208 protein-coding genes, 2 tRNA genes, 1 other RNA gene and 2 pseudogenes (2 of these 213 cut by a window edge) are annotated in these 227,345 nt (G+C 63.4%); 110 read left to right on the top strand and 103 right to left on the bottom strand.

The genetic code is table 11. From position 1 onward, the window contains the following. Together AC1D2G_RS06895 and AC1D2G_RS06890 are read right to left on the bottom strand one after the other, a co-directional pair. On the bottom strand, positions 1–698 hold the 5' portion of the coding sequence (locus AC1D2G_RS06895; protein WP_477412855.1) for an antitoxin Xre/MbcA/ParS-like domain-containing protein. It extends 16 nt beyond the left edge of the window; 698 of the gene's 714 nt are visible here — the first part of the coding sequence; the start codon lies at positions 696–698; its stop codon lies beyond the left edge, outside the window. A 393-nt stretch (positions 699–1,091) separates the two neighbouring features. Beyond that, positions 1,092–2,084, bottom strand: a complete 993-nt coding sequence (locus tag AC1D2G_RS06890; protein ID WP_477393547.1) for an adenosine kinase — start codon at positions 2,082–2,084, stop codon at positions 1,092–1,094. Between the two features lie 306 nt (positions 2,085–2,390). Between AC1D2G_RS06890 and AC1D2G_RS06885 the strand changes: the two genes are divergently transcribed. Next, positions 2,391–3,275, top strand: coding sequence for an EamA family transporter (locus AC1D2G_RS06885; protein WP_477412853.1), 885 nt, complete (start codon positions 2,391–2,393; stop codon positions 3,273–3,275). Between the two features lie 303 nt (positions 3,276–3,578). Next, entirely contained in the window at positions 3,579–4,289 is a 711-nt protein-coding gene (locus AC1D2G_RS06880; RefSeq protein ID WP_477412851.1) for a sulfate transporter family protein, read from the top strand. Positions 4,290–4,296: 7 nt separating this feature from the next. On the opposite strand, the gene AC1D2G_RS06875 is transcribed toward AC1D2G_RS06880, so the two are convergent. The 6 genes from AC1D2G_RS06875 to AC1D2G_RS06850 all read right to left on the bottom strand — a co-directional run bounded on the left by AC1D2G_RS06875 (position 4,297) and on the right by AC1D2G_RS06850 (position 8,891). Then, entirely contained in the window at positions 4,297–5,295 is a 999-nt protein-coding gene (locus AC1D2G_RS06875) for a proline racemase family protein (protein ID WP_477412849.1), read from the bottom strand. Between the two features lie 12 nt (positions 5,296–5,307). Further along, entirely contained in the window at positions 5,308–6,111 is an 804-nt protein-coding gene (locus tag AC1D2G_RS06870; RefSeq protein WP_457150061.1) for an isocitrate lyase/PEP mutase family protein, read from the bottom strand. Between the two features lie 81 nt (positions 6,112–6,192). Next, a complete protein-coding gene (locus AC1D2G_RS06865) occupies positions 6,193–7,047 on the bottom strand; it encodes a hypothetical protein (RefSeq protein WP_477412847.1) in 855 nt (284 codons plus the stop codon). A 95-nt stretch (positions 7,048–7,142) separates the two neighbouring features. Further along, positions 7,143–7,805: an HAD family hydrolase gene (locus tag AC1D2G_RS06860; protein WP_477412845.1), complete on the bottom strand. Its 663-nt coding sequence runs from the start codon at positions 7,803–7,805 to the stop codon at positions 7,143–7,145. Next, a complete protein-coding gene (gene dut / locus AC1D2G_RS06855; RefSeq protein ID WP_457152760.1) occupies positions 7,805–8,290 on the bottom strand; it encodes a dUTP diphosphatase in 486 nt (161 codons plus the stop codon). The genes AC1D2G_RS06860 and dut overlap by 1 nt, the downstream gene beginning before the upstream one ends. A 130-nt stretch (positions 8,291–8,420) precedes the next feature. Then, positions 8,421–8,891, bottom strand: coding sequence for an Lrp/AsnC family transcriptional regulator (locus tag AC1D2G_RS06850; protein ID WP_477413060.1), 471 nt, complete (start codon positions 8,889–8,891; stop codon positions 8,421–8,423). 115 nt (positions 8,892–9,006) lie between these two features. On the opposite strand from AC1D2G_RS06850, the gene AC1D2G_RS06845 reads away from it, so the two are divergent. From AC1D2G_RS06845 to AC1D2G_RS06835, 3 genes are all read left to right on the top strand, one after another. Beyond that, entirely contained in the window at positions 9,007–9,255 is a 249-nt protein-coding gene (locus AC1D2G_RS06845) for a DUF6356 family protein (RefSeq protein ID WP_477412843.1), read from the top strand. A 15-nt stretch (positions 9,256–9,270) separates the two neighbouring features. Further along, positions 9,271–10,071: a class II glutamine amidotransferase gene (locus AC1D2G_RS06840; RefSeq protein ID WP_477412841.1), complete on the top strand. Its 801-nt coding sequence runs from the start codon at positions 9,271–9,273 to the stop codon at positions 10,069–10,071. Between the two features lie 180 nt (positions 10,072–10,251). Then, positions 10,252–11,625, top strand: coding sequence for an amidase (locus tag AC1D2G_RS06835; protein WP_477412839.1), 1,374 nt, complete (start codon positions 10,252–10,254; stop codon positions 11,623–11,625). On the opposite strand, the gene AC1D2G_RS06830 is transcribed toward AC1D2G_RS06835, so the two are convergent. Further along, positions 11,619–12,692: an NAD(P)/FAD-dependent oxidoreductase gene (locus AC1D2G_RS06830; RefSeq protein WP_477412837.1), complete on the bottom strand. Its 1,074-nt coding sequence runs from the start codon at positions 12,690–12,692 to the stop codon at positions 11,619–11,621. The genes AC1D2G_RS06835 and AC1D2G_RS06830 overlap by 7 nt on opposite strands. A gap of 117 nt (positions 12,693–12,809) precedes the next feature. Between AC1D2G_RS06830 and AC1D2G_RS06825 the strand changes: the two genes are divergently transcribed. The 3 genes from AC1D2G_RS06825 to AC1D2G_RS06815 all read left to right on the top strand — a co-directional run bounded on the left by AC1D2G_RS06825 (position 12,810) and on the right by AC1D2G_RS06815 (position 16,024). Then, a complete protein-coding gene (locus AC1D2G_RS06825) occupies positions 12,810–13,406 on the top strand; it encodes a TetR/AcrR family transcriptional regulator (RefSeq protein ID WP_477412835.1) in 597 nt (198 codons plus the stop codon). Beyond that, a complete protein-coding gene (locus AC1D2G_RS06820; RefSeq protein ID WP_477393526.1) occupies positions 13,403–14,332 on the top strand; it encodes a haloalkane dehalogenase in 930 nt (309 codons plus the stop codon). Before AC1D2G_RS06825 ends, AC1D2G_RS06820 begins: the two co-directional genes overlap by 4 nt. Before the next feature lie 99 nt (positions 14,333–14,431). After that, positions 14,432–16,024 carry a peptide chain release factor 3 gene (locus AC1D2G_RS06815; RefSeq protein WP_477412833.1) on the top strand — a complete coding sequence of 531 codons (1,593 nt, stop codon included), beginning with the start codon at positions 14,432–14,434 and terminating at the stop codon, positions 16,022–16,024. A gap of 160 nt (positions 16,025–16,184) precedes the next feature. Here the strand turns inward: AC1D2G_RS06815 and AC1D2G_RS06810 are convergent, their stop codons facing one another. The 3 genes from AC1D2G_RS06810 to AC1D2G_RS06800 all read right to left on the bottom strand — a co-directional run bounded on the left by AC1D2G_RS06810 (position 16,185) and on the right by AC1D2G_RS06800 (position 17,640). Further along, positions 16,185–16,655 carry a VOC family protein gene (locus AC1D2G_RS06810; RefSeq protein WP_095082685.1) on the bottom strand — a complete coding sequence of 157 codons (471 nt, stop codon included), beginning with the start codon at positions 16,653–16,655 and terminating at the stop codon, positions 16,185–16,187. 39 nt (positions 16,656–16,694) lie between these two features. Continuing rightward, positions 16,695–17,222 carry an SRPBCC family protein gene (locus tag AC1D2G_RS06805; protein WP_245331030.1) on the bottom strand — a complete coding sequence of 176 codons (528 nt, stop codon included), beginning with the start codon at positions 17,220–17,222 and terminating at the stop codon, positions 16,695–16,697. A gap of 73 nt (positions 17,223–17,295) precedes the next feature. Next, entirely contained in the window at positions 17,296–17,640 is a 345-nt protein-coding gene (locus AC1D2G_RS06800; protein ID WP_095082680.1) for an ArsR/SmtB family transcription factor, read from the bottom strand. 197 nt (positions 17,641–17,837) lie between these two features. Between AC1D2G_RS06800 and ilvD the strand changes: the two genes are divergently transcribed. The 3 genes from ilvD (at position 17,838) to AC1D2G_RS06785 (ending at position 22,331) form a co-directional block, all read left to right on the top strand. Next, positions 17,838–19,682: a dihydroxy-acid dehydratase gene (gene ilvD, locus AC1D2G_RS06795; RefSeq protein WP_477412831.1), complete on the top strand. Its 1,845-nt coding sequence runs from the start codon at positions 17,838–17,840 to the stop codon at positions 19,680–19,682. A gap of 254 nt (positions 19,683–19,936) precedes the next feature. Continuing rightward, positions 19,937–21,229, top strand: coding sequence for an amidohydrolase family protein (locus AC1D2G_RS06790; protein WP_477304908.1), 1,293 nt, complete (start codon positions 19,937–19,939; stop codon positions 21,227–21,229). 178 nt (positions 21,230–21,407) lie between these two features. Then, a complete protein-coding gene (locus AC1D2G_RS06785) occupies positions 21,408–22,331 on the top strand; it encodes a DMT family transporter (protein ID WP_457152730.1) in 924 nt (307 codons plus the stop codon). Here the strand turns inward: AC1D2G_RS06785 and AC1D2G_RS06780 are convergent. After that, on the bottom strand, positions 22,328–23,260 hold the full coding sequence (locus AC1D2G_RS06780; RefSeq protein WP_477412829.1) for a phosphotransferase: 933 nt from the start codon (positions 23,258–23,260) through the stop codon (positions 22,328–22,330). The two genes, AC1D2G_RS06785 and AC1D2G_RS06780, sit on opposite strands and share 4 nt — an antisense overlap. 69 nt (positions 23,261–23,329) lie before the next feature. Here AC1D2G_RS06780 and AC1D2G_RS06775 point away from each other — a divergent pair, with 69 nt between their 5' ends. After that, entirely contained in the window at positions 23,330–23,992 is a 663-nt protein-coding gene (locus AC1D2G_RS06775) for a class I SAM-dependent DNA methyltransferase (protein WP_457152732.1), read from the top strand. A 19-nt stretch (positions 23,993–24,011) separates the two neighbouring features. Here the strand turns inward: AC1D2G_RS06775 and AC1D2G_RS06770 are convergent, their stop codons facing one another. Together AC1D2G_RS06770 and AC1D2G_RS06765 are read right to left on the bottom strand one after the other, a co-directional pair. After that, complete coding sequence (locus AC1D2G_RS06770) at positions 24,012–26,453, bottom strand: GcvT family protein (RefSeq protein WP_477412827.1); 2,442 nt, start codon at positions 26,451–26,453, stop codon at positions 24,012–24,014. Beyond that, positions 26,450–27,337 (bottom strand): phosphotransferase, encoded by an 888-nt coding sequence (locus AC1D2G_RS06765; RefSeq protein WP_457152734.1) that lies wholly within the window; start codon positions 27,335–27,337, stop codon positions 26,450–26,452. The genes AC1D2G_RS06770 and AC1D2G_RS06765 overlap by 4 nt, the downstream gene beginning before the upstream one ends. A 427-nt stretch (positions 27,338–27,764) precedes the next feature. Between AC1D2G_RS06765 and AC1D2G_RS06760 the strand changes: the two genes are divergently transcribed. Next, complete coding sequence (locus AC1D2G_RS06760) at positions 27,765–28,541, top strand: DeoR/GlpR family DNA-binding transcription regulator (RefSeq protein ID WP_477412825.1); 777 nt, start codon at positions 27,765–27,767, stop codon at positions 28,539–28,541. Between the two features lie 92 nt (positions 28,542–28,633). Here the strand turns inward: AC1D2G_RS06760 and AC1D2G_RS06755 are convergent. Next, positions 28,634–28,810, bottom strand: a pseudogene (locus AC1D2G_RS06755) (ATP-binding protein); the annotation flags it as partial. Between the two features lie 112 nt (positions 28,811–28,922). Between AC1D2G_RS06755 and AC1D2G_RS06750 the strand changes: the two are divergent. Next, positions 28,923–29,828, top strand: a complete 906-nt coding sequence (locus AC1D2G_RS06750) for a LysR family transcriptional regulator (RefSeq protein WP_457154613.1) — start codon at positions 28,923–28,925, stop codon at positions 29,826–29,828. 4 nt (positions 29,829–29,832) lie between these two features. Here the strand turns inward: AC1D2G_RS06750 and AC1D2G_RS06745 are convergent, their stop codons facing one another. After that, positions 29,833–30,315 (bottom strand): helix-turn-helix domain-containing protein, encoded by a 483-nt coding sequence (locus AC1D2G_RS06745; RefSeq protein ID WP_477412823.1) that lies wholly within the window; start codon positions 30,313–30,315, stop codon positions 29,833–29,835. Between the two features lie 31 nt (positions 30,316–30,346). Here AC1D2G_RS06745 and AC1D2G_RS06740 point away from each other — a divergent pair, with 31 nt between their 5' ends. From AC1D2G_RS06740 to AC1D2G_RS06710, 7 genes are all read left to right on the top strand, one after another. Next, entirely contained in the window at positions 30,347–31,237 is an 891-nt protein-coding gene (locus tag AC1D2G_RS06740) for a class I SAM-dependent methyltransferase (RefSeq protein WP_477412821.1), read from the top strand. Between the two features lie 216 nt (positions 31,238–31,453). Next, a complete protein-coding gene (locus AC1D2G_RS06735) occupies positions 31,454–32,608 on the top strand; it encodes an ABC transporter substrate-binding protein (RefSeq protein ID WP_477225264.1) in 1,155 nt (384 codons plus the stop codon). 214 nt (positions 32,609–32,822) lie between these two features. After that, positions 32,823–33,821 carry an ABC transporter ATP-binding protein gene (locus AC1D2G_RS06730; protein WP_477412819.1) on the top strand — a complete coding sequence of 333 codons (999 nt, stop codon included), beginning with the start codon at positions 32,823–32,825 and terminating at the stop codon, positions 33,819–33,821. Next, a complete protein-coding gene (locus tag AC1D2G_RS06725; protein ID WP_457154419.1) occupies positions 33,818–34,786 on the top strand; it encodes an ABC transporter permease in 969 nt (322 codons plus the stop codon). The genes AC1D2G_RS06730 and AC1D2G_RS06725 overlap by 4 nt, the downstream gene beginning before the upstream one ends. Then, positions 34,776–35,591, top strand: a complete 816-nt coding sequence (locus AC1D2G_RS06720) for an ABC transporter permease (protein WP_477304924.1) — start codon at positions 34,776–34,778, stop codon at positions 35,589–35,591. The genes AC1D2G_RS06725 and AC1D2G_RS06720 overlap by 11 nt, the downstream gene beginning before the upstream one ends. Positions 35,592–35,620: 29 nt before the next feature. Next, positions 35,621–37,048, top strand: a complete 1,428-nt coding sequence (locus AC1D2G_RS06715; RefSeq protein WP_477304925.1) for a gamma-aminobutyraldehyde dehydrogenase — start codon at positions 35,621–35,623, stop codon at positions 37,046–37,048. Between the two features lie 38 nt (positions 37,049–37,086). After that, complete coding sequence (locus AC1D2G_RS06710; protein WP_477304927.1) at positions 37,087–37,572, top strand: ester cyclase; 486 nt, start codon at positions 37,087–37,089, stop codon at positions 37,570–37,572. 47 nt (positions 37,573–37,619) lie between these two features. On the opposite strand, the gene AC1D2G_RS06705 is transcribed toward AC1D2G_RS06710, so the two are convergent. The 11 genes from AC1D2G_RS06705 to AC1D2G_RS06655 form a co-directional block, all read right to left on the bottom strand. Continuing rightward, positions 37,620–37,934 (bottom strand): hypothetical protein, encoded by a 315-nt coding sequence (locus AC1D2G_RS06705; RefSeq protein WP_095082641.1) that lies wholly within the window; start codon positions 37,932–37,934, stop codon positions 37,620–37,622. Positions 37,935–37,941: 7 nt separating this feature from the next. After that, the gene (locus AC1D2G_RS06700; protein ID WP_477304929.1) at positions 37,942–38,304 is read right to left on the bottom strand and encodes a nuclear transport factor 2 family protein; all 363 of its coding nucleotides are present in this window, start codon (positions 38,302–38,304) and stop codon (positions 37,942–37,944) included. 87 nt (positions 38,305–38,391) lie between these two features. Beyond that, the gene (locus AC1D2G_RS06695; RefSeq protein WP_184877289.1) at positions 38,392–38,871 is read right to left on the bottom strand and encodes a carboxymuconolactone decarboxylase family protein; all 480 of its coding nucleotides are present in this window, start codon (positions 38,869–38,871) and stop codon (positions 38,392–38,394) included. A 109-nt stretch (positions 38,872–38,980) separates the two neighbouring features. Next, on the bottom strand, positions 38,981–40,534 hold the full coding sequence (locus tag AC1D2G_RS06690) for an alpha/beta fold hydrolase (RefSeq protein WP_477412817.1): 1,554 nt from the start codon (positions 40,532–40,534) through the stop codon (positions 38,981–38,983). Positions 40,535–40,643: 109 nt separating this feature from the next. Then, positions 40,644–40,955, bottom strand: a complete 312-nt coding sequence (locus AC1D2G_RS06685) for a formate dehydrogenase subunit delta (protein ID WP_457151683.1) — start codon at positions 40,953–40,955, stop codon at positions 40,644–40,646. Then, positions 40,945–41,775, bottom strand: a complete 831-nt coding sequence (fdhD, locus tag AC1D2G_RS06680; protein ID WP_477412815.1) for a formate dehydrogenase accessory sulfurtransferase FdhD — start codon at positions 41,773–41,775, stop codon at positions 40,945–40,947. The genes AC1D2G_RS06685 and fdhD overlap by 11 nt, the downstream gene beginning before the upstream one ends. Before the next feature lie 2 nt (positions 41,776–41,777). Next, a complete protein-coding gene (gene fdhF / locus AC1D2G_RS06675) occupies positions 41,778–44,690 on the bottom strand; it encodes a formate dehydrogenase subunit alpha (protein ID WP_477412813.1) in 2,913 nt (970 codons plus the stop codon). Between the two features lie 10 nt (positions 44,691–44,700). Next, positions 44,701–46,257: a formate dehydrogenase beta subunit gene (locus AC1D2G_RS06670; RefSeq protein WP_477412811.1), complete on the bottom strand. Its 1,557-nt coding sequence runs from the start codon at positions 46,255–46,257 to the stop codon at positions 44,701–44,703. Next, on the bottom strand, positions 46,254–46,733 hold the full coding sequence (locus tag AC1D2G_RS06665; RefSeq protein WP_477412809.1) for a formate dehydrogenase subunit gamma: 480 nt from the start codon (positions 46,731–46,733) through the stop codon (positions 46,254–46,256). The genes AC1D2G_RS06670 and AC1D2G_RS06665 overlap by 4 nt, the downstream gene beginning before the upstream one ends. A 134-nt stretch (positions 46,734–46,867) precedes the next feature. Next, the gene (locus tag AC1D2G_RS06660; RefSeq protein WP_095082623.1) at positions 46,868–47,767 is read right to left on the bottom strand and encodes a LysR family transcriptional regulator; all 900 of its coding nucleotides are present in this window, start codon (positions 47,765–47,767) and stop codon (positions 46,868–46,870) included. 132 nt (positions 47,768–47,899) lie between these two features. Then, positions 47,900–48,277, bottom strand: coding sequence for a VOC family protein (locus AC1D2G_RS06655; protein ID WP_477412807.1), 378 nt, complete (start codon positions 48,275–48,277; stop codon positions 47,900–47,902). A gap of 216 nt (positions 48,278–48,493) precedes the next feature. On the opposite strand from AC1D2G_RS06655, the gene AC1D2G_RS06650 reads away from it, so the two are divergent. Further along, the gene (locus tag AC1D2G_RS06650; protein ID WP_477413058.1) at positions 48,494–49,669 is read left to right on the top strand and encodes an Mrp/NBP35 family ATP-binding protein; all 1,176 of its coding nucleotides are present in this window, start codon (positions 48,494–48,496) and stop codon (positions 49,667–49,669) included. Between the two features lie 235 nt (positions 49,670–49,904). Here the strand turns inward: AC1D2G_RS06650 and AC1D2G_RS06645 are convergent, their stop codons facing one another. Further along, positions 49,905–50,357 (bottom strand): SRPBCC family protein, encoded by a 453-nt coding sequence (locus AC1D2G_RS06645; protein WP_184877311.1) that lies wholly within the window; start codon positions 50,355–50,357, stop codon positions 49,905–49,907. Between the two features lie 146 nt (positions 50,358–50,503). Between AC1D2G_RS06645 and AC1D2G_RS06640 the strand changes: the two genes are divergently transcribed. The 4 genes from AC1D2G_RS06640 to AC1D2G_RS06625 all read left to right on the top strand — a co-directional run bounded on the left by AC1D2G_RS06640 (position 50,504) and on the right by AC1D2G_RS06625 (position 55,226). Beyond that, entirely contained in the window at positions 50,504–52,309 is a 1,806-nt protein-coding gene (locus tag AC1D2G_RS06640; protein WP_477412805.1) for an IlvD/Edd family dehydratase, read from the top strand. Positions 52,310–52,494: 185 nt separating this feature from the next. Then, positions 52,495–53,319, top strand: a complete 825-nt coding sequence (locus AC1D2G_RS06635; protein ID WP_477412803.1) for a chromate resistance protein ChrB domain-containing protein — start codon at positions 52,495–52,497, stop codon at positions 53,317–53,319. Next, positions 53,316–54,701, top strand: coding sequence for a chromate efflux transporter (gene chrA, locus AC1D2G_RS06630; protein WP_477304941.1), 1,386 nt, complete (start codon positions 53,316–53,318; stop codon positions 54,699–54,701). Before AC1D2G_RS06635 ends, chrA begins: the two co-directional genes overlap by 4 nt. Before the next feature lie 126 nt (positions 54,702–54,827). Next, entirely contained in the window at positions 54,828–55,226 is a 399-nt protein-coding gene (locus AC1D2G_RS06625; RefSeq protein WP_477305271.1) for a hypothetical protein, read from the top strand. A gap of 15 nt (positions 55,227–55,241) precedes the next feature. On the opposite strand, the gene AC1D2G_RS06620 is transcribed toward AC1D2G_RS06625, so the two are convergent. Continuing rightward, a complete protein-coding gene (locus AC1D2G_RS06620) occupies positions 55,242–56,828 on the bottom strand; it encodes a trimethylamine methyltransferase family protein (protein WP_477412801.1) in 1,587 nt (528 codons plus the stop codon). 191 nt (positions 56,829–57,019) lie between these two features. Then, positions 57,020–58,513 carry a MocR-like pyridoxine biosynthesis transcription factor PdxR gene (pdxR, locus tag AC1D2G_RS06615; RefSeq protein ID WP_477412799.1) on the bottom strand — a complete coding sequence of 498 codons (1,494 nt, stop codon included), beginning with the start codon at positions 58,511–58,513 and terminating at the stop codon, positions 57,020–57,022. A 300-nt stretch (positions 58,514–58,813) separates the two neighbouring features. Between pdxR and pgi the strand changes: the two genes are divergently transcribed. Continuing rightward, positions 58,814–60,457, top strand: coding sequence for a glucose-6-phosphate isomerase (gene pgi, locus AC1D2G_RS06610; RefSeq protein ID WP_477412797.1), 1,644 nt, complete (start codon positions 58,814–58,816; stop codon positions 60,455–60,457). Between the two features lie 5 nt (positions 60,458–60,462). Next, positions 60,463–61,185: an HAD family hydrolase gene (locus AC1D2G_RS06605; protein ID WP_477412795.1), complete on the top strand. Its 723-nt coding sequence runs from the start codon at positions 60,463–60,465 to the stop codon at positions 61,183–61,185. Here AC1D2G_RS06605 and AC1D2G_RS06600 read toward each other — a convergent pair. Continuing rightward, positions 61,182–61,919 carry a class I SAM-dependent methyltransferase gene (locus tag AC1D2G_RS06600; protein WP_477412793.1) on the bottom strand — a complete coding sequence of 246 codons (738 nt, stop codon included), beginning with the start codon at positions 61,917–61,919 and terminating at the stop codon, positions 61,182–61,184. The genes AC1D2G_RS06605 and AC1D2G_RS06600 overlap by 4 nt on opposite strands. Further along, positions 61,916–63,898: a long-chain-fatty-acid--CoA ligase gene (locus AC1D2G_RS06595; protein ID WP_477412791.1), complete on the bottom strand. Its 1,983-nt coding sequence runs from the start codon at positions 63,896–63,898 to the stop codon at positions 61,916–61,918. The genes AC1D2G_RS06600 and AC1D2G_RS06595 overlap by 4 nt, the downstream gene beginning before the upstream one ends. Positions 63,899–64,355: 457 nt before the next feature. Here AC1D2G_RS06595 and AC1D2G_RS06590 point away from each other — a divergent pair, with 457 nt between their 5' ends. Genes AC1D2G_RS06590 through AC1D2G_RS06570 form a run of 5 tightly spaced genes read left to right on the top strand, consistent with a single transcriptional unit; the run spans position 64,356 to position 69,594 of the window. Further along, entirely contained in the window at positions 64,356–65,954 is a 1,599-nt protein-coding gene (locus AC1D2G_RS06590) for an ABC transporter substrate-binding protein (protein ID WP_477304955.1), read from the top strand. A gap of 43 nt (positions 65,955–65,997) precedes the next feature. Beyond that, positions 65,998–67,005 carry an ABC transporter permease subunit gene (locus AC1D2G_RS06585; protein ID WP_095082599.1) on the top strand — a complete coding sequence of 336 codons (1,008 nt, stop codon included), beginning with the start codon at positions 65,998–66,000 and terminating at the stop codon, positions 67,003–67,005. Further along, positions 67,005–67,916: an ABC transporter permease subunit gene (locus tag AC1D2G_RS06580; protein WP_477304957.1), complete on the top strand. Its 912-nt coding sequence runs from the start codon at positions 67,005–67,007 to the stop codon at positions 67,914–67,916. Before AC1D2G_RS06585 ends, AC1D2G_RS06580 begins: the two co-directional genes overlap by 1 nt. Continuing rightward, positions 67,916–68,767, top strand: a complete 852-nt coding sequence (locus tag AC1D2G_RS06575; RefSeq protein ID WP_477393313.1) for an ABC transporter ATP-binding protein — start codon at positions 67,916–67,918, stop codon at positions 68,765–68,767. Before AC1D2G_RS06580 ends, AC1D2G_RS06575 begins: the two co-directional genes overlap by 1 nt. Continuing rightward, the gene (locus AC1D2G_RS06570) at positions 68,764–69,594 is read left to right on the top strand and encodes a dipeptide ABC transporter ATP-binding protein (RefSeq protein WP_095082593.1); all 831 of its coding nucleotides are present in this window, start codon (positions 68,764–68,766) and stop codon (positions 69,592–69,594) included. Before AC1D2G_RS06575 ends, AC1D2G_RS06570 begins: the two co-directional genes overlap by 4 nt. A 260-nt stretch (positions 69,595–69,854) precedes the next feature. Here the strand turns inward: AC1D2G_RS06570 and AC1D2G_RS06565 are convergent, their stop codons facing one another. From AC1D2G_RS06565 to AC1D2G_RS06550, 4 genes are all read right to left on the bottom strand, one after another. Beyond that, on the bottom strand, positions 69,855–71,129 hold the full coding sequence (locus AC1D2G_RS06565; RefSeq protein WP_477412789.1) for a cysteine desulfurase-like protein: 1,275 nt from the start codon (positions 71,127–71,129) through the stop codon (positions 69,855–69,857). A gap of 45 nt (positions 71,130–71,174) precedes the next feature. Further along, positions 71,175–71,849 carry an amino acid ABC transporter permease gene (locus AC1D2G_RS06560; protein ID WP_477412787.1) on the bottom strand — a complete coding sequence of 225 codons (675 nt, stop codon included), beginning with the start codon at positions 71,847–71,849 and terminating at the stop codon, positions 71,175–71,177. A gap of 160 nt (positions 71,850–72,009) precedes the next feature. Then, positions 72,010–72,807 (bottom strand): ABC transporter substrate-binding protein, encoded by a 798-nt coding sequence (locus AC1D2G_RS06555; protein ID WP_477225281.1) that lies wholly within the window; start codon positions 72,805–72,807, stop codon positions 72,010–72,012. 88 nt (positions 72,808–72,895) lie between these two features. Further along, complete coding sequence (locus tag AC1D2G_RS06550; RefSeq protein ID WP_477413056.1) at positions 72,896–74,086, bottom strand: pyridoxal phosphate-dependent aminotransferase; 1,191 nt, start codon at positions 74,084–74,086, stop codon at positions 72,896–72,898. A gap of 41 nt (positions 74,087–74,127) precedes the next feature. Between AC1D2G_RS06550 and AC1D2G_RS06545 the strand changes: the two genes are divergently transcribed. Further along, positions 74,128–74,274, top strand: a complete 147-nt coding sequence (locus AC1D2G_RS06545) for a hypothetical protein (protein ID WP_477225282.1) — start codon at positions 74,128–74,130, stop codon at positions 74,272–74,274. Positions 74,275–74,285: 11 nt separating this feature from the next. Here AC1D2G_RS06545 and AC1D2G_RS06540 read toward each other — a convergent pair whose 3' ends face one another. Continuing rightward, complete coding sequence (locus tag AC1D2G_RS06540) at positions 74,286–75,047, bottom strand: HpcH/HpaI aldolase family protein (RefSeq protein WP_477412785.1); 762 nt, start codon at positions 75,045–75,047, stop codon at positions 74,286–74,288. Between the two features lie 123 nt (positions 75,048–75,170). Between AC1D2G_RS06540 and AC1D2G_RS06535 the strand changes: the two genes are divergently transcribed. After that, complete coding sequence (locus AC1D2G_RS06535; protein ID WP_477412783.1) at positions 75,171–76,262, top strand: LLM class flavin-dependent oxidoreductase; 1,092 nt, start codon at positions 75,171–75,173, stop codon at positions 76,260–76,262. 7 nt (positions 76,263–76,269) lie between these two features. Here the strand turns inward: AC1D2G_RS06535 and AC1D2G_RS06530 are convergent, their stop codons facing one another. The 13 genes from AC1D2G_RS06530 to AC1D2G_RS06470 form a co-directional block, all read right to left on the bottom strand. Beyond that, positions 76,270–76,665: a RidA family protein gene (locus AC1D2G_RS06530; RefSeq protein ID WP_477412781.1), complete on the bottom strand. Its 396-nt coding sequence runs from the start codon at positions 76,663–76,665 to the stop codon at positions 76,270–76,272. 64 nt (positions 76,666–76,729) lie between these two features. Continuing rightward, entirely contained in the window at positions 76,730–77,878 is a 1,149-nt protein-coding gene (locus tag AC1D2G_RS06525) for an acyl-CoA dehydrogenase family protein (RefSeq protein ID WP_477412779.1), read from the bottom strand. Continuing rightward, positions 77,878–78,690: an enoyl-CoA hydratase family protein gene (locus tag AC1D2G_RS06520; protein WP_477412777.1), complete on the bottom strand. Its 813-nt coding sequence runs from the start codon at positions 78,688–78,690 to the stop codon at positions 77,878–77,880. The genes AC1D2G_RS06525 and AC1D2G_RS06520 overlap by 1 nt, the downstream gene beginning before the upstream one ends. After that, the gene (locus AC1D2G_RS06515; protein WP_095082573.1) at positions 78,687–79,157 is read right to left on the bottom strand and encodes a MarR family winged helix-turn-helix transcriptional regulator; all 471 of its coding nucleotides are present in this window, start codon (positions 79,155–79,157) and stop codon (positions 78,687–78,689) included. The genes AC1D2G_RS06520 and AC1D2G_RS06515 overlap by 4 nt, the downstream gene beginning before the upstream one ends. Continuing rightward, positions 79,151–79,924 carry an SDR family NAD(P)-dependent oxidoreductase gene (locus AC1D2G_RS06510; RefSeq protein WP_477412775.1) on the bottom strand — a complete coding sequence of 258 codons (774 nt, stop codon included), beginning with the start codon at positions 79,922–79,924 and terminating at the stop codon, positions 79,151–79,153. The genes AC1D2G_RS06515 and AC1D2G_RS06510 overlap by 7 nt, the downstream gene beginning before the upstream one ends. After that, complete coding sequence (locus AC1D2G_RS06505) at positions 79,921–82,215, bottom strand: bifunctional salicylyl-CoA 5-hydroxylase/oxidoreductase (protein WP_477412773.1); 2,295 nt, start codon at positions 82,213–82,215, stop codon at positions 79,921–79,923. The genes AC1D2G_RS06510 and AC1D2G_RS06505 overlap by 4 nt, the downstream gene beginning before the upstream one ends. A 140-nt stretch (positions 82,216–82,355) precedes the next feature. Beyond that, the gene (locus AC1D2G_RS06500; protein ID WP_477393332.1) at positions 82,356–82,955 is read right to left on the bottom strand and encodes a VOC family protein; all 600 of its coding nucleotides are present in this window, start codon (positions 82,953–82,955) and stop codon (positions 82,356–82,358) included. A gap of 78 nt (positions 82,956–83,033) precedes the next feature. Continuing rightward, positions 83,034–83,867 carry an ATP-binding cassette domain-containing protein gene (locus tag AC1D2G_RS06495; RefSeq protein ID WP_477412771.1) on the bottom strand — a complete coding sequence of 278 codons (834 nt, stop codon included), beginning with the start codon at positions 83,865–83,867 and terminating at the stop codon, positions 83,034–83,036. After that, on the bottom strand, positions 83,860–84,738 hold the full coding sequence (locus tag AC1D2G_RS06490; protein WP_477412769.1) for an ABC transporter ATP-binding protein: 879 nt from the start codon (positions 84,736–84,738) through the stop codon (positions 83,860–83,862). Before AC1D2G_RS06490 ends, AC1D2G_RS06495 begins: the two co-directional genes overlap by 8 nt. Next, positions 84,735–85,583: an ABC transporter permease gene (locus AC1D2G_RS06485; RefSeq protein ID WP_477412767.1), complete on the bottom strand. Its 849-nt coding sequence runs from the start codon at positions 85,581–85,583 to the stop codon at positions 84,735–84,737. The genes AC1D2G_RS06490 and AC1D2G_RS06485 overlap by 4 nt, the downstream gene beginning before the upstream one ends. Further along, positions 85,576–86,583, bottom strand: a complete 1,008-nt coding sequence (locus AC1D2G_RS06480) for an ABC transporter permease (protein ID WP_477412765.1) — start codon at positions 86,581–86,583, stop codon at positions 85,576–85,578. Before AC1D2G_RS06480 ends, AC1D2G_RS06485 begins: the two co-directional genes overlap by 8 nt. 90 nt (positions 86,584–86,673) lie before the next feature. After that, complete coding sequence (locus AC1D2G_RS06475) at positions 86,674–88,200, bottom strand: ABC transporter substrate-binding protein (RefSeq protein WP_477412763.1); 1,527 nt, start codon at positions 88,198–88,200, stop codon at positions 86,674–86,676. 110 nt (positions 88,201–88,310) lie between these two features. Beyond that, a complete protein-coding gene (locus AC1D2G_RS06470; protein WP_477412761.1) occupies positions 88,311–89,885 on the bottom strand; it encodes a phytoene desaturase family protein in 1,575 nt (524 codons plus the stop codon). Between the two features lie 119 nt (positions 89,886–90,004). Between AC1D2G_RS06470 and AC1D2G_RS06465 the strand changes: the two genes are divergently transcribed. Genes AC1D2G_RS06465 through AC1D2G_RS06445 form a run of 5 tightly spaced genes read left to right on the top strand, consistent with a single transcriptional unit; the run spans position 90,005 to position 96,619 of the window. Then, complete coding sequence (locus tag AC1D2G_RS06465) at positions 90,005–90,796, top strand: cyclase family protein (RefSeq protein WP_477412759.1); 792 nt, start codon at positions 90,005–90,007, stop codon at positions 90,794–90,796. A 16-nt stretch (positions 90,797–90,812) separates the two neighbouring features. Next, on the top strand, positions 90,813–92,384 hold the full coding sequence (locus AC1D2G_RS06460) for a phytoene desaturase family protein (RefSeq protein WP_477412757.1): 1,572 nt from the start codon (positions 90,813–90,815) through the stop codon (positions 92,382–92,384). Then, positions 92,384–92,866, top strand: a complete 483-nt coding sequence (locus AC1D2G_RS06455) for a MarR family winged helix-turn-helix transcriptional regulator (RefSeq protein ID WP_095082552.1) — start codon at positions 92,384–92,386, stop codon at positions 92,864–92,866. The genes AC1D2G_RS06460 and AC1D2G_RS06455 overlap by 1 nt, the downstream gene beginning before the upstream one ends. Before the next feature lie 44 nt (positions 92,867–92,910). Then, a complete protein-coding gene (locus AC1D2G_RS06450; protein ID WP_477412755.1) occupies positions 92,911–95,064 on the top strand; it encodes a thiamine pyrophosphate-dependent enzyme in 2,154 nt (717 codons plus the stop codon). Beyond that, positions 95,057–96,619, top strand: coding sequence for an indolepyruvate oxidoreductase subunit beta family protein (locus tag AC1D2G_RS06445; protein ID WP_477412753.1), 1,563 nt, complete (start codon positions 95,057–95,059; stop codon positions 96,617–96,619). The genes AC1D2G_RS06450 and AC1D2G_RS06445 overlap by 8 nt, the downstream gene beginning before the upstream one ends. Before the next feature lie 12 nt (positions 96,620–96,631). Here the strand turns inward: AC1D2G_RS06445 and AC1D2G_RS06440 are convergent, their stop codons facing one another. From AC1D2G_RS06440 to AC1D2G_RS06405, 8 genes are all read right to left on the bottom strand, one after another. Beyond that, positions 96,632–97,867: a DUF1501 domain-containing protein gene (locus AC1D2G_RS06440; RefSeq protein WP_477412751.1), complete on the bottom strand. Its 1,236-nt coding sequence runs from the start codon at positions 97,865–97,867 to the stop codon at positions 96,632–96,634. 49 nt (positions 97,868–97,916) lie between these two features. Then, positions 97,917–99,413: a DUF1800 domain-containing protein gene (locus tag AC1D2G_RS06435; RefSeq protein WP_477393353.1), complete on the bottom strand. Its 1,497-nt coding sequence runs from the start codon at positions 99,411–99,413 to the stop codon at positions 97,917–97,919. 119 nt (positions 99,414–99,532) lie between these two features. Continuing rightward, on the bottom strand, positions 99,533–99,811 hold the full coding sequence (locus tag AC1D2G_RS06430; RefSeq protein WP_095084283.1) for a GCG_CRPN prefix-to-repeats domain-containing protein: 279 nt from the start codon (positions 99,809–99,811) through the stop codon (positions 99,533–99,535). 104 nt (positions 99,812–99,915) lie between these two features. Next, positions 99,916–100,371, bottom strand: coding sequence for a periplasmic heavy metal sensor (locus tag AC1D2G_RS06425; RefSeq protein WP_477412749.1), 456 nt, complete (start codon positions 100,369–100,371; stop codon positions 99,916–99,918). Beyond that, a complete protein-coding gene (locus AC1D2G_RS06420) occupies positions 100,368–100,820 on the bottom strand; it encodes a hypothetical protein (protein WP_095084282.1) in 453 nt (150 codons plus the stop codon). Before AC1D2G_RS06420 ends, AC1D2G_RS06425 begins: the two co-directional genes overlap by 4 nt. A gap of 38 nt (positions 100,821–100,858) precedes the next feature. After that, entirely contained in the window at positions 100,859–101,401 is a 543-nt protein-coding gene (locus AC1D2G_RS06415) for an RNA polymerase sigma factor (RefSeq protein WP_477412747.1), read from the bottom strand. 45 nt (positions 101,402–101,446) lie between these two features. After that, positions 101,447–101,875 (bottom strand): EF-hand domain-containing protein, encoded by a 429-nt coding sequence (locus AC1D2G_RS06410; protein WP_477412745.1) that lies wholly within the window; start codon positions 101,873–101,875, stop codon positions 101,447–101,449. Between the two features lie 238 nt (positions 101,876–102,113). After that, a complete protein-coding gene (locus AC1D2G_RS06405; RefSeq protein ID WP_095082538.1) occupies positions 102,114–102,302 on the bottom strand; it encodes a YodC family protein in 189 nt (62 codons plus the stop codon). A 150-nt stretch (positions 102,303–102,452) separates the two neighbouring features. Here AC1D2G_RS06405 and AC1D2G_RS06400 point away from each other — a divergent pair. Then, positions 102,453–102,528: transfer RNA gene (locus AC1D2G_RS06400), tRNA-Cys, on the top strand. Positions 102,529–102,616: 88 nt separating this feature from the next. Here the strand turns inward: AC1D2G_RS06400 and AC1D2G_RS06395 are convergent. Beyond that, positions 102,617–102,692 (bottom strand) — tRNA-Thr (locus AC1D2G_RS06395). Between the two features lie 321 nt (positions 102,693–103,013). Here AC1D2G_RS06395 and AC1D2G_RS06390 point away from each other — a divergent pair. Beyond that, positions 103,014–104,186, top strand: a complete 1,173-nt coding sequence (locus AC1D2G_RS06390) for a hypothetical protein (RefSeq protein ID WP_477412743.1) — start codon at positions 103,014–103,016, stop codon at positions 104,184–104,186. 24 nt (positions 104,187–104,210) lie between these two features. On the opposite strand, the gene AC1D2G_RS06385 is transcribed toward AC1D2G_RS06390, so the two are convergent. Both AC1D2G_RS06385 and AC1D2G_RS06380 read right to left on the bottom strand, forming a co-directional pair. Next, the gene (locus AC1D2G_RS06385) at positions 104,211–105,812 is read right to left on the bottom strand and encodes a cisplatin damage response ATP-dependent DNA ligase (protein WP_477412741.1); all 1,602 of its coding nucleotides are present in this window, start codon (positions 105,810–105,812) and stop codon (positions 104,211–104,213) included. 4 nt (positions 105,813–105,816) lie between these two features. Further along, positions 105,817–106,824 (bottom strand): ligase-associated DNA damage response exonuclease, encoded by a 1,008-nt coding sequence (locus AC1D2G_RS06380; protein WP_477412739.1) that lies wholly within the window; start codon positions 106,822–106,824, stop codon positions 105,817–105,819. 121 nt (positions 106,825–106,945) lie between these two features. Here AC1D2G_RS06380 and AC1D2G_RS06375 point away from each other — a divergent pair, with 121 nt between their 5' ends. Both AC1D2G_RS06375 and AC1D2G_RS06370 read left to right on the top strand, forming a co-directional pair. Continuing rightward, entirely contained in the window at positions 106,946–107,896 is a 951-nt protein-coding gene (locus AC1D2G_RS06375) for a class I SAM-dependent DNA methyltransferase (protein WP_477412737.1), read from the top strand. A gap of 89 nt (positions 107,897–107,985) precedes the next feature. Beyond that, positions 107,986–108,342, top strand: a complete 357-nt coding sequence (locus tag AC1D2G_RS06370; protein WP_184877448.1) for a hypothetical protein — start codon at positions 107,986–107,988, stop codon at positions 108,340–108,342. A 101-nt stretch (positions 108,343–108,443) separates the two neighbouring features. Here AC1D2G_RS06370 and AC1D2G_RS06365 read toward each other — a convergent pair whose 3' ends face one another. The 7 genes from AC1D2G_RS06365 to AC1D2G_RS06335 all read right to left on the bottom strand — a co-directional run bounded on the left by AC1D2G_RS06365 (position 108,444) and on the right by AC1D2G_RS06335 (position 117,942). After that, positions 108,444–109,385, bottom strand: a complete 942-nt coding sequence (locus AC1D2G_RS06365; protein ID WP_477393365.1) for a 2-hydroxyacid dehydrogenase — start codon at positions 109,383–109,385, stop codon at positions 108,444–108,446. Positions 109,386–109,423: 38 nt separating this feature from the next. After that, the gene (locus AC1D2G_RS06360; RefSeq protein WP_477305024.1) at positions 109,424–111,055 is read right to left on the bottom strand and encodes an ABC transporter ATP-binding protein; all 1,632 of its coding nucleotides are present in this window, start codon (positions 111,053–111,055) and stop codon (positions 109,424–109,426) included. Further along, entirely contained in the window at positions 111,052–112,197 is a 1,146-nt protein-coding gene (locus AC1D2G_RS06355) for an ABC transporter permease (protein ID WP_477225310.1), read from the bottom strand. The genes AC1D2G_RS06360 and AC1D2G_RS06355 overlap by 4 nt, the downstream gene beginning before the upstream one ends. Continuing rightward, entirely contained in the window at positions 112,197–113,294 is a 1,098-nt protein-coding gene (locus AC1D2G_RS06350) for a microcin C ABC transporter permease YejB (RefSeq protein ID WP_095082500.1), read from the bottom strand. Before AC1D2G_RS06350 ends, AC1D2G_RS06355 begins: the two co-directional genes overlap by 1 nt. A gap of 30 nt (positions 113,295–113,324) precedes the next feature. After that, positions 113,325–115,193 carry an extracellular solute-binding protein gene (locus tag AC1D2G_RS06345; RefSeq protein ID WP_477412735.1) on the bottom strand — a complete coding sequence of 623 codons (1,869 nt, stop codon included), beginning with the start codon at positions 115,191–115,193 and terminating at the stop codon, positions 113,325–113,327. Further along, the gene (locus tag AC1D2G_RS06340) at positions 115,193–117,070 is read right to left on the bottom strand and encodes an extracellular solute-binding protein (protein WP_477412733.1); all 1,878 of its coding nucleotides are present in this window, start codon (positions 117,068–117,070) and stop codon (positions 115,193–115,195) included. Before AC1D2G_RS06340 ends, AC1D2G_RS06345 begins: the two co-directional genes overlap by 1 nt. A 164-nt stretch (positions 117,071–117,234) precedes the next feature. Continuing rightward, positions 117,235–117,942 carry a c-type cytochrome gene (locus AC1D2G_RS06335; RefSeq protein WP_477412731.1) on the bottom strand — a complete coding sequence of 236 codons (708 nt, stop codon included), beginning with the start codon at positions 117,940–117,942 and terminating at the stop codon, positions 117,235–117,237. A 193-nt stretch (positions 117,943–118,135) separates the two neighbouring features. Here AC1D2G_RS06335 and AC1D2G_RS06330 point away from each other — a divergent pair, with 193 nt between their 5' ends. Both AC1D2G_RS06330 and AC1D2G_RS06325 read left to right on the top strand, forming a co-directional pair. Next, complete coding sequence (locus AC1D2G_RS06330) at positions 118,136–118,864, top strand: 3-deoxy-manno-octulosonate cytidylyltransferase (protein ID WP_095082492.1); 729 nt, start codon at positions 118,136–118,138, stop codon at positions 118,862–118,864. Positions 118,865–118,906: 42 nt separating this feature from the next. After that, positions 118,907–119,770, top strand: a complete 864-nt coding sequence (locus AC1D2G_RS06325; RefSeq protein WP_477412729.1) for a prephenate dehydratase — start codon at positions 118,907–118,909, stop codon at positions 119,768–119,770. Here AC1D2G_RS06325 and AC1D2G_RS06320 read toward each other — a convergent pair. The 3 genes from AC1D2G_RS06320 to AC1D2G_RS06310 are packed head-to-tail and all read right to left on the bottom strand — an operon-like array spanning position 119,767 to position 121,511. Continuing rightward, positions 119,767–120,072, bottom strand: coding sequence for a Dabb family protein (locus AC1D2G_RS06320; protein WP_477393375.1), 306 nt, complete (start codon positions 120,070–120,072; stop codon positions 119,767–119,769). The two genes, AC1D2G_RS06325 and AC1D2G_RS06320, sit on opposite strands and share 4 nt — an antisense overlap. A 37-nt stretch (positions 120,073–120,109) precedes the next feature. Then, on the bottom strand, positions 120,110–121,054 hold the full coding sequence (gene nudC, locus AC1D2G_RS06315; RefSeq protein WP_477412727.1) for an NAD(+) diphosphatase: 945 nt from the start codon (positions 121,052–121,054) through the stop codon (positions 120,110–120,112). A gap of 37 nt (positions 121,055–121,091) precedes the next feature. Then, positions 121,092–121,511, bottom strand: coding sequence for an HIT family protein (locus AC1D2G_RS06310; protein WP_184877469.1), 420 nt, complete (start codon positions 121,509–121,511; stop codon positions 121,092–121,094). A 154-nt stretch (positions 121,512–121,665) separates the two neighbouring features. Between AC1D2G_RS06310 and ffs the strand changes: the two genes are divergently transcribed. From ffs to AC1D2G_RS06250, 12 genes are all read left to right on the top strand, one after another. Next, positions 121,666–121,762: signal recognition particle sRNA small type (ffs, locus tag AC1D2G_RS06305), an RNA gene on the top strand. A 105-nt stretch (positions 121,763–121,867) separates the two neighbouring features. Continuing rightward, positions 121,868–123,670: a DNA polymerase III subunit gamma/tau gene (locus tag AC1D2G_RS06300; RefSeq protein WP_477412725.1), complete on the top strand. Its 1,803-nt coding sequence runs from the start codon at positions 121,868–121,870 to the stop codon at positions 123,668–123,670. A 31-nt stretch (positions 123,671–123,701) separates the two neighbouring features. Beyond that, positions 123,702–124,025: a YbaB/EbfC family nucleoid-associated protein gene (locus AC1D2G_RS06295; RefSeq protein ID WP_477225316.1), complete on the top strand. Its 324-nt coding sequence runs from the start codon at positions 123,702–123,704 to the stop codon at positions 124,023–124,025. A gap of 20 nt (positions 124,026–124,045) precedes the next feature. After that, positions 124,046–124,453 carry a hypothetical protein gene (locus tag AC1D2G_RS06290; RefSeq protein WP_477412723.1) on the top strand — a complete coding sequence of 136 codons (408 nt, stop codon included), beginning with the start codon at positions 124,046–124,048 and terminating at the stop codon, positions 124,451–124,453. A 131-nt stretch (positions 124,454–124,584) separates the two neighbouring features. Beyond that, the gene (locus AC1D2G_RS06285) at positions 124,585–125,511 is read left to right on the top strand and encodes a cell wall hydrolase (protein WP_477412721.1); all 927 of its coding nucleotides are present in this window, start codon (positions 124,585–124,587) and stop codon (positions 125,509–125,511) included. Between the two features lie 89 nt (positions 125,512–125,600). Next, positions 125,601–126,206, top strand: a complete 606-nt coding sequence (gene recR, locus AC1D2G_RS06280; RefSeq protein ID WP_477412719.1) for a recombination mediator RecR — start codon at positions 125,601–125,603, stop codon at positions 126,204–126,206. Between the two features lie 25 nt (positions 126,207–126,231). After that, positions 126,232–127,524, top strand: coding sequence for a lytic murein transglycosylase (locus AC1D2G_RS06275; RefSeq protein ID WP_477412717.1), 1,293 nt, complete (start codon positions 126,232–126,234; stop codon positions 127,522–127,524). A 254-nt stretch (positions 127,525–127,778) separates the two neighbouring features. Then, complete coding sequence (locus AC1D2G_RS06270; protein WP_477412715.1) at positions 127,779–129,422, top strand: ABC transporter substrate-binding protein; 1,644 nt, start codon at positions 127,779–127,781, stop codon at positions 129,420–129,422. Positions 129,423–129,440: 18 nt separating this feature from the next. Continuing rightward, positions 129,441–130,502 (top strand): ABC transporter permease, encoded by a 1,062-nt coding sequence (locus AC1D2G_RS06265; protein ID WP_095082468.1) that lies wholly within the window; start codon positions 129,441–129,443, stop codon positions 130,500–130,502. Then, positions 130,499–131,419: a nickel transporter permease gene (nikC, locus tag AC1D2G_RS06260; protein WP_095082466.1), complete on the top strand. Its 921-nt coding sequence runs from the start codon at positions 130,499–130,501 to the stop codon at positions 131,417–131,419. Before AC1D2G_RS06265 ends, nikC begins: the two co-directional genes overlap by 4 nt. Next, positions 131,416–132,249: an ABC transporter ATP-binding protein gene (locus AC1D2G_RS06255; protein ID WP_095082464.1), complete on the top strand. Its 834-nt coding sequence runs from the start codon at positions 131,416–131,418 to the stop codon at positions 132,247–132,249. The genes nikC and AC1D2G_RS06255 overlap by 4 nt, the downstream gene beginning before the upstream one ends. Continuing rightward, positions 132,246–132,992: an ABC transporter ATP-binding protein gene (locus tag AC1D2G_RS06250; RefSeq protein WP_477412713.1), complete on the top strand. Its 747-nt coding sequence runs from the start codon at positions 132,246–132,248 to the stop codon at positions 132,990–132,992. The genes AC1D2G_RS06255 and AC1D2G_RS06250 overlap by 4 nt, the downstream gene beginning before the upstream one ends. Positions 132,993–133,207: 215 nt before the next feature. Here AC1D2G_RS06250 and AC1D2G_RS06245 read toward each other — a convergent pair whose 3' ends face one another. Genes AC1D2G_RS06245 through AC1D2G_RS06235 form a run of 3 tightly spaced genes read right to left on the bottom strand, consistent with a single transcriptional unit; the run spans position 133,208 to position 138,515 of the window. Continuing rightward, complete coding sequence (locus AC1D2G_RS06245) at positions 133,208–136,309, bottom strand: efflux RND transporter permease subunit (RefSeq protein ID WP_477412711.1); 3,102 nt, start codon at positions 136,307–136,309, stop codon at positions 133,208–133,210. Continuing rightward, positions 136,309–137,385 (bottom strand): efflux RND transporter periplasmic adaptor subunit, encoded by a 1,077-nt coding sequence (locus AC1D2G_RS06240; RefSeq protein ID WP_477412709.1) that lies wholly within the window; start codon positions 137,383–137,385, stop codon positions 136,309–136,311. The genes AC1D2G_RS06245 and AC1D2G_RS06240 overlap by 1 nt, the downstream gene beginning before the upstream one ends. Then, positions 137,382–138,515 carry an efflux RND transporter periplasmic adaptor subunit gene (locus AC1D2G_RS06235; protein ID WP_477305050.1) on the bottom strand — a complete coding sequence of 378 codons (1,134 nt, stop codon included), beginning with the start codon at positions 138,513–138,515 and terminating at the stop codon, positions 137,382–137,384. The genes AC1D2G_RS06240 and AC1D2G_RS06235 overlap by 4 nt, the downstream gene beginning before the upstream one ends. 240 nt (positions 138,516–138,755) lie before the next feature. Here AC1D2G_RS06235 and AC1D2G_RS06230 point away from each other — a divergent pair, with 240 nt between their 5' ends. Continuing rightward, positions 138,756–140,033, top strand: a complete 1,278-nt coding sequence (locus tag AC1D2G_RS06230) for a 4-aminobutyrate--2-oxoglutarate transaminase (RefSeq protein ID WP_477412707.1) — start codon at positions 138,756–138,758, stop codon at positions 140,031–140,033. A 30-nt stretch (positions 140,034–140,063) separates the two neighbouring features. Here the strand turns inward: AC1D2G_RS06230 and AC1D2G_RS06225 are convergent, their stop codons facing one another. Then, positions 140,064–141,317 carry an NAD(P)/FAD-dependent oxidoreductase gene (locus AC1D2G_RS06225; RefSeq protein ID WP_095082454.1) on the bottom strand — a complete coding sequence of 418 codons (1,254 nt, stop codon included), beginning with the start codon at positions 141,315–141,317 and terminating at the stop codon, positions 140,064–140,066. Between the two features lie 23 nt (positions 141,318–141,340). Further along, positions 141,341–141,523, bottom strand: coding sequence for a hypothetical protein (locus AC1D2G_RS06220; RefSeq protein ID WP_477412705.1), 183 nt, complete (start codon positions 141,521–141,523; stop codon positions 141,341–141,343). A gap of 233 nt (positions 141,524–141,756) precedes the next feature. Between AC1D2G_RS06220 and AC1D2G_RS06215 the strand changes: the two genes are divergently transcribed. The 18 genes and pseudogenes from AC1D2G_RS06215 to trmB all read left to right on the top strand — a co-directional run bounded on the left by AC1D2G_RS06215 (position 141,757) and on the right by trmB (position 159,036). After that, positions 141,757–143,049: an imelysin family protein gene (locus AC1D2G_RS06215; RefSeq protein WP_477413054.1), complete on the top strand. Its 1,293-nt coding sequence runs from the start codon at positions 141,757–141,759 to the stop codon at positions 143,047–143,049. 113 nt (positions 143,050–143,162) lie between these two features. Continuing rightward, positions 143,163–143,474, top strand: coding sequence for a (2Fe-2S)-binding protein (locus tag AC1D2G_RS06210; protein WP_477412703.1), 312 nt, complete (start codon positions 143,163–143,165; stop codon positions 143,472–143,474). Next, complete coding sequence (bfr, locus tag AC1D2G_RS06205; protein WP_095082450.1) at positions 143,440–143,925, top strand: bacterioferritin; 486 nt, start codon at positions 143,440–143,442, stop codon at positions 143,923–143,925. The genes AC1D2G_RS06210 and bfr overlap by 35 nt, the downstream gene beginning before the upstream one ends. A gap of 12 nt (positions 143,926–143,937) precedes the next feature. Beyond that, positions 143,938–145,539 carry a di-heme oxidoreductase family protein gene (locus tag AC1D2G_RS06200; protein ID WP_477412701.1) on the top strand — a complete coding sequence of 534 codons (1,602 nt, stop codon included), beginning with the start codon at positions 143,938–143,940 and terminating at the stop codon, positions 145,537–145,539. Then, entirely contained in the window at positions 145,539–146,618 is a 1,080-nt protein-coding gene (locus AC1D2G_RS06195) for an imelysin family protein (protein ID WP_477412699.1), read from the top strand. The genes AC1D2G_RS06200 and AC1D2G_RS06195 overlap by 1 nt, the downstream gene beginning before the upstream one ends. A gap of 2 nt (positions 146,619–146,620) precedes the next feature. Further along, entirely contained in the window at positions 146,621–147,727 is a 1,107-nt protein-coding gene (locus tag AC1D2G_RS06190) for a DUF1513 domain-containing protein (RefSeq protein ID WP_477412697.1), read from the top strand. Between the two features lie 110 nt (positions 147,728–147,837). Beyond that, positions 147,838–148,515, top strand: coding sequence for a tRNA (adenosine(37)-N6)-threonylcarbamoyltransferase complex dimerization subunit type 1 TsaB (gene tsaB, locus AC1D2G_RS06185; RefSeq protein WP_477412695.1), 678 nt, complete (start codon positions 147,838–147,840; stop codon positions 148,513–148,515). Continuing rightward, positions 148,515–149,009, top strand: a complete 495-nt coding sequence (gene rimI / locus AC1D2G_RS06180) for a ribosomal protein S18-alanine N-acetyltransferase (RefSeq protein ID WP_095082444.1) — start codon at positions 148,515–148,517, stop codon at positions 149,007–149,009. The genes tsaB and rimI overlap by 1 nt, the downstream gene beginning before the upstream one ends. A gap of 75 nt (positions 149,010–149,084) precedes the next feature. Continuing rightward, positions 149,085–149,885: a lyso-ornithine lipid O-acyltransferase gene (gene olsA, locus AC1D2G_RS06175; RefSeq protein ID WP_477305066.1), complete on the top strand. Its 801-nt coding sequence runs from the start codon at positions 149,085–149,087 to the stop codon at positions 149,883–149,885. Positions 149,886–149,971: 86 nt separating this feature from the next. After that, positions 149,972–151,381: a tRNA (N6-isopentenyl adenosine(37)-C2)-methylthiotransferase MiaB gene (gene miaB, locus AC1D2G_RS06170; protein WP_477412693.1), complete on the top strand. Its 1,410-nt coding sequence runs from the start codon at positions 149,972–149,974 to the stop codon at positions 151,379–151,381. 83 nt (positions 151,382–151,464) lie between these two features. Continuing rightward, a complete protein-coding gene (locus tag AC1D2G_RS06165) occupies positions 151,465–152,457 on the top strand; it encodes a PhoH family protein (RefSeq protein ID WP_023758127.1) in 993 nt (330 codons plus the stop codon). 17 nt (positions 152,458–152,474) lie between these two features. Beyond that, a complete protein-coding gene (ybeY, locus tag AC1D2G_RS06160; protein ID WP_477412691.1) occupies positions 152,475–152,981 on the top strand; it encodes an rRNA maturation RNase YbeY in 507 nt (168 codons plus the stop codon). 28 nt (positions 152,982–153,009) lie between these two features. After that, entirely contained in the window at positions 153,010–154,083 is a 1,074-nt protein-coding gene (locus AC1D2G_RS06155; RefSeq protein WP_095082435.1) for a hemolysin family protein, read from the top strand. A 72-nt stretch (positions 154,084–154,155) separates the two neighbouring features. Beyond that, a pseudogene (locus AC1D2G_RS06150) lies at positions 154,156–154,625 on the top strand (VOC family protein). Positions 154,626–154,721: 96 nt separating this feature from the next. Continuing rightward, positions 154,722–156,314: an apolipoprotein N-acyltransferase gene (lnt, locus tag AC1D2G_RS06145; protein WP_477412689.1), complete on the top strand. Its 1,593-nt coding sequence runs from the start codon at positions 154,722–154,724 to the stop codon at positions 156,312–156,314. A gap of 141 nt (positions 156,315–156,455) precedes the next feature. Further along, a complete protein-coding gene (locus tag AC1D2G_RS06140; RefSeq protein ID WP_457151722.1) occupies positions 156,456–156,875 on the top strand; it encodes a helix-turn-helix domain-containing protein in 420 nt (139 codons plus the stop codon). A gap of 170 nt (positions 156,876–157,045) precedes the next feature. After that, positions 157,046–158,311: a methionine adenosyltransferase gene (gene metK / locus AC1D2G_RS06135; RefSeq protein ID WP_457151723.1), complete on the top strand. Its 1,266-nt coding sequence runs from the start codon at positions 157,046–157,048 to the stop codon at positions 158,309–158,311. A 23-nt stretch (positions 158,312–158,334) separates the two neighbouring features. Continuing rightward, complete coding sequence (gene trmB, locus AC1D2G_RS06130) at positions 158,335–159,036, top strand: tRNA (guanine(46)-N(7))-methyltransferase TrmB (protein ID WP_477412687.1); 702 nt, start codon at positions 158,335–158,337, stop codon at positions 159,034–159,036. Positions 159,037–159,106: 70 nt separating this feature from the next. Here the strand turns inward: trmB and AC1D2G_RS06125 are convergent, their stop codons facing one another. Next, positions 159,107–159,271, bottom strand: coding sequence for a hypothetical protein (locus AC1D2G_RS06125; protein WP_477225338.1), 165 nt, complete (start codon positions 159,269–159,271; stop codon positions 159,107–159,109). 289 nt (positions 159,272–159,560) lie between these two features. Here AC1D2G_RS06125 and rimP point away from each other — a divergent pair, with 289 nt between their 5' ends. The 10 genes from rimP to AC1D2G_RS06075 all read left to right on the top strand — a co-directional run bounded on the left by rimP (position 159,561) and on the right by AC1D2G_RS06075 (position 171,876). After that, a complete protein-coding gene (rimP, locus tag AC1D2G_RS06120) occupies positions 159,561–160,208 on the top strand; it encodes a ribosome maturation factor RimP (protein WP_095082423.1) in 648 nt (215 codons plus the stop codon). A gap of 49 nt (positions 160,209–160,257) precedes the next feature. Continuing rightward, the gene (gene nusA / locus AC1D2G_RS06115; RefSeq protein ID WP_095082421.1) at positions 160,258–161,853 is read left to right on the top strand and encodes a transcription termination factor NusA; all 1,596 of its coding nucleotides are present in this window, start codon (positions 160,258–160,260) and stop codon (positions 161,851–161,853) included. A gap of 38 nt (positions 161,854–161,891) precedes the next feature. Further along, positions 161,892–162,542, top strand: a complete 651-nt coding sequence (locus tag AC1D2G_RS06110; protein ID WP_477412685.1) for an RNA-binding protein — start codon at positions 161,892–161,894, stop codon at positions 162,540–162,542. Continuing rightward, positions 162,539–165,106 (top strand): translation initiation factor IF-2, encoded by a 2,568-nt coding sequence (infB, locus tag AC1D2G_RS06105; protein ID WP_477412683.1) that lies wholly within the window; start codon positions 162,539–162,541, stop codon positions 165,104–165,106. The genes AC1D2G_RS06110 and infB overlap by 4 nt, the downstream gene beginning before the upstream one ends. A 125-nt stretch (positions 165,107–165,231) precedes the next feature. Then, entirely contained in the window at positions 165,232–165,657 is a 426-nt protein-coding gene (rbfA, locus tag AC1D2G_RS06100) for a 30S ribosome-binding factor RbfA (protein WP_095082415.1), read from the top strand. Then, the gene (gene truB, locus AC1D2G_RS06095; protein ID WP_477412681.1) at positions 165,657–166,652 is read left to right on the top strand and encodes a tRNA pseudouridine(55) synthase TruB; all 996 of its coding nucleotides are present in this window, start codon (positions 165,657–165,659) and stop codon (positions 166,650–166,652) included. Before rbfA ends, truB begins: the two co-directional genes overlap by 1 nt. A 99-nt stretch (positions 166,653–166,751) precedes the next feature. After that, complete coding sequence (gene corA, locus AC1D2G_RS06090; RefSeq protein WP_095082411.1) at positions 166,752–167,846, top strand: magnesium/cobalt transporter CorA; 1,095 nt, start codon at positions 166,752–166,754, stop codon at positions 167,844–167,846. Between the two features lie 140 nt (positions 167,847–167,986). Beyond that, complete coding sequence (gene rpsO, locus AC1D2G_RS06085) at positions 167,987–168,298, top strand: 30S ribosomal protein S15 (protein ID WP_269470859.1); 312 nt, start codon at positions 167,987–167,989, stop codon at positions 168,296–168,298. 277 nt (positions 168,299–168,575) lie between these two features. Further along, complete coding sequence (gene pnp / locus AC1D2G_RS06080; protein WP_095082409.1) at positions 168,576–170,723, top strand: polyribonucleotide nucleotidyltransferase; 2,148 nt, start codon at positions 168,576–168,578, stop codon at positions 170,721–170,723. 133 nt (positions 170,724–170,856) lie between these two features. Next, positions 170,857–171,876 carry a class I SAM-dependent methyltransferase gene (locus tag AC1D2G_RS06075; RefSeq protein ID WP_477412679.1) on the top strand — a complete coding sequence of 340 codons (1,020 nt, stop codon included), beginning with the start codon at positions 170,857–170,859 and terminating at the stop codon, positions 171,874–171,876. A 71-nt stretch (positions 171,877–171,947) separates the two neighbouring features. On the opposite strand, the gene AC1D2G_RS06070 is transcribed toward AC1D2G_RS06075, so the two are convergent. From AC1D2G_RS06070 to fabA, 4 genes are all read right to left on the bottom strand, one after another. After that, on the bottom strand, positions 171,948–173,492 hold the full coding sequence (locus AC1D2G_RS06070) for a putative bifunctional diguanylate cyclase/phosphodiesterase (protein ID WP_477412677.1): 1,545 nt from the start codon (positions 173,490–173,492) through the stop codon (positions 171,948–171,950). A gap of 206 nt (positions 173,493–173,698) precedes the next feature. Further along, positions 173,699–174,511 (bottom strand): enoyl-ACP reductase FabI, encoded by an 813-nt coding sequence (fabI, locus tag AC1D2G_RS06065; RefSeq protein ID WP_477412675.1) that lies wholly within the window; start codon positions 174,509–174,511, stop codon positions 173,699–173,701. 32 nt (positions 174,512–174,543) lie between these two features. Next, positions 174,544–175,764, bottom strand: coding sequence for a beta-ketoacyl-ACP synthase I (fabB, locus tag AC1D2G_RS06060; RefSeq protein WP_095082401.1), 1,221 nt, complete (start codon positions 175,762–175,764; stop codon positions 174,544–174,546). 36 nt (positions 175,765–175,800) lie between these two features. Beyond that, positions 175,801–176,319, bottom strand: a complete 519-nt coding sequence (gene fabA, locus AC1D2G_RS06055) for a 3-hydroxyacyl-[acyl-carrier-protein] dehydratase FabA (protein WP_095082399.1) — start codon at positions 176,317–176,319, stop codon at positions 175,801–175,803. A gap of 244 nt (positions 176,320–176,563) precedes the next feature. Here fabA and irrA point away from each other — a divergent pair, with 244 nt between their 5' ends. Beyond that, positions 176,564–176,995 carry an iron response transcriptional regulator IrrA gene (gene irrA / locus AC1D2G_RS06050; RefSeq protein ID WP_477412673.1) on the top strand — a complete coding sequence of 144 codons (432 nt, stop codon included), beginning with the start codon at positions 176,564–176,566 and terminating at the stop codon, positions 176,993–176,995. A 60-nt stretch (positions 176,996–177,055) separates the two neighbouring features. Next, a complete protein-coding gene (locus AC1D2G_RS06045; RefSeq protein ID WP_477412671.1) occupies positions 177,056–177,415 on the top strand; it encodes a DUF4260 domain-containing protein in 360 nt (119 codons plus the stop codon). 60 nt (positions 177,416–177,475) lie between these two features. Here AC1D2G_RS06045 and AC1D2G_RS06040 read toward each other — a convergent pair whose 3' ends face one another. Continuing rightward, positions 177,476–178,036, bottom strand: a complete 561-nt coding sequence (locus AC1D2G_RS06040) for an SH3 domain-containing protein (protein WP_095084275.1) — start codon at positions 178,034–178,036, stop codon at positions 177,476–177,478. 151 nt (positions 178,037–178,187) lie between these two features. Here AC1D2G_RS06040 and AC1D2G_RS06035 point away from each other — a divergent pair, with 151 nt between their 5' ends. Further along, on the top strand, positions 178,188–179,189 hold the full coding sequence (locus AC1D2G_RS06035; protein ID WP_477412669.1) for a 2-hydroxyacid dehydrogenase: 1,002 nt from the start codon (positions 178,188–178,190) through the stop codon (positions 179,187–179,189). A gap of 27 nt (positions 179,190–179,216) precedes the next feature. Here the strand turns inward: AC1D2G_RS06035 and AC1D2G_RS06030 are convergent, their stop codons facing one another. The 9 genes from AC1D2G_RS06030 to AC1D2G_RS05990 form a co-directional block, all read right to left on the bottom strand. Continuing rightward, positions 179,217–179,678, bottom strand: coding sequence for a GNAT family N-acetyltransferase (locus AC1D2G_RS06030; RefSeq protein ID WP_477413052.1), 462 nt, complete (start codon positions 179,676–179,678; stop codon positions 179,217–179,219). A gap of 31 nt (positions 179,679–179,709) precedes the next feature. Then, positions 179,710–180,465 (bottom strand): molybdopterin-synthase adenylyltransferase MoeB, encoded by a 756-nt coding sequence (locus AC1D2G_RS06025; RefSeq protein WP_477412667.1) that lies wholly within the window; start codon positions 180,463–180,465, stop codon positions 179,710–179,712. 159 nt (positions 180,466–180,624) lie between these two features. After that, on the bottom strand, positions 180,625–181,764 hold the full coding sequence (recF, locus tag AC1D2G_RS06020; protein WP_477412665.1) for a DNA replication/repair protein RecF: 1,140 nt from the start codon (positions 181,762–181,764) through the stop codon (positions 180,625–180,627). 185 nt (positions 181,765–181,949) lie between these two features. Next, entirely contained in the window at positions 181,950–183,068 is a 1,119-nt protein-coding gene (gene dnaN / locus AC1D2G_RS06015) for a DNA polymerase III subunit beta (RefSeq protein WP_095082385.1), read from the bottom strand. A gap of 305 nt (positions 183,069–183,373) precedes the next feature. Then, positions 183,374–184,849 carry a chromosomal replication initiator protein DnaA gene (gene dnaA / locus AC1D2G_RS06010; protein ID WP_477305279.1) on the bottom strand — a complete coding sequence of 492 codons (1,476 nt, stop codon included), beginning with the start codon at positions 184,847–184,849 and terminating at the stop codon, positions 183,374–183,376. Between the two features lie 911 nt (positions 184,850–185,760). Next, positions 185,761–186,027 carry a 30S ribosomal protein S20 gene (gene rpsT / locus AC1D2G_RS06005; RefSeq protein WP_095084274.1) on the bottom strand — a complete coding sequence of 89 codons (267 nt, stop codon included), beginning with the start codon at positions 186,025–186,027 and terminating at the stop codon, positions 185,761–185,763. 160 nt (positions 186,028–186,187) lie between these two features. Next, on the bottom strand, positions 186,188–186,961 hold the full coding sequence (locus tag AC1D2G_RS06000; protein ID WP_477412663.1) for an enoyl-CoA hydratase: 774 nt from the start codon (positions 186,959–186,961) through the stop codon (positions 186,188–186,190). A 130-nt stretch (positions 186,962–187,091) separates the two neighbouring features. Then, on the bottom strand, positions 187,092–187,982 hold the full coding sequence (gene mutM, locus AC1D2G_RS05995; RefSeq protein ID WP_477412661.1) for a bifunctional DNA-formamidopyrimidine glycosylase/DNA-(apurinic or apyrimidinic site) lyase: 891 nt from the start codon (positions 187,980–187,982) through the stop codon (positions 187,092–187,094). Continuing rightward, on the bottom strand, positions 187,975–189,216 hold the full coding sequence (locus AC1D2G_RS05990) for a phosphopentomutase (protein ID WP_477412660.1): 1,242 nt from the start codon (positions 189,214–189,216) through the stop codon (positions 187,975–187,977). The genes mutM and AC1D2G_RS05990 overlap by 8 nt, the downstream gene beginning before the upstream one ends. Before the next feature lie 280 nt (positions 189,217–189,496). On the opposite strand from AC1D2G_RS05990, the gene AC1D2G_RS05985 reads away from it, so the two are divergent. Next, complete coding sequence (locus tag AC1D2G_RS05985; protein ID WP_477412658.1) at positions 189,497–190,462, top strand: phosphate/phosphite/phosphonate ABC transporter substrate-binding protein; 966 nt, start codon at positions 189,497–189,499, stop codon at positions 190,460–190,462. Positions 190,463–190,493: 31 nt separating this feature from the next. Here AC1D2G_RS05985 and AC1D2G_RS05980 read toward each other — a convergent pair whose 3' ends face one another. The 3 genes from AC1D2G_RS05980 to AC1D2G_RS05970 form a co-directional block, all read right to left on the bottom strand. Then, a complete protein-coding gene (locus AC1D2G_RS05980; protein ID WP_477393437.1) occupies positions 190,494–191,105 on the bottom strand; it encodes a TadE/TadG family type IV pilus assembly protein in 612 nt (203 codons plus the stop codon). 45 nt (positions 191,106–191,150) lie between these two features. After that, on the bottom strand, positions 191,151–191,732 hold the full coding sequence (locus AC1D2G_RS05975) for a TadE/TadG family type IV pilus assembly protein (protein WP_477225343.1): 582 nt from the start codon (positions 191,730–191,732) through the stop codon (positions 191,151–191,153). Positions 191,733–191,870: 138 nt separating this feature from the next. Continuing rightward, positions 191,871–192,293 (bottom strand): pilus assembly protein N-terminal domain-containing protein, encoded by a 423-nt coding sequence (locus tag AC1D2G_RS05970; RefSeq protein ID WP_095082375.1) that lies wholly within the window; start codon positions 192,291–192,293, stop codon positions 191,871–191,873. A 327-nt stretch (positions 192,294–192,620) separates the two neighbouring features. Between AC1D2G_RS05970 and AC1D2G_RS05965 the strand changes: the two genes are divergently transcribed. The 9 genes from AC1D2G_RS05965 (at position 192,621) to AC1D2G_RS05925 (ending at position 201,723) form a co-directional block, all read left to right on the top strand. Then, on the top strand, positions 192,621–192,797 hold the full coding sequence (locus AC1D2G_RS05965; protein WP_184877599.1) for a Flp family type IVb pilin: 177 nt from the start codon (positions 192,621–192,623) through the stop codon (positions 192,795–192,797). 185 nt (positions 192,798–192,982) lie between these two features. After that, the gene (locus AC1D2G_RS05960; RefSeq protein WP_095082371.1) at positions 192,983–193,501 is read left to right on the top strand and encodes an A24 family peptidase; all 519 of its coding nucleotides are present in this window, start codon (positions 192,983–192,985) and stop codon (positions 193,499–193,501) included. A gap of 214 nt (positions 193,502–193,715) precedes the next feature. Next, the gene (cpaB, locus tag AC1D2G_RS05955) at positions 193,716–194,531 is read left to right on the top strand and encodes a Flp pilus assembly protein CpaB (RefSeq protein WP_457153293.1); all 816 of its coding nucleotides are present in this window, start codon (positions 193,716–193,718) and stop codon (positions 194,529–194,531) included. Then, positions 194,528–196,045 carry a type II and III secretion system protein family protein gene (locus AC1D2G_RS05950; RefSeq protein WP_095082367.1) on the top strand — a complete coding sequence of 506 codons (1,518 nt, stop codon included), beginning with the start codon at positions 194,528–194,530 and terminating at the stop codon, positions 196,043–196,045. The genes cpaB and AC1D2G_RS05950 overlap by 4 nt, the downstream gene beginning before the upstream one ends. Positions 196,046–196,057: 12 nt before the next feature. Beyond that, a complete protein-coding gene (locus tag AC1D2G_RS05945) occupies positions 196,058–196,795 on the top strand; it encodes a CpaD family pilus assembly protein (protein WP_457153294.1) in 738 nt (245 codons plus the stop codon). A gap of 43 nt (positions 196,796–196,838) precedes the next feature. Then, positions 196,839–198,122, top strand: coding sequence for a CpaE/TadZ family protein (locus AC1D2G_RS05940; protein WP_457153295.1), 1,284 nt, complete (start codon positions 196,839–196,841; stop codon positions 198,120–198,122). Between the two features lie 29 nt (positions 198,123–198,151). Further along, positions 198,152–199,657, top strand: coding sequence for a CpaF family protein (locus tag AC1D2G_RS05935; protein WP_477412656.1), 1,506 nt, complete (start codon positions 198,152–198,154; stop codon positions 199,655–199,657). 20 nt (positions 199,658–199,677) lie between these two features. Then, positions 199,678–200,691 carry a type II secretion system F family protein gene (locus tag AC1D2G_RS05930; RefSeq protein WP_477412654.1) on the top strand — a complete coding sequence of 338 codons (1,014 nt, stop codon included), beginning with the start codon at positions 199,678–199,680 and terminating at the stop codon, positions 200,689–200,691. 9 nt (positions 200,692–200,700) lie between these two features. Further along, positions 200,701–201,723, top strand: a complete 1,023-nt coding sequence (locus AC1D2G_RS05925) for a type II secretion system F family protein (protein ID WP_457151533.1) — start codon at positions 200,701–200,703, stop codon at positions 201,721–201,723. Between the two features lie 174 nt (positions 201,724–201,897). Here AC1D2G_RS05925 and AC1D2G_RS05920 read toward each other — a convergent pair whose 3' ends face one another. Further along, positions 201,898–202,719 (bottom strand): tetratricopeptide repeat protein, encoded by an 822-nt coding sequence (locus AC1D2G_RS05920; protein ID WP_457151535.1) that lies wholly within the window; start codon positions 202,717–202,719, stop codon positions 201,898–201,900. A gap of 124 nt (positions 202,720–202,843) precedes the next feature. Here AC1D2G_RS05920 and AC1D2G_RS05915 point away from each other — a divergent pair, with 124 nt between their 5' ends. From AC1D2G_RS05915 to pdeM, 5 genes are all read left to right on the top strand, one after another. Next, positions 202,844–204,208 (top strand): leucyl aminopeptidase family protein, encoded by a 1,365-nt coding sequence (locus AC1D2G_RS05915; protein WP_477412652.1) that lies wholly within the window; start codon positions 202,844–202,846, stop codon positions 204,206–204,208. Between the two features lie 72 nt (positions 204,209–204,280). Then, positions 204,281–204,631, top strand: coding sequence for a MarR family winged helix-turn-helix transcriptional regulator (locus AC1D2G_RS05910; RefSeq protein ID WP_056588405.1), 351 nt, complete (start codon positions 204,281–204,283; stop codon positions 204,629–204,631). Positions 204,632–204,726: 95 nt separating this feature from the next. Beyond that, positions 204,727–205,587 carry a C40 family peptidase gene (locus tag AC1D2G_RS05905; RefSeq protein ID WP_477412650.1) on the top strand — a complete coding sequence of 287 codons (861 nt, stop codon included), beginning with the start codon at positions 204,727–204,729 and terminating at the stop codon, positions 205,585–205,587. Positions 205,588–205,653: 66 nt separating this feature from the next. Further along, entirely contained in the window at positions 205,654–208,173 is a 2,520-nt protein-coding gene (locus AC1D2G_RS05900; RefSeq protein WP_477412648.1) for a ligase-associated DNA damage response DEXH box helicase, read from the top strand. 13 nt (positions 208,174–208,186) lie between these two features. After that, positions 208,187–208,903, top strand: a complete 717-nt coding sequence (gene pdeM / locus AC1D2G_RS05895; protein ID WP_457151529.1) for a ligase-associated DNA damage response endonuclease PdeM — start codon at positions 208,187–208,189, stop codon at positions 208,901–208,903. Between the two features lie 2 nt (positions 208,904–208,905). Here pdeM and AC1D2G_RS05890 read toward each other — a convergent pair whose 3' ends face one another. From AC1D2G_RS05890 to AC1D2G_RS05880, 3 genes are read right to left on the bottom strand one after another with little or no spacing between them, the layout of a single operon-like run. Continuing rightward, positions 208,906–209,841 carry a dimethyl sulfoxide reductase anchor subunit family protein gene (locus AC1D2G_RS05890; protein ID WP_477412646.1) on the bottom strand — a complete coding sequence of 312 codons (936 nt, stop codon included), beginning with the start codon at positions 209,839–209,841 and terminating at the stop codon, positions 208,906–208,908. A gap of 5 nt (positions 209,842–209,846) precedes the next feature. Further along, entirely contained in the window at positions 209,847–210,581 is a 735-nt protein-coding gene (locus AC1D2G_RS05885; protein WP_477225350.1) for a 4Fe-4S dicluster domain-containing protein, read from the bottom strand. Next, entirely contained in the window at positions 210,578–213,508 is a 2,931-nt protein-coding gene (locus AC1D2G_RS05880; protein ID WP_477412644.1) for a molybdopterin oxidoreductase family protein, read from the bottom strand. The genes AC1D2G_RS05885 and AC1D2G_RS05880 overlap by 4 nt, the downstream gene beginning before the upstream one ends. Before the next feature lie 278 nt (positions 213,509–213,786). Between AC1D2G_RS05880 and AC1D2G_RS05875 the strand changes: the two genes are divergently transcribed. After that, positions 213,787–214,695 (top strand): LysR substrate-binding domain-containing protein, encoded by a 909-nt coding sequence (locus AC1D2G_RS05875; protein ID WP_477412642.1) that lies wholly within the window; start codon positions 213,787–213,789, stop codon positions 214,693–214,695. Positions 214,696–214,705: 10 nt separating this feature from the next. Here the strand turns inward: AC1D2G_RS05875 and AC1D2G_RS05870 are convergent, their stop codons facing one another. From AC1D2G_RS05870 to AC1D2G_RS05855, 4 genes are all read right to left on the bottom strand, one after another. After that, the gene (locus AC1D2G_RS05870) at positions 214,706–215,962 is read right to left on the bottom strand and encodes an Hsp70 family protein (protein WP_477412640.1); all 1,257 of its coding nucleotides are present in this window, start codon (positions 215,960–215,962) and stop codon (positions 214,706–214,708) included. A gap of 116 nt (positions 215,963–216,078) precedes the next feature. Next, positions 216,079–216,870 carry a TIGR02186 family protein gene (locus AC1D2G_RS05865; RefSeq protein WP_477412638.1) on the bottom strand — a complete coding sequence of 264 codons (792 nt, stop codon included), beginning with the start codon at positions 216,868–216,870 and terminating at the stop codon, positions 216,079–216,081. Beyond that, complete coding sequence (locus AC1D2G_RS05860) at positions 216,870–217,793, bottom strand: sulfite exporter TauE/SafE family protein (protein ID WP_095082339.1); 924 nt, start codon at positions 217,791–217,793, stop codon at positions 216,870–216,872. The genes AC1D2G_RS05865 and AC1D2G_RS05860 overlap by 1 nt, the downstream gene beginning before the upstream one ends. Positions 217,794–217,985: 192 nt before the next feature. Continuing rightward, on the bottom strand, positions 217,986–222,020 hold the full coding sequence (locus AC1D2G_RS05855; RefSeq protein WP_477412636.1) for a peptidoglycan-binding protein: 4,035 nt from the start codon (positions 222,018–222,020) through the stop codon (positions 217,986–217,988). Between the two features lie 454 nt (positions 222,021–222,474). On the opposite strand from AC1D2G_RS05855, the gene AC1D2G_RS05850 reads away from it, so the two are divergent. From AC1D2G_RS05850 to AC1D2G_RS05835, 4 genes are all read left to right on the top strand, one after another. Further along, on the top strand, positions 222,475–222,936 hold the full coding sequence (locus AC1D2G_RS05850) for a MerR family transcriptional regulator (RefSeq protein WP_095082335.1): 462 nt from the start codon (positions 222,475–222,477) through the stop codon (positions 222,934–222,936). A gap of 274 nt (positions 222,937–223,210) precedes the next feature. Beyond that, a complete protein-coding gene (locus AC1D2G_RS05845; protein ID WP_477412634.1) occupies positions 223,211–225,001 on the top strand; it encodes an acyl-CoA dehydrogenase in 1,791 nt (596 codons plus the stop codon). Positions 225,002–225,052: 51 nt separating this feature from the next. Continuing rightward, positions 225,053–226,225, top strand: a complete 1,173-nt coding sequence (locus tag AC1D2G_RS05840; protein WP_477412632.1) for an acyl-CoA dehydrogenase family protein — start codon at positions 225,053–225,055, stop codon at positions 226,223–226,225. Between the two features lie 83 nt (positions 226,226–226,308). Beyond that, positions 226,309–227,345 carry the 5' portion of an acetyl-CoA C-acetyltransferase gene (locus tag AC1D2G_RS05835; protein WP_457151612.1) on the top strand. 172 nt of this gene lie beyond the right edge of the window, so 1,037 of the gene's 1,209 nt are visible here — the first part of the coding sequence; its start codon is at positions 226,309–226,311; its stop codon lies off the right edge, out of view.

The following is a 227,345-nucleotide window of genomic DNA, read 5'->3' as shown; positions in this document are numbered from 1 at the left end:
ACGCGTGCGGCCTCGACGACCTGCTCGATCTGATCCTGCCGGAGCAGGTCGATCGGAACGCGGCCGTCGAGCTGTGCCGAGGGGCGGGTCAGCCACAGCCAGGCCAGCCTGGGATTGCTGATCAGGGACAGCACGTCATGGATGCCCGCCACCGGCCTGCCGTCGACGAACTGCGCCAGCGGGAAGACATGCTTGCGGCCGCCCTTGCGCAGAGCGATGACCTCACCCCGCCTTTGCCAGCGATGCAGGGTCGAGCGGGCGATGCGCATGTTCTCTTCCAGATAGGTCGATCCGGCGACGCGGCCGGCCCAGTCCTCGATCAGCATCGATTCGAGGTCGTCGGCGCGCGGCGGTGGGGAAGCAGGTCCATCGATATCCGCGGGGGATGCCGGCGGCAGCCCCGTCGCGCCGCCTGTGCCCGCCTCGCTGCGGCGCGCGGCTTCCGCCGCCAGCGCGCGTACGAATTTCGATGCGAGGCCGGGAAGGTCGGCATGGATGGCGTCGATGGCACGCTGATGCTTCGGCGACAGCAAGGTGACGGCGGAAGCTATGCTGCCGGCGATCTTGCCGACCGAGACCATGGTGGGTCTGTTGATGGCCTCGTCATAGTGGGCAAGCGCACGTTCGACGTCCTCCGCGACCATCTCCGCGAAGTCGTCCTGCTTGATGCTGGTTGCCTGGATTTGAAATCTGTTCATGCATCTGTCTCTTGGGCCGGGCGCTCCTCCCACAGCTGCGGCCGATTGTTGAACGGCTACAGCGGAGAGCGGAGTTCGCGGCGGCAACAGATGCAGCGGCCCGACAGCATGCTGTCTTGCATTTTATGACACCCCAACTGACTGCAGGCGTCCCGAAATGTCAGTCCCAGGTCGCCTCGATTGCGTGTAGGAGGGATGTATGACAACCGCGCGACGGTGAGAGGCGGTCGGCCTTCCCTTCTCCCCTTGTGGGAGAAGGTGGATTGGCGCGCAGCGCCAAGACGGTTGAGGGGTGTTGGACGGAGTGTTGCCAGTACCAAGCTGGAACACCCCTCATCCGGCCGAGCTTCGCTCGTCCACCTTCTCCCACAAGGGGAGAAGGGAAAACCTAACCTACAGCAACCCGGCCTGCTCAGCCTCGCGGCGCAGGTTCTGGCGCGGGCGTGGGCCGATCTGCTGGATCACCAATCCGGCCGCCAGTGAGCCAAGGTCGCCGCAGGCCTTGAGGTCGCGGCCTTGCGTGTAGCCGTGCAGGAAACCGGCGGCATAGAGGTCGCCGGCGCCCGTCGTGTCGACCAGTTCCTTGATCGCGGTCGCCTGGATGAGCACGGTCTCGTCGCCGCGCACGATGACCGAGCCTTTTTCCGAGCGCGTCACGGCGGCGATCCGGCAATCCTTGCGGATCTGCGCCAGCGCCTCGTCGAACGACGATGTCTGGTAGAGCGACTTGATCTCGTGGCTGTTGGCAAAGACGATGTCGACGGTGCCCGAGCGCATCAGGTCGAGGAACTCGTCGCGGTAGCGATCGACGCAGAACGAATCGGAGAGTGTCATCGACACTTCGCGGCCTGCCGCGTGCGCCAGCTTGGCCGTCTGCCGGATCGCTTCCTTGGCCCGCGGCGGGTCCCACAGATAGCCCTCGAAATAGGTGACCTTGGCGCCGGAAGCCTTGTCGGCCTCGACATCCTCCGGCCCGAGTTCGATGGCGGCGCCGAGATAGGTGTTCATCGAGCGCTCGCCGTCGGGGGTGACGAAGATCATCGAGCGCGCCGTCGGTGGCTCGCCCTTGAGCGGCCTAGTATCGAAGGCGACGCCCTGCGCATGGATGTCGTGCGCGTAGATTTGGCCCAGCGCATCGTTCGAAACCTTGCCGAAGAAGGCGGCGCGGCCGCCGAAGCTGGCGACGCCGGCCGCCGTGTTGCCGGCGCTGCCGCCGGACGCTTCGATGGCCGGGCCCATGCGGCTGTAGAGCAGTTCGGCGCGCTGGGTGTCGATGAGGTTCATCGCGCCCTTGATGATGCCGTTGGTCTCGAGGAAGTCCTCGTCGCACTGGGCGATGATGTCGACAATGGCATTGCCGATGCAAAGCACGTCATAATCCGGCATCAATGTCTCCGCCAAAAACCCGAGCCGGCTTCTTGCCATGCCCGGGCGGGTCTACAGCAAGACTCCGAAAATTGGCAACCGATTTTCTGTCGTTGCCGGCGTGGCGGCGATGACCGTTCCCTTGCAGAGGAAGGCGCGGAGCCGCGGTTCTTGCAAATCAGGTGCGCCTCCGCGACGAGGCGCTATGACAATTCGACCGTGGCCGAAGCATTTCGTCGCGGCGCTGCTTACAAGCCTGGCCAGCCGATCATTTTTCTAAGGCGAGCCACCCCCATGCCTACAAAAAACAGGCCGACAAGCAACGATATGACCACCGACCTGACGCTGCTCGCCGTGCTGGCGGTGCTTTGGGGCGCCTCCTATACCTTCATCAAGATCGGAGTCGAGACGATCCCGCCGGTCACGTTCATTGCCGCGCGCACACTGATTGCCGGCGGAATCCTCTTCGCCATCATACGCTGGCGCGGGCTCGCCATGCCGGGCGATGCTGCAAGCTGGCGCCGCTTCGCCTTCCAGGCATGTCTCAACAGCGTCGTGCCGTTCACGCTGATCGCAGCCGCCGAGCGCTCGGTTGACGCCGGTCTCGCCACCATCCTCAACGCGACCTCGCCGATCTTCACCTTCCTGCTGACCGCGCTCATCACCCGCCACGAGCCGGTCACGTTTCGCAAACTGATTGGTGTCGGCGCCGGCATTGCCGGCATCTGCCTCATCATCGGCACCGAGGCGTTGGGTGGTCTCGGTCATGAGCTCTGGGCCCAGTTGGCAATCGTCGCGGCGACGATCTGCTATGCCGGTGCGGCGATCTTCGGCCGTGGCTTCAAGGGCCTCGACCCAATGCTGCCCGCCGCCGGTTCGATGCTGTGCGGCGCCATCATCCTGGTGCCGCTCAGCGTGATGGTCGACCAGCCATGGACGCTCGCGCCATCGACGGCGTCGATCCTGGCCTTGCTCGGCCTGTCGGTGTTTTCGACCGCGCTGGCCTTTGTCATCTATTTCCGCCTCATCCACACGCTCGGCTCGGTCGGCACCACCTCGCAAGCCTATCTGCGCGTGCCGATCGGCGTCGGCATCGGCGCCGTCTTCCTCGGCGAAAGCCTTGGCCCGACAGCATGGCTGGGAATGGGTTTTGTCGTCGCCGGCGTCGCAGCCATGACCATCCCGGTTCGAAAGCCGGCGCTCGCGCGATAGGCAGGGCAATCGCTTCGAAGATAGTCTCCGACTTGTGGCGGGGAGAAGGGGCTGGCCGCAACCTTGGCGTCTTTCTTGCGACTTTGGGAATTGGCGAAACCATAGACGAGAGGGCCCCTCTCCCCGTCACTATACGGGGAGAGGATGCCGGCAGGCAGGTGAGGGGCAGCGCCCACCTCCGGAAGGGAGTGGGGCGAGTTCGAAACCTGAAACAATTACCTCGGCCCGAAAGCGATCCGCGCTTGTGACAAGCGGGCGCGTCGCCTATTTCCGAGGACCCGTTCGAGGTGAGGTTGAAGCACGGTGATTTTCGACGCTGCCCGCTCAGCAGCCATTGAGCTGCTTTCACCTCCGTTTCGGTCTGTGTTCATCAAGACGCTCGGGCTGACCTTGCTGGCGTTGGTGGCCTTGTGGTTCGGCCTCACCAGCCTCATCGAGTGGCTGGCCCTGCCGTGGCTCCAAACGCTGTTGCCCGGCATGCCGTCCTGGGCCGGCTGGCTGGGCGGCATCATCGCCGCCATCGCTCTTGCCTTCGGCATGGCGTTGCTCATCGCCCCGGTCACGGCGATTGTCGCCGGCCTGTTCCTCGACGACATCGCGGAAGTCGTCGAACGCACCGATTATCCCGGCGACCCGGCCGGACGCGCCATGCCGGCGCTGCGCTCGCTGGTCTTGTCAGCCAGGTTCCTGGGCGTCGTTATCCTCGGCAACATCGTCGCCCTGCTGCTCCTTCTGGTGCCGGGCGTCAACATTGCCGCCTTCTTCATCGTCAACGGCTATCTGCTCGGGCGTGAGTTCTTCGAATTCGCCGCCATGCGCTTTCGCCCGGAAGAAGAGGCCAGGGCCTTGCGTAGGCACTATGCCGGCACGGTGTTCCTCGCCGGGCTGGTCATATCAGCCTTCCTCGCCGTGCCGCTGCTCAACCTGGTGACGCCGCTTTTTGCCGCCGCCATGATGGTGCATCTGCACAAGGCGATTGGCGGACGGGAAGCGTCTCGCGTCTCGCGGGGGTGAGCTCTGTTCAGCGCAACAGGAATCCGCGCCCCAACTCATCATCGGCTTCGACGACGAATTCTGCTCGCCCGGAATAGTAGGCGCGGCCGCCGACGCGGGCGATGATTGCTTCGTGCGGGCCAGCCGTCGCCGTCCGCACCACGGCCCCGGAAAAGCGCGAGCCGGCGATGCTTTCGAATGTGCGCGTCTGCCCGATGTCGATCTCGCCCTTGGCATGCATCGCCGCCAGCCGGGCGGTGACGCCGGAGCCGGTCGGCGAGCGGTCGACCTCGGCCTCGGCAAAGACGCAGACGTTCTTGGTCACGTCGCCGGAAAACGCGTCGCGGCCATCGGTCAGGATGGTGCCATAAAGGAAGGCAAGGTCGGCATGGTCGGGATGCGACAGCGGCAGCTCGGCCTTGAGCCTGTTGGTCAGCGCGGTCGCCGCATCGACGAAATCGCGCACCCGATCGCGGCCGAATTCCAGACCGAACTGGTGACAGTCGGCCAGCGCGTAGAAGGCGCCGCCATAGGCGATGTCGAAGCCGATCGTGCCATAGGCTTGTAGCTCGATCGCCTGGTTTCGTGCGAACAGGAATGCCGGAACGCTTTCGAACGAGACAGCACCGGCCTTGCCATCCCTGACCTCCACCGAAGCGACGACCAACCCGCACGGTGCCTCGATGTTGACGGTCGTCACAGGCTCGCGTTTCGTCACCAGCCCTTCGTCGACGGCGTAGCGGCCGAGTGCGACGATGGCGTGGCCGCACATGGTCGAATAGCCTTCATTGTGCATGAACAGCACGGCGAGGTCGGCGCCGGGCAGATCCGGCTCGACCAGCAAGGCGCCATACATGTCATAATGGCCGCGCGGCTCGAACATCAAAATCTTGCGCAAATGATCGAGATGGTCGCGCACATAGGCGCGCTTTTCCAGGATGGTGCCATTCGGGATATCCGGGTAGCCGCCGGTAACGATCCTGAGCGGCTCGCCGCCCGTATGCATGTCGACGACAGTCAGCGTCATGCGACAGGCCTCTTAATCTGGGGATTTGCCAAACAAGGCCTGCAATTTGCCGAACGGCATGGCGGCGCGGGTGAAGCCGAACGTGCCGTCCTGCTGGATCTCGCGTGCCGCCGTTTCCAGCATGCCATAGGCGAAATTGGTCAACCACGGCCCGAGCGAAATGCGCTTGACGCCGGCCGTGGCGAGATCGGCGACGGTGAAGCCGGGCCTCGCCATGACGTTGACCGGCTTGCTGACCGCAGAGCAGATCGTGCGCACCATCTCTATATCGCCGATGCCTGGCGCATAGAGCACATCGGCGCCGGCCTTCTCGAAGGCCTGCAGCCGCTTGATGGTGTCGTCGAGATCGGACCTGCCCCACAGGAAGTTCTCGGCCCGCGCGGTGAAGACGAAATCACGCTTCAACGCCCGCGCCGCCTCCACGGCGGCCGCGACGCGCTCGACGGCGTGCGAGAAATCATAGATCGGCTTGTCCGGATCGCCGGTGTGGTCCTCGATCGAGCAGCCGGCAAGGCCTGCCGCTTCGGCCGCGAAGATGGTTTCGGCGGCACGCTCGGCGCTGTCGCCCTTGCCTCTCTCGAGATCGGCCGAGACCGGCAGGCTGGTCGCCGCCGTCACGTCGCGGCAATGATGGATCATCGCCTCGAAGGTCACGGCGCCGTCCGGCAGGCCGCGCGAAAAGGCAAAGCCGGCGCTGGTCGTCGCCAGCGCCTTGAAGCCGAAAGAATCCAGCAGCTTCGTCGTGCCGACATCCCAGGGATTGGGCATGACGAAGGTCGAGGCATGCAGGTCACGAAAGATCTTGCCCTTGTCCATGGTAATTCCCCCCATCATGTGCGGCGTGGCGGAAAGGATTTTATCCTGCCCTCCCTGGCCGGGCAAACGAATGCCATTGGTTCAGAAGCGTTTGGCGTTCTCTCCTGCCAATTTTTCCAGCGCGTCGGAATCCTTGGCGTAGTGCGAGGCCTTGGTGTCCCAGTGGTAGGTGACGGAAATGTCCTGCGACGCAGCCATGGGCGGCGCGTCATCGCAGCTTTCGCCGTTCGGCACCGTGGCATCGGTCACCGTCACCTTGATGGCGGCAAAAGGCCGGTCGTCGGCGATGGCCTGGAAGGCCACGTCCTGCTTGCGGCTGTAGCTGCACAGGTTTTCATCGAACGTATAGATCATGTCGATCAGTTCGAACTTGTCGCCGCGAATCATGATCAGCGGCGTGGCCACATAGTTCTGGTTCGAATTGAAATGCGCGCTCATGGTGATGAGGATGTCATCGTTGGCGCTGACGGAAAGCTTGCCTGGTTCGCGGAAATAGGTGCCACGGTCGACCGCGACATTGACGGCGTCGAGCAGCTTTGGCTTGGCCGAAGTGTCGTACAGCGCCAGCACCGCATAGCCTTCGGCACTGTCGGGAGAATCGCCGAGGTCGAACAGCATAGTCAGCCGGTCCTTGCCTCCAGCCTTGATGGCCAGCACCGCGGCATTTGAAAAGCCCGATGTCTCGGGCGGCGAACCGCCGCTGTCAGGTCCCTCGATGTGGCGCATGTCGATCGGCAGCCCACCCTTGTAGAAGCCGTCCTTGTCCACGGCGAGATCGGGGATGACCATCCTCGCCAGGTCGAGATAGGTGACGTCCTGGTGGCCGGGCAGCGCGCTGCCGAGTTCCGGGAAGCTGACGGCTTGCGCGCCGGCGGCTGTCCAGAGAAATGGCAGCAGCGTCAAGGCGAGGATGAAGCGAAGCAGGTTCGTTGTCATAGGCGCGCCTTGGTCTGTCGGGCGCGCGGAACGTAGCATAGCGGTCCGGGACGTCCAATCCGTCCGTCAAACCCGGCGGATCGGTGGCGGGCAGGTCAGTGGATCGGCACCAGCCCGGCCAGCTCGCGCATGTCGTTGAACAGGATGCCGCCGGCCTGGATCAGGCCGTCGCGGTCGGAATAGGGGTCGCCATGATAGGAAAACACCCGCATGCCGGCGGCAATGCCGGCTTGCGTGCCGGCGACGCTGTCCTCGATGACGACGCAGTCGGCGGGCGCGAAGCCCATCGTCTTGGCCGCATGCAGGAACAGGTCGGGGAATGGCTTGCCGCGCGCGACCATGGTCGAGCTGAACATCGCGTGTTCGAACAGCGACAACAGCCCGGTCTGGCCGAGTGTGATGTGCATCTTCGACACCCGGGCCGAGGTGGCGACGCAATAGGCGATGCCGGCTGAGCCCACGGCTTCGACAAACTCGCGGACGTAAGGGATCGCCTCGACCCCGTGGGCGAACAGGTCCGGCAGGCCGGCATTCCAGCGGTCGACGAAATCGGCGCCGAGCCGGACGCTGGTCTCCTCTTCAATCTGTTTTTGCACCGACGCCATGCTGCGGCCGGAGAAATGCTTGCGGCAATATTCGAAGCTCGTCGGATAGCCGGCGGTAACAAGCCATTCGGCGAGGCGTCGATTGGCGAGGTTCTCTGTATCGACCAGGATCCCGTCGCAGTCGAAGATGACGAGTTTTGGCAGTTCGGGCATCAGGCGGTGCCGGTCGATCCGAACCCGCCCGAGCCTCGCGCCGTGCCGCCAGCCAGGCTGCGCTCTTCCACGGCGGCCTGCGTCACCGCCGCGAAAACGATCTGGGCGATGCGCATGCCGCGCGTCACCGCGAAATCCTCGTCGCCGAGATTGATCAGCAGCACCTTCACCTCGCCGCGATAGTCGCTGTCGATGGTGCCGGGCGTGTTGAGGACGGTAAGACCATGTTTGAAAGCAAGGCCGGAGCGTGGCCGGACCTGGCCTTCCATGCCTTCGGGAATTTCCAGGATCAGCCCGGTCGGCACCAGGGCGCGTTTTCCAGGCAGGATCAGCAGCGGCCGGTCGTCGGCCACCGCTGCGCGCAGATCCATGCCGGCCGCACCGGGGCTTTCATAGGCAGGGAGGGGAAGTCCTTCACCATGCGGCAACCTGACGAAGCCGACGGTCGGACCGATGACGGAGGGATTTTGAAGGGCTGCGCGCATAAAATCGATCCTATCGGCGCGAACGACGATTCAGTCAACTCAGGTCTAGCGCTATCAACGGCTTTCTTTCGGGCATCACTATGGCCTCCGGCATCCAGGTCAGTCCGACATCACCTGAATCCGAGCGGACCTAGCGCAGTTCCATTGGAACCACGGTGGTCTCCTTGATCTCCTCCATCACGAAGGAGGCCGAAACGTCCGACAGCGCCACCTTGGCGATCAGCCGCTGGTAGAGCCGGTCATAGGCCTTCACGTCGGCGACCCGGGCGCGCAGCACGTAGTCGAGGTCGCCCGACATGCGATAGACGCCGGTGATCTCGGGAAAGCCGGTCACCGCCGCCCGGAACTTCTGCAGCCAGTCCGGGTCGTGGTTGGACGTGCGGATCAGGACGAACACCGAGAGGCCAAGCCCGAGCTTTTCGGCATCGACCAGCGCCACGCGGCCGGTGATGATGCCATCCTCCTCAAGTCGCTTCACCCGGCGCCAGCAGGCATTGCGCGACAAAGCCACCCGTTCCGACAGCTGGTCGACCGACAGCGTGCCGTCGCGTTGCAGTTCGGTGAGCAATTTTCGGTCGATTTCGTCGATTTCCAGCACCATGTGGGATGTTTGTCCCATGGAGTGCCCAAATACAAGGACATTTTGAGACCAATGAACCGGCGAAGCGTGTCAAGATACTCATATCAGGAACACCAAGCGCTGAAAGGGGAACAGCATGTCGCTCGCAACGATCTTCACCTCTCATCCGGCCAAGGTCGGTGAAACCTATTTCGGTCATATGGCCTTTGCCACCTGGTTCTCGTCGCGGTTGCTGATGGCGACGGGTGCCGCGCTCGTTCACGCTTTCTTGCCATTTCTGTTCGAGACTACCGCCAGCCGAATCGTCCGCGAGCTTTACGAGCGGACGCACAACAGAGGCTCGCACGGGACCAAGGAGCCAGCCGCTCTCATGGATCGTGCCTAGAGGACGAGAGAAGCGATGTGCCGGTGGGCGGCCTATCTCGGTGAAGCGGTTTTTCTCGAAGACATCCTCACGGCGCCCTGTCACTCGCTGATTGCCCAGAGCCATTGTGCCCAGGAAGCGAAATCGCCGACCAATGGCGATGGCTTTGGCCTTGCCTGGTATGGCGACCGGCCGGAGCCGGGCCTCTATCGCGATATCCTGCCGGCATGGTCCGACCCCAATCTGAAGAGCCTGTGCCGGCAGATCAGGTCGGGCCTGTTCCTGGCGCATGTGCGGGCCTCGACCGGCGGCGCCACCAGCCGCATGAACTGCCATCCCTTCATTTCGGACCGTTGGTCGTTCATGCACAACGGCCAGATCGGCGGTTTCGAGAAGATCCGCCGGGCGCTGGAAAACTCGCTGTCCGACGCCGTCTTCGACCAGCGCGAAGGCACCACCGATTCCGAATTGTTTTTCCTCCTGATGATCGACGAAGGATTGGCCGCCGATCCGCAAGGCGCCGTCTCGCGCGCCACCAGCCGCGTGCTTGAAGCCTCGCGCCGGGCCGGCCTCGAGCCCGCGCTGAAACTCACCGCCGCCTTCTCGGACGGGCAGGCGCTGCATGCTGTGCGCTATGCCACCGACGGTCACGCCCCGACGCTCTACACCTCCGATTTCCGCAAAGGCGGCGGCCGCTGCATTGTTTCCGAGCCGTTCGATCGCGAGGGCGGCGACTGGCAGGCGATCCCGCCATCGAGCTTCGTCACCATGACCAGGGATGGTATCGCCATCCGTCCCTTTGCTCCCGCATCGGCCAGGCTCGCACTGGCCGTCTAGTTACAAATTGCGGCAGCGTCGCGGGACAGAGGGGGACGCCGTAGAGCGCCGACCCAACAAAACCTATCGGTGCAATTCCGATCAAGCGCAGCCGATCCTCCAATGCTCAACTCCGCTTGAAGTCGCGTCGCTGTCGGCCATCTTGATCCAGACACGCGCGGCCAAGCCGGAGCATTGATCATGGACATCGCCTTTTCCACAACCGTCGCACTGGCCGCCGCGATCGCCACTCGAAAAGTCTCGGCTGTCGAGGCGCTCGACGCATATCTGACGCAGATCGACAGCCGCAATGGGGCCGTCAACGCCGTCATCTCGCTCGACCGGGAAGGCGCCCGCGAGCGCGCCAAAAACGCGGACACGGCTCAAGCGCGCGGCGAGGCGCTTGGGCCGCTGCATGGCGTGCCGTTCACGCTGAAGGACATGCACGAGACAGCAGGAATGAAGACCACGGTCGGTTTTCCCGCTTTCGCCGATTATGTCGCCAAGCGGGACAGCCCGGTCGTTGCCAGGCTGAAGGCGGCCGGCGGGGTGCTGATGGCCAAGACCAATGTCGCGACCATGCTGGGCGACTGGCAGTCGAACAATCCGCTGTTCGGCCGCACCGGCAATCCATGGAACCTCCAGCGCACCGCCGGCGGCTCCAGCGGCGGCGCGGCGGCGGCGCTTTGTTCAGGGATGACGCCGTTCGATGTCGGCACCGACATGCAGGCTTCGATCCGGTTGCCCGCCGCCTTCTGCGGTGTCTATGGCCTCAAACCAACCGAGCATCGCATCTCGCTGGCCGGAGCCTTCCCCGATCCGGGCAGCGCCGCGCGCAGCGTGCGGCTGATGTCATGTCTCGGCCCGCTCGCGCGCAGCGTGGAAGATCTGGCCTTGATCTATCAAATCATTGCCGGCCCCGACGGAAACGACACCGATCTTGCGCCGGTGCCGATCGAGGGCATGCCGATGCTTGACCCCAAGACATTGCGCATCGCCTTCGCACCGACCTTTCCAGGGTTGCCAGTGGCCAGCGAGATCAGCGCCGCGGTCGAAAGTCTGGCAAGGCGGCTGCAATCGGCAGGGGCGACCGTCGAGGAAGCGAAACTTCCAAAACTCGACCTGCACGACGATCTCAAGCAAGGCGGCGCGCTGATCGGCATGATGATGGAGGCCGCGCAGCCGGAGCCGCCGGGGGAGCCGACACCGGTCTCGCGCTGGTTCGAGGCGCTCGCCTGCCGCGACAAATCCATTCTCGCCTGGGACCAGTTCTTCGAAACCTGGGATGCGCTGCTTTGCCCCGTCGCCATGACGACGGCCTTCCCGCATTGCGAGCCGGGCGCACCGATCCAGGTCGACGGCAAAGAGCAGAGCTACTGGATGCTGCCGGCCTATGGCGCCGTGTTCAACTACAGCGGCCATCCGGCACTTTCGCTGCCGTGCGGACAGGACCGCTACGGTCTGCCGATCGGCCTGCAACTGGTCGGCAAACGTTGGTCGGAGTCGCGGCTGCTCGGCATCGCCAAGGCAATCGAGCCATTGACCGGCGGCTTCAGTCGACCGCCCGGCTATTGAGCGAAGCGCGACAGCCCGTAGGGCGCCAGCAGCGGGTCGCGCTCGCCGTCGAGGATTTCGCGGGCGGCGAACAGGCCGACAGCCGGCGCCAGCGTGATGCCCGAATGCATGACCGCGACGTAGAGGCCGTCCATGCCCTCGGCGCGGCCGATGATCGGAAAACCGTCGATCGGCGTCGGCCGATAACCGACGGTATGGAAATCCAGCTCCAGTGCGTCGCCGCCGTGCAGCATGGCTTTCAGGGCCGCAAACAGGTCGCGGGCGGTGATTTCGGCATCCATGCCAGGGTCGGCACCGCCAAAATCCGAGCCGGCGATGATGCGGCCCTCCGCCGTCTGGCGCATGTGTAGCCGCTCGGCCAGCACCAGCCCGTTGAGCAGTTTTGCATAAGGCCGCGAATGGACGATCAGCCCGGGCGGTGTCTCGATCGGCAGGTTGATCCCGGCCGTCGCGGCGATAGGCGGTGACCCGACGCCCGCCGCGATCACCACCTCGTCGGCGGCTATCAGGCCATGCGATGTGTCCACGCCGGTGATCTGGCCGCCGGTCTGGACCAGCGCCGTCACCGTGCTGGATATGATCCGCGCGCCGCGCCGTTCGGCGTCCGCCAGCAGCGCCTTGGTGGCTGCCACCGGTTCGGCGACACCCTCTTCGGCGACATGCAAGGCGACATCCGGCAGCTCGGCGAGATTGGGCTCGAGGCGCGCGACGCCGGCGCGGTCAACGCGCTTGATACCGTAGCCCCAGGCGGAGTGCTGGGCCGCGTAGGTTTCCATTGCGGCCGCCGACAAATCCCAGCACAGGCCGCCGCACCAGCTGAGCGGAATTTCGGGCAGGTCCCGCGCCAGCCGCGTCCATTCGGCCATGGCGCGGGTGCGCAGCCGGAAATATGGCTGCGGATTGCCCCAGCTGGCATTGATCCAGGCAAACGAGTTCGGCGTCGCTACGCCGCCGGGGCCGCCGTCGGCAATAACCGTCACCTGCGCCCCCGCTCTGCTCAGATGCCAGGCGATGGAGGCACCGATGATGCCGGCGCCGATAACGATCACTTGTTTCGCCGCAGTCATGCTTGCTCCTCTGCCTCGTGACCCATGAGGGCACTGATTCCAGTGCCATCCCCATGGTCGCTTGCCAACACCAAATACGTCACTTGACATAAATACGTACGTACGTATTATTTCATCATGGGTAGACAATCACTCCGCGAAAAACTCCTCGACGCTGGTTTCCGGACCATATGGAATTCAGGCTATGCCGCCGCCGGCGTGCGCGACATTGTTGCCGCGGCCGATGCCCGGCCGGGTTCGTTCACCAACCATTTCGCCTCCAAGGAGGAGTTTGTCGGGGAGGTGCTCGACCGCTATTTCACCTATGTCAGCGGCCTGGTCCAAGCAGCCCTTGCGCAGGACGGGACGCCGCCCGTCGGCAGGCTGCGTCGCTACCTCGATGTCATCACCTCGAAGCTCGAAGCGCATGACTGGGCGCGCGGCTGCATGATCGGCAATCTCAGCCTCGAAACCGCAGTGCACAGCGAACCGCTGCGCCTGCGGCTTGTCGCCATCTTCGAGCGCTGGCGCCAGCCATTCGCGGCCTGCATCGCCGAGGGCCAGGCGGCCGGCGACATCCCCCGGGCTTTCGATGCCGACGACCTCGCCGACTTCCTGCTGTCGTCCTGGCAAGGCGCCATGCTGCGCATGAAGGTCGAGCGCAGCCCGGCGCCGCTCGAGCGCTTCAAGAAAATCATCTTCAGCACAGTCTTTGCAAAGGAGCCGACCCAATGAGTTTGAATGCCGACAAGCCGCAATCCGGCTCCACCGCGCTGCGGCGCGAGGAAATCGCCGTGCTTGATTCGACCATGTCCTATGTCGAGGCCGGTGCGGCCGGTCCGACCGTGCTGTTCCTGCATGGCAATCCGACCTCATCCCACATCTGGCGCAACATCATCCCGCAAGTCGCGCCGCTAGGGCGCTGCATCGCACCGGACCTGATCGGTTACGGCCAGTCCGGCAAGCCCGATATCGATTATCGCTTCTTCGATCATGTGCGCTATCTCGACGCCTTCCTCGATGCGCTCGACATCAGGGAAATGGTGATTGTCGCGCAGGACTGGGGCACGGCACTTGCCTTCCATCTCGCGGCGCGGCGGCCGCGCAACATTCTCGGCCTCGCCTTCATGGAATTCATCCGGCCCTTCGAGTGTTGGGAGGATTTTCACCAGCGTCCGCAGGCGCGCGAACTGTTCAAGGCGCTGCGCACGCCGGATGTCGGCGAAAAGCTGGTTCTGGAAGATAATGTCTTCGTCGAGAAAGTGCTGCCGGCCTCGGTGTTGCGCACAATGAGCGACGAGGAGATGACGGCTTACCGGGCGCCGTTCCCGACACCGCGATCGCGCAAGCCGGTGCTGCGCCTGCCCAGGGAATTGCCGATCGAGGGTCAGCCTGCCGACGTCGCCGCCATCAGCGAGCACGACCATCGGGCGCTGCGGCTTTCCACCTATCCGAAACTGCTGTTCGCCGGCGATCCAGGTGCGCTTGTTTCGCCGCAAGCCGCAGGCGAATTCGCCGCCGGGCTGAAGAACTGCCGGTTCATCAATCTCGGACCCGGCGCGCACTATCTGCAGGAAGACCATGCCGACGCGATAGGCGAGGCCATTGCCGGCTGGCTTCCAGAGATCGTTCCGGCGAGCCACATGGCCGAGTTGGCCTGAGCGCGCCACGCCAGCCGGCGGCGTCAGCGCCGCCGGACCGGTCGACAGCCCGGCACTGCGCTGCTAGAAGCCCGGCCTGTCACACGGAAATCCTGAAGAATGCCTGAAGCAATAGAAGAAGAAGTGGCGCGCCGCCGCACCTTCGCGATCATCGCTCACCCGGACGCCGGCAAGACAACGCTCACCGAAAAGCTGCTGCTGTTCGGCGGCGCCATTCAGCTTGCCGGCGAGGTCAAGGCCAAGAAGGATAGGATCCAGACCCGCTCCGACTGGATGAAGATCGAGCGCGAGCGCGGCATTTCGGTCGTCACTTCGGTGATGACGTTCGAATACGAGGACAATGTCTTCAACCTGCTCGACACGCCCGGCCACGAGGATTTCGCCGACGACACCTACCGCACGCTGTCGGCGGTCGACAGCGCCGTCATGGTCATCGACGCCGCCAAGGGCATCGAGCCGCGCACGCTGAAACTGTTCGAGGTTTGCCGGCTGCGCGACATTCCGATCATCACCTTCGTCAACAAGATGGACCGCGAAAGCCGCGATCCGTTTGAGATTTTGGACGAGATCGAACAGAAGCTGGCGCTGGATACCGCACCGATCACCTGGCCGATCGGTCGCGGCAAGACGTTTTCCGGCACCTATCACCTGGCGCTGAATGCGGTGCGCAAGGGTGACGACGAGAAGGAACGCACGCCGGTCAACGGTCCCGATTCCAACCGCGTCGCCGGCCTGTTGCCGGAGAACGAGCGCGAGGCCTTCATCGAGGAGCTGGAACTGGCGCGCGAAGCCTGCCGTCCGCTCGACATCGACGCCTTTCGCGAGGGCCATCTGACGCCGGTTTATTTCGGCTCGGCGCTGCGCAATTATGGCGTCCGCGACCTGATCGAGGCGCTTGGCGCCTTTGGGCCGCCGCCGCGCGCGCAGGAGGCCGATGCCCGCAAGGTCGAGGCGACCGAGGACAAGATGACGTCCTTCGTCTTCAAGATCCAGGCCAACATGGATCCCAACCACCGCGACCGCATCGCCTTCGTCCGCGTCTGCTCGGGCAAGCTCGAGCGCGGCATGAAGGCCAAGCTGGTGCGTACCGGAAAGCCGATGAGCCTGTCGGCGCCGCAGTTCTTCTTTGCCCGCACCCGCGTCACCGCCGACGAGGCGTTTGCCGGCGACGTCGTCGGCATCCCCAACCATGGCACGCTGCGCATCGGCGATACGCTGACCGAGGGCGAGGAAATTCTGTTCCGAGGCGTGCCCAACTTCGCCCCGGAAATCCTGCGCCGCGTCCGCTTGGGTGACGCGATGAAGGCCAAGAAGCTCAAGGAAGCGCTGCACCAGATGGCCGAGGAGGGCGTCGTGCAATTGTTCTCGCCCGAGGATGGCTCGCCGGCCATCGTCGGCGTCGTCGGCGCGCTGCAGCTCGACGTCCTGAAGGAGCGGTTGAACTTCGAATACACGCTCCCGGTCGAGTTCGAGATGTCACGCTTTTCGGTCTGCCGCTGGATATCGGCCGAGGAAAAGGCCGAGGTTTTGCGTTTCATCGAGGCACATCGCGGCGACATCGCCCGCGACCTCGACAATGATCCGGTGTTCCTCGCCCAGCACGCCTTCTCGCTGAACTACGAAGCGGAACGCTGGAAGGCGATCCGCTTCGCCACGATCAAGGACTATCAGGTTCGCGACAAGGCGGCTTGATGCGCCATCTTGCCTTCTCCCTTGTGGGAGAAGGTGTCGCCGAAGGCGACGGATGGTTCCAGGGAACGCCAAGGTCTCACTCCGCTGGAACACCCCTCATCCGTCTCGGCGCTGCGTGCCGATCCACCTTCTCCCACAAGGGGGAGAAGGGGAAGTCCGCTCACCCTCTGGCTGCTTCTTCGATCTTGGCGATGTCGATCTTGCCCATCTGCATCATCGCATTCATCGCCCGGCCGGCCTTGGCCCTGTCCGGATCCTGCAGCAGGCGCGGCAGTTGTTCCGGCACGACCTGCCAGGAAACACCGAACTTGTCCTTCAGCCAGCCACAGGGTCCTGGTTCGCCGCCACCCTCTGTGAGCCTGGTCCAGAAATGATCGACTTCTTCCTGCGTCTTGCAGTCGATCGATAGTGAGATCGCCTCGGTGAACTTGTATTGTGGTCCGCCGTTGAGCGCCAGGAACGGGACGCCGTCGAGTTCGAACGAGGCCACCAGCACCTTGCCCTCATCAGCGTGACCCTTGGGCCAACGCGTCACGCTCAGCTCCTTCGAATTCTTGAAGACGGACATGTAATGGTTCATGGCCTCCTCGGCCTGTCCGTCGAACCACAGGAAGGTGGTGATCTTTTGCATGGTCTTACTCCTCGTTTCTCTTGGGGGATGAAGGAAGCGTCAGGCGGCGCCTTTGGCAGCGTCCTGAAGTGAAGCGAGATAAGCGTCGAGCTGGGCATAGCTCTCGCCCATGCCGCGGGTCATGCCGGTGCCGAGCGCGCCGTCGCGGGCCGCTTGCGAAGCGTAGAGCACCGTCTGCGTCAGAAGCGTCTTCCCGCTCTGTTCGGTGAAGACCACCGTCCCGATGGTTTCGCCACCGGTCCAGTCCTCGTCGAACAATTCGGTGGCGACGATCCTGGCTGGACGCACGATTTCGCGATAGGCGCCGCTCATGCCCATGCTGCGGCCATCGCGGTGCTGCCAGACGTAGCGTGTGGCGCCGCCAACCCTGAGGTCAATTTCGCAGACCGCCAGCCGCCAGCCATCGGGGCCGTGCAGCCAGCCCTTCAGCAACTCCGGTATCGTCCAGCAGTCGAAGACCATCGGCCGCGACGCATCGAAGATGCGGGTGATCTGCACCTCGCGGTCGCTGGGCGTGGTCACCGTCAGTGTGGCGACGGTCGAACCGGGCAAGGTTGTGGTGCTCATGATGATCCTCCTCATGTTTGCCAAAGGACGTGCGACAGGCCGGTGATCCGACACACGCCGCGATGTTTTCGCGCTATTGGTCGGTACTGTCGGGGGCTTTCTCGGCCTTCATCGCGCCGAGCAACGCGTCGAGGCGCTGGAAGTTGCCTTCCCAGATCCTTCGATAACGCTCCAGCCAGTCATTGGCCTCTGCCAGCGGTTTTGCTTCGAGCCGGCACGGCCGGCGCTGTGCGTCGCGGCCGCGTGAAATCAATCCGGCGTTTTCCAGCACCTTGAGGTGCTTGGAAATCGAGGGCTGGCTCATCGCGAAAGGCTCGGCGAGTTCCATCACGGATGCTTCGCCCTGGATGAGCCGGGCAAGAATGGCGCGGCGCGTCGGATCGGCGAGTGCGGCAAAAGTGGCGTCCAGCTGGTTCATCGGGTATCCATAGCCAAATGGGTATATACCTAATTGGCTATATACAGGCGAACACCGCTCGTCAACCTCACATCCGGATTTCGTGGCGCATTGCAAAATTGTGGCCAGACCAGGCTTGCGCGTCTATAAGGCCTGCGGTCCGAATTCAGCGCCGCCACGCTCCGCATGGAGCGCAGCAAGCCAGCCAAGGAAAATTCATGCCTGCCTATCGCTCCCGCACCACCACCCATGGCCGCAACATGGCCGGCGCTCGCGGCCTCTGGCGCGCCACCGGCATGAAGGATTCCGATTTCGGCAAACCGATCATCGCGGTGGTCAACTCCTTCACCCAGTTCGTGCCGGGCCATGTCCACCTGAAGGACCTCGGCCAACTGGTCGCGCGCGAGATCGAGAAGGCCGGTGGCGTCGCCAAGGAATTCAACACCATCGCCGTCGATGATGGCATCGCCATGGGCCATGACGGCATGCTCTATTCGCTGCCGTCGCGCGAGCTCATCGCCGATTCCGTCGAATACATGGTCAACGCGCACTGCGCCGACGCCATGGTCTGCATCTCCAATTGCGACAAGATCACGCCCGGCATGCTGATGGCCAGCCTACGCCTCAACATCCCGACCGTCTTCGTCTCCGGCGGACCGATGGAAGCCGGCAAGGTGGTGCTGGCCGGCAAGACGCAGGCGCTCGACCTGGTCGACGCCATGGTGGCGGCCGCCGACGACAAGATCTCCGACGAGGACGTCAAGGTCATCGAACGTTCGGCCTGCCCGACCTGCGGTTCCTGCTCGGGCATGTTCACCGCCAATTCGATGAATTGTTTGACCGAGGCGCTTGGCCTGTCGCTGCCGGGCAACGGCTCGACGCTGGCCACGCATGCCGACCGCAAGCGCCTGTTCGTCGAAGCCGGCCACCTGATCGTCGATCTCGCCCAGCGCTATTACGAGCAGGACGACGAAACCGCCTTGCCGCGCAACATCGCCTCCAAGGGTGCCTTCGAAAACGCCATGACGCTCGACATCGCCATGGGCGGCTCGACCAACACCGTGCTGCACATCCTGGCCGCCGCGCATGAAGGCGAGATCAACTTCGATCAGGACGATATCGACGCGCTGTCACGCAAGGTGCCCGTGCTGTGCAAGGTGGCTCCCGCCAAGGCGGATGTGCACATGGAAGACGTCCACCGCGCCGGCGGCATCATGGCGATCCTCGGCCAGCTCGACAATGCCGGCTTGATCAACCGCGACCTGCCGACCGTGCACACGCGCACGCTGGGTGAAGCGCTCGACCATTGGGACATTTCGCGCTCGACCAGCCAAAGCGTGCGCGATTTCTTCCTCGCCGCGCCTGGCGGCGTGCCGACGCAGGTTGCCTTCAGCCAGGACCGCCGCTGGGACGACCTCGACCTCGACCGCGAGAAAGGCGTTATCCGCTCCGTCCAGCACCCCTTCTCCAAGGATGGCGGCCTTGCCGTGTTGAAGGGCAATCTGGCGCTCGACGGCTGCATCGTGAAGACCGCCGGCGTCGACGAATCGATCCTGAAGTTCACCGGCCCGGCCCGCGTGTTCGAAAGCCAGGACGCCAGCGTCAAGGCGATCCTGGCCAACGAGATCAAGGCCGGTGATGTCGTCGTCATCCGCTATGAAGGGCCGCGCGGCGGTCCCGGCATGCAGGAAATGCTCTACCCGACCAGCTATCTGAAGTCGAAGGGCCTGGGCAAGGCCTGCGCGCTGGTCACCGACGGCCGCTTCTCCGGTGGCACCTCCGGCCTGTCGATCGGCCATGTCTCGCCGGAAGCCGCCGAGGGCGGTTTGATCGGCCTGGTGCAGCAGGGCGATACGGTCGAGATCGACATCCCGAACCGGACCATCCGCCTAGCCGTCAGCGACGCTGAACTTGCCAGCCGCCGGGCGGCGATGGAGGCCAAGGGGATTGCTGCCTGGAAGCCCGAGGAAAAGCGCAAGCGCAAAGTGACGACAGCCTTGCGCGCCTACGCCGCGATGGCGACCAGCGCTGCCAAGGGCGCGGTCAGGTTCGTGCCGGAGTAAGGCTGAATTCCATCAGCGTGGCGCTGCCCATCATTGTCCTGCCGGACATTTCTCCCCGTATAGTGACGGGGAGAAAGGCGCCGTCACCAACGATTTCGCCAATTGTAGGCGTTGACAAAGAGCGGCGAGGCCGCAGCATCTCCCTTTTCCCCGACACTATACGGGGAGAAGGTGCCGGCAGGCGGGCGGCACAAGCGCTGCAGATTTTTTGCCGCCACGATAGGATGCTGATTCTTCAAGCGGGATGACGACGGATGGATTTCGACCTTATCGTTCGCGGCGGCACGCTGCCTGATGGCAGGGTCGCCGACATCGGCATCGTCGGCGAGACAATCGCGGCGATCGAGCCGAAGCTCGACGTCACCGCCGGCACGGCGATCGACGCCAGTGGCAATCTGGTCTCGCCGCCCTTCGTCGACCCGCATTTCCACATGGATGCAACGCTCTCCTACGGTATACCGCGCATCAACGCGTCGGGCACGCTGCTCGAAGGCATCTCGTTGTGGGGCGAGCTGAAGCCGCTGTTGACGCATGAAGCCGTGCGCGACCGCGCCCTTGTCTATTGCGACTGGGCGGTGTCGATGGGTCTGCTTGCGATCCGCACCCACGTCGATGTCTGCGACGACAGGCTGCTGGCGGTCGAGGCCCTGCTCGAGGTCAAGAAGACGATCGCCCCGTATATCGACCTGCAATTGGTCGCCTTTCCGCAGGACGGGTTTTATCGCTCGCCGACGGCACATGAAAACACCATCCGCGCACTCGACATGGGCGTCGACATCGTCGGCGGCATCCCGCATTTCGAGCGCACCATGGCCGACGGCACGCGCTCAGTGACGGAGCTGTGCGAAATCGCGGCCGGGCGCGGCCTGATGGTCGACCTGCACTGCGACGAGACCGACGACCCGCTGTCGCGCCATATCGAACAGCTTGCCTATGAGACGCAGCGCCTCGGCCTGCAGGGCAAGGTCGCCGGCTCGCATCTCACCTCGATGCATTCGATGGACAACTACTATGTCTCGAAATTGCTGCCGCTGATCGCCGAGGCGGGTGTTTCGGCGATCCCAAATCCGCTGATCAACATCATGCTGCAGGGCCGCCACGACACCTTTCCCAAGCGCCGCGGTATGACCCGGGTCAAGGAAATGCAGGCGCTGGGCATCCGCGTCGGCTGGGGCCAGGATTGCGTGCTCGATCCCTGGTATTCGCTGGGCACCGCCGACATGCTCGACGTCGCCTTCATGGGCCTGCATGTTGCCCAGATGTCGAGCCCGGCCGACATGGCCCGCTGCTTCGACATGGTCACCAATGTCAACGCGTCGATCATGGGGCTCGATCATCTGGGCCTGGCGGTCGGCAAGCGCGCCAGCCTGGTCATCCTGGATGCCGGCAATCCGATCGAAGCCCTGCGCCTGCGCGCCGAACGCCTGTGCGTCATCGCCAGGGGCAAGGTGGTGGCGCAGCGGTCGAAGCAGGACACCAGGCTGTCCATCCCGGGCAGGCCCGGCCTCGTGAACCGCAGGCACCGGACGCCGCATCAGGCCCAATAGAACAGGCCAGACCCAGCCGATTCCCGGTTCTGGCCTTGCGGATTTCCGGATTTCTCCTCGTCAAAGCAGGCGCTTCAGTCTACGACGCGGCTCTAAATCAAAGAGATAGAGCATAATGTCGTCCGAAAACCGCTTCACACTTTTCGGCATCATGCTCTAGGGAGGAATCGGGATCGGCATGACGCAGCCCGTGGCGCAGAATTCCACAATCAGGAACGTGCTTCTGGCCGGCATCCTTTTGATGCTGGCCGGCGATTTCCTGTTTGCGCTGAACGATGCCATGGGCAAGTGGCTGGTCGCCAGCTTCTCGGTCGGCCAGGTGGTGCTGATCCGTTCCATCGGCGCGTTCTTCGTGCTTGGCCCGATGATCGCCCACCAGGGCACGGCCAAGCTGTTTCACATGGAGCGCCTGGAGTTGCAGCTGCTGCGTGTGGTGATGACGACGCTCGACACGGCACTGTTCTACGCCGCCGTCGTCTACCTGCCGCTTGCCGACGTGATGAGCTTCTACATGGCCGGACCGATCTATGTTGCGGCACTCTCGCATTTGTTGCTTGGCGAGAAGGTCGGCTGGCGCCGCTGGATGGCGATCCTGCTCGGCTTCTGCGGCGTGCTGATCATGCTGAAACCGTCCTCGGCGGCGTTCTCGTTGTCATCGAGCTTCGCGCTCGCCGGCAGCATTGCCTTCGCCTTCGCCATCATCCTCAACCGGCGCCTGCGCGGCACCAGCGACACCAACCTGGTGACATGGCAAACCATCGGCACGATGGTGGTCGGCGGCGTACTGACCATCGGCGCCTGGCAGACCCCGTCGGCGCTCGATTTCGGCGCCATGCTGCTGCTCGGCATCGTTTCATGCGGCGCGCATCTGATGATCACCAGGGCGCTCAAGCTGGCGCCGGCCTCGACGCTGGCGCCGCTGCATTACACGCTGCTCCTGTGGGCGGTGGTGTTCGGGCTGGTGTTCTTTGGTGACGTTCCCGGTCCGCGCATCCTTATCGGTTCGGGCATCGTCGTTCTCGCCGGCCTGTTCATCTTCCACCGCCAGAAAGTGGTCGACACCACGGTGCCGCCCGAAAACGTGCCCAAGGGCGTGAATTAGGTTTCCGGTGCCTGACCCAGGCGTATCGCCGCCAGGTGCCGTGAAAACTCCGCCGTCTCCATCAACGCCTTGCAGCGCACGAACCGCCCGTCGGCATAGGCGCGGAAATCGTCGACCGGATTGTTGTTGGCGAGTTGGATCAGCCCCCACAATGTCCACAACAGGTCGCACATCGCCTTGTAGATGACGATGCGGCCGCGCTCGGCCGCTCTGGCCTCGCCGCCAAAATAGGCGCGCATCATCTCTTCGTCCTGCGCCGTATCGAATTTTCCTTCCACGCTGAGGTCGCCGAGATCCCAGAGCGGATCGTTCATGCCCGAATATTCCCAGTCGACGATCCACATCCGCTCGCCTGTATCGAGAAAGTTCTCGCACAGTGGATCGCAGTGGCAGGCAGCGAGGGGCAAGGGATGGGCGGCCAGCGCCGAGCGCACGCTCCCGGCCTCGCGCACCACGTCGTGATAGCCGGTGGGCAGGGCGACGTCCTTGGTCGACAGCACCTTGAGATAGTCGTCGATCATCGCAAACAGTTCGAAGCGGAAGGGAAACACCGCGCTGGAATTGTGCAGTTTGCGGAAGGCCTCGCCGGCCCGCGCCGGACTGCCGGGCCGAACCTTGAATTTCTCCGGCGACATCGTCTCCGCGCCGGCGATGAAGCGCGTCACCATGACCCCGGTGGCGGGATCGACATGCAGCACCTCTGGACTGACCTCCGCCTTTGCCGCTTCGCGCGCCGCCACCGCCTCGTTGGCGCGGTTGATGTATTCCTCGGTGCCCTTGCCGGGAATGCGCAGGCAGAACTCGCCAGCCTTGAAGACCAGATTGGTGAGGCCGCCGAGCCGTTCGAGCGGCCCGGTGTAGCCGGCCAGCATGGGAATGGTGGCCAAGGAAATGTCGGCAAGTGCCGCACGCGCCTCGTCTGTCACCATGCCTGCGCCCCCACGCTGTTATTTGTCGCAGCGACGGTTCCACAATTTTCGTGGTTTGGCTATCATGCGATGCAAGACCGATTGGTGGACAGGACAAAAGTGGCGCACAGCAAACATCGAGGCCCGCTTGCAGCAGCCTACGCGGCGAAGCGGCCAGAGGACGTCGCGGCACTCTATGACCGCTGGTCGCAGACCTATGACGCCGACATGTCGGCCGCCGGCTATCGCCATCCGACGATCTGCCTTGCCTTGCTGGCCCGCCATCTGCCGCGCGGTGCCGCGCCGCTGCTCGATGCGGGAGCCGGCACCGGGCTTATCGGCGAATGGCTTGATATAACAGGCTATCCGTTGGTCGAGGCGCTCGACATATCTGAAGGCATGCTGGCCCAGGCCGCCCGCAAGGGGGTCTATTCGGCGCTGCATTGCCTGGCGCTCGGCGGCAAGCTGCCGTTTGCCGACGATGCCTATGCCGGCATCATTTCGGCCGGCGTCTTCACCTCCGGCCATGTCGGCGCCGAGGGGCTGGACGAGCTGATCCGCATCTGCCGGCCGGGTGGCATCATCGTGCTGACAGTCAAGAACACGTTGTGGGAAGCCGGCTTTGGCGCTCGCATCGCCGAACTCGAGGCGCAAGGCCTCGTCACCCGCGTCGAGGAAACGCGCCCTTACGTCTCCATGCCGGGCGAGGCCGACACCGTGCCAAGCCGCGGTCTCGCCCTGCGCGTCACCTGATCTACGCTTTGACCCCGATCTACACTTTGACCTTGGCGGCTGTCGGGTCGTACATCGGCTCGAGATGGATTTGGGCCGGCGTCCGCTCCATCGCCACGACCAGTTCATAGTCGCCCGAGGCGAGAAAATCGTCGCTCACCCCGTCGGCGTTGCGCACGTAGCCATAGCCGATGTTCCGGCTCACCGTGTAGCCATAGCCGCCGCTGGTGAGATAGCCGACCGGCTCGCCATTGCGCAGGATGGTCTCGCGGCCGAGCAGCACGATTTCCGGGTCAACGACCGTGAAGCCGGCAAAGCGCTTCTTCAAGGCCGCGCCGCTGGTCTTCTCGAGCGCGCGCCGTCCGACGAAATCAGTGTTCTTGCGCAGCTTGACCGCCCAGCCCAAGCCGGCTTCCTGCGGCGTGTCGTTGGGCGTGATGTCGGAGCCCCAGGCGCGATAGCCCTTTTCCAGCCGCAGCGATTCCAGGGCGCGATAGCCGACCGGGCGGATGCCATGCCTCCCGCCGGCCGCCATCAGTGCATCGAAGACTTCGCCTGTCGCCGCGATCGGCACATGCAGTTCCCAGCCGAGTTCGCCGACATAGGTGACGCGCAGCGCCCGAATTGTGTGGCCGGCAATGGCAATCTCACGCACATGGCCGAACGGGAAACTGGTGTTCGACACGTCGGCTTCGGTCACGGCAGAAAGCACATCACGCGCCCGAGGCCCCATCAGCGACAGCGTGCCGAATTCCTCGGTGACATCGACAAGCGTGGCATCGAGCCCTTCGCCGATATGGTCACCGATCCATGACAGATCATGCGTGCGGAACCCGGTGCCGGTGACGATGTAGAATTTCTCCTCGGCCAGCCGCGCCACGGTCAGGTCCGCCTCGATGCCGCCGCGCGTGTTGAGAAGTTGCGTGTAGGTCAGCCGGCCGACAGGCTTGCTGACGTCGTTGGCGCAGATCCAGTCCAGCGCCTTCAGCGCGTCGGGCCCGCTCAGTTCGTATTTGGCGAAGGAGGATTGATCGAAGATGCCGACCTTCTCGCGCACGTGCCGGTGCTCGTCGCCGACCGCCGCAAACCAGTTCTGCCGACCCATCGAATAGACATCCTGCGGCTCGACGCCTTCGGGCGCGAACCAGTTCGGCCGTTCCCAGCCAAGCTTCGAGCCGAACACGGCGCGCTGCTGTTTCAGCCTGTTGTAAAGGGGTGAGACGATGCGCGGCCGCCCGCTGGCGTACTCCTCATGCGGGAAGCCGATCGTATAGTGCTTGCCATAGGCTTCCAGCGTGCGGTCGCAGACCCATTGCCGGTCGCGGTGCAGGTTGGAAAAGCGCCTGATGTCGACAACCCACAAGTCGAGCGGCGCTTCGCCGTCGACCACCCATTGCGCCAGCACCCAGCCGGCGCCGCCACCCGAGGCGATGCCGAAGGCGTTGAATCCGGCACCGACAAACATATTGGCGCATTCGGGCGCCGCGCCGAGGATGAAATTGCCGTCCGGCGTAAAACTCTCCGGCCCGTTGATCATCTGCTTGACGCCGACGGTTTCGAGCGCCGGCACGCGCGCCATCGCTTGGCGCATATGCTGTTCGAAATGGTCGTAGTCGTCGTCGAAGAGCCGGAACTCCCAATCGTCAGGCACATCTCCGGTCGTCCAGGCCTGCGGGTTGGGCTCGTAACCGCCCATCACCAGCCCGCCAACCTCCTCCTTGAAATAGGTGCGCCGGTCCGGGTCGCGGATGGTCGGCGCGTCGGTCGCCAGCCCATCGATCTTCTCGGTGATGATGTACTGGTGCTTCACCGGCTGCAGCGGCACGTTGATGCCGGCCATGGCGCCAACCTGCCGCGCCCATTGCCCGGCACAGTTGACCACCTTGTCGCAGGCAATGTCGCCCTTGCTGGTCTTCACCGTCGCGATGCGGCCATCCTTCATCTCGAAGCCGGTGACGCGCACATCCTCGAACAGTTTGGCGCCATGCATGCGCGCGCCTTTCGCCAGCGACTGCGTGATGTCCGAAGGGCTCGCCTGGCCGTCTGTCGGCAACCAGGAAGCGCCCACCAAATCGCCGGTTTCCAGGAGCGGCCACATCGCCTTGACCTCCGCCGGCGACAGCAGTTGCATGTCCATGCCGAAGCTTTTCGCCGTCGTCGCCAGCCTCTTGTACTCGGTCCAGCGGTCGGCATTGGTGGCCAGCCGCAGGCAGCCGGTCATCTTCCAGCCGGTGGCAAGGCCGGTTTCAGCCTCCAGTCCCTTGTAGAGGTCGACGGAGTATTTGAGCACGCGGGTGATCGAGGCCGACGAGCGCAATTGCCCGACAAGGCCCGCGGCATGCCAGGTCGAGCCCGATGTCAGCTTGCCCTGTTCGAGCAGCACCACGTCCGCCTTGTGGTCACGCGCCAGATGATAGGCCGTCGAACAGCCGATGATGCCGCCGCCAATGACGACGATTGCCGCCTGGCTGGGCAATGTCATGATTTCTGTATCCCGTACTTCGTTCTGTAGTTATCGAGCGCGGCTTCGAGCCGCGTCAGGTTCTCCTCGGTGTAGGCGACGTAGTCGATGCCGGGCGCGTCGAGGTAGAGTTCGGACACCATGCTCCACATCGCCTCGCGCAGCAGCGAAGCGCATTGCATGGCCGCGTGCGAGCGGCGGATCGCCTGGTCCGGTTCCTTCATGAAATAGGCGGTCAGGAAGGCGAAGGATTCCTCGTCGCTCATGCCGGCATTCGAGGCTACGCCGGCAAGGTCGAACATCGCCGTGTTGAAGCCGGCATATTCGAAGTCGATCAGCCACAGCCGGCTGCCGTCGTCTAGAATATTAGCCGGCAAAAGATCGTTATGGCCAAAAACGATCGGCAGCAATTTCTGCGCGCGCTCCAGTTCGTCAGCCAGCGTCAGCAAGCGCGGCAATTCGCTGCGCTTGCGGCTGCCGCCTTCTTCAAGGGTCCGCGCATAGTCGCGAATGACATGGAACACCCAGAACATGAAGCCGGCGCCGGAGACATGATTGGGCATCTCCCTGTGGAAACCGCGCATCAGGGCTGCGACACGACCAAGATTGGCGCGCACGTCCTGTGCAAGATAGGTTTTCGCACCAAGGTATTCCGTCACCAGGATGCCCGGTTCGGCATGGAGGACGGCTGGCGCGAAACCGGCGGCATGCGCCGCGCGTGCGGTCATCACCTCACGCTCGCGAAAGACATGATGGAACGGATAGTCCCTGCCGAAGCGCACGACGTGCTTTCCGGCCGCGTCCTTGACCACATAATTGGCGTTGCTCAGGCCGCCCGGCAACGGCGCGATCTCGATGTTGCCGGTCCAGCAGGGCAGGGCGCGGATGCGGTCTTCTGCAATCACGGAATCATCCCTGGTTTGCTGAGCGTCGACTTTGCTGAGCGTCGGCAAGGGCGCCATGGACAGCCCAACGACAGCGAGGAGAAACAAAAAATCTCGTCGGTGCGAGACGCCAGGATCGGTATCCCGCACCGCACCGACGAGCCCCTTGGCCAGGTTTTTGACCCCGGCATCCGCCCCCGCGGATCTGAAAATTCCTTGCGCCAGACACGTTCAAAACTGCCTGGTCAATGAGTTGCGGCTCTGCCATCACCCTCCCGTTGCAGCTCCGAACCCGTGTTTGATAGCTCAATTTCACGCCAAGGTTGCCTGCCTGTCAACAAAAAGTTGTGACTTTTTTCGGGTATTTTGCCCGAAAGCGCAGGCAATTCCTTTAAAACCGCTCGAATTAGCTTAGAATCGGGCAAAGGGCTAAGTCCGGGAAACCCAAATGGTCCATTCAAAACGACACGGCGAGATCCTGCGGCTGCTGCAGGAAGAGGGGACCGTCACCATCGCCAGCCTGGCCGACCGGCTGGGCGTTTCACTCGAGACCGTGCGCCGTGACGTCAAACCGCTCACCGGCGACGGCTCCGTCCTCAAGATGCATGGCGCCATCGGCCTGCCGTCGATGATCGGCGAAGCGCCATTCGAACGGCGCATGCGCGAGAATGCCGATGCCAAGCGGATCATTGCCCGCATGGTGGCCGCCACCATCCGCGACGGTGAATCGATCATGCTCGACACCGGCACGACGACCTCGTTCCTGGCCCGTGAGCTGCTCGGCCACCGACGCCTGACTGTCGTCACCAACTCGTCGGACATCGCCCGCACGCTTGCCACCGTCAACGGCAACAAGGTCTACATGGCCGGCGGCGAATTGCGCAGCGATTCAGGTGCTGCCTTCGGGGCCTCGGCCATCGACTTCGTCAGCCGTTTCTCGGTCAGCCATGCCATCATCTCCACCGGCGCAGTCGATGCGGTGATGGGCGTCATGGACTACGATTTGGAAGAGGCCGAGTTCGCCCGCATGGTGCTGTCGCGCGGCCAGCGTTCGCTCGTCGTCACCGATCACACCAAGTTCGGCCGCCTGGGCCTGGTCCAGGTTTGCGGCCTCGACGGGTTTTCCGAACTCGCCACCGACCGGTTACCGTCGCGCGACATTGCCGCCGCCCTCTCGCAAGCCGGCGCTCGCCTCAGCATCGCCGGCGATGCAGCCGGATTCTAAAATCGGCAAGAGTCCGACCGAACACCAGCAATTGGTGGCCGCATACGGATCTCAAACGCGCGGCTGTGCGTGGTGGTCGCCTGCGGACATGCCTATGCCGGCAGACCGCGAAAAGTCATCCTGAAGCAGGCGCCGCTCGGTCTGCCGTCGAGGATATCGATCCGCCCGCCATGCAATTGCACGATTTCCTGCACCAGGTTGAGGCCAAGCCCGGCGCCATGATCCTGCGGACGCAGCCGGTAGAAGGGCTCGAAGATGCGCTCCCGCTCGCCCGGTGCTGCCGGCGGCGTATCAGGCTGAGCTCGCAGCACCAATCACCAGCCACGGGATAAGCTCTGCCGTCGGCTTTCCTTCCCTTGCGCGCCGGTGTTTAGTCCGGCCATGGCCTTCACCATCCGCCAGTTGCAGTTCTTCATCGCCGTCGCCGAGCAAGGCACGGTGTCGGGTGCCGCGCAGAACCTCTCGATCTCGCAATCCTCGGTCACCGAAGCGATCAAGGAACTCGAAAGCGATCTCGGGGTCGAACTGTTCGAACGCCATCCGCGCGGCCTGAACATCACCCACAAGGGCCATCAGTTCCTGCGCCATGCGACAAAAATCCTTGCCGACGTTTCGGATGCACGCCGCTCGTTCTCCGGCGAACAGGCAGCAGCAGGCGGCCGGCTGCAGCTCGGCGTCACCTCGATGGTCGCGGGCTACGTGCTGTCGGATCTTCTTGCCCGCTACCGCCGCGCCTATCCCGGCGTCGAGGTCTCGGCCATCGAGGACAATGGCGACTATCTCGAACACCTCTTGATCGGCGGCAAGCTCGACATCGCCGTCATGGTCACCTCCAACCTGCGCGACCGCACGGCACTGCAGTCGGAAATCCTCGAGGTCTCGGCCTATCGCCTCTGGCTGCCGCTCGGCCACCCGCTCGCCGGCGCCGACATCATCAGCATTGGCGACATCGCCTTCGAGCCGCTGATCATGCTGACCGTCGACGAGATCGAGGAGAACACCGGCAAGCTGCTGACGGCGATCGGCGCCAAGCCGCATGTCGCCTTTCGTACGCGTTCCGTGGAAGCCGTGCGCAGTCTCGTTGCCACCGGCGCCGGCGTGGCGCTGCTGCCCGACCTCGTCTACCGGCCCTGGTCGCTGGAAGGCGACCGCATCGAATCGCGCGATATTTCCGGCTCCTTGCCGGTGGTCCAGGTCGGCATGGTGTGGCGCCGCGGGTCGGGCCTGCCACAGGCGGCGCGCGATTTCATAGGCCTCGCCCAGTCGCAGCGCACGGTCCGCCGCTAGTGGCCTACTCCAGCCTGACGTCTCCAGTCTCGCGCTTGCGCCTTGTGACGGAAACCGCCTCCGCCTTGAACGACCCGATCGGAGCAGCCTCGAAGCGGCCAGCGCCGGCAAGCCTGACGGCGCGGCGGAACGTCGGACACTCCATCGGCCGGGCGGCCGGACATCGGGCGGCGTGACGCAAAGCCTCTCGGATCGCGGTCAGGCGCTGGATGGTGCGGTCCAGTTCGTCCGCCTTGGCATCCAGGCGCCCTCGATCCATTTTCGGCAGGCCGTCGGGCCTCAGCATCGCGGAAATCTCGTCCAGTGCGAATCCACCGGCGCGTCCAAGCGTGATCAAAGCGAGCCGTTCCAGGACGGCCGGGTCGAACAAGCGGCGCAGGCCGCGACGGCCGATCGAGGCGATGAGGCCCTTCTCCTCATAGTAGCGAAGCGTCGAGGCGGGCACGCCGGTGCGGCGCGACACTTCAGCAATGTCCATATCTTTCATGCTTGACCTCAAGTCGGCTTGAACTCGTAGAGTGCTCGCGACGATCAGTGAGAGCAACAGAAAAGCGAGGTCCGTTATGCCGCAATCCGCGCAGCCAAACACACGGCAAGCAGCGCTCTGGAACGACGCCAGCGGAAAGGCCTGGGTTGAAATGCAACCGATCCTCGACCAGGTAATGGCGCCGTTCGAGCGGCTGGTAGTCGATGCCGGCTATCCCGGGGAAGGGGGCAATGTCCTGGACATCGGCTGCGGCGCCGGCGCCACGACTCTGGCGATGGCGCGCCGCGTGGGCAACGGCGGAAATTGTGTTGGGCTCGACATCTCGCAGCCGCTTGTCGCCTTGGCGACGAAACGCAAGGGGGCAGAAGAGGTAGCAAACGCAAGTTTCGAAGTGGGCGATGCCCAGACGTATGCGTTCGAAGTCGGGAACTTCGACGCTGTTGTCTCGCGTTTTGGTGTCATGTTCTTCGATGATCCCGTGGCTGCGTTCGCCAACATAAGACAGGCCGCAAGCCGCGGTAGCAAACTCGCCTTTGTTGCTTGGCGCAGTCCGGCCGAGAATGATTTCATGACGACCGCCGCGCGAGCGGCTGCGCCTTTCCTGCCGCCCGCACCCGCGCCGGACCCCGATGCGCCGGGGCAGTTTGCCTTTGCCAACGCCGCCAAGGTGAAGCGTATTCTTGAAGCGGGCGGCTGGTCGTCAATCGAAGTCGAACAGGTGGATGTCCCGTGTCAGATCGCCGAAGATGATCTGATAACGTTTGTCACCCGATTAGGGCCGGTCGGCGCCGCGTTACGTGAGGTTGACCGGGCAACGGCCGAAAAAATCACTGCGGTGTTGCCTGCTGCGTTCGCGCCTTTCGTGGAGGATGGTGAGGCTCGCTTCAACGCCGCCTGCTGGCTGGTGACGGCGCTGGCTTGAAGGGGCATCGATCTATCGGAAAAACCGATATCGCCTTTCTGATAAATGAATTTGCGAAACCGGAATTTTCAAAGCACTTTCGGTCCAGGGACCAAAGTCGCCACCAGAGCGACATCAAGTCCAACGCACGAACTGACAGTTTTTCAGTCCGCGCGTGACCCCTAGCGAAGACCGAAACCGGCTTTCGGGGTCAGGCGCCAAAATGGGAGATCGATGATGAATTCATTCCTGAAGTCATGCACTGCTTTGACGGTCGCGCTGACCTTCTCCGGTCAGGCCGTCGCCCAGGTCAAGGAAATTGGCAAGGGCGAAGGTCAGGTCAACATCGTTGCCTGGCCGGGCTACATCGAACGCGGCGAAACCGACAAGGGTTATGACTGGGTGACTTCCTTCGAGAAGGAAACCGGCTGCAAGGTCAACGTCAAGACCGCCAACACCTCCGACGAGATGGTCTCGCTGATGAATGAGGGCGGCTTCGACCTCGTTACTGCTTCGGGCGATGCATCGCTGCGCCTCGTTGCCGGCAAGCGCGTGCAACCGATCAACACCGATCTCATTCCGAGCTGGAAGACTGTCGACGAACGACTGAAGGACGCCCCTTGGTTCACCGTCGGCGGCGTCCACTACGGCGTTCCCTACCAGTGGGGTCCGAACGTCCTGATGTACAACACCGAAGTGTTCAAGGAAGCGCCCAAAAGCTGGAACATAGTCTTCGAGGAAATGAAGCTGCCCGACGGCAAGTCCAACAAAGGCCGCGTCCAGGCCTATGACGGGCCGATCCATATCGCCGACGCCGCCAACTATCTGATGTTCCACAAGCCGGAACTCGGCATCAAGGATCCCTACGAGCTGAACGAGGACCAGTACAAGGCGGCGCTCGAATTGCTGCGCGTCCAGCGCACACTGGTCGGCCGCTACTGGCATGACGCCGCTATCCAGGTCGACGATTTCCAGAACGAAGGCGTCGTTGCTTCCGGCTCGTGGCCGTATCAGGTCAATGCGCTGGTCGCCGCCAAGAAACCGGTCGCGTCGACCGTGCCGGAAGAAGGCGTCACCGGTTGGGCCGACACCACCATGATGGAGGCCGACTCCGCCAATCCGAACTGCGCCTATATGTGGATGGAACATTCCTTGTCGCCGAAAGTGCAGGGCGATGTCTCGGCCTGGTTCGGTTCGCTGCCGGTCGTGCCCGCCGCCTGCAAGGGCAACGAGCTGTTGACCGACGAAGGCTGCAAGACCAACGGCTACGACAATTTCGACAAGATCAAGTTCTGGAAGACGCCGGTGTCGAAATGCGCCACCGAGAACGACCAGTGCGTGCCCTATTACCGCTGGGTGTCGGACTATATCGGCGTCATCGGCGGGCGGTGAGTGCCCTTACCCTCTCCCTTGTGGGGAGGGTCGACGCGCAGCGTCGGGGTGGGGGTCTGCCCTGACATGGCTTGCTTGTGAAATCACCCCCACCCGCGGCTTTGCCGCGACCTCCCCATCGAGGGGGAGGTCAAGCGGCGCGCGAATTTGCCATCCCAGCCAGGGTTCTGCAGGTGAGGATGACAAAACAAAACCGGCAACAGGCTGACAACCCATGACCACCGCCGTTTCCTTCCAGAAAGCCTCGCGCCATTTCGGCAGCGTTCGCGCCGTCGATGCGGTCGATCTCGATATCGCGGCGGGCGAGTTCTTCGCCATGCTCGGGCCGTCCGGTTCCGGCAAGACCACGTGCCTGCGCCTCATCGCCGGCTTCGAGCAGCCGACCTCGGGCTCGATCTCGATCTTCGGCGAACGCGCCGAGGGCGTGCCGCCCTATCGCCGCAACGTCAACACCGTGTTCCAGGATTACGCGCTGTTCCCGCATCTGAGCGTGCTCGACAATGTTGCCTATGGCCTCATGGTCAAGGGCATCGGCAAGGCGGAACGGCACAAGGCGGCTGAAGAGGCGCTGTCGCTGGTGCGGCTACCCGGCTATGGCGCCCGCCGCCCCGGCCAGCTTTCCGGCGGCCAGCGCCAGCGCGTCGCGCTCGCCCGTGCGCTGGTCAACCAGCCCAAGGTGCTGCTGCTCGACGAGCCGCTCGGCGCCCTCGACCTCAAGCTGCGCGAGAACATGCAGGAGGAGCTGAAGTCGCTGCAGAAAGTGCTCGGCATCACCTTCGTCTTCGTCACTCACGACCAGGGCGAGGCGCTGTCGATGGCCGACCGCGTCGCCGTCTTCAATGACGGCAAGATCATGCAGATCGGCACGCCGGAGGATATCTACCAGCGGCCGAAGACCCGCTTTGTCGCCGATTTCGTCGGTTCCTCCAACGTGCTGCCGCCGGATTTCGTCCAGCGCTATTGCGGCCAGCATCGCTGGGGCAGCCTGCGGCCTGAATCCATTCGCGTCGGCCGCACTGCAAGTGGCGAAGGCGTTTCCGCTCGCCTTGTCTCGACCAACTATCTCGGCGCCACGACAAAACTCGCGCTCGATGCCGACGGATTGAAGCTGCATGCGATCGTGCCGGCCGGCAACCCGCTGCCCGTGGAAGGCGAGGCGGTCGTGCTCACCTTCAACCGCGAGCACCTGCACCTGATGGACGAGCCGGTATGAGCCTCGACGCCGCCATCCCGCGCGCCACGGCGCCCGCCATCCTGCCGGGCAGCGGTGGCTTGCGCGGCGCGCTATCGGATCTTTTCTGGCGCAGACCCAAGGTTCTGCTGCTCCTCATGCTGCTGCCGCCGGTTCTGTGGCTCGGCATCGTCTATATAGGCTCGCTGTTCGCGCTGCTGGCGCAGAGCTTTTTCTCCATCGACGAGTTTTCCGGCCTCATCAACCGCCAGTTCACTCTGAAGACGTATGGCGACCTGTTCCAGGCGGCCAATCTCGACATCATCCTGCGCACGGTGACGATGGCGGCGCTGGTCACGCTGGCCTCGGCGATCATCGCCTTTCCGATCGCCTACTACGCGGCGCGCTATGCCCGTGGCCGCTGGAAGGCGCTGTTCTATCTCGGCATCATGCTGCCGCTATGGTCGAGCTATCTGGTCAAGATCTACGCTTGGAAGCTAATTCTCGCCAAGGAAGGCATCCTCACCTGGCTGTTCGGCAAGCTGCATCTGCAATGGCTGATTGACGCCTGGCTGTCGCTGCCGGTCGTCGGCGGCAATTCCCTGTCGGTGTCGTTCACCGGCACCTTCATCGTCTTCGTCTATGTCTGGCTGCCATTCATGATCCTGCCGGTGCAGGCGGCGCTCGAGCGCGTGCCGGGCAATCTGGTCGAGGCTTCGTCGGATTTGGGGGCTTCGCCGGGACAGACCTTTCGCAATGTGCTGTTCCCACTGGCGCTGCCGGGCATCGTCGCCGGATCGATCTTCACCTTCTCGCTGACGCTCGGCGATTACATCATCCCGCAGATCATCGGCACCTCGCGCCTGTTCATCGGCCAGGCGGTCTATTCCCAGCAAGGCACCGCCGGCAACATCCCGCTCGCCGCCGCCTTCACCGTCGTGCCGATCGTCATCATGGGCTTCTACCTCTGGGGCGCCAAGCGCATGGGGGCCTTCGATGCGCTCTGATGGTTCTCAGTCGGCTCCGCTCAGCCTGAAGATCGCGGCCGCCAGCGGGCTGCTGTTCCTGCATCTGCCGATCCTGCTGATCTTCGTCTATGCCTTCACGACGGAGGAGAAGAGTTTTGTCTGGCCGCCGCCCGGTCTGACCACGCAGTGGTTCGCCGTCACCTGGAACAGGCCCGATGTCTGGCAGGCACTGTCGCTGTCGGTCAGGGTTGCCGCGATCTCGACCGCGATCGCGCTGGTCCTCGGCACGCTGTGTTCGGCGGCAGTGTCACGGACCAAGTTCTTCGGCCGCGAAACCATCTCGCTGCTGGTCATCCTGCCGATCGCGCTGCCCGGCATCATCACCGGCATCGCGCTGCGCTCGGCCTTTTCGCTGGCCGACATTCCATTCTCGTTCTGGACGATCGTGCTCGGCCACGCCACCTTCTGCGTCGTCGTCGTCTACAACAATGCCGTCGCCCGTTTCCGCCGCACCTCGGGTTCGATGATCGAGGCGTCGATGGATCTCGGCGCCGACGGTTTCCAGACCTTCCGCCATGTTGTGCTGCCCAACATCGCCACCGCGCTGCTGGCCGGTGGCATGCTGGCCTTCGCTCTGTCCTTCGATGAGGTCATCGTCACCACCTTCACCGCCGGCCAGCAGCAGACACTGCCGATCTGGATGCTGGAAGAGCTGATCCGACCGCGCCAGCGCCCGGTCACCAATGTCGTCGCGATGGTCGTCGTGCTGGTGACGCTGCTGCCGATCCTCGCCGCCTATTACCTGACGCGCGATGGCGACCAGATCGCTGGTTCGGGCAAGTAAATCCACGAATTCGTAAGGGAGAGACGTCCATGGACACCCAGATGCTGATCGGCTCGAAATTCGAGAAGGGCACCGAAACCGAGGAGCCGATCCTCAATCCAAAGACCGGGGCGACCATCCTCAACCTGCCCGAAGCCAGCCCCGCCCAGATCGAGGCGGCGGTCACGGCCGCCGAACAAGCGTTCGTCTCGTGGTCACGAACCACGCCGGCGCAGCGCTCCGGCTATCTCCTGAAGATCGCAGACCGTATCGAGGCCGAGGCACAAGGGTTCGCGACGCTCGAGGCGCTCAACTGCGGCAAGCCGATCAACGCCGTGCTGAATGACGAGATCCCGGCGATCGTCGATTGCTACCGCTTCTTTGCCGGCGCCGTTCGCTCGATGCCAGGCGTGGTCGCCGGCGAATATTTGCCCGGCCATACCTCGATGGTGCGCCGCGACGCCATCGGCATCGTCGCGTCGATCGCACCGTGGAATTATCCGCTCATGATGATGGCCTGGAAGCTGGCGCCGGCGATCGCCGGCGGCAACACCGTGGTCTTCAAGCCGTCGGAGCAGACGCCACTGACGGCACTGAAGCTGGCAAGAATCCTTGCCGAAATCCTGCCGGAAGGCGTCGTCAATGTCGTGCTCGGCCGCGGCGAGAGCGTCGGCAACACGCTGATCAATCACCCCAAGGTCAACATGATCTCGATCACCGGCGATGTCGCCACCGGCAAGAAGGTGCTGCAGGCGGCCGCCAAATCGGTCAAGCGCACGCACCTCGAACTCGGCGGCAAGGCGCCGGTGATCGTCTTCGATGACGCCGACCTCGGCGCGGTGGTCAACGGCCTGCGCGCCTTCGGCTATTACAATGCCGGCCAGGATTGCACCGCCGCCTGCCGAATCTATGCCGGCAAGAAGATCTACGACAAGCTCGTCGCCGATCTTTCCTCGGCCGTCTCGACCATCAAGTACAATCGCCCCGACGACACCGAAAACGAGATCGGCCCGCTGATCTCGCGCCGCCAGCGCGACCGCGTGTCGAGCTTCGTCGAGCGCGCCTCGGAACTGAAACACATCGAGATTACCACCGGCGGCAAGCCGGGTGAGGGGTCGGGCTTCTACTACCAGCCGACCGTCGTTGCCGGCGCGCTGCAGGAAGATGAGATCGTTCGCCGAGAAGTGTTCGGCCCGGTCGTGTCGGTCACTCGTTTTTCCGAGGTCGACGAGGCGGTGAACTGGGCCAATGACAGTGACTATGGCCTGGCGTCATCGGTATGGACCAAGGATGTCTCGCGCGCCATGGCGACGGCTGCCCGCCTGCAATATGGCTGCACCTGGATCAACACCCACTTCATGCTGACCAACGAGATGCCGCATGGCGGGTTGAAGCAATCCGGCTACGGCAAGGACATGTCGCTCTATGCGCTGGAAGACTACACCGCCGTGCGTCATGTGATGGTGGCTCACGGCTAGCGCGCTGAAGGAAGCCATCAACAACGGAGGAAAGAACCATGCATCGCCGCAAATTTCTGACATCCGCAGCTGTCGCCGCCGCGCTCTTTGTCGCGGCGCCGTCCTTTGCCGCCGACACCGCGCAATCGGTGGTCGAAGCCTATGTCGCCGCCTGGAACGCCCATGACGCGGCCAAGGCGGCCGGCTACTTCGCCGACGACGTCACCTACTACGACGCTTCTGTCGGCAAACCGGTCAAGGGCAAGGAAGCCGCCAAGACCGGCGTCATCGACAATTTCCTGAAAGCAGTCCCCGACGCGGTGTGGACGATGAAGGGCGCGCCTGTCGTAGAGGGCGACCGCGTCTCGTTCGAATGGGAATTTGCCGGCACCAATACCGGCGCCTGGGCCGACGGCACTGCCGCCACAGGCAAGAAGTTCTCCTTCACCGGGGCCTCGATGTTCTCGATCAAGGACGGCAAGATCGCCACCCAGAGCGACTATTACGATGCGCTCGGCTTCTACAAGCAGCTTGGCTTGATGTAGTCGCCGCCTGCCCTTCTCCCTGTTGCCGGGGAGAAGGGCGTCGGCCACTACTCCACGATGCGATAGATATTCCACAGGCTGGTGCCCGACACGACATAGGGCTCCAACTCCTTGCCCCATTTGGCGTGGGCGTCGATCTTGCCGATCTTGGCGAAGAACGCCTCCAACTGGGCCAGGCTTTCGACCTTGTGGTGGGATTCGATCGTCGCCTCCCGCGCGCCGATCGATCCGGTCATGATCTGGAATTCCAGGTCGGCGAGGCCGACCTGCGAGCCGATCTCGCGTTCCCATTTCTTCATCAGTTCGAGCACGGTCTGCTTGTGCCCGAACTTGGCGTCGATCTGCCATCTGGCGCTGAACATGGACGCCTCACTCGTCCCAGGCCTGCACGACAGTCTGCCTTGCGATCCGCCCGTTCTTCATCTCCAGCATGGCTGCCGCGAACACTTTCGTGCCGTCCGGATAGGTGCAGGCCTGGGTGAAGGCGAGGCTGTCGCCATCGGCGATCGTGGTATCGACCTTGTGGGTCATCGCCCGGCTGCAGATGTCGTCCCAGAACGTGCTGATCGCCGCGCGCCCGCGGATTTCGCGCGGCTTGCTCGGCGGATTGTTGCGGTCGATTACCCGCACCAGCGCATCGTCCGAATAGAAGCTCGACAGCATCTTTCCATCACGGCCTTCGATCGCCTTCTTGATCGCCGCGCCGTCTACGCTCTGTGTCTTGGTCAGCATTTTCTTGTCCTCCATATGCCCGTCTTCGCGATCGGGCGGTCGATGATCATGATGCTGCCGGGCGCTTATCGCCGGGCAGGGATTTCCTCACTGCGACTTGGCTTTGACGGCCGCGAACACGGCGTCGGTCTGCTTCTTGAAGGTCGCGAGATCGACCTGGCTGCCGTTGAGCATCGTCGACCAGTGGCGCACGATCGCGGCCATCGCTACCGCCTCCTTGATCTCCTCGTCGCTGGCGCCGTTGAGCTTGGCCGCCTCCGTATGGAAATAGATGCAGTATTGGCATGGGATCTGCGCGGCGACGGCGAGCCCCAACAGTTCCTTGGTCTTGCCGTCGAGTGCGGTCTTCGGATTGAGCTGCACGCCCTTGATCTCGGCCCAGGCGCCGGCCACGGCCACATCCGGCAAGGTCTTGAACATGTCCGGCACCGAGCCGAGCGTCGCCTGGATGTCCTTGTAGGCGGCTGTCGCAGACGCATCCTCGGCCTTTGCGGGAGCTATAGCGAACAACGCTCCAACACCTGCCGCAATCACCAGCGATCCGAGTGTCCGGTTTGACTTCAGCATTTGATCCTCCCTTGGCAGGCCTTTCCCGGCGCCATCCGCCTGGCCCGCATGGAGAGAATTGATAGCGCCTGCAGGCCACGCGCCGCTTCGCCCGAAAGCGCCATGGCTCCTATGGCCCGTCCGGGCCAGTGTGCCTGGCGGAAAATGCCGCTGCCGCGGCCCGCGACGGCAGGTCCAGCTTGAGCAGTATATTGGCGACGTGGCGCTTGACCGTGTGCTCGCTCAGCCCGAGCTCGGCGGCAATCGCGGCATTGCTCTTGCCATCGGCAATCAGGCTCACAACTTCGCTCTCGCGCGCCGTCAGCGAAGCCGGCTCCGTCGACCTGGCCTTGGGGCGGCAGGCCGGTTCCAGATGCTGTTCGGACATCGCCAGCACGAGCGCCAGCGGCTCGTCCAGTTCATCGATGCTGATGCGACCGGCATCGGCGAAATGGAGCCCTGAGCCGGCCGCCAGCTCCGCGACCAGCCGCGATGCCAGGATGTCGCCGCGCCCGGCATGAGCAGCGAGTTGCATCGTCACGCGACCTGTCAGCCCTTCCGGCGATCCGCGCAACTCGACCTCGCCGACATGCGCCCCCTGCGCGCTCGCTACGCCGATGTCCTGCGCTGCGTCGCGCAATGCCGCTGCGCATCGCAAGGCACGCCCCGGTCCGTCGAAACGTGAAATCATCACTTCGCCATGCGTTTCCATGCAGCGCCCGCCATGGCGTCCGACAAGGGTTCGCCATGTTTCCTGGAAGCGCTGGCTGCGTTCGCTCCACATGCGGTCGCCGAGCCGCGCCGTGTCATGGATGCGTGTCACCAAAAGCGCCGCCAGCACGCGCTCCGCTTCCGCCACGGCGCGCTGGCCGGTCAGGAATTCCTCGATCAGGTCAGCCACCCGATCGACATCGCCGGTCCAGATCGGATGGTCGCGCCCGGGGATTTCCGCCAGCCGCGCATTCGGGATGGTCTTGGCCAGGAAGCGGCTGGCGTCAGGATCGACCCGCACATCGTTGCGGCGATGGATCAGCAGCGTTGGCGCGCGGATTGCCGCCAGCGCGCCGCGCACGTCGATCCCGGCGTTCATGCGCGCCAGTGCGCCCGCTGCGGTCGGGCTTGCCGACAACCGCTCGAAGCGCGCCCACCATTGGGTGAAATGTGGGTCGTCGACCCGGCCCGGCGCGAAGCTGGGCAAGGTGGCACCCGTGCCCCATGACGTTTCAGCCGTCTCGATGAAGGCCTCGAGGCGTTCCGGCGGCATCACCCATTTGTGGAAATGTGCATAGCCGCCATAGAGCGCCAGCGCCCGCGTCCTCTCCGGATAGGTGGCGGCGAACAGCATCGCCATTGGCGCGCCTTCCGAGGCGCCAAGCAATGCGGCCCGGCCGCTACCGGTCGCGTCCATCACGGCACGCACATCGTCCATGCGCGTTTCGAGGCTGGGCAGGTGGTGCGCGTCGACGCGGTCGGACAGTCCCGTGCCGCGCTTGTCGAACAGGATCAGCCGCGAGAATGCCGAAAGCCGCTTCAGCAGCCGGCTGTAGCCTTCGTCTTCCCAGTGCAGGTCGAGATTGGAAATGAAGCCGGGCACGAAGACGAGATCGAACGATCCCTGCCCGACCACCTGATAGGCGATCCGCACATCGCCGCTACGGGCATATCGGGTCTCGATCGGCCTCACGAGGTTCCGCCCCGGCCTGACGATTTCTGGTCGTCAAACCATAGCAGAACAGCCTGATCGCGGCAGTTCAAACTTTAGCGATGGAAAATATAGGCGCGGTGCCTCGGCGCTATTTTTGCGAAGCGGCGACGTCGGCCGGGGAGGCCTCGAGGCCGAGTCGGAGGTCGGCCTCAGCCGGCGTGATCGGTCGCCTGATCTTGGCCGAGGCGGCGACCACCAACTCGTTGAAGTTCTCGGTGCCGCCGTCCAGCAAATCGAACAACTGCCGTCGCATCCTCGGCTCCCAGAACTTGTTGATATGCTCGGCGACGCCGGCAATGCCTTCCTCGCGCGGCTTGGAATGGAAAAAATCGGCGATCTGGTTTGCCATGCGCACCAGCTTCTCGCTGGTGCTCATGATGTGTTCTTCGTCATGCGACATGCTTGGCAACTCCGCAAACCACCCGGTCGGGGTGGGTGAAAATATCGAAATCATCGCCGCGAACCAGCGCAACCAGTGTCATCCCGGCGGCCTCCGCTGTGCGGATGGCGAGCGCGGTCGGCGCCGAAACGGCGATGATGATTGCGGCGCCGATAGCCGCCGTCTTCTGCACCATTTCGACCGAAACGCGCGACGTCACCACCACAGCGCCCGTTGAGCCGTCGATGCCGGCTTTCGCCAACGCACCTGCAAGTTTGTCGAGCGCATTGTGGCGGCCGACATCCTCACGCGCCATGACGATGCCCTTGTCCAGCATATAGAAGCCGGCGGCGTGCACGGCTCCGGTCTCCGTGTGCAGCGGCTGCACTTTCGACAAAAGCTTAACCGAGCGGACGATATCGTCGGCATCAAATGTAAGCGTCGACGAACCGACCGCGTCGACCGAACGCATCGCTTCCTCGATCGATTCGATGCCGCACAGGCCACAACCAACCGGACCGGCCAGTCGTCTGCGCCGCGCTTCGAAACGCGTATTGGCGCTGTCCTTCAACCGGATCTGGATATCGATGCCGGCGCCATGATCCTCGACCTCGATGGCTTCGATCTCGTCAGGCTTGGCGATGATGCCTTCGGTCAGCGAGAAGCCAAGCGCGAAATCCTCGAAATCGGCCGGGCTTGCCATCATCACGGCATGGGTGGTGCCAGCAAACGAGAACGCCACCGGCGTCTCTTCCGGCACCATCCGGTTGGCAGCCGTCGTCCCGCTCGCGCGGCGCGCCAGCCGCGAGACCTGCGTCGTGGCTTTGCGGCGCTCGCTCAAGGCTACTCCGCCGCTTGCAGCGAGGCGATGCGCCGGCTCTGCTTGGCCTGTTCGTCATAGTCGCGCTGCCATTCCGACGGGCCGTTGGAGGCGCCGACCTGCACCGCCGTCACCTTGTATTCCGGGCAGTTGGTCGCCCAGTCGGAGAAGTCGGTGGTGATGACGTTGGCCTGCGTGTCCGGATGGTGAAAGGTCGTGTAGACCACGCCGGGCGACACCCGGTCGGTGATCAGCGCGCGCAACGTCGTCTCGCCTGAGCGGCTTGTCAGCCGGACCCAGTCGCCGTCGCGCAGTCCGCGATTCTCCGCATCGTGCGGGTGGATCTCCAGCCGGTCCTCGCTGTGCCACATGATGTTGTCGGTGCGCCTGGTCTGCGCGCCGACATTGTACTGCGACAGGATGCGGCCGGTGGTCAGCAGCAGTGGGAAGCGCGGGCCGGTCCTTTCGTCCGTTGCCACATATTCGGTGCGGATGAACTTGCCCTTGCCGCGCACGAAACCATCGATATGCATGATCGGGGTGCCGAGCGGTGCCTTCTCGTTGCAGGGCCATTGCACGGATCCGACACGGTCGAGCAACTCGAAGGAGACGCCGGCGAAACTCGGCGTCGTCTGGGCGATCTCGTCCATGATCTCGGAGGGATGCTGGTAGTTCCAATCCAGCCCGATCGCGCGGGCAAGCTCCTGCGTCGCTTCCCAATCGGCGTAGCGCGCCTTCGGCTCCAGAACCTTGCGCACCATGTTGATGCGGCGTTCGGCATTGGTGAAGGTGCCGTCCTTCTCGAGGAAGGTCGAGCCCGGCAGGAAGACATGCGCGTAGTTCGCCGTCTCGTTGAGGAAGAGGTCATGCACGACGACACATTCCATGGCAGCCAGACCGGCGGCGACATGCTTGGTGTCGGGATCGGACTGCAGAATGTCTTCGCCCTGGATGTAGATGCCCTTGAAGCTGCCGTCGACGGCGGCGTCCAGCATGTTGGGGATGCGCAGGCCGGGTTCGTCGTCCAGCTTCACGCCCCACAGGCTTTCATAGATGTCGCGCACGGCTTCGCCGGAGATATGACGGTAGCCCGGCAGTTCGTGCGGGAACGAGCCCATGTCGCAGGAGCCCTGCACATTGTTCTGGCCACGCAGCGGGTTCACGCCGACGCCCGGCCGGCCGATATTGCCGGTGGCCATGGCGAGGTTGGCGATCGCCATCACCGTGGTTGAGCCCTGGCTGTGTTCCGTCACCCCGAGGCCGTAATAGATCGCGCCGTTGCCCCCGGTAGCATAGAGACGCGCCGCGCCGCGGATCAACTCCGGGTCGACGCCGGACAGTTTGCCGACGGTTTCAGGGCTGTTTTCCGGCAAGGCGACGAACGATGCCCAATCCTGGAACTCCGCCCAGTCGCAGCGTTCGCGAATGAAGGCCTCGTTGAAAAGACCCTCGGTGACGATCACATGCGCCAGCGCCGTCAGCACCGCCACATTGGTGCCGGGCTTCAGCGGCAGGTGATAATCCGCTTCAACATGTGTCGACTTGACCATCTCGGTGCGACGGGGATCGAGCACGATCAGCTTGGCGCCCTGACGCAGCCGCTTCTTCAGCCGCGAGGCGAACACCGGGTGGGCCGAAACGGGATTGGCACCGATAATGACGGCAACGTCTGTGTAGTCGACGGAGTCGAAATCCTGCGTGCCGGCCGAGGTGCCATAAGTCTGGCCGAGCCCGTAGCCCGTCGGCGAGTGGCAGACGCGCGCGCAGGTGTCGACATTGTTGTTGCGGAAGCCCTGCCGCACCATCTTCTGGACGAGATAGGTTTCCTCGTTGGTGCAGCGCGACGAGGTGATGCCGCCAATCGCGGTGCGGCCGTACTGATACTGGATACGGCGGAATTCCTTGGCCGTGTGGGAAATAGCCTCTTCCCAGGTCACCTCGCGCCAGGGGTCGGTGACCTTTTCGCGGATCATCGGCGACAAGATTCGGTCCTTGTGGGTGGCGTAGCCATAGGCAAAACGGCCCTTGACGCAGGAATGACCGTGGTTCGCCTTGCCCTCCTTGTAGGGCATCATGCGAATGACCTCGTCATCCTTCACTTCGGCCTTGAACGAGCAACCAACGCCGCAATAGGCGCAGGTGGTGACGGCCGAGCGTTCCGGCAGGCCTTTGGCAAGGACTGCCTTTTCGCGCAGCGCATCGGTCGGACAGGCCTGCACGCAGGCGCCGCAGGACACGCATTCCGAATCGATGAACGCCTCGTGCATTCCCGCCGAAACCCTGGATTCGAAACCACGTCCTTCGATGGTAAGTGCGAAGGTGCCCTGCACCTCTTCGCAGGCCCTGACGCAGCGCGAGCAGACGATGCATTGCGTGGGATCATAGGTGAAATAGGGGTTGGATTCGTCGCGTGCGATGTAATCGACCGTCAGCGAGCCATGGCCGGGCGCCACGCCGCTTTCCTGCTTGACGTGGTTGCGGCCCTCGATGCCGTAGCGGTTCTCGGTCAAGCCGATCGACTTCGCCACCATGTCGAACTCGCTGGCTCCGGTTCCGGCCGTCTCGTTCCAGCCGGTCGGATGGTCGGAGACGTAAAGCTCCATGACGCCGCGGCGAATGGCGTCAAGCCGCCCGGACTGCGTATGCACCACCATGCCTTCGCCGACAGGTGTCGTGCAGGACGCTGGCGTGCCGCCGCGCCCTTCGATCTCGACGAGGCAGACACGACATGAACCGAAGGAGTCCAGCATGTCGGTGGCGCAAAGCTTCGGGATCTCGACCCCGCCTTCCATCGCGGCACGCATGATCGAGGTGCCTTCCGGAACGGTGATGCTGCGGCCGTCTACGCTCAGCGTGACCTGCTTCTGCGCCTTCGATTGCGGGGTTCCGTAGTCGATCTCTTCGACGAGTGATGGGAAGTCGGCCTTGATGTTCATCTGCCAGCTCCTATTCAGCAGCCACGCGCACGGGCGCCGGCTTGAAGTCGTCGGGGAAATGGGTGATCGAGCTCATGACCGGGTAAGGCGTGAAGCCGCCCAGCGCACAGAGCGAGCCGAACTTCATCGTGTTGCAGAGGTCGGTGACCAGAGCGAGGTTCTTCTCCGGCTCGATGCCCGCGGCGAGCTTGTCGATGGTCTCGACACCGCGCGTCGAGCCGATGCGGCAGGGCGTGCACTTGCCGCAACTTTCGATGGCGCAGAACTCCATCGCGAAGCGTGCCTGTTTCAGCATGTCGGCAGTGTCGTCGAACACCACGATGCCGGCATGGCCGATCAGCCCGTCCTTGGCCGCGAAGGCTTCATAATCGAACGGCGTGTCGAACAGGGCGCGCGGGAAATAGGCGCCGAGCGGTCCGCCGACCTGCACCGCCTTGACCGGGCGTCCCGTCGTCGTGCCGCCGCCGATGTCGTCGACGATCTCGCCCAGCGTCATGCCGAAGGCCGCTTCGAACAGGCCGCCATACCTGATGTTGCCGGCGATCTGGATCGGGATCGTGCCGCGCGAGCGGCCCATGCCGAAATCCTTGTAGAAGGCTGCACCCTTGTCCATGATGACGGGCACCGTGGCCAGCGAGATGACGTTGTTGATCACCGTCGGCTTGCCGAACAGCCCCTTGTGCGCCGGCAGCGGCGGCTTTGCCCGTACCATGCCGCGCTTGCCTTCGAGCGAGTCAAGCAGCGCCGTCTCCTCGCCGCAGACATAGGCGCCTGCGCCGACCCTGATCTCCATGTCGAAAGCGTAGGGTGAGCCCAACACGCTGGCGCCAAGCACGCCGGCCTTGCGGGCAACCTCGACGGCTTTGTTCATCATCGCCACCGCATGCGGATATTCCGAGCGGACGTAGACAAAGCCTTTGGTCGCACCCGTGGCGATTCCGGCGATCGTCATGCCTTCGATCAGCACGAAGGGGTCACCCTCCATGATCATGCGGTCGGCGAAGGTACCCGAGTCGCCTTCGTCGGCGTTGCAGACGATGTATTTACGGTCGCCGACGGTATCGAGCACCGTCTTCCATTTGATGCCGGTCGGGAAACCCGCGCCGCCGCGCCCGCGCAGTCCGGATTCGGTGACTTGGGCGACAATGGCGGCGGGCGTCAATGCCAACGCGTTCGTCAGCCCGTTCAAACCGCCATGCTTCTTGTAGGATTCGAGTGACAGCGGATCGATGACGCCGCAACGCGCGAAGGTCAGCCGCGTCTGCTTGGCCAGGAAGGGGATTTTGTCCGGCGCGCCCAGCCAGCGCTTGTGAGGGCCGCCGGTGAGGAAGCCGCTGTCGAACAGGCTTTTGACGTCGGATGGCTTGACCGGGCCATAGGCGACGCGGCCATTGGCGGTCGCAACTTCGACCATCGGTTCGAGGAAATAAGCGCCGCGCGAGCCGTTGCGCACGATCTTGGCCTCGATGCCGCGCTCCGCCAGTTCACCGGCGATCGCCTTGGCGACCTTTTCGGCGCCAAGCGCCAGTGCGCCGGAATCGGCGGGAATGTAGATACGCGGGATCATGAGCGCACCTCGGCAACGATCTCGTCGAGCTTCTCGTCATCGAGCCGCCCGATCACTTCGCCATCGAGCATGGCGGCGGGCGAACAGGCGCACAGGCCGAGACAATAGACCGGCTCCAGCGTCACCGAACCGTCGCGGGTCGTCTCGTGGAAGCCTATGCCCAGCAACTGCTTCAGTTTGGCGGCGATGGCGTCGGAACCCATCGACTGGCAGGATTCTGCCTGGCAGACCTTCAGCACATGCCGGCCGGCCGGATGGCTGCGGTAATCGTGATAGAAGGTGACGACGCCGTGCACCTCGGCCCTGGAGATGTTCAGCGCCTCGGCGATGACTGGCAGCGCATCCTGCGGCACATGGCCGAACTCATCCTGGATGCCGTGCAGGATCGGCAGCAGCGGGCCTTCGAGGCCTTTCAGCTCCTGGATGATCGCGGTCGTGCGCGATGTGATCTCGGTACTTGCAGGCTGCATTGGCATGCAGCGCCCTCCCTGGTCGATAGCTTTTATCGCTAAGTCTTTACAAAATCAGAGGAAACCCTCGGAATCAATAAAGCTGTTTCGTTGCTCGATAGAAATCTTCTATCAAGCTCGGTCAGCCGCTATTGTCTAGCCTAGCGGCGGGCGTGGAAATCGTCCGCCAGCGCCATCGCCTCGTCCAGCAGCGCCGAGACCAGTGGCGTGTGCGGCTCGCGCGGCGCAGCCACTAGGCCGACCGTGTGGCTGGCGTCCGGCTCGACGATCGGAATGGCCCGGATTGGTTCGGAAAAGCCGAATGTTTCCGCCAGGTTGAGCGGCATGATCGATGACCATTTGCCGGTGCGGATGTGCGAAAACAGTACGATCATCGAATTGGATTCGAGTGTCGGCCGCACCTGCACCCCGGCCTCGGCCAGGTGCTGGTCGATGATGCGGCGGTTCTGCATGTCCGGCGTCAGCAGGCAGAGCGGCAGGCTGCTAAGCTCTGCCCATGTCACTTTGTCGCGGTCAGAATAGGGATTCCCCACCGCGGTGATCAGTTGATAGCGCTCGTCATAGAGCGGCACGCTGGTGACGCGCCCCAGCGGCTCGTTGTCGAGATAGGTGATGCCGGCATCGATGTCGAAATTGCCGAGCAGCGACAGCACTTCGATCGAGGTCCGCGACAGCACCGAAAAGGTCACGCCGGGATGTTTTGCCCGAAAGGGGGTTGTCAGCCGCGCCACCATGGCCAGGGCGGTCGGAATTGCGGCAATGCGGATGCGACCAGACAGGCCGTGGCGCGCCGCCCGCATCTCTTCTCTCATGGTGCGGGTGTCGCCGACGATGCGACGCGCCCAGACCAATACCTGCTTGCCTTCGGGCGTCAGCCCCTGGAAGCGCGAGCCGCGCAGCACCAGCATCACGCCGAGCTGGCCCTCGAGCTGCTTGATGCCGGCCGACAGCGTCGGCTGGGTAACCCCGCACACTTCCGCCGCCCGGCCGAAATGCTCTTCCCTGGCCAGTGCGATGAAGAATTCCAGCTTGTCGATCATGGGCGGAAGCTAGAGCATTTTGGCGTCCGCATAAATGCAGCAGAACAAACGGTTAGAGCGAGCCAACGGCTCGGTCAGGAGTGCCTGTTCCGAATCATGCGCCCGCCGCCTCTCCGAAAAATGCGCAATAGCCTATTTGTCGACGAGGTTCAGGATGTTGCCGTCGGGATCCTTGAACCATGCGACCTTCATGCCGTAGCCGACATGCACGTCGCCCTCCAGCGTCAGGCCGGGCATCTCATAGTGCTCGAATGCGACACCCTTCGACCTCAACGACTTGACGATGGTCCCGATCTCGTCGCCGACCGTCCAGGTCACTGCCGTCGCCTTGTTGGTGCCTGCGAACTGCGAATGATAGACATTGATAAGCGTGTCGCCGCTTTTGTAGACGATCAGTTCGCCACCCATATCATCCACCTGCTTGAGGCCGAGCGTCCCTTCATAAAAGGCCTTTGCCCTGGCCAGGTCTTTCACCGCCACATTGGCCGTTGCGTTTCTGTTTGCGAGCATGATCGTCTCCTTCCCTGATTGCCCATCTCGATTGATTGCTCATGTCGATCCTTGAAATAGATCAGAGGGGCCGTTTGGCGATCGCCGGTTCGCAAAATGCCGGCTGCTCCGACACCGCCCGTCGTTTTTGCGGGCACACCAAGGCAGCTATTGCTCCACGGCTTGGTTCTGTCCGGAAACTGCACTATCTCAGGCCAAAGCTTGCATAAGGAAGAACTGATGTCCGTCACCAAGGAAATCGTCACCGAGCGCCTGAAGACGGTCAATGGCCCGGATTTCACCGGCAACATCGTTGACCTTGGCATGGTTTCCGAGATTTTCATCGCCGATTCCAAGGTCTTCTTCTCGATCACCGTTCCCGCCGCCCGCGCTCAGGAGATGGAACCGCTGCGGGCTGCTGCCGAGCGCGTCGTCAAGGCTATTCCCGGCGTTGCCGGTGCCGTCGTTGCACTGACGGCGGAAAAGAAAGGCGGCGGCATGGAAGCGCCGGTTCCATCACGACCTGCACCCAGGCCAGCGCCGCCGGCTCCCACCGCGCCGCGTGCCGCTCCCCACGCTCCGGCTTCGCACAGCCAGGGCAGGCGTGGCGTTCCTGGCATCGAAGCGATCATCGCCGTCGCTTCCGGCAAGGGTGGTGTCGGCAAGTCGACCACGGCCGTCAACATCGCTCTTGGCCTTGCCGCCAATGGTTTGCGCGTCGGCGTGCTCGACGCCGACATCTATGGCCCGTCCATGCCGCGCCTGCTCAACATCCATGGCCGGCCGCAGACCGTCGACGGCAAGATCCTGAAACCGATGGAGAATTACGGGCTTAAAGTGATGTCGATGGGCTTCCTCGTCGATGAGGAGACACCGATGATCTGGCGCGGTCCGATGGTGATGTCGGCGCTGACGCAGATGCTGCGCGAGGTCGAATGGGGCCGGCTCGACGTGCTCGTCGTCGACATGCCGCCAGGCACCGGCGACGCACAACTGACCATGGCCCAGCAAGTCCCATTGGCCGGCGCCGTCATCGTCTCGACGCCGCAGGATCTGGCGCTGATCGATGCACGCAAGGGCCTGAACATGTTCAAGAAGGTCGACGTGCCGCTGCTCGGCATCGTCGAGAACATGAGCTATTTCATCGCTCCCGATACCGGCAAACGCTACGACATCTTCGGCCATGGCGGCGCGCGCCGCGAAGCCGAGCGTCTGGGCGTCACCTTCCTTGGCGAAGTGCCGCTCGAGATGGGCATTCGCGAAAGCTCGGATGCCGGTACGCCGGTGGTTGTCTCGAAGCCCGACGGCGCCGAGGCAAGGATCTACAGGGATATCGCTTCGAAGGTTTGGGACCGGATCAACGAAGAGCGTGGTGCGGCCGCCGACGCGGTGCCGAACATCGTGTTCGAGTAGTTTTTCGTTCGGTAGGCGCCGCCCCTCATTGTCCTGCAGGACATTTCTCCCCGGATAGTGACGGGGAGAAAGACACCGTCCTTGATGATTTCGCCAATCAGCGCGGGAGGAAGGGCGCCGACGTTGCGGCCAGTTCGCTTCTCCCCGTCACTATACGGGGAGAAGGTGCCGGCAGGCGGATGAGGGGCAGCGCTGGCCCCAGAGAAGCCAGGCGTCGTTCGAGCGAGGACGTAACCTAAGCCGCGCCAACCTTCTCGCCGAAGCTTGAAAAAAACTGTCCGGCCAGTTTCTTCGAGGTCGATTCTATCAGCCGGCTGCCGAGCTGCGCGATCTTGCCGCCGACATCGGCCTTGGCCGCGTATTTCAGCACCGTGGTATCCGGCCCATCCTCTGTCAGCGTCACGTCGGCGCCGCCCTTGGCAAAGCCGGCGATGCCGCCCTTGCCTTCGCCCTGGATGGTGTAGGAATGTGGCGGCTTGAGATTCTTGAGCGTCACCTCGCCGTTGAACGTCGCCTTGATCGGCCCGATCTTCACCACCACGGTCGCCGCCATCTCGGTCGGCGACTTCATCTCCAGGCTCTGGCAGCCGGGAATCGTCGCCTTCAAGACCTCGGGATCGTTCAGCGCTTCCCACACCTTTTGCAGGGGCGCGGCAATGCGCTCCTCGCCTTCGATCACCAAAGCCATGAAAACCTCCCTGACACGATTGATCGAAGCCGTAACGCACGGCTGCATGCATGTCTATCGCACCAAAGTCCGGATGCGACCCTGCGCCCTCTTGCCTGCTCCCGCGCGTTGCCATATCGATTTGTCTTACAAATACGGAGACCACGATGGCAGGCGCCCCCACCAGGAAGAAAAAATTTCGCTCGCAGGAGTGGTTCGACAATCCCGACAATCCGGGCATGACGGCGCTCTACCTGGAGCGCTACCTGAATTACGGCCTGACTCGGGCCGAACTGATGTCCGGCAAGCCGCTGATCGGCATCGCTCAGACCGGTTCGGATCTCTCGCCCTGCAACCGGCATCATATCGAGCTGGCCAAGCGCGTGCGCGAAGGCATCGTCTCGATGGGCGGCATTCCGTTCGAGTTCCCGTGCCATCCGATCCAGGAGACCGGTAAGCGGCCCACCGCCGCTCTTGACCGCAACCTTGCCTATCTCGGCCTAGTCGAGGTGCTGTACGGGTATCCGCTCGATGGCGTCGTGCTCACCATCGGCTGCGACAAGACAACGCCGGCCCTGCTGATGGCGGCAGCCACCGTCAACATCCCGGCGATCGCGCTGTCGGTCGGCCCGATGCTCAATGGCTGGCACAAGGGCAAGCGCACCGGCTCCGGCACCATCGTCTGGGAATCGCGCCAGCGCCTGTCGGCCGGCGAGATCGACTATGACGAGTTCATGGACATCGTCGCCTCTTCGGCGCCGTCCACCGGCTACTGCAACACCATGGGCACCGCCACGACGATGAACTCGCTGGCGGAGGCGCTTGGCATGCAATTGCCGGGCTCGGCCGCCATCCCCGCACCTTACCGCGAGCGCGGCCAGATCGCCTACGAGACCGGCAAACGTATCGTCGACATGGTGCATGAAGACCTCAAGCCGTCCGACATCATGACGAGAGAGGCTTTCGAGAACGCCATTGTCGTCAATTCGGCAATTGGCGGCTCGACCAACGCGCCTATCCATCTCAACGCTATCGCCCGCCATCTCGGCGTCAAGCTCGACAATGACGACTGGCAGACGGTCGGCCTCAATGTGCCGCTGCTGGTCAATCTGCAGCCGACGGGCGAATATCTGGGCGAGGATTACCATCATGCCGGCGGCGTGCCGGCGGTGATCGCTGAACTGATGAAGGGCGGACTGTTGCCGCATCCCGGTGCGCGCACGGTCAACGGCAAGTCTATCGGTGAGAATAGCGAGGGTGTCGCCAACGAGAACACCGACGTCATCCGCTCCGTTGCCGCGCCGCTGAAGGCCAATGCCGGCTTCATCAACCTCAAGGGCAATCTGTTCGATTCCGCGATCATGAAGACCAGCGGCATCTCGCCCGAATTCCGCGATCGCTATCTCTCCAATCCGAAGGATCCCGAGGCTTTCGAAGGCAACGCCATGGTCTTCGACGGGCCCGAGGACTACCACGCCCGCATCGACGATCCGGCGCAAGGCATCGATGAACACACGATCCTGTTCATGCGTGGCGCCGGCCCGATCGGCTATCCCGGCGGCGCCGAGGTCGTCAACATGCAGCCGCCGGCCTATCTGATCAAGAAGGGCATCCATGCGCTCGCCTGCATCGGTGACGGCCGCCAGTCCGGCACGTCGGGTTCGCCTTCGATCCTCAACGCCTCGCCGGAAGCCGCGATCGGCGGCGGGTTGGCGCTGCTCAAGACGGGCGACCGTGTCCGCATCGACCTGCGCAAAGGCACGGCCGACATCCTCGTCACCGACGACGAGATCACCCGGCGGCGTGCTGAACTGCAGAACAATGGCGGATATGACTATCCCAAGCACCAGACGCCCTGGCAGGAGATCCAGCGCGGTATGGTTGCGCAGTTTTCAGAGGGAATGGTGCTGAAGCCGGCGGTGAAATACCAGGATGTCGCGCACACCAGAGGTGTCCCCAGGGATAATCACTGAGCGACATCTGTTCGTAGATGCGTACATAAACGACAAATGGCGGCTTGATCCGGATCAGGCCGCCGCCATCCTTGACAAGCCTGCGCGATGCATCCACCATCATGGCAAGGGGTGTATCGCGACGACCCCGTGAGGCGTCAGCCCAACGTTCGCGTCCAAGCTTCTTTTTCCAGGAGGTGGACGCCATGCCGTCAACAACCGCTATCACCGTATCGCAATTATCCCGTCTGATCGGTCTGCCAGGCGCGCCTGTCATCATCGATGTCCGTATCGATGAAGACTTCGACGCCGATCCACGCCTTCTGCCGGCCTCGAGCCGGCGCGATTTCAAGACTGTTTCGACCTGGGCCGCCGAATTCGCCGGCAAGCCAGTGACGGTCGTTTGCCAGAAAGGGCTGAAACTCTCGCAAGGTGTCGCCGCATGGCTGCGCCATGAGGGCATTTCCGCCGAAAGCCTCGACGGTGGGTTCGAAGCCTGGCGCGATGCAAAGGGACTTCTGGTTCGCACCGACACCTTGCCCTCACGCGACGAAAAGGGGCGCACCGTGTGGGTGACACGAGCCCGCCCGAAGGTGGATCGCATCGCTTGCCCCTGGCTGATCCGGCGTTTCGTCGATCCCCATGCGATCTTTCTGTTTGTCGAGCCGGCCGAAGTTCTTGCCGTGGCCGATCGCTTCCAGGCAGTGCCTTCCGACATCGACGATGTGTTCTGGAGCCATCGCGGCGAACGCTGCACCTTCGACACGATGATTGAGGAGTTCGGGCTGGAATCCGAGGCGCTCGATCGCCTTGCCCTGATCGTGCGCGCGGCCGACACCGCAAGCCTCGATCTTGTTCCCCAGGCTGCCGGCTTCCTGGCGGCTTCGCTTGGCCTGTCGCGTATGTTTCGCGACGACCTGGAACAGCTGGACGCAGGCATGCTGCTCTACGATGCGTTCTTTCGTTGGTGTCGTGACGCCACTGAAGAAACGCACAACTGGCCCAGTACAGGCGCGGGCAAACCGTCATGAGCGCGCTCGAGTCGCAAGATACCGTGGTCCAGGGCCCGGCTGCGCCGACCTTCACCGAAGCCATGAAACTCTGGGCAAAAATCGGGTTGCTCAGCTTCGGCGGGCCGGCCGGGCAGATCGCATTGATGCACAAGGAACTGGTCGAGGAGCGGCGCTGGATCGGCGAGCAGCGTTTCCTGCACGCTCTGAACTATTGCATGCTGCTGCCTGGCCCCGAAGCCCAGCAACTCGCCATCTATGTCGGTTGGCTGCTGCACAGGACGATCGGCGGCCTTGTCGCCGGCATCCTGTTCGTGGTGCCGGGCGCGCTCGTCATGCTCGTCCTGAGCAGCCTCTACGTGCTCTATGGCGACGTGCCGCTCGTCGAGGCGCTGTTTTTCGGGGTGAAAGCGGCGGTGCTTGCCATTGTCATCGAGGCGGTGATCCGGATCGGACGGCGTGCCCTGAAGAACAGGGTCATGGTGTCGATCGCCGTCTCGGCTTTCATCGCCATCTATGCGTTGAATGTACCGTTCCCGCTCATCGTCCTGCTCGCGGGCCTAACGGGATGGCTGGGAAACCGCATTGCTCCGGCGCTGTTTTCCGGCTCGGCACATGGCAAGGACGGTATTGCGGATAGCAAGGGAGCGGTCGACCTGATGTTCGAGCGCGGCGAACTGGCCCACCTCAGGCCGACGAAATGGCATGCGCCGCGCACGATTGCGATCTGGCTGCCGATCTGGTTCGGGCCTGTTCTGCTGATCTGGTGGCTTACCGGCTCTGCAAGCGTCTGGACCGAGATCGGCCGGTTCTTCAGTCTCATGGCGGTCGTCACCTTCGGCGGCGCCTACGCGGTGCTCGCTTATGTCGCCCAGGCAGCCGTCCAGTCCTTCGGCTGGCTCGCTCCCGGTGAAATGGTCGACGGTTTGGGCCTTGCCGAAACGACGCCGGGTCCGCTCATCCTGGTGTTGCAGTTCGTTGGCTTCATCGCCGCGTTCCGCCATCCCGGCTCGCTGGACCCGCTGCTTGCCGGATCGCTGGGGGCGTTACTGACCCTGTGGGTTACGTTCACGCCCTGCTTCTTCTGGATATTCCTCGGTGCGCCCTATATCGAGGCCCTGCGCGGCAACAAGGCCTTATCGGCAGCACTTGGCGCGATCACCGCCGCTGTTGTCGGGGTGATCATGAATCTGGCTCTGTGGTTCGCCCTGCACGTCATTTTCCATGAGGTACACGCGCTGGGCCTCGGGGTGAATGTGCCGGTATTTTCGTCGATCGACTGGCGCGCGGCGCTGCTTTCCTGTGCCGCCATGATCGCTATCCTGAAGTTTAGAATCGGCATGCTGCCGACGCTTGCCGGATCAGCCCTGGCCGGTGTCTTGCTGTTGGCGGCAAGTGGCTGACATGCACAACGGCAAAGGCATAAAGCGCGTCGCGTGAACCCGTTTCAATGTGACGCGCTTTAGAGGTCACTGCCTTTGTATTCCGCTTGCGAACCACTTAAGTGGTTTGAAACGGATTGGAACATGATGGCGCCACGACGCTCTTCCCTTGGCTTCCTCGGAATGTTCGGCCGCTCGGGCGACTTGAGGCAGCTCGATGCGGCATTGCGTGGCGCCGACCTTCATCCCGCCCTCGTGCCGGAGGGCGTAAAACTGACAATCGTCAATCTGATGAAGGATCATTGGCCTGACGAGCCGCCCGGCCAAGCCTATGCAGACGTGGCGCGATTGTTCAGCTACTGCATCGCCGGACCGGAAGCCTTCGAACGATCCAACGGTCTTCAGAACAGGCTGGATGCAGAGCATCGGATCGAGGCCGCCCTTGAAACCGGCGACAGCTTGGATGCGCAAATCGTGCTGATGACGCTGCACGCCAAGCTGATCAATGCCGAAGTCGTCGAGCGCTATGGGCTGGTTGGCGACTGATTGTTCTGCGAGGGCCTACCCGCCCATGCTGCCGCGCGGCAGCTTGATCATCTCGCCAAAGCGGGCACGCAGCCTGTCGTCGATCAGCTTCGGCACATGGCGCGGAAAGCGCTCGGCGAGCACGCGCTTCTTCTCGATGATCGCCCGTTGCAGGATGTCGGGCCGGCCCTTCTCATTCCATTCCTTGGGCGAAAATCGGTCGCCCACGGCCGGATAGAAATACTCGGTCTGCATCAGCCGCAGCGTCTGCTCGTTGCCGAGATAATGGCCCGGTCCCTTCAGGCAGACATCGGCGATGGTCTCGATCGACAGCGCCTCGTCGGTCACCTCGATGCCGCGCACGCAGCGCAGGCAGTGGCCGAGCATGTCGTTGTCGATGATCAGGCTCTCCAGGCAGAAACCGAGCAGCGAGGCGTGCATGCCGGCCGATTCGTAGACCAGGTTGAGCCCGGCAAGGCCGGCCATCACATCGGTAATGCCCTTTTCATAGCCGGACTGGATGTCGGGCAGTTTCGAATCCGTCATGCCCGCGGCCGAGCCGCCCGGCAGGTCGTAATATTGCGCCATCTGTGCGCAGGCCGCGGTCAGCACCGCCTGCTCGGCTGAACCGCCAGACATGGCGCCGGTCCTGAGATCCGACACGAATGGCCAGGTGCCGAAGATCGCCGGATGCCCCGGCTTGATGGCGTTGACATACATGAGGCCGACCAGCACTTCGGCCACCGCCTGCACCACCGCACCGGCAATCGCCGCCGGGGCCGTGGCACCGGCCTGTCCGGCCGACAGCAAGAGGATCGGAATGCCACCTTCGACGCAGGCCTCTAGCACGCCGCAGGCGTCCTCGGCGAACTTCATCGGCGGCACGACAAAGCAGTTGGAGTTCGAGACGAACGGCCGGGCGCGGAAGTTCTCCTCGCCGCCGGCAATGGCATAGAGCATTTCGAGCGCCGGCTGCACATTCTCGCGCACCGTGAACGAGGTGCCGACATGCTTCGACGTGCCCATCACGCAGGCATATAGCGTGTTGAAATCCATATCGAGCGGGTCGGGAATGTCGCGCGGCACCATCGGGCGCTGGAAGAAATGGATGTTGTCGAGCCCCTCGACGAGGCGGGCGGCGTCATAGATGTCCTGCAGCAGCGACTCGCGGTATTCGCGCTTTTCGACATCGACCAGATGCACGGCGGCGCCCGCCGTGCCGTAATGCACGCGCTTGCCCTTGATCAGCATGTCGTGCTTGGGGTCCTGGCCGTGCAGCGTGAAATGCCGCGCCGCTTTCTTGATCGTGTCGAGCACGAGCGCGCGGGGGAAGCGGATGCGGCCGTCATCGCCATAGCTGGCGCCGGCCTTAGTCAGGGCATCGATGCAGGAGGGTATGGCATTGGCGAAGCCAACCGTTTCCAGGAGCGTCAGCACGGCTTCGTGGATGCGTTCCTGGTCGTTCTCCGTCAGCGGCCCGTAGCTGCCGCCTTCGAGGCCGGCGCGCACCGGCTTGATGTCGTCGGCCAACGGTGCTGCCCGCATAGCGCGGCGCGCTTCGCGCCCGCCGGAGCGGCGCGAACGTTGATCCGCCGCCGCGTCCTGCTTTTCAAGAACTGACATGGAGACACTCCACCTTTCCGAGAAGCAGAGCGCGGCGGTTGGTCCACCATCGGCTGCTTCTTCCCCTTTGTGCTCCGACTATGCCGCCGGCATTGGCCCAGCCTATGAGCCAGACGGTCCGGCTGCATATGCCAGGGCTAATGGAGCCGGAGCCACGCTGTGCGGCTCCGGCAAGGGGGTCGCGCGGAGGATCAGGCGGCGGCCGGCCTGCGTCCGGCGGCGGTGGCCAGTTCGCGGATGCCTGGCTCGATGTGCTGCAGCGCGATCGAGGAAATGCCCAGCCGCATGAAACGCGAAGGCTTTTCAGTGCGATCGAAGAAACGATCGCCTGGCTCGATGATGACGCTGCGCGAGGCGGCTGCCTCGGCCAGTCCGCGCGAATCGGTGCCGCGCGGCCCTTCAAGCCACAGCGATGTGCCGCCGGCCGAATCGGTCGAACGCCATTCCGGCAGGAAAGCGGAAATCGCATGGACCAGGCGCTTGCGCCGCTCGTCGAAGGCGCTCGACAGCCGCCGCACAAGTGCCTCGTGATGGCCGAGCGACAGGAACAGCGCGACGGCGCGCTGGTTGTTGGCAGGCGGATGGCGCAGCATGAAGCGGCGCAGCGCCCGGAGTTCCGAGATCAGTCCGGCCGAGGCGACGATGTAGCCGAGCCGCAGGCCTGGAGCCAGCGTCTTCGACATCGAGCCGACATAGACGACGCGGCCGGAGCGGTCGAGGCTCTTCAATGCCTGCTGCGGCGCCTCGTCGAGAAGCTGGCTGTCGTAGCCATCCTCGATGATGATCTGGTTGTAGCGGTTGGCCCGCGCCAGGAGATCCTGCCGCCGTTCCGCCGACAGCGGCACCATGGTCGGGCAATGATGGCTGGGTGTGACGAACACGAACCCGGAATCATTGGGAATAGAAGCGGTTACAATGCCGAACTGGTCGACCGGCACCGGCTGGATGTCGGCGCCCGCAAGGCGGAAGATCGAGCGTGCGTCGGGATAGCCGGGGTCCTCCATCGCCACCTTGGAGCCCTTGCCCATCAACAGCGTCGCCAGCATGTAGAGCGCGTTCTGGGCGCCCAGCGTGACGATGATTTCGTCGGGATTGGCGAAGATGCCGCGCCGCGGCAACAGCCGCGCCTGGATCTGTTCGATCAGCAACGGATCGTCGCGATCGACCATGTCGGACGCCCAGTTGCGGATTTCGAGCACGGCAAGCGCCATGCGGTTGCACTCGCGCCACTCGGCGGTCGGGAACAGCGCCGGGTCGAACTGGCCGTAGACGAAGGGGTAGGACGACTTGATCCAGTTCTCGTGCTTGGCCGGCGGCGGCATGTCGCTTGCGGCGATCTTGCGGCGTGCCTTCCAGTCGATCTCGTTGGCCTGGTCGGGCGCCTTCTGATGCGGCTTGGCTGGTGTCGCCAACACATCGGGATTGACGAAATGGCCGCGCCGTTCGCGTGCCACCAGGAAGCCTTGGTCGACGAGCTGCTGGAAGGCCAGCACCACGGTTCCGCGCGCCACGCCGAGCTTTTCGGCCAGGATCCGGCAAGAGGGGAGCGGCATCGAAGCGGCGATCTGGCGGTCGAGAATGGCGGCCACGATGGCTTGGCGGATCTGTGCCTGCAGGGTCTGGCCGGATTCGGCCGAAATCCGGAACAGGCCGGACCATATCGCCGTGTCGTTTCGCTGTGGCATGGAAGATGTTCCTCGATGGCCAGCTTTTTTCGCTTGGCTGGACCAGTCGAATGTAACGGTGGCACAAGGGGTTGCGCCAATCAATTTTTCTGATCGTTGGGATTTATGCCAGTGATCCTTCGGCGGAAAATCCGGCACTCCGCCCACCCTCGGGACGCGCCTGCATCGTCGCCGCGTGACGATTCGCGTCATCGCCGCGTATTGACCGTACAGAATTCGGCTCACTAGTTTTGGCGCGACGACACGCGCCGGAAACATCCGGTCTGATATGGTGCGTCGAAAACGCCAGGAGTCCCGCCAGTGGATCAGTCAGCCTTCCAGAAACAGCTCGCAGCCTTGCGCGATCATCGCGCCGCGGCGCCAGCCAGCATGCGCCAGGCCTTCGCCGCCGATCCGCAGCGGTTCAAGACATTCTCCGCCACCGACGGCGACCTGTTGCTCGACTGGTCGAAATGCGCGGTCGACGCGCTCACCATGGACCTGCTGGAGAAACTTGCCAGGGCAGCCGATCTCGAAGGCCGCCGGGCGGCGATGTTCGCCGGCAAGAAGATCAACGTCACCGAAAACCGTGCCGTGCTGCACACTGCGCTGCGCAACCTGACCGGCAAGGGCGTCACTGTCGATGGCCAGGACGTCAAGGCGGACGTCACTGCCGTGCTCGACGCGATGGGCGCCTTTGCCGATGCCGTGCGCTCCGGCAATGCAGCCGGCGCCACCGGCAAGAAAATCACCGACATCGTCAACATCGGCATCGGCGGTTCCGATCTCGGCCCGGCCATGGCGACGCTGGCGCTGGCCCCCTATCATGACGGGCCGCGCGCGCACTATGTCTCCAACATCGACGGCGCCCATATCCACGACACGCTGAAGGGCCTGTCGGCCGAAACCACGCTTTTCATCATCGCCTCCAAGACCTTTACCACCGTCGAGACGATGACCAATGCCGAGACGGCGCGCAAATGGGTGCAGAAGGCGCTCGGCAAGGAAGCCGTCGGCAAGCATTTCGCCGCCGTCTCGACCGCGCTCGAGCTGGTGGCCAAGTTCGGCATCGAATCGGATCGCGTCTTCGGCTTCTGGGACTGGGTCGGCGGCCGCTATTCGGTCTGGGGGGCGATCGGCCTGCCGGTGATGATCGCGGTTGGGCCGCGGAATTTTCGCGCCTTCCTCGATGGCGCGCACGAGATGGACGAGCATTTCCGCACGGCGCCGGTGCAGGACAACCTGCCGGCCCTTTTGGGGCTGGTCGGCTGGTGGCATCGCGTGATCTGCGGATATCCCGCACGCGCCGTCATTCCCTATGACCAGCGCCTGTCCAGGCTGCCGGCCTATCTGCAGCAGCTCGACATGGAATCAAACGGCAAGAGCGTCACCCTCGAAGGCGTTGCGGTGACGACGCCGACCGGACCGCTGGTCTGGGGCGAGCCTGGCACCAACGGCCAGCATGCCTTCTTCCAGCTGCTGCATCAGGGCACCGATTTCATCCCGGTCGAATTCCTCGCCGCGGCCGTCGGCCACGAGCCGGACCTCAAGCATCAGCATGATCTGCTGCTCGCCAACTGCCTGGCGCAGTCGGAAGCGTTGATGAAGGGCCGCACGCTGGAGGAGGCGCGCGCCCAGATGCTGGCCAAGGGCATGAAGCCGGCCGAGGTCGACAAGATCGCCCCGCACCGCGTCTTCTCCGGCAACCGGCCCTCGATGACCATCCTCTACCGCAAGCTCGACCCGCGCACCTTCGGCCGGCTGATCGCGCTCTACGAGCATCGCGTCTTCGTCGAAGGCACTTTGTTCAGCATCAATTCCTTCGACCAGTGGGGCGTCGAGCTCGGCAAGGAACTGGCCACCGGCCTCTTGCCTGTCGTGGAGGGCAAGGAAAGTGCCGCGAAGCGGGATGCATCGACCGCTGGCCTGGTGGGATACATCCAGCATTTGCGTGGTTCGGAGTGAGCAGTTTGGCAGACATCAAGGGCATATTGTTCGACAAGGACGGGACGCTTGTCGACTTCAACGCGACCTGGCTCGGCATTGCCGACTTCATGGCCATGGATGCCGCCGAGGGCGATCGCTGGAAGGCCGACAGGCTGCTTTCGGCGGCGGGTTTCGATTTCGTCAACAAGCGGTTCAGGCCCGATTCGATCTTTGCCTCGGGCACCAACATGGATGTCGTCGAACTGTGGTTCCCGCGCCTGTCCGACGAGGACCAGATGCTTGCGGTCGCCCGCTTCAACGAGATCACGTCCGTGCAAGGCTCGTCGATGGCGGTGGCGCTGCCCGGCATCGTCGAAACGCTGACAGTGCTGCACAAGCGATCCTACCGGCTCGGCGTCGCTACCAACGATTCAACCAGCGGCGCGGAGAAGACGATGGTCACGCTTGGCGTCGCCCAGCTCTTCGACGCTGCCTATGGCTATGACGCGGTGGCCAATCCGAAACCGGCGCCGGACACGATCTTCGCCTTCTGCGACCTGACCGGGCTGAAGCCGGCGCAGATCGCCATGGTCGGCGACAATCGCCACGACCTGGAGATGGCGCGAGCCGGCGGCTGCGGGCTGGCGGTCGGCGTGCTCTCCGGCACCGGCACACGTGAATCGCTGTCGTCGATCGCCGATATGGTGCTGGATTCGGTTGCCGATCTGCCGGATTTTCTGTCCGCGCGGGTCAAGGAAACGATCTAGCGGCCGGATATACCCTCCAAACGGAAGACACCGCTCTTCGGCGCGCTGTCTTTCGTCTGGCCGAAGTCCTGCACCTGGTATTCGGCAAGCAGGCGCAGCCGCGATCGCGGCAGGTAGGCGCGGCCCGGATCGCCAACAAGAACCTCGATACCGGCATCAAGGCAGCGGTCAAGGAAAGGCATGACGCGGTCGGCGACGTCCTGTCCATAAAAGACGTCGCCGGCGGTGACGACATCGACCGCAGGCGGCGATCCGCAGGTAATATCCTGCCCCATGACCGTCATCGCAACGCCGTTGGCCGCGGCGTTGAGGCCGATCGCGGCAACGCCGTTACGATCGATCTCCGCGGCGATCACCGCGCTCGCCCCGGCCTTGGCCGAAGCAATGCCGACAAGGCCCGAACCGGCGCCGAGGTCGAGCACGCGGCGACCGGCCACGGTTTGCGGATGGTCGAGTATATAGCGTGCAAGCACGGCGCCGCCGGCCCAGGCATAAGCCCAGTAGGGCGGCTGCGGATCGGGTCCATCCTCATCCGCCTCGGCTGTATCGTCATCATCGTCGAAGCTTTGCCGCGGATCGATAAGCCGCCTCAGGCCACTCCCCGGATGCGCGGTATAAATTCGGATCTCGGGAAGCGACGGCACCGGGGCGATGCGCATGTTCGCCCTGATGAACTCGGTCGGGTCAGGACGGCAAGGTGCATCCACGGCGCCAAGGCCGTCGGCTGCCGTCATTCGCGCAGCGCCCGCCGCAGGATCTTGCCGACGGGCGTCTTCGGCAGCTCGGTCCTGAATTCGATGTATTTTGGCCGCTTGTAGCCGGTCAGGTTCTCGCGGCAATAGGCGGTGAGCGTCTCTGCGGTCAGCGCCGGGTCCTTCCTGACCACGAACAGCTTCGGCACTTCGCCCGAATGCTCGTCCGGCACGCCGATCGCCGCCACTTCGAGCACGCCCGGATGCATCGCCACGACTTCCTCGAGCTCGTTCGGATAGACGTTGAAGCCCGAGACCAGGATCATGTCCTTCTTGCGGTCGACGATCTTGGTGTAGCCACGCTCGTCCATGAAGCCCATGTCGCCGGATTTGAAATAGCCGTCCTTGGTCATCACCTTGGCGGTCTCATCCGGCCGGTTCCAGTAGCCCGCCATCACTTGCGGCCCCCGGATGCAGATTTCGCCGACCTCGCCGAGTGGCAGATTGTTGCCGTCGTCGTCGCGGATGGCGATCTCCGTCGACGGCAGCGGCAGGCCGATGGTGCCGGTGAAGTCGCTGGCGCTGAACTTGTTGGCGGTGGCCACCGGCGAGGTTTCCGACAGCCCGTAGCCTTCGGTCACCGGACAGCCGGTCAGGGCCTTCCAGCGTTCGGCGACGCCCTTCTGCACCGCCATGCCGCCGCCCAGCGTCAGCACCAGCGGCTTGAAGTCGAGCTTGCGGAAGTCCTCATTGTTGAGCAGGGCGTTGAACAGCGTGTTCAAGCCCGGAAAGATGTGGATCGGATATTTCTGCAGTTCCTTGACGAAGCCGGGAATATCGCGCGGGTTGGGAATGAGCACATTGCGCGCACCTTGCTGCATACCCATCAACGCGTTCACCGTCAGCGCGAAGATATGATAGAGCGGCAGGGCGCAGATAAAGTTCGGATGCGCCGGTTTCGGCTTGATCGTATAGGCGTCTTCCATCCACTGCGCGTTCTGCACGACATTGGCCAGCACGTTGCTGTGCAGCAGCGTTGCGCCCTTCGAGACGCCGGTGGTGCCGCCCGTATATTGCAGGAAGGCGACATCGTCGGCCGCCACCTTGGCTGGCTTGAAGCCCACGCCGACGCCGGCCTTGACGGCCGCGTTGAACTTGACATGGCCGGGCAGCGACCATGCCGGCACCATCTTCTTCACCCGGCGCACGACGAAATTGACGATCGTGCCCTTCAGTCCGCCGAGCATGTCTCCCATCGCGGCGACCACGACATGCTTGACCGCCGTTCTGGAGATGACCGCCTGCAAGGTGCTGGCGAAGTTCTCCAGGATGACGATGGCTTGTGCACCGGAATCCTTGAGCTGGTGCTCCAGTTCGCGCGGTGTGTAGAGCGGATTGATGTTCACCACGACATAGCCGGCGCGCAAGACGGCCATCATCGCCACCGGATATTGCAGCACGTTGGGCATCATCAGGGCGACGCGTGCGCCCTTTTGCAGTTCCTTCGATTGCAGGTATGCGCCGAAGGCCGCCGACAGCCGTTCGACATCGGCATAGCTGATGGACTTGTCCATGCAGGTAAAGGCGGGCTGGGCGGAAAATTGCTTGCAGGCGGCGACCAGGAAATCGCCGATCGAGCTGTAGGGCAAGGCGCCGATTTCAGCTGGTACGCTTTTCGGATAGCTTTTGAGCCATGGCTTTTCCGGCAGCCCGGCAGCCAGGGCCGTCAGCGCCTCCGGCAATCGCGAGGCCGCGGCCGGCTTCGCCGCCGGTGCGGCCTTCGCCGCTGCAGCCGTCGTCGCGGGCTTGGCGGCGGCGGGCTTAGCCGCGGACGCCGGCTTTCCGACGGCAGGCTGGGCCTTGGCCGCCGGCTTTGCACTTGCCTGCACCGGCACAGGTGCCGCCTTCGGCTTTGCCGCGGCGGCTTTGGCAACGGGCGCTTTCGGCTTGACTGCGCCGGCCGCTGCCTTGGCAGCCGTCTTGGCTTTCACCGACGCCGTCGTCTTTGATGCTTTTGCCACCCGTTCCTCCCTGGATAATTCTTGTTCGTCCGTGCCGCGCTCGCCCCCGAATTGACAGAGACGTCCCCCGGCTGCGGCCTGGGATGTCTTCTATGTATTGCCTCTATCGGCGGCGGTGCAAGTCTTGCCCCTGCGGCAAGGCGGCGAAAGATTTGCCGCCAAGAATCTCCCCTGCCGCCGATACTGCGAGCCGCTATCCTGCCGCACCCTCGGCCGGGCCAAGGCCCGCGCACGACCTGTATCGCCAGATCAGAGATCAATAAAAAAATGCGGTCGTTAACAATCCCGTGAATGGAAAAAACTGCTAATTTTTTCTGCCATTTAGCAAAATGGCGGATTTTTTTCCTGCTTCCCGAGGGGTAAGCAAACGGGGTGTTCCAAAGCCGGAAAAACGGTGCTTATATGCGGGCTTCGCGAGCCTGATAGAGGGGCTTGGAAGAACATCAGGGAGTGCTCAATGAAAAAGAAACTCGCTTTTGCGGCCGCGTTGCTGGCCGCAAGCGTCCTGAGCGGCATGGCCAATGCGAAGACGCTTGTCTATTGCTCGGAAGCATCGCCGGCCAATTTTGATCCGGGTACGACGACGGGCGGCAACGACTTCGATGCCTCGTCGCGTACCGTCTATTCGCGCCTGGTCGAATTCAAGCATGGCGGCACCGAGGTCGAGCCCGGCCTTGCCGACAAGTGGGAAATCTCGGACGACGGTCTGGTCTATACTTTCCATCTGCATCCAGGTGTGAAGTTCCAGACTACCGACTATTTCAAGCCGACCCGCGACCTCAACGCCGACGACGTCGTCTTCTCCTTCGACCGTCAGTTCAACAAGGCGAACCCGTGGAACGGCGATAAATACCTGCCGAACCTGACCTGGGATTACTACACCGGCATGGACATGCCGAAATATGTCGCCAAATGGGAAAAGGTCGACGATCTGACCGTCAAGCTGACCCTGACCGAGCCGAACGCGCCCATGCTTGCCAACCTCGGCATGGACTTCGCCTCGATCGTGTCGAAGGAATATGCCGAGCAGCTGGAGAAGTCCGGCAAGATGGCCGATTTCTCGACCAAGCCGATCGGCACCGGCCCGTTCCAGTTCGTCGATTACCAGCTGGATTCGGTCATCCGTTACGCGGCCCATCCGGATTATTTCAAGGGCAAGGAGAAGATCGACGATCTCGTCTTCGCCATCACCCCTGACGCGACCGCCCGCATCCAGAAGGTGCTTGCCGGCGAATGCGACATCGCGCCCTATCCGAATCCTGCCGACATCGGCACGATCAAGGCCAGCCAGGACGTGACCCTGATGGATCAGGCCGGCCTGAACATCGGCTACATGAGCTACAACACCACCATCCCGCCACTCGACAAGCCCGAGGTGCGCCATGCGCTCAATCAGGCCATCGATCGGGAATCACTGATCAAGTCGCTGTTCCAGGACGCTGGCGCCACGCCGGCCGTAAACCTGATCCCGCCGACCATGTGGTCGTGGGACAAGGATGTGAAGGCCGACGCCTATGATCCGGATGCGGCCAAGAAGGTTCTGTCCGCTGCCGGGCTGACGGAAATCCAGCTCTGGGCTTCCGATCGCGTTCGTCCTTACAACCCGAACTTCCAGCGCGCCGCCGAACTGATCCAGGCCGACTGGGCCAAGGTCGGCGTCAAGGCCGAGATCGTGAACTACGAGTGGACCAAGTATCGCTCGGAAGGCAAGAAGAAGGACCGTCCAGGCGCCTTCCAGATTGGCTGGACCGGTGACAATGGCGATCCGGACAACTTCTTCGCCACCCTGTTCGCCTGCTCCGCCATCGGCGTCTCGAACTACTCGAGCTGGTGCGACAAGGACTTCGAGGACCTGATCCAGAAGGCCAAGAAGACCAGCGACCAGGCCGAGCGCACCAAGCTCTATGAGCAGGCGCAGGTCGTCTTTCAGAAGCAGGCTCCGGCCTTCCTGCTGGCACACAGCCAAGTCTACGCAGTCGTGCGCAAGAATGTCAGCGGTTTCATGATGGACCCGCTCGGCATTCACCGCTTCGACGGCGTCGACAAAGCCGAATAAGATATTGAGTGGGGCGGCGCTGTAGAGCGCCGCCCCCTTCGCCATGCTCAAATATATTCTTCACAGAATTGCACTTTTGATCCCGACGCTTGTCGGCATCACTATCTGTGCCTTCGCCTTCGTCAGGCTGCTGCCTGGCGATCCCATCCTTGCCATGGCCGGCGAACACGGCGTGGCGCCGGCGCGTTACGAGGAACTCAAGGAGCAGTTCGGCTATAATCTGCCGATCTGGCAGCAATACGCACGCTATGTCGGCGAGGTCGTGACCGGCGATTTCGGGGTCTCCATCTCGTCCAAGCGCCCGGTGCTCGAAGAGTTCAAGACGCTCTTCCCGGCGACGCTGGAACTGTCGTTCTTCGCCATGATTTTCGCCATGGTGCTCGGCATTCCGGCCGGCATCTTCGCGGCGATCAAGCGCGGCTCCTGGTTTGACCAGTCGCTGATGGGCACGGCGCTCGTCGGCTACTCCATGCCGATCTTCTGGTGGGGCCTGCTGCTGATCATCTTTTTCTCCGGCTATCTCGGCTGGACACCGGTTAACGGCCGCATCGACCTGCAGTTCTTCTTCAAGCCGATCACCGGCTTCATGACCATCGACACCTTGCTCTACGGCAAATGGGATGCATTTCGCTCGGTATTGCGCCATCTGGTGCTGCCGACAATTGTGCTCGGCACCATTCCGCTGGCTGTGATAGCGCGCCAGACGCGCTCCGCCATGCTCGAGGTGCTGGGCGAGGACTACGTGCGGACGGCCCGAGCCAAGGGGCTTTCGTCGGCCCGAGTCATCGGCGTGCACGCTCTGCGCAATGCACTCATTCCGGTGGTCACTACCATCGGCCTGCAGGTTAGTACGCTGCTCGCCGGGGCCATCCTTACCGAAACGATCTTCTCCTGGCCTGGCATCGGCAGGTGGATGGTCGAATCCATATCCAAGCGCGACTATGTTGTCGTGCAGTCTGGCCTGCTCTTGATCGCCCTTATCGTCATGGCCGTGAACCTGATCGTCGATGTACTTTATGCCGTTATCAACCCACGCATAAGGGCGGCATGATGAGCCAGTCGACCGAAATCGCCCCGATGGCCGCCGGCAACCCGGATCGCCTCACCGGTCTCAGGACCTTCTGGTATTATTTCTCGGTGAACCGCGGCGCCGTCATCGGCCTGTTCGTCTTCATCCTGCTGGTGCTGGCGGCGCTGTTTGCGCCGCTGCTGGCTCCCTATGCACCCGACGTCCAGGACAAGACTGCATTCCTGCGGCCTCCGGCCTGGCAGGACGGCGGCTCGACACAATATCTGCTCGGCACCGATCCGGTCGGGCGTGACATCCTCTCGCGCCTGCTCTACGGCGCGCGCTTCTCACTGCTGATCGGCGCGGTCGTGGTCTCGCTGGCGCTCACCGGCGGCATCACGCTCGGCCTGCTGGCCGGCTATTTCCGCGGCTGGGTCGACGTGGCGATCATGCGCGTGATGGACCTCATCCTGGCTTTCCCGTCGTTGTTGCTGGCGCTGGTGATGGTCACCATCCTCGGTCCCGGCCTGTTCAACGCGATGCTGGCCATCGCGCTTGTCCTGCAGCCGCATTTCGCGCGGCTGGTGCGCGCCGCCGTGATGGCGGAGAAGAGCCGCGAATATGTCGTGGCGGCGAAGGTCGCCGGCGCCGGCCATATCAGGCTGATGCTTCGCACCATCCTGCCGAATTGCCTGGGACCGCTGATCGTCCAGGGCACGCTGTCGTTTTCCAACGCTATCCTCGAGGCGGCCGCTCTGGGTTTTCTTGGCCTCGGCGCCCAGCCGCCAACGCCCGAATGGGGAACGATGCTCGCTTCGGCGCGCGAATTCATCCTGCGCGCCTGGTGGGTGGTGACCTTCCCCGGTCTTGCCATCCTCATCACTGTGCTTGCCATCAATCTGATTGGCGACGGTCTGCGTGACGCGCTCGATCCGAAACTGAGGAGGTCGTGATGGCGCTGCTCGATATCCAGAACCTCGTCGTCGAGTTCCAGACCGCTTCCGGTTCTTTCCGCGCCGTTGACGGCGTGTCGCTCCATGTCGACGAGCGCGAAGTGCTGGCGATTGTTGGCGAATCCGGTTCGGGCAAATCGGTGTCGATGTTGGCGGTCATGGGGCTTTTGCCATGGACGGCCACGGTCACCGCCGACCGCATGAGCTTCAATGGCCGCGATCTTCTGAAGCTAAGCCCTGCCGAGCGGCGCAAGATCGTCGGCAAGGACATGTCGATGATCTTCCAGGAGCCGATGGCCAGCCTCAATCCCTGCTTCACCGTCGGCTTCCAGATCGAAGAGGTGCTGCGCTTTCATATGGGTATGGCCGGTGCGCAGCGCCGGGAGCGCGCCATCGAACTCTTGACGCAGGTCGGTATTGCCGAGCCGGCGGAACGGCTGAACTCGTTCCCGCACCAGATGTCGGGCGGCCAGTGCCAGCGCGTCATGATCGCCATCGCCATCGCCTGCAATCCGAAGCTGCTGATCGCCGACGAGCCGACCACCGCGCTCGACGTCACCATCCAGAAGCAGATCCTCGATCTCCTGGTTTCGCTGCAGGCCAAATACGGCATGGGGCTGATCATGATCACCCACAATATGGGCGTCGTGGCAGAGACCGCCGACCGCGTCATCGTCCAGTACAAGGGCCGCAAGATGGAAGAGGCCGACGTGCTGTCGCTGTTTGAATCGCCGAAGAGCAACTACACGCGCGCGCTTTTGTCGGCGCTGCCGGAGAATGCCGTCGGCGACCGGCTGCCGACCGTTTCCGACATGCTGTTCGAGCCGGCGCCTTCGGGAGCCGCCGCATGAGCATCAAGGTCGTCGAAGGCAAGAATATCGTCCGCGACTATCATGTCGGGGGCGGGCTGTTTCGCGCACAGCGCACGGTGCATGCGGTCAAGGGTGTCTCGTTCAGCGTCGACAAGGGCAAGACGCTCGCAATCGTCGGTGAAAGCGGCTGCGGTAAGTCGACGCTGGCCCGCATCATCACGCTGATCGATCCTGCGACTTCGGGTGAGCTGTTCATCGACGGCAACAAGGTCGACATCGCCAAGGACGGGCTGAGCAAGGAGATGCGCCGCAAGGTGCAGATCGTTTTCCAGAACCCTTACGGGTCTCTCAACCCGCGCCAGAAAATCGGCGACGTGCTGGGCGAACCGCTGCTCATCAACACCGGCAAGCCGGCTGAGGAACGGCGCGACCTTGCCATGAAGATGCTGAAGAAGGTCGGTCTCGGACCCGAGCACTACAACCGCTATCCGCACATGTTTTCCGGCGGCCAGCGCCAGCGTATCGCCATTGCCCGTGCGCTGATGCTCAACCCCAGCCTCTTGGTGTTGGACGAGCCGGTCTCGGCTCTCGATCTGTCTGTGCAGGCGCAGGTGCTCAACCTGCTCGCCGACCTGCAGGACGAGTTCCAACTGACCTACGTCTTCATCAGCCACGACCTGTCGGTGGTGCGCTACATCGCCGACGACGTGATGGTGATGTATTTCGGCGAGGCGGTCGAATACGGCTCGCGCGAAGAGGTCTTTGCCGACCCCAAGCACAGTTACACCAAGACGCTGTTCGCCGCGACGCCGCGCGCCGACGTCGCTTCGATCAAGGCGAGGCTGGCAAAGAAGAAGGCCGCCTGACCGGGCGTGTCGATATTCAGGTGAGGCCGGCCTGCGAATGGCGGCTTCCTGCGCTTCCGGTGCTCACGTACCTTAAGTATGCTCCGCTCCGGTTCTCGGAAGCCACCATTCTCGACTCGGCCTGACCTGAATCTCAACACGCCCTAATGCATGTCGCGCAAAAGTGGCCTCGGTTTTGCGAGAACGACATGCCTGAAACCAAAAACCCAAAGCGCGTCGCCTGAATCCGTTCAAACGCGACGCGCTTTAGGCCAAGCCGCTTACGACAGCTTGGCGATGATGGTGCGCAGCGCCTCGCCAAAGCGCCTGATCTCCTCAACCGTGTTGTAATGGACCAGCGAGGCGCGGATGGCGCCGCTGTCCATCGACAGGTTGAGCCGCTTCATCAGCCGCGGCGCGTACATGTGGCCGTCGCGGATGCCGATCTGCATGTCGGCCATTTCCTCGACGATCCGCTGCGGTGACAGTCTGCCGATGTTGAAGCAGAAGGTCGGCACGCGTTCGGCGATGCGGGCTTCGTCGGCGACGCCGTAGATCGTCGCGCCGCAATCCTTGAGCACGCCAAGCATCTCGCGCGCCAGCACCAGCTCATAGTCGCGGATGGCGCCCATGCCAGCGACGATGTTTTCGCGCCGCGAGCGGTTGTTGGATGGCGCCAGATTGCGGCCGATCAGTTCGAGATACTGCACGGCCGCATCCATGCCCGAGACGTTCTCGTAGATGAAGGTGCCGGCCTCGACCTTGTAGGGCGGCTCGTCGGGGATGAAATCCTCGCGGAAGGTCGGCAGCCGCTTCAGCGTCTCGAAGCGGCCCCACAGGAAGCCCATATGCGGCGAGAAGTTCTTGTAGCCTGAACAGACGAGGTAATCGCAATCCCAGGCCTGCACGTCAATCAGCCCATGCGGCCCATAGTGCACGCAGTCCAGGAACACCTCGGCGCCGGCTGCGCGCGCGATCTTGGCAACGGAAGCGACGTCGACGATCGAGCCGATCGAATGCGCTGTGACCGTGCAGGCGACCAGCCGGGTACGATCGGAAACCAGCGGGCGCAGATCGTCGACATGCAAATTGCCGTCTTCGCGCATGCGCCACCATTTGAACTTGGCGCCGGCGGACTCCAGCGCCAGCCATGTGGCGATGTTGGCGTCGTGGTCCATGTCGGTGATGACGATCTCGTCGCGCTCTTGAAGCATCTGGCCGATGCCGAGGCTGACCAGGCGGATGAACGAGGTGGCGTTCATGCCGAAGCAGATTTCGGCCGGGCTGGCGGCGTTTATCAGAAGTGCGACACTCTCGCGGGCGTCGGCGACCGACTGGTCGACGGTGACGCTGCGGCCATAGCGGCCACCGCGCTGCACGTTGTGCGAAACCAGATGGTTGGTCACCGCGTCGAGCACGCTTTGCGGGATCTGCGCGCCGGCGGCATTGTCCATGAAGATGAAATCGCCGGCCCGCTGCAAGGCTGGAAACATGGCGCGGATGGTGTCGACGGGGAACGCGGCGGCGCTCGCATTGTCGGTTTGATGTTTGTTCAAGGTCGGCTCCTGCGAAGTTCTTGGCGGGTGGTTTGATTTGCGAGGTCAGCGCGTCTTTTCGGTCTTGAAGCGTTCTTCAAGCAAGCTGACGAGGCGGACCATCGGCCAGAGGAAGATGAGATAGACGAGTGCTGCGCCGATCAGCGGCGAGGGGTTGGCGTAGAGCGACTGCGCATTGGTCGCTTCCTTCAACAATTCCGGCAGCGCCACGGTGGAGGCGAGCGAAGTGTCCTTGAACATCGAGACGCAGTTGCTGGTCATCGGCGGGATGACCACGCGGACCGCCTGCGGCAGCACCACCTTGCGCAAGGTCAAAAGGAACGGCAGGCCGAGCGCCTGCGACGCCTCGAACTGGCCGCGCGGAATGCTTTCAATACCGGAGCGGAACACCTCGGCCGAGTAGGCCGACATGATGATGGCGAACGCCGTCACGGCGGAAGCCCACGACGACAGGCGGATGCCGAGGAAGGGCAGTGCATAATAGATCAGGATCAGCACGACCAGCACCGGCAGGGCGCGGAAGATGTCGGTGTAGCCGACCGCGAGCCACCGCAGCGGCTTCGGCGCATAAAGCCGTACCAGGCTGATCGCCAGGCCGATTGGGATGCCGATGCCGATGCTCAAAATGCCGAGCAGCAGCGTGTTCAGGAAGCCGCGCAGCAGCGCCGGCAGGCTGGACATGATGACATCGGGATTGAAGAAAGTGTCGATCAGCGACATGGGAGCGTTCCCGAAGCGTTTTGCGTCCAGTGACGCCAGAGCAAGACCCGAACACCGAAATCGGCTGCGACGTACCAAACTGCGGCTCCGGGAAGGGCATGAATAAAACAGGACGTGCCGGCCTTTCGAGCCGGCACGCCTCTGGTCTGTCAGTCGCCGCTCAGGCCTTCGGCAGCGGCATTTCCTTGACGGTCGAGGAATCGGCGGGCGCGTCGCTGCCGAACCACTTCTTGTGGATCGCGGCCAGCGTGCCGTCCTTCTTCATCGCGGTCAGCGCGTCGTTCAGCTTGCCGAGCAGCGGGTGGTCCTTGGTCATCATCAGCCCGTACTGCTCGCCGGTCTTGATGCGCTCCTTGACTGTCAGGTCCTTCATTTTGGTGAAGGAGTACTGCATGCCGGGGATGTCGCTGACGGCCGCATCGACACGTCCGGCGCTGAGATCGAGCAGCAGGTTCTGCTGCGTGTCATAGCCCTTTACGTCGGCGAAGCCGTCGGCTTCCTGATGCCCCTTGACCCAGGTTTCGCCGGTCGAGCCGGACAGCACGCCAACGATCTTGCCCTTGAGGTCGGCTTCGGCCTTGATCGGGCTGTCGGTCTTGGTGGCGATGCCCATGTCGGAATCATAATAGGGCTGCGTGAACGACTGCGACTTCAGCCGCTCCGGCGTGATGGTGATCGACGAGATGGCGACATCGATGCGCTTCGATGTCGTGGCGGCGAACAGCGCCTGGAAGCCGAGGTCGGCGATATCCGTGGTCATGCCGATGCGCTTGGCTGCTTCGTTGACGATGTCGACTTCAAAGCCCTCGAACGTGCCGCTCTCGTTCTTGTACTCGAAGGGCGGGTTGGTCGGGTAGGCGCCGACATTGAGGACGTCGGCGGCATAGGCGGTGGCAGGGCCGGCGGCGATGCCGATAGCGGCGGCGAGAAGCATGATATTGCGACGGTTCAGATTCATGGTGTTCCCTCTGGGGTGTTCCCTCTGGTTGTTGATCGGGCGGGGTTGGCCCCGCACGGTTTCTTGCCGTCCCACCGTCGGCAGGGCGTCAATTCATGGCCGCGACCATGCGGTCGAGCGCGGTCGCTATCTCTTTGCGTTCACGGCACACGCACATCCGCAGGAAGGCCGTTGCCGAACTTCCGAACAGATGACCGGGTGCCAGCCCGACGCGCGCCGTCTCGAGAATCCTGGTGCAGGCGCGCCGTGCATCGCTCTCGCCTTCCATGGCAAAGAAGGCATACATGCCGCCGCGCGGTTTCGTTGGCAGGATGACGCCCGGAATTTGCGCCAGCCGGTCATAGGCGAGGTCAAGGCCAGTCCTGATCCGCTGCCTGATCTCCTCGACCAGCGGCTCGCCCTGGCGGATTGCTGCAACCGCACCGGCCTGGATCGGCGCAGCGGTGCCACTGTTGACATATTGCGTCATCGCGCCGAGTTGGTCGGCCACCCCGGACGGATGCGTCAGCCAGCCGATGCGCCAGCCGGTCATCGCCCAGGCCTTCGAGAAGCTGTTGACCGACAGCACCCTGTCGCCATCCTCGGCGATTTGCAGGATGGAGGGCGCAACATCGCCATCGAAATACAGCCGGCCGTAGACCTCGTCGGAGATGATCCAGATGCCGGTGCGCCGGCTGAAATCGAGCAGCGCGCGCATTTCCTCGGCTGAGGCGGTCCAGCCGGTCGGGTTGGAGGGCGTCGACAGGAAGATCGCGCGCGTGCGGGCATCGCAGGTCGCAAACAGCCGGTCGAGGTCGAGATGCCAGTCACCCCTATAGTCGAGCGAAAACGGCCGTGGCTCGCCGCCGATCAAGTGGATGGCGTTGTGGATGTTGGGCCATTGCGGCGCGACATAGACGACGTTGGTGCCGGTATCGACCAGCAGTTCCAGCGCAAGGTACAGCGCCTGCATGCCGCCCGGCGTGACCGTGGTGCACGCGATCGGGATCGACCGGCCATGGATGCGCGTCTGGTACTCCGACAGCGCCTCATTCAGGGGGCCATGGCCGCGCATGTTGGGAACGTAGAAGGTCAGGCCTTCATCGAAGGCAGCCTTGGCCGCATCGCGGATGAAAGCGGGCGTCACCATGTCGCCTTCGCCGTACCAGAGCGCAATGACGTCGCCGAGTTCGCGCGCCCGAACGGCGAGGTTGGCGATGTTCTCGGTGTGCAGGTCACGGATCTGGGCGCGAATGCCATCAAAGGCATAGCGCGCGCTGGACGACGACTGGGGCAGCATGAACGACAAGGACTGAAACCCCTCCCACCCGGAACACCACGATGGACTGCCCGGCAAGCCCGTCCGGCACCGCAGTCGCCATCGATCTTGGAATGCTTATCCAAAGCGCGGCGCTTTTCAAGGCGAAAGTTTTAAGCTTAAAAAGTTTGACCGGCCTGTTGCCCGACCAATACGCCTTTTTGCGCTAGCTACGGCTGTCTCAAGCCAGCTCGGCCCGCGCGGCGGCGGTGCCGGCGGCAACGCCCGCGCCGAGAAACATCGTGTCGCTGGCCAGCACGAAGAAGCTGGCGCCGATGGCGGCCCATTGGGAGACGTCCTGCGGCTTTGCGCAGAAGATTCCTGATGTCCTGCCATGCGCAACCGTGACGCCGATGATCCTGCGGATCGCCTCAGTGAGCTTGTCGGCGCCTTTCGGTCCGATCGCATCGATCGACACCGAAAGATCGCCGGGGCCGACGAAGATCACATCGACGCCGTCAACGGCGGCGATGGCTTCGATGTTGGTCAGCCCTTCCGATGTCTCGACCTGGACCGCGACGACGATCCTGTTATTGGCGCCGGCGAGATATTCGGGAATGCGATAGCCGTAGCCGGCCGCACGGCCGGGCCCGACGCCGCGCTCGCCCTGTGGCGGATAGCGCGAGGCTTTGACAGCCATCGCCGCTTGGGTCGCGGTCGAGACACGTGGGATCAGCACGCCTTGCGCGCCGCTGTCCAGCGCCGCCTGGATGGCTTCCGGCGCATGGCCGGGAACGCGGACCATCGCCGGCACGCGATGCACGTCGGCCGCTCGCACCATGGTCTCGATGATGTCGCGCGAGATCTGGGCATGCTCCCAGTCGATGCAGAGAAAATCGAGGCCGGACTGCGCCATCACTTCGACCGCAACGGCATGGGGAATGGCGGCAAAGGAACCAACGAGGTTCGTCTTGCCGATACACTTCTGGCGGAACTCGCTCATGCACGTCACCTTTCTCGCTCTGCCAGAATCCATATCGGCAAACGACTGTCAGGCGAAGCTATTTCAGGCTTGAAATATTTTCGCGCGGGCCTAGCGTGGGCTCTCCCGCCACGAGTTCCAGACATGATCAAAGCGCATCCCCTGCACGGCCCGAACAAACTCAACCTCGGCGTCTTTTCGACCAATGCCGATGGCGGCCTTGCCATCACCGACGTACCGGAACGCTGGGCGGCAAGCTGGCAGGACAATCTGACGGCGGCCCAGATCGCCGACCGCGCCGGGCTGGAATTCATGCTGCCGATCGCGCGCTGGCGCGGCTTCGGCGGCCGCAACAAGGTGCGGGAATGGTCGTTCGAGACCTTCACCTGGGCGGCGGCACTCGCCATGGCCACCGAACAGATTGGCCTGTTTATGACCGTGCATGTGCCGCTCGTGCATCCGCTCTACGCCGCCAAGGCGCTGGCGACCGTCGACCACATCAGCCAGGGCCGCGCCGGCCTCAACATCGTCTGCGGCTGGAACCCGAAGGAATTCGGCATGTTCGGCACGCCGCTGGTCGAAAAGGGTTACGACCAGGCGGCCGAATGGATCGAGATCCTCGAACGGCTTTATGCCTCAAGCGAGCCTCTAGACTATGAAGGCACCTATTATCGCCTCAAGGAAGCGGTCAGCCGTCCGGCCAGCTTGCAAGTTCCGCGCCCGGTGACGATGAACGCCGCTTTCGGCGGGCCGGGCCGCGATTTCGCCGCCGCCAGATGCGACTATCTGTTCACGACCTTTTCCGAGATGGGCGACGCCGGCAAGCACGTCGCCGACATACGCGAACGTGCCGACAAGGTGGGCCGTGATGTCGGCGTCTACACGGTGGCGCATGTGGTCTGCCGTCCGACGATGGAAGAGGCGCAGGCCTACTACGCGCGCTATGCCGTTGATATGGCCGACCACGACGCGGTCGATGCCCACATGGCCGGCAAGAAGGAATTCTCGCAATCGCACGACCCGCATGCCTATGACCGCTACCGGCAGCGTTTCGCCGGCGGCGCCGGCACCTATCCGCTGATTGGAACGCCCGAAACGATCGCCGCCGACATGGTCGCCATTGCTGAGCAGGGTTACCAGGGGATCGCGCTGTCCTTCGTCAACTACACGCAGGAACTGCCCTATTTCTGCGACCACGTGCTGCCGATTTTGAGGCAGGCTGGCCTTCGCGGATAAGCAAAAGTCATTCCGGAATGACGGCAGTCGCCTGGATCTCGACCTTGGCGCGGTCCTCGACCAGCCCCATCACCTGCATGGCGGCCATCGCCGGAAAATGCCGGCCGATCACCTCGCGATAGGCCTCGCCGATGCCCCTGAGGTTGGCGCGGTATTCGGCCTTGTCGGTGAAGTACCAGGTCATCGAGGTGATGTGCCGCGGCTCTGCACCGGCTTCCGCCAGCACCGCCACGATGTTCTCAAGCGTCTGCCGTACCTGGCCGACGAAATCGTCAGTCTCGAACTGACACTGGCCGTTCCAGCCGACCTGTCCGCCAACGAAGACGAGCTTGCCGCGCGCCGCGACGCCATTGGCGTAACCGACCGGTTTTGCCCAGCCTTGCGGCTGCAGGATCTCGTGCATTCAAAACCTCCCGGTAGTCCAAAAACCAAGTCTCAAAATCGATTGCCCGTCAAATTTCCTGCCATTAGGCCGCGCCCATCACTTGCCGCGCGATCACCACCTTCTGTACGTCCGAGGCACCCTCGTAGATGCGCAGCGCGCGGATCTCGCGATACAGGCTTTCGACGATATGGCCTTTGCGAACGCCGTCGCCGCCATGCAGCTGTACGGCCTTGTCGATGACCTCTTGCGCCTTGTCGGTGGCGAACAGCTTGGCCATCGCCGCCTCGCGCGTCACCCGCGCGGCACCCATGTCCTTGGTCCAGGCGGCGCGGTAGACCAGCAGCGCCGCCGCATCGACGTCGAGCGCCATGTCGGCGACATGGCCCTGCACCATCTGCAATTCGGCCATCGGCGCGCCGAACAGGTTGCGCTCGGCCACCCTTTTGATGCTTTCATCCAGCGCGCGGCGGGCAAAGCCGAGCGCTGCCGCACCCACGGTCGAGCGGAACACGTCGAGCACGGACATGGCGATGCGGAAGCCGTCGCCCGGTCTGCCAATCAGCGCCGAGGCAGGCAGGCGGACCTGGTCGAACGACAGCCGCGCCAGCGGATGCGGCGCGATCACCTCGAGGCGTTCAGCGATGCCAAGGCCTTTGGCGTCACCCGGCACGAGAAAGGCGGAAAGCCCCTTGGCACCCTGCGCTTCGCCGGTGCGGGCAAAGACGACATAGAGATCGGCGATGCCGCCATTGGAGATCCAGGTCTTTTCACCGGATAGAACATAGCTGTCGCCGTCGCGGGTCGCCGTCATTTCGGTGTTGGCGACGTCTGAGCCGGAGCGCGGTTCCGACAGGGCGAAGGCGGAAATCGCCTTGCCGGCACGTGTCTTTGCCAGCCATTGTTGCTGCTCGGGCGTTCCGAACAGGCTGAGTGCGCCGGTGCCCAGCCCTTGCATGGCGAAGGCGAAATCGGCCAACCCGTCATGGCGGGCGAGCGTCTCGCGCGTGATGCACAGCGTGCGCACGTCGAGTGGTCCCGGATTGTCCGTGTCCACAGCCGTCGGCTTCAGCCAGCCGTCGCTGCCGAGCTTGCCCACCAACTCGCGGCAAGCGGCATCGACGTCATGATGATCGACGGGCAGGTTCTTCGAACACCACGCCTCCAGCCGCTCGGCCAGTTGGCGATGGCGGTCTTCGAAGAACGGCCAGCAAAGGAAACTCTTGTCAGCCATCAATTGCCCTCGAACACCGGCTTTTCCTTGGCCACAAACGCTTTGTAGGCGCGCTCGAAATCGCGCGTCTGCATGCAGATTGCTTGCGCCTGCGCTTCGGCCTCGATCGCCTGGTCGAGACCCATCGACCATTCCTGGTTGAGCTGCGTCTTGGTGATGCCGTGGGCGAAGGTCGGGCCGGAGACGATGCGCGCCGCCATTTCGAGCGCATCGGCTTCAAGCGATGCGGCATCGACCAGCCGGTTGTAGAAACCCCAGCGCTCGCCTTCCGCTGCCGTCATGGTGCGGCCGGTGTAGAGCAATTCGGCGGCGCGGCCCTGGCCGATGATGCGCGGCAGGATCGCGCAGGCGCCCATGTCGCAGCCGGCGAGGCCGACGCGGGTGAACAGGAACGCCGTCTTGGCTTCCGGCGTAGCAATGCGGATATCGGAACTCATGGCAATGATGGCGCCGGCGCCGACCGCGACACCATCGACTGCCGCAATGATCGGCTTGCCGCAATTCAGCATCGCCTTGACGAAATCGCCGGTCATGCGGGTGAAGGCCAAGAGCTGCTTCATGTCCATCTTGACCAGCGGCCCGATGATGTCGTGGACATCGCCGCCGGAGCAGAAATTGCCGCCATTGGACAGGAACACCACGGCGTCGACGTCGTCGGCATAGACGAGGTCGCGGAACGTATCGCGCAACTCGGCATAGCTGTCGAAGGTCAGCGGGTTCTTGCGCTCAGGCCGGTCGAGCCGGACCTTCGCGATCCTGCCCTCGACCTGCCAGAGGAAATGCTTCGGCTCGAGGCCGGCCATCCCGGTCATTCGCGTCCCTCCCAGTTGCTGCGGAACGAGGTCAGCATGCCGGTCAGCCGGCGCGCGTCGTCCTCGCTGACCTTGCCCAGCAATTCACCGATCCAACCTTCATGCGCCGCGGCGATGATGCCGAAAGCCTTCGAGCCTTCCTCGGTCAGCCGCACCATCGAGGTGCGACGGTCGCCATTGCGGCGGGCACGGGCAACCAGCCCTTCCGACACCAGCCGATCGACGATGCCAGTGACATTGCCGTTCGATACCAAAAGAAAGCGCGACAGGTCGCTCATCAGCATGCCTTCCGGCGCGCGATAGAGTGCGGCCATCACGTCGAAGCGCGGCAGCGTCGTGTTGAAGTCCTTCTTCAGGCGCTCGCGCAGCTCAGCCTCGATCGTACGCGAGGCGCGCAGCAGCCGTATCCACAGACGCAGCCGGTCCTTGCCGGGTCCGGTCGGCGCGGGCAGGGGGCCGGCTACCATGTTTCGCCTCCTGAGATGGAAATCGCCTGTCCGGTGATCGACGCCGCGGCATCGCCACACAGCCACAGCACGGTGGCGGCAACTTCTTGCGGCTGGATGAAGCGGCCTTGCGGGTTGGTCGAGGCAAGGCTCGACCGTGCCTGCTCGGCTGAACGGCCGGTCTTTTCGATGATACGCTGGATGGACTCCTCCAGCATCTCGGTCTCGACGAAACCCGGACACACCGCGTTGACGGTGACGCCGGATTTGGCGGTCTCGGCCGCCAGCGCCCGCATCAGGCCGACGACGCCATGCTTGGCGGCGACATAGGGCGCGACGTAGGCGTAGCCTTTCAGGCCTGCCGTCGAAGCAACGAACACGATCCGGCCGGTCTTTCGCACCGCCATACCGGCCAGCGCCGGCTTCACTGTCAGGAAGGCTCCGGTCAGGTTCACATCCAGCGTCCGCTGCCAGTCGGCAAGGGTGGTCTTGTGCGCCGGTGTACTGCCGGCCATGCCGGCATTGGCGACGACGATGTCTATCGGCCCGCGCGCGGCTTGCGCCGTCTCGTATAGCGATGCCAGCGCAGCCTCGTCGGTGACGTCGGCTGCAATGCCGAAGATGCGGTCGCTTTCCCCGGCCACCTTGGCGAGCTCCGCCTGGCGGCGGCCGCAAATGGTGACGTCGATGCCGGCGCTGGCCAGCGCCAGCGCGATGGCCCGGCCGACGCCGGAGCCGCCGCCGGTAACCAGTGCATGCTTGCCGGAAATCGTTGCAGCGTCGCTCATACTTTCAGCCCCGCCGCGGCGTCGCGCTCGGCCAGCCGGTAGAGCTGGTCGCGCCCGGGCAGATAGGGATCCGGCCATTTGACACCGCGGTCGCCGAGTGTAACCGCCGCATGCAGCGTCCAGTAGGGATCGGCGAGATGCGGCCGTGCCAGCGCCACCAGATCGGCGCGGCCGGCCATCAGGATCGAATTGACATGGTCCGGTTCGTAGATGTTGCCGACCGCCATCGTCGCCATGCCGACCTCATTGCGGATGCGGTCGGAAAACGGTGTCTGGAACATGCGGCCGTAGACCGGCTTTGCCAATGCCGAGGTCTGGCCGGCCGAAACGTCGCAGATGTCGACACCGGCCTCATGCAGCAGCCGCGCGATCTCGACCGCGTCGGCCGGGGTGACGCCCTCGATGCCGACCCAGTCATTGGCCGAAATGCGCATCGAGATCGGCTTCTGTGCCGGCCAGGCGGCGCGCACCGCGCGGAAGATTTCCAGGGGATAGCGCATGCGGTTTTCGAGTGAGCCGCCATAGGCGTCCGTGCGCCGGTTGGTGACCGGCGTGATGAAGGACGACAGCAGATAGCCGTGCGCGGCATGGATCTCGAGCATGTCGAATCCGCAACGATCAGCCATTTCGGCCGAGGCCACGAACTCGTCGCGCACTTTGTCCATGTCGGAGCGGTCCATGGCCTTCGGCACCTGGTTCTGCGGCGACCATGCAACGGCCGATGCCGCCATCACAGGCCAGTTGCCTGAGGGCAGCGGCACATCGGTGCCTTCCCAGCCGAGCCGGGTCGAGCCCTTGGCGCCTGAGTGACCGATCTGGGCGCAGATCTTCGCCTCTGTCTCTGCATGGACGAAATCGACCAGCCGCCTCCATGCCACCTCATGTTCGGGCGCATAGAAGCCGGGACAGCCTGGTGTGATGCGGCCCTCGGGACTGACGCAGGTCATCTCGATGTAGATGAGGCCGGCGCCGCCCTTGGCGCGCTCGGCATAGTGGGTGAAATGCCAGTCGGTTGGGCAGCCGTCGACCGCTTTGTACTGCGCCATCGGCGAGACGACGATGCGGTTCTGCAGTGTCATGTCGCGTAGCTTGAACGGCGCGAACATCGGCGCGCGGCGCAGGCTGTTGCCGCCGGCACCCGCCTGGCGCTGGAACCATTCCTCCGCGCCGCCCAGCCATGCGGCATCGCGCAGCCGCAAATTCTCGTGGCTGATGCGTTGCGAGCGGGTCAAGAGCGAATAGTTGAACTGCACCGGATCGAGGCCGAGATAGCGCTCGACCTCCTCGAACCATTCGAGCGAATTGCGCGCCGCCGACTGCAGCTTCAGCACCTCGGTGCGGCGGGCATCTTCATATTTGCGGAACGCGGCGTCGAGGTCTGGCTCGGACTCGACATACTCTGCCAACGCCACGGCACTTTCCAGCGCCAGCTTGGTGCCGGAGCCGATCGAGAAATGCGCCGATGCGGCAGCATCGCCCATCAGTGCCAGGTTCTTGTAGGACCAGCGTTCGCACAGCACACGCGGGAAATTGATCCAGGCCGAACCACGAATATGGTTGGCATTGGTCAAAAGTGCATGGCCGCCAAGATGCTTGGCAAAAATGCGCTCGCAGACGGCGATCGATTCCTGCTGCGACATCGTGCCGAAGCCGAAAGCAGCCCAAGTCTGTTCGCTGCACTCGACGATGAAAGTCGCGGTGTCGCTGTCGAACTGGTAGGCGTGCGCCCACACCCAGCCATGCTCTGTCTTTTTGAAGATGAAGGTGAAAGCGTCGTCGAATTTCTGGTTGGTGCCGAGCCAGACGAACTTGCATTTGCGGGTGTCGATGTCGGGCTTGAAGACGTCGACGAAGGTGTTGCGCGCTTTGGAATTCAGGCCGTCGGCGGCAACGACCAGATCATGCGTCTCCATATAGGGCCGGGGATCGGCGATGTCGGTTTCGAACATCAGCTTGACGCCGAGTTCGCGCGCGCGCCGCTGCAGCAGGACCAGCAGCCGCTTGCGGCCGATGCCGCAGAATCCATGGCCGGTCGAAACCGTGCGCACACCGTCATGGATGACGGCGATATCGTCCCAGTAGGCAAAATGCTTCTTGATCCAGACGGCGCTGACCGGATCGTTCTTCGACAAATTGTCGAGCGTCTCGGCCGACAGCACGACGCCCCACCCGAAAGTGTCGTCGGCGCGGTTGCGCTCGAACACCGTCACCTCGTGCGTGGCGTCCCTGAGCTTCATCGAGATGGCAAAGTAGAGGCCGGCTGGTCCGCCGCCGAGAACCGCAACCTTCATCTGTGCGATCTCCTCTTCGCTTGCTGGCCCCAGTATCGCGCCGGCGACAAATTATTTCAAGCTTAAAGTTTCATATCGAAATGATTATCTGGATATCACGGAGGCGCGCTTGCGTGACGTGGCGCAAGCGCGCCTTCCAATCATTTTTCCGGGTTCTTCGGGCTCCACAGCACGGTCTCGGCGCCTTTCTCGTAAGCCATCCCCGAGGGGTAGCTGATCGCTTCCAGTTGCAGACCCCACGGCGCCTGGAAATAGAGAATGGTCTGGCCGGCGGCCGGCCCCTCCTTGACCGGCAGCGGCCCCATCCGCGTCTTGACGCCCTTGGCATCGAGATAGGCTTTGGCGGCGGCGACGTCATCGACATAGAAGGCGATGTGGAAGCCGCCTATGTCGCTGTTCTTCGGTGTCAGATCCTTCTGGTCTGGTGCGGTGTATTTGAACAGTTCGATGTTCGATCCATAGCCGCAGCGAACCAGGGTGATCTCCTCGATCACGGCCTTCGGATCGACGCCCAGCAAATCCCGCATGAAGGTGCCCTTGTCGTCGGCGAACGGCCCGAACGACATCGCCTTCTTGCAGCCGACGACTTCGGTGAAGAAGTCGACCGCCTGCTTCATGTCGGGAACGGTGATGCCGGTGTGATCGTGGCCGCGCATGCCGGGGATCGAGCTGGCGGCGGCAATAGCGGCGCTGCCAAGGATGGCGGCGGCGAGCGTGGCGTTTCGAACTTTCGTCTTCATGTCAGTCCTCCTCCATGGGTGGGCCTGGTCATTTGGCGGTCGCACGTCCGAGGCCCGCTTTTCGGCGTGCGTTTGCATTCATGTCGCCTTGGCGGCGGAAGGGATATCCAGCCAGCCGGCATCGATTTCGGGCAGCGGGATGGCTGAGATCAGGTCGCGCGTGTAGCTTTGCCGTGGGTTGTCGAACAGGGCATCGGTGGCGCTGGCTTCGACGATCACACCTTCGCGCATGACGATCACTTGCCGGCACAGCCGCCGAATGACCGACAGATCGTGGCTGATGAAGGCGACTGTCAGGCCCATCTCGGCCGCAAGCTTCTCCAGCAGGGTCAGGATCTGCGCCTGTGTCGACACGTCGAGGCCGGAGACGATCTCATCGGCGAGCACGAATTTCGGCGACAGCGCCAGCGCGCGCGCAATGCCGACGCGCTGGCGCTGGCCGCCCGACAGTTCGTGGCGGTAGCGGCTGGCGAAGCTCTGCGGCAGGCCGACGCGCTGCAAGGCTTCGGCGACGCGCGCCTTCAGATTGTCGCCAAGGCCATTCTGCTTCAGTGGTGCGGCGATGATGCTGGCGATGGTGCGGCGCGGGTTGAGCGACGACATCGGATCCTGGAAGATCATCTGCAGGTCGCGGCGCAATGGCCTGAGTTCCGCTTCCGGTAGATGGGTGATGTCGCGGCCGTCGAAGTTGATGCTGCCGGCGCTGGGTTCCAGCAGGCGCACCAGGGCGCGGCCGAGGGTCGACTTGCCCGATCCGGATTCGCCGACAATGCCGGTCACCGAGCCCCTGGGCAGGTCGAGGTCCAGGCCTTTCAAGATCTCGGCCAGCGGCGCGCGGCCGATCAGCGGCTTGCGTGTCATGTCGGGCAGCGCGACCTTCAGCCCGCGCACGGAAAACAGCGGCTCAGCCATGGGGCCGCCCCCAGGCCTGGTCGGCGGCGGTGATCTCGGCGGCAAGCCCGGCCAGGACCGCATCGTCCACCGGCTTCAGCGAGGCGAATGGATCGGTGTAGCGCGGTGTGGCGGCCATCAGCGCCCGCGTGTAGGGGTGTTGTGGGGCAGCGAAGAGGGCAGCAGTCTCGGCCTCTTCGACCACCTTGCCGGCATAGAGCACCGACACTTTCTGGCTGATCTTGGCGACGACGCCGAGATCATGGGTGACGAACAGGATCGCCGTGCCGTGGTCGCGCTGCAACTGCGCGATCAGCCGCAGGATCTGCTTCTGCACGGTGACGTCGAGTGCAGTCGTCGGTTCGTCTGCGACGATCAGCCGTGGTTCGGCGGCGAAGGCGGCGGCGATCAGCACGCGCTGGCGCATGCCGCCGGAAAGCTCGTGCGGGTAGGTCTTCAGCACGCGATCGGGGTCGCGGATCTGCACCTCGTCGAGCAACTGGCGAATTCGGGTATCGGCCCTCTCACCGCTCCAGCCCAGGATGCGCACCAGCCGGTCGGTCATCTGTGAACCGATGCGACGTGACGGGTTGAGCGCGGTCAGCGGGTCCTGCGGGATCAGCGCCGTGCGGGCACCGATCAGCGTGCGCCTTGCCTTTGGCTGCAGCCTGCCGAGGTCTTCGCCCTCAAGCAGCATGTCGCCCTCGACAATGCGCACGCTCGACGGCAAGACGCCAAGCACCGCCTTGCCGATCATCGTCTTGCCGGCGCCGCTCTCGCCAACCAGCGCGCGGACCTCTCCTGGATGCACGCAGAGTGACACCGAGCGCAGCACGCGCTGGCCGTTCGGCAGCACGGCGCTCAAGTCCCTGATGTCGAGGCAAGCGCTCATCGCAACACCGGGTCGAAACGCGTCTTCAACGCCTCGCCGAACTGGCTGAACGACAGCACCGTCAGGATCAGCGTGATCAGCGGAAACACCAGCACCCACCAGGCCTGGTGGATGGAAATCCGACCCTCGGCGATGATACCGCCCCAGGTCGGATCGTCGGTCGAGATCGACAGATTGACGAAGGAGAGGATCGCCTCGACGATGACGGCGATGCCCATTTCCAGTGACAGCAGCGCCACGATCGACGGCACCACATTTGGCAGCACTTCGCGCAGCATGATGCCGATCCGGCCATAGCCGGCGATGCGGGCATTCTCGACATAGTCCATGCGCGACTGGCCCATCGTCTCGGCGCGGATCACCCGGCAGAAACGCGTCCAGTCGATGACCGCAATGGCGATGATGACGGAACTGAGCCCGGTGCCGAGCACGGCGACCAAAAGGATGGCGAACAGCACCGGCGGGAAGGCCATCCAGACGTCGACGATGCGCGAGATGATGCGGTCGGCCCAGCCGCCGAAATAGCCTGATATCAGCCCGAGCGTCGAGCCGACCAGGCACGCGGCGATGGCTGCCGCGAAGGCGACAATAAAGGCGATACGGCCGCCGAAGATCAGCCGGGACAACAGATCGCGGCCGAGGCTGTCGGTACCGAGCCAATAGCCGGGCTCGGCGCCACTCATCCAGAACGGCGGCAGCCGTTCCAGCATCAAATCTTGCGCCAGCGGATCCTGCGGCGCGACCAGCGGCGCGAAGATCGCGGCCAGCAGCGCCAGCAACAGCCAGCCGCCGGCCAGCCACAAGCGCGGGGATACGCCACGCCTCGGAGCGCGCCCCTCATCCATGGCGCAACCTCGGATTGAGCAAGGCATACATCATGTCGACGGTGAGGTTGATCAATACGAACAGCAGCGCGAACACCAGCACGATGCCCTGGATCAGCGGCAGGTCGCGGTTGATGACGGCATCGATCGCCATATTGCCGAGGCCTTCATAGGAAAACAGCCGTTCGACGATGACCGTGCCGCCGATCAGGAAGGTGAACTGCACGCCGACAAACGTCAGCGTGGGCAGGGCGGCGTTCTTCAGCGCTTCGCGCAGGATGACCTGCGTTTCCGAAAACCCTTTCACCCGCGCCAGCACGACATAGTCGAGGTCGAGCACTTCCTTCAGCGACTGTTTCAACAACTGCGAAATGATCGCCGCCAGCGGCAGTGCCAGCGCAACAGCCGGCATCAGCATGTGTTTGAGGAGATCCCAGGTGAGATCGAAGCGGAGTCTCAGGATGCTCTCGGCCAGATAAAACTGTGTGACGAAGGGCAGGTCGAGCTGCGGCGACACCCGGCCGGAAATGTCGAAGATCGGCACCAGCACGCCGAACAGCAAGATCAGCACCAGGCCCCACAGGAAGTCGGGAATGGAAAGCGCTGCACCGCTGGCGATATCGATGCCGGCCTCGACCGCTGTGCCGCGTTCGCGCGCGCCGAGGACCGCGGTCGTGCCGCCGATCGTCACCGCCATCAGAAGGGCAACGATGGCGAGTTCCAGCGTCGCCGGCAGCCGGTTGAAGACAAGACCGAGCACATCCTGCCGCAGCGAGATCGAGGTGCCGAAATCGCCCCTGACAACGCCGGACAGCCAGATGAAGAACTGCTGCACGATGGTCTTGTCGAGCCCATAGAGTGAGCGCAGCCGGGCGATGTCGGCGTCCGTGGCGCCGGGCGGCAGCATCATCGCGATCGGATCGCCCGGAGCAACGCGGATCACGACAAAGACGACGACGGCCACGCCGAACAGCGTCACCAGCATCGTCAGAAGACGGATCAGGAATCTTTGCAGAAGCATGTAAATCTTTGCAGGAGCCCGCTGGCTCGTATGCCGGATAGGAAATGCGCGCCGTCTCGATGGACGACGCGCGGCAATCCCAGGCCGATATCAGGCTGGGGTCATCAGGGCCGGCAGCAACGCGCCGGACACGTGCTGCACAACATTGACGCCCTTGGCATGCACGATCGGCTGCGCATACTGCATCAGCGGCAGCACATAGGCCTGCTCGGCGATGTATTTGTCGACGGCCTTCCAGCCGGCAATGCGCTTGGCCTCGTCCTTCTCGCCCCATAGGGGGTTGATCATGTCGATCAGGTCCTGGCTGTCCCACACCGAATGCGGGCTCGGGCCATACATGGCAAAACCGGTCGAGGTGGTCGGATCGCCGATGGCATTGCCCCAATTGTAGAAGGCGGCCGGCGCCAGCTTGTCGGCGGCGCGCAGTTCGTAGTGCTTGGCGATCTCGTAGACCTCGATCGTCGCCTCGATGCCGACCTTGCGCCACATGCCGACGATCGCCTGGATCATCTCGTAGTCCTTGGGCTTGAAGCCCTTGGTCGTCTGTATCGTGAACTTGACCGGCTTTTCCGGCGAATATCCGGAGGCGGCGAGCAATTCCTTGGCTTTTTCCGGATTGTGCTCGACCTTGATCGACGCGTCGTAGGCCGTGTATTCCGGCGTCTCAAGCGTGTCGATCGGCTGGCCGTAGCCGCGCAGCAGGCGGTCGACCAGCAGCTTCTTGTCGATCGACATGACGGCGGCCTGGCGGACGTTCTTGTCCAGCATCGCTTCGATGTCGTTGAAGAAGATCATGCCGATGTCGGAGACGTTCTTGCACGAGCCGGCAAGGCCGTCCTTGGCGATCAGCCGGTCATACTCCTCATAAGGGATTTCGAGCGTCACCTGCGAGGAGCCGGACTCGACTTCGGCGACCCGGCTCGCCGCATCGGCAACGAACTTGATCGTCACATTCTCGAAGGCCGGCTTGCCGCCCCAGTAGTTCGGATTGGCTTTCAGCCGCAGGAAGGCGTTGCGCTCGAATTTCTCCACCATGTAGGGGCCGGTGCCGATCGGCGCCTTCTCGAAACCTTCCGCACCCACTTTCTCGTAATAGGCCTTGGGCATGATGTAGCCGGTCAGGAACGACATCCATTTGAAATACACCGGGTCGAACTGCACGACGTCGCCGGTGATCTTGTTGCCGTCGATCTTGAAATTGCTGACGTTCTTCCAGACGAACTGGATCGGGTTGCCGGTCTTCTCGTCACCCGCCCGCTGCAGCGACCAGACCACGTCCTCGGCCGTGAACGGCGAGCCGTCATGCCAGGTCACGCCTTCGCGCACTGTCATCATGATCTTCGTGCGGTCGTCGTTCCAGCCCCATTCGGTGAGCAGGCCAGGCGCAAAGGAAAGGTCCGGCTTTTGCGGGATGAACTGGTCGAACACCGACTGGTAGAGGCCCTGGATCGTCGGGTTGACGGCCGAAGGTCCGGTGGTCGGATCCCAGGACGGCAGGTTGACGTTGTAGGCGATGGTCAGTTCGCCGGCAGCCTTGGCGATCTGCGGCAGGCCGATAGCGGCCGCCCCGAGTGCCGCGGCACTGTATCCGAGCAATTCGCGTCTGTTGATTGTCATGGTCGTTCCCCTTGTTGGTTTATTGTCTTTGCGCGGCGATCTCAGTTCATCGGTTCAGGCTCCTTGGGCAGCAGCGCCTTGCCCTTCTTCACCCAGAAAATCCTAGGCTCCTACCTCCCGCCAAGTTGTTGCGCGAGCATGTAGCCCGAGGCGGCACCGGTACCTGCGCCTGGCCATGTCGCGGCCCCCGTGAGATGCAGATTGCCGACTGGGGTGTTCCAGCCGGCGAAACCGCGCGCCGGTCGAAACAGGAAATTCTGCGCCAGATGGTGGCTGCCGCAGACCTGGTCGCCGCCGACGAGGTTCGGGTTCTCGCGCTCCAGGTCGATGGGCGAAAACACCGCCCGGCCAAGGATCTTGTTGCGCAGGCCGGGCGCGTAGCTCTCGATGATGTCGAGAACGCGCTCGGCGTAGTTGTCCTTGACCTTGTCCCAATGCGCGGGTGCGATCTTGCCGGCCGCATCGCCCAGGATTTCGGCGGGCAGCATGCGCACCTGCACCCACAGCACGTGTTTGCCTGCGGGCGCTCGTGTCGGGTCGATCGCCGTCGGCTGGCCGACGACCAGCACAGGTTCGTCCGGCAGCATGCCCGCTATCGCCTGCTGATAGGTGCGCGACATGGCGTCGAGCGAGGGAGACAGATGCACATAGGCAAACTGCCGCAACTCGGCGCCGGCGCGCCAGTCCGGCAGGTCGTCGAGCGCCAGATGGATCATCATCGTGCCTGGTGCGTGGCGAAACTTTTTCATCGCGGTGTCGAAGCCGGCGTCACCCGAACCATTGGGCAGCAGCTTGCCGGTCAACGCGCTCGGCGCCACGCCGGCGATAACCGCCTTGGTCGCGGTATGCGTCTCTCCGGAAGCGAGCCGCACGCCGGTCGCCTTGCCGGCGGAAACCGTGATCTCCGCCACCTCGGCACTGGTGACGATTGTGCCGCCGGCAGACGTGACCATGCCGGACAGCGCCCGGATGATGGTATCTGCCCCGCCCTTGCCCAGCACCATGCCGAAACTCTGGTTGGCCATCGATTCCAGATAGGGGAACACCGCACCGCCGGCGATGTCGGGCGCGAAGTCGAGATGCATGCCCCAGGTGGCAAGCGTTGCCCGCACATGAGGCGACTCGAAAGTCTCCTCCAACCAGGCGCGAGGCGACGACAGCAGCAGCCGGCCGGTATCGAGCGCGCCGGACACGCCCTTCTTGCGCCACAGGTTCCATGCCGTGCCGGCAAGCGCGCGGGCGCTCATCGGTGATCCCAGCAGCCGGAACAGATGCTCGGCCTCCGCCGGGAAGGCGGCGACCAGCCTGCGCCATGTTGCGGCATCCGCGGCTGAAAAGGCGGCCATGCGCGAGGCGGTCTTTTCCAGGTCGTTGCTGACGCCGAACCAGCGTCCGTCAGGGAAGGCGCTGGCAAAACAGTCGGCGACCGGCGCGAACTCCAGCCCTTGGCGGTTCAATTCATTTGCATATTTCCGGTGGAAGGCCGAGCCGGCAAACAAGCTCAAATTCATCGCCCCGAAATCGTGGCGGAAGCCTGGAAGGGTGAATTCGCGGGTCTGGACGGCGCCGCCGATTGTTGCACTGCGCTCGAAAATCCCGGTTTTCCAGCCTTTGAGCGCCAAATGCGCGGCGCATGCCAGACTGTTGTGGCCCGCTCCGACAAAGATGGCGTCGAACTCGCTCACGCCCCGTTCCCATTTCCTTTATGCTTAAAGATAATTGCAGATGCATATGTTTTCGTCTAGTAGGATATTAAGGGCCGAGACGAGCCTTGATCATCATCACGAAAGAGGGAACAGAGACCATGGACACCCAAAAACTCCTCGGCGAAGTCGCCGGCCAGCTTCTTTCAGGCGCCATCAAGGTGGTCGACCTGTCGGCGCCGCTCGGCCCCAGTACGCCGTTGATCAAGCTGCCGCCGGAACTCGCCGTCGACACGCCGAAGGTCGAAATCCACAACATCTCCCGCTATGACAAGAACGGCCCTTGGTGGGCGTGGAACTGGCTGAAACTCGGCGAGCATTCGGGCACGCATTTCGACGCGCCGCAGCACTGGATCACCGGCAAGGATTATCCCGACGGCGCCACCGACACCATTCCGGCACAGAACTTCGTCGGCCCTGTCAATGTCATCGACTGCTCGAAGGAAGCCGCCGCCGACCACGATTTCCTGCTCACCGTCGACCACGTCAAGGCATGGGAAGCCAAGCATGGCGCGATCAATGCCGGCGAATGGGTGGTGATGCGCACCGACTGGTACAAGCGCAATGGCTCCGAAGCCGAGTTCCTCAACGCCAACGAGACCGGCCCGCATACGCCGGGTCCGACGGCGGAAACCATCCAGTTCCTGATCAGCAAGGACATCAAGGGCTGGGGCAGCGAGACGATCGGCACGGATGCCGGCAAGGCCGGTGGCATGGAGCCACCATTCCCGGCGCATACTCTGATACACAAGGCCAACCGTTATGGGCTTGCCAGCCTCTGCAACCTCGACCAGTTGCCGCCGAAGGGTGCGATCCTGATCGCGGCCCCGCTCAAGATCGAACATGGCACCGGCAGCCCGATCCGCGCGCTGGCGCTTGTTCCGAAAGGCTAAGCGAAAGCGTTTTGACGTGAGCCCGCCGGATCACATCATCGTCGGCAGCGGCATCAACGCGCTGGTCTGCGCGGCGATGCTTGGCGGCAAGGGCGCGAAGGTGCTCGTCCTCGAGCGCAACGACCGCATCGGCGGCTGCATGCGCACCGAGGAGATCACCGCGCCCGGCTTCGTCCATGACGTGATGGCGACGACCTTCGTGCTGTTCATCACCTCACCGGCCTTTGCGGCGCTGGGCGCCGACCTCGCCCGGCACGGGCTGGAGTTCTGCCACACCGGCACGCCGACCGGCGTGCTGCGGCCGGACGGCAGCCACGCCGTGCTCGGCACCGACCGCGCCGCCAACATCGCGGCGCTCAATGCCATCGCCGCGGGCGATGGCGACAGGCATGCAGACGATGTCGGTGGCATCGAACGCAATGCCGGCCTGCTGTTCGGCCTGCTCGGCGGCAGCCTGTGGTCCTACCCAACGGCGAAGCTTTTGGCTGGCGACGGCTGGCGGCGCGGGCCGCGTGGCCTTGCCGCCTTTCTCGGCGAAGCGCTGGTGCCGGCGCGCAACTGGCTCGAAAGCACCTACCAGTCGGAAACCATCCGCGCGCTGTGGGCACCCTGGGTGCTGCATGCCGGGCTCGGACCGGAAGATGCTTTCTCCGGCCAGATCGCCAAGGTCATCGCCTTTGCGCTGGAGGCGGCCGGCGCGCCGATCGTCAAGGGCGGCGCGAAGAACCTGCTGTCAGCCTTCGAGGCGCTCATCACCGAACGCGGCGGTGTCATCTCCACCGAAGCCGACGTTGCTTCCATCATCCTGACTGGAGGTCGCGCCACCGGCGTGCGGCTGGCCTCGGGCGAAACGGTCAATGCGAAGAAGAGCGTCATCTGCTCGGTCACGCCGACGCAACTCTATGGCCGGCTGCTCGGCGCCGATGCTCCAAGGGGCGATGCCGAGGCGACGCGGAAATACCGTTACGGCAAAGGCAATTTCCAAATCCACTACGCCCTGGACAAGCCGCCGGCATGGCGCGGCGAAGGCCTGGACAAGGTCGCGTTGCTGCATCTGACGCCGGGATTGGATGGCGTGTCGAAAGCTTGCAACGAGGCGGCGCGCGGCATGCTGCCGGAGGTTCCGACCATCTGCGTCGGCCAGCCGCATGCGCTCGATCCCTCGCGCTGCCCGCCGGGCAAGGCGATCCTGTGGCTGCAACTGCCCGAGGCGCCGCGCTACATCAAGGGCGATGCCGCCGGCAAGCTGGGGACACCGGCCGATGGCCAATGGACCGAGGCGCTGCGGGAAGCTTATGCCGACCGCGTCGAGGCCATCCTCGCCAGCCATATCGACGGCTTCAAGGACAACGTCATCGCGCGCCGCGCCTATTCGCCGGCCGATCTCGAAGCGATGAACATCAATCTGGTTGGCGGCGACCCTTATGGCGGCTCGTCGACCATCGACCAGTCGTTCCTGTGGCGGCCGTTCAAGACCAGCCGCAACCATCAGACCGGCATCAAGGGCCTCCACCATATCGGCGCCTCGACCCATCCCGGTGCCGGCCTCGGCGGCGGCTCTGGCTTTCTCCTGGCGGGGAGGCTGTGATGGAACAGAAGGTCGCGGAAAAGCGCCAGCGCATTTCCACCTTGGGGCAGATCGGCCTGCAGCAATTCGCGCCCTATCTGATGAACCGCATCATGGGCCGCTACAACGCCACTTTGCGCGACGATTTCCGCAAGCAGGGGCTGACCATTCCGCAGGTCCGCACGCTGGCCGTGCTGTCGGTCACCGACGGCATCACCGTCAACGACCTCTCGGTCTATACGGTGATCGAGCAGTCGACCTTGAGCCGGACGCTCGACACGCTGGAGGGCCAGGGCCTGGTGCGGCGCGAGCAAGGGGTCACCGACAGCCGCATCCGCCATGTCTTCCTGACCGACGATGGCCGCGCCGAGTTCACCCGCGCCTGGCCGGCAATGCATGACGCGTTCGAGGCAATGTTCAACGATATCGACGACGCCGAATATTCCGCGCTCATCGCCACACTTTTGAAGATGCTCAAAAACATTCGCAAGCACGACATCTAGACCTACGCGCCGCCGGCGCCGGCGGTAACGGAAGGGAGAAAGAAATGGCCGAACGGTCTTTTGCCAAGGAAGTCGAAAAGCTGCGGCTCGGGTCCGGCGAGGAATTTGCCGGCGAAGGCATTCTCGCCATCACCAAGGCGCTGCTGCAATGCGGCGTCGGCTATGTCGGCGGCTATCAGGGCGCGCCGATCAGCCATCTTATGGACGTGCTGGCCGACGCGCAGGACATTCTGGGCGAGCTCGGCGTGCATTTCGAAGCCAGCGCTTCGGAAGCCACCGCCACCGCCATGCTGGCCGCATCGGTGCATTACCCGATCCGCGGGGCGGCGACCTTCAAGTCGACCGTCGGCACCAATGTCGCCTCCGATGCGCTCGCCAATCTGGCGTCCGGCGGCGTCACCGGCGGTGCGCTGATCATTGTCGGCGAGGATTATGGCGAGGGCTCCTCGATCATGCAGGAGCGCAGCCACGCCTTCGCCATGAAGAGCCAGGTCTGGCTGCTCGACCCGCGCCCCAATTTACCGTCGATCGTCAAGGCGGTGGAGGACGGCTTCGAGCTGTCCGAGATTTCCAACACGCCGGTCATGCTGCAGGTCCGCATCCGCTGCTGTCATGTCCATGGCCATTTCATCGCCAAGGACAACAAGCGGCCGCCGATGACGGTGGCCGATGCGCTCGACGCGCCACGCCGCGACACCGGCCGCATCGTGCTGCCGCCCGCCTCCTTCCTGCACGAGAAGGAGAAGGTGCAGAAGCGCTGGCCGGCGGCGGTGGATTTCATCCGCAAGAACAAGATCAACGAGATGTTCGGCTCGGATCATGGCTCGGTCGGCATCGTCATGCAGGGCGGCATGTACAATTCGGTCATCCGCGCGCTGCAGCGTCTCGGCCTCGCCGACACCTATGGCGACACCGACGTGCCGCTCTACGTGCTCAACGCCGTCTATCCGCTGATCGACGACGAGTTCCTGTCCTTCTGTGAGGGCAAGCAGTCCGTGCTGGTCGTCGAGGAAGGCCAGCCCAACTACATCGAGCAGGCCTTTGCGGCGATGCTGCACAAGGCCGGGCGCGGCACCAGGCTGGTCGGCAAGGAGCATCTGCCGATGGCCGGTGAATACACTGGCCAGGTCCTGCTCGACGGCATCGGAGCCTTCCTGCGCGCCGAGGCACCGCATCTGTTGCCGGGCGAGGTGCGCGCGCCCAACAAGGTCGGCGACGGCGTCGATACTGCCGACCTGATCAACGTCGTGCCGGGTCGTCCGCCGGGCTTCTGCATCGGCTGCCCGGAACGACCGATCTTTGCCGCCACCAAGCTGGTCGAGCAGGAACTCGGCAAGCACCACATCGCATCCGACATCGGCTGCCACCTGTTCTCGATCATGCCGCCATTCGAGCTCGGCGCCACCACCATGGGCTATGGGCTGGGGCCGGCCTCGGCCTCGGCCTTCAATTCGCCCGACGCCAAGCGCCGCTCGATCTCCTTCGTCGGCGACGGCGGCTTCTGGCACAACGGCCTGACCTCCTCGATCGGCAATGCCGTGTTCAACAAGAACGATGGCGTCATCATCATCGTCGACAATTTCTATTCGGCCGCCACCGGAGGGCAGGATATTCTGTCGTCGCGCGCGGGCAACAAGACCAAGTCGACGAAGCATCCGATCACCGAGGCGGTGAAAGGCATGGGTGTCAAATGGTTGCGCCACATCGACCGCACCTATGACGTGACCAAAATGCAGGACACGCTGCGCGAGGCGCTGACCACCGACGAGAAGGGACCGAAGGTCATCGTTGCCTCGTCCGAATGCATGCTCAACCGGCAGCGCCGCGAAAAGCCCCTTGTCGACAAGGCGATCAAGGGGGGCGAGCGCGTGGTGAAGCCGAAGTTCGGCATCGACGAAGACATCTGCACCGGTGACCATGCCTGCATGCGGCTGTCCGGTTGCCCGTCGCTGTCGGTGAAGTCGCTCGACGATCCGCTGCGCGACGATCCGGTGGCCCATATCGATCAGAGCTGCGTCGGTTGCGGCAATTGCGGCGAGGTCGCCGATGCGGCGGTGCTGTGCCCCTCCTTCTACCGCGCCGATGTCGTGCACAATCCGGGCCGCTGGGACCGCTTCCTCGAAGCGGCGCGGCGCGCCACCATCAGCCTGTTGCAGCGCCGCCGCGAAAGCCGGCGCCTGACCTTCGCCGATGCTTGACGCTGTCCCGCCATTCCGCCCCCGAGCCGGCGCTCACGACGACGAGCGCGTCATCAAGCTTGCCGTGCTGGCGGTCGGCGGCCAGGGTGGTGGCGTGCTGGCCGACTGGATCACCGACGTCGCCGAGCGCAACGGCTACATCGCGCAATCGACCTCGGTCGCCGGCGTCGCCCAGCGCACCGGCGCCACCATCTACTATGTCGAGATGGCCCGAGACACCGGCCGGCTGCCGGTCTTCGCGCTGTCGCCCTCGCAAGGCGACGTAGACATCCTGATCGCGGCGGAGCTGATGGAGGCTGGCCGCGCCATCATCCGCGGCTTCGTCACGCCAGAGCGGACGACGCTGATCGCGTCCTCGCACCGCATCGCCGCCGTCTCGGAAAAGATCGAGCCTGGCGACGGCCGGGCGTCCTCCTCGAAAGTGCATGCGACGGCGGAAGCCGCCTCGAAGCGCTTCATCGCTTTCGACATGGAGAAGATCGCCGCCGACAATGGCTCGATGATCTCCGCCAGCCTGCTTGGCGCGCTGGCCGGGTCCGACGCGCTGCCGTTCACCCGCGAGAGCTACGAGCACGCGATCGGTGCCGGCGGCCGCGGCGTCAAGGCCAGCCTTGCCGCCTTCGGCGCTGCGTTCGACCGCGCGCGCGGCACGGCGGCACCGACGCCAAAGATGGCAGAGCCGGCGGCTGTCGGATCTGCGCTGGGCGTAGGGCAGGTGAGTGGCCCGCAAAATCTGCTGCAAGGCTGGCAGGCCTTGGCCGCCCGCATCGATATGATGCCCGAGGCGGTGCGCAACATGGCGCTCAGGGGCCTGAGAAAGGTCGTCGACTATCAGGACATCGCCTATGGGGGCGAATATCTCGACCGGCTGGACAAGGCCATCGCGCTGGACGGGCCGGATCGCGGATATGACTTGTCGGTCGCTGCCGCGAAGCATCTGGCCAACGCCATGTGCTACGACGACATGATCCGTGTCGCCGATCTCAAGACGCGCTCGACGCGCGACCGGCGGGTGCGCCGCGAGGTCGGCGTCAAGGACGGTTCGGTTCTGCAGGTGACCGAATATTTCCATCCGCGCATCGAGGAGTTCTGCGGTACTTTGCCGGCAAACTTAGGCAGCTACATCGAGAACCGGCCTAAGCTCGCCGCCTTTCTCGACCGCCGCATCAACCATGGCCGCCGCATCCGCACCGACAGTTTCGCCGGATTTGCCGCGCTGTGGTTCATCGGTGGCCTGCGCCGCTGGCGCCGCCGCCTGCTGCGTCACCAGGTGGAGATCAGGCATCTCGAACTCTGGTACGCGCTGGCACTCGGCTACGTGCCGGTGGACTACGCGCTGGCCGTCGAAATCCTCAACTGCCGCCGGCTGATCAAAGGCTACAGCGACACCCACGTCCGCGCCCAGTCGAAGTTCGACCGGGTGCTGTCGGCGCTCGATCTGGTCAAGGGCCGTCCGGATGCCGCCGACTGGATCCACCGCCTGCGCGAGGCGGCACTGAAGGACGAGAAGGGCGACATGCTCGACGGCGCGCTGAAGACCGTGGCGTCGCTCTGAAGCAAGGCTACTTCAGGCGACGAGCCCTCGCATCGGCTTCACTGCAGCGGAATCGGGAAACACCTTGTCGCCGAGGACCGCGGCGGAAAGGCCGAACTGATCGGCAAGCAACCCTTTCAGCACTGCCCTGACATCACTGGTCGGCGCGAGATCGCGTTGTTCGTAAAGCTGAGCCGGCTTCAACCCCGGCCAGTCGGCGATGACGCGGCCGCCCTTGATCGCGCCGCCGGCCAGCAGCACAACGGTGCCGGTGCCGTGATCGGTGCCGACGGTGCCGTTGACCTGCGCCGTGCGCCCAAATTCGGTGATGGTGACGATCGCCGTGTCCTTCCAGCGCTCGCCCAAGCCCTTCTCGAATTCCTCGAAGACGCCGTCGAGGCCGCCGAGCAAGGTGGCGAGCCGGCCGGTCGCACCGCCTTCATTGACATGCGTGTCCCAGCCATCGAAGGCCAGGGCCGCAACGCGCGGCCCGTCATCGGCCGCGATCAGCCTGGCGGCGCCTTGTGCCGCTTGCCGCATCCCCGCCGCACTGTCGAGGCCGCCCTTCGGCTTCATTGTCTTGCCCATCTTGTCGTCCACGGCCATCCGGTCGGCGTCGAGCCCCTTTTGCAGCGCCACCGCGAGAACCGGGTCGCGGTGCTGGTAGAGATCGAGAACGCGCGACGCGAGCCCGTCGGCGGGCGTCGGCAGCGATAGAGGCGCCCAGCCAAGCACCGGCGCCGCCCCACGGATCACCAGTGGTGTCGACGGCCCGACGGCCAGACCGCCAAGCGTTGCCACGCGGTCGCCTTCTGGCAGGTTTTCCAGCGCTCGATTGAGCCAGCCGGTCGTGACATGGCCGGGGCCTGCAAAGCCGCTTTCCAGCACATCCTGGCCATCGAAATGCGAGCGCTCGCGATAGCCGGTCGCGGCCGCATGCACGACCGCCGCCTGGTTATTCCCATACAGCCGCGCAAACACCGGCATCGCCGGATTGAGCGCGAAGAAGCCGTCGAGCGGCAGCGCCGCATGCGGACCGCTTAGCGACAAGGCGATGTCGCCATGCAGGCCGGCATAGTCGGGATCGCCGACCGGACCGACCGCTGAGAGCCCGTCCAGCGCGCCGCGCAGCACGATGACGATCAGGCGCGGATCGCGATTGTCGGCGGCACGGGCAAAGCGGGGCATGTAGGCCCAGGCAAACAGCGCGCCGCCGGTCATCAATATCGCGCGGCGGGAGGGATCCGGTGTTTCGCACAGCAGGCTCATGATTTCGTCTCCACGGCAGCGATCTTCGCTGGAACTATCTGCGCTGGAATTATCGTCGTTGGAATTCCGGAGCCATCAGCAACAGCGCCAGCCCTTGCTGCTTGGATTCGGCCCTTGCGATCGCTTGCCTCGTCTCCGCTGAGGCGGCAGGGCCGATCAGCACATCGAGCATGTCGTTGGGATTGCCGATATCCCTAGCCTGCCGCGCTGCCTGCCAGGCGATGTCGAGGCGGACCTTCATGCCCTCCGCCGATGCCCAGCCGTCGACCCCGTCGGGAAAGCCGTTCGGCCCCGGCGGTTGCCACAGCGGCTCGCCCAGCGCGTTGAGCCAGCCGAGCGACTGGCCGGGATCGTTGGCCGGACCGGGGCCGGTCGCCCTTCGGATGGCGACGACATAGTCGAAGGGCGACCGCATCTTCGCCAACGGCGTCGACCACGCCTCCGGCATGGCGATGAGGGCGGCGGCCAGCGCCCGCAGATTGCCGTCGGTCTTGGCGAAGACCTTGGCGAGGCGGGCGATTGCAGACGGCGGCGGCGTGTCGGCGATGAAATGGCGGGCCAGCTTGGTGGCGATATGCAGTGCCGTTGCCGGGTGGCGGGCGATATCGTTCAGCGCGGCCTCCGCCTGTCCCATGCCGCCGGCAGGATAGGCCTTGCCGAGCAGCACTGCATCCCCCGGCTCATGTGCGTTTGCGTTGAAGACAAAATTGCCGGGCTCGCCCAGCCGCCCGTCGCGCCCGGCCATCGTCCAGCCTGTAAGGATGCGTGCGAAACTGGTGACATCGGCCTGGCTGTAGCCGCTGCCGACGCCGAGCGTGTGCAGTTCCAGGATTTCACGGGCGAGGTTTTCATTGAGCCCGCGCTTGCGGTTGCTACCCGCACGAGAGTCCGGCCCGACCGACTGCTGGTTGTCGAGATTGAGCAGCATCGCCGGATGATGCTCCACCGCCAGCAGCATGTCGGCAAAGCGGCCGAGCACGAAAGGGCGGATGGCCTCCCGCTCGAAGGCACCGGCGCTGGCTTCAATGAGGATGTCCTTCGCCACCGAAACACAGAAATGGTTCGACCAGAAACAGACGAGCCGTTCGACGAAGCCGGCCTTCGCCCGAACGGCCTTGTCGAAGCGCGCCTGTGCTTCCGCCCGGAACAACGTCGCCTCGACCTGCGGCACGACGGGTTTGTCGGTGGGGGCAGGCGCAAGCGCGGGGTGGGCTGGCGTGATCTGGGCGGGCAGGGCCTGTGCGGGCACAGCTTGGGCGCTCGCGGTCGCTGGCTGCGCTGCCGCGGCGGCCGTGCGCTGGCGCTGGAGCTGGAAATTTGCCGCCATGCTGGCCTGGATGGCCGGCGTGCTGCCCAGCAAGCCGGTATAGGCCGGATCGTCAAGCGAGATCATGGCGATGTCGGCTTGCCGCAGTTCCGCCCTGAGATAGCCGCGCGGATCGCCGGCCAGCATCTCGCGGTCGCCGGGCCTTGCACCAAGCCCGAAGCGGTTGAATGCGACGAGTACCGGATCTGGTGGCAGGGAATTGGAGGCCGGGACAGTCAAGTCAGCTCTCCATCGCCTGAGCCTCAAGCGCCTGGCGCATGAGGCTCGTTCGAGCCGTTTCGAGCATAGTCAACAGGGGGAGGAGGCCGGCACGGAGTGGCCGACCCCCGACGCGCATCCTACCAGTGATGCCGGCGGTGCCAGACATGGTGCCGATGCCAGGCGTAGAAGGCCGGGCCATGCCGATAGATGTAACGAGGGTAGACCACCACACGATTGGGCACGCAGCGTCCCCAGGGATTGGGATGCCAGCCCGGACCGCAGCCCCAGGCGGCATGCTCGACCAGCGCCGGCGCGGCAAGCGGCGCCATTGGCATCGCCGAGGATGCCGCAGCCGTCGCAACCGTTCCGGTCACGGCGAGAGCCGCGGTGAGCACGTATTTTGTCAAATAATTCATGGCCATACTCCGAAGTGTCCGAGGTTGAAAACCTGCACGCACATGGTCCGGCAGGTCCTGCCCTTCTCCTGTTAAACGGCGTCGTCGGCGCTTTCCGTCGGTCGTCACGGCGATTTTTTTGGCACCGCCGACAGTTGCGACCCAGCGCGTCTGGTGAGCCCTTCCGCCAGCACGCGGCGGCCCTCGGCGGAAGTTGCCGCCGCGAACTCGACGATACGCTGCTCAAGCCGCATGCGCACGGTGACGTCGGCATTGCGCGCCCGCTCCAGCGCCGCCGACAGGGCCGTCGCGTCCAGAACCGGCTGTCGCAGCAGGTCTGCCGCCTCGCGCCTGGCTTGCTGGCCGTCGAGGATGACCTGACGGGATTCGCGGCGAACGTCGCGCAACGCCTCGCGGAACACCGAGCGATCCTGCTCGGGAAGCCGGCCACCGGCCGTCTCCAATGAGTAACCCTGACCTGACTTGCCGCTTCTTATCCAGACGGCCCCGCCGGCAAGCGCCCCGGCCAGGAAGACGTTGAGCACCACCGACAGGGTGACAAGGTTTCGGCTCATGCTCATAGGTCTTCCTCGATCGCGTCGCGGTCCGGGCTGGCGTCGCCGAACGCCGTCGCATTGGCGTCCAGCACATAGTGGTCCGGCTGGACCTCGGGCGTGACGATGCTCACCAGGGCCAATCCGGCCACAGCGCCGGCCAGGCCAATGCCGGCAAGCCCCAGTCCGAGCCACCAGAACCGCTGGCGCCGGCGTTGGGCGAGGTACCGGCCGGCGGCCTGGACGATGCTGCCGTGCAGGGCCTTGTCGGGCGCGCCGACGCGGTAGCCGTCCAGCAGGGCGTCAAGTCTCCTGGCATGCTGCAAAATGGCCTGGCCAGTCTCGCTCGGCGCAAAGATCGCGGCGGCCACCCGTTCAGCCTCCGGCCATCGCCGCAAGTCACTGCCATAGGCCTCTGCCAGGGCCGCAAAGCGCGTGGCATCCATTGCCGGTTCGTTCCTGGACCCTTCAGCCATGGTCTCCCCCTTGCCCATCGGTGCCGCTTGCCCGGTTCTCACTCATCGGCGCCATCCCTGGCCAGGATCGTCTGCAGCGACCGCCGGCCGCGCGAAAGCAGGCTCTCCAGGGCGTCGACGCTGATCTCCAGGGTCGCTGCTGCCTCGACGTTGGACATCTCCTGGTAATAGACCAGGACGATCGCTTCGCGCTGGCGCGGCGCTATGCGTTGCAGCGCCCGCTCTACCCGCTGCGCGTCGTCCTGCGGATGGGCATCGGGAAGGGCCGCGGGATCGACCATCTCCGGCAGGTCGTCGGTCACCCATTCGCGCTTGCGGCGCAGCCGGTCGTAGCAGAGGTTCAGCGTCACCCGGTGGATCCAGCTGTCGAAGCGCGCATTGCCGCGCCGCCAGCCCGAGGCATGGCGCCAGATCCGCACGAAGGTCTCCTGCGCGACATCCTCCGCCTCCGCAGCATCGCCGAGCATGCGCACCGCAAGCGCCAGGATGCGCGGCAGTTTGCGCGCGATGAGCGTCTGCACGGCTGCCGGATCGCCGGCGCCGACGCGGCGAACCAGCTCCTCGTCCGGATCGGCGCTCATCAGCCGGCGCACTCCCGATGTTCATCGCACGTCATTGCCTCTTGGTCATTGCTCCTGCTTGGGAGCGGTTTTGTGGCCCGGCAGTTCGTCGGCCGTCAGGACGCCGTCGGAATTCTTGTCGAGCCTGGCAAAGCGCTTGGCAAAGAAGGCATCGAGTTCGGCGCGATCGATGAAGCCGTCATGGTTGGAATCGAGACGCGCGAAGGATTTGACGGGGTCGCCCTTGATGTTGCGCTTGGCTTGAAAGGCTTCCCATTCCAGCAGGCTGATCTTGCCGTCGCCATCCGTGTCGGCAGCCATGATCGCCTTTTCGCGCCGCTTCTGGAATTTGGCCAGCGTGATGTCGGACCTGGCCTTTGGCATGGCTGTTGCGGCAACCGGCGGCGTCGCGGCAGGCGGCTGCGTCGCTGTCTGGGCGAGAGCCGCTACGGTCAGCAGGCTCAAGGCAGCGGCAAGTATCGAACGGCGTATCATGCGTTGGCGTCTCCGGTGGCGCGTGGCCACGGCTTGAGCCGAGGTCACGCTTCAACCGTTAAACGCCGCGACGGCGGAAATCCGTCGGTCGCGCAATCTTGTTTCGGACGCATTTCCTGGATGCAAGGGCTCCGTCGATGGCCGCATTGACGTGCCAAACCCGGCGCCTCAGCGCTGGACGTGAACCCGTGCCAGGTTTGGCGCCGGTTCAAGCAAGCAAAACCGCGTCGGCAGGGACCTAGTCTGATTGGTCGGCCGCGACCAGCTGGTCTGGCTTGAAGCCGGCATGTTGCGGGGTCCACACGTCACCCTCGCGGTTGAACCAATGGCACATGAATATGCCCGAGGCCGCGCCGTCGCTTATGGTCATTTTCGGGCCTCCGGACTTCAGCCTGACGACGTCTCCGGTCTTGAAATTGTTGGGCATTTTCGACCTCCATTCAGAGGCTTAGAGTTTCACACCAAACCGGGGCCTCGACAATGGCCGATATGCCTCGCCGGCGCTGCAAGCCGTTGCTCCAGCGGCGGTTCGGCCTTAACCTTTCCGTAAATATTAGGCTGCTACTTGGACAGCGATGGCCTCGTGGCGGAGCGGCTACGCTGGAGACTGCAAATCTCTGAAGCCTCGGTTCGATCCCGAGGCGAGGCCTCCATCCTCACTTACCTGTCCGACAAAAGCAGCGAACGGCCGGAGCCGAGGCTCGGCCCAGTGACGGCGCCATTGATTGCTGCTTGAAGGAATGGTGCCGCTTAGGTGACTCGAACACCTGACCCCATCATTACGAATGATGTGCTCTACCAACTGAGCTAAAGCGGCCCGGGAGGCCAGAGCCTCCAAGATGCGGGGGTGATAGACTCAACCGGCGGCGAATTCAAGATGCGACTTGGCAATTCATGCGAGGCCGTCGAAAGCCGTCCGCCGCGTTGCTCGCCAATCGGTCGCCGAGTCAGGCTCGCGCGGTTCGCACCCTCCTGCTGGTGAAAATTGATGAAACACGCTGATTTCGTTGCCGGAACAGCGTCGGAATGGACTTTGCACACCCTGACAAGGCAGAATGCACCGCTCGCCCGTTGATTGATTGGTCGCCTGCGGCTAACGATCATGGCAAGGTTTGGGCAAACGTGCAGAGGGATCCGCTTGGACGCAATCGAAAAGGCGATCCGGAATGCCTTCGAGAAAGGCAACGCCGAGGACCGCGCGTTCCGCGAAAGGGTCTATAGATCGGCTTTTGCCGCGCTCGACCGTGCGCTCCAGGCCAATCCCGACGTGACGGTGGAAGTCGCCATCAAGCGCCGCAAGGCGATACAGGCGAAAATCACCGAAATCGAATCCGAGTATCTGCCGGCGGTGCCGGATGTCGGCCCGCAGGGCGATGCGCCGACGGTCGAACTTGGCGGGGACCCGGCTCCTGCGGTCGAGGTGGCTGCGGACCCCGCTCCTGCGGTTGAGACCGGGCAACCGGCATCACCCGTCGTTGTCGTTGACGAGCCCGTGCAATCCGCCTCCGATGCGCCTCGCTCGCGTGTGCTGCCAGTCGTTCCCGACATCATGCCGGACGCCGGCCTTCCCGGCGCGCCAGCCATCGACATGTCTGCTCCCGACTCGGCCGAGGCCGCGACGGAAGTGGCGCCCGATCGCGATGAACGGCGCATAAGGGGGCGTCGCCTGCCGCTGACCGCCATCTTCCTGACCGTGACTCTGCTTGCCGCTGTCGGTATCGGCCTGTTCTTCGCCGTGCAGACCGGTGTGTTCAAGACACAGGCGCAGCTCGACACCGCTCCGCCCGAAGCGCCGCCGACCGTCAACGACGACGACTTCACACCGGCCGATGGCGACACCGGCCCAGCAAAGCCCGGTGCCGCGGACCAGTCGCGCGACTGGATCAACGTGTTTTCGCCAACCGACGCGTCGCATGTCAGCGCCCCGTCGGATGCCAAGGCCGAAGTGATGAAGGACGACACCGGGTCGTTCCTGCGCATCCGTTCCGGAGCCTCCGGTTCGGCGATCAGCTTCGATGTCGGGCAAGGCGTGCTGGAACAGCTCGCGGGCAAGCATGCCGTGTTCGACATCATTGCACGCTCCGAAGAAGGCAAGGAGACGCAGATTTCCGTCGACTGCAACTTCGGCGAACTGGGCGACTGCGGCCGCAAGCGCTACGCGGTCGGCCAGCAGCAGAACGAATACCTGTTCGACGTGCAGTTTCCCAAGAAGCACCCGGGCTCGGCCGGCACGATCGCCGTCAATTCCGACTTCGACAAACAGGGCAAGGCGGCGGACATCTACGAAATCCGGGTCTCGGTCGAGCCGTAAGCGCATCCATGCAGGACAAGCGACTTAGCGATCGAGCAGCGCCTGCAGCGTCTCGATGCGGTCGGCCTCGTTGGCCGGCTTGTCCCAGCGCAGCCGCGAAATGCGGGGAAAGCGCATGGCGACGCCGGATTTGTGCCGGGTCGAGCGGTTGAGGCCTTCGAAGGCGACTTCCAGCACCAGGCCGTTGTCGCGGTCGGCCCGCACCGAGCGCACAGGCCCGAAACGCTCGACGGTATTGTCGCGGACATATTTGTCGATCTGCTTCAGCTCTTCGTCGGTGAAGCCGAAATAGGCCTTGCCGACCGGCACCAGTTCCTCCTCGCCTTCCCCGCCGGACCAGACGCCGAACGTGTAGTCCGAGTAGAAGCTCGATCGCTTGCCATGGCCGCGCTGCGCGTACATCAGCACGGCATCCACCGTGTGCGGATCGCGCTTCCATTTGAACCACGGGCCTTTCGGCCGCCCGGCGACATAGGGCGAGTCCCAGCGCTTCAGCATGACGCCCTCGATTATCGGATGCGGCGGTGCCCGGCGCAGCTCCTCCAGCGCCTGCCAGTCGGCGAAGTCGACAAACGGCGAAAGATCGAAACGGCTCGGGTCGAGCGTTCCGACAAAGGTTTCCAGGCGGCCGCGCCGCTCACGAAACGGCAGTGCGCGCAAATCCTCGTCGCCGATCTGCAGCACGTCGTAGCAGCGCATGAAGGCTGGAAATTGCTGCTGCATCTTCGGCGTCACCGTCTTGCGGTTCAGCCTTTGCTGCAGGTCCGAGAAGGTGCCGGTCGCCAGCCGGGGATCGCCGACCAGCAGTTCGCCGTCCAGCGTTGCGGAGAAATGCATGGCATCGGCGAGGTCCGGAAAGGCGCCGGAGACATCGTCACCGGTGCGCGAATAGAGCCGGCGGATACCGCCTTCGGCCACCGCCTGGACGCGGATGCCGTCCCATTTCCATTCGGCCGCATAGTCCGCGGGGTCGAGCTTTTCGAGATCGCCGTCGCCGACCGGGTTCGACAGCATGACCGGGCGAAACAGGGCCATCGCCGTATTCCTGGGTTTTTCGGCCTTGCCTTCCAGCCAGGCGAACAGCGCCGTATAAGGCGGCGACAGCCCATGCCAAAGCTCCTCGATCTCGGTGACATCGACCTTGCCGAAATCCGCCAGCGCCTGTTTGGCCAGCCGCGCCGACACGCCGATGCGCAGGCCGCCGGTGACCAGCTTGATGATGGCAAAGCGCGCCGAGATGCCGGCGCTGTCGAGCAGTCCGGACAGCACCTTCGGTCCGTCGGAGCGGCTTGCCGCCTGCAGCCTGGCGACGACTTCGCCGAGCGTCGGCTCGCGGTTCGGGATGTTTCCGGGCGTTTGCGGCCAGACCAGCGACACCGTTTCGGCAAGGTCGCCGACATAGTCGTAGGAATAGCCGAACAGCACCGGGTCCATGCGCTCGGTGACCAGGGTGCGCAGCATCGCCGGCTTGACCGCGGCGATGTTGAGATCGCCGGTGATGGCAGCCAGCGCCAGGCCACGGTCGGGATCCCCCACGCTGCGGAAATAGTCGGTCAGCAGCGTCAACTTGCCGTTGCGCGACGGCGTCAGCACCAGGCGATCGAGAAGTTCGGCGAAGCGGTTCATGCCCTCAATCGCCCTCGTCCTCGTAGCCGACCAGATGCAGCGGTCGTGCGGCGATGCCTTCGAGTTCGCACCAGCGCACCAGCGCTTCCTCGCGGCCATGCGTCACCCAGATCTCCTCGGCTCCGGTCTCCTTGATGGTGGCGGTCAGTTCGTCCCAGTCGGCGTGGTCCGAGATGATCAGCGGCAGTTCGACGCCGCCTTGCTTGGCACGTTGGCGGATGCGCATCCAGCCTGAGGCAAAGCACGAGATCGGATCGGGAAAGCGCCGCGCCCAGCGGTCGGCGAAAGCCGAAGGCGGACCGACCACGATGGCGCCCGCGAAATCCTGCTTGCCGCCCTCCACGGTAGCCGGTTCTAGCGTTCCGAGCTCGATGCCCTGGCTCTGATAATATTCGCTGAGCCTGGCCAGCGCGCCATGGATGTAGATCGGCCGGTCGTAGCCGGCGTCGCGCAACAGCCGCATCACCCGCTGCGCCTTTCCCAGCGCATAGGCGCCGACCAGATGCGAGCGATCGGGAAACTGCGTCGCCGATTTCAGCAGGCGGGCGATCTCTTCCGTGTCGGGTGGATGGCGAAACACCGGCAGGCCGAAAGTTGCCTCGGTGATGAACACATCGCACGCGATCGGCTCGAACGGCGCGCAGGTCGCGTCTTTCTGCCGCTTGTAGTCGCCGGAAGCGACGATGCGCGTGCCCTGGTGCTCGACGGCGATCTGCGCCGAGCCAAGCACATGGCCGGCTGGATGGAAGCTGATGCTGACACCATCGAGGACAATCGTCTCGCCGAGCTGTGCTGCTTGCGTTGTGTCGGCAAAATCCTCGCCATAGCGCAGGCCCATGATGTCGAGCGTCTGCTGCGTGGCCAGCACCGAGCGGTGGCCGGAACGCGCATGATCGGAATGACCATGCGTGATCAGCGCCCGGTTCACCGGCCGCACCGGGTCGATGAAGAAATCGCCTGGCGGGCAATAGAGGCCCTCGGGCCGGGGATGGAGCAGGTCTGAGGCGCGCATGATCCCCAAGATAGGATATAATTCCGCTGCGGGAAGCCTGTTGTAAGTGACTGCTGACTCCCGCATACAGCACCGCCGGCTCCATCCGCCAACAGGATCCATCGCCCAGGACCCCATTGCCATGAAACCGCTTCAGGCCTCGTCCGGCGACTTGAACGCCGATCGTCGTGCCGATTATGCCGAGATGCTGCATGCGGACGGCGATCATGCCGCGGCGGCGGAATTGCTGCTCGGTGCCCTGGAACTGAAGCCGCAATGGGCGATGGGCTGGTTTCGCCTCGGCGAGATGCAGCAGGCTGCCGGTGCGCCGGACCTCGCCGCCCAGGCATGGACGATGTCGCTGCAACTCGATCCGACGGATCGTCAAGGCGCCGCACTGAACCTGCAGTTGATCGGCAAGGCGCCGGAGACCGGCGCGCTGCCCAGCGCCTTCGTCGAGACGCTGTTCGACCACTATGCCGACAGCTTCGAGGAATCACTGGTCGACAGGCTGGGGTATCGGCTGCCCGAATTGCTCGATCGGGCCATTCGGTCGACAAGGCCGGGCCGCTTCCCGCTGGCGCTCGATCTCGGCTGCGGCACCGGGCTGATGGGGCAGAGGCTGCGGCCGATCGCCGATCGGCTGGAGGGGTATGACATTTCGGCCAGGATGCTGAAGCAGGCGCGGGCCAAGGGCATCTACGATTTCCTCGCCAAGGCCGATCTGCTGGATTTTTCCTATGCCGGCCCGAAAGCCGATCTGGCGGCGGTGGCCGACGTCTTCATCTATGTCGGCGCGCTCGACGGCGTGGTGAAGACGGTTGCCGGCTTGCTTGCCGGCGATGGCCTGTTCGCCTTTTCCGTCGAGAGCCTGATTGGCAATGGCGATTTTGTGTTGCTGCCATCGCGCCGCTACGCGCATTCGGAACATTATGTGCGTGAAATCCTGGCTGCCAACGGGTTTTCGATCCTGTCGCTGGAAACGACCGTGATCCGGCAGGACCGCCGGGAACCCGTCAACGGGTTGGTCGTTGTGGCAGGCAAGCTACCGGCGGACGAGGCTGCGATCCCCTCCAGTCGCGCCCGCAGATAATCCGTGCTGCGAAAAAGTCTGATTTGCATGCGCGTCTGATATTTGCGATCTGGTCGCATCAAGGCGGGATATCAGGAGGAGCGGAATCGATGCGCTGGAACATGATTGTCTTGGCATCTTGCCTGGTGACCGCCGGCTGCGCGGGCAGTTCGATGGCCGAGAGGCAGGACGCCGACATCCAGTCCTCCCTGCAGTATGACAGCGTGCCCTGCGGCCAGCTGCTGGCGCAGCGCAACGCGCTGGCACAGCAGCACAATTTGTCGACGAAGGCGAAGCCCACCTTCTCCAATCCGGCGATGGGCTTCGGCCCGTTCATGCCGGATGTGCGCTCCAAGGCCAAGCAAGACGCCGACAAGGCGACCGGCGAGATGGATGCCATGAACCGGTCGATCGATCGTCGCGATTGCGGCAAGCCAGACCAGCAGAAGAAACTGCTGCCTGGCTAGGATCGGGCAGGCGCCGCTCTCTATGCTTTGACGCAATTCCCTGAGGGAAAACGCTACCCGCTTTTCCCGGGAAAACCGTTTCACGCATTTCCTGGAATTGCTTAATACCCCGCTTTACGGTCGACCAGATTGTCGAGCTTTTCGCCGCGTTCGAAAGCGTCCATCTGGCGCAGCATGATCGGGGCCAGGTGGACAGGATCGGAGGTCGCCGCCGAATGCGGCGTCACGAACACTTTTGGATGTCCCCACAGCGGGCTGGTCTTCGGCAGCGGTTCGACTTCGAACACATCGAGGCTCGCCTCCTTTAGCGTGCCGTCATCCAGTGCCCGCACGATGTCGGCGTCCTTCTGCAGGCGGCCACGTCCGGCATTGATCAGCACCGAGCCACCGAGGCCGTTGCGCTTCCTCAGTTCCTTCAGCACGCCGTAATTGATGATGCCATGCGTGTCCGGGGTCAGCGGCAAAAGCACCACCAGAATATCGGTCGCCTTGAGGAAGGGGATCAGTCCAGCCTCGCCGGAGTAGGTCGCTACGCCTTTCATCGGCCGCTCGCTGCGTGACCAGCCATTGACGGCAAAGCCGAGCGACAAAAGCACCGAGGCGGCGGCGCGGCCGAGATTGCCGAGGCCCATGATGCCGACCGAAATGTCGCTGGCCGGCCGCTGCTGCGGCTCGTGCCAGATTTTTTTTGGCTGCTGCGACCGGTAGAGCAGGCCGTGGCGATGATGATCGAGCACCCGCCAGACGACATATTCGGTCATGTACTGGGTGAGGTTGTCGGCGACGACCTTGACGATCGGCACATCCGGCAGGCCCGGGTCGGCGAAGATATGGTCGACGCCGGCACCGATCGAGAAGATGGCGCGCAGATTGGGCAGCGATGCCAGAATGTTCGGCTTCTGCTTCCACACCACCGCATAGGTGATCGACGGGTCGCTGGCGCCGTCCGGCTCCAGCACCACCTCGCGCTCGGCCGACAAGAGCTCGCGCCAGCGCTGCGGATGAAAGCCGGTGACGGCAAGCAGGATGCGGCCTTTTTCCATCAATGGAGTTTCCCTGTTATGCGTGCCCGTTGTCCAGGCTATTCGCTGACGATGCCGACCGGCGCCGTCTCTATCTTGAAGGCGGCCGAGATCAGCGCCCGAGTATAGTCGGTTTGCGGATTTCCAAAAATCTGTTCGGAAGGGCCGGCTTCGACGATCCTGCCGTTGCGCATGACGATGACGTCGTTGGCCAGCGCCCGGATGACCTTGAGGTCGTGGCTGATGAAAAGATAGGCGAGGTCGTGCTTGGCCTGCAGGCTGCGCAACAGGTCGACGACCTGCGCCTGCACGCTCATGTCGAGCGCCGATGTCGGCTCGTCCAGCATGACGAAGCGTGGGTTGAGCACCATGGCGCGCGCAATGGCGACACGCTGGCGCTGGCCGCCGGAAAACTCGTGCGGGTAGCGGTTGCGGGTAGCGGGATCGAGCCCCACTTCCTTCAGCACGTCGGCGACGCGCGCGTCGCGCTGGTCGGGCGACAGTTTCGGTTCGTGGATCTTCAGGCCTTCCTCGATGATCTCAGCGATCGACATGCGCGGGCTGAGCGAGCCGAACGGGTCCTGGAAGACGATCTGCAATTCGCGCCGCAGCGGCCGCATGGCGTTGAAGGAGAGCTGGTTGATGTCGCGCCCGTTGAACTGGATGCTCCCGGTCGACGAGATCATCCGCGCCAGCGCCAGGCCGAGCGTCGTCTTGCCGGAGCCGGATTCGCCGACCACGCCAAGCGTCTGTCCGGCACGCACGGTGACATCGATGCCGTCGACCGCCTTCACATTGTCGACGGTGCGCCGGAAGAAGCCCTGCTTGATCGGAAACCAGACCTTGATGTCCTTGCCGGTCATGACGGGCTTGGCGGCGGCGTTGGCCGCCGGCGGCTTGCCTTTCGGCTCGGCGGCCAGCAGATGGCGCGTATAGGGGTGTTGCGGGTTGGCAAAGATGTCCTTGGTCGGGCCGGTCTCGACGATCTTGCCCTTGGTCATCACGCAGACCCGGTCGGCGATCTTGCGCACGATGCCGAGATCGTGGGTAATGAAAAGCATCGACATGCCTTTGCGGCTTTTCAGCCCGGCCAGCAATTCGAGGATCTGCGCCTGCACGGTGACGTCGAGTGCCGTCGTCGGCTCGTCGGCGATCAGCAGTTCCGGTTCGTTGGCCAGCGCCATGGCGATCATCACGCGCTGACGCTGGCCGCCGGACAGCTGGTGCGGATAGGCATCGAGGCGCTTTTGCGGATCGCGGATGCCGACCTCGTTGAGCAGGGCCAGCGTGCGGGCTTTGGCCGGGCGGTCGGCCATGCCCTGATGCAGCTTCAGGATTTCGACGATCTGCTGCTCGATCGTGTGCAGCGGATTGAGTGAAGTCATCGGCTCCTGGAAGATCATGGTGATCTTGTTGCCGCGCACCTGCCGCAACTGCTTCTCGCTCATGGCAAGCAGGTCGGCGCCCTGGAACAGGATCTTTCCCGACGGATGGCTGGCACTGGGATAGGGCAACAGCTTCAGCACCGACAGCGCCGACACCGATTTGCCGGAGCCGGATTCGCCGACCAGCGCCACCGTCTCGCCCTTGGCGATATCGAACGAGATGTGGTCGACGGCCAGCGACTGCTGTCCACCTTGCGCAAAGGCGACGCTGAGGTCTTGTACGCTGAGCAGGGGTGCTTCGCTCATCGGAACGTCTTGCGCGGATCGAAGGCGTCGCGCGTCGCCTCACCGACGAACACCAGCAGCGACAGCATCAGCGAAATAACGACGAAGCCGGAAATGCCGAGCCACGGCGCATTGAGGTTGCGCTGCGCCTGCTTCAGCAACTCACCGAGCGAGGCGGACCCCGGCGGCAGGCCGAAGCCGAGGTAGTCGAGCGAGGTCAGCGTCGAGATCGAGCCCGAGAGCAGGAAGGGCATGAAGGTCAATGTCGCCACCATGGCGTTGGGCAGCAAATGCCGGAACATGATGGTGCGGTTGGGTACGCCGAGCGCGCGGGCGGCGTTGACATATTCGAAATTGCGGGCGCGTAGGAACTCGGCCCGCACCACGCCGACCAGCGCCACCCAGGAGAACAACAGCATCAGGCCGAGCAGGATGAAGAAGCCCGGCGGCAGGATGGCGGCGACGATGAGCAGGAGATAGAGCACCGGGATCGCCGACCAGATTTCGATGAAACGTTGGAACAGGAGATCGGTCCAGCCGCCGAAATAACCCTGCACGGCGCCGGCCGCGACGCCGATCAGGGCCGAGCCGGCGGTCAGGATCAGGCCGAACAGCACCGAAATGCGGAAGCCGTAGATGACGCGCGCCAGCACGTCGCGCGCCTGGTCGTCGGTGCCGAGCCAGTTCCAGTTGCCGACGATGCAGGCCGGATCGGCCGCCCCTTGCGGATACTGGCTGCAGCGCGCCTTGGCGTCATATTGCCAGGACGGCTTGGCCGGTGCCGCCTCCGGAATGGCGTTGTTGACGGTCTGGTAGGAGTAGCGCACCGGCGGCCAGATCATCCAGCCATTGGCGTTGATCTCGTCCTGGATGACCGGGTCGCGATAGTCGGTGACAGCGTAGAAGCCGCCAAACTTTTCCTCGGGGTAGGCGACCAGCACCGGAAACAGGATTTCGCCCTTGTAGGAGGCGATGATCGGCTTGTCGTTGGCGATGAATTCGGCAAACAGCGAGAGCACGAACAGGACGAGGAAGATCCACAGCGACCAGTAGCCGCGCCGGTTCGCTCTGAAATTCTGCAGGCGGCGCTTGTTGAGCGGCGACAGGAACGGTCGCGCGATCCGCTCCGGTGCGGCCTCCGTAGTCGCAGTTGTGTCCGACATCAGACGTCTCTCCGCTCGAAATCGATGCGCGGATCGACCCAGGTGTAGAGCAGGTCGGACAGCAATCCGACGAACAGCCCGAGTAGCGAGAAGATGTAGAGATTGGCGAACACCACCGGATAGTCGCGCTCGACCACCGACCTGAAGCCGAGCAGGCCGAGCCCATCGAGGGAAAAGATGTTCTCGATCAGGAGCGAGCCGGTGAAGAAGGCCGAGATGAAGGCGCCCGGAAAACCGGCAATCACGATCAGCATGGCGTTGCGGAAGACGTGGCCGTAGAGCACCTGCCGCTCCGACAGGCCCTTGGCGCGCGCCGTCACCACATACTGCTTGCGGATCTCTTCCAGGAACGAGTTCTTGGTCAACAGCGTCGTGGTGGCGAAGGCCGACAGCACCAGCGCCGTCAGCGGCAAGGTCATGTGCCAGAAATAGTCGATGATCTTGCCGGACCAGGACAGCTGGTCCCAATTGTCGGAGGTGAGGCCGCGCAGCGGAAACCAGTCCCAGAACGATCCGCCGGCAAACAGCACCATCAGCATGATGCCGAACAGGAAGCCCGGAATGGCATAGCCGACAATGACGACGCCGCTGGTCCAGACGTCGAAAGGCGTGCCGTCCTTGACCGCCTTGCGGATGCCGAGCGGGATCGAGATCAGGTAGGACAGAAGCGTGATCCACAGCCCGATCGAGATCGACACCGGCATTTTTTCCAGGATCAGGTTGAGCACCGAAATATCGCGGAAATAGCTGTCGCCGAAGTCGAAGCGCGCATAATTCCACAACATCATGCCGAAGCGCTCGAGCGGCGGCTTGTCGAAGCCGAACTGCTTCTCCAGCTTCTTGATGAATTCCGGATCGAGGCCTTGGGCGCCGCGATATTTCGAGCTGACATCACCGGCGACATCGACATTGGCGCCACCGACCGCGTCACCACCGCCGCCACCGAGGCGATCGCTGCCGCCCTGGTTGGTCAGCCGGGCGATGACCTGCTCGACCGGGCCGCCCGGCGCGAACTGGATGACGGCGAAGGATATCGCCATGATGCCGAACAGGGTCGGGATCATCAACAGGATGCGGCGCAGGATATAAGCGCCCATCAGGTCTTTTGCCCTGCTTGAGCGAACATCTCAGCCTTTGCCAATTTTTGCCGCCTTGCCCTTATCGAACCACCACAGCGTCTCGACTGGAAAGCCGAAATCGGGCTTTTGCTCGACGAAGTCGAACATGTCCCAATAGGCGACGCGGTGATTCGCCAGATAGTATGTTGGAATCCAGTCTAGCCGTGCGCGCAAGACCCGGTCGAGCGCCCTGAGCGCGGTGACGAGTTCGTTTCGGCTTTGCGCCTTGCCGGCAGCGACGATCAGCGCGTCGATGGCCTTGCTTTCCGTGCCCGGATAGTTGCGTTGCCCCGGCGTTTTCGCCATTCGGGAATCATAGAGCATCTCCAGGCCGTCGTTAGTCGGCGTCGCTCCGATCGACCAATGCAGCACGGTAAGATCGAAGTCGAAATCACTGTGCCGCTGTTCATACTGTGCCGAATCGACTTGCCGGATAGAGGCGTCGATCCCGATCGCCTTCATATTCTCGGACCATGGGGTGAAGATGCGAACGATGCCGTCATCCTCCGCCAGCATTTCAACCTGCAGGCGCTCACCCTTGTCGTTGACGACGAAACTGCCCGCACGTTTCCAGCCGGCTTGCGCAAGCAATCTCGAAGCCTCGCCCAGGAGCTTGCGGTCATGGCCCGAGCCGTCGGACAGAGGCTGCGTCACGGCTTCGCCAAAGACCTCTGGTGGCAACTCGGCCCGGAACGGCTCGAGCAGGGCCAATTCCGCAGGCGAGGGCGAACCTTCGGCCTTATAATCCGACCGTTCGAAGTTCGATTGAGAGCGCTCGTAAGAGCCGTAAAACAGGGCCCGCTTCATCCATTCGAAATCGAAGCATCTGGCGATCGCCCGCCGTACCCGCTCGTCGCGAAATTGCGTACGACGTTGATTCAACGCCACGCCCTGCATGTCTGGCGTCTTCTCACCGGGAAATTCCCGTTTGACGATCTTGCCATCCTTCAGCGCCGGAAAGTCGTATCCGGTCGCCCATACCCGCGCGGTGAATTCCTCGCGAAAATGCGTGTCGCCTTTCTTGAAGGCTTCGAAAGCCGCCTGCCGATCAAGATAGAAGTCGATGCGGATGCGGTCGAAATTGTACAGTCCGCGGTTCACGGCGACATCGCGACCCCAATAGCCGGCGACGCGGTCATATTCGACAGTCTGTCCGGCTACCACGCGCCCTATCTTGTAAGGCCCCGAGCCGAGCGGCGGTGTCATCGTCGAGGCATCGAAATGATTGGCCGTATAAAAGGCCTTGGACACGATCGGCATTGCCACGATCGCAAGGATGTTCTGCGGCGACTGCTCGCCGTTGAAGGTCAGGTCTAGAGTGGTGGGATCGACCGCGACCGCTTCCGTCAAATACCGCAGCGCCTTGGAAAGGTTTGGATGGCCTTGGTCTTTGTAGAGCTTCAACGCGAAGGCAACGTCTTCAGCGGTCAGCGGCGAACCGTCGTTGAAGCGAGCTTGCGGTCGTAGGCTGAAACGGAAGCCATTGCGGTCTTGCGACAAGGTGACGGACTCGGCAAGCAGGCCATAGACCGCATCCGGCTCATCGAGCGCGCTTGCCATCAGAGAATCGAAACAAAGCTCCGTTCGCGGCGGTGAATCTCCTTTCAACACCAGGGAATTCAATGTGTTGAAAGTCAGGAAGCTCTGATTCAAGGTGGCGTTGGGCGGCGCGAAATTCATCTGGCCGCCCTTGGGCGCGTCCGGATTGACGTAGTCGAAATGCGCGAAGTCCGGCTTGTATTTGAGATCGCCGAAAGCCGACAGGCCGTGCAGTTTTACGCCAGTCGGGACGGTGGCGAAGGCTCGGCCGGGCAGCAGGGCGGCGGCGGTGGCGGCACCGCCCAATGCCAGGAAATCGCGGCGGGCAAGGACCGCCATCAATTGCCGCCCTTGTACTTGGCCGCCAGCGCCTTTTCCTTATCGAGGTCGATCCACCAGGAATCGATATCGGCGCCGACATAGGCGGGCTGCTTGTCTGGAAAACCGAACTTGTCCCAATAAGCCAGCCAGACGGCAGACCGGTGATATTGCGGTACGACGTAGAAGTTCCACAACAGGATACGGTCGAGCGCATGGGTGGCGGCGACAAGGTCGTCGCGATCGGTGGCGAAGATGATGCGGTCGACCAGCGCGTCGATGATCGGATCCTTGATGCCCATCAGATTGCGCGACCCTGGCGCATTGGCGGCTTTCGAAGTCCAGAAGTCGCGTTGCTCGTTGCCCGGCGAATCCGACTGCTGGAGAAGCCCCGTGACGACATCGAAATCGAAATTGTTGACGCGGTTGATGTACTGCGTCTGGTCGATGATGCGCAGCGTGGCGTCGACACCGATCTTGCGCAGATTGTCGATATAGGGGCTGGCGATCACCTGGTCGGTGTCGTTCCAGCCGAGAATTTCGAACTTGAACGGCGCTCCGGTCTTGGCATTGACCATCTTGCCGCCCTTGATCACCCAGCCGGCCTTGGCGAACAGATCAACCGCCTGTTTCAGGTACTTTCGTTCCGCTTGCGGGGAATCGTAGACCGGCAGCTTGAATTCCTGGGTGAAGAGTTCGGGCGGCAGCTTGTCGCGATATTTTTCCAGGATTTCCAGTTCCTTGCCTTGCGGCAAGCCGCTCGATGCCAGTTCGGTGCCCTGGAAATAGCTCGACGTGCGGGTGTTGAAGCCGAAGAAAAGCGTGCGGTTCATGCTCTCGAAATCGAACGGGATGGTCAGCGCTTCACGCACCAGCCGGTCCTGGAACAGCGGCCGCCGCTGGTTGAGGACGAAACCCTGCATCGCCTGTGGCGCCTGGGTCTGGAAGTCCTTCTTGACGACATCACCGGCTTTGAATGCAGGAAAATTGTAAGCCGTTGCCCATTTGCGCGAGCTGTATTCGCGGTTGATGTCCTCCAGCCCGCCCTTGGTGAAGGCCAGCCAGGCCGCGTTGTCGTCGAGTATATAGGTGTAGCGTCGCGTGTCGAAATTCTCGCGGCCGATCTTCACCGGCAGTTTGGCTGCCCAGTAGTCGGGCACGCGCTGCCAGATGATTTCCGAGCCGGGCTTGAAGCTGGCGATCTTGTAAGCGGCCGAACCGAGCGGAATTTCCAGCGTCGGCTTGGTTACATCGCGCTTCTTGCCGTTGGCATCGGTGCCTTCCCACCAGTGTTTCGGCAGCACGGCAAGGTCGCCGATGATCTTCGGCAGTTCCCGGTTGCCCTTCTGGTTGAAATGGAACTCGACCTCGCGGTCGGAGACGGCGACCGCATCGGTGACGTTCTCGAAATAGCGGCTGTATTGCGGGCTGTTCGCCTTCAACACCTGGAACGACCAGATCACGTCGTCGACGGTGATCGGCTGGCCGTCATGCCATTTCGCGCGCGGGTCGAGCCGGTAGGTCGCGGAGGAATAATCGGCCGGATATTTGTAGGCATCGGCGATCAGCGGATGGCTGGTGCTGCCTTCGTCGGTCGCCTGCTCCATCAGAGTGTCGTAGAGCAGGCCGCCGCCGAATCCGACCAGTCCGGCGGCCGGCGATCCCTGGACGATATAGGGGTTGAAGCTGTCATAGGTGCCGGGCACCACCGAATTCAGCGTGCCGCCCTTGGGCGCGTTCGCGTTGACGTAGTCGTAGTGCTGAAAATTGTCGCCGTATTTGGACTCGCCGATCAGCGAGGAGGTGGTGCGCCATTCGTCGGCTTGTGTCACTTGCAATCCCGCCGCCAGCAGGGCTGCCGCCAGCAACGATTTGAGAAGCGTTCGGCCAACCGTCATGCACTGTCCTCTTCGCGCTGCGTGTCCATTCCACAAAGGCAATCTAGATGATTTGCTCCTCGTGAAAACCGCAATGCGCGGCTTTGTCGCTGCATATGCGATCTTGCTAACAAAAAAGCCGGGCTGAACCCGGCTTTTTCAAGATCGTTGAGGTTACAATTTGTTTATTTGGCAGGCGCCGGTGCCGGAGCGGCTGGAACTGGGGCGGCGGGGGCTGGCGCGGCCGGAGCCGCCGGCTTGGCGGGAGCGGCACCCTCGGCCGGCTTGGCCGGGGCGGCTGCTTCGGCAGGCTTGGCGGGTGCGGTCGCATCGGCGGCAGCCCCTGGCGCCGGCAGCGGCTTGGGATTGTCGGACAGCGTGCGCAGATAGGCGATGACGTTGGCGCGGTCCTCGTCCTTGGGCAGGCCGGCAAAGCCCATGGCCGTGCCCTTCACGAATTTCTTCGGCGAGGTGATGAAGTGGTTGATGTTGTCATAGGTCCACTTCTCGGTGCCGCCCTTGGAGAATTCCTTCATGCCGGCCGAGTAGGCAAAGCCTTCATGCTCGCCAACCGGACGGTCGATGAGATCCCACAGATCGGGGCCGACTTTGTTCGGGCCGCCCTTTTCACCGGAATGGCAGGCCTGGCATTTCTTGAACACGGCAGCGCCCGCTTCGACATTGGCGGTCGCCAGAAGGTCGGCAATCGGCTTGGCTTGGGCAGCCGGAGCGGCCGGGCCGCCTTCGACAGGTTCGGCGGCTTCGATGGCGAAGCCGGGCTTTTCCGGCGCCGGCGAGGCAAACAGCGCATCCGACACAAGGCCAACCGAGAAGACCACGAAAACAGTTCCGAGCAATCCGGCGAGCAGCTTGTTGACTTCGTTGGAATCCATACGCCCCTTGCTCCCTTTTCCGGCGGACCGATCCGTCCACTCCGTCCGTCGGTATCGTGACCCACCCTGCTAAGGCGGTCAAATCGGGCGGAAACTAGGTCTTTTGCTCCGGCGTTGCAACACCTATAAGGGCGCTTCCAGTGAGACCTTTTGCCACTTTTCCCTTCCCCTTTTGAGACGCCTTGCAACGCGCATGTCCACGCTGATCCTGATCCCGGCCCGCATGGCCTCGACCCGCCTGCCAGGCAAGCCGCTGGCCGACATCGCCGGCGCGCCGATGATCGTCCATGTCGCCCGTCGTGCGGCCGAGGCCGGCCTCGGCCGGGTGGTGGTGGCGACCGACACGCAAAGCGTGGCGGAAGCGGTGCGCGCGCATGGTTTTGAGGCCGTGATGACGCGCATGGATCACGAATCCGGCTCCGATCGCATCCACGAGGCTCTGGTCGCGCTTGATCCCGAACGCAAGGTCGAAACGATCGTCAATGTGCAAGGCGATTTGCCGACAATCGACCCGGAAATCATCGCCGCGTCCCTCAGGCCGTTCGAGGACAGGGCGGTGGATATCGCCACGCTCGGCGTCGAGATCGTCCGCGACGAGGAAAAGACCAATCCCAACGTCGTCAAGATCGTCGGCTCGCCGCTCTCCGGCACCAGGCTGAGGGCGCTCTATTTCACCCGCGCCACCGCGCCATGGGGCGAGGGCGCGCTGTACCATCATGTCGGCCTCTACGCCTATCGGCGCGCGGCACTCGAGCGCTTCGTCGCGCTGAAGCCGTCGCCACTCGAACGGCGCGAACGACTGGAACAGCTGCGGGCGCTGGAAGCCGGCATGCGCATCGATGCCGAGATCGTGCGATCATTGCCGCTTGGCGTCGACACGCCGCAAGACCTCGAACGCGCCAGAACCATCCTTTCGCACTGAACAATCCCTTCCAACAGAGACACCTTGAACCGAGACTTGGGCATGCCTGAAAAGACCAACAGAATATCCTTCCAGGGCGAGCCGGGCGCCAATTCCGACACCGCCAGCCGCAACGTCTATCCCTCGATGGAGCCGTTGCCGTGCCCGACCTTCGAGGATGCGTTCAACGCGGTCGAGACGGGCAAGGCCGACCTCGCCATGATCCCGATCGAGAACACCATCGCCGGGCGCGTCGCCGACATCCACCATCTGTTGCCGGAATCAAGGCTGCACATCGTCGGCGAATATTTCCTGCCAATCCATTTCCAGCTGATGGTGCTGCCCGGCGTCAAACGCAACGAGATCAAGACCGTGCACAGCCACATCCACGCGCTTGGCCAGTGCCGCAAATACATCCGCAAGAATGGCTGGAAGCCGGTGGTCGCCGGTGACACGGCGGGTTCGGCGAAGCTGGTTTCGGAGGTCAAGGACCGCAGCATGGCGTCGCTCGCCCCGGCGCTCGCGGCAGAGCTCTACGGGCTCGACATCATCGAGGAGAATGTCGAGGACACCGATTCCAACGTCACCCGCTTTGTCGTTCTGACCAAGAACAAGCAATGGGCCGAACGCCCGTCGGCCGACACCAAGATGATGACGACATTCATCTTCCGCGTCCGCAACGTGCCGGCCGCGCTTTACAAGGCAATGGGCGGTTTCGCCACCAACGGCATCAACATGACCAAGCTGGAGAGCTACCAGTTGGGGGCGTTCACCGCGACGCTGTTTTACGCCGACATTGAGGGCCATCCCGACGATCCGCTGGTCAAGCTGGCGCTGGACGAGCTTCGTTTCTTCTCCCGCGAAGTGCGGATCCTGGGCGTCTATCCGGCCAGTGAGTCACGCGAGCAGTGGAAGGTGGCTGACTAAATCACCGCGCCCAGCGGCACATAGTCGATCTCCATGAAGGTCTCGACCTCCGGCACCCAGCGGTCGCGCACGAAGGCGACGTGGTCGGGGTGGTCGTTGTATCTGTTGTAGGCGGCCTGGTCGGCGAACTCCATCGAGAAGCCGAAGCGGTAATCGTTCTTCGGGCTGACCTGCCGCAATTGCTCGAAATGCGCAACGCCCCTGATCGCCGAGAGGGCTTTCTTGGCGTCGACCAGGAACCTCTTCTCCTCCAGCGAATGCGGCGGGTGCTTCAGCGTGAAGACGACGGTGTGACGGATCATTTTCTGCTCCTGCAATGTCTTTCGGTATTGGCTGCCATTACTCGCTGTCCACCCAGGCCCGGATGAGGTGATGCGCAATGGCGCCTTTCGGTGGCGTGACCAGATCGCCGGGATGTTCCCTGGTCAGCATCAAGCGCACCTCGTCGCGGGCAAACCAGCGGCAGTCTTCAAGCTCGTTGAGGTCGGCCTGGATGTCGTCGTTGAGCGGCTCGCCGAAGCAGCCGATCATCAGCGAATAGGGAAACGGCCAGGGCTGGCTGGCATGGTAGACGACACGGCCGAGCCGGATCCCAGCCTCCTCCAGCGTTTCGCGGCGCACCGCGGCTTCGATCGTCTCGCCCGGTTCGATGAAGCCGGCAAGGGCAGAATACATGCCCGGCCCGAAATGCCGACCGCGCCCGAGCAGGCATTTGTCCCGCGTCGCCGTCAGCATGATCGCCACCGGGTCGGTGCGTGGAAAATGCTCCGTGCCGCAATTTGGGCAATGCCGTTTGTAGCCGCCGGCCCGCATCTGTGATTCGGTGCCGCATTTGCTGCAGAAGCGATGGCTTGCATGCCAGGCGAGCAGGGCAGCGCCTTGCGCCATCGCGCCGGCGGCCGCCTCATCGATCAGCCCTTGCATGTAGACCGAACGATAGTCGATCGCCTTGACGGTCTCGGGCAAATGTTCGGCCTCGACGCCGGCTGGTATCGCCAGCACGGGTCCCAGGTCGGAAAAGCCGAGCAGGACGCCGTGGGCGAAGGAAACCTTGAACGGCTCGCTCTCGGCGGCGCCGAACCAGGGGTCGAGGCCACCGTTGCCCCCGAGCTTCAGATAGAGCCGGCCGCCATTCATCAGAAGCAGCCGCGTCGTCGGATCGGCCAGCGCCTTGTCGACGGAATCGTCGGCGCGGTTTTCGGATTGCCGGTCGATGATGTTGCCGGCAAAGCCGACGAACTGGCTCGGCTCGCGCAGCGGCGCGTCAAACAGGCGGAAGCTCATGCGGACTCTGATGCTTTGGGATGGACACGGGGAAGGCTTATAGCGCCGCCCTTATCGTTTGGGCAAACCGGCGCAGGTCGGAACGCTGATAGGGCTCGCGCAGGCCGTGTCCCCACACCGGGCCTGGCCAGCCGGGATCGCCCTCTGAACGCGCGACGACATGGATGTGCAGTTGGCGCACGATGTTGCCGAGCGCGCCGGTGTTGATCTTGGTGCAGCCGGTCGCCTTCTTCAGCGCCTGCGCCACCATATTGGTCTCGAAGGTCAGCATTGCCTGGTCGAGCGGCGTCATGTCGTGGATTTCTTCCGCGCCCGGCCGCTGCGGCACCAGCAGCAGCCATGGCCAGCGCCGGTCGTTCATCACCCGCAATTCGCACAGCCCAAGCCACATCAACTGTTCGCTGTCCGCCTCCAGCCGGGCATCCAGCGTGAATCCGGCCTTAAGGCCCGGCAGCATCGGCGTTTCCCTTGCTTTTCTTGGTTTCCTCAAACTCATAAACGCTAGAGCGGCAGCAACAGGGCTGCAAGCGAATCATTGATCCCCAGCGGTTCGTGATGCAGATTCGCCTGCGCCCTTGCATTTCATCGCCGAATTGCCGATATGGACGGCGGGAGGTTGGTGGTGGACGATCCACTCGCCAACCGGGTCAGGTCCGGAAGGAAGCAGCCCTAACGAGCCCGGAACGGGTCATTGTTCCAGCCTCCCACCTCATCGGCTCCTCTCGCGACATTGACGACGCATTGCTGCGCGGGCGAGACTATGCGCAGAAATAGGCCGCCTTCGGGCGTGGCCCTTTGGAGCTTTACGGGCGAATGAGCGAAGCCGGAAATTCGGGAACGGACAAGGCCGCTGCCTATCGGGTGCTGGCGCGCAAGTACCGTCCTTCGAACTTCTCCGAGCTGGTCGGCCAGGAGCCGATGGTGCGCACCCTCACCAACGCCTTTGCCACCGGCCGCATTGCCCAGGCCTGGATGCTGACGGGCGTGCGCGGTGTCGGCAAGACCACGACGGCGCGCATACTGGCGCGGGCCCTGAACTATAAAACTCCGACAACAGACCAACCTTCGGTCCACCTTGCCGTGCTGGGCGAGCATTGCCAGGCGATCATGGAAGGCCGCCATGTCGACGTCATCGAGATGGATGCCGCTTCGCACACCGGCATCGACGACATCAGGGATATCATCGAGCGCGTGCGCTATGCGCCGGTCTCGGCCCGCTACAAGGTGTACATCATCGACGAAGTGCACATGCTTTCCACGCAGGCCTTCAACGGCCTGCTGAAGACGCTGGAAGAGCCGCCGCCGCACGTCAAATTCATCTTCGCCACCACCGAAATCCGCAAGGTTCCGATCACCGTCCTGTCGCGCTGCCAGCGCTTCGACCTCAGGCGCATCGATGCCGGCGCGCTGGTCGCGCACCTCTCCTCGATCTCGGCCAAGGAAGGCATTTCGGTCGACGACGACGCGCTGGCAATGATCGCACGCGCAGCCGAAGGGTCGGCCCGTGATTCGCTCTCCATCCTCGACCAGGCGATCGCCCATGGCGCGGGCTCCGTCAGCGCCGACGCGGTCCGGGCGATGCTGGGGCTGGCCGACCGTGCCCGCATCGTCGACCTGTTCGAACATGTGATGAAGGGCGATGTGGCCGCCGCTCTCGGGGAATTCCGCGCACAGTACGACACCGGTGCCGATCCGGCTGCCGTGCTCACCGATCTTGCCGAGTTCAACCACCTCGTCACCCGGCTGCGTTTCGTGCCATCGGCTGTCGACGACGCTGCGYTGTCGCAGGACGAGCGGCAACGCGGCGCGGATTTCGCCAGGACACTGTCGGTCAGGGTGCTGTCGCGGACATGGCAGATGCTGCTCAAGGGCATCCCCGAGGTGCAGTCCTCCAACCGGCCTGTGAGCGCCGCCGAGATGGTGCTGATCCGGCTGGCCCACGCCGCTGACCTGCCGACGCTGGACGAGGCGTTGAGATCGCTTGAGGGCGCAGCGCCTGTTCAAAATGGCGCGTCGCGCCCCAACGGCGCACCCGCGGGTTCCGGCAATGGTGGCGGCGCCGGCGCGGTTGCACAGACCCGCATGCCATCCGGGCCAGGCGGCGCGCAGACCATGCGGCTGGTCGAGGTCACGCCCGCGCCCGCCGCTTTCGTCGCGCCCCCGCAACCGGTCCTGGAGACGCCGCAGGTTCCGCTGAAATCGCTGGCCGACATCATTGCTCTTGCCGACGCGCAGCGTGACATCGCCTTCAAGGTGCTGGTCAAGAGCTGTATCCGTCTCGTTCGCATCGAGCCCGGCCGCATCGACGTCGGTCTGACCGCTGATGCGCCCAAGATGCTGCTCAACGACCTGACGACGAAACTGCGCGCCTGGACCGGCCGCAGCTGGCTGGTCTCGCTGTCGAAGGAAGAGGGCGGCCAGACGCTCGCCGAAATGGAATCGACCAAGCGCGAGACCGCCTTCCTCGATGCCAAGAGCGATCCTACGGTCGCCGCCATTCTGGCGCGGTTCCCCGGCGCCAAGATCATCGACGTGCGCATTCCCGACTCGCCGGAAGCCGATACGACCGAGGCCGAAGTGCCGGTCGAGCCGCCAGCGGACGACGACGAAACCTGACAAGAGCCACGAATCCGCAAAGGACGCGACCATGAAAGATCTTCTGGGCCTGATGGGCAAGGCGAAGGAAATGCAGGCCAAGTTCCAGGCCATGCAGGACGAGATCGCCACGCTGGAAGCATCCGGCCAGGCCGGCGGCGGCCTGGTCAACGTGACGCTGACCGGAAAATTCGAGATGAAGTCGCTGAAGATCGATCGCTCCCTGTTCAAGGAGGATGATGTCGAGATCCTGGAGGACCTGGTGCTCGCCGCCCACAACGACGCCAAGACCAAGGTCGAGCAGATCATGCAGGAGAAGACCAAGGCACTGACCGCCGGCCTGCCGATCCCGCCAGGAATGAAACTGCCCTTCTAACGTTCGGTGGCGCTACGCCCATGATCGAAGAGCCCTCCGAAAGACTGATCGAGCAGCGCGTTCGCAGCAGGATCTACGAGATCCTGGAAATCCTGGCCGATTGCGACGCCGGCGTCGATCTTGTCGGCATCAGGGGCTACTTCGACCTGTTCGAGGACTACGTGCATCGCCCGTCGATCGAGGCCGGCACGTCGGCGCTGTCGAAGGACGAGCGTGTGATCGTGCTCGAGATCGCCGAATTCCTGGAGGCGGCCTGCGAGACAAATCCAGACTTCACCAAGGCCGAATTCATCGAAAGCGACTGGCCGGGAAAGATCGCGCCGACCGCCAAGGACGCACTGGCGCTCTTCCTCAGGCGCGGCCTGTTTTCGGAGAAAGTCGAAGAGGTCGAACCTGGTCAGCCGGTCTCGATGGCTGCGGCGCGTTGACAGAATAAAGCCATGCAACTGTGCCAGTTTGGCAACAGTGCCTCGCTAATAACGTTTTAGCCATCATTTTGCCTGAAAGTGTCTCATTCTTGCCGCAGCCTGGGGGCGGGCATCGAAGTGAGGGTTACCTTTTGATTTCCATGCGATGGAAGACGCCGCTGTTGCTCGGCGCCGTCATTTCACCCTTGTTTTTGGCTGCCTGCAGCCAGACCACCTCGCACGGCATGTCCGTCGCCAGCCTGACCGACGCCATCACCCCGAGTTTCCTGAGTTCCCGATCTTACAGTCACACGCCAAAGGACAGGGAATGCCTGGAACGGGCGATGTTCTTCGAGTCCAACCGGTCGAGCCGCGACGGCATGATCGCGGTCGGCACGGTGGTCATGAACCGGTTGCGCTCCGGCAACCACGGCAGCACTATCTGCGAGGTGGTGGGCGAGCCCGGGCAGTTCGCGCCTGGCGTCATGACCCGGCCGATGAATTCGCGGGCCATGCCCGATGTCGAGGAAGCCGCCGACGCCGTGCTCAAGGGCGAGCGCAAGGGCAAGCTGAAGAACACGATGTATTTCCACACCGCCGGGCTGCGTTTCCCTTACAAGAACATGCATTACACCATGGTTGCCGGCGGCAATGCCTTCTACGAGAAGCGTGGCCGCAACTGGCAGCCGCTGCCGGATGAGCCGCAGGTCGCCATTGCCTCGGCGGCGCCCGTGAAGCCGGCAGCACCGGTGATCCTTGTTGCTTCCGCCGAGCCGGTGCGTCCGGCCAAGCCGGCAACCATCCGATCCGCGCCTGCCCAACAGAGCTTTGTGACCGCCGCCGTGGTGCCGACCGCGAAACCCCTGCGCACCTCGGCCGAGCCGACGGTGGTGGCGATGCAAGAACCGATGGAGGAACCGGATGCCGCCCGTTTTGGCGGAACTCTGGCCAAGCCGGTCATTTCCTCCGTTGCGAACGCGCCGCAAGAGGCGTCGATGGGATTCCAGTCGACGCCGGAGAACACTGACGCCATCGGCGCGATGATCGCCAGCCAGAGCCGCCCGCTCGAGGTCAACTGATCCGTACTCCATGGCCCGCCAGGACAATATGGCGGGTCATGCAGACGCGGGATGTTCCAAAACGCACTGAAAAATCCTAGATCAGAGCGATGTCCAAGCGAATCGCCGGTCCGGAGATCGAACGTCTGATCCAGCTCCTGGCCAAGGTGCCGGGGCTGGGGCCGCGTTCGGCCAGGCGTGCGGCACTGCATCTGATCAAGAAGAAGGAGCAGCTGTTGTCGCCGCTCGCCGCCGCCATGGCCGAGGCTGCCGACAAGGTGCGCATCTGCTCGACCTGCGGCAATGTCGATACGTCGGACCCATGCATGATCTGCATCGATCCGCGCCGTGACGCCGGCACCATCATCGTCGTCGAAGACGTTTCCGACCTATGGGCGCTGGAGCGGGCGGCAGCGATGAATGTGCGCTACCACGTGCTCGGCGGCACGCTGTCGCCGCTCGACGGTATCGGCCCCGACCAGCTCAACACCCGCTCGCTGATCGACCGCGTCGCCGGCGGCGAGGTCAAGGAGATCATCCTCGCCGTCAACGCGACGATCGAGGGCCAGACCACCGCGCACTACCTCACAGATCAGCTGTCCGGCTTCGACATCAAGGTGACACGCCTTGCGCATGGCGTACCGGTCGGCGGCGAGCTCGACTATCTCGACGAGGGCACGCTGGCTGCCGCACTTCGCTCGCGGACGGCGTTTTGACGCAATTGGCGGAGAAGAGTCTGTGATGAGCGGTTTTCTTCAGGCGATTGCACGCCGTCCCACCGGTACGAAGGAACGCCGACCTCGAAGGTTGGCAATTGCAGTCTTCTTGGCAGCACTTTTTGGTCTGTTGGCTGCCCCCGCCTCCGCTGCAAAAATCGACGACCAATTCCGCGCCTGGCTGCAGAACGATCTGTGGCCGGAAGCGAAGGCGAAAGGCATTTCCAAAAAAACCTTCGACGCCGCTTTCGATGGCATCAAGCCCAATCTGAAGCTGCCCGACCTGGTGAAGCCGGGCGAAAAGGCGACCACGCCGCAGAAACAGCATCAGGCCGAATTCGGCTCACCCGGCGCCTATTTCGCCGAGAAGACCATCGGTGCGGTGACGGCCGGCGGTCGGGCGCGCGAAGCGACCAATGCCCGCACGCTGGCCGCCATCGAAAAGCGCTATGGCGTGCCGGGCGAAGTGCTGCTGGCGATCTGGGGCCGTGAAACCGGCTTCGGCGCGGCGAAAATGCCCTATGATGCCTTCGAGGTGCTGGGCACCAAGGCGTTCATGTCGACCAAGAAGGAATTCTTTCGCACCGAGCTTTTGGCCGCACTGGAAATCGTCGAGCGCGGCCTGGCCCCGGTCGGCGCAATGAAGTCATCCTGGGCCGGCGCGCTCGGCCAGCCGCAATTCATGCCGACTTCGTTCCTGAAGCATGCCGTCGATTTCGACGGCGATGGCCGTGTCGACATATGGAATTCGACGCCGGACGTGCTGGCCTCGATCGCCAACTACCTCGTCCACTATGGCTGGGTGAGGGGGCGTGGCTGGGGTTTTGAGGTGACCGTCCCGGAGACGGTCTCCTGTTCGCTGGAGGGTCCGGACCAGGGTAGGACAATTTCGCAATGGGCTGACATGGGCATCAAGCGCGTTGGCGGCAAGCCGTTTCCGGCGAGCGAGCTGAAAGCTGAAGGCTTCCTGCTGATGCCGGCTGGGCGCAGCGGGCCGGCCTTCATCGCCACCCCCAATTTCTACGTGCTGAAGGAATACAACACCAGCGACCTCTACGCGCTGTTCATCGGCCACGGCGCCGATCGCATCGCCCATGGCGACAGCAATTTTGCCGGCAGCTGGGGCGCGGTCGGCGGGCTCTACCGGTCGGACATCGCCGCCTTGCAGCGGGCGCTGGAGGCCAAGGGCTACGATGTCGGCAGCGCCGACGGCCTGCCCGGCTTCAAGACCCGCCGGTCGATCGGCAAGTGGCAAGCCAAGAACGGCCGCGCCGCCACCTGTTTTCCTGATGCCGATCTGGTCGCGGCGCTGAAGTAGCTCCGATATTTAGCAGATTTTTCCCGATTGGCGGCATCAATTAGCCGGCGCGTGCATCGACTCGCCCCAGCCCATTCTGGTCCAATACGCTGTCTTGCAAATGCTCGTTGCGGGCCAGAATGCCGCCGGATATGGTGTTGACCAATTGGACAAAAACCACGACGGTAAGTGGGCAGAGGGCCATTGTCGGCCCCGAAAAGAATACTGCAATCCTGAGCCGGGAACTCAGGTCAACAAAACAGGGAACAATCACAATGATGATGGAAAAGTTTGCTCTACGCTCGCGCATCCTGCTCGCGGGTGCCGCCATGTCCGCGCTGCTTCTGGCCGGCGCGCCAGCGGGCGCGGTCACCCCCGCCGACACCCTGGTCGAAGGTTTCGCGATCGACGACATCATCTCCATGGATCCGGGCGAGGCGTTCGAGTTGTCGACCGCCGAGGTCACCGGCAACACCTATGATCTGCTCGTCCGTCTCGACCTCAGCGACACCTCGAAGGTCAAGGGCGACCTCGCCGAAAGCTGGACCGTTTCCGACGACGGCCTGACCTACACATTCAAGCTCAAGCCGGGCCTGAAATTCGCCTCGGGCAATCCGATCACCGCGGCCGATGTCGCCTACTCCTTCGAGCGCGCCGTCAAGCTGGACAAGAGCCCGGCCTTCATCATCGGCCAGTTCGGCATCAGTGGGGACAACGTCACCGAGAAGGCCAAGGCGGTCGACGACACCACCTTCCAGTTTGTAGTCGACAAGGCCTATGCACCGAGCTTCGTCTTGAACTGCCTGTCGGCAACCGTTGCTTCGGTGGTCGATGCCAAGCTGGTCAAGGAACATGTCGCCGCGGTCACGCCGAGTGCCGACTACAAATGGGACGATGATTTCGGCAATGCCTGGCTGAAAACCGGCTACGCCGGCTCCGGCGTCTTCAAGCTGCGCGAATGGCGCGCCAACGAAGCCGTCGTCATGGAGCGCAACGACAATTACTTCGGCGAAAAGGCCAAACTTGCCCGCGTCATCTATCGAAACATGAAGGAAAGCTCGGCCCAGCGCCTGGCGCTCGAAGCCGGCGACATCGACGTTGCCCGCAACCTCGAGCCCAACGACCTCGACGCCATTGCCAAGAACGCCGATCTCACATCGACCAGCGCGCCAAAAGGTACGGTCTACTACATCAGCCTCAACCAGAAGAACCCGAACCTCGCCAAACCCGAGGTACGCCAGGCGTTCAAGTATCTGGTCGACTATGATGCCTTGGGCTCGACCATCCTCAAGGGTATCGGCGAGATCCATCAGACCTTCCTGCCGAAAGGCGTGCTGGGTGAACTCGACGAGAATCCGTTCAAGCTCGACGTTGCCAAGGCCAAGGAATTGCTCGCCAAGGCCGGTCTGCCCGACGGCTTCAGCGTAACCATGGATGTACGCACCGGCCAGCCGACCACCGGCATGGCGGAATCGATCCAGCAGACGCTCGGCCAGGCCGGCATCAAGCTGGAGATCATTCCGGGCGACGGCAAGCAGACGCTGACCAAGTACCGCGCCCGTAACCACGACATCTATATCGGCCAGTGGGGCCAGGATTATTTCGATCCGAACTCCAACGCCCAGACCTTTGCCTCGAACCCGGACAATTCGGATACCGGCAAGTCCCATACGCTTGCCTGGCGCAACGCCTGGGACATTCCGGACCTGACCAAGCAGACGGAAGCAGCGCTGCTCGAGAAGGATGCGGGCAAGCGCGCCGATATGTACAAGGATCTCGAGAAGAAGATCCTCGACACCAGCCCCTTCGTCGTCATCCACCAGCAGCTGGAAGTGGCGGGCCTGCGCAAGAACCTCAAGGGCTTCGCGCTCGGTCCGAGCTTCGACAGCAACTTCGTCGGGCCGGTTTCCAAGGAATAACGCCGACGGACGCGCCGCATGAGCGCGATTGAAAACGAGGGCGGGCGCCGCAGCGCCCGCGCCGTCGCCCTTGCATCATCGCTCGGCCGTTTCCTGGTCATCGCGATCACGACCTATCTTGGTCTGCTCGCGGTCACCTTCTTCATCGGCCGCGTCATCCCGATCGACCCGGTGCTGGCGGTGCTCGGCGATCGGGCGCCGGCCAATGTCGTCGAGCGCACGCGCCGCGAGATGGGCCTCGACCTGCCGTTGGTGGAGCAGTTCTACATCTATGTGAGAAGCGCGCTACACGGTGATTTCGGCACCTCGGTGCTGACCACCAATCCGGTCATGACCGACATTCGCCGCGCCCTTCCGGCAACGACGGAACTGGCGACGCTGGGAACGCTGATCGGTGCATTGTTCGGCGTGCCACTTGGCGTGCTGGCCGCGGTCAGGCGTGGCAGTCTCATCGACCAGATCGTGCGCATCATTGGCCTCATCGGTTATTCCGTGCCGATCTTCTGGCTTGGGCTGCTGGCGCTGGTGCTGTTCTACGCCAAGCTGCAATGGGTGGCGTTTCCGGCCCGGCTCGACGTCGTCTACGAATACACCTTCACGCCGATCACCGGCTTCTATCTCCTGGATTCCCTGTGGCAGGGGCAGTGGGACGTCTTCTATGACGCCTTCCGCCACATCATCCTGCCGGCCTCGCTGCTCGGCTATTTCTCGCTCGCCTATATCAGCCGCATGACGCGCTCGTTCATGCTCAATGAGCTCGCCCAGGAATACATCGTCGCGGCCCGCGCCAAGGGCCTGTCGGAAACCCGCATCATCTGGGGCCATGCGCTGCGCAACGCAGCCGTGCCGATGGTGACGGTGATTGCGCTCTCCTACGCCGGGCTGCTCGAAGGCTCGGTGTTGACCGAGACCGTGTTCTCGTGGCCAGGTATCGGCCTCTACATCACCAATTCGCTGCAGAACGCCGACATGAACGCAGTGCTCGGCGGCACCATCGTCATCGGCTCGGTGTTCATCGGCATCAACCTTCTCTCCGACCTGCTCTACCGCGTGCTCGATCCGAGGACGAAGTCCGCATGAGCGCCGACGCCATCCAGACCCGTCGCGACTGGCTGCTCAGCGAGAGGCCGGCGTCGCGCATGCAGGCACGGCTCGGCCGCGCCTATGTGGCTTGGCGGCGCTTTTCCGCCAACCGGCTGGCGTTTCTCGGCCTGCTCATCATCATTGCCTTGCTGGTCGTTGCCGCCACTGCCGGCGTGCTGGCGCCCTATTCGCCGACATTCGGCGACCTCAAGGGCTCGCGCCTGCTGGCGCCGAGCGCCGAGCACTGGTTCGGTACCGACGATCTCGGCCGCGATATCCTCTCGCGCATTCTCTACGGCTCGCGCTGGACACTCTACGTGGTCATCCTGGTTGCCATCATCGCCGCACCGATCGGCCTCTTGGTCGGCACCGTCGCCGGCTATGCCGGCGGCTGGACCGATGCGATCCTGATGCGCATCACCGACATCTTCCTCGCTTTCCCCAAGCTGATTCTGGCGTTGGCCTTTGTCGCGGCCCTGGGCCCCGGAATCGAGAATGCGGTGCTCGCCATCGCCATCACCTCCTGGCCGCCCTACGCTCGAATTGCCCGCGCGGAAACGCTGACCGTGCGCAATTCCGATTACATCAAGGCGGTGCAATTGATGGGCGCCTCGCCCTTCCGCATCGTGCTGCGCCACATCATGCCGCTCTGCATCTCCTCGCTGATCATCCGGGTGACGCTCGACATGGCCGGTATCATCCTGACCGCCGCCGGTCTCGGCTTCCTTGGCCTCGGCGCGCAGCCGCCGCTGCCCGAATGGGGCACCATGATCGCGTCGGGCCGCCGCTTCGTGCTCGACCAGTGGTGGGTGGCCGGTGCACCGGGCTTCGCCATCCTGATCGTCAGCCTTGGCTTCAACCTGCTTGGCGATGGCCTGCGCGACGCGCTCGATCCGCGCAGTGGTGACCAATGAGCACGCTTCTCGACGTCGAGGACCTGCGCGTCACCTTCCCGACCCGCACCGGGCTGGTCGAGGCGGTGCGTGGCGTCACCTTCTCGCTTGGCCGCGAACGGCTCGGCATTGTCGGCGAGTCCGGCTCGGGCAAGTCGCAGACCGGCCGCGCCATCATGGGGCTCACGCCGCCGCAGGCCCGCATATCGGCGAACAAGCTTGCCTTCGACGGCATCGACCTGCTCAGCGTCTCGCCACGCGAACGCCGTGCGTTGCGCGGAAAACGCATCGCCATGATCCTGCAGGATCCGAAATATTCGCTGGATCCGGTGATGAGCATCGGCCGCCAGATCGTCGAGACGCTGCGCACCCACGAAAAAGTCGGCAAGGCCGAGGCGCGCGACCGCGCGCTGGCGATGCTGGAAGCGGTGCAGATCCGCGACCCGGCCCGCGTCTTCGACCTGCATCCGCATGAAGTGTCCGGCGGCATGGGCCAGCGCGCCATGATCGCCATGATGCTGATCGCCGGACCGGAAATGATGATCGCCGACGAGCCAACCTCGGCGCTCGACGTCACCGTGCAGCTCGATGTGCTCGGCATCCTCGACCGGCTGGTCAGCGAGCGCGGCATGGGGCTGATCTTCATCTCGCACGATTTGCGCCTGGTTTCGTCCTTCTGCGACCGCGTCATCGTCATGTATGCCGGCAAGGTGGTCGAGCAGCTCAAGGCGTCCGAACTCGGCCGCGCCCAGCATCCCTATACGCGCGGCCTGCTCAACTGCATGCCCAAGATCGGCGCTGACCGTCACCCGCTGCCGGTGCTCGACCGCAAGCCGGAGTGGGCGGCATGACAGCAGCGATTGCCGTCGACAGGCTGGGAGTGATCTTCGACCGCTTTCACGCGCTGAAAGGTGTCAGCCTCGACGTGCAGCCGGGCGAATCCTTCGGCCTGGTCGGCGAATCCGGCTCCGGGAAATCGACGCTGCTACGAGCCATCGCCGGCCTTGCGCCTGTTGCGTCGGGGAGCATCACCGTCAACGGCAAAAAACTTGGTGCTCGCCGCGACAAGGCCTTTTACCGCGAAGTGCAGATGGTCTTCCAGGATCCGTACGGCTCGCTGCACCCGCGCCAGACCGTCGATCGCCTGCTGCAGGAACCGCTCGCCATCCATGGTTTTGCCGACGGCGAAAAGCGCATCCAGCGGGCACTCGACGAGGTTGGCCTCGGTAACGGTTTTCGCTTCCGCTACTCGCATCAATTGTCGGGCGGCCAGCGCCAGCGCGTGGCGATCGCGCGCGCGCTCATCCTCGAACCGTCGATCCTGCTGCTCGACGAGCCGACCTCGGCACTCGATGCCTCGGTACAGGCGGAGGTGCTCAACCTTTTGGAAGAGGTCCGCCGGCGGCGCAAGTTGACCTTCCTGATGGTCAGCCACGACCTCGCCATCATCACGCATATGTGCGGGCGGTTGATGGTGATGCAGAGCGGCGAGGCGGTGGAGAATCTGAGTGCGGACGACCTTGTCGAGCGGCGTGTGACGAAGGACTATACGCGCAATCTGCTCAGGGCGAGCGAAGGATTTGTGCGGGCGTAGCTGATCTTTCCACGTCGAGTTCCGTCGCGCCCCCCTCTGGCCTGCCGGCCATCTCCCCCTCAAGGGGGGAGATTACTCGCGCAACCGCTTCGCCAATTACAAACGGCGGAAGGTTGGCGAGGCAACTGAAACCGCCAATCTCCCCCCTTGAGGGGGAGATGTCCGGCAGGACAGAGGGGGGCGTGAAGGAACGCGACACTACTCGCAATTTGCCCTCAGGCTGCCCCGCCTTCCGGCACCGCGTCCCCGTGCGCGCCCTCGCTCCCCAATCCCCGCTTCGGCTCCTTGATCCTGAACCACGCCACGTAGAGCGCCGGCAGGAACAACAGCGTGATCGCGGTGCCGGCGATGATGCCGCCCATCATGGCATAGGCCATCGGTCCCCAGAACACCTCACGCGCAATCGGGATCAGCGCGAGGCTCGCGGCCGCTGCCGTCAGCGCAATCGGCCGCATGCGGTGCTCGGTCGCCTCGATCACCGCCGCCCAGCGGTCCTTGCCTTCGGTGACGAGATCCTCGATCTGCACGATCAGGATGACCGAGTTGCGGATCAGGATGCCGATCAGCGCCAGCACGCCGAGGATGGCGACGAAGCCGAGCGGCGCGCCGCTAGGCACGAGTGCCGCCACCACACCGATCAGGCCGAGCGGGGCGACAGCAACGACCAGGAACAGGCGCTGGAAGCTCTGCAACTGCACCATCAGGATGGTCGCCATGACGAACAGCATCAGCGGCACGACGGCGGCGATCGGTCCCTGGCTTTTAGCGCTCTCCTCGACCGAGCCTGCGGTCTCGACCGAATAGCCCGGCGGCAGCTTGGCGATGAAGGCATCGACGGCTGGCCTCAGTTCATTGACCACGGTCGCCGGCAGCGTGTCGCCGACCAATCCGGCGCGTACGGTGATCGTCGGAATGCGGTTACGCCGCCACACCGTCGGCTGCTCCAGCTCGTAGCGGAAGTTGGCCACCGCCGCGAGCGGGATCGCCTCGCCGGTGCCGGTAGGCAACTGCAAGTTCTGCAGCGTCCCGATCGAGCCGCGTTCGGCATCGCGTGAGCGCGCCACGACGTTGATCAGATAGGTGGCGTCGCGCACCTGCGTGATGGTGTCGCCGCCGACCGTGCTGTTCAGTACGCTGGCGATATCGGAGGAGGTGATGCCGAGCTGGCGCGCCTTGTCCTGCAGCACGTCGACCCTCAGCACACGCTGGGGCTCGTTCCAGTCGAAGGTTGGCGCGGCAAGCTTCGGATTGGTCGAGATGAGGCCGGCGAATTGCTGCGCCAAGCCGCGCACCGTCTGGATGTCGGGACCGCCGACGCGGTACTGCACCGGGCGGCCGACCGGCGGCCCCAGTTCGAGCGGCTTGACGAAGGCATCGGTGCCGACGAACTCTTCGCGCAGCAGCTTCTCCAGTTGCGGCTTCAGCCGGTTGCGCGCCTCGATGCTCTTGGTGACGATGACGGTCTGGCCGAAGTACGGATTGGCCGGTTGCACGTCGAAGGCGAGCAGGAAGCGCACCGCGCCCTGGCCGATATAGGAGCTGAAATGGTCGATGTCGGGGTTGCCGGCCAGCGCGCGCCCTTCGAAACGCTCGATCTGGTCCCGGGTCTCGGTGATCGACGAGTTCTGCGGCAGGTTCCAGTCGACGATCAGCTCCGGCCGGTCGGAAGGCGGAAAGAACTGCTGCTGGACGAGGCCAAAGCCGGCTATCGAGCCGGCAAACAACAGCACCGTGGCGATGATGGTCAGCCAGTGATACCGCACAGAGCCGATAAGCACGCGCCGGAACAGTGACGTGAAGCGGCCCGGCTGGTCGTGGTGCTTCGTCTTCATCGTCGCCGGAAGAATTGTGACGCCGAGTAGAGGTGCAAACAGCACGGCTACGATCCATGATACCAGAAGCGACACCGCGATGACGACGAACAGGGTGAAGGTGTATTCGCCGGCGGCGCTGTTGTTGAGGCCGATCGGGATAAAGCCGGCGACCGTCACCAGCGTACCGGTCAGCATTGGGAAGGCAGTCGATGTGTAGACGTAAGTCGCCGCTTTGCGCAGATTGTCGCCGACCTCAAGCCGCGCCACCATCATTTCGACCGCGATCATCGCGTCGTCGACCAGGAGACCGAGCGCGATGATCAGCGCCCCCAGCGAGATGCGCTGCAGCGAGATGCCGAGATAGGCCATGACCGTGAAGGTGATGGCCAGCACCAGCGGGATCGACAGCGCCACGACGAAGCCGGCGCGCATGCCGAGGCTGATGAAGGACACCGCGAGCACGATGGCGACCGCCTCGAACAGCGCGCGCGTGAAGCCCGAGACGGCCTCCTCGACGATGACGGGCTGGTCGGCGACCAGATGCACACCGACGCCGACCGGCAGGTCGGCCAGCACCCTGTTCATCTCCGTGTGCAGCGCCTCGCCGAACTGCAGCAGATTGGCGTTGGGCTTCATGCCGATGGCGAGCGCAATGGCGTCCTGGCCATTGAAGCGGAACAGCGCCGTCGGCGGATCGACATAGCCGCGCGTGATCGTCGCCACGTCGCTCAGCCGGAAGAAGCGGTCGTTGACGCGCAGATTGATCGCACGCAGACTCTCTTCGGAAGTGAACTGGCCACCGACCCGCACGCTGATGCGCTCCGGCCCGGACTCGATGACACCGGACGGCGTGATCGCGTTCTGCGCTTGCAGGCTGGCAATGATCGCTTGCTGGTTGAGGCCGAGGGCGGCGATCTGGCGGGTCGAGAATTCGAGATAGATCGCCTCGTCCTGCGCGCCAACGAGATCGACCTTGCCGGCATTCGGCACGGTCAGGATTTTGGTGCGGACGTCCTCGACATAGTCGCGCAGCTGGCGCGGCGTCAGCCCGTCCGACGTGAAGGCGTAGATGTTGCCGAAGACATCGCCGAAGCGGTCGTTGAAGAACGGTCCCTGCACGCCTTGCGGAAACTGCGTCCGGATGTCGTTGACCATGTTGCGGACCTGAATCCAGTTCGGCACGACATCGCGCGCCTTGGTGGTGTCCTTCAGGTTGACGAAGATGACGGTCTGGCCGGCGGTGGTGACGGATCTGGTGAAATCGAGGCTGTCGAGCTCCTCGAGCTTCTTCTCTATGCGGTCGGTCACCTGCTGCCCGGTCTCCTTGACCGACGCGCCCGGCCAGTTGGCCTGGATGATCATCGTCTTGATGGTGAAGTTGGGATCTTCCTCACGACCGAGATTGAGGTAGGAGAAGATGCCGGCCACCACGAAGACCAGCATGAAGTACCAGACCATGGAGCGGTGGCTGAGCGCCCAGTCGGAGAGATTGAAGCCCTTCATCAGACGCCGCCCTCCGGCACTCTGACCTTCTGGCCTTCGCTCAGGCTGTGGACGCCGGCTGTGACGACGCGCATACCGGCTTCCAGCCCTTCGGCGACGGTGAAGGTAGCGGCGCCCTTTGCGGCGACCTTGATTTCTTTGGCGTTAACGCTCGATGTCTGCGCATCGACGATCCAGACCTTGTCGACGCCGTCCCCTTCAAACAGTGCTGACATGGGCAATTCTATCGTCGGCGTAACCTTGGTTACGCGGGTCGCCGTCACTGTCGAGCCGAGTCGGAAGGCTCGCGGCGGATCGGTGAGCGTCAGCCGCACGCGCCGCGTGCGGGTCGAGCCTTCGGCCTGCGGCGCGATCTCGCGCAGCTTGGCCTCGGTCTGGATCGTCGGCTGCGATTGCAGGATGACCTGGAATGGCGTGCCGTCCGTGAGGTCACCGATCAACTGGTCGGGAATGTCGACCACCGCTTCGCGCAGGTCCGAGCGCGCCACCGTGACGACCGTCTGGCCAGGCGAGACCGTCTGGCCGACCTCGGCGCCGGTGGCGGTGACAACGCCGTCGAAATCCGAGAACAGCCGCGCGTAGCCAAGCTGCTCCTGCGATTTGGCAAGTGAGGCCTTGGCCCGTTCGACGCCGGCCTCCGCCGCTTTCCTCGCCTGCTCCGCCGCATCGAAGGCCGCCTGCGTCGTGTTGGCGGCGGCAAGCAGCTGGCGCTGGCGTTCCTCGCTGCCTGCGGCGTTGGCGAACTGCGCCTCGGTATTGGAGAGTTCCGCCTTGGCGGCCTGGACGGCCAGCTCCAGTGCGGTCGGGTCGAGCGCGGCGATCGTCGTGCCCTTGCTGACGATGTCGCCGACATTGACGTCGCGCGACACAACCCGGCCAAGCAGGCGGAAGGCGAGGTCGGCACTGACCTGCGGCTCGACCGAGCCGGCAAAGCCGAAGGTCTGGGTGGTGCGCGGCTCGATGACCACCGACAGCACCGGCCGGATGATCTCGGGTGGCTTTTCCTCGGACTTCGAGCAGGACACGAGCGTGCCAAGTGCAAACAGGCCAAGCATGAGGTGCGGCAGCCTTCTCATTGGCCCGCTCCCGATATCTCGACCGTTTGCCCGGGACTGAGCAACTGCCCGCCTGCCGTAACGACGCTTTGGCCTGCGTTCAGCCCGCTGGCGATGACGACCGTGCCCGATTCGAATGCCAGCACCTCGACGGGCGCCGTCACAACCGCCTTGGTCGAGGGGTCGACGATCCAGACAGCCGGTTTGCCGGCGGTGGAGGTCAGCGCCTGCCAGGGCAACAGAATAGCCTTCGTCGGACTGGCGCTGACCGAGCCGATGACAGCCGCGCCCAGTGGCATGCCGGCGGGCGTGTCGGGAATGGCGACCTTGACCCGGATCGAGCCCGAAGCCGGATCCACCGCTGGCGAGACTTCGCGCACCTTGCCCACGGCCTTCACCTGCGGGTCGGACAACAGCGTGATCGTCACCGTCGGCGATGGCGGTGTTTTGGCAACCAATGTTTCCTGGACATTGAACACCGCGTCGCGATCGCCGTCCTCGGCGACGGTGAAGACGGTCTGCGCCGCCTGCACCACCTGTCCGGTTTCGACCTGGCGGGCGGTGATGACGCCGGCGGCACCCGCTTTGAGCTCGGTGTAGGAGAGGTTCTGCTGGGCGTTGGTGAGTGCGCTCCGTGCGGCATCGACACTACCTTGCGCCACCTTCAGCGCCTGATCGGCGGCGTCATAGTCGCGCCTGGTGGTAAAACCCTGGGCAAGCAGCGTCTTCTGCCGCTCGAAGGCGGCGGCGGATTGGGTCAGCTGTGCCTGCGCGGCGTCAAGATCGGCCTGTGCCGAGCGCAAATCGGATTCCTGCTCCTGCGGATCGATGCGGGCGAGCACAGCACCTTGATCGACATGCTGGCCGACATCGACCAGCCGCTCGGCGACGCGGCCACCCACCCGGAACGACAGATTGTTCAGCGTGCGCGCCGCGATCACGCCGGTCAGCGAGGTCCTTGGCGAAAAGTCTGCGATCGCCACTGTCTCGGTGCGCACCATCACCGGCAGCCTGTGTTCGGCTGCCTCCTGCTTCTGGCAGCCGGCCAGCAGCAGGCTCGCCATCGCGCAGGCAAGGATTGAGGTGTTTCGGTACGGCAAAGGGCTTGGGAGCAATGGTTGCAAGGCGGACGATTTCGCGTTCCTGCTCATGGCTTCCCCTGCCTGCGTGGGACGCTCCCACCGCGGAGCCTCGCGGGCCGTCCAAAGATAATCGATCCCGATGAAAAGGGAATCTCTCTCGTACGCGCATCGGTCGACTGGTCAAGGCGGCGCCCGGCGGCAGGCCCAATCGCCTGTTGACGGTGCCGACTTGAGGAAAACGTGAAATAAGGTCAGAAGACGTGTCAGCGACATCAAACAAGAACGGGCGCCGGCCCGATGAGGGATCCCATGAAGAATTCAGCCATTTCCGAACGCAAGAACCAGTCCATCTCGCGCGGCGTCGGCATGACCACGCAAATCTACGCGGACCGGGCTGAAAACTCGGAGATCTGGGATGTCGAGGGCCGCCGCTACATCGACTTCTCGTCGGGCATCGCCGTCGTCAACACCGGTCATCGCCATCCGAAGGTGATCGAGGCGGTCAAGGCGCAGCTCGACCGCTTCACCCACACCTGCCACCAGGTGGTACCCTATGAAAGCTATGTGCGCTTGGCCGAACGGCTGAACGGCATACTGCCCGGCAAGTTCGAGAAGAAGACGATCTTCGTCACCACCGGCGCCGAGGCGGTCGAGAACGCCATCAAGATCGCCCGCAACGCCACCGGCCGCCAGGCGGTCATCGCCTTCGCCGGCGGCTTCCACGGCCGCACCTTCATGGGCATGGCGCTGACCGGCAAGGTCGTGCCCTACAAGGTCGGCTTCGGCGCCATGCCGGGCGATGTCTACCACGCGCCGTTCCCGGTGCCGCTGCATGGCGTGTCGATCGCCGATTCGCTGGCCGCACTCGACCGGTTGTTCAAGGCCGATGTCGATCCGGCCCGCGTCGCCGCCATCATCATCGAGCCGGTGCAGGGCGAGGGTGGCTTCTACGACGCGCCGCGTGAGTTCTTGACCGCGCTGCGCAAGCTCTGCGACCAGCACGGCATGCTTTTGATTGCCGACGAAGTGCAGACCGGCTTTGCCCGGACCGGCAAGATGTTTGCCATGGATCACCATGAGGTGGCGGCCGACATCACCACCATGGCGAAAAGCCTGGCCGGCGGCTTCCCGTTGGCCGCGGTCACCGGCCGTGCCGAGATCATGGATGCGCCCGGCCCCGGCGGGCTCGGCGGCACCTATGGCGGCAGCCCGATCGGTGTCGCCGCCGCGCATGCCGTGCTCGACGTGATCGAAGACGAGAAGCTTTGCGACCGCGCCAACACGCTGGGTGCACGGTTGAAGCAGCGGCTGCAGTCGATCCGTGACGACGTGCCCGAGATCGTCGATATCAGAGGCCTCGGTTTCATGAACGCCGTCGAGTTCAACGACGTCAAGAAAGGCCTGCCGTCGGCCGAGATCGCCAATGCGATCAGGCTGAAGGCGCTCGATAAGGGGCTGATCCTGCTGACGTGCGGCGTCTATGGCAACGTCATCCGCTTCCTGGCGCCGATCACCATCCAGGACGGCGTCATGAACGAGGCGCTCGACATTCTGGAAAGCTCGATCCGCGAAGTCTGCGCTGCCTGATCGACGGCGCGTCGGCCTAAAGGGCCGGAATTATCCAGCCGCTCTGGCTGGTTCACCCTCGAGGAAAGCGGCCAGCGCCGCCTTCAGGCCTTCGGGGCCCGCCGCAATTGTCTGCGGCGTCGGTGAGAAGCCGGCGCCGAGCATTTTTCGGCCAAGCATGTGGTCGCCGGGCCGGTTGACTGATTCGATGCCGAGCAGCCGGTTTCCGGCGTAGTGGTAGATCGAGAACTTGTTGTCGGGCAGGTCGCCCAGCACGACATGGCTGTCGCCGCCAGCGGTCAGGCCGACCATCTGCAGCTTCATGTCGCCGATGTCGGACCAGAACCACGGCACAGCCGAATAGACGTCCGCATGGCCGGTAATGGTGCGGGCGGCGAGCCGCGCCTGGTCGGTGGCGTTCTGCACCGATTCCAGCCGCACGTCGCCGCCTGTGAACCAGTGCCGGTAAGAGGTGGCGTCGCCAATGGCGAGGATTTCTGGCGCCGAACTGCGCATCTGGTGATCGACGCGGACGCCGTTGGCGACAGCGAGGCCGGCTTCCTGTGCCAGCTCGACATTCGGCACGGCGCCGATGCCGATGATGACCATGCGTGCTGGCAGCCTTTCACCGGTTGAGGTGATCGCTGCCGAGACATGGCCGTTTTCGCCTTCGAGCCTTGCAATCGAGGTGCCGGTAAGGATGCGCACACCGATCGCTTCCAGCCTTTGGCGGACATGGCTCGCCACGACCGGCGCCACGGCGCGGCCGAGCAGCCGGTCGACCGCTTCGACCACCGTCACCGTGCGGCCGGCCGCACGCAGCGTGGCGGCGATCTCCAGACCGATGAAACCGCCGCCGAGGATAACGACATCGTCGCTCTGCGCACTCAACTCGCGGATCAGCCGCGCATCAGCCAGCGAGCGTAGCGACAGCACGCCGGAAAGCTCTGAACCGGCCAGCGGCAGGGTGCGCGGGCGCGAGCCGGTCGCCAGGATCAGGTGATCGAAGGCAAGCGCGCCACCACCGGCAACGTCCAGGCTACGACGGGGAGCGTCGATACGCTCGATCCTGACGCCGGGCCGGTAGTCAATGGCGCTGCCGGTATAGAAGGCCTCGCCGCGCAGCGGCTGCGGCTTGGCCTCGGCGTCCTTGATGAAGGTCTTCGACAGCGGCGGCTTGTGGTACGGCAATTCGTTCTCGTCACTGACGAGGATCACCGGTCCGTCATAACCCTCCTCGCGCAGACTTGCAGCCGCTTGCACGCCCGCATGACCCGCGCCGACAATGACCACACCGTTCTTCATCGCATTCCAATCCCGGTTCAATTCTAGGATGTCCCGCCAAGTGGCAATTGTCTGGCACCGCCGCAAGAGAGCTTTTGCGGGTCGCACCCGGAATGGCGGCTGTCAATCGCACCGTTCATCGGCAAGACCCGGGCATAAAGTTGACTGTCGTAGTTTAGAATAATTCTAAACTGTTGTTTCAATTGGCTTTTCCTGTCGATTTTCATTGACTTCCACCAACGTCGAAGCTTTATGGAGGCTCGCGCAATAGCGCATCCCTTTGATGTCTGGGCCTTGAACCCTTTCGATTGGAGGCATTTCGGTGTCTTTCTTCCGCAGACCACGTCTTGTCGTGGCCATTTTTTTGCCGGATGGCGTTGCCCTGCCCGACTTGTGCAGGCCGCCTGTTGCCGCGCCCACATTTCAGTGAATTCCTGAGGAGATGACAGTCATGAGAGCGATGATATCGGCACGGTATGGCAGCAGGCTCGCCGCGATCGGCGCCACCGCCCTGCTGACGGCGGCTGTGTTCGTGCTGCCGGCCAAGGCCGAAACCGACGCGAAGGCGGTCATCAAGACCTATGCCAATATCGGGCTCGCCAAATACGAGGATTCGCTGACCACCGCGCAGGCGCTCGACAAGGCGGTCGACGCCCTGCTTGCCAAACCATCGGTGGAAACCCTCAACGCCGCCCGTGACGCCTGGAAGGCAGCGCGCGTTCCCTACCAGCAGACCGAAGTCTACCGGTTCGGCAACAAGATCGTCGACGATTGGGAAGGCGAGGTGAATTCCTGGCCGCTCGACGAAGGGCTGATCGACTACGTCGCCAAGAGCTATGGCACGGAATCGGACGCGAATTCGCTCTATACGGCCAATGTGATCGCCAACAAGGAGATCGAGATCAACGGCAAGAAGGTCGATGCCACGAACCTGACGCCGGAATTCCTCTCCGGCACGCTGCAGCAAGCCGGCGGCATCGAGGCCAATGTCGCCACCGGCTATCACGCCATCGAGTTCCTGCTCTGGGGCCAGGACCTGCACGGCACCGGCCCGGGGGCCGGCGAGCGCCCGTACACCGACTATGACCTCAAGAACTGCACTGGCGGCAATTGCGATCGCCGCGCGCAATATCTGAAGTCAGCGAGCGACCTTCTGGTTTCCGACCTGCAGAAGATGGTCAACGACTGGAAGGAAGACGGCGCGGCGCGCAAGAATCTCGTCGATGGCGAGCCGAACACCGCCATCTCGATCATCTTCACCGGCATGGGCTCGCTGTCCTATGGTGAACTCGCCGGCGAACGCATGAAGCTTGGGCTGCTCTTGCATGACCCGGAGGAGGAGCAGGACTGCTTCTCCGACAACACCTACAACTCCCATCTTTATGATGCCATAGGCATTCGCGCCGCCTACCACGCCAGCTATACCAGGCTCGACGGTACCGTCGTTTCGGGACCTTCGGTGGCCGATATGGTGAAGGCGGCCGATCCGGCAATCGACAAGGAACTGTCGGGCAAGCTCGATTTCACGGTCGCCAAGATGGAGGCGATCAAGGCGCGGGCACTGGCCGGCGAGGCCTATGACCAGCAGATCGCCGAGGGCAACACGGAAGGCAACGCCACCGTACAGGCGGCGATCGACGCGCTGATCGACCAGACCAAGTCGATCGAACGCGCAGTCGGCACCCTGAAGCTCAATGCCATCGCCTTCGAGGGTTCCGATAGTCTCGACGCGCCGGACAACGTGTTCAAGTAACCGCCGACGGGCCATGGCCTGAACCGAAGCCTGACAACCGGCTTCGAAATAGGCCATGGTAAGAAATCAAGCCACACGGCGCGGGAGGCGCCGTCAGCCATCCGAGCCGCCAAATGCTGATATGCCATTGCAACATCATCACCGAGAGGGAAATCGAGCAGACGATCATCGGGCTGCTGGATCAGGATCCCTGGCAACTGATCGTGCCGGCGAAGGTCTATCACTCCATGCAGAAGCGCGGCCGCTGTTGCGGCTGCTTCCCAAATGTGGTCGAAACGATCATTCGGGTCACCGAAAATTACCACGCCCGCTCGGAGGCGAGCGGCGTCGACATCGTTTCACACCTGGACCGCGTCAGAGGCCTGCGCGTCCAATATGGGAGCAGGATCCATGAAAGGCGAACCGCAGATCATCGAGCGGCTTAACGAGGCTCTTTTTCTGGAGCTGGGGGCCGTCAACCAGTATTGGGTGCATTTCCGTCTGCTGGAGGACTGGGGATACGCCAAGCTGGCAAAGAAGGAGCGGGCGGAATCGATCGAGGAGATGCACCATGCCGACCGGCTCGTGGCCCGCATCATCTTCCTCGAAGGCCATCCGAACCTGCAGTCCGTGGCGCCGTTGCGCATCGGGCAGAACGTCAAGGAAGTGCTCGAATCCGACCTTGCCGGCGAATATGACGCGCGTACCGCCTACAAGCGCTCGCGTGAGATCTGCGAGGAAGCGGGCGATTACGTGTCGATGAAGCTGTTTGAGGAATTGCTGTCCGACGAGGAAGGTCACATCGACTTCCTCGAGACGCAGCTCGACCTGCTTGCTTCGATCGGCGAGGAAAAATACGGCCAGCTCAACGCCGCATCGGCGGACGAGGCGGACTAAGGACATGCGGGAATGCGGCGCCTGCTAGAATTCGTGCGCCGCTTGCGGCGGGCCAATGGCTCGCCGCCTCGTCACAAAACGCCAGCCGGATCGGCGCGTGGGCGCTGCGTCGTCCTCGTGGTGGCGCTCACCACTTCAGCGATTGCCGGCGACCTTCAGCCCGCCGGCCTCGGCACCACGCGCACCGACCTCAATCCGAAGGATCAGGCGCGCGTCATAGCCGTCACCAGGCCGACGTCGGATTTTTCCAAGCCCGAGCAGTTCGAACGGATGCAAGGGGGCGCCGGCACGTCCAGGAAGGACGTCAGCCGCGATTCCTTCTCGCAACCCTCGGCCAACATCACCTTCGAGGAAGAGGGTAACTTCAAGCTCGGCAACGCCCTGTTCCGCAAGAACTGGGTGTCGTCGCCATCCTCGACGCAGGCTTCGGACGGGCTCGGTCCGCTGTTCAATGAACGCGCCTGCCAGAACTGCCATCTGAAGGATGGCCGCGGCCGCCCACCGCAAGGCAACGTCGGCACCACCTCGATGTTCCTGCGGCTGGCCCGCGAGGCGAGCAGCGCGGAAGAGAAGGCAGCGCTTGCCGACCACAGGCTGCTCAATTTTCCCGACCCGGTCTATGGCTCGCAATTACAGGAGCTGGCCGTGCCCGGCCTGCGCGGCGAAGGCAGGATGCATGTCGACTATCAGGAACGGCAGGTGACGCTGGCAGACGGCACCGTGATTTCGCTGCGCAAACCCAGCTATTCGGTCATCGATCCCGGCTATGGGCCGCTTGATCCGCGCACCACGCTGTCGCCGCGCCTGACGCCGCCTATGATCGGGCTTGGCCTGATCGAGGAGATCGCACCGGCGGATATCCTTGCCAATGCCGACCCGGACGACCGGAATGGTGACGGCATTTCCGGCAGGCCCAACATCGTGCGCGACGGCCAGGGCGGGGAGCTGACGCTTGGCTGTTTCGGCTGGAAGGCGCAGACAGCGTCGATCCGCCAGCAGGCGGCGGATGCCTTTGCCGGCGACATCGGCATCTCGACGCCGGAAGAGCCGAAACATTGGGGCGACTGCACCACCGCACAGGAAAAATGCCTCGCCATGCCGAATGGCGTGCAGCAGCGCCTCGGCCCGGTCGAGGCGCCGGCGCCGGTTATGGATCTCGTCATCTTCTATTCGCAGAACCTGGCGGTGCCGGCACGCCGCGACCTCGACACACCGCAGGTGCTCGCCGGCAAGAAAATCTTCTACGAGACAGGCTGCATTGCCTGCCACACGCCGAAATTCGTCACCCGTCGCGGCACGCCCAACCAGGCGCAGGCCTTCCAGTTGATCTGGCCTCATTCCGACTTCCTGCTGCACGACATGGGCCCGGATCTGGCCGACGGCCAGGCCGTGGGCGAGGCGACGGGCAATGAGTGGCGCACTCCGCCACTGTGGGGCATTGGCCTGACCGAAACGGTCAACGGCAATGCTTTCTTCCTGCATGACGGCCGCGCGCGCACCCTGACCGAGGCGATCCTGTGGCATGGCGGCGAGGCGCAGAAGACGCGCGACAGCTTTGCCGCCGCCAGCGCGGCCGACCGCGATGCACTGCTCAAATTCCTGGAGTCACTGTGATGCTCAAGCGCTCTGCACTGGTTCTCGTTCTGCCGCTGGCTCTGCTGGGCGTCGCCCCGGCGTCGGCGGCTGTGAAAGCCTCCGAAATCATCCAGCGGGCGGTCGACGGCTTTGTCCGCCCGGCCTATGCCAGCCTGCACGACCACACTGGCCATTTAACCAAGGCGATACACACGCTCTGCACCGCGCCCTCTCAAGAAGACTTCGATGCGGCGCGGGCCCAGTTTTCGGCGACGGTCGATGCCTGGTCGTCAGCCGAGATCATCGGGTTCGGGCCGATCAAGGAGAACAACCGGCTGGAGCGCATGCTGTTTTGGCCGGACCGCAAGAGCATCGGCCTGAAGCAAGTGCAGGCGGCGCTGTCCGACAAGGACCCGACAGCAACCGATCCGGCACAGCTGGCCGGCAAGAGCGTCGCCATGCAGGGGCTGGGCGCGCTGGAATTCGTCCTTTACGGCGATGGCGCCGAGGCGTTGACGGGCAAGGCCGATCCCTATCGCTGTGCCTATGGCGCCGCGGTTGCCGGCAACATCGAAACCATGGCCGGCGAGGTCAGCGCCGCCTGGAACAAGCCTGACGGTTTTGCCGTTCTTTGGGCCAATCCGGGGCCGCAGAATGCGCTTTATCGCGACGGCAACGAAGCGGTGACCGAACTGGTCGGTGTTTTCATCAATGAACTGGAAATGGTGCGCGACGTGCGCCTGAAGGGCTTTTTCGGCGGCAAGCCGGATGCGGACAAGCCCAGGCAAGCAATCTACTGGCGGTCGCAGAACACCACCAATTCGCTGGCCGCCAATCTGTCGGGAATAGACAATCTGTTCCAGGCCTCGAAGCTCGGTGACGCGCTGCCGCCGGACGCGCGCTGGATGGCGGAATCGATCCATATCCAATTGGTCAATGGCATCGCCACTGCCAAGGCGGTCAGCGGTCCGATCGACAAAGCGCTTGCCGATCCGGCACTGCGCGAGAAGCTCGATCATTTCGCGCTGATCACCTCCAGCCTGTCGACCCTGATCGGCACCAGGCTGACCGCCGAATTCGGCCTGACCGCCGGCTTCTCGTCGCTCGACGGAGACTGAGCATGCCTACGCCGCTGATTGACCGCCGCGATTTCCTCCGGGCTGCAGGCATTGGCTTTGCCGCCGCGATGGCGCCGTCGGCCTGGGCGAAGACGCTAGCGGCGGACGCCGTCTTCGCTACCGCCTTTGTCAAGCGCGACGGCAGTTATGGCGCGGCCGTCCTGTCCGAGGCCGGCAAGCTCCTGCATGCGATCGACCTGCCCGATCGCGGCCACGACGTCACTTTCGATCCGGTCTCGAAGCGCTCCGTGGTCTTCGCTCGCCAGCCGGGCACTTTCGCCATGGTCTTCGATCATTCGGGCCGCGAGAAGCCGCTGACCATCACCAGCATCACCGGCCGGCATTTCTTCGGCCATGGTGTGTTCTCGCCCGACGGCGCTTTGCTCTATGCAACCGAGAATGATTTCGACAATGCCGCCGGTGTGGTCGGTATCTACGATGCGCGGGCGAAATTCAGCCGCATCGGCGAATTCCCGACCTATGGCATCGGTCCGCACGAGCTTCTGCTCCTGGGCGACGGCAAGACGATTGCGGTTGCCAATGGCGGCATCGAGACCCATCCGGACTATGGCCGCGCCGAGCTCAACATCGCAACCATGAAGCCGTCCTATGTGCTGATCGACCGCGTCACCGGAGACCTCATCGAGAAGCACGAGCTGCCGGCGGCACTGCACCAGCTGTCGATCCGCCATATGGACACCGACCGGTCCGGCACCGTCTGGTTCGGCTGTCAGTACAGGGGGCCGGGCACCGATCGACCGCTGCTGGTCGGCCGCGCCGCGCGTGGCAAGGAGTTGCAGCTGCTCGACATGCCGCAGGACGTCCTGTCCGGTTTCCGCAACTACATCGGCTCGGTCGCCGCCAATCCGGTTGCCGGCACAGTCGCCGTCTCTTCGCCGGAAGGCAATTCGCTGGTGGTGATCGACGCGGCGAGCGGCCGGATCGTCTCGAACAGCGCGCTGGTCGAGGTCTGCGGCGTGGCGCCCGACGGAACCAGCTTCATGGCGACCACAGGCGCCGGCGAAATCATCGAGGGCAGCGGTGCGACACGCTCCGAACCGGACTATGTCTGGGACAACCATATGCTGCGCATCGAACGGGCCGCGTAGCTACTTTTCCGGCCAAGCCGAAACGAAGCCACTTAACAAATTATGCACTATCCCCTTGCGGTGGCGGGCCGTGGCGGGCACAGGGAATTGTTTCTCGAACCGGTCGTTTCATGAAATTGCTTGCCATCGACTGTGCCGCCAACCTCTGCGCCGCTTGCGTCTATGACACCGAGGCGAAGCAGGAGCTTGGCCGCTCGGTGCTCGATCTCGGCAAGGGCCATGCCGAGCACCTGATGGCCGCCATCGCTGAAGCGCTGAAGGCAGGCGCAACCGACTATGCCGGTCTCGGCGCCATTGCCGTCTCTGTCGGTCCCGGCTCCTTCACCGGCCTGCGCGTCGGCGTTTCGACCGCGCGCGGCCTGGCGCTAGCGCTGAAGGTCCCGGCGATTGGGGTGACGACGCTGGAGGCGCTGGCTGCCGAGGCAGCCGGGACATTTCCTGGCCGCGCCGTGCTGGCGGCGCTCGACGCCGGCCGCGAGGAACTCCATGCCGCCCTTTTCGATCAAATGTCAGTTTTGACTTACGGTCCGGCTGTGACCACACTGGCGGGTGCCGTGGCCATGGCGACGGAAAGCACTTCGGTGCTCGCCGGCACCGCGGCTGCGCAAATCGCTGCCTCAACAGGGCGCGCCTTCGATATCGGCCCTGAGACGGCCACCGCCGACATTCTCACTTACGCTCGCCTGGCGGCCGGCAAGGGCGCGGGCGAAAGGCCGAAACCGCTTTATTTGCGTGGCGCGGACGCCAAGCCACAGGCTGGGTTCATTTTATCAAGGCAACAAAACTAATGCGCATACCTTTTCTCCAACCACGCCGCCGGGACTATGCGCTCGAGCCGCTGAGGATCACCGACAGCCCGGCGGTCTCGCTTCTGCATCGCGAGGATTTTGTCCGCCCCTGGACCGACGGCGAATTCGCCGCCTTGCTCGAACAGGACACCGTCTTTGGCTATGCCGCGCGCGAAACCGGGCAGGGCGCCAAGCCGCCGGTGGGCTTCGTGCTGGCCAGGCTAGCTGCCGGCGAGGGCGAGATCCTGACCGTTGCGGTGGCGCGCTCGCACCGCCGGCAGGGGCTGGGCTGGCAGTTGATGGACGCGGTGCTGCGCGAACTGCACGCTCAGCGCGCCGAAGCGCTGTTCCTCGAGGTCGACGAGACCAATGTCGCGGCGATCGCCCTCTACCGGCGGCTGGGCTTCCGCGAGGTCGGCAAACGCCCCAATTACTACAGGTCGTCCGAGCACGGACCGACCGGGGCGCTTGTCATGCGCCGCGATCTTCGCTAGCCAGAGGCGCCAAATCCAAGGGTTAGCGCTTCCAAAAAAGGACGCGCGGCGCTGTAACGGCAGGGCCGGGACTGTATGATCGCAAAAATCAGGATTTTCCTGGCGCTTGGCCTCGTCACCGCCGGTTCGCTGGTCCTCGTGCCGTTGCAGATCCTGTCGATGAAGACCGGCTGGTGGCCGGAAACCTTCATCCTCAAGATCTGGCACAGGCTGATCGTCCGGGCGTTGGGGATGCGCATCCATGTCAAGGGCGCGCTGTCCGACAAACGTCCACTGCTGGTCGCGTCCAATCACATCTCCTGGACCGACATCATGGTGCTCGGTTCCATGGTCGATGTGAAGTTCATCGCCAGAGCCGATATGGAAGGCTGGCCGCTGATCGGCATGCTGTCGAAGCTGCAGCGCACCGTTTTCATCGAGCGCGAGCGCAAGCGTTCGTCCGGCGACCAGGCCAGCGAGATCGCCAGCCGCATGGCCAAGGGCGACGCCATGGTGCTGTTCGCCGAGGGATCGACCGGCGACGGCAACATCGTCCTGCCCTTCAAGAGCACGCTGTTCGGCGCCGCCTCGATGGCGATTTCAGAAGGCGCGGCCGAACAGGTCTTCATCCAGCCGGTGGCGATCGCCTACACGCGCCTGCACGGCGTGCCGCTCGGCCGTCGGCACCGGCCGCTTGCCGCCTGGATCGGCGATGAAGACCTGATGCCGCATCTCAAGGTGTTGCTGAAGGAGGGGGCACTCGACGTCGAGGTGCATTTCGGCGAACCGATCGCCTTTTCCAAGGGCTCGAACCGCAAGGAAACGTCGAAGCTGATGGAAAGCCAGGTGCGCGCGATGATGCAGGCGGCACTCGCCGATCCGCGCCCGAGCCGATAGACTGGTGATGGGTGCACCAGTGTGCGTGACGGCCGTGGCGGAGAATCGTCTGTTTTTTGTCATCGAAAGGCGTTAGAAGCCGCCGGATGGACTTGAACACGATAGAGCGTGACGACATCGACGCCGCGGCCGAAGCGATGGCCGTGCCGGCGGCAGCCACCAGGAAGGTCTTCATCAAGACCTATGGCTGCCAGATGAACGTCTATGATTCACAGCGCATGGCCGATGCGCTGGCCGCCGACGGCTATACCGCCACCGATGCCATCGGCGAGGCCGATCTGGTGCTGCTCAACACCTGCCATATCAGGGAGAAGGCGGCCGAAAAGGTCTATTCCGAGCTCGGCCGTATCCGCGATATGAAGGCAGAACGCGCCGTGGCAGGCCGCGAGATGCTGGTCGGCGTCGCCGGCTGCGTGGCGCAGGCCGAAGGCGCCGAGATCATCCGCCGTTCGCCGGCCGTCGATCTGGTCATCGGCCCGCAGACCTATCACCGGCTGCCCGGCGTGTTGGCGCGGGTGCGCGGCGGCGAAAAGATAGTCGAGACCGACTACGCCATCGAGGACAAGTTCGAGCATCTGCCGCAGCCCAAACGCGCCGAGGTCATCAAGCGCGGCGTCACCGCGTTCCTCACCGTCCAGGAAGGCTGCGACAAGTTCTGCACCTTCTGCGTCGTGCCTTACACCAGGGGCTCCGAAGTGTCGCGGCCGGTGGCGCAGATCGTTGCCGAGGCGCAACGTCTGGCCGAAGCCGGCGTGCGCGAGGTGACGCTGCTTGGCCAGAACGTCAATGCCTGGCATGGCCAGGGCGAAAACGGCGAGGAATGGGGCCTTGGCCGCCTGCTGCTCAGGCTGGCCGAAATCCCAGGGCTGGCGCGGCTGCGCTACACCACCAGCCACCCGCGCGACATGGACGATGAACTGATATCAGCCCATCGTGATCTGCCGGCGTTGATGCCCTATCTGCACCTGCCGGTACAATCCGGGTCCAACCGCATCCTCAAGGCGATGAACCGCAGGCACACCGCGAAGGATTATCTGACGCTGCTCGACCGCATTCGTGCCGCGCGACCGGATATCGCGCTTTCCGGCGACTTCATCGTCGGTTTCCCCGGCGAGACCGAGGCGGATTTCGAGGCGACCATGGAACTGGTGCGCCAGGTGAACTATGCCTCGGCTTTCTCGTTCAAATATTCGCCGCGTCCCGGCACGCCGGGCGCCGAGATGGCTGACCATGTGCCGGAAATGGTGAAGGATGAGCGCCTGCAGCGGCTGCAGGCCTTGCTTCTGAAGCAGCAGCAGGATTTCGGCGCAACCCTCGTCGGCAGCACCATCGACACGCTGATCGAGAAGCCCGGCCGCCAGGCCGGCCAGAAGGTCGGCCGCTCACCTTGGCTGCAGCCCGTTATTGTTGATGAAAAGGCCGGCGAAATCGGTGACATTATCCAGGTGCGAATCACGAAGACGGGCTACAACAGCCTGTTCGCCGAATTGGCCTGAGGGTCTCGGCAGATGAGGAGAGACGGTTGAGCGCTGCAGAAGTGAAGAGCCTGCCCCCGGCACCGGCGTCTGGGGCTTCTGACATGGCGCACATCGTTCTGACTTTCGACAACAACAAGCTTGCCAGCGCCCTTTACGGTCAGTTCGACGAGAACCTGGCCAGGCTCGAGCAGAAGCTCGGCGTCGACATCCGCTCGCGCGGCAACCAGCTGACGATCAAGGGCTCGGCGTCGGCCGCCGAGCAGGCCCGCCGGGCTTTGGACAATCTCTACGGCATTCTCCAGAAGGGCGTCGACATCGGCCAGTCCGACGTCGACGGCGCCGTGCGCATGGCGATTGCCGCCGACGATCAGCTGACCTTGCCGACGTTGGAACGCAAGGGGAAGGTCTCCGCCGCCCAGATCGCCACCCGCAAGAAGACGATCTATGCCCGCTCGCTCAACCAGGACGCCTATATGCGCGCGCTGGAGCGGTCGGAACTGGTGTTCGGCATCGGCCCGGCCGGGACCGGCAAGACCTATCTGGCGGTGGCGCATGCCGCGATGCTGCTTGAGCGCGGCATGGTCGAACGCATCATCCTGTCGCGGCCGGCCGTGGAGGCCGGCGAACGGCTGGGCTTCCTGCCGGGCGACATGAAGGAGAAGGTCGATCCCTATCTGCGCCCTCTCTATGATGCGCTTTACGACATGATGCCCGCCGACAAGGTCGAGCGCGCCATTGCCGCGGAGGTGATCGAGATCGCGCCGCTCGCCTTCATGCGTGGCCGCACGCTGGCGCATGCCGCCGTCATCCTTGACGAAGCGCAGAACACCACGCCGATGCAGATGAAGATGTTCCTGACCCGTCTCGGCGAGAACTCGCGCATGATCGTCACTGGCGATCCGACCCAGATCGACCTGCCCTCGAACACCAAATCGGGCCTGGTCGAAGCCTTGCGCGTGCTGGATGGCGTGGCCGGCGCGGTAACTGTGCGCTTCAACGATGGCGACGTCGTCCGCCATCCGTTGGTGGCGGAAATCGTCAGGGCGTATGACCGGGATGCCAAACTGGCGCGCGGCCTCGGCGCCGAGAATTGATGTGACGATGCGGCCTCATGCCTGAGGACAACATATCCGGCGACGGGGCACGTCCGGTCCCCGTCGAAATTGATATATCAGTCGAGGCGGGCAATTGGCCCGATGAGGCAAGCCTGACACGGCTGGTCGATCGCGCTGTCGCGGCTGCTTTTGCCGAAACCGGCGTGTCGGGCCGTTCCGAACTCAGCCTCGTTTTTTCCGACGACGCCCATATCCGGACCCTCAACGCCGGCTGGCGCGGCAAGGACAAACCGACCAACGTCTTGTCTTTCCCAGCTTTTCCGCTTGTGCAAGGCGCTCCATTGCCGCCAATGCTGGGTGACATCGTGCTCGCCGCCGAGACGGTCGCGCGTGAAGCGGCACTGGAAGACAAGCCTGTCGAGAACCATATCACTCATCTCGTGGTCCATGGCCTGCTGCACCTTTTGGGCTATGACCACGAGACCGACGCCGAGGCCGAGGCGATGGAGGCCATCGAGCGCGCAGCGCTCGCGAGGCTTGCCATTCCCGATCCCTACGCGTAACTACGTCTGACCAATTGACCGGACGACGATGAACGACAAACCAGAGACTGCCGCCCGCCCCGACGCCGGCAGTGCGAACAAGGCTTCCGATACGTCGGAAGAGGGATCAAGTCCGAGTACCGTTACCGGCAGCGTTGCCAGCGAAACATCGCCAGCCGGTCCCTCCCTATTCGACCGCGTGCTGGGCCTGTTCCGGCAGCGCAACGGGACCAGCCTGCGTGAGGAAATCGCCGGGGCGCTTGCCGAAACGGCGAGCGACGCCGGCGCCTTCTCGCCCGGCGAACGCGCCATGCTCAACAACATCCTGCGTTTGCGCGAGGTGCGCGTCGAGGACGTCATGGTGCCGCGCGCCGACATCGAGGCGGTCGAGATCACGACGACGCTCGGCGATCTGCTGGGCACCTTTGAGCAGTCCGGCCATTCGCGCATGCCGGTCTATTCCGAGACGCTCGATGATCCGCGCGGCATGGTGCACATTCGCGACGTGCTGGCCCACATCACCAAGATCGCGCGCGTCAAGAAGGGCCGCTCGACACGGAAAACCCCTGCCGCCACGGTTCTCGACCTCACGCAGGTCGACCTCGCGCGCACCATTGGCGACCTCAACCTGATCCGCCAGGTGCTGTTCGTGCCGCCGTCGATGCTTGCCTCCGACCTGATGGGCCGCATGCAGACGACGCGCACGCAGATGGCGTTGGTCATCGACGAATATGGCGGCACCGATGGCCTTGCCTCGCTGGAAGACATCGTCGAGATGGTGGTCGGCGACATCGAGGACGAGCATGACGACGATGAGCCGATGATCACCCAGAGCGGCGACGGCGTGTTCATCGTCGACGGCAAGGCCGAGATCGACGACGTCGCCAAAATGATCGGCGAGGATTTCGCCGCCGGCGAACATGGCGAATATGTCGATACCATCGGCGGCATGATCTTCAACACGCTTGGCCGCGTGCCTGCGCGCGGCGAGGTGGTGCAGGCCATCCCCGGCTTCGAATTCCACGTCCTTGATGCCGATCCGCGCCGCGTCAAGCGCGTGCGCATCGTGCAGAGCCAGAAGGGTGAGCGCCGCCGGCGCGCCGCACGCACGGAGCAGGCTTAAGCACGATGCCGAAAAGTTGCAGACTTTTCGGACGAACATCATGCGACAAAACAAGGACATAAGCGCTCGCGGATGACGGTCGAGGACCCCTTCAAGCATTCCACCTTGGGGTCCGGGGTGTTCTACAGGGACCCTCGCGCCGCGCTGGACTGGCTGGAAACGGCCTTCGGCTTCGAGCGCAGCATGGTGGTCAGCGACGCCGATGGAAGGCTCTCCACTCTGAGATGCGGTTCGGCGACGGCTACATCATCGTCGATTCCGAATGGACCGATTACGTCGCCAGCCCTGCTTCCATCTCCGGCAAGAACACCCAATCGGTCTATGTGCGGCTGAAGGACGGCCTGGACGCCCATTGTGAGCACGCCAAGGCAAACGGCGCCGAGATCATCCAGGAGCCTGCCGACCAGTTCTACGGCGAACGGCAGTATCGGGCACGTGATCCCGAAGGCCATGTCTGGACCTTCACCCAGACCATTCGCGCTGTTTCGCGTGAAGAGGCCGAACGGCTGGGCGGCGTGCGCATCGACGGCTGGCACCGGTAGGCGGAGGCTTGCATCGCAGCCAGCCATCCTGCGTTTGGAGCGCGGACCGCGGCCTGTTAAATCTTGCTTCCTGATTCGCGCGACTCGGAAGTTTGCATGGAGCGCCTGGCCGGCCGGATAATTCTGCTTTGGGGTTGGCGGCGCGCGCTGGTGGCGTTTCTCGCCGGGGCGTTTGCCGTGCTTGGACAGGCCCCTTACGATTTCTTCGCTGCCTGTTTCATCTCGTTTCCCTTGCTGGTCTGGCTGATCGATGGCGCCACCGGCGAAGCCTCCGGCAGCCTGTTTCGTCGCCTGCGGCCTGCCTTCGCCGTCGGCTGGTGGTTCGGCTTCGGCTATTTCCTTGCCGGCCTCTGGTGGATTGGCTCGGCACTGCTGGTCGAGGCCGACAGTTTTGCCTGGGCGCTTCCCTTCGCGGTGGTCGGCATTCCCTTCGCACTCGCCTTTTTCTACGGTTTTGCGGCAATGGTTGCTCGACTGTTGTGGAGCAGCGATATCGGCCGCATCGCCGCCCTTGCTTTCGGTTTTGGGCTGGCGGAGTGGCTGCGCGACTTCCTGTTCACCGGTTTTCCGTGGAATGCGATCGGCTATGCGGCCATGCCCGTGCCCTTGCTGATGCAGAGCGTCTCGGTGACCGGCATGATCGGCATGAACGCGCTCGCTGTGTTCGTCTTCGCATTGCCGGCGCTGCTGGTGGCGCGCCGGCATCTGCGCCTCGGCGCGGCACTGTTTGCCGTCCTCGCCGCCGCCCATATCGGTTTCGGCTATGTCAGGCTTGCCACTCCCGAAAAGCCGGCAACGCACAGCCTGGATGTCCGCATCGTCCAGCCGGCCGTGGATCTGTCTGAAAAGTGGGATGCCTCGGTGCGCGACCGCATCTTCGCAACTTTGATGGGCCTGTCGGCCAAGGCGCCGGACCCCGGTCATGAAAAGCCGCAATTGATCCTGTGGCCCGAGACCTCGGTGCCGTTCCTCTTCACCGAGCGTCCGGACGCATTGACGGCGCTGGGCGACATGCTCGGTCCCGGCCAGATGCTGATCGCCGGCGTCGTCCGCGAGGAAGGCGGCTCGGCGGCGAATGCCGACAGCCGCTACTACAACTCCGTGGTGGCGATCGACGACAAGGGTGAAATCGCCGACGCCGTCGACAAGGTTCATCTGGTGCCGTTCGGCGAATACCTGCCTTTTGCCGATCTGCTTGAGCGTTTCGGCATCGAGCAACTGGTTGCCGGGCCGATGACATTTGCGGCGGGCAACGAGCGGCACGCCATCACTTTGCCTGACGGCATCCGTGCGCTGCCATTTATCTGTTATGAGGTGATCTTTCCCGATCTGGTGGCAGTTGACGCTACGTCAGCGCAGCTTATTGTGAACGTTACCAATGATGCGTGGTTCGGTGACACGCCGGGTCCGTATCAGCATTTCAGGCAGGCCCAGATCCGTGCGGTGGAGAATGGATTGCCATTGTTGCGTGCTGCCAACAACGGTATCTCGGCCGTCGTCGATACGCGCGGGCGCGTCGTCGATGCGCTGGCGATCGATGCGCGCGGCGCCATCGATGCACGCGTGCCGATTTCCGGACAGGCGTTCATATCCGCCGGCCAGAGACGCATTAACGGAATGCTGATCATGTTGCTGTTTGCCATCGCCGCCGCATTGTTGAACGTAAGGCAAAGGCTACGGGTGAATTGACAGCCCACACATTAGAAACTCATACTGTAAGCGCCTGAAATTTTCTCGAAGTCGGTGGATCGTTCTGTTGGGGCAGTTGCCGCCGGCGTCGTTTGGGCAAAGAAAAAATAGAGAAAGCCGAAAAAATTCGGCGAGGAAAAAATGACAGAAGACAACAAGAAGAAACCGAATCCGATCGACATCCATGTTGGCAGTCGCATCCGGCTTCGCCGCAATATGCTCGGAATGAGCCAGGAGAAACTGGGCGAGAATCTCGGCATCACATTTCAACAGATTCAGAAATATGAAAAGGGCACCAACCGCGTCGGCGCCAGCCGCCTGCAGGCGATAGCGTCGATTCTCGGTGTGCCAGTCGCCTTCTTTTTCGAGGATGCGCCCGGCCAGGAGGCCGCGCACGGCCGTGGCTTTGCCGAAGACACGTCGATGGCTTTCGCCGTCGAATTCTGCGGCAGTCCTGAAGGCCTTCAGCTTAACCGCGCCTTCGTCAAGATTGCCGATGCCAAGGTGCGCCGCAGGATCATTGACCTGGTCAAATCGCTCTCCACGGACGATCTCGACTGATCCGCAATCCCGTTTGGACCGGCGGCAGCCTGCCGCCGGTGGCACAAGATAACTGCATCGACATTCATGCCAGAACGGCAGCACCGCTTGACGAGCGGCGCTCCACCCCGCTAACACGTGGCGCGCCAAAATCGGCAGCCTGCCGATCGTTTTTTCAAGAGGGGACACCCGTGACGCGGCAGAATTACTTCTTTACCTCGGAATCCGTTGCCGAGGGCCATCCCGACAAAGTCTGCGACCGGATCTCCGACGAGATCGTCGATCTGGTCTATCGCGAAGCCAAGAAGACCGGCATGGACCCATGGAAAGTCCGCGTCGCCTGCGAGACGCTGGCCACCACCAACCGCGTCGTCATCGCCGGTGAGGTGCGCGTCCCCGAGACGCTGCTGAAGAAGGACAAGGAAGGCAACATCCTCAAGGATGCCGCCGGCCACCCGGTGGTCAATCCGGCGAAGTTCAAGTCGGTAGCCCGCAAGGCGATCCGTGAAATCGGCTATGAGCAGGCCGGCTTCCACTGGAAGAACGCGAAGATCGAGGTCCTGCTGCACGGTCAGTCGCCCGATATCGGCCAGGGTGTCGACAATGCGTCCGACCGCCAGGGCGAGGAAGGTGCCGGCGATCAGGGCATCATGTTCGGCTATGCCTGCCGCGAGACGCCGGATCTGATGCCGGCGCCGATCTACTACAGCCACAAGATACTCGAACTGCTGGCCGCGGCCCGCCACGAAGGCAGCGGTGAAGCCGGCAGGCTCGGTCCGGACGCCAAGAGCCAGGTCACTGTCCGCTATGTCGACGGCAAGGCCGCCGAGGCGACGCAGATCGTGCTGTCGACACAGCATCTCGATGCGAGCTGGGATTCGAAGAAGGTCCGCAAGGTCGTCGAACCCTATATCCGCGAGGCGCTGGGCGAGCTCAAGATCGCCGACAACTGCATGTGGTACATCAACCCGACCGGCAAGTTCGTCATTGGCGGGCCGGATGGCGACGCCGGGCTGACTGGCCGCAAGATCATCGTCGACACCTATGGCGGTGCCGCACCGCATGGCGGCGGCGCCTTTTCGGGCAAGGACACCACCAAGGTCGATCGTTCCGCCGCCTATGCGGCGCGCTACCTCGCCAAGAACGTCGTGGCGGCGAAACTCGCCGATCGCTGCACCATTCAGCTTTCCTACGCCATCGGCGTCGCCCAGCCGCTGTCGGTCTATGTCGACCTGCACGGCACCGGCAAGGTGGACGAGGCCAAGCTTGAAGAGGCGCTGCGCACGGTGATGGATCTGTCGCCGTCAGGCATCCGCCGCCATCTCGATCTCAACAAGCCGATCTACGCCAAGACGTCGTCCTACGGCCATTTCGGCCGCAAGGCCGGCCGCGATGGGTCCTTCTCCTGGGAAAAGACCGATCTCGCCAAGGCGCTCAAGGACGCGGTCGCCGCCTGACAGCGGCGCCGCAAAGTCCTGCCATGGACCCGAAGGACAGACCAAGCCGCGCGACCGAAGCCTTCTTCGGTCGCCGGCGCGGCAAGACCATGCGTCCGCAGCAGGCGGCTGCACTGGAAAGCGGCTTTGGCACGTATCGGCTCGATCTGACGGCTGAACCTCCGGCAGATCTCAGCACCCTGTTTGAAGCGGATGTTTCGGCGGTTCGTCTCGAAATCGGCTTCGGCGGCGGCGAACATCTCCTGCATCGTGCCACCGAGGCGCCAGCGATTGGCTTTATCGGCGTCGAGCCCTTCGTCAACGGCATGGCCAAGATGATGATGGCGGTGAGGGAAAAGCCGCTTGCCAATCTCAAGGTCTATGACGACGACGCCACCCGGCTGCTCGACTGGCTGCCGCAAGCCTCGCTCGCCGGCATCGACCTTCTCTATCCGGATCCGTGGCCGAAGAAGAAGCACTGGAAGCGCCGTTTCGTCAGCCCGATCAATCTCGACCGTTTCGCGCGCGTGCTGAAGCCGGGTTCAAAATTCCGCTTTGCCTCCGATATCGACACCTATGTGAACTGGACCTTGCTGCACTGTCGGGCGCATGGTGCATTCGCGTGGCAGGCTTCGGAGGCGGCGGATTGGCATCGGCCCTACGATGGCTGGCCGGGTACCCGTTACGAGGCGAAGGCTGTTCGTGAGGGCCGGCGGCCCGCCTATCTTACCTTCATCAGGAGGTAAGCAGGCCGATCGCACGCGGCCTCCGGGGTTCGCCGGCGGCAAGCGCGTGCGTCGTCAGCCCGCCAAACCCTTAGAAACGGCCGATCCTGTTGAAGACAGCCGGATCCATGCCGAGCTTGCGCAGGTCGTCCGCGCGTGGCCTGCGGCCGGCTTCCACGGAACGCGACGCAGCGACTGCACTGCCAAATGTCGTGAAGAGATGGCCTATGGCGGATAGAATCTTGCGGTTGGTCATGGTCGTATCCTTTCGCTGCTGTGACGTGTCGTCATCTTTGTGCGATGCAACATAGATGGTGATGCAGCGTTGAGGCTCACAGGGGTACTGCCGCATGGAGGCCATGCGTCTGGCGCAACACTGTCGTTGCCACGGCTTTTGTCCGTGCCGATACGGCGGGCTTGAAACAGCGGCCATGATCGGTTATATCAGCCTCAAATTCTTGGTCGGTATGACGAAGAGTGGGTCCACCCGGTCCCGCTCTTTTTTATTACCTGCCGGTAGCTTCGGGTAGAACGACAGGGATCGAATGACTGCAACGGCAAGCGAAGGCGACGACCGCATCATCCGCGAAAGCGGCATCGATGCGCGCATCGCGCTGATCGTCCAGCCGGTTCTGCGCGGCATCGGCTTCCGCCTCGTGCGGGTGCATCTGTCGGGCCAGAACGGGCTGACGCTGCAGATCATGGCCGAGCGCGAGGACGGCACCATGACCGTCGAGGATTGCGAAGAGGTCAGCCGCGCGGTGTCGCCTGCCCTCGACGTCGATGACCCGATCGAAAAGGCCTATCACCTCGAAGTCTCGTCGCCCGGTATCGACCGGCCGCTGGTCCGCAAATCGGATTTCGCGACATGGACCGGCCACCTAGTCAAGATGGAGACATCGATCATCGTCGCCGACCGCAAGCGGTTCAAGGGCAAGATCGTCGAGGCCGGTGACAACGATGTGCTGATCGAGCGCGAAAAGGCCGCCTATGGCGAGGAGCCGACGGTGCGGGTCCCCTATGACGCGATTTCCGAAACGCGCCTGATCCTGACCGATGATCTCATTCGCGATGCCCTGTCGAAAGACAACAGGGCGCGCAAGGAAGCCAAGAAACGCCGCGGCGAACCGGACGATGATGCGCCCGAGGGTGCGGATGCCGGCGCGGAAAACGAAACCGAACAGGAACTATGATTGAGCTGCCGGGCGCAAAGGTCCGGCAAACAGGCTCGGGAGAAAAACGATGGTTGTAAGCGCCAACAGGCTTGAACTGCTGCAGATCGCCGATGCGGTCGCGCGCGAAAAATCGATCGACAAGTCAATCGTCATCGCCGCCATGGCCGATGCGATCCAGAAGGCGGCGCGTTCGCGTTACGGCCAGGAGACCAACATCCGCGCCGACATCAACCCGAACACCGGCGAGATGAAGCTGCAGCGGCTGATGGAAGTGGTCGAGAAGGTCGACGACTACGCCACCCAGATCGCCATTTCCTCGGCGCGCGAGCGCAACCCCGACGCCCAGCTCGGCGACTTCATCGCCGAACAGCTGCCGCCGATGGATTTCGGCCGCATTGCCGCCCAGTCGGCCAAGCAGGTCATCGTGCAGAAGGTGCGTGAGGCCGAACGCGACCGCCAGTATGATGAATACAAGGACCGCATCGGCGAGATCGTCAACGGCACCGTCAAGCGTGTCGAATACGGCAACGTCATCGTCGATCTCGGCCGTGGCGAGGCGATCATCCGTCGCGACGAACTGATCCCGCGCGAAAACTACAAATATGGCGACCGCGTCCGCGCCTATGTCTACGACGTGCGCCGCGAGCAGCGCGGCCCGCAGATCTTCCTGTCGCGCACCCATCCGCAGTTCATGGCCAAGCTCTTCACCATGGAAGTGCCGGAAATCTATGACGGCATTATCGAAATCAAGTCGGTCGCCCGCGACCCCGGTTCTCGCGCCAAGATCGCCGTCATCTCGCGTGATTCCTCGATCGATCCAGTCGGCGCCTGCGTCGGCATGCGCGGCAGCCGCGTCCAGGCCGTCGTCGGCGAATTGCAGGGCGAGAAGATCGACATCATTCCGTGGTCGCCTTCGGCCGCGTCCTTCATCGTCAACGCGCTGCAGCCGGCGGAAGTCGCCAAGGTCGTGCTCGACGAGGATGCCGAGCGCATCGAAGTCGTGGTTCCCGACGACCAGCTGTCATTGGCCATCGGCCGCCGCGGCCAGAATGTGCGGCTCGCTTCGCAGTTAACCGGCTGGGACATCGACATCCTGACCGAGGCCGAAGAATCCGAGCGTCGCCAGAAGGAATTCGTCGAGCGTTCGTCGCTGTTCATGGAAGCCCTCGACGTCGACGAGATGGTCGGCCAGGTGCTGGCCTCCGAAGGCTTCACCAGCGTCGAGGAAGTCGCCTATGTCGATTCCGGCGAGATCGCCTCGATCGACGGCTTCGACGAAGACACCGCTTCGGAAATCCAGACCCGCGCCCGCGAGTATCTGGAGAAGATCGAAGCCGAGCACGACGACAAGCGCAAGGCGCTCGGCGTCTCCGACGAATTGCGCGAAATCCCCGGCGTCACCACCGCCATGATGGTGACGCTCGGCGAGGACGGCGTGAAGACGATCGAGGATTTCGCCGGCTATGCCGCCGACGACCTGACCGGCTGGAAGGAACGCAAGGACGGCGAGACGAAAGTGTATCCGGGCGTGCTGGCCAGTCATGGCGTGACGCGCGCCGATGCCGAGCAGATGGTTCTGGCCGCCCGCCTCAAGGCTGGCTGGATCACCGAAGACGAGCTTGCAGCCGAAGAAGAAACGGCTGACGAAGCCGTTGGTGCGTGAGGTGAAACCGCATCGCACCGAACCCGCCCTTGGACGAGATGAACGATCGCACCTGCATCGTCACCCGCAGGCAGGCCGAACCGGATGAATTGATCCGGTTCGTCGTCGGCCCGGATTCGGCCGTCGTTCCCGACATCAAGAGAAATCTGCCCGGCCGTGGTTGCTGGGTGACCGCCGACCGCCTACATATCGACAAGGCGGCGGCGAAGAACATTTTTGCCCGCGCCTTCAAGGCACAGGTGATCGTGCCGCCCGATCTTGGCGGCATGGTCGACGGGCTGCTTTCCAGATCCGCTCTGGGCATGCTTGGGCTTGCTCGCAAGGCAGGCGCGATTTCTCTTGGAGCCACCAAGGTCGAGAGCGCGGTGCGCGGCGGATTGGCGCTTTTCGTGCTCCATGCGACCGAGGCGTCCGACGACGGCGTGCGCAAGATCAGCCAGGCGCGACGGGCGACAGTCCATCTCGGTGGGCCCGCTATCCTTGCCTACAAACTTTTCTCCGAGGCCGAGTTGAGCTTGGCATTGGGGGGTACAAATGTGATACATGCTGCCGTTCTCGCGGGAGACGCGGGCAGGGCGGTCCAGAAGCGCATGGTTGCGCTCGACCGGTATCGGGGCGGTTCCCCGGACGATCTGGCAATGCTTGCGGCTGTTGCTGACGAAGATGATGCCGCAGAGGATATGGAATGAGCGATACGAAATCGGGTGACGACAATACGCTGAGTGTGACGCCGAAGAAGACCTTGACGCTAAAGCGCCCCGGTATGGAACAGGGCACTGTGCGCCAGAACTTCTCGCACGGCCGCACCAAGCAGGTCGTCGTCGAAACCAAGAAGCGCAAGTTCTCGATGCCCGGCGACAAGCCGGAGCCGGTTGCCGCCCCCGTCTTCATACCGAAGCCGGCGGTTGTGGCCGCACCCGTCGTACAGGAAGCGCCGAAGGCGCCACCGCCGCCGCCGCCTCCGGTCGAGCGCAGCGGCATGGTGCTGAACGAACTGTCGCGCAGTGAAATGGAAGCGCGCCGCAGGGCGCTCGAAGGCTCGAAGGTACGCGAGGTCGAGGACCGACAGCGCGCTGCCGAGGACGCCAAGCGCCGCGCCGAGGACGAAGAGCGCCGCAAGCGCGAACGCGAAGAATCCGCGCGCCGCCAGGCTGAGGAAGAGGCGCGGTTGCAGACTGAGGCAGAGTCCCGCCGTCGCGCCGAGGAAGAGGCACGTCGCCGCGCGCCGCTGGCCGCGGAACTGGCAACGGTCGACGACGAGGAAGAGGTCAAGCCGAAGCGGATTGGCGCTGGCGCGCCGGTGCGCCGTCCGGTCACGCCTGAAGTGGCGCGTCCGGCCAAGCCGACCAAGGCCGAGGAAGATCGCCGTCGTGGCAAGCTGACGCTGAATTCCGCATTGTCCGATGAGGACGCGCGGGCCCGTTCGCTGTCGTCGATGCGCCGCCGCCAGGAAAAATTCAAGCGCGCGATGCACAATGAGCCGCGCGAGAAAGTCATGCGCGAAGTGATCTTGCCAGAGACCATCACCATCCAGGAACTTGCACAACGCATGTCCGAGCGTGCGGTCGATCTGGTCAAGTTCTTCATGAAGCAGGGCCAGATCCTGAAGCCGGGCGACGTCATCGACGCCGATACCGCGGAGCTGGTTGCCACCGAATTCGGCCACACCGTCCGCCGCGTCGCCGAGTCCGACATCGAGGAAGGCCTGTTCAACATCGCCGACAATGCCGAGGACCTGGTGACGCGTCCGCCCGTCGTGACCATCATGGGCCATGTCGATCACGGCAAGACCTCGCTGCTGGACGCCATCCGCAATGCCAATGTCGTCTCCGGCGAAGCCGGTGGCATCACCCAGCATATCGGCGCCTACCAGGTCGAGAAGAATGGTCACAAGATCACCTTCATCGACACGCCCGGCCACGCCGCCTTCACGGCGATGCGTGCTCGCGGCGCCCAGGCGACCGATATCGCCATCCTGGTGGTTGCGGCCGACGACAGCGTCATGCCGCAGACGATCGAATCGATCAGCCACGCCAAGGCGGCCGGCGTTCCGATCATCGTGGCGATCAACAAGATCGACAAGCATGATGCCGATCCGCAAAAGGTGCGCTCCGAACTGCTGCGCCACGAGGTCTTCGTCGAATCCATGGGCGGTGAAGTGCTGGACGTCGAAGTGTCGGCGACCAAGGGCACCAATCTCGACAAGCTGCTCGAGGCGATCCTGCTGCAGGCCGAAATCCTCGACCTCAAGGCCAATCCGGACCGTACCGCCGAGGGTGTCGTTATCGAGGCCCAACTCGACAAGGGCCGTGGCCCCGTCGCCACCGTGCTGGTGCAGACCGGCACGCTGATGCCGGGTGACATCCTTGTCGCCGGCAACGAATGGGGCCGGGTGCGCGCGCTGGTCAACGATCGTGGCGGGCAGATCAAGGAAGCGCCGCCGGCGATGCCGGTCGAAGTGCTTGGCCTGCAGGGAACCCCGCAGGCCGGCGACCGCTTCGCCGTGGTCAACAATGAAGCCCGTGCCCGTGAGATCACCGAATATCGCCAGCGTCTGGCGCGCGAGAAGGCGGTTGCCAAGCATGCCGGTCAGCGCGGTTCGCTCGAACAGATGATGTCGCAGTTGCAGACGAGCGGGCTGAAGGAATTCCCGCTGGTCATCAAGGGCGACGTGCAGGGTTCGATCGAGGCGATCAACGCGGCGCTCGACAAGCTCGGCACCGACGAAGTGCGTGCGCGCATCGTCCATGCCGGCGCCGGTGCCATCACCGAGAGCGACGTGTCGCTGGCGGAGACTTCGGGTGCGGCGATCATCGGCTTCAACGTTCGTGCCAACGTGCAGGCACGTGCCGCCGCCGCTGCCGCGGGCATCGAGATCCGCTATTACTCGATCATCTACAACCTTGTGGATGACGTGAAGGCGGCTCTGTCGGGCCTGCTGTCGCCGGAGCGTCGCGAGACCTTCATCGGCAATGCGCAGATCCTCGAAATCTTCGACATCACCAAGGTTGGCAAGATCGCCGGCTGCCGTGTCACCGAAGGCAAGGTCGAGCGTGGTGCGGGCGTGCGTCTGATCCGCGACAACGTCGTCATCCACGAAGGCACTCTGAAGACCCTGAAGCGCTTCAAGGACGAGGTTGCGGAAGTTCCCGGCGGCCAGGAGTGCGGCATGGCCTTCCAGAACTACGAGGACATGCGCGTCGGCGACATCATCGAGTGCTTCCGCGTCGAGATGGTGACCCGTACGCTCTGAGTTCGAGTGACTTGTCGATACCGGGCGGTGGTCGAAAGACCGCCGCCCCAGTGCTATTGAGAATGACCATATGAGACATGCGGCACGGTTCCATCCCGCGCCTCACGCTTTCAGGATCGAGAAAAATGCCCCGTCCAACCACATCCAGCCCATCCCAGCGCATGCTGCGCGTCGCCGAACAAGTGCGCCATGCCTTGTCCGAAACCTTGCAGCGCGGCGAGATCATCGATCCGCTGATCGAGAACACCGTGGTTTCGGTCTCGGAAGTGCGCATGTCGCCCGATCTGAAGGTCGCTACCGCTTTCGTCTCGCCGCTCGGCGCCAAGGATACCGATGCGGTGGTGGAGGCGCTGAACAAGCATGCGAAGTTCGTGCGTGGCCGTGTCTCCGGCGCGCTGCGGCAGATGAAGTTTATGCCGGAGTTCCGTTTCAAGCTCGACACCTCCTTCGACAATTTCGCCAGGATCAACGATCTCTTGAAGTCGCCCGAAGTGGCGCGCGATCTGGGTTCCGAAGGCCAGGACAAAGACGACAACAAGGACACCGAATAGTGGCGCGTCGCGGCAAGAAGAAGGGCCGGCCGATCTCGGGCTGGCTGGTCCTGGACAAGCCGGTCGGCATGGGTTCGACCGAAGCCGTCTCCAAGATCAAATGGCTGTTCCAGGCGGAAAAGGCCGGCCACGCCGGCACGCTCGATCCGCTAGCGTCCGGCATGCTGCCGATCGCGCTTGGCGAAGCCACCAAGACCGTGCCTTACGTGCAGGACGGCGCCAAGATCTATCGCTTCACCGTTGCCTGGGGGCAGGAGCGTTCGACCGATGATCTCGAGGGTCCGGTGACGAAGAACTCGGACCTGCGTCCGGCGGAAGCCGAGGTGCTTGCGCTGCTGCCGAAATACACCGGCGTCATCATGCAGACGCCGCCGCAATTCTCGGCCATCAAGATATCAGGCGAGCGCGCCTATGATCTGGCCCGTGACGGCGCGACGGTCGACATACCCGCACGAGAGGTCGAGATCGGCCGGCTCGATATTGTCGAGCACGATGCCGACCATACTGTTTTCGAAGTCGAATGCGGCAAGGGCACCTATGTGCGCTCGCTGGCCCGCGATATGGGCCGCGATCTCGGCTGTTTCGGCCATATTTCCGAACTGCGCCGGGTCGAGGTCGAGCCGTTCACGCCGGAGGACTTCGTCACCATCGCAGAACTGGAGGCCGCCCGTTTCGGCGTGCCGGGTGAAGACGACCCGGACGCGACAGATGCCGCTCACACGGTTGAAGCCGCTGACGAGGTGGCAGCGCCGATCGACTTCGACGCCATCGACGCCCTTCTGGTGGATACATCCGCTGCCCTTGACTGCCTGCCGCAGGTCGCCATCAGCGACGACGCGGCGACGAAAATCCGCCTCGGCAATCCGGTCATCATCCGCGGCCGCGACGCACCGGTGGAAGCCGAAGAAGCCTGCGCGACGGCGCGCGGCAAGCTGGTCGCCATCGGTGCCATCGAGCAAGGCATGTTCAAGCCCAAGCGGGTCTTTGCCGGCTGACGGCCAAGGTTATTCCAGGAAAAGCGAGAGCGGTTTTCCGTCCGGAATTGCGACAAAACGAGGTTCTAACTTCAGGTCGACTTTACGCTCGAGGGGCATATGGAAAAGGCCGAGGCGGTGAAAAAGCGGGCGCCGGTGAAGACGCGGCGGCCGCCGGTCGGGGCGTCGCCTGGCACGCTGATCGCCGATCCGGCGGCGCGGCGCTCGGAACTGCGGCTGACCCTCATCTCGCCGCAGAAATTCAAGACCATCGAAAATGCCAGCATCGACGACCTGAACACCCATTGCGACAAATGGCCGGTCATCTGGCTCGACTGCACCGGCCTCGCCAACATTCCGCTGATTGAGGAGATCGGCCGCATTTTCAGCCTGCATCCGCTGGCGTTGGAGGACGTCGTCAACACCGGCCAGCGGCCGAAGGTCGACTTCTTCGAGGATCATGCCTTCGTCGTCGTCAGGATGATTGATGATGTCACGTCGCACCGCTACGAGCAGATCGCCGTCTTCTTCGGCAACAACTTCGTCGTCACCTTCCAGGAGCGTGAAGGCGATCCGTTCAATCCGGTGCGCAAGCGCATCGAGAGCTCGGCGCCCAACCGGTTGCGCGCGCGCGGCGCCGACTACCTCGCCTACGCGCTGATCGACGCTGTCGTCGACAGCTATTTCCCGCCGATCGAGGCCGCAGGCGACATGGTCGACGGCATCGAGGACGAAATGCTGCACACGACGCACAAGCATCAGATGCGGCAGCTGCATGAATTGCGGCGCGATGCCAATGTGCTGAAGGGGGTGCTGTGGCCGATGCGCGATGCGCTGGCAACGCTGATCCGCAACGACGTGCCCTATGTGAAGGCTGAGACCAAGATCTTTCTCAACGACACGCTCGACCATTCGCTCAGGCTGATCGAACTGGTCGAAACCCAGCGCGACATGCTGACCGGCCTGATCGAGATGCATCTGTCGCTGAGCCAGGCGCGCACCAACGACGTCATCAGCTACCTCACCATCGTCTCGGTCATCTTCATGCCGCTCACCTTCCTGGTCGGCATCTGGGGCATGAATTTCGATCCGGAGTCTTCGCCCTGGAACATGCCGGAGCTGAAAGCCTATTATGGCTATCCGGCATCGTTGCTGTTCATGGCGCTTGTCGCGTTTGGGCTGATCGCCTTCTTCAAATGGAAGAAATGGCTATAACAAGGATAAAACCTGTCATTTTGGGCTGAAAAGCCGGCTTGTGAATTGGGCTGGTGTTTTCTCGGGAATTGCACTATACGCGCCGCAGCATAGCGCTATGACGCTTTGCTTGCACCGGCCCCTGCTGGACGACATCCCGGCTGAGGGCGACCCGTTTCCTCAAACAGATAAGGAAAAACACGATGTCGATTACTGCCGAGCGCAAACAGGAATTGATGGGTGAATTCGCAACCGCCAAGGGCGATACCGGGTCTCCGGAAGTCCAGGTGGCCATCCTTTCCGAGCGCATCAAGAACCTGACCGACCATTTCAAGGACCACAAGAAGGATAACCATTCCCGCCGTGGTCTGCTCGCTCTCGTCTCCCAGCGCCGCAGCCTGCTTGATTATCTCAAGCGCAAGGACGACGCGCGCTACCAGACGCTGATCGAGAAGCTCGGTCTGCGCCGTTGACGAATTGACCGGCGGGCTTTCTTCGGAGGGCCCGCCGGTCGCGCATTCTGCCAGTCGTATCGACTGGCCAGACCCGGTTTCGAGCGTGCAGAGGGCCACTCGAAACCGCCCATGGACGGTCATGGGGCAGGATTGCAGGACGCTCGCGCGCTCGCCGCGCTGAAATCACCCGAGCTTCCCGTTGTCTTGCCCGTGGCTGCCCGAGAAAGGAAGCCAGGGAAAGGGCATCCGCGCACCGTGAAACGGCGCGGCCCTTTCCGCTTATTAAGGACAAGATATGTTCAATCACCACAAAGTGGAAATCGAATGGGGCGGTCGTCCGCTCATCCTCGAAACCGGCAAGATCGCGCGCCAGGCCGACGGCGCGGTGCTCGCGACATACGGCGAGACCAAGGTTCTCGCCACCGTCGTTTCGATGAAGGAGCCGAAGCCAGGTCTCGATTTCTTCCCGCTGACCGTCAACTACCAGGAAAAGACCTACGCCGCCGGCAAGATCCCAGGCGGCTATTTCAAGCGCGAAGGCCGTCCGAGCGAAAAGGAAACGCTGGTTTCCCGCCTCATCGACCGCCCGATTCGCCCGCTTTTCGCCGCTGGCTACAAGAACGACACCCAGATCGTCGTCACCGTCGTCCAGCATGATCTCGAGAACGATCCCGACATTCTGTCGATCGTCGCCACCTCGGCGGCCCTGACCCTTTCGGGCGTTCCCTTCATGGGTCCGATCGGCGGCGCTCGCGTCGGCTACATCAACGGCGAATACGTGCTCAACCCGCATGTCGACGAGATGCAGGAATCCAAGCTCGACCTCGTCGTCGCCGGCACCACCGACGCCGTTCTGATGGTCGAGTCCGAAGCCAAGGAACTTGGCGAAGAGCTGATGCTCGGCGCCGTCATGTTCGGCCACAAGGGCTTCCAGCCGGTCATCGACGCCATCATCAAGCTGGCCGAAGTTGCCGCCAAGGAGCCGCGCGACTTCACCGCGCCGGACTATTCCGCGCTCGAAGCCGAAATGCTGAAGATCGTCGAAGGCGAGCTTCGCGATGCCTACAAGAACATCGACAAGCAGAAGCGCTACGCCGCCGTCGACGCCGTCAAGGCGAAGGTCAAGGCCGCGTTTGCTCCGGCTGAAGGCGAAGACGCCAAGTACACGTCCGAGCAGATCGGCGCCGTGTTCAAGGAACTCCAGGCCAAGGTCGTGCGCTGGAACATCCTCGACACCGGCTCGCGCATCGATGGCCGCGACCTCAAGACGGTCCGCAAGATTGTCTCCGAAGTCGGCGTCCTGCCGCGCACCCACGGTTCGGCGCTGTTCACCCGCGGCGAGACCCAGGCGCTGGTCGTTGCCACGCTCGGCACCGGCGAGGACGAGCAGTATGTCGACTCGCTGACCGGCATGTACAAGGAGAAGTTCCTCCTTCACTACAACTTCCCTCCCTACTCCGTCGGTGAAACCGGCCGCATGGGTTCGCCGGGCCGCCGCGAGATCGGCCATGGCAAGCTCGCCTGGCGCGCCATCCGCCCGATGCTGCCGAGCGCTGACCAGTTCCCCTACACGCTGCGCGTCGTTTCGGAGATCACCGAGTCCAACGGCTCGTCGTCGATGGCGACCGTCTGCGGCACCTCGCTGGCGCTGATGGATGCCGGCGTGCCGCTGGCCAAGCCAGTTGCCGGTATCGCGATGGGCCTGATCAAGGAAGGCGAGCGTTTCGCCGTTCTCTCCGACATTCTTGGCGACGAGGATCACCTCGGCGACATGGACTTCAAGGTCGCCGGCACCGCCAACGGCATCACCTCGCTGCAGATGGACATCAAGATCGACGGCATCACCGAGGAGATCATGCAGATCGCGCTTGGCCAGGCCAAGGACGGCCGCCTGCATATCCTCGGCGAAATGGGCCACGCGCTCTCCGGCGCGCGTTCGGAACTCGGTGAGTTCGCGCCGCGCATCGAAGTCATGCACATCCCGACCGACAAGATCCGCGACGTTATCGGCTCGGGCGGCAAGGTCATCCGCGAGATCGTCGAAAAGACCGGCGCCAAGATCAACATCGAGGACGACGGCACGGTCAAGATTGCTTCGTCGAACGCCAAGGAGATCGAGGCGGCGAAGAAGTGGATCCACACCATCGTCGCCGAGCCGGAAGTCGGCGAGATCTACGAAGGTACAGTCGTCAAGACCGCCGACTTCGGCGCTTTCGTCAACTTCTTCGGCCCGCGTGACGGTCTCGTCCACATCTCGCAGCTTGCCAACGACCGGGTCGCCAAGACCTCGGACGTCGTCAAGGAAGGCGACAAGGTCTGGGTCAAGCTGATGGGCTTCGACGAGCGCGGCAAGGTCCGCCTGTCGATGAAGGTCGTCGACCAGGCCACCGGCAAGGAACTCGCCCGCGACAAGAAGACCGAAGGCGAAGAAAACGCCGCCTGATCGGCCTGAAATCGTAAATCGAAGCGGGCGCGGCTTATGTCGCGCCCGTTTTCATTTTCAGCCCGTCTTTTCATTCTCAGCCCATCTTTTCATCCTCAGATTGTCAAGACAGGCCTCGTTTCGAGATCGAACAATGTCCGCCGAGCCGCTGAAGACGCTTTTTCATCCCTTCGAGGCCGAGGCTGTTCCTTTGCCGGGAAAGGGCGATCGCGCCTTGTTTCTCGGCGCTGAACCGGGCTTTCGCTCCCCCGAAGGCTTCGAGGCCTCACTTCACCTCGTACAGGGCTTCCGGCCGCATTTTCGCGCGTTGCAGGCGTCTGGGCTCATCGTCACCGCTCAGGCCGAAGGTGGTGGCTTCGACATGGCACTTGTGCTTGCCGGCCGGCATCGCGGGCTGAACGAATTGCGCCTCGCTGAGGCGCTCGAGCGGGTGGCGCCTGGCGGCTTGATCGTCATTGCCGGCGGCAAGGACGACGGTATCGCCAGCCTGCGCAAGCGCGTCGGCGAACTGGTGCCGCTCGAGGGGCATCTGCCGAAGTATCACGGCATTGCCTTCTGGTTTCGCCGTCCTGCCGATCCGGCCGCTACGCAAAACCTGCGCGCCGCCAATCCCGCTCTGCTTGTTGAAGGCCGGTTCCGCACCGCGCCCGGCATGTTTTCGTTCGACCGGATCGATACCGGCTCGAGATTGCTGGTCGAGAACTTGCCCAATGATCTGCGTGGCAGCGTTGCCGATTTCTGCGCCGGCTGGGGGTATGTGGCTGCCGAGATAGCCGCCCGGGCGCCGGGCATCTCGGCGCTCGACCTCTATGAGGCGGACTTCGCCTCGCTCGAAGCCGCAAAGCTCAATCTGGCAGCGGTTGGTCAGTCGATCACCAGGGAATTCTTCTGGACTGATCTGCTGAAGGAGCCGGTCGAGAAGCGCTACGACGCGATCGCCATGAACCCGCCCTTTCACCGCAGCCGCGCGGCCGAGCCTGAGATCGGCGCCGGCATGATCCGCGCGGCGGCCAAGGCCCTGAAGCCCGGCGGGCGGCTGTTCATGGTTGCCAACCGCCAGCTTCCCTATGAGCCGGTGCTGTCGGCTGCTTTTTCAAGCCATGCAGAGCTCGCCCGCGACGGCATGTTCAAGGTGCTTGTCGCGCGTCGTTAAAGCTTGATCCCGAAAAATGGGAACCGGTTTCGAAAAAGATCATGCTCGAGAGAGCAGATGCGGCGCCGCGTTCAATGCAGATTGGCGACGCGCCGCGTCTCGTCGGTAACGTGAGCGTCACCGACCCTGAACCTGAGTGGCGCCGGCCTGCCGAACAGGTAGCCTTGCACCACTTCGCAGCCGGCTGCCCTAAGCAGCGTCGCCTGGCTTTCGGTTTCGACACCTTCGGCGATGATGCTGACGCCAAGTGCGCGCGAAAGCCCGACGATGGTCGAAACGACTGCGCCGGAGCTAGAGTCGGTGTCGAGGCGGCTGACGAACGAGCGATCGATCTTCAGCTTGCCGAACGAGAAGTCGATCAGGTAGCTCAGATTGGAATAGCCGGTGCCGAAATCGTCGACGGCAACCGAGATGCCCATGTCTGCCAACTCCTTCAGGATGGTGGCGGCGCGGTCGCGGTCCTGCATCATCGCCGTCTCGGTCACTTCCAGTTCCAGCCGCGACGGCTTGATGCCGGTGCTGGTCATGGTGTCGCGCACGATACCGACGAAGTCCTTGGTCATGAACTGCACGGGCGAGATATTGACGGCGACGAAGCAGTCTTCGGGCAGATGGCGCGCGTCGCTGCAGGCCTTGCGCAGCACCCATTCTCCGATCGGACCGATCATGCCGGTTTCCTCGGCGATCGGAATGAACTCCATCGGCGGGATCATGCCGCGTTCGGGATGCCGCCAGCGGATCAGCGCTTCATAGCCGACGATGCGGCCGGTCGGGAGATCGAGCTGCGGCTGGTAGTGAAGGTCGAAGTCGCCCCGCTCGAAGGCAACGTTCAGCTCGGATTCGACCCACTGGCGATGGTCGGCGACCCTGCCCATTTCTGCGTGGAAGACCGACCAGTTGCCGAGGCCGCTGGCGCGCGCATTCTGCAGTGCCAGATTGGAGCGGCGCAGGATGAGGACGGGATCGACACCGTCCTTTGGCATCGCCACGATGCCCACCGACAGGCTGACCGATTGCATGTGCGTGCTGAGCTCATAGGGCTCCATCATCTCGTCGATGAGCCTCTCGATGGCACTTTCCAGTGACCCTGACACCTGATTGTCGGGGAGGAGGATTGCGAATTCACCGGCGCCGATACGTCCGATCACCGCGCGTTGCGGCAGGCAAGTCTTCAATCGCTTGGTGAACTCACGGATCAACTCGTCGCCCTGGCTGTAGCCGATGGCGTCGTTGATCTGCTTGAACCGATCGATGTCGATGTCGATGAGGAACACCGGCTCGCCGGTCCGGCTCGTCGCGCATGCCGCCTCGGCGATCTTGCCGACCATCGCCGGACGTGCCAGCAGGCCGGTCAGCTTGTCGAATTGGGTTTCCTCGAAGACGAAATCCGCCGATTCATCGACGCCGGCGAAGAAGGACATCGCGGCCACCGACGCCGCCAGTGCGCACAGGGCGGCCATCATCGCGACCATCATGTCCGCCGATATGCCGGCAAAACTATCGCTGAGACCGTGCTTCAGGCCCCAGAGTCCGAGGACGAAACTGCCGATACCCGAGCTTGCTATGGTGAGCAGCCGGAACACGGGTGTTCGCTTCGGGTTGCTGACGGCCGACATTGAAAGGTCCCCAGAGTACAGGGCTTTCTAGCGGATATGTCCTTAAAATGAGTTTCCGCGAATGCGTCCAATTTTATTGGACCGGAAGTATTTCATGTGCGGACTAAAGCGCGTCGCTTCGAAACGGATTTCGTCGGCGCATTTTAAGCTTTTGTTTTATGCGCATCGCCGTCCCAAAACCGCTGCGCACTTTTGGGCGCCATGCATTAGTCTCGCCCGTTATCGGTCTGCTTCAATTCATCGAGCGTCGGCATGGAAACGATGTGATAGCCGGAATCGACATAGTGGATTTCGCCGGTAACGCCCGAAGACAGATCGGACAACAGATAAAGCGCGGAACCGCCGACCTCGTCGATGGTCACTGTGCGGCGCAGCGGCGAGTTGCGCTGCTGGTAGGAGAACATGTGGCGCGCATCGGAAATCCCGGCGCCGGCGAGCGTGCGCACAGGTCCAGCCGATATTCCGTTCACCCGGATGCCGCGCGGACCGTAGTCGTTGGCAAGGTAACGCACACTGGCCTCAAGCCCGGCCTTGGCGACGCCCATGACATTGTAGTTCGGCATGACACGGACCGAACCCGCATAGGTCAGCGTGATCATCGATCCGCCGTCCTTCATCAAGGCGGCCGCATGGCGGGCGATCTCGGTGAAGGAAAAGCAGGAGATCACCATCGTGCGGACGAAATTGTCTCTGCTGGTGTCAGCGTAGAGGCCCTTCAGTTCGTTCTTGTCGGAAAAGCCGATGGCGTGGACGACGAAATCAAGCCCGCCCCAGGCATTGCCCAGGGTCTCGAAGGTGGCGGCGACCGAAGCGCTGTCCTCGACGTCGCACGGCACGACCAGCGAGGCGCCGAGCTTGTCGGCGAGTGGCTTGACCCGGCGCCCGAAGGCGTCACCCTGATAGGTGAAGGCAAGGTCCGCTCCATGTTCGGACAATTTCCGGGCGATGCCCCAGGCGATCGAATGATCGTTGGCGACACCCATGACGAGCCCGCGCTTGCCCTTCATCAATCCGTCCATGGCCGCCAGTCCTTATGAAAACAACGCTGGCCTTATGCGGAATAGCGCTGGAAAATGAGCGTTGCGTTGGTGCCACCGAAGCCGAACGAATTTGACAAAACAGTGTCGATCTTGGCGTTGTCGATGCGCTTTCGCACGATTGGCATGCCCTCGAATTCTGGGTCGAGGGTCTCGATATGGGCGCTTTCGCCGATAAAACCGCCCTGCATCATCAGGATCGAGTAGATGGACTCCTGCACGCCGGCGGCGCCCAGCGAGTGGCCGGTCAGCGATTTCGTCGACGTGATGTACGGCATCTCTTGGCCGAAAACCTCGCGGATCGCGGCCATTTCCTTGGAATCTCCCACCGGCGTCGACGTGCCATGGGTGTTGATGTAGTCGACCGGTGCGGAAACCGTCGCCATCGCCTGGCGCATGCAGCGGACCGCGCCTTCGCCGGATGGCGCCACCATGTCGAAGCCGTCCGAGGTCGCGCCGTAGCCGACGATCTCGGCATAGATCTTGGCGCCGCGCGCCTTGGCATGTTCCAGCTCTTCCAGCACCAGCACGCCGGCGCCGCCGGCGATGACGAAGCCGTCGCGATTGGCGTCATAGGCGCGCGAGGCGGCGGATGCACGGTCGTTGAATTTCGACGACATGGCGCCCATGGCGTCGAACAGGTCGGACATCGTCCAGTCGAGGTCCTCGTGGCCGCCGGCAAAGACCATGTCCTGCTTGCCCCACTGGATCAGTTCGTAGCCATTGCCGATGCAATGCGCCGAGGTCGAGCAGGCCGACGAGATCGAGTAGTTGACGCCGTGGATCTTGAACCAGGTGGCAAGCGTTGCCGATGCGGTCGACGACATCGCTTTCGGCACCGCGAACGGACCGATGCGCTTGGGGCTGCCGTTCTTCAGCGTGATCTCTGCCGCCTCGACGATGGTGCTGGTGGATGGTCCGCCCGATCCCATGACGATGCCGGTGCGCTCATTGGTGATGTCGCTCTCGCTGAGGCCGGCATCCGCGATCGCCTGATCCATGGCGACGTGGTTCCAGGCGGCACCTTTCGACAGGAAGCGCATTGCACGACGATCGATCATGGCGGATGGATCGAGCGTTGGCGCTCCCCAGACATGGCAGCGAAAACCATGCTCGGCAAAGGAATCGGAGAAGCTGATGCCGGATCTGGCGTCATGCAGCGAGGTCTGAACCTCGTTGGCATTGTTGCCGATCGACGACACGATGCCGAGGCCTGTGACTACGACACGTCTCATTCGCAACTCCTTCCAGGGGTCAGCCGGTGATGCCGGTCAGCCGACCGCCGACTGCTTGGACAGACCGACCTTCAAATCCGTTGCCGCGTATATGGGTTCGCCATCCGCCTTCAGCCAGCCATCGGCAATGCCGAGCACCAGCCGGCCGCGCATCACGCGCTTGAAGTCGATCCCATACTCGACCTTTTTCACCGAGGGCGTCACCATGCCCTTGAATTTTACCTCACCTGTCGACAGCGCCATTCCCTTGCCGGGTTCGCCGAGCCAGCCGAGATAGAAGCCCGTCAATTGCCACATGGCGTCGAGGCCGAGGCATCCGGGCATGATCGGATTGCCGATGAAATGGCAGGCAAAGAACCACAGGTCCGGCTTGATGTCGAATTCCGCGCGGATGAAGCCCTTGTCGAAGGCGCCGCCCGTCTGGCTGATCTCGGTGATGCGGTCGAACATCAGCATGGGCGGATAGGGAAGCTGGGCATTGCCCGGTCCGAACAGTTCGCCGCGGGCGCAGGCCAGCAATTCGTCGTAGTCGTAGCTGGATTTCGAACCCGCCATCAATTTCGTCCCCACATCGTTCCGGGCTATCGGGCGCCCCTTGTCGTTGGTTTCCTAACACAATCTGTTTCAGGCCGGAAACCGGCGTTTGCGCTTAACCTGCTCGTCTGCTCGGGTCAATGCGCGCTATTGATCGCATTCGGACGACAGAATATATGTCAGCAGGGGTCCGGTTTCGGCAGACATTCATTTTTTTGCCATTCTGGGCGTGTCTTAGGGCGGAACTGTGGGGTTCGACGAGAAGATGGGCCTGGACGGTCGGAAGGAAAATGTCGCTGTGGACAAGCGGGTCCGTGAAGCCGGCCTGAGGCCGACGCGCCAGCGCATTGCGCTGGCCGACCTGCTCTTCGCCAAGGGCGACCGCCATCTGTCGGCCGAGGAACTGCACGAGGAGGCGGTCGCCGCCGGCGTGCCGGTGTCGCTGGCCACCGTCTACAATGCCCTTCACCAGTTCACCCAGGCGGGCCTGTTGCGCATCCTCGCCGTCGAGGGCGCGAAGACCTATTTCGACACCAACACCTCCGACCACCACCATTTCTACATCGAAGGTGAAAACCGCATATTCGACATCGACAGCGGTCCGGTGACGGTTGCCAACCTGCCGGAGCCGCCGGAGGGGATGGAGATCGCCAATGTCGACATCGTGGTGAGGCTGCGCCACAAGCGCTGCGAATGAACGGCGCCGCCTGAATAAACGGCAAGGCCGGAATGATCGGCCAAGAATGATCGGCCAGGAATGAAACCCCTCGACCTGACAATCCGGTTCGAATGGGCCATCGTTGCGGTGGCTGCCGTCGTCTTCTACGCTTCAACTGGTATAAGCTGGTGGCTCTTCGGATTGCTTATCCTGGCGCCTGACCTGTCTATGTTCGGTTATCTGGCGGGGCCGCGCGTCGGTGCCCTGGCCTACAACGCCTTGCATATCCTGATCGTGCCCGTGCTGCTGCTGCTGGCCGGTCACCTGTCCGGCAAAGCGACCGCGACGGCGGTTGCATTGATCTGGATCGCCCACATCGGCGTCGATCGTGCGCTGGGCTACGGCCTGAAGCTGTCAACCGGCTTTCAGGACACGCACCTTGGCCGTATCGGCCGCTAGTCTAAGCAGCTGTTTGGAAACTCTTTGGTCCGGAACGATCGTGGTCAAACGGTCAAAAGATCAGTCCTTGACCCGTTCACCGGGATAGGCGCCCCAGACAAGCGACTGAGCGAGCCAGCCGGTGTGGCCCTCGAACGTCATTTCGCACCACTGGCCGTCGCAGGACTTGATCGTGCCCATGACGCCAGGCTCGACCATCGCGACCACCCTTGCGTCCTGTTCAGGGCTGTTGAGAAGGTTCACCTGGGCGCCCTTGCCGCGCTGCCACGGGGCGACGATCGCGGTGCGCCGGCCGGAAAGCAGCGACTGGTTGATCCAGCCCTCCGAACCGTCGGCGTCGCGCACGCGGCGCCATGTATCGAATTCCTGGATGATCTCCATCGGCAGGCCGGCCTTCATATACATCCAGTCGACCGAGTAGTTGGCGCCGGGGCCGACGCGCGAGTTGACGCGGCCGGATTTCAGGCTGACGAATCGGGGCAGCGGCAGACCGCTCGGGCCGAGCGTGACGACGCTCTGGGCAGGTGCTGCCGCACTCTGCGCCGCGGCAAGCGGAGAATGAAGCAGAGCGCCGAGAAATGCTGCACTGAGGGTCAGGCGAAGCGACGCGAAACCAGACACTTTCATTCCTTTCGGCGCTTGCCTTGGCGCCCCTTTTTCTTTGTCTTCGGCGGCACCGCTTGTTACATGGGGTAATCGGCACCGCGACCGGCTTTCAGTTTCGCCGGTCTTGGTTAAAGAGGTCTCAACGAGATCGGGGTACGAGGAAACAATGGTAGGCAAAAAGAAGCCTCTCGTGGTCATCACGCGAAAGCTGCCCGATCCGGTCGAGACCCGCATGCGCGAACTGTTCGACGCCCGGCTGAATGTCGAGGACAGGCCGATGACGCAGCCGGAACTGGTCGCGGCGGTCAAGGAAGCCGACGTGCTGGTGCCGACGGTGACCGATCAGATCGACGCGGCGCTGATCGCCCAGGCCGGCGACAATCTCAAGCTGATCGCCAATTTCGGCAATGGCGTCGACAAGATCGATGTCACGGCGGCGGCCAAGAAGGGCATCACCGTCACCAACACGCCCAATGTGCTGACCGAGGACACTGCCGACATGACCCTGGCGCTGATGCTGGCTGTGCCGAGGCGGTTGGCGGAAGGCGCCAATGTGCTCACCGGCGACAAGAAATGGGCCGGCTGGTCGCCGACCTGGATGCTTGGGCGCCGCATCTGGGGCAAACGGCTCGGCATTGTCGGCATGGGGCGCATCGGCACCGCAGTCGCGAGGCGCGCCAAGGCCTTCGGCCTGTCGATCCACTACCACAACCGCCATCGCGTGCTGCCGGCCGTGGAAGACGAGTTGGAGGCGACCTATTGGGAAAGCCTCGACCAGATGCTGGCCCGCATGGACATCATTTCGGTCAATTGCCCATCGACGCCGGCGACCTTCCATCTGCTTTCGGCGCGGCGGCTGGCGCTGCTGCAGCCCACGGCCTATGTCGTCAACACCGCACGTGGCGACATCATCGACGAAGAGGCGCTGGTGAAGATGATCCAGGACGCCAAGCTCGCTGGAGCCGGCCTCGACGTCTACGAGCACGAGCCGGCACTGAACGGCAAGCTGCTGAAGCTCGCCGCAAAGGGCAAGGTCGTGCTTCTGCCGCATATGGGCTCGGCAACGCTCGAAGGCCGCATCGACATGGGCGAAAGGGTCATCATCAACATCCGCGCATTCGTCGACGGCCACCGGCCACCGGATCGCGTGCTGCCGCTCAGAACCTGACGCCAGCCTCCGAACGAAAGTCCAGGCTTACGCAAGGACCTTGCGCATGGTGATCGAGGTCGGCCTGATGTAGCCCTCATGCGCCGTCCGTTCGGTCTCGTGAAACCCGAGGCGGGCAAAGGCGGCATGGTTTCCGGTCAGCTCGATCCGCGTCTGAAGTTCGACCGCAGCCTTGCCGCGGCTGCGGGCAAGATCCTCGACCGCCAGCATCAGCCGCCGGCCAATGCCTTGTCCCTGACAATCCGGCGCCACGGCAAGCTTGCCGACGTAAAACTCCGCTGTCCTTTCATGGGCAAAAACGCAGCCGACGATCCTGTCCCCCTCGAACGCCACGAAGCCGAGCTCCTGCCGCGCCTTGTCGCGCAAGGTGTCGGCGGTCAGCAGGTGCGCCGAGGAGGGCGGGTCGATGACACCGTCCATGGTGGCGAATGCGTGCATGATCAGTTCGAGCATATCGTCCCAATGGTCGAAATCGGCCGGGATCCTCATGACGGTGACAACTTCGGTCCGATCCACGATGTCAGCTTCTCTTGTAGCGGATCGTATCGAACCGCGCGGCCAGGCCATCATAGAGCAGCAGCCGGCCGACCAGCGGCTCGCCGATGCCGGTGATCAGCTTGATCGCCTCCATCGCCTGCAGCGTGCCGACGACACCGGTCAGCGCACCAAGCACCCCGGCCTCGGCACAGGACGGCACCAGGCCAGGCGGCGGCGCTTCCGGAAACAGATCGCGATAGCCCGGATTTGGCATCCCGTCCTTGCCGTCTTCGAACGGCTTCAGCACGGTCACCGAACCATCGAAGCGTCCAACGGCGGCGTGCACCAGCGGTTTCCTCTCGCTCGCGCAGGCGTCGGCCACCGTATAGCGGGTTTCAAAATTGTCGGAACCGTCGACGACGATGTCATAACGGGCGACGAGGGCAGCGGCGTTGTCCGCGGTCAGCCGGAACGTATGGGTCTCGACAGCGGTGTTGGGATTGATGCGCGCGATTGCCGCCTTGGCGCTATCGGTTTTCAGCATGCCGACGGTGTCAGTGCCGTGAATGACCTGGCGCTGCAGGTTGGAAAGCGACACGGTGTCATCGTCGATCACGCCGAGCGTGCCGACCCCGGCGGCGGCAAGATATTCGAGCACCGGCGCACCCAGCCCGCCGGCGCCGATCACCAGCACCCGCGCCTGCTTCAGCCTCTGCTGGCCGGCGCCGCCGACCTCGGGCAGCACGATGTGGCGGGCATAGCGTTCGATCTCTTCGTCGGTCAGGGCGGCAGCGGTCATTGCCGGACCATATAGCGGCTGAAAAACCTTGTCAGGAGCCAATGCATGTCGCCCAAAGGTGTAAAGCGGTTTTGGGACCAACGACATGCATAAGGCCGATGCATGTCGCCCAAAAAATATGAATCGGTTTTGGGGACAACGACATGCGTAGACAAAGATCTAGATCGTTGGCCCAACCGTGCCGTGGTCGACAGTCAGGAATTGCGCACGTCCCTTGAGACTGGAAAACAGCGCCGCATCGGTTCCGGTCATGAACGCCTGGCAGTTCAGGTCTTCGAGGATGGAAAACAGCGCCGCGCGCCGCCCGCCATCCAGATGCGCGGCGATTTCGTCGAGCAGCAGGATCGGTGTCATGCCAGACATCTCGCCGGTCAGCCGGGCGTGTGACAGGACGATGCCGACCAGCAGCGCCTTCTGTTCGCCTGTCGAGCAGAGCTCGGCCGGCATCGCCTTGGGACGGTGCCGAACCACAAGATCCGAACGGTGCGGTCCCTCGAGCGTGCGCCCGGCGGCGCGGTCGCGGTCACGACCTTCGGCAAGCGTCCGGCGGAACCGCTCCTCGACGTCGACCGCCGGCGCGATGGCAATCTCGGCCTCAAGCTCACCCGAAAGGCCGATATCGGCCTGCGGAAACGGTCCGGTGTCGGGCAGCCTGTCGATCATCGCGGCCAGCAGGCGCACCATCTCGGCGCGTGCGGCGGCGATCGCCACACCGGTTTCGGCCATTTGTGTCTCGATCGCGTCGAACCAGCGGTCGTCCCGGGAGCCTTCAGTAAGCAACCGATTGCGGCCGCGCATCGCCTTTTCGTAGTCGATTGCGCGCTGGCCGTGGCCGGGATCGATCGCCAGCACCAGCCGATCGAGAAAGCGCCGGCGATCCGCGGCTGGTCCGGTGAACAAGGCGTCCATCGCCGGCGTCAGCCACACCACGCGCAGCCACTCCAGCATCTCCTCGGCCGATCGCGCCGAAGCGCCGTTGATACGCACCCGCCTGCCGCCTTCGCCGGCACTGTCGCCACCTGAAATGCCCGTACCGATCTCGACCTCGCCGTCGGGCCCATCGAGCCGGGCGTGCAGGGCAAAGCCGCCGTCGCCGCCTTCGCGCGCGACATCCGCGTAAGGCGCGCGGCGCAAGCCGCGTCCCGGAGTCAGCAAGGAGATCGCTTCGAGAAGGTTGGTCTTGCCCGCACCGTTATCGCCGGAAAAGACCACGGCACCCGGCGCCAGGTCGATCGCCAATCCCGCATAGTTGCGGAAATTAGTAAGTGTTAGCTTACTTATGTGAGTCTGTGCCGGCAACCGCTATCCGCCTATAGAGCGGTTCGTCGTTTCAAGGAAACGCAGACCTGCTCTAACTCTTTGTTTTGACGCAATTCCGGGCGGAAAACCGTTTCATATTTTTCCTGGAATTGCTCTGGAAGTCGCCGCAACCATAATTCTCGCTGCCGGTCCAGTCGCGGGCCTGATTGGTGACGCCGCGCCGGCTAGACCCGCATCGGCATCAGCACGTAAAGCGCGGTCTCGTCGGCCATGTCGTGGATCAGAGTCGGCGAACCCGCGTCGGCCAGCATGAACTTGGCCTCCGTGCCGGTCAGCTGCGCGGCAACGTCGAGCAGGTACTTGGCGTTGAAGCCGATCTCGATTGGATCGGACGAATAGTCGGCGGCCAGCTCCTCGGTGGCGCTGCCTGAATCCGGATTGTTGACCGCAAGCGTCACCTGACCGTCGCTGATCGAAAGCTTCACCGCGCGGCCGCGTTCGGAGGAGATGGTAGAGACGCGATCGACAGCGGCGGCGAAACTCTGGCGGTCGATGATCAGCCTCTTGTCGTTACCGGTCGGAATGACCCGCTGATAGTCCGGGAAGGTGCCGTCGATCAGCTTCGAGGTCAAAACCACGCTGCCGATGGTGAAGCGGATCTTGGTGTCGGACAGTTCGGTGGTGACCGCGACATCCGGATCGTCGACCAGCTTCTGCAGCTCGCTCACGGTCTTGCGCGGAATGATGATGCCCGGCATGCCCTCGGAACCCGCCGGCGCGTCGATCTCGGCGCGTGCCAGGCGGTGGCCGTCGGTCGCCACCGAGCGCAGCTTCAGCTTGCCGCCGACCTCATGCGTGTGCAGGTAGATGCCGTTCAGATAATAGCGCGTCTCTTCGGTGGAGATGGCGAACTGGGTCTTCTCGATCAGGCCCTTCAGGGCAACCGAGTCGAGACGGAAGATATGCGAGAAGGATCCGGCCGAAAGCTCGGGGAAATCGGATTGCGGCAGGCACTGGAGGCGGAAGCTTGAACGGCCGGACGTCACCGTCATGGCGTTGCCATCCTCGTCCGTCTTCAGCATCACCTCGGCGCCGTCGGCGAGCTTGCGCACGATGTCGTAGAGCAGATGTGCCGGAACCGTCGTCGCCCCGCCGCGCTCCACCTTGGCGGGCGTCGCTTCCGTCACCTCCAGGTCGAGGTCGGTCGCCTTCATTTCGAGGCTGGCGCCCTCGGCGCTGAGCAGCACGTTGGACAGGATCGGTATGGTGTTACGCCGCTCGACGACACGGTGGACGTGGTTGAGCGACTTCAGGAGATTTGACCGTTCCAGGATAACACGCATGACGAAACAGGCTCGCTTGAATGAATGACGGGTCACCAGTAAGCGGCGCCCCGCGAAAGGTCTGAACAGGCTCAGAATCTGCGTAAACTGACAGGAAAAAACCAGCAAACGCAAGCCCGCCACACCGGTTCAGGCCGGCTACGCGGGCTTTCTGGGGATAAAGGCCACGAAGTCCGCGAGCCGGTGTCGCAAAACCAAATTCCGGATCGCCCCCAGGCGACACCACGAACCCATTTCGGATCCAGGACCGCACCGGCAAGTCATTGAATTCCGGTGCTGTTCTGGTTTCGTCCTCGCCAGACCGGTCAGGCCTGGTCGTTGATCAACCGCCTCAGGAGCTCGAGTTCCTGCGCCAGAGTATTGTCGTTGCCCGAAAGGTCCTCGATCTTGCGCACGGCGTGCAGCACCGTGGTGTGATCGCGACCGCCGAAACGGCGTCCGATCTCGGGCAGGGAGCGCGGCGTCATCACCTTCGACAGGTACATGGCCACCTGCCGCGGCTTGACGATGGTGCGCGTGCGCCGGTTGGACAGCAACTCGGTCTTCGACACGTTGTAGTGGCGCGCGACGATGCGCTGGATGTCCTCGATACGAACCCGCTTCGGCTCGCCGGTGCGATAGATGTGGCCGAGGATCTCGTCGATCCGGTCGATGGTGATCTGCGGTTCGAAGGACTGGCGGAACAGCAGCTGATTGAACGCCCCTTCCAGCTCGCGTCCGCTGCCGGTCACGGTGCGGGCGACGTGATTGAGGATCTCCTCCGAAATATTGAGCGATGCGTCATCGACCCTCGCGGTGGCAAGGCGCAAGTTGAGCATGCCAAGGCGCATGGCGAAATCGGGCGCCGACATTTCAAGCGCGACGCCGCCATTGAGGCGCGACCGGACCCGCGGTTCGAGCGATTCCAATTCCGACGGCGGCCGGTCGGCGGCAACGACGACTTGCTTGGCGCTGTCGAGCAACATGTTGATCAGGTGGCAGAATTCATGCTGGATCGACTTGCCCTGCAGGAACTGCATGTCGTCGATGATGAGCAGGTCGATGTCGCGCAGCTGTTCCTTGAGCGTCAGCGCATTGTTGTCACGGATCGCGGTGGCAAAGCGCCACATGAAATACTCGGCCGTGAGATAGACGACGCGCGACTTGGGGTTCTGCTTCAGCGATTCCGCGGCGATCGCCTGCAACAGGTGTGTCTTGCCGAGCCCGACGGTTGCGTGAAGGAAAAGCGGGTTGAAGCGCACCGCGCTGGATTGCGATTCCGCAACTGCCTTGGCGGCGGCGAAGGCCACCCGGTTCGACGGTCCCTCGATGAAGGAGCCGAATGTGTAGCGCGGATCAAGCGGCGAGCCGAGCACATTGTGCCGGAACTCGCTCTCGACCGGTGTGCCCGGACGCGGAGCCGGTGCGCGCTCAGTCCGGCCGGGGCTGACAGTGCCGGCGGCGAGCGCCGTCTGCGTCTGCCGCGTCATCTTGGCTCGCGCAGGCGCCACTTCCGGCTCGGCATGGCTGTGCCCCTGGCGGGTCGCCGTCCGCACAACGATCTCGATCTTGAGGAGATCGGGATCCTCCTGCTTCCACAACTCGGAAATGAGGTCGAGATAGTGACCGTTGATCCATGAGCGCAGGAAAGCGGTGGGCACCGAGATGCGGATGATGCCCTTGGAAGCCTCCGCGACTTTCATGCGGCCGAACCAGCTCGAATAAACTTCAGTTCCCAGGCGCGCCTTCAACTGGGTCTTGACCCGATCGAACTTCTGTTCCGCGTCGCTGGACACCGCCATGTCGTTTGCTCCGGTCAAAGTTCCAGGAAATGGGAGGTCGCCCGTAAGCTCCCGTTCGATGCCGCTCTGCATGGTCTTTTCCTTGTCCTTCCGTACCCTGTTTCCACCGGGGGTGCGCCCCTGCACCCGTGTCCCGGCAACTGCGTCTTCGCTACGATGCGTGCTGCCGCCGCAGGCAGATGACATCGCCAATATTCGGGGGAAACCGGTGCCGGCCCATGGAAGCCAGTCCGCGTTGGGTATGTCTGGGCAATACGACACCATCCGGCGAAAAGTGCGCCGGCGCGCCGTCTACCTGCCATGTCTAGTTACGCCAGTCCCCTACCGTATCGAAAAAGACAAACCAAAGCCGTCCACGGACTTGATCCGCGTTGCAAATCCCGCCAATTTAAGCTGGCCGTTACAAGCTGGGTTAAGGCCCGGAGCCCGTCCCTTTCGATAGACCGACATTACCGAAATCGCTGTGGATAGGGCAAGGCCGGGACTAACTGATTTTTAAGGAATCTGGTTAGTGGAGGCGGGTTCGAGTGGCGTGCCGCTACGGCACTTTTTAACAAAGCCATTGTGATTCAAACTCTTTTCCGGCGAATATGAAAAAGCCGGCCCGTCACGAAATTTTATGAAATAATTCGCTTGACAGCGACTTGTCCCCCATCCCCCCGGCCCGATGTGAACAAGCTGTGGACGACTGTCCGCAACTATTTGAAAAGTATAGATTATTTCTGAGTGGCGACTTTTTTCAAGTGAACCCTTTTCAGGGATACCGGCGATCAACCTGCATGGCAGTGCCGGCAAAGCATTTCGAGCCGCCAAAGGGCCGTTTCCGGCCATTCTTTTTAAGTGCTTGCCGGCAAACGAAAAAACCCGGCACAATCGGCCGGGTTCTCAGAACGTCAGTCCAGGACGTGATGTCAGGCAGACAAAACCTTGACCCGCTGGGCCAGTCGCGACACCTTCCGGGACGCCGTGTTCTTGTGGATCACGCCCTTGGTTGCGGCGCGCATCAATTCCGGCTCCGCAATCTTGAACGCAGCCTGTGCGGCAGCCTTGTCGCCGGAGGCAAGTGCCTCTTCGACCTGGCGGATATAGGTGCGGACGCGCGAGCGACGGTTCTTGTTGACCGCCGCGCGGCGTGCGATCTTGCGCGTTGCCTTTTTGGCCGAGGATGTATTGGCCATGATGCCTCTCTTCTGATCTGGTCGGCGCATGCGGGATGCCGCAGGGCGCAAAAAACAAACGGGCAGCCACGGGGCCGCCTCGGTTGGTGCGGCTTATAGTTCAGCTTTTCCGGCGCGTCAACGCTGCCTGGCCTTCTTTTTGGCAGCTATCAAACTGGCGTCAGCGGTTGCTGAAATTCGGCTTCCGCTTCTCGGTGAAGGCCGCCATGCCTTCCTTCTGGTCCTCGAGCGCGAACAGCGAGTGAAACAGTCGGCGCTCGAAGCGCAATCCCTCGGCGAGCGTTGTCTCAAAGGCGCGGTTGACAGCCTCCTTGGCCATCATCACCGATGGCAGCGAGAAGTCGGCGATCCTGGCAGCCGCCTTCAATGCCTCCTCGACGAGCTCGCCGGCAGGCACGACCCGCGACACCAGGCCCGAACGCTCGGCTTCGGCTGCATCCATCATCCGCCCGGTCAGACACATGTCCATCGCCTTCGACTTGCCGACGAAGCGGGTCAGCCGTTGCGACCCGCCCATGCCTGGAATGACGCCGAGTGTGATTTCGGGTTGGCCGAACTTGGCCGTGTCGGCGGCAATGATGAAGTCGCACATCATCGCCAGCTCGCAGCCGCCGCCCAGCGCATAGCCGGCCACCGCAGCGATGATCGGCTTCCGTGCCCGCGTAAACTCCTCCCAGCCGACGAAGAAGTCTTGGCAGTACGCATCCACATAGGAGATTGCCTGCATCTCCTTGATATCGGCGCCGGCGGCGAAGGCTTTTTCGGAACCGGTGATGACCATTGCGCCGATGCCGGCATCGGCGCCGAAACCGTTCACGGCTGCCACCAGTTCAACCAGGATCTGGGAATTCAGCGCGTTGAGCGCCTGCGGCCTGTTTAGCGTGATCAACCCGACCTTGCCGCGCGCTTCGGTGATGATCGTCTCATAGGCCATGACTTGCTTCTCCTCGCTCGCCCATCGTCCAGTTCATCGTTTCACGGAAACGTAGAACCGCTCTAACTCTTTGTTTTGAGGCAATTCCCCGAGGAAAGGCGCTAGGCGCTTTTCCTGGAATTGCTCTAACTCACCGCTGACACGTCCGGCAATAGAAGGTCGATCGGCCGCTCTGCACGATCCGCTCGATGTGGCCGCTACAGCCGGGTTTCGAGCAAGGCTCGCCCTCGCGGTCGTAGACGGCGAAGGAATGCTGGAAGTAGCCCAGCGATCCATCGGCCTGCATATAGTCCCGGAGCGAGGATCCGCCGGCCGCGATCGCATCTGATATCACCGAGCGAATGGCTTCGGCGAGGCGCTCGCTTTGGGCCTGGGCCTTCTTCCCGGGCTTGGCGATCGTGCCCGCCTCGCGCAGCGGCGACAGGCTGGCGCGCCACAGCGCCTCCGAGACATAGATGTTGCCGAGCCCGGCGATCAGTCTCTGGTCGAGAAGCGCTGCCTTCAGCGGTGATCGCCGCCCCTTCATCAATGAGGCAAGCAGCGCGCCGTCCAATGTGTTGCCGGTTGGCTCAACTCCGAGCCCGGCCAGCATCGGATGGACGTCCGGCGGCCCTTCGGCAAACAACATGAAGCCGAAGCGGCGCGGATCATTGAAGATCACGCGCGAACTGGAGCCACCCGCGGATACGACATGGAAGACGACGTGGTCGTGGTTGGAACTCTTCGAGCGGTCGTGGTGGAAGATATCAGGCATGTCGCTGCCATCCGCCGTCTCGATGCGGAATGAGCCCGACATGCCGAGATGGCAGATCAGCACCGGACCGCCTTCAACGTCCATCGTCAGATATTTGGCCCTGCGGCCAAGCGCGGTGATCGTCTTGCCGGTCAGTCGCTGCGAGAATCTTTCGGGAAATGGAAAGCGCAGATCCGGTCGGCGCGCCTCGACACGGGTGATGGTGGCACCTTCCAGAACCGGCTGCAGCCCACGCCGGACCGTTTCGACCTCGGGCAATTCAGGCATGGCCGCCAATCGTCGTATAGAAAGACGTGCCGTAACGGCCGCGTGCCAGCCCAAGATGCTCGGCCACGGTTTCACCGATGTCGGCGAATGTCGTTCTCAGTCCGATGTCACCGCCCTTGAAAGCCGGTCCGGTGCCGATCACCGGAATGCGTTCGCGCGTATGGTCGGTACCGCGCCAGGTCGGATCGTTGCCATGGTCGGCCGTCAGGATGAGAAGATCGCCCTGCCGCAGCCTCGCAAATGCCTCCGGCAGCCGCCGGTCGAAGGCCTCGAGCGCTGCAGCATAACCCGCAACGTCGCGGCGATGCCCGAATTCGGTGTCGAAGTCGACGAAATTGGCGAAGACGAGGTCGCCATCGCCGGCATCATCCATCGCGCCCAGCGCCTCGTCGAACATGGCCATGTTGCCCGCCGCCTTGCGCACTTGCGAAATTCCGCGATGGGCGAAGATGTCGCCGATCTTGCCGATCGCGATGACACGGCTGCCACGCGCCGTCAGCCGGTCGAGCAGGGTCGGCTCCGGTGGCGGCACCGCGTAATCATGACGGTTGTAGGTTCGCTCGAAGGTCGCGGTGGTTTCGCCGACGAACGGCCGTGCAATCACCCGCCCGATCCTCAGCGGGTCAACCAGTCTGCGCACCACCTTGCAGAATTCATAAAGCCGCTCGAGGCCGAAATGGGTTTCATGCGCGGCAATTTGCAGGACCGAGTCGACCGACGTGTAGCAAATCGGCTTGCCGGTACGGATGTGCTCCTCGCCGAACCGCTCGATGATTTCGGTGCCCGGCGCATGACAGTTGCCGAGAATGCCCGGCACCTTGCCCTCGCGAATGATCGACTCGGTCAGATCCGCTGGAAAGGCGGGAACCGTATCCGGGAAATAGCCCCAGTCGAATCGCACCGGCAGGCCGGCGATTTCCCAATGGCCCGACGGCGTGTCCTTGCCGCTCGAAACCTCTTGCGCCGCGCCGTGGAAGGCCGTGGTGAGCAGATCCGTGCCGCTGCTGGCGAAGCCCAGTCCCGTGGCGGTTTCGGCAGCCTTGCCAAGCCCGAGCGAGGCCATGTAGGGGACAAACAGCGGTCCACTGCGAAGCCCTTCGCGATCCGCGCGGCCTTCGGCACAGGCTTCCGTGATGTGCGCGAATGTGTTGGCACCTGCGTCGCCATAGCGGTCGGCGTCGGCCGCCCCGCCGATGCCGAAGGAGTCCAGAACGAAGAGGAAAGCGCGCGCCATCGAATTGTTGCCAGTTTGAACGCCCAGACATAGGGTTCCGCGACTTCGTTGGCAATTCGGAAACCAAACGGCAACGACCAGGCATGATAGTCCGATGCATGTCGCCCAAAAGTGCGCCGCGGCTTTGGGGCAACGACACGCATAAACTGAGAATGCATGTCGCCCAAAAGTGCGCGGCGCTTTTGGGGCAACGACATGCATGGTGCGTGGCGGTTTTGGCATGTCGCAACGATGCGGCGGGCAAGGGCATGGATCAAGGAAAGCAGACGGCGGTTCTGTCATGAGGGTTACCCTGAAGGCATACGCGGCTCTCATGCTGGTGCAGGGTGCGCTCTGGTCCAATCCGGCGCATGCCGACTGGCGCGATGATATCGGCACGTTCCGCATCGGCATTGTTGCCGAGCCAGGCGCCGGCAACACCGTTCCGGGGCTGGCACGGTTGACCGACGCCTATACCAAGGCCTTGGGGATGAAGGTCGAGATTGTCGTTGCCCGCGACTATGCCGCGCTGATCGAGGCGCAGGCCAATGCCCGCATCGAATACGCGATCTATTCGGCGACCGCCTACGCGACGGCGTCGCAACGCTGCGGATGCGTCGAGCCGCTTGTGGCTCCGGTCGATTTTGACGGCGCGATCGGCATCCGCTCGGTTCTGCTGACGCGGGACGGCAAACTGCCTGATCTGGCGGCAATGGAAAGCCATCGCATCGCCATGCCCCCTTCGGACAGCGTCGGCGGTTCTCTGTTGCCATTGGCGGCGTTGACAGCGGAAGGCCGCAAGATTGCGCAAGATGCACCATTTCTGGTCCATGCCGAGTCGGCTGCTGCGGCGGAAACGATGCTGCTCGATGGCAAGGCCGATGGCCTGTTCGGCTGGGTGACGGCTGCTGCCGACGGCCAGCCGGAAGCATCGGGCGCTCAAGCGTCGGGCACCCAAGGATCTGGCACCCAAGCATCGGGCACCCAGGCGAGGCTCGAAGCGACGGGGCTTTCGGCAGCGGCGCTTCAGGTCGTATGGGCGTCAGGCCTGCTGAGATATGGTCCCCATGCCGTCCGCAGCGACCTCGATCCGGAAGCCAAGCGCCGGCTCACCGTCTTCCTCACCAACCTCAAGTCGATGACGCCAGACATCTACGATCTCCTGGAATCAAAGCATTCCGGTGGCTTCGCTATCGTGGTGCCAAAGGATTACGACATGGCCGCCGCTGTCGTGCGCTTCGTCGCGGGCAGTGGTCCGGGGCAGTAACGCGAGGCTTTGGAGCGGTTTTGCGAGCGGTTCAGCAATCGCCGCAAGGGATCGTCACACTTCTACGCGGACGCAGATAGTAGGACTCGCCCATCGTCAGGGCGTTGAAAGCCGTGGTCAATCCAAGCTTCTGTTGGCTGCCCGCCGACCAGGTGATGACCGGCTTGTAGCCAAGAGTGCTGTCGACGCGAATGAGGAAGGTGCCGGCGACCTTGAGTTTTGCTGGAACCGTGGTGGTGGTGGGGCCAGTGCTGGCGACGCCATTGACCAGCTTGCGCGACCACACCACTTGCACCAGCGGCGTTGCGTCGGTCGTGACCTGTATGGCCGTGATGGTGATGCTCGGGACCGAGCGGTTGTAGGGCTGAAGGGTGACGGCGCCGATCGCCATGATGGCGTCGATATCCGCCTTGACGACTGTCGTCTGCTGGGTGACGAGATCGGCCACCATGCTGCCGAGACGACTGACCTTCTTGCTGGTCTCGATGGCTTGTGACGCCTCCATGGTGATGAAATACATGGACAGCAGAAGAGGCATGATCAAGGCGAACTCGACTGCCGCGATACCGCGGCGATCGGACCCGAATCGAATTGCTTTGCGCCAAATTCCTGAAGTCTTGAGATGTGCCCCCGCACGCGTCATGCCCATTGCCCTCTTTCTTTTACTGCTCGTGCATCCGCCTCGAACTCAATTGTCGAACGGCTCGTTCTGCCAGGTTACCGACGCGAAATGCAGGGTCTTGTTGCCGCCCATCGACTGGGCCAGTAGATCGGTCATGATCGGCCATTTGTAAAAGACCCGCAGCATGTTCTTCGATTCCGCAGCACCCGCCGTAACAGCAAAGGACTGGTTGGCGCCGCCGTTGGTCAGGACGACTTGGCCAGCCTGTATCTTGAAGCCGGCCGCGGCGGCGGCGGCGAACGTCGTATATTGGCGAAGATCGACGTCCAGCTGATTGGGACAATCCTGCGAGACGATGATCTCCAGTTTGTTGCAGATCATGTTCTTCAAATTGTCTCCGGCGACGTCGGCCGCCCTTAACTGGCCGGTGCGCAAGCGGCGAGCGACATCGTCGGTGATGTTGGACAACACTTCCTGGCCGGCAAATGCGATGCAGCTTTCCAGAATGGCAAAGACAAGCAGCGCAAACGGGATTGCAAGGATTCCGAATTCAATTGCCGTACTGCCGCGCCGGTCGCGAAGGAAGCGAGCGAAAAACCTTGGGCGTCTCGCTTTGTGCTCGTCTGCGGAGCCGAATTCCTTGCTCATGTCTGATCCTGCCGATCTCTATGCGGTCTCGGAAGGCGTATTAGCGCAAACCAATTGAGGCCCGGTTTGAATGATCGTTAAAGTCGTCGATGGCGTCTTAACCAGCCGATAACCTGAACGGCATTCCACCGCGCCATCCTATCGGGTGCCGTTCATCTCAGCCTCGGAGGATTTCTCCGCATCACTCTTATAGGAGCTTTCGCAATAGGGCGTGCAGGACATGGTCTGTATTTCTGCACGGCGATAGATACGCACCGACGAGGCGGCCTGCCGCACGACGGTAACCTGTTCGTCGACGATCGGGCTGCCGTCCGTATCGAGCACGACCAGATTGGTGACGCCGAAACCCTTGCCGGTCAACACGATCGTCGAGGCGTCCTGTACGGAAGCGTCGGCGATTGCCGGATTGCCGACCACGATCGTATCGGCGGGACGCGACAGTTTGACGATCTTGGCCTGGTTCATCGTGACCTCGATGCCGGCCCCGGCCATGGCGGGCGCGACGAAGCTCGCGGCGACAAGAAGCGCAGCAATCACGATTGACGATCTCGGCTGGGCCATTGAGGCGCTCCACGCAAGCAGACTGATCAACGGAACATGAACGAGATTGGTGAACCAACGGTTAAGCGGACACCCTGGTCGAAGGGTGCGGCGTGCCAACTTGATTGCCTGCGGAGCGCGATCTCCCCACCATCGACCCCTGCAAACGGATGGGGCCGGCCGGCATTTAGTGCTGGGTTAACCACGCAATATATTCGAACCAGGAAAGGAATCGGTAAGGCTGTTTATTAAGCCGATCGAAAGAGCTTCTCCCTAGATTGCCAGTATCCGATCAACCAACGCAGAAGTTGACGGAAGTGCTGTAACACGTGGAGTAGGAGCTCTCGAATGTCTAATCTCATCGCACGTTTTGTGAAGGACGAATCCGGCGCGACCGCTATCGAATATGGTCTGATCGCCGCTCTCATCGCGCTCGCCATCATCACTGGCGCTGGCGCGCTCGGCAATGCACTCAACACCAAGTTCCTGGCTATCGGAAACACCCTGAACAGCAGCGGCAGCTAATATGCCGCATAGCTGAGCGCTGGGCGCTGAGCGCTTGGATCACGTTCTGGAGAAGGGCTGCCGCGTGGCGGCCCTTCTCTATTCCGCTGCCAATACCAGTCGCCTTTTCGTTCCGGGCCTCACCAATCGTTAATCGAACATGGCTAGATTGAGCCCTGTGAAATCGGACAATAGGCATAGCGCCGATGCTTGAAGCCCTGATCTTCGTCGTGTTTCCGTTCTGCATGCTGTTTGCCGCGATCTCCGACATGCTGTCGATGACGATCGCCAATCGCGTGCCGGTGCTGCTTGTTGTTGTTTTCGCGCTGGTTGCGCCGCTGACGGGTATGGAATGGGCAGCCTATGGCGGACATATCGCCACTGGCGCCCTGGTCCTGGCCGTGACGTTCGGCCTGTTTGCAATGGGTGGCATGGGTGGTGGCGACGCCAAGCTGCTGGCCGCCTCCGCGATGTGGATGGGTCTCAATATACATCTCGTCGAATATCTTGTGGTCTCGACAATCATCGGCGGCCTGCTGACGCTCGCCATCCTCCTCTACCGGAAATCGCTGCTTGCGGCCGTTACCGGCCAAAATCCGTTTCTGCGCCATTTCGCCGAAGAGTCAAATGGGGTTCCCTACGGCATCGCGCTTGGCCTCGGTGGGTTGCTGACCTATCCGGATTCGCCCTTGATGGTCTGGGCGCTGACCAGGCTGGCGACCTGAACACGATCCGATTTCGGTTATCCACCAGCATTGCCGCAGCCGGCTTTCGACAACGCCGGGACGGCCCGTTTTGGCCGGTCAGGCCACATTCCGGCTAATTTATGTAAACGTTAAATTAATCACGATCGTAAGCATTACATTAACCTTGTTTTGACGATTGCCGCTGCAAAGTCCGGCTTGGCTACGTGGTTTGCCAGGGCAAGGGTTCGGACAGATGCCAGCATCGCGATTGATAATTCTGAGCGTGGCGGTGGCCGCGGCGGGTGGTGCCGGTTATGTCGCGAAGAATATGGTGGCACCGCCGCCCCAGATCGTCGTCGACTCCGGGCCCCAGGCGCCGGCGGTGTCGCTGCAGGATGTGCTAGTGCTTTCGGGCGACGTTCCGATGGGCAGTCCGCTCGAGAAAAACATCGCCTGGCAATCCTGGCCCGCCGACGGCATCAACGCGAATTTCATCACCCGCACCGCCGAGCCAGAGGCGCTGGAAAAGCTGAAGGGCTCCGTTGCCCGCGTGGCGATGTACGCCGGAGAGCCTCTGCGGCGTTCCAAGCTGATCGGCGAGGGGCAGAGCTTCATGTCGTCGATCCTGCCTTCCGGCATGCGGGCGGTCGCCACCGCCATCTCGGCCGACACGTCGGCCGGCGGCTTCATTCTTCCCAACGACTTCGTCGATGTCATCATGACCCGCAGGGGCGATGCCAGCGGCGGCGGCGCCACCAGTTTCAACACTGAAACCATCCTCAAGAACATCCGCGTCCTGGCAATCGACCAGACCATTCAGGAGGACGAGGAAGGCAAGAAGACCAGGGTGGGCCAGACAGCCACGCTGGAACTGACACCGCGTCAGGCGGAGATCATCACCGTTGCCCAGCAGATGGCGGATCGCCTGACCCTGGCGCTACGGGCGGTCGCGGACACCCAGGAAAAGAATCTGGGCGAGGCTGACTATCTCGTTTCCGGCAATGGCCGCAGGGGAACGGTGAGGCTGATCAAGTCGGGCGAAGTTTCCGAAGTGGGGGCAAGGAAATGAGGCTAAGTGGTAAACTGCCGGCAATTGTAGCCGCGGCATTCAGCCTGCTGCTCATCGGGACGAATCTGCAAGGCGTTGTCGAGGCAAAGAACGCGCAGGTCACTGCATCGACGGCAACCCAGCGCGTCAAGCTTGGCCTCAACAAGTCGGTGGTCATCGACCTGCCGAGCGATGCCTACGATATTCTCGTCGCCAACCCGGCGGTTGCCGATGCGGTGACCCGCACCGCAAGGCGTATCTATCTGTTCGGCAAGGCGGTCGGCGAGACGAACATCTTTGTCTTCGGTCCGAATGGCGAGCAGATCGTCAGCCTGGATCTGGCTGTCGAACGCGACGTTGCCGGCCTTGAAGACTATATCAAGCGCTTCATTCCAACGTCGGCAATCAAGGTGGAACTGCTGAATGACAACGTCGTCCTGACAGGGACGGTCGACACGCCGCTGGACGCAAAACGCGCCGTCGACCTGGCGACGATCTTCGTGTCGGGCGGTGAAGCGACCACGGGACAATATTCGCAGACCGCGGCCGGCGGTTCGGCGCAGAACGGTGTCCAGATCGACAATCCGGACCAGGAACGCCGCACCAGCAAGATCGTCAACCTGCTTCAGATCATCGGCGACGATCAGGTCACGCTGAAGGTGACGGTCGCCGAAGTCAGCCGCTCGGTGATGAAGCAGCTCGGCGTCAACATGGTCGGCAGTGGCGGCAGCAACGGCATCAGCTACGGCGCGGTCAGCGACAATTTCACCGGCCTCGGCAAGCAGCTGTCGAATTCGGGCTTCAACATCGGCGCCTCGGGGCTGCAGGCCTATATCAACGCCATGGAGCAGTCCGGCGTCATGAAGACACTGGCTGAGCCGACCTTGACCGCCGTGTCCGGCGAGAAGGCGACCTTCAAGGTCGGTGGTGAATACAACATGGTGAGCGGCGTCTCCCAGAATGTATCGACCGACAACCAGACCGGCCTGAAGACCTACAGCGTCGACAAGATCGAGTACGGCATCGGTCTGGAATTCCAGCCGGTGGTGTTGTCTCCCGGCCGCATAAGCCTGAAAGTCAGAACCTCGGTTTCCGAGCCGACAACGGAAGGGTCGGTTTCGTTTTCCAGTGGCGTGACCAGCCCCGGCATGAATGCCCTGTCACTGCGCAAGCGCCTTGCCGATACGACCGTTGAACTGCCCTCGGGCGGCTCCATGATGATCGCCGGCCTGGTTCGCGACGATGTCAGGCAAGCCGTCAACGGGTTGCCAGGGCTGACAAAGATTCCCGTGCTCGGCGCGCTGTTCCGCAGCAGGGATTTCGTGCGCAACGAAACCGAGCTGGTGATCATCATCACGCCGTATCTCGCACGGCCCGTGGCACGCAACGACCTTGCCAAGCCGGACGACAATTTCAACGCTGCCAGCGATGGCGCCGCCATGTTCCTTGGCAGGGTCAATCGCGTCTACGGCACCATGCAGACTGACAAGCCCAACGGCCGTTACCATGGCGTTGTCGGCTTCATCTACAAATAGGCGGGAGCGGATATGTCTCAGTCAGCATTGAAGGCAAGCACCATCGCCACGACGATGCGCTTTGGCCGTTCGCGGATTTGCGGGCGAGCCGTTCCGGTCCTGGCAATTGCGGTAGCGGCGCTGCTGTCCGGCTGCGCCAATCGCGACAGCGTCACCGTCGGTGCGATTCCGGATGATTATCGTACCAATCATCCGATCGTGATCGCGGAGAAGAACCAGAAGATCGACCTGCCTGTCGGCGCCGGCGATCGCGGCATGACCGGATCGCAGCGCGACACGCTTCTGGGCTTCCTCGACAGCTATGACAAGAGTGCCGCCCCGACGCTGACGATCCAGGTCCCGAGCGGGTCGGCCAACGAGGTCGCCGCGACGGCGGCGGCCCGCGATTTCGCCCGGCTCGCGGTCGCCGCCGGTGTCAAGCGCAACCGGGTCGTCGTCACCTCCTATCAGGCCGCCTCGAGCGAGATCTCCTCGCCGGTTCGCGTCTCCTTTGTCTCGGTCAGAGCCCAGACCGACAAATGCGGACGCTGGCCAGCTGACCTGGTCGAGACCTCGGAAAACAAGCATTATGCCGACTTCGGCTGCTCCTATCAGAACAATCTCGCCGCGCAGATGGCCAACCCGGCCGATCTGCTCGGCCCGCGCAAATCTACCGACATCGATGCTGAAAATCGCGGCGCGGTGATCGATGTCTACCGTCAGAGGGGCATCTCGGGCGAGTTCCTTAGCAATTCGGAAGTAGATTTCTGAGCCGCCGTCTCGGACAGAACAGGCCACGCGAAAGAGTATGATCATGAGCAACCTTGCCTACGACGCCCCGGTGGATGGCAGCGATACTTCGCAGCAAGACATCGCCGCGATGCAGGCATTGCGGCCGATCCCGCGCATCTCGATCCAGGCATTCTGCGAGACCGAGGGCGTTGCAAATCCGGTCGAGCGCGCCGGCGAGGACCGCCGCATGACGAAGGCGCATCTCAAGGTGCATATGGGCGGCGTCCCCACCGCCATCGAATTCTATCAGTCGGCGCCGACGCCCAATCTTATCCTGCTGGAATCGCGCAGCGAGCCGAAGCAATTGCTGGAGCAACTCGCCCAGCTCTCGGAATATTGCGATCCGACCTCGAAGGTGGTGGTGATAGGTCATTACAATGATGTCGGTCTCTATCGCGAGCTCATCCGCTCCGGCATTTCCGAATATGTGATCGCACCTGTGTCGATGGCTGACATCGTCAGCGTGGTGTCGTCGATTTTCATTGATCCGGAAGCCGAGCCGCTCGGCCGCTCGATCGCCTTTGTCGGCGCCAAGGGCGGCGTCGGTTCCTCCACGATTGCCCACAATGTGGCCTGGGCGATGTCCACCCTGTTCAAATCCGAGGTGGTCGTCGCCGATCTCGACCTCGCTTTCGGTACGGCCAACATCAATTTCGACCGGGATCCGGCGCAAGGCATCGCCGAGGCGGTGTTTTCGCCGGAGCGCATCGATGAAGTCTATCTCGACCGTCTGCTGACCCAGTGCGCAGAACACCTGTCGCTGCTGGCAGCCCCTTCGACGCTCGAAAGGGTCTATGACTTCGATCCCGAAGCCTTCGCGCAGCTCATCGACACCGCCCAGCGCAGCGTGCCGCTACTGGTGCTCGATATTCCCCATGCCTGGACGGGCTGGACCAAGAACACGCTGATCAAGGCCGACGAGATCGTCATCACGGCGACGCCGGAACTGGCCAATCTGCGCAACACCAAGAACATGGTCGACATGTTGAAGCGGCTTCGTCCCAACGACCCCCCGCCGAAGCTGATCATCAACCAGGCCGGCGTTCCCAAGCGCCCGGAGATTTCACCGTCCGATTTCACCGAGCCGCTCGGCCTGACGCCGATGTCGGTCATTGGCTTTGATCCGTTGCTGTTCGGCAATGCCGCCAACAACGGGCGCATGCTTGGCGAAATGGATGCCAAGAACTCGGTTGTCGCGATGATCAACGAAATCGCGCACGTGCTGACTGGGCGCAGTGAAATCAAGACGAAGAAGAAGGCAGGGCTTGGCAATCTGCTTGGCAGGCTCTCGCGCAACAAGAAATGACGTTTCAGCGGTGGAATCGGTAGCAGATCATGTTTGGTAAAAGAGGCAGCGACGACGGAAGCCGGTTCACGCCGGAATTTCGCCAGCCGGCACCGACCCCGGTTGCGCCGGCGGCCGTAAGTTCTGCGGATACGGCGGTGCTTGCCCGCCCCGCTGCGCCTCCGCCAAGCGCACCTGTCGCGCCGCCGGCGCGCCGCACAATCGATGCGCCGTCATCGGCACCGGACCTGAAGCGGGTCCAACGCGAAAAGAGCGAATCCTATTACGACACCAAGAGCCAGGTTTTCTCCGCGCTCATCGACACCATCGATCTGTCGCAGCTCTCCAAGCTTGATCCCGAAAGCGCACGCGAAGAAATTCGCGACATCGTCAACGACATCATCGCGATCAAGAATTTCGCGATGACGATCGCTGAGCAGGAGGAACTTCTCGAGGACATCTGCAACGATGTGCTCGGCTATGGGCCACTCGAGCCGTTGCTGGCGCGCGATGACATCGCCGACATCATGGTCAACGGCTCCAAGAACGTCTACATCGAAGTCAACGGCAAGGTCGAACAGACCGGCATCCGCTTTCGCGACAACCAGCAGCTCCTCAACATCTGCCAGCGCATCGTCAGCCAGGTTGGCCGCCGTGTCGACGAATCCAGCCCGATCTGCGACGCGCGTCTTCCCGACGGCTCACGCGTCAACGTCATCGCGCCGCCGCTCTCCATCGACGGTGCCACGCTCACCATCCGCAAATTCAAGAAGGACAAGCTGACCCTGGATCAGCTGGTCAGGTTCGGCGCCATCTCACCGCAGGGAGCCGAAGTTCTCAAGATCATCAGTCGTGTTCGCTGCAACATCGTCATCTCGGGCGGTACCGGCTCGGGCAAGACGACTTTGCTCAACTGCCTGACCAACTATATCGACCGCGAGGAGCGCGTCATCACCTGCGAGGACTCGGCCGAGCTGCAATTGCAGCAGCCGCATGTCGTGCGCCTCGAAACCCGCCCGCCCAATCTGGAGGGCGAGGGTGAGGTAACGATGCGTGACCTGGTCAAGAACTGCCTGCGCATGCGTCCCGAGCGCATCATCGTCGGCGAAGTGCGCGGACCCGAGGTGTTCGACCTTCTGCAGGCAATGAACACCGGCCATGACGGTTCGATGGGAACGATCCACTCGAACAGCCCGCGCGAGTGCCTGAACCGTATCGAATCCATGATCGCGATGGGCGGTTATTCGTTGCCTCAGAAAACCGTGCGCGAAATCGTCGTCGGCTCCATCGACGTGATCATCCAGGCGGCGCGCCTGCGCGATGGATCGCGTCGCATCACCCACATCACCGAGGTGATCGGCATGGAGGGCGACGTCATCATCACGCAGGATATCGTCCTCTATAACATCAAGGGCGAGGACGCCAATGGCAGGCTGCTGGGAGAGCATGTATCGACCGGCATCGGTCGTCCGCATTTCTGGGACCGGGCTCGCTACTATGGCGAGGAGCAGCGCCTCGCCACTGCGCTCGAAGCGATGGAGAAACGCGCTGACTGACGGCGTGAGGGTTCTAGCCAATGTTTGGAATTGACGGCACAGTACTGGCGTTTGTCGTGCTCGCCGGCTTTAGCGCCGGCGCGGTCGCCTATGCATTCCTGTTCACCCGGATCAGCAACGAGAAACAGGTCGGCAAGCGGCTTGAAACGATCAAGTCCGCCGAGACTGATCGCTCCGTCGTCAAGGCCTCGCGTGACCGTGCGGCGGAAGCCGTCAAGCGGCGCAAGTCGGTTCAGGATTCGCTGAACGAGCTCGACGCAAAGCAGAAAACCAACGACAGCAGGGTCAAGAAACCACCGCTGAAAGCCCAACTCCGTCAGGCTGGCCTGAAGATCACCGTCGAGCGCTTCTATGTATACTCCGCCATATGCGGCCTCGCTTTGACGATGGTTGCCTTTGTGGCCGGAGCGCCGCGGCTCGTTCTGCCGGGCGTGCTGCTGGCCGGCGCATTCGGCCTGCCGCGCTGGTTCGTCTCGTTTCGTCGCGCCCGCCGCGTCAAGGCATTCCTCAACGAATTTCCAAACGCGCTCGATATCATCGTGCGTGCAGTCAAGTCCGGCCTGCCGCTGAACGACGCCGTGCGCCTGATAGCCAACGAATCTCCCGAACCGGTGAAGACCGAATTTCGTCGTATCGTCGATTCCCAGCAGATGGGCCTGTCGATCCCCGATGCGACCTTGCGCATGCCCGAAACCATGCCTTGCACGGAGGCGAGCTTCTTCGGCATCGTCATCCAGATTCAATCGCAGGCTGGCGGCAACCTATCCGAGGCGCTGGGCAATCTTTCGCGCGTGCTTCGCGATCGCAAGAAGATGAAAGCCAAGGTCCAGGCACTGTCGATGGAAGCGAAAGCGTCCGCCGCCATCATCGGTGCGCTGCCTTTCATCGTTGCGTTTCTCGTCTACCTGTCGAGCCCGAACTACCTGATGCCGCTGTTCGTCACCAACGTCGGACACCTGATCCTTGGGTGCTCGGCGGTCTGGATGTCGATCGGCATCTTTGTGATGCGCAAGATGATGAACTTCGAAGTCTAGGATGCTGGCATGACCGACCAAGTCATCAAATCCCTGACCGATCCGAGCTTCCTGATCGCGATGCTGGTCGCCATAGCGGTGTTTGCGACCGTTTTCACCTTGCTGCCGGCGTTTGGCGGAAACCAGCTCAAGTCACGCATGAAAACCGTCGCGCTGGAACGCGACGAACTGCGTGCCAAGCAGCGCGCCCGGCTTGCCGTCGAAGCGGATCGCCGTCGCAAGGGCCTGCGCGAGGAACAGTCGGTTGGTATGCGCAACATAGTCGACCGGCTGGATCTGAGGCGCGCGCTCGCCGATGAGGGCACATTGCAGAAACTCAAGGTCGCCGGCTTTCGCGGACAGAACCCGCTGACGCGGTTTCTTTTCTTCCGTCTCGTGCTTCCTTTTGTCGGCTTCGCGCTGGGCGCAATCTACACCTTCGTACTCGGAGGATTGCCCGACAAGCCATTGGTCATCAGGGTGTTCGTCTGCATCCTCGTTGCCTATGGCGGCTTCTACGCTCCGGTCGTCTACGTCAACAACCGCGCTACCAAGCGCAAGCAGTCGATCCAGATGGCGTGGCCGGATGCGCTCGATCTGATGCTGATCTGCGTCGAATCGGGCATGTCGGTGGAAGCGGCCCTGCGCAAGGTCGCCGACGAGATCGGCGCGCAATCGGTGGCGCTGGCGGAAGAATTCATCCTCACCAACGCCGAGCTTTCCTATCTGCAGGAGCGCAGGCAGGCCTACGAGAACCTGGCAAGCCGCACCGGCCTGGAATCGGTCAAGTCGGTGTCGCAGGCACTCGTCCAGGCCGAACGTTACGGCACGCCGGTGGCGCATGCACTGCGCGTGCTGGCCGCCGAAAGCCGCGACATGCGCATGAACGCGGCGGAGAAGAAGGCGGCGGCCTTGCCGCCGAAGCTCACCGTGCCGATGATCCTGTTCTTCCTGCCGGTGCTTTTCGCGATCATTCTGGGCCCCGCCGGCATTCAGGTCAGCCAGCGCGGCATCTTCGGCGATCGTTCGGCACCATCATCGACAGCGCAATAGAGGCGAGGCTCGTCCCGCATCAGAAATGAAGAAGCCGCGCTGAACGTAGCGCGGCTTCTTCATTTCAAGGTTGTCGCAGATTGTCGTCCATAGCATGTCGCACAAGAACGCAGCGGTATTGGGCCAACGACATGCATCAAACAAAGACTTAAAGCGAGTTCGGCGCGACGAGATCTAGTTGGTCGCGGACTTTGGCTTGTCCTGGTCCTTGAGCTGGCTCCAGGCGTTCTGCTGGGCCAGCATCTGGCGCAGATAGGCGACGTTTGCCTGTGCCTGTTCGGGCGAGAGTTCCTGCGAGGCGATCTTCTCGGCTTCGTCGAAACGGCCCTGCAGGCCGACGACCAGCGCCAGGTTCTGGCGCACCCGGCTGTCTGCGTTCGGCTGCTGCGCGGCGGAGCGCATATAGGTTTCGGCGGTGCGCAGGTCACCTTCCAGCACGTAGGACATGCCGAGATTGGAGAGCACCGAAGGCTCGTTCGGCTTTAGTTCGAGAGCCTTGCGATAAAGCTGGCGCGCGTCGTCTTTCTGGCCGATCTGGTCGAGAATGGCCGCTTCGGCCGATACCAGCCTCCAGTCGGGATATTCCGGTGTCTGGGCGCGGCGCACGGCGTCCAGTGCGGCCTCGAACTGGCCATTGGCAGCCAGCGCCTTGCCATAGGAGGCGAGCACGTCGCGATCCTTCGGCAGGGCGATCGCCAGCTTGCGCATCACGGCGAGCGACTGGTCGGCGTCGCCATCCATCTGCAGCGCCGCCGCATAATTGGTGGCGATACGCTTGTCGGTGGGGTTCCTGGCGTAGGATTGGCCAAGTGCCGCCGTTGCAGTGTGCAGTTCCCCGCCCGACATGGCCTCCAGCGGTTTGCCGCTGTTGCGTCCGATCGAACCGGTGGTGAACTTGTCGGTTGCGCAACCGGCGACACTGGCCGCGAGCGCCAGCACGAGCGCCGTGGTGATGAACCGTTTTCCCGTGGCATTGATCGTGCGGTTGGTCGGCATCGGCACCGGGCCTCCATTCATACGCGGCCATTGCGTGGCCATCTTCCCTCCCGAAGAAATATTCTGTTAACCCTAACGGACGGTTAAGAATGGCGACTCAAGGGCGCCGCACGGAGAACATCGAATGCCTGTCGAACTCGTCGAAAAGAAACTGCCGGGCGCGCTGCCGGTCCATCTGGTCGCCAGGGATGGGCTGGAAGCAGCCGGTCTTGCGCCTGCCGCGGTCGCCTGGGCCAGGGCAAACGGCTTTTCAGGCGAGGCAGGCAGGACGCTGGTCGTGCCCGGCGAAAAGGGAGCCCTCGGCGGCGCCTTGTTCGGTATCGGCGATGGCGAGGGCGCACTCGCTCTTGGTGCGTTGTCGAAAGCCTTGCCGGAAGGCGATTGGCATTTCGCCTCCGCGCCGGCCGAGCCGGAGTTGGCGGCAACCGCACTGGTGCTCGGCGGCTATGCCTTTACCCGTTATGGCAAGAAACCCGGCAAGGCGCTCCGCTTCGTATTGCCGGCCGGCGTCGATGCCGGGCGCGTTCGCCGCATTGCCGATGGCGTCTTCCTGACACGCGATCTGGTCAACACGCCGACCAGCGACATGGGTCCGGAAGAATTGGAGAAGGCGGTGCGGAGCCTCGCCGCAGCGCACAGTGCCGAAATCTCGGTGGTGACGGGCGACGATCTCCTCGACCGGAATTTCCCGATGATCCATGCCGTCGGTCGCGCGTCGACCGGCGCCCCGCGCCTGATCGACATGAGATGGGGGCCGCAGGGCGCGCCGAAGGTGACGCTAGTCGGCAAGGGCGTCTGTTTCGACACAGGCGGTCTCGACATCAAGCCGTCGTCCGGCATGCTGTTGATGAAGAAGGACATGGGCGGCGCGGCCAATGTGCTTGGTCTCGCATCGATGATCATGGCCGCCAGGCTGAACGTGCGTCTGCGCGTGCTCATTCCCGCGGTCGAGAATTCGATCGCCGGCAACGCCTTCCGGCCGGGCGACGTGCTGACGAGCCGCAAGGGCATCACCGTCGAGATCGGCAACACGGACGCCGAGGGGCGACTGGTGCTGGCCGATGCGCTGGCCTTGGCCGACGAGGAGGAACCGCAGCTTCTGGTCGATATGGCGACGCTGACCGGGGCAGCCCGTGTCGCGCTCGGCCCCGACCTGCCACCCTTCTATACCGGCGACGACGCACTGGCGTCCGACCTGGCGGCGGCTTCCGTCGCCGCCGAAGATCCGCTGTGGCGCATGCCGTTGTGGCGGCCTTACGATGCAAAACTGTCGTCGAAGATCGCCGACATCAACAACGTCACCACGGACGGTTTCGCCGGCTCGATCACGGCGGCACTCTTCCTCAAGCGCTTTGTCGAAAAGACCGTCGGCTGGGCGCATTTCGACATCTTCGCCTGGAACCCCGCCGACCGTGCGTATGGCCCCGCGGGCGGCGAGGCGCAGGGCATTCGCGCGCTGGAGCGGATCATCTCGAAACGCTTTGGCTGATAGCGACAAGCAGAGCCGGCAAATTGCAGAAACTGAAACGGAACCGAAACAATTTGCCGTCATGCTGCTCGGATGTCGATTGCCATGCGCCCGAGCCAGGCCTTGCGACTGTGGCAGCAAGTGATGCTGTCGCAGGTGCGCGACGACGCGCCGGACCTGACCATGCGCCAGACGGCGATCCTGTTCACCATCTATCTCGATCCGCCGCCGCACACGGTGCGCGGGCTCGCCGCCCGCCTCAATGTCACCAAGCCGGTGATCACCCGCGCGCTCGACACGATGGGTGCGTTGAAGCTCGTGTCGCGCCATCGCGACGAGCTCGACAAGCGCAATGTGCTGATCAGGCGCACGGTCGAGGGCGCGCTCTTTGTCGAGCGCTTCGGCGATGGTATCATTGCCAAGGCCCACGAATTGCCCATCTAAAGCACGATCCCGAACCGCAGGTCAGCGCAGCAAGAAGCGGGAACCAGTTTTTCGGACAAGATCATGCGTCAACATAACAAAGCAGAGTTGCTGATTTGACCGCCAGGGATGCCCGCCTTCACGCTTTCCGTTCCGACCTTGCCGATGCGCGGCTGAAGGGCGAGGTCGCCGCCGACCGCTTCGTCGCCGGCCGGCCGGCGCGGATCACCGCGTCCGTGGCCGATGTGCGCAAAGCGCCGCGGCCGGATGCCGGCGTCAACACGCAAGCCCTGTTCGGCGATGATGTCCTCGTCTTCGAGGTCGCCGAAGGCTGGGCCTGGATCCAGGCCGAGCGCGATGGTTATGTCGGTTACGTCGCCGATACCATGCTGGGCGGGCGGGATCAGGCGGCGACCCATATCGTGTCGGTGCCGCGCACCTTCCTCTACCCCGCGCCGGATCTGCGGTTTCCGATCGCCGGACAATTGTCGATGGGATCGACGGTTGCGGTGACGGGTGCAGCCGAAACGCGCGGCACGCACTATGCCGTCCTGCCTTCCGGCGAGGCGATCATCGCCGGCCATCTGCGGCCTGTCGGTAATGCGGCAGCCGACTATGTTGCGGTGGCCGAGATGTTGCTCGGCACACCTTATCTGTGGGGCGGCGCTTCGGGTTTCGGCATCGACTGTTCGGGCCTTGTGCAACTGGCGATGCGCATGACCGGAAGCGACGTGCTGCGCGATTCTGACATGCAAGCGGCGACTCTCGGCGAGCCGCTCGATCCTGGCCCCGATTACACCGGGTTGCGGCGCGGCGACCTCGTCTTCTGGAAAGGCCATGTCGCCGTCATGACCGATACCGATACGATGATCCATGCCAATGGCCACACCATGCTGGTGTCGCGCGAAGGGCTGAAGGAGGCGATCGCCCGCATCGGCTACCTCTATGGCGGCCCGACCGGCTTTCGGCGGCCTTAAGGCCTTCGATCCCCTTTTGTTCCGATTCTTCTTGGCGATTGCCCACCTTCGCGCTACCTCTGGCGCGTGACAGAGCAGCCTCGCCTTGCCGAACAGAATGCCACTGTAGCCCTGCCCGAACCATTCATCAGGTGGTTCGGCGAGAAAGGCTGGTCGCCGCGTGCCCACCAGATCGAATTGCTGGCAAGGGCCCAGGGCGGGCAATCGGTGCTGCTGATTGCCCCGACCGGGGCCGGCAAAACGTTGGCCGGCTTCATGCCCTCGCTGACCGAACTGGCCAACCGGCCAAGGCGAAAGCCGGGGCAGGCGCATCGCGGCATCCATACCCTCTACATCTCACCGCTGAAGGCGCTGGCGGTCGACATCGAGCGCAATCTCGGCAAGCCGGTTGAAGAGATCGGCCTGCCTGTCACCATCGAGACGCGCACCGGTGACACGCCGTCGCACAAGCGTCAGCGCCAGAAACTGGTGCCGCCCGACATTTTGCTCACCACGCCCGAGCAACTGGCGCTGCTGATCGCGGCGCCCGATGCCCGACGCTTCTTCGAGGATCTGCGCTATGTCGTGCTCGACGAGCTGCACTCGCTGGTGACGTCGAAACGCGGGCATCTGCTGGCGCTCGGCCTGGCGCGGCTGCGCAGCTACGTGCCTGGCCTGCAGACGATAGGCTTGTCGGCTACGGTCGCCGAGCCCGACGAATTGCGGCGTTGGCTGGTCGGCCAGAATCCGCCGGGCGCCATGGCCGGCCTGATCACCGTGGCCGGCGGAGCCAAGCCCGATATCTCCATCCTCGACTCGGAGCAGCATGTGCCGTGGTCCGGCCATTCGGCCCGATACGCCATTCCTGAAATCTACGAGGCGATCAAAAGGCACCGCACGACGCTGCTGTTCGTCAACACCCGCAGCCAGGCCGAATTGCTGTTCCAGGAACTGTGGCGGGCCAATGAGGACTCGCTGCCGATTGCCTTGCATCACGGCTCGCTCGATGTCGGCCAGCGTCGACGGGTCGAAAAGGCGATGGGCGAGAATGCGCTGCGCGCCATCGTCGCGACGTCGACGCTCGATCTCGGCATCGACTGGGGCGACGTCGATCTGGTCGTGCATGTCGGTGCGCCGAAGGGCGCGAGCCGCCTGGCGCAGCGCATCGGCCGCGCCAACCACCGCATGGACGAACCGTCCAAGGCGATCCTTATTCCGGCCAACCGTTTCGAGGTGCTGGAATGCCGTGCCGCACTCGACGCCAACTATCTCGGCGCGCAGGACACGCCGCCGTTGATCACCGGCGCGCTCGACGTGCTGTCGCAGCACGTGCTGGGCGTCGCCTGCGGCGCGCCCTTCTATGCCGACCATTTGTTCGAAGAGGTACGCAGCGCCGCGCCCTATGCCGGACTGGCACGCGAGACCTTTGACCGTGTCGTCGATTTCGTCGCCACCGGCGGCTACGCGCTGAAGAACTACGAGCGCTACGCCCGCATTCGAAAGACAGTCGGCGGGCTGTGGCGCGTCTCGCATCCGCGTGTCGCCCAGCAATACCGTCTGAATGTCGGCACCATCGTCGAAATGCCGGAACTCAATGTCCGCTATGTCAGGCAGGGCCGTGGCATGGCTGGACGCGGCGGGCCGGTACTGGGCAAGATCGAGGAATATTTCGCCGAGACCTTGCGCCCCGGCGACAATTTCCTGTTTGCCGGCAAGGTGCTGCGCTTCGAGGGCATCCGCGAGAACGAATGCGTCGTCTCCAACGGCGCCGGCGCCAACATCATCGTGCCGTCCTATGCCGGCGGCAAGTTTCCGCTGTCGACCTATCTCGCCGATCAGGTGCGCGGCATGCTGGCCGACAGCAACCGCTGGCAGGCGCTGCCCGAGCAGGTCGCCGACTGGCTGCGGCTGCAGAAGGAAAAGTCAGTGCTGCCGAAGCGCGGCGACCTTCTGGTCGAGACCTTTCCGCGGGGCAACCGCCACTACATGGTCGCCTATCCCTTCGAAGGCAGGCTGGCGCACCAGACGCTCGGCATGCTGTTGACGCGGCGGCTGGAGCGCGCCAACGCCCGCCCGCTCGGCTTCGTCGCCACCGACTATTCGCTGGCCGTCTGGGCGCTGGACGACATGGCGGCGCTGTTCAAGGCGAAGAAGCCATCATTGGCCGCCCTGTTCGACGAGGACATGCTCGGCGACGACCTCGAGGCCTGGCTGAACGACAGCTGGATGCTGAAGCGGACGTTTCGCACCTGCGCGGTCATCGCCGGACTGATCGAGAAGCGTTTTCCCGGGCAAGAGAAGAGCGGCCGCCAGGTGACGGTGTCGGCCGATCTGATCTACGATGTGCTGCGCAGCCACGAGCCGGACCACATCCTGCTCCAGGCGACGCGCACCGATGCATCGGCGGGACTGCTCGATGTCAGCAGACTTGCCGAGATGCTCTCGCGTGTCCGCGGTCGAATCATGCATAAGCATCTTGAGCAGATATCGCCGCTGGCCGTGCCGATCATGCTGGAGATCGGCAAGGAATTGGTGAATGGCGGCGCCAACGAGTCCCTGCTCATGGAAGCCGCCGATCTGGTCGAGGAGGCGATGGGCCAAAGATGAGACTGATTTCGAGATGAATTTTTCACTGGCGCGCACGTCGCTGATCGCCGAGGCCGACCTTGTCGGCATCGCCGGCGAGCGTGCGGTCTGCGACCGGCGCGGCGTGCTTTATTTTCCGGATCTGCGGCTTCTGGCCGTTTCCGACCTGCATCTCGAAAAGGGTTCGTCGCTGGCGCGGCGCGGCGCGCTGATCCCGCCTTACGACACCGGTGCGACGTTGCTGAGACTGCAGGCCGTGATCGCTGACTACCAGCCATCCATCGTCATCAGCCTGGGCGACAGCTTCCACGATGGCGGCGGCGCCGAGCGCATGCATGCGAGCTTCCGCGAACGGCTGGAAGCGCTGATATCCGGCCGCGACTGGTTCTGGGTTGCCGGCAATCACGATCCGGAAGCGCCCGCCGACCTGCCCGGCGAGACGGTGCGCGAACTTGCCATAGGCTCGCTGTTGTTCCGGCATGAGCCATCGAAGGAACGTGTCGAAGGCGAGATAGCGGGTCATCTGCATCCGTGCGCGCGCATCGTGCAACGTGGGCGTTCGGTGCGGCGGCGCTGCTTTGCCGGCGATGGCGGCCGCATGATCATGCCGGCCTTCGGCGCCTATACCGGTTCGCTCAACGTGCTCGATCGCGCCTATGCCGGGCTGTTCCGGCTGGACACGCTGATGGCCTACATGCTCGGCGCCGAGCGCATTTTCGCGATTTCACGGTCGATGCTCAGACCGGGCTGAGGTCAGCGTCCATAGTAGAGCGTCACAGTGTGCTTTGCCTCGGCGAAGAACAGCCAGCGTTCGACCAGCATGCCGGCGAACTGGACGCCGGCCGCGAGCAGCGACAGCAGCGCCGCGAAGGGCCACGGCGAGGCAAATACGGCGGCCAGCAACAGGATGGGCAAAGCGAAGGCCAGAACCTGGGTGATCTGGCGCAGGCGTGCGCTGTGCTTGCGCGCGATGCGGAACCCCATCTCCTTGAGCAGATAATTCTCTTCGGTATGCGGCCATTCCAGCGATCGTACCGTGCCGCCGGCGAGCCCCGTCGCGGTGTTGGCATTGGTTGGGATTTCCAGCCGGTCGTTGTAGCGCCAGGTCGCCAGCTTCCAGCCCCAGCCGAGCAGACTGAACAACACCGAGGCCACTAGAAGCGTCTTCGAGCCGAGAGCAAATGCCTGCAGCAGCGCGTTCAACAGCACGCTGCCGGTCATCGCCGAAAAAATGAGGTAGCCGGGCAGAGTGAAGCGGCTATGCCACTGGGCGATCGGCTTCAGCGACGCATAGATCATGCCGGTGGTACAGACGGTGACGACCGCACCGATGGCCGCCAGAAATCCGGCGATGGCCACCCAGCCGCCACTGCGGCCGAAAAACACCCAGCCGATGCCGAACAGGCCCGCCGGAACGAAGGTGATGACCGAGGCAACGCCTTCGCGCGACAGCCATGAGCTGCGCCATTGCGAGAACGCTCGCCAGGCGCGTTCGGGTCTGCCGAGATGGCCTGTCGAGGACAGTAGCCCGGCCACGATCAGGCCGAGCGCCAGGCCCATGCCGATGAGGCCCAACCAGAAATCGGGCGGGATGATCTGGAAGCCTCCGAGCACCCCAAGCAGCGCCAGCAGCCCGTAGCCGGCGCCGGTCGCGGTGGTGAAGAAGACGACGGAGAAGGCTGGGTGCATGGATGTCAGTTCGAAAGCATGCGGTCGACCCAGCCCAGGAAGCCCCCTTCGGCCCGCACCGCTTCGAGTGCCGGCGCGGCCACCGATGCCGCGCGCTTGGTGTGGGCGCGCGGCGGCAGATATTTGTTGGTCGGGTGATAGCCGAGTTCCGGCATCAGGTCGACGCCGCCACGCTCCGCCACCAGTTGCGAGACAGCCGACGCGGGATCGCCGAGATCGCCGAAATGCCGGGCGCTGGTCGGGCAAGCGGCGACGCAGGCCGGCACGCGGTCTTCCTCGGCCAAATTGTCGTTGTAGATGCGGTCGACGCACAGCGTGCACTTCTTCATCACGCCGACATCACGATCGAATTCGCGCGCCCCATAAGGGCAGGCCCAACTGCACAATTTGCAGCCGATGCACTTGTCCTCGTCGATCAGCACGATGCCGTCCGAGGCCCGCTTGTAGGAGGCGCCGGTCGGGCAGACGGTGACGCAGGCCGGCGTCTCGCAATGCAGGCAGGAGCGCGGGAAGTTGACCGTGCGCCCGCCCATCTCGGTGGTGTGTTCGTAGCTGTGGACGCGGTTGAACCAGACGCCGTCGACATGGCCGCCATAGGGGTCGATGTCGGTCAGCGGCGCCATGTGGCCGCCGGTGTTCCATTCCTTGCAGGCCGTGACGCAGGCCTGGCAGCCGACGCAGGTGTCGAGATCGATGACGAGGCCGAGCTTCTTGCCGCTTTGACTTGGCAGACAGGTCATTCGGCCGCCTCCCTTGCCCGGCGGAACTCAGCGCCGAAGGTCAGTCTGTCGGGTGAGGGTTCGAAGCCAGGCGGTTGTTGGAAACGTTCGAATTGCGGCTCGGTGAAGCCGGCTTCCTCGGTCGCGCATTTGACGATGCGCACGCGCAGGTCGAACCACGCCGCCTGACCGGTCACCGGATCGGAGTTCGAATAGCGCTTGCCGTTGGCGTCGGCCGAAGTCTGGTCGCCGATGATGTGGTTGAGCAGGAAGCCGCGATTGGATTCGGCGGCGTCATCCTTCAGCCCCCAGCTGCCACGCCGCTTGCCGATCGCGTTCCAGGTCCAGACCGTGCTTTCGTTCACCCCGTCGACCAGCTTGATCTGCCCCTTGACCTTGCCGTTGATGCTTTCGATCCACACCCAGTCGTCATCGACAAGACCGAGACCAGCGGCGGTCCGGTGATGCACGAACAGCCGGTTCTGGCTGGTGATCTGTCTCAGCCACGCATTCTGCGAGCCCCAGGAATGATACATATGCATCGGCCGCTGCGTCAGCGCGTGCAGCGGATAGTCTTGCAAATCGACGGCCGCTTCCTCGAACGGCATGTACCAGTACGGCAGCGGGTCCATATAGGTCTCGATGCGCCGGCGGTCGCCCTCTGGCGGCACCACGCGGCCATGGCCGCGTGCGGCCAGCCTGAAGCGCTGCAGAGGCTCGCAATAGAGCTGGAAGACGACCGGCTCAGCCTTGGGGATGAAGCCCATCTGCACCGCGAAGTCGAGATAGGAGCGGTTGGCCATCTTGTAGTAGCGCTGGTCCTCGGCGAAATCGTGGTGCCAGAAGCCGCCATTGTCGATGTAGCGCTGCAATTGGTCCGGATTGGCCTCGCCCTTGCCAAACGAGGCGCCATCCTTGCCGCGCCAGCCAGCAAGCGGGCCAATGCCGGGCGTGCGCTCATGGTTGACGATGTAATCGGCATAGTCGCGGTATCTGGCCGAGCCATCGTCATTGACGAAGCACGGCAGGCCAAGCCGCGCGCCGAGTTCGATCAGCACCGACTGGAACGGCCTGACATCGCGATCCGGCTCGACGACGGGATGGCGGATAGCGTCCCCTGGTCCGTCGGCATGGCTGATCGGCCGGTCGAGCAGGCTGATGCAATCATGGCGTTCGAGATAGGTTGTGTCCGGCAGCACGAGATCGGCGAACGGCACCGTCTCGGAATAATAGGCGTCGGAATAGATGATGAAGGGGATCTTGTAGTTGCCCGCTTCGTCATGGTCGGTCAGCATGGCCATGGTCTCGACAGTGTTCATCGAGGAATTCCAGGCCATGTTCGACATGTACATCATCAACGTGTCGATCGGGTACGGGTCGCCGGCCCACGCATTGCGGATGACGGTGTGCATCAGGCCATGTGCCGCCAGCGGCGCATCCCAGGAATAGGCCTTGTCGATGCGAACAGGCATGCCGGCGTCGTCGACCAAAAGGTCGTCCGGCCCACAGACGAAGCCGAGCGGCATGCCGTCGAGCGGCGTCATCGGCTTGACGGTCTTGCCTGAAGGCTTTGGGCCCGGCGGCGCCGATCTCGGGTAGGGCGGCTTGAAGCGGAAGCCGCCGGGAACATCCACGGTGCCGAGCAGCACCTGCAAGAGATGGACGGCGCGGCAGGTGTGAAAGCCGTTCGAATGGGCGGAGATGCCGCGCATGGCATGCATCGACACTGGCCGCCCCTTGATCGTCTCGTGCCGGCGCCCGGCCCAGTCGGTCCAGGCGACCGGCAATTCGATCGTCTGTTCGAAGGCGACATGCGCGAGTTCGGCGGCGATCCTGCGGATCGTGTCGGCGGGAATGCCGCAGCGCTCTGCCACCGCGTCGGGTGCGTAGCTCTCATCGAGATAGCGGTCGGCGATGAGCTGGAACACCGGTACGCAGCGGCGACCGTCGACGGTGAAGCTGCCCGTCAGTGCAGGCTTGGCCTCGGTATCGGTGGCGCTGACCGGTCTCTTCGCAACCCTGTCCCAGGCCAGCGGATTGCCGCCGGCGTCACGCACGAACAGGCCGTCATCCGCCGCACCCGGCTCCTGGATGACGAGCAAATGCGCATTGGTGTAGCGCAGGAGATAGTCGAGATCGACGCGCCCGGCCTTCAGCAGTTCGTGTATGAGGGCGAACACGAACAGGCCATCGGTGCCGGGCCGGATGCCGATCCAGTCGTCTGCAATGGCGTTGTAGCCGGTCCGGCACGGATTGATCGAAACCACCTTGGCACCGCGCGCCTTGAGCTTGCCGAGGCCGATCTTGATCGGGTTGGAATCGTGGTCCTCGGCGACGCCGAACAGCATGAAGTATCTGGTGTTGTCCCAGTCGGGTTCGCCGAACTCCCAGAACGAGCCGCCGATCGTATAAAGGCCTCCGGCCGCCATGTTGACCGAACAGAAGCCGCCATGGGCGGCGAAGTTCGGCGTGCCGAATTGGCTGGCCCACCAGCCGGTGAGCGACTGCGACTGGTCGCGACCGGTGAAGAAGGCAAGTTTCTTCGGATCGGTCCGGCGGATGGCCGAGAGCCGCTCGGTCGCGATCGAGAACGCTTCTTCCCACTCGATCTCGCGGAATTCTCCCGAGCCGCGCAGGCCTGTGCGCAGCAATGGTTTTTTCAGCCGGGCCGGGCTGTAGTGCTGCATGATGCCGGAGCTGCCCTTGCCGCAGATCACGCCGCGATTGACCGGATGGTCCTTGTTGCCGTTGATGTAGCGGACCTTGCCGTCCTTGATGTGCACGTCGATGCCGCAGCGGCAGGCGCACATGTAGCAGGTCGTCTTGGCGATGCTGTCGGAAATGTCCGGCGAGGTGTCGACGCCGTCGCCTTCATCGGGCGCGCGCGTGTCAGCAAGCGGGCGTTGCGATGGTGCCGAATTTGCGCCGCGCGGCGGTCGGTGCATCATGATCCGCTGGTGCCCGCACGGCCGGCGGACTTGGCTCGAGTCTTCGGCCCGGGGCCGCGCATATAGTGCTCTTCCGGGTGGTATCGGTCACCGGCCAACCGCCGCCGGATGCCGCGGGTCCAATGGGCAAGCAGGGATCTGAACCGCCCGATCATTTTGTTCCCTGCGATTCGGTGGCGAATTTTTTCTAACTTCACTCGAAAACGTAGAATAGAGCTATCGATCTGTCTAATCAGTTGTTCTTGTAAATTCGATCGATATTGGTTCTTAATGCACGCATGACCCTGGACCAATTGCGGATTTTCGTCGCCGTTGCCGAGCGTGGCCACATGACCAAGGCGGCCGAGCTGCTTGGCATTTCCCAATCGGCCGCGTCTGCCGCTATTCGCGCGCTTGAAGAGCAGCACGGCGTCCATCTGTTCAACCGGGTCGGCCGCAACATCGAGCTCGCCCAGACCGGGCACCGCTTCCTGCCGGAAGCCAAGGCCGTGCTGGAGCGGGCAGCCACTGCACGCAACGTGCTGGAGCATGTCTCGCAGACGGTCACCGGCAGCCTCTCGATCGCCGCCAGCCAGACCATCGCCAGCTATTGGCTGCCGCGCCGGCTGGCTTCTTTCCACGAGGCCTATCCCGCCGTCAGGTTGAGCGTCACCATCGGCAACACCAGGCAGGTCGAGGCCAATGTCCTCGATGGTGCCGCGGATCTCGGTCTGGTCGAGGGGCGGACGGAATCCGACATCCTGCGCCGTGCCAAGGTCGACGTCGACAGGTTGATGCTGGTCGTCGCCAGCGCCCACCCCGAGATCGCCGAAGACTCGCAAGGCCGGCCCGACATCAAGGGCCTGCGCTGGATCATCCGCGAGGGTGGTTCGGGCACGCGCGAAGTGCTGGAGGATCTGGCCCGCCGCGAAGGAATTTCACTCGCCGACCTGCAGATATTCCTGGTGCTGCCGAGCAACGAGGCCATCCGCCAGGCGGTCGAGGCGGGTGCCGGCGCCACGATCATTTCCGAACTCGTCGTCGGCAGCGCGATTGCCGAAGGCAGTTTGCGCGCGGTGCCTATTGACCTGCCGAAGCGCGACTTCGCCATCATCACCCACCGCGACCGGCAGGCGAGCCTTGCCCAGATGGCGCTCAAGGCGCATCTCAGCGCCAGTGCCGATGAAGCGGCGCCCGCCCGCCCGTGAGTGGGCCGTGTCAGCCAAACTTTCGCTGGGCGTCGAGCGCCAGGCCAAGCCCGACCGAGCCGAACATGTCGCCTTCGATGACGGATGCCTGCGGTACCAAGGAGAGAATCTCTCGTCTTGCCAGCGGGATTGCGGTCGACCCGCCGGTCAGGAACACCGCGGTGATGTCGGATGGCTTGACCTGGGCGTCGCGGATGGTCTGCCCGACCGTTGCGGTGACCCGCTCGATGTCCCTGGCAATCGTGGCGTCCAGCCCGGTGCGCGTGATTTCGGCGGCGAACGCCGCCCCCGGCAGCTTCACCGCCACCTGAGCCGATGATCTGTCGGTCAGCTCGATCTTGGCCTTTTCGACAAGGGCCGCCAGCGCATGTCCATAGCGATGCTCGACAATGTGGATGAAGCGGTCGACCAGGTCGGCGCGCTCGGCCTCGTAGCGGATCTGGCGCAGATGCGTCATCGCCTTGGCGGTGTAGACCAGGTTGATGCGCTGCCATGTCGCGAGATCGATGAAGTAGCTGGCCGGCAGATTGCGCTTGCCGTCCTTGGTCGGGGTCAGATAGCCGAGCTGCGGCATCACATGGGCGATGCTCAACAGCCGGTCGAAATCCGTGCCGCCGATATGGATGCCGCGGCTGGCCAGGATGTCGTCCTTGCGGTCGAGCGAGCGCGAGCGCTGCGGTGAGACCCGCACGATCGAGAAGTCCGAGGTGCCGCCGCCCATGTCGACGATCAGCGCCAGTTCCTCGCGCGTCACCTTCTGCTCATAGTCGAGCGCCGCCGCGATCGGCTCGAACTGGAAAGCGATGTGTTTGAAGCCCTGGGCGCGCGCGGCCTTCTCAAGTTCGCCCTGGGCGTTTGTATCGGCCTCGGGATCGTCGTCGACGAATTGCACCGGGCGGCCGAGCACCACCGTTTCGACCGCGCCGCCGGCATCTTCCTCCAGTTTTTTGCGGAGGTGGCCGAGGAACAGGCCGACGATCTCCATGAAGCCGATCGAGCGGGACTTGATGCGGGTCTTCTCGTGGGCAAGCGAACTGCCGAGCACGCTCTTCAGCGAGCGCATCAGCCGGCCTTCGATGCTGTCGGTGTAGTTGGCAATGGCGTGGCGTCCGAAACAGGTGCGGTTGTCCTCGAAGTTGAAGAACACGGCACTGGGCAGCGTGACCTCCCCATCTTCAAGTGCGACGAGGCGCGGCTGCCCGTTGCGGACCACGCCAACGGTGGAGTTTGAAGTGCCAAAGTCGATACCGCCGAATGCTGGTCGCATGGCAAGTTTCCTGATTTTGTCTTTGGGGAGCGGCAACTCGTGTCCGGTCGGGCCGGGGGCGTGCTCTCTAACGCAAGACGCCGGAAAGGGAAACCCTTTTTGGAAATCCGGCGCGCCTAATCCTTTCGGAAGATCACCCTACCGAGCCAGCCCGTCAGCATGGCCAGCGATATCGCGAAGACGCCATAGAGGAAGGAATAATTGTGCGCGACACGGAAGATCGACTGCTCGAAGCCGGATTTGCGGATTTCGAGCTGGGCCGAGCTTTCCTTGATGAACACGCCACTCTTGAACAGGAAGGCGCGCGCCTTGTGGGTGCCGACCGGAACGTTCGGTGCCAGCCTGACGGTGGCGCGGAACAGGTTCTGCGACAGGAATTGCACGCCGCCGACATTCTCGCTGTAGAGGCCGGTCGCTGTCTTGCGGCTGCGCAGCGCCGCGGTGAATTCCTCGATGGTCGCCGGGTTGTCGCCGGCGTCGGCCGGCTGCATGTAGAGGTTGGATGCGCCGAGCGAAAGCTGCTTGTAGCTGTTCGGTTCCGTGATGTCCTGCAGCGGCCGCGTCGTCGCCACCGAATAGGACATCGGCACATTCTCGAAGGTCTCGGACTCCAGATTGACCCAGACGCCGAGCACCCGGTCCTTGCGGCGCACCACGACCGGGCGCGGCGGACCCTCGAGCACGACGATGACATCGTATCTGCCTTGACGGGCAACCAGCGGGTCGGGATTTTCCAGCGAACCGAAAATGGTCAGGTCGGCGCCGGAAAAGCCGGCGGTGATCGAGACATTGTCGGTGGAGAGCCCGATCTGGATACCTTCTACCGGTGGTGTCTGTGCCTTGACCGGAACGACGGCCGCGAGCATCGACAGGACAATGGCGGTTGCGAACGCTTTAGGGCCCCTCATCAGTTGAGGCCCGTGGCCGTCAGCGAATAGAGATTGGGCGGGGTGACGAAGAGGTCGATGGCGAGGCGGATCGCCACCGCGAGCACCAGCAGCGCCAGCAAGGCCCTAAGCTGCTCGCCGCGCAGCCTCTGGCCGGCCTTGGCGCCGTATTGGGCGCCGGCAACGCCGCCAGCCATCAACAGGAAGGCCAGCACGACGTCGACCGTCTGGTTGGTGGTGGCATGGACCAGCGTCGTGTAGGCGGAGGTGAATATGATCTGGAAAAGCGAAGTGCCGATGACGACATTGGTCGGCACTTTCAGCAGATAGATCAGCGCCGGCACCATGATGAAGCCGCCGCCGACGCCCATGATCGACGACAGGAAGCCGATGCCGGCGCCAAGACCCAGCACCGGGATGACGCTGACGAACAGTTTCGAGGCCCTGAACCGCATCTTCAGCGGCAAGCGGTGGATCCAGTTGTGCTGGCCGGATTTTTTCAGCACCGGTGCCGCACCGCTGCGCGTGGCGCGCAGCGCATTGACGCTTTCCACCAGCATCAGCCCGCCGACCGTGCCGAGCAGCACGACATAAAGCAGCGAGATGAACAGGTCGAGCTGGCCGAGCCTGCGCAGGAAGGCGAAGACGAAGATACCGCCGGTGGAGCCGACGATGCCCCCGGCCAGCAGCACGCCGCCGAGCTTGAAGTCGAGCGTACCTCGCTTCATGTGCGAAAGGACGCCGGAGAAGGAGGAGGCGATGACCTGGTTGGCGCCGGTGGCGACGGCGATCGCCGGAGGGATGTTGTAGAAGATCAGCAGCGGCGTGATGAGGAAGCCACCGCCGACGCCAAACATGCCCGACAGGAAGCCCACTGCCGCACCCATGGCCAGCAGTACGAAGACGTTGACGGAAATTTCCGCGATCGGGAGATAGATGCCCACCCGTCAGTCTCGATCAGTTCTGCCTGTCGGTGAATGCAACCGTTGCGGGCATCTTGACCCGACAAGCCAGTTTGTTCTTGCGCCGGAGGTGCTACGAAGTCAAACCACGCAGCATTGCCGAAACAAAAAACATCTCAATCAGTTAACAGGCAAATGTGTGGCAAGGGCGTCGTGGAAGCGACGCATCTGCCGTTATTTGCGCGCCAGCAGCGCCTTGACCAGTTTTTCGTCGACCGTGCCGGTCGCCGGCAGCTTGTTGTCGGTCTGGAAAGCCATGATCGCGGTCTTCGTCTTCTGGCCCATCCTGCCGTCGGCGTCGCCTGCATCGTAGCCATTCTTGTTGAGAATGCGCTGGATGTTCTCGACGGCCTTCTTCATGTCGACGCTGGCGGTCGTCTGCGGCGCGCCGTCCTGCCACGATTCGGGAATGTCGACCGAATTGGCTGCCGCATCCAGCGGCTTGGCCTTCCACAGTTCGGCCGCGGCACGGGCGCGTTCGAGTTGCTCTGGCCGCATCGCATTCGCGATCTCGTCACGCTTGGCCGCCGCATCCTTGTCGCCGGTCTTGGCGACGAGCGCGAACCATTTGTAGGATTCCTCGAGGTTCTGCTTCATGCCGACGCCCTTGGCGGCGAGGATGCCGAGGTTGAACTGACTGTCCTTGACGCCGACGTCTGCCGCCGCCTGGAACCAGTGCGCGGCCGACTCATTGTCGGTGACGCCATCCGCGGCCATGGCGAACAGCACGGCCAGGTTGTGCATGGCGCTGGCGTTGCCCTGCTCGGCGGCGAGCTGGTACCAGGTCTTCGCCTTCTTGATATCGCGCGCGACGCCAATGCCCTTCTCGAAGAAATTGCCGATGCGGTATTCGGCCGGCGCGAAGCCGAGTTCGGCCGACTTCTCATACCATTTGGCGGCTGCCGCCATGTCTTCCTTGACGCCACGCGACTCGGCGTAGCGCGAACCGACCTCGAACAATGCCTTGGCGTCGCCGCCGGCAGCGGCATCGCGCAAGGCGAGCGGGCCGACGTCGGTGGGAATGTCGAACTTGGCGGTGGCCGCCGCCGGCGAAGCGTCCGCCGGTGGAACCGCGCCCGTCGTGTCCTTGGCGGTGTTTGGCTCGGCCGTCACAGCCCCGGTATCGGCATCGGTCGCTTCCGCGGCGACCGGGGCCGGGCCAGCCGGGAGCGCAGCAGCCGAAGCTGTCATGTCGGGTGCCGCTGCGCTCGCATCTGCGGGCGTCGCCGAAGCAACAGGCGCAGGAACCGGCTGGGCTGTCGGTGCCGCATCCATCGAAGGCTCGATGCTTGGCGGCGTGGCCATCGTGCTTTGCACGGCCATGTCATCCTTGGCTGCCGGTTCGGACGGCTCGGCCTGTCTGACGGAACGGGCCGGCGCGCTTTCCACGGACTGCGGCTGAACGTCCGCCTTCGGCTGGCTAGCCGCATCGATCGAGGCGGTTTGCACCGGTTGCGAGGCGACGATCGGCGCGGCGTCGTTGCTTGCCACCTGCGCCGGATCGGCGAAGAAGGCCTTGCCCAGTTGCAGGCCGGCGAGCGCCAGCATGATCGCGGCGGCCGCCATCAGGATTGGCTTGCGCCGCGCCTTGAGCAGGTCGCCGATCCGCAGTGCCTTCACGGGTCCGGTCATCGTCGACTGGCGCTTCAGCGCATCGGCCTCGGCGGCCGCCGCTTGCGCCGCGCGCCGCGCTGCGGCGATGAAATCCGATTTTGCGGCATCGGTGTCGCTTGGCTTGGCCGGCTGGCCGCGCTCGTCGCGCACGCGCTTCATGATGGCATTGAGGTCAGGTGCGCCGGAGCCGGGCTCCAGCGGCCGATTGGCCAATTTTGGGTCGAGCGGTTCGTCGAGGTCGACGCTCGGTGTCGGGGCAATCGGCGCCGAGCCGGCCAGCGGCGGAATGTCGGCCTCCTTCTTGCCCCTGAATGCACGTGCCAACCCGCCGAACAACGATTTGCGGCCGCCTGCCTGTTCGCTTTTCTCGGCGATGGTGTCGGAACTGAGGGCAGCCAGGGCCGCGGCAGCGGCGGCTTCGGCTGGTGAGCGCGTGCCCACGTCGCCACGCATATCCAGGTCGCCACGCGTATCCAGGTCGCCACGCATGCCCGGATCATTGCGCAGGATAGCGGCGGCGCGGCCATCGAGATCGGCCATGTCCCCGGTAAGCGGTACAGGCTGATCGATATCCATTGACGGTGCCTCGACGGCCATCTTGGACCGCCGCGCACCGCGCCGGCTGTTGGGTCCGACCGCAGCCGCATCCAGGAGTTCGCTCACCGCCTCGACCGGTTCGCCGGGTTCCAGCGAACCCAACCGGTCGACGATCTTCAGCAGCGTGTCGTGGATGGCTTCGAATGTTCTCGAATTGCGCTCGTCCGAGCGCCGCGTCAGCGTTTCGAGGGTCTTCAGGTCCTGGGCGAGGCCGGAAACGGCTGTCGTGTTGGCGCTCGAACCGGCCAGCGAACGCACCGCGTTCTCGGCCGCTTCGCGCGCCGCGCCGAGGATGGAATCGCGCGTTCCGGACAGCGACTTCTCGATCTCGTCGAGACGCGGGCTGATGTCCTCGAATTCCGGCAGCGGCGTGCTGGGCCTTGAAAGGTGGGCGGACAGGCCGGCGACCTGCGCCTCCAGGCTGCGGATCAGCGCCGGATCGATGCCGGCCACCTGCGCGGCCGATGCGTCCAGCCGGCTTGAAATGTCTTCGAGCCGGCTTTCCAGGCCGCGGATCGCGGCTTCGCCTGCGGGATCGGGAACACGCGTTTCGATGCGCTTAGCCAGCGCGGTGAAGCGGGCGTCGATGGCTTCCATGATGCCGGCGCTGTCGACATGCGGCATGCGCTGGTCCAGCCTGTCGGCCACCTCGTCCAGCCGCCGCTCGAGATCGCGGAATAGCATGTTGCCCTGTTCGATGGCGTCGCCCTGGCGACGTTCCATCATGCTCGACAGCACGTCGAAGCGTTGCTCCAGGCCATGGAAGATATAGTCGGCGTCGGGCATGGCAGGCGCCTGGTCGATCTTGTCGGCAATGAGCGCGATCTGCTTGGCCAGGCGCTCCATCGCCTGCTCGGGCAGGTTGGCGCGGCCGGCGAGCTCGTCGACACGGCTCGACAGGGTGCTCAGCCGGTCCATGACAGCGTTGCCCGGGCGGTCCTGCGCAACTTCCTCGATCTGTTGGGCAAGCGAGTCGATCCGCTTCTCGATGCGCTCGAAAGCCTCGTGGTCGAAAGAATTGGCTTGCGCGGCGACCGTCGAGGCGACGATGGCGCGGGAGATCTCGTCCAGCCGCTCGTCGATCATGCCAAGCGTGTCGCTGCCACGATTGTCCTGCTGGCTGGCGAAATGATCGACGGCGCCGGCAAGCGTGCGGACCTTTTCCTCGAGCGAGCGCAGCGACAGCGATTCCGGCAGATTGTTGACGGCGTTGCTGATCTGCTCCAGCCGGTCGGTCAGCATTGATAGGCCGGGGTCGTCGGAGCGCTTGCGCTGGTCGGCGTCGACCCGGTCCTCGAAGGCCGTCCACCGGCGATCGAAATCGTCCCAGCGGCGGTCGACCTTCTGCACGCTCTCCTCGCGCGCCAGCGTGTCGAGCGCGGCCTTGACCTGTTCGAGCTCGAGCCGCAGCATATTGACGCTTCTGTCGTCGCTCTTCTCGGCCAGTGTCTGGATGGCGCCGGAGAGCCGTTCGAATTCAAGGCCGAGTTCGGCGCTGCCCTTGGCCGAGGTGCCCGGCCTGGCGCCCGACTGGAAAGCCCGCTCGATGTCCTTGCGCAGCGCTTCGAATTCCCGCTGCAGCCCAGCCGTCATCTGGTGGCGCAGTTCCTCGCGCATGCCGCGCAACTCGCCGGCGATCTTGCCGACCATGGCAACGCCGTCCTCCTGGCCACGCACGCGATCGATGTCGCGGGCGATGGCCTGGTAATTCTGCCCGAAAGCGGCGGCGGGCGGCGGCGGGCTCGTCGGGCGCGGCGCCGGCTGCGGATCCTCGTACCACCGCTGCTGGCTGGAGGGTTGGCCAGAGGGTTGGGCTGCTGGATAGCGCGCATCGGCCCCGTATTGGCGGGGCTCGGGCCGTGCCATCGGGTCCTCGCGCGTACGGTCCAGCCGCTGCTCCAGCGTTTCGAGGGAACGGTTCAACTGCTCGAGCGTGGTCTGCGGCCTGCGCTGCCTGCCGGCGTTGAGTGTATCGAGGTAGGACCGCTTGCTGTTCATCGGTGCGTCCGTCTTTCAGATTGGCTGGCTCGCGGCCAGTTCCCCCAAGTCCCTGTCGGAACGAGGCGACAGCGGCTATGCCGCGGTGGAAGACGAGCTTCCCGGGCTCTCACCCGCGCTCCGAAAAACCGTGAAAAATTCGATACAGGATAACCACGGGTAGCCGACGCGCCCACATTTCGCCCAACGTGGTAAACAACGCGTTAACCAAACTTAAGAAGTTGCAAGGATGTCGGATGCCGGCAGCACGGTGCGGCATAACGCTCGCCGCGCAGAACGCCCTTGCGTCATGAGGCGGCTATCGGTATAGAATTGACGTAAACGTAAAAGGCGCCCTGAGCGTGCTGTTTGCGATTTGTTTGTTGAAACCACGACCGGAAGCAAGCCCCCGCTTCCAGTCAGGCGACGCACGGTCCAGGACCGCGACGCCACCAGATGGGGAAAGCCAGTGACCATGAAGCTTATCTCGGCCGGCGAGACCGCGGCCAATACCAACAATATGTCTGTCGAAACCGGCGAGGACCTTGTCCGCATCGGTGAGATGGCCAAGAAATATGGAGTGACGCTGCGCACGCTGCGTTTCTATGAAGACAAGGGCCTGCTCAACCCGCAGCGCGACGGTTCGACCCGTCTCTATACGCGCCGCGATAAGGCCCGGCTGAAGCTGATCCTGCTTGGCCGCAAGGTTGGGTTCTCGCTGCGCGACGTCAAGCAGATGATGGACCTCTACGATCCGACCGGCTCCAACACCAAGCAGCTGCGGCTGGCGCTGGACAAGTCGGAAAAGCAGCTTGCCCGGCTGCAGAAGCAGCGGGCGCTGATTGATGACGCCATCAACGAGCTGAGCGGCTCGATGTCGGCGGTGCGCCAAATGCTGGCCGAGCGTTCGGCGCCGCAGGCGAGCGTCGCGGGCTAATTCATCCGCTGACTGTCTGACTATCAAAGCCGCGTGGCCCTGCCGCGCGGCTTTTCGTCGTCTTGGCCGCGGCCCAATGCAGCCTCTCGCCGCTAGCTTGTGCAACGCCTCGCCGCTACGTTCACCGCGCGGTGGACGGGAAATCTTGTCGCATCGAAAAAATTGACGTTTACGCAAACGTCAATTTTTGCTATCCCGCTCGCAACATGGGTCCGCATGCCACCCTTGGTAGACTTCGGGGGCATTCGGACAGGTCTGCAGGGTGGAGGAAAGCATGCCGACATACAGGGCTCCGGTCCAGGATACGCTGTTCGTGCTCAACGAGGTGCTGGGCTATCAGCGCTATTCGAACCTTCCCGGATTTGCCGACGCCACGCCCGATGTACTGGAGGCTATTCTCGCCGAAGGCGCCAAGCTCGCCGAAAACGTCATGCATCCGCTGAACCGTGTCGGCGACATCGAAGGCTGTGTCCGCCATGACGACGGTTCGGTGACGACGCCGAAGGGTTTCAAGGAGGCCTTCGACCAGTATCGCGAGGGTGGCTGGATGGGTCTGGCCGCACCCGTCGAGTTCGGCGGCCAGGGCCTGCCCTATGCGGTGCACACCGCCGTTGCCGAATATATGGTGTCGGCCAACATGTCGCTGATGATGTATCCGGGCCTGACGCAGGGCGCGATTGCGGCGATCATCACACACGGCACCGACGAGCAGAAATCCAAATGGCTGCCGAGAATGGTTGAGGGTGCCTGGACCGGCACCATGAACCTGACCGAGCCGCATTGCGGTACCGATCTTGGCCTGCTGCGAACCAAGGCGGTGCCGAATGGCGATGGCACCTACAAGATTTCAGGCCAGAAGATATTCATCTCGGCCGGCGAGCACGACATGTCGGACAACATCGTCCATCTGGTGCTGGCCCGCATCGAGGGCGCGCCGGAAGGCGTCAAAGGCATCTCGCTGTTCATCGTGCCGAAGCTCAAGCTCGACGCATCGGGCAATCCCGGCAACAGGAACACCGTCTCCTGCGGCTCGATCGAGGAGAAGATGGGCATCCACGGCAATTCGACCTGCGTCATGAACTATGACGAGGCCGAAGGCACGCTGCTCGGGGAGGCCAATGGTGGTTTGAAGGCGATGTTCACGATGATGAACGAGGCGCGCCTCGGCGTCGGCCTGCAAGGGCTGTCGCTGTCGGAGATCGCCTACCAGAACGCCGCGGCCTACGCCAAGGACCGCTTGCAGGGCCGCTCGCTGTCGGGGCCGAAGGCGCCGGACAAGAAGGCCGACCCGATCATCGTCCATCCCGACATCCGCCGCAGCCTGATGACCATGAAGGCCTTCAACGAGGCCGGCCGCGCGCTGGCGCTGTGGACGGCGATCAAGTCCGACGTCGCCCACCGCTCTGGCGACGACAAGGACCGCCAGGCCGCCGACGACTACACCGGCCTGTTGACGCCAGTGGTCAAGGGCGTGCTCACCGACAAGGGGTTCGACCACGCCGTGATGGCGCAGCAGGTGTTCGGCGGTCACGGGTACATCGAAGAGCACGGCATGAGCCAGTTCGTGCGCGATGCCCGCATCGCCATGATCTATGAAGGCGCCAACGGCATCCAGGCGCTCGACCTTGTCGGCCGCAAGCTGGGTTTGAATGGCGGCCGCGCCGTGCAGGCCTTCTTCAAGGAGGTCGGCGAATTCTGCGAGGAAAACCGTTCCGACGAGAAGATGGCGCCGTTCACGAAGGCACTGAAGAAGGGCCTCAGCGACCTTCAGGCCGCCACCATGTGGCTGCTGCAGAACGGCATGGCCAAGCCCGACAATGCGGGCGCTGCCTCGACCGATTTTATGCATCTCTTCGGCCTTGTGGCGCTGGGCTATATGTGGGCGCAGATGGCCAAGGCGGCGCTTGGCAAGACGGGGGCCAACGGTTCGCAGTCCTTCTACGACAACAAGGTTGTGACGGCGCGCTTCTTCATGGAGCGGATCATGCCGGAAACCGGCGCTCACCTCGCCCGCATTTCGAGCGGTGCCGACACGCTGATGGCTCTGCCGGCGGAAGCGTTCTAAGCTCGAACGCCGGCACCGCCGGCCCTGTCCTGTCGATACGCGGAGGAAATCGTGGCGACAAATCCCGCCGAAGTGCTCACTTTGCCGAAGCCCGCCTGGGCCGCGGACGAGGTCGGCATGCTCTACGACATGGCGCACCGCTTCATGTCGGAGGAAATCGCGCCGCGCTACGACGAATTCGAGAAGAACGAGATGGTCGACCGCGAGAGCTGGTTGAAGGCCGGCGCTGCCGGTCTGCTCTGCGCCTCGATGCCGGAGGAGTATGGCGGCTCGGGCGGTACCTTCGCGCATGAGAGCGCCATCATCGAGGCCATCAGCCATGTCGGTGTCGATGGTTTCGGCATCGGCCTGCACAACTCGATCGTCGCCCCCTACATCCTCCACTACGGCTCTGAAGAGCAGAAGAAGAAATGGCTGCCGAAGCTGGCGACCGGCGAGCTGATCGGCGCCATCGCCATGACCGAGCCAGGTGCCGGCTCCGATCTGCAAGGCGTCAAGACGCGGGCCGAGAAGGATGGCAACCAGTATAAGATCAACGGTTCCAAGACCTTCATCACCAATGGCCAGCTTGCCAACTTCATCATCGTCGTCACCAAGACCGATCCGGAGAAGGGAGCGAAGGGCACCTCGCTGATCGTCGTCGAGACCGATGAGGTCGAAGGCTTCCAGCGCGGCCGCAACCTCGACAAGATAGGGTTGAAGGCCAACGACACGTCGGAGCTGTTCTTCAACGATATGCGCGTGCCGACTTCCAACCTGCTCGGCCACGAGGAAGGGCAGGGCTTTGTCCAGCTGATGCAGCAATTGCCGCAGGAGCGGCTACAGATCGGCACCAGTGCCATTGCCATGATCGAGCGGGCACTGGCGCTGACCATCGATTATGTGAAGGAACGCAAGGCGTTCGGCAAGGCGATCATCGATTTCCAGAACACCCAGTTCAAGCTGGCCGAACTCAAGACCGAGGCAACCATCGGCCGGGTCTTCTACAATGACTGCGTCGCCCGCCACATCGCCGGTGGCCTCGACCCGGTGACGGCGTCGATGGCCAAATACTGGCTCAGCGACCTGCAGGGAAAAGTCGTCGACGAATGCCTTCAATTGCATGGCGGCTATGGCTACATGAATGAATACCCGATCGCCCGCATGTTCCGCGACGCCCGCGTCCAGCGCATCTACGGCGGCACCAACGAGATCATGAAATTGCTGATCGGACGCTCGCTCTAATGCATGTCGCCCAAAGGTCCCATTTTTGGGAGATCGACATGCATCGGTCCAAAGCCGTTCGATAAACCCAAGGAGCAAAAAAAATGGCCGAAGCTTATGTCTATGATGCTGTGCGCACCCCGCGCGGCAAGGGCAAGAAGGACGGATCGCTGCACGAGGTGCCGGCGGTGCGGCTTGCCGCCAAGACGCTCGAGGCATTGCGCGATCGCAACGGGCTCGACACCGGCAATGTCGACGACATCATCTTCGGCTGCGTCGATCCGGTCGGCGAGGCGGGCTCGGTCATTCCGCGCGCCGCCGCCTTCGAGGCTGGCTACGACACCAAGGCGCCTGGCATGCAGATCTCGCGCTTCTGCGCTTCGGGCCTCGACGCCATCAATTTCGGCGCCGCCAAGATCGCGCAGGGCGCCGATGACATCGTCATCGCTGGCGGCGTTGAATCGATGTCGCGGGTCGGCATGGGCGCCTCTGGCGGCGCCTGGTTTATGGATCCTTCGGTTGGCCTGCCCGGCTGGTTCGTGCCGCAAGGCATCTCGGCCGACCTGATCGCCACCAAATACGGCTTCTCGCGCGACGACGTCGACGCCTATGCAGTCGAGAGCCAGAAGCGCGCGGCCAAATCCTGGGCCGACGGCCGCTTCAAGAATTCCGTCATTCCGATCAAGGACCAGAACGGCCTGACCATCCTCGACCATGACGAACACATGCGTCCGTCGACCGACATGCAGTCGCTGGCCTCGCTCAACCCGTCCTTCGTCATGCCCGGCGAAATGGGTGGTTTCGATGCCGTCGCCGTGCAGAAGCACCCCGAGGTGGAAGAGGTCAACCACGTCCACCATGCCGGCAATTCGTCCGGCATCGTCGATGGCGCCGCCGCCGTGCTGCTCGGCTCGAAGAAGGCCGGCAAGGCGATGGGGCTGAAGCCGCGCGCTCGCATCCGCACCTTCGCCAACATAGGCTCCGAACCGGTGCTGATGCTGACCGGTCCGGTCGACGTCACCGAGAAGCTGTTGAAGCGTGCCAAGATGAAGCTATCGGATATCGACCTGTTCGAGCTCAACGAGGCCTTCGCCTCGGTGGTGCTGCGCTACATGCAAGCCTTCGATATCGAGCACGACAA

The organism is Mesorhizobium sp. P2_C7 (assembly GCF_056404515.1).
This window is presented reverse-complemented; position numbering and strand designations above follow the sequence as displayed.

Coding starts and splice junctions, on each gene's coding strand:
- AC1D2G_RS06800 (WP_095082680.1), bottom strand. CDS start 17,640: ATGAACCAGCTGGACGCCACTTTTGCCGCACTCGCCGATCCGACGCGC.
- AC1D2G_RS06270 (WP_477412715.1), top strand. CDS start 127,779: ATGATGATGGAAAAGTTTGCTCTACGCTCGCGCATCCTGCTCGCGGGT.
- rimP (WP_095082423.1), top strand. CDS start 159,561: ATGACTGCAACGGCAAGCGAAGGCGACGACCGCATCATCCGCGAAAGC.
- AC1D2G_RS06430 (WP_095084283.1), bottom strand. CDS start 99,811: ATGAATTATTTGACAAAATACGTGCTCACCGCGGCTCTCGCCGTGACC.
- AC1D2G_RS06790 (WP_477304908.1), top strand. CDS start 19,937: ATGGATTTCGACCTTATCGTTCGCGGCGGCACGCTGCCTGATGGCAGG.
- AC1D2G_RS06810 (WP_095082685.1), bottom strand. CDS start 16,655: ATGCAAAAGATCACCACCTTCCTGTGGTTCGACGGACAGGCCGAGGAG.
- AC1D2G_RS06345 (WP_477412735.1), bottom strand. CDS start 115,193: ATGGCGGTCCTTGCCCGCCGCGATTTCCTGGCATTGGGCGGTGCCGCC.
- AC1D2G_RS06665 (WP_477412809.1), bottom strand. CDS start 46,733: ATGCCAATGCAGCCTGCAAGTACCGAGATCACATCGCGCACGACCGCG.
- AC1D2G_RS06320 (WP_477393375.1), bottom strand. CDS start 120,072: ATGATCCGTCACACCGTCGTCTTCACGCTGAAGCACCCGCCGCATTCG.
- AC1D2G_RS06420 (WP_095084282.1), bottom strand. CDS start 100,820: ATGGCTGAAGGGTCCAGGAACGAACCGGCAATGGATGCCACGCGCTTT.
- dnaA (WP_477305279.1), bottom strand. CDS start 184,849: ATGGCGGTGTCCAGCGACGCGGAACAGAAGTTCGATCGGGTCAAGACC.
- AC1D2G_RS06890 (WP_477393547.1), bottom strand. CDS start 2,084: ATGCCGGATTATGACGTGCTTTGCATCGGCAATGCCATTGTCGACATC.
- AC1D2G_RS06735 (WP_477225264.1), top strand. CDS start 31,454: ATGAATTCATTCCTGAAGTCATGCACTGCTTTGACGGTCGCGCTGACC.
- AC1D2G_RS06405 (WP_095082538.1), bottom strand. CDS start 102,302: ATGCCCAACAATTTCAAGACCGGAGACGTCGTCAGGCTGAAGTCCGGA.
- cpaB (WP_457153293.1), top strand. CDS start 193,716: ATGCCAGCATCGCGATTGATAATTCTGAGCGTGGCGGTGGCCGCGGCG.
- olsA (WP_477305066.1), top strand. CDS start 149,085: ATGATCGCAAAAATCAGGATTTTCCTGGCGCTTGGCCTCGTCACCGCC.
- AC1D2G_RS06515 (WP_095082573.1), bottom strand. CDS start 79,157: ATGGTAGCCGGCCCCCTGCCCGCGCCGACCGGACCCGGCAAGGACCGG.
- infB (WP_477412683.1), top strand. CDS start 162,539: ATGAGCGATACGAAATCGGGTGACGACAATACGCTGAGTGTGACGCCG.
- AC1D2G_RS06425 (WP_477412749.1), bottom strand. CDS start 100,371: ATGAGCATGAGCCGAAACCTTGTCACCCTGTCGGTGGTGCTCAACGTC.
- AC1D2G_RS06835 (WP_477412839.1), top strand. CDS start 10,252: ATGGACATCGCCTTTTCCACAACCGTCGCACTGGCCGCCGCGATCGCC.
- fabA (WP_095082399.1), bottom strand. CDS start 176,319: ATGGCGGGTTCGAAATCCAGCTACGACTACGACGAATTGCTGGCCTGC.
- AC1D2G_RS06600 (WP_477412793.1), bottom strand. CDS start 61,919: ATGACGGCAGCCGACGGCCTTGGCGCCGTGGATGCACCTTGCCGTCCT.
- AC1D2G_RS06640 (WP_477412805.1), top strand. CDS start 50,504: ATGGCAGGCGCCCCCACCAGGAAGAAAAAATTTCGCTCGCAGGAGTGG.
- nusA (WP_095082421.1), top strand. CDS start 160,258: ATGGTTGTAAGCGCCAACAGGCTTGAACTGCTGCAGATCGCCGATGCG.
- dut (WP_457152760.1), bottom strand. CDS start 8,290: ATGCGCGCAGCCCTTCAAAATCCCTCCGTCATCGGTCCGACCGTCGGC.
- AC1D2G_RS06530 (WP_477412781.1), bottom strand. CDS start 76,665: ATGCACGAGATCCTGCAGCCGCAAGGCTGGGCAAAACCGGTCGGTTAC.
- AC1D2G_RS06295 (WP_477225316.1), top strand. CDS start 123,702: ATGAAAGATCTTCTGGGCCTGATGGGCAAGGCGAAGGAAATGCAGGCC.
- AC1D2G_RS06655 (WP_477412807.1), bottom strand. CDS start 48,277: ATGCTCGCAAACAGAAACGCAACGGCCAATGTGGCGGTGAAAGACCTG.
- AC1D2G_RS06220 (WP_477412705.1), bottom strand. CDS start 141,523: ATGAAAATCGACAGGAAAAGCCAATTGAAACAACAGTTTAGAATTATT.
- AC1D2G_RS06245 (WP_477412711.1), bottom strand. CDS start 136,309: ATGAAGGGCTTCAATCTCTCCGACTGGGCGCTCAGCCACCGCTCCATG.
- AC1D2G_RS06885 (WP_477412853.1), top strand. CDS start 2,391: ATGACCACCGACCTGACGCTGCTCGCCGTGCTGGCGGTGCTTTGGGGC.
- AC1D2G_RS06330 (WP_095082492.1), top strand. CDS start 118,136: ATGTCCACGCTGATCCTGATCCCGGCCCGCATGGCCTCGACCCGCCTG.
- AC1D2G_RS06215 (WP_477413054.1), top strand. CDS start 141,757: ATGATATCGGCACGGTATGGCAGCAGGCTCGCCGCGATCGGCGCCACC.
- AC1D2G_RS06380 (WP_477412739.1), bottom strand. CDS start 106,824: ATGCGCGCCTCAGACCTGCTCCATCCCCGGCCCGAGGGCCTCTATTGC.
- AC1D2G_RS06000 (WP_477412663.1), bottom strand. CDS start 186,961: ATGGCCTATGAGACGATCATCACCGAAGCGCGCGGCAAGGTCGGGTTG.
- AC1D2G_RS06865 (WP_477412847.1), bottom strand. CDS start 7,047: ATGACAACGAACCTGCTTCGCTTCATCCTCGCCTTGACGCTGCTGCCA.
- AC1D2G_RS06290 (WP_477412723.1), top strand. CDS start 124,046: ATGATCGAAGAGCCCTCCGAAAGACTGATCGAGCAGCGCGTTCGCAGC.
- AC1D2G_RS06505 (WP_477412773.1), bottom strand. CDS start 82,215: ATGAAGGTTGCGGTTCTCGGCGGCGGACCAGCCGGCCTCTACTTTGCC.
- AC1D2G_RS05855 (WP_477412636.1), bottom strand. CDS start 222,020: ATGAACAGCAAGCGGTCCTACCTCGATACACTCAACGCCGGCAGGCAG.
- AC1D2G_RS06585 (WP_095082599.1), top strand. CDS start 65,998: ATGCTCAAATATATTCTTCACAGAATTGCACTTTTGATCCCGACGCTT.
- ybeY (WP_477412691.1), top strand. CDS start 152,475: ATGCCTGAGGACAACATATCCGGCGACGGGGCACGTCCGGTCCCCGTC.
- pdeM (WP_457151529.1), top strand. CDS start 208,187: ATGAATTTTTCACTGGCGCGCACGTCGCTGATCGCCGAGGCCGACCTT.
- AC1D2G_RS06365 (WP_477393365.1), bottom strand. CDS start 109,385: ATGGAAAAAGGCCGCATCCTGCTTGCCGTCACCGGCTTTCATCCGCAG.
- tsaB (WP_477412695.1), top strand. CDS start 147,838: ATGAAATTGCTTGCCATCGACTGTGCCGCCAACCTCTGCGCCGCTTGC.
- AC1D2G_RS06495 (WP_477412771.1), bottom strand. CDS start 83,867: ATGGCTGAGCCGCTGTTTTCCGTGCGCGGGCTGAAGGTCGCGCTGCCC.
- AC1D2G_RS06265 (WP_095082468.1), top strand. CDS start 129,441: ATGAGCGCGATTGAAAACGAGGGCGGGCGCCGCAGCGCCCGCGCCGTC.
- AC1D2G_RS06620 (WP_477412801.1), bottom strand. CDS start 56,828: ATGTCAGTTCTTGAAAAGCAGGACGCGGCGGCGGATCAACGTTCGCGC.
- AC1D2G_RS06465 (WP_477412759.1), top strand. CDS start 90,005: ATGGACACCCAAAAACTCCTCGGCGAAGTCGCCGGCCAGCTTCTTTCA.
- rbfA (WP_095082415.1), top strand. CDS start 165,232: ATGCCCCGTCCAACCACATCCAGCCCATCCCAGCGCATGCTGCGCGTC.
- AC1D2G_RS06840 (WP_477412841.1), top strand. CDS start 9,271: ATGTGCCGGTGGGCGGCCTATCTCGGTGAAGCGGTTTTTCTCGAAGAC.
- AC1D2G_RS05885 (WP_477225350.1), bottom strand. CDS start 210,581: ATGACCTGTCTGCCAAGTCAAAGCGGCAAGAAGCTCGGCCTCGTCATC.
- AC1D2G_RS06310 (WP_184877469.1), bottom strand. CDS start 121,511: ATGCTGCCGGGCCTTAAGGCCGGATTCACGCTGGATGCCCGGCTGGAG.
- AC1D2G_RS06590 (WP_477304955.1), top strand. CDS start 64,356: ATGAAAAAGAAACTCGCTTTTGCGGCCGCGTTGCTGGCCGCAAGCGTC.
- rimI (WP_095082444.1), top strand. CDS start 148,515: ATGCGCATACCTTTTCTCCAACCACGCCGCCGGGACTATGCGCTCGAG.
- trmB (WP_477412687.1), top strand. CDS start 158,335: ATGGACCCGAAGGACAGACCAAGCCGCGCGACCGAAGCCTTCTTCGGT.
- AC1D2G_RS06210 (WP_477412703.1), top strand. CDS start 143,163: ATGCTGATATGCCATTGCAACATCATCACCGAGAGGGAAATCGAGCAG.
- AC1D2G_RS06045 (WP_477412671.1), top strand. CDS start 177,056: ATGAAACCCCTCGACCTGACAATCCGGTTCGAATGGGCCATCGTTGCG.
- AC1D2G_RS06355 (WP_477225310.1), bottom strand. CDS start 112,197: ATGTCGGACACAACTGCGACTACGGAGGCCGCACCGGAGCGGATCGCG.
- AC1D2G_RS06560 (WP_477412787.1), bottom strand. CDS start 71,849: ATGTCGCTGATCGACACTTTCTTCAATCCCGATGTCATCATGTCCAGC.
- AC1D2G_RS06485 (WP_477412767.1), bottom strand. CDS start 85,583: ATGGATGAGGGGCGCGCTCCGAGGCGTGGCGTATCCCCGCGCTTGTGG.
- AC1D2G_RS06360 (WP_477305024.1), bottom strand. CDS start 111,055: ATGAGCGAAGCACCCCTGCTCAGCGTACAAGACCTCAGCGTCGCCTTT.
- AC1D2G_RS06035 (WP_477412669.1), top strand. CDS start 178,188: ATGGTAGGCAAAAAGAAGCCTCTCGTGGTCATCACGCGAAAGCTGCCC.
- AC1D2G_RS06385 (WP_477412741.1), bottom strand. CDS start 105,812: ATGAACCGCTTCGCCGAACTTCTCGATCGCCTGGTGCTGACGCCGTCG.
- recR (WP_477412719.1), top strand. CDS start 125,601: ATGTCCAAGCGAATCGCCGGTCCGGAGATCGAACGTCTGATCCAGCTC.
- AC1D2G_RS06440 (WP_477412751.1), bottom strand. CDS start 97,867: ATGAGCCTGCTGTGCGAAACACCGGATCCCTCCCGCCGCGCGATATTG.
- AC1D2G_RS06075 (WP_477412679.1), top strand. CDS start 170,857: ATGTCCGCCGAGCCGCTGAAGACGCTTTTTCATCCCTTCGAGGCCGAG.
- AC1D2G_RS06780 (WP_477412829.1), bottom strand. CDS start 23,260: ATGGTGACAGACGAGGCGCGTGCGGCACTTGCCGACATTTCCTTGGCC.
- AC1D2G_RS06490 (WP_477412769.1), bottom strand. CDS start 84,738: ATGAGCGCTTGCCTCGACATCAGGGACTTGAGCGCCGTGCTGCCGAAC.
- AC1D2G_RS06195 (WP_477412699.1), top strand. CDS start 145,539: ATGCTCAAGCGCTCTGCACTGGTTCTCGTTCTGCCGCTGGCTCTGCTG.
- AC1D2G_RS06715 (WP_477304925.1), top strand. CDS start 35,621: ATGGACACCCAGATGCTGATCGGCTCGAAATTCGAGAAGGGCACCGAA.
- AC1D2G_RS06540 (WP_477412785.1), bottom strand. CDS start 75,047: ATGAGCGAGTTCCGCCAGAAGTGTATCGGCAAGACGAACCTCGTTGGT.
- bfr (WP_095082450.1), top strand. CDS start 143,440: ATGAAAGGCGAACCGCAGATCATCGAGCGGCTTAACGAGGCTCTTTTT.
- AC1D2G_RS06575 (WP_477393313.1), top strand. CDS start 67,916: ATGGCGCTGCTCGATATCCAGAACCTCGTCGTCGAGTTCCAGACCGCT.
- AC1D2G_RS06030 (WP_477413052.1), bottom strand. CDS start 179,678: ATGAGGATCCCGGCCGATTTCGACCATTGGGACGATATGCTCGAACTG.
- irrA (WP_477412673.1), top strand. CDS start 176,564: ATGGGCCTGGACGGTCGGAAGGAAAATGTCGCTGTGGACAAGCGGGTC.
- AC1D2G_RS06510 (WP_477412775.1), bottom strand. CDS start 79,924: ATGAGCGACGCTGCAACGATTTCCGGCAAGCATGCACTGGTTACCGGC.
- AC1D2G_RS06700 (WP_477304929.1), bottom strand. CDS start 38,304: ATGCTGACCAAGACACAGAGCGTAGACGGCGCGGCGATCAAGAAGGCG.
- AC1D2G_RS06340 (WP_477412733.1), bottom strand. CDS start 117,070: ATGACGGTTGGCCGAACGCTTCTCAAATCGTTGCTGGCGGCAGCCCTG.
- mutM (WP_477412661.1), bottom strand. CDS start 187,982: ATGCCTGAATTGCCCGAGGTCGAAACGGTCCGGCGTGGGCTGCAGCCG.
- AC1D2G_RS06545 (WP_477225282.1), top strand. CDS start 74,128: ATGGACTGCCCGGCAAGCCCGTCCGGCACCGCAGTCGCCATCGATCTT.
- rpsT (WP_095084274.1), bottom strand. CDS start 186,027: ATGGCCAATACATCCTCGGCCAAAAAGGCAACGCGCAAGATCGCACGC.
- AC1D2G_RS06705 (WP_095082641.1), bottom strand. CDS start 37,934: ATGTTCAGCGCCAGATGGCAGATCGACGCCAAGTTCGGGCACAAGCAG.
- AC1D2G_RS05990 (WP_477412660.1), bottom strand. CDS start 189,216: ATGGCGCGCGCTTTCCTCTTCGTTCTGGACTCCTTCGGCATCGGCGGG.
- AC1D2G_RS06720 (WP_477304924.1), top strand. CDS start 34,776: ATGCGCTCTGATGGTTCTCAGTCGGCTCCGCTCAGCCTGAAGATCGCG.
- pdxR (WP_477412799.1), bottom strand. CDS start 58,513: ATGCCACAGCGAAACGACACGGCGATATGGTCCGGCCTGTTCCGGATT.
- AC1D2G_RS06190 (WP_477412697.1), top strand. CDS start 146,621: ATGCCTACGCCGCTGATTGACCGCCGCGATTTCCTCCGGGCTGCAGGC.
- AC1D2G_RS06525 (WP_477412779.1), bottom strand. CDS start 77,878: ATGGCTGACAAGAGTTTCCTTTGCTGGCCGTTCTTCGAAGACCGCCAT.
- AC1D2G_RS06165 (WP_023758127.1), top strand. CDS start 151,465: ATGGCGCACATCGTTCTGACTTTCGACAACAACAAGCTTGCCAGCGCC.
- AC1D2G_RS06670 (WP_477412811.1), bottom strand. CDS start 46,257: ATGATCCCGCGTATCTACATTCCCGCCGATTCCGGCGCACTGGCGCTT.
- AC1D2G_RS06200 (WP_477412701.1), top strand. CDS start 143,938: ATGCGGCGCCTGCTAGAATTCGTGCGCCGCTTGCGGCGGGCCAATGGC.
- nikC (WP_095082466.1), top strand. CDS start 130,499: ATGAGCGCCGACGCCATCCAGACCCGTCGCGACTGGCTGCTCAGCGAG.
- AC1D2G_RS06860 (WP_477412845.1), bottom strand. CDS start 7,805: ATGCCCGAACTGCCAAAACTCGTCATCTTCGACTGCGACGGGATCCTG.
- AC1D2G_RS05935 (WP_477412656.1), top strand. CDS start 198,152: ATGTTTGGTAAAAGAGGCAGCGACGACGGAAGCCGGTTCACGCCGGAA.
- AC1D2G_RS05985 (WP_477412658.1), top strand. CDS start 189,497: ATGAGGGTTACCCTGAAGGCATACGCGGCTCTCATGCTGGTGCAGGGT.
- AC1D2G_RS06745 (WP_477412823.1), bottom strand. CDS start 30,315: ATGAAAGATATGGACATTGCTGAAGTGTCGCGCCGCACCGGCGTGCCC.
- AC1D2G_RS06070 (WP_477412677.1), bottom strand. CDS start 173,492: ATGTCGGCCGTCAGCAACCCGAAGCGAACACCCGTGTTCCGGCTGCTC.
- AC1D2G_RS06475 (WP_477412763.1), bottom strand. CDS start 88,200: ATGACAATCAACAGACGCGAATTGCTCGGATACAGTGCCGCGGCACTC.
- fabI (WP_477412675.1), bottom strand. CDS start 174,511: ATGGACGGATTGATGAAGGGCAAGCGCGGGCTCGTCATGGGTGTCGCC.
- AC1D2G_RS06570 (WP_095082593.1), top strand. CDS start 68,764: ATGAGCATCAAGGTCGTCGAAGGCAAGAATATCGTCCGCGACTATCAT.
- AC1D2G_RS06775 (WP_457152732.1), top strand. CDS start 23,330: ATGCAAGACCGATTGGTGGACAGGACAAAAGTGGCGCACAGCAAACAT.
- AC1D2G_RS06850 (WP_477413060.1), bottom strand. CDS start 8,891: ATGGTGCTGGAAATCGACGAAATCGACCGAAAATTGCTCACCGAACTG.
- AC1D2G_RS06415 (WP_477412747.1), bottom strand. CDS start 101,401: ATGAGCGCCGATCCGGACGAGGAGCTGGTTCGCCGCGTCGGCGCCGGC.
- AC1D2G_RS06325 (WP_477412729.1), top strand. CDS start 118,907: ATGCCTGAAAAGACCAACAGAATATCCTTCCAGGGCGAGCCGGGCGCC.
- miaB (WP_477412693.1), top strand. CDS start 149,972: ATGGACTTGAACACGATAGAGCGTGACGACATCGACGCCGCGGCCGAA.
- fdhF (WP_477412813.1), bottom strand. CDS start 44,690: ATGAACATCAAGGCCGACTTCCCATCACTCGTCGAAGAGATCGACTAC.
- AC1D2G_RS05980 (WP_477393437.1), bottom strand. CDS start 191,105: ATGACGCGTGCGGGGGCACATCTCAAGACTTCAGGAATTTGGCGCAAA.
- AC1D2G_RS05870 (WP_477412640.1), bottom strand. CDS start 215,962: ATGCGACCAGCATTCGGCGGTATCGACTTTGGCACTTCAAACTCCACC.
- lnt (WP_477412689.1), top strand. CDS start 154,722: ATGGAGCGCCTGGCCGGCCGGATAATTCTGCTTTGGGGTTGGCGGCGC.
- AC1D2G_RS05945 (WP_457153294.1), top strand. CDS start 196,058: ATGTCTCAGTCAGCATTGAAGGCAAGCACCATCGCCACGACGATGCGC.
- AC1D2G_RS06110 (WP_477412685.1), top strand. CDS start 161,892: ATGAACGATCGCACCTGCATCGTCACCCGCAGGCAGGCCGAACCGGAT.
- AC1D2G_RS06125 (WP_477225338.1), bottom strand. CDS start 159,271: ATGACCAACCGCAAGATTCTATCCGCCATAGGCCATCTCTTCACGACA.
- AC1D2G_RS06025 (WP_477412667.1), bottom strand. CDS start 180,465: ATGACCGCTGCCGCCCTGACCGACGAAGAGATCGAACGCTATGCCCGC.
- AC1D2G_RS06140 (WP_457151722.1), top strand. CDS start 156,456: ATGACAGAAGACAACAAGAAGAAACCGAATCCGATCGACATCCATGTT.
- AC1D2G_RS05910 (WP_056588405.1), top strand. CDS start 204,281: ATGTCGATTGCCATGCGCCCGAGCCAGGCCTTGCGACTGTGGCAGCAA.
- AC1D2G_RS06500 (WP_477393332.1), bottom strand. CDS start 82,955: ATGAAGACGAAAGTTCGAAACGCCACGCTCGCCGCCGCCATCCTTGGC.
- pnp (WP_095082409.1), top strand. CDS start 168,576: ATGTTCAATCACCACAAAGTGGAAATCGAATGGGGCGGTCGTCCGCTC.
- AC1D2G_RS06155 (WP_095082435.1), top strand. CDS start 153,010: ATGAACGACAAACCAGAGACTGCCGCCCGCCCCGACGCCGGCAGTGCG.
- AC1D2G_RS05850 (WP_095082335.1), top strand. CDS start 222,475: ATGAAGCTTATCTCGGCCGGCGAGACCGCGGCCAATACCAACAATATG.
- AC1D2G_RS05930 (WP_477412654.1), top strand. CDS start 199,678: ATGTTTGGAATTGACGGCACAGTACTGGCGTTTGTCGTGCTCGCCGGC.
- AC1D2G_RS06825 (WP_477412835.1), top strand. CDS start 12,810: ATGGGTAGACAATCACTCCGCGAAAAACTCCTCGACGCTGGTTTCCGG.
- AC1D2G_RS06275 (WP_477412717.1), top strand. CDS start 126,232: ATGAGCGGTTTTCTTCAGGCGATTGCACGCCGTCCCACCGGTACGAAG.
- AC1D2G_RS06750 (WP_457154613.1), top strand. CDS start 28,923: ATGGCCTTCACCATCCGCCAGTTGCAGTTCTTCATCGCCGTCGCCGAG.
- AC1D2G_RS06230 (WP_477412707.1), top strand. CDS start 138,756: ATGAAGAATTCAGCCATTTCCGAACGCAAGAACCAGTCCATCTCGCGC.
- AC1D2G_RS06580 (WP_477304957.1), top strand. CDS start 67,005: ATGAGCCAGTCGACCGAAATCGCCCCGATGGCCGCCGGCAACCCGGAT.
- chrA (WP_477304941.1), top strand. CDS start 53,316: ATGAGCGCGCTCGAGTCGCAAGATACCGTGGTCCAGGGCCCGGCTGCG.
- AC1D2G_RS05890 (WP_477412646.1), bottom strand. CDS start 209,841: ATGCACCCAGCCTTCTCCGTCGTCTTCTTCACCACCGCGACCGGCGCC.
- AC1D2G_RS06480 (WP_477412765.1), bottom strand. CDS start 86,583: ATGCTTCTGCAAAGATTCCTGATCCGTCTTCTGACGATGCTGGTGACG.
- AC1D2G_RS06730 (WP_477412819.1), top strand. CDS start 32,823: ATGACCACCGCCGTTTCCTTCCAGAAAGCCTCGCGCCATTTCGGCAGC.
- AC1D2G_RS06820 (WP_477393526.1), top strand. CDS start 13,403: ATGAGTTTGAATGCCGACAAGCCGCAATCCGGCTCCACCGCGCTGCGG.
- fabB (WP_095082401.1), bottom strand. CDS start 175,764: ATGAGACGTGTCGTAGTCACAGGCCTCGGCATCGTGTCGTCGATCGGC.
- AC1D2G_RS06445 (WP_477412753.1), top strand. CDS start 95,057: ATGCTTGACGCTGTCCCGCCATTCCGCCCCCGAGCCGGCGCTCACGAC.
- AC1D2G_RS06375 (WP_477412737.1), top strand. CDS start 106,946: ATGAAACCGCTTCAGGCCTCGTCCGGCGACTTGAACGCCGATCGTCGT.
- AC1D2G_RS06455 (WP_095082552.1), top strand. CDS start 92,384: ATGGAACAGAAGGTCGCGGAAAAGCGCCAGCGCATTTCCACCTTGGGG.
- AC1D2G_RS06335 (WP_477412731.1), bottom strand. CDS start 117,942: ATGGATTCCAACGAAGTCAACAAGCTGCTCGCCGGATTGCTCGGAACT.
- ilvD (WP_477412831.1), top strand. CDS start 17,838: ATGCCTGCCTATCGCTCCCGCACCACCACCCATGGCCGCAACATGGCC.
- AC1D2G_RS06845 (WP_477412843.1), top strand. CDS start 9,007: ATGTCGCTCGCAACGATCTTCACCTCTCATCCGGCCAAGGTCGGTGAA.
- AC1D2G_RS06625 (WP_477305271.1), top strand. CDS start 54,828: ATGGCGCCACGACGCTCTTCCCTTGGCTTCCTCGGAATGTTCGGCCGC.
- AC1D2G_RS05865 (WP_477412638.1), bottom strand. CDS start 216,870: ATGAGGGGCCCTAAAGCGTTCGCAACCGCCATTGTCCTGTCGATGCTC.
- AC1D2G_RS06255 (WP_095082464.1), top strand. CDS start 131,416: ATGAGCACGCTTCTCGACGTCGAGGACCTGCGCGTCACCTTCCCGACC.
- AC1D2G_RS05940 (WP_457153295.1), top strand. CDS start 196,839: ATGAGCAACCTTGCCTACGACGCCCCGGTGGATGGCAGCGATACTTCG.
- AC1D2G_RS06685 (WP_457151683.1), bottom strand. CDS start 40,955: ATGTCGCATGACGAAGAACACATCATGAGCACCAGCGAGAAGCTGGTG.
- AC1D2G_RS06660 (WP_095082623.1), bottom strand. CDS start 47,767: ATGATCGACAAGCTGGAATTCTTCATCGCACTGGCCAGGGAAGAGCAT.
- AC1D2G_RS05965 (WP_184877599.1), top strand. CDS start 192,621: ATGTCTAATCTCATCGCACGTTTTGTGAAGGACGAATCCGGCGCGACC.
- AC1D2G_RS06410 (WP_477412745.1), bottom strand. CDS start 101,875: ATGATACGCCGTTCGATACTTGCCGCTGCCTTGAGCCTGCTGACCGTA.
- AC1D2G_RS06725 (WP_457154419.1), top strand. CDS start 33,818: ATGAGCCTCGACGCCGCCATCCCGCGCGCCACGGCGCCCGCCATCCTG.
- AC1D2G_RS06535 (WP_477412783.1), top strand. CDS start 75,171: ATGATCAAAGCGCATCCCCTGCACGGCCCGAACAAACTCAACCTCGGC.
- AC1D2G_RS06250 (WP_477412713.1), top strand. CDS start 132,246: ATGACAGCAGCGATTGCCGTCGACAGGCTGGGAGTGATCTTCGACCGC.
- AC1D2G_RS06805 (WP_245331030.1), bottom strand. CDS start 17,222: ATGAGCACCACAACCTTGCCCGGTTCGACCGTCGCCACACTGACGGTG.
- AC1D2G_RS06240 (WP_477412709.1), bottom strand. CDS start 137,385: ATGAGAAGGCTGCCGCACCTCATGCTTGGCCTGTTTGCACTTGGCACG.
- AC1D2G_RS06870 (WP_457150061.1), bottom strand. CDS start 6,111: ATGGACAAGGGCAAGATCTTTCGTGACCTGCATGCCTCGACCTTCGTC.
- AC1D2G_RS06555 (WP_477225281.1), bottom strand. CDS start 72,807: ATGAATCTGAACCGTCGCAATATCATGCTTCTCGCCGCCGCTATCGGC.
- dnaN (WP_095082385.1), bottom strand. CDS start 183,068: ATGCGTGTTATCCTGGAACGGTCAAATCTCCTGAAGTCGCTCAACCAC.
- AC1D2G_RS06875 (WP_477412849.1), bottom strand. CDS start 5,295: ATGACGCTGACTGTCGTCGACATGCATACGGGCGGCGAGCCGCTCAGG.
- AC1D2G_RS05845 (WP_477412634.1), top strand. CDS start 223,211: ATGCCGACATACAGGGCTCCGGTCCAGGATACGCTGTTCGTGCTCAAC.
- AC1D2G_RS06645 (WP_184877311.1), bottom strand. CDS start 50,357: ATGGCTTTGGTGATCGAAGGCGAGGAGCGCATTGCCGCGCCCCTGCAA.
- AC1D2G_RS06815 (WP_477412833.1), top strand. CDS start 14,432: ATGCCTGAAGCAATAGAAGAAGAAGTGGCGCGCCGCCGCACCTTCGCG.
- AC1D2G_RS05915 (WP_477412652.1), top strand. CDS start 202,844: ATGCCTGTCGAACTCGTCGAAAAGAAACTGCCGGGCGCGCTGCCGGTC.
- nudC (WP_477412727.1), bottom strand. CDS start 121,054: ATGAGCTTCCGCCTGTTTGACGCGCCGCTGCGCGAGCCGAGCCAGTTC.
- AC1D2G_RS05960 (WP_095082371.1), top strand. CDS start 192,983: ATGCTTGAAGCCCTGATCTTCGTCGTGTTTCCGTTCTGCATGCTGTTT.
- AC1D2G_RS06710 (WP_477304927.1), top strand. CDS start 37,087: ATGCATCGCCGCAAATTTCTGACATCCGCAGCTGTCGCCGCCGCGCTC.
- AC1D2G_RS06830 (WP_477412837.1), bottom strand. CDS start 12,692: ATGACTGCGGCGAAACAAGTGATCGTTATCGGCGCCGGCATCATCGGT.
- AC1D2G_RS06225 (WP_095082454.1), bottom strand. CDS start 141,317: ATGAAGAACGGTGTGGTCATTGTCGGCGCGGGTCATGCGGGCGTGCAA.
- AC1D2G_RS06635 (WP_477412803.1), top strand. CDS start 52,495: ATGCCGTCAACAACCGCTATCACCGTATCGCAATTATCCCGTCTGATC.
- AC1D2G_RS06695 (WP_184877289.1), bottom strand. CDS start 38,871: ATGCTGAAGTCAAACCGGACACTCGGATCGCTGGTGATTGCGGCAGGT.
- AC1D2G_RS05920 (WP_457151535.1), bottom strand. CDS start 202,719: ATGCCGACCAACCGCACGATCAATGCCACGGGAAAACGGTTCATCACC.
- AC1D2G_RS06370 (WP_184877448.1), top strand. CDS start 107,986: ATGCGCTGGAACATGATTGTCTTGGCATCTTGCCTGGTGACCGCCGGC.
- AC1D2G_RS06235 (WP_477305050.1), bottom strand. CDS start 138,515: ATGAGCAGGAACGCGAAATCGTCCGCCTTGCAACCATTGCTCCCAAGC.
- AC1D2G_RS05975 (WP_477225343.1), bottom strand. CDS start 191,732: ATGAGCAAGGAATTCGGCTCCGCAGACGAGCACAAAGCGAGACGCCCA.
- AC1D2G_RS06760 (WP_477412825.1), top strand. CDS start 27,765: ATGGTCCATTCAAAACGACACGGCGAGATCCTGCGGCTGCTGCAGGAA.
- AC1D2G_RS06770 (WP_477412827.1), bottom strand. CDS start 26,453: ATGACATTGCCCAGCCAGGCGGCAATCGTCGTCATTGGCGGCGGCATC.
- AC1D2G_RS05970 (WP_095082375.1), bottom strand. CDS start 192,293: ATGGCCCAGCCGAGATCGTCAATCGTGATTGCTGCGCTTCTTGTCGCC.
- AC1D2G_RS05880 (WP_477412644.1), bottom strand. CDS start 213,508: ATGATGCACCGACCGCCGCGCGGCGCAAATTCGGCACCATCGCAACGC.
- corA (WP_095082411.1), top strand. CDS start 166,752: ATGGAAAAGGCCGAGGCGGTGAAAAAGCGGGCGCCGGTGAAGACGCGG.
- AC1D2G_RS06785 (WP_457152730.1), top strand. CDS start 21,408: ATGACGCAGCCCGTGGCGCAGAATTCCACAATCAGGAACGTGCTTCTG.
- AC1D2G_RS06550 (WP_477413056.1), bottom strand. CDS start 74,086: ATGCTGCCCCAGTCGTCGTCCAGCGCGCGCTATGCCTTTGATGGCATT.
- AC1D2G_RS05925 (WP_457151533.1), top strand. CDS start 200,701: ATGACCGACCAAGTCATCAAATCCCTGACCGATCCGAGCTTCCTGATC.
- AC1D2G_RS05875 (WP_477412642.1), top strand. CDS start 213,787: ATGACCCTGGACCAATTGCGGATTTTCGTCGCCGTTGCCGAGCGTGGC.
- AC1D2G_RS06350 (WP_095082500.1), bottom strand. CDS start 113,294: ATGGGCGCTTATATCCTGCGCCGCATCCTGTTGATGATCCCGACCCTG.
- AC1D2G_RS06520 (WP_477412777.1), bottom strand. CDS start 78,690: ATGACCGGGATGGCCGGCCTCGAGCCGAAGCATTTCCTCTGGCAGGTC.
- AC1D2G_RS06450 (WP_477412755.1), top strand. CDS start 92,911: ATGGCCGAACGGTCTTTTGCCAAGGAAGTCGAAAAGCTGCGGCTCGGG.
- AC1D2G_RS05950 (WP_095082367.1), top strand. CDS start 194,528: ATGAGGCTAAGTGGTAAACTGCCGGCAATTGTAGCCGCGGCATTCAGC.